The sequence below is a fragment of the Hydrogenophaga pseudoflava genome (genome assembly GCF_004353865.1).
Lineage (GTDB): Bacteria > Pseudomonadota > Gammaproteobacteria > Burkholderiales > Burkholderiaceae_C > Hydrogenophaga > Hydrogenophaga pseudoflava.
The window spans coordinates 886,748-1,109,555 of record NZ_CP037867.1; the positions used below are offsets into that span (position 1 = coordinate 886,748).

General features: G+C 68.3%; 218 protein-coding genes, 3 tRNA genes and 2 pseudogenes (1 of these 223 only partly in view). 124 read left to right on the forward strand and 99 right to left on the reverse strand.

From position 1 onward, the window contains the following. The 7 genes from HPF_RS04385 to HPF_RS04415 all read right to left on the reverse strand — a co-directional run. Positions 1 to 521: the 5' end (the start) of a VWA domain-containing protein gene (locus HPF_RS04385; RefSeq protein ID WP_133155855.1), read on the reverse strand. It extends 667 nt beyond the left edge of the window; the window shows 521 of its 1,188 coding nt (coding positions 1–521); its start codon is at positions 519 to 521; the stop codon falls past the left edge of the window. Then, positions 518 to 1,447, reverse strand: a complete 930-nt coding sequence (locus HPF_RS04390; RefSeq protein ID WP_133155856.1) for an AAA family ATPase — start codon at positions 1,445 to 1,447, stop codon at positions 518 to 520. Before HPF_RS04390 ends, HPF_RS04385 begins: the two co-directional genes overlap by 4 nt. A gap of 2 nt (positions 1,448 to 1,449) precedes the next feature. Further along, complete coding sequence (locus tag HPF_RS04395) at positions 1,450 to 2,094, reverse strand: SRPBCC family protein (protein ID WP_133155857.1); 645 nt, start codon at positions 2,092 to 2,094, stop codon at positions 1,450 to 1,452. A gap of 13 nt (positions 2,095 to 2,107) precedes the next feature. Then, a complete protein-coding gene (locus HPF_RS04400) occupies positions 2,108 to 4,519 on the reverse strand; it encodes an aerobic carbon-monoxide dehydrogenase large subunit (protein WP_133155858.1) in 2,412 nt (803 codons plus the stop codon). Between the two features lie 31 nt (positions 4,520 to 4,550). Beyond that, positions 4,551 to 5,042 carry a (2Fe-2S)-binding protein gene (locus tag HPF_RS04405; RefSeq protein WP_133155859.1) on the reverse strand — a complete coding sequence of 164 codons (492 nt, stop codon included), beginning with the start codon at positions 5,040 to 5,042 and terminating at the stop codon, positions 4,551 to 4,553. A gap of 17 nt (positions 5,043 to 5,059) precedes the next feature. After that, positions 5,060 to 5,923, reverse strand: a complete 864-nt coding sequence (locus HPF_RS04410) for an FAD binding domain-containing protein (protein WP_133155860.1) — start codon at positions 5,921 to 5,923, stop codon at positions 5,060 to 5,062. A gap of 223 nt (positions 5,924 to 6,146) precedes the next feature. Then, on the reverse strand, positions 6,147 to 6,905 hold the full coding sequence (locus tag HPF_RS04415) for a LytTR family transcriptional regulator (RefSeq protein ID WP_133155861.1): 759 nt from the start codon (positions 6,903 to 6,905) through the stop codon (positions 6,147 to 6,149). Between the two features lie 101 nt (positions 6,906 to 7,006). Here HPF_RS04415 and ychF point away from each other — a divergent pair, with 101 nt between their 5' ends. Together ychF and HPF_RS04425 are read left to right on the forward strand one after the other, a co-directional pair. Continuing rightward, positions 7,007 to 8,098, forward strand: a complete 1,092-nt coding sequence (gene ychF / locus HPF_RS04420; protein WP_066158763.1) for a redox-regulated ATPase YchF — start codon at positions 7,007 to 7,009, stop codon at positions 8,096 to 8,098. An 8-nt stretch (positions 8,099 to 8,106) separates the two neighbouring features. Beyond that, positions 8,107 to 8,880, forward strand: coding sequence for an RNA pseudouridine synthase (locus HPF_RS04425; RefSeq protein WP_066158760.1), 774 nt, complete (start codon positions 8,107 to 8,109; stop codon positions 8,878 to 8,880). Here the strand turns inward: HPF_RS04425 and HPF_RS04430 are convergent. After that, complete coding sequence (locus tag HPF_RS04430; RefSeq protein WP_133155862.1) at positions 8,865 to 10,037, reverse strand: MFS transporter; 1,173 nt, start codon at positions 10,035 to 10,037, stop codon at positions 8,865 to 8,867. The genes HPF_RS04425 and HPF_RS04430 overlap by 16 nt on opposite strands. A 33-nt stretch (positions 10,038 to 10,070) precedes the next feature. After that, on the reverse strand, positions 10,071 to 10,553 hold the full coding sequence (locus HPF_RS04435) for a YqaA family protein (protein WP_066158753.1): 483 nt from the start codon (positions 10,551 to 10,553) through the stop codon (positions 10,071 to 10,073). Between the two features lie 143 nt (positions 10,554 to 10,696). On the opposite strand from HPF_RS04435, the gene dusB reads away from it, so the two are divergent. The 7 genes from dusB to HPF_RS04465 all read left to right on the forward strand — a co-directional run bounded on the left by dusB (position 10,697) and on the right by HPF_RS04465 (position 17,174). Then, positions 10,697 to 11,737, forward strand: coding sequence for a tRNA dihydrouridine synthase DusB (gene dusB / locus HPF_RS04440; protein ID WP_066158751.1), 1,041 nt, complete (start codon positions 10,697 to 10,699; stop codon positions 11,735 to 11,737). After that, positions 11,734 to 11,970, forward strand: coding sequence for a helix-turn-helix domain-containing protein (locus HPF_RS04445; RefSeq protein ID WP_066158749.1), 237 nt, complete (start codon positions 11,734 to 11,736; stop codon positions 11,968 to 11,970). Before dusB ends, HPF_RS04445 begins: the two co-directional genes overlap by 4 nt. A 37-nt stretch (positions 11,971 to 12,007) precedes the next feature. Next, positions 12,008 to 13,606, forward strand: coding sequence for a bifunctional phosphoribosylaminoimidazolecarboxamide formyltransferase/IMP cyclohydrolase (purH, locus tag HPF_RS04450; RefSeq protein ID WP_133155863.1), 1,599 nt, complete (start codon positions 12,008 to 12,010; stop codon positions 13,604 to 13,606). A gap of 151 nt (positions 13,607 to 13,757) precedes the next feature. Then, the gene (locus HPF_RS04455) at positions 13,758 to 14,174 is read left to right on the forward strand and encodes an SxtJ family membrane protein (protein WP_133155864.1); all 417 of its coding nucleotides are present in this window, start codon (positions 13,758 to 13,760) and stop codon (positions 14,172 to 14,174) included. A gap of 8 nt (positions 14,175 to 14,182) precedes the next feature. Further along, positions 14,183 to 14,335 (forward strand): DUF5989 family protein, encoded by a 153-nt coding sequence (locus HPF_RS23620; protein WP_165961648.1) that lies wholly within the window; start codon positions 14,183 to 14,185, stop codon positions 14,333 to 14,335. Positions 14,336 to 14,338: 3 nt separating this feature from the next. Continuing rightward, positions 14,339 to 16,174, forward strand: a complete 1,836-nt coding sequence (locus tag HPF_RS04460) for a carbamoyltransferase family protein (protein ID WP_133155865.1) — start codon at positions 14,339 to 14,341, stop codon at positions 16,172 to 16,174. 4 nt (positions 16,175 to 16,178) lie between these two features. Then, positions 16,179 to 17,174 carry an SGNH/GDSL hydrolase family protein gene (locus tag HPF_RS04465; RefSeq protein ID WP_165961649.1) on the forward strand — a complete coding sequence of 332 codons (996 nt, stop codon included), beginning with the start codon at positions 16,179 to 16,181 and terminating at the stop codon, positions 17,172 to 17,174. A gap of 28 nt (positions 17,175 to 17,202) precedes the next feature. Here the strand turns inward: HPF_RS04465 and hemL are convergent, their stop codons facing one another. Then, a complete protein-coding gene (gene hemL / locus HPF_RS04470) occupies positions 17,203 to 18,501 on the reverse strand; it encodes a glutamate-1-semialdehyde 2,1-aminomutase (RefSeq protein WP_066158738.1) in 1,299 nt (432 codons plus the stop codon). A 7-nt stretch (positions 18,502 to 18,508) separates the two neighbouring features. Next, complete coding sequence (gene thiD / locus HPF_RS04475) at positions 18,509 to 19,459, reverse strand: bifunctional hydroxymethylpyrimidine kinase/phosphomethylpyrimidine kinase (RefSeq protein WP_079364494.1); 951 nt, start codon at positions 19,457 to 19,459, stop codon at positions 18,509 to 18,511. A gap of 127 nt (positions 19,460 to 19,586) precedes the next feature. Between thiD and HPF_RS04480 the strand changes: the two genes are divergently transcribed. From HPF_RS04480 to HPF_RS04505, 6 genes are all read left to right on the forward strand, one after another. After that, on the forward strand, positions 19,587 to 19,760 hold the full coding sequence (locus HPF_RS04480; protein WP_066158881.1) for a rubredoxin: 174 nt from the start codon (positions 19,587 to 19,589) through the stop codon (positions 19,758 to 19,760). A 19-nt stretch (positions 19,761 to 19,779) separates the two neighbouring features. Then, on the forward strand, positions 19,780 to 20,232 hold the full coding sequence (locus tag HPF_RS04485; protein ID WP_373270126.1) for a response regulator: 453 nt from the start codon (positions 19,780 to 19,782) through the stop codon (positions 20,230 to 20,232). After that, positions 20,232 to 20,597 carry a response regulator gene (locus tag HPF_RS04490; protein ID WP_066158730.1) on the forward strand — a complete coding sequence of 122 codons (366 nt, stop codon included), beginning with the start codon at positions 20,232 to 20,234 and terminating at the stop codon, positions 20,595 to 20,597. Before HPF_RS04485 ends, HPF_RS04490 begins: the two co-directional genes overlap by 1 nt. 28 nt (positions 20,598 to 20,625) lie before the next feature. Then, the gene (locus HPF_RS04495) at positions 20,626 to 21,165 is read left to right on the forward strand and encodes a chemotaxis protein CheW (RefSeq protein ID WP_066158728.1); all 540 of its coding nucleotides are present in this window, start codon (positions 20,626 to 20,628) and stop codon (positions 21,163 to 21,165) included. A gap of 96 nt (positions 21,166 to 21,261) precedes the next feature. Continuing rightward, positions 21,262 to 23,517, forward strand: a complete 2,256-nt coding sequence (locus HPF_RS04500; protein WP_066158725.1) for a methyl-accepting chemotaxis protein — start codon at positions 21,262 to 21,264, stop codon at positions 23,515 to 23,517. Positions 23,518 to 23,540: 23 nt separating this feature from the next. Continuing rightward, a complete protein-coding gene (locus HPF_RS04505) occupies positions 23,541 to 29,666 on the forward strand; it encodes a hybrid sensor histidine kinase/response regulator (protein ID WP_133155867.1) in 6,126 nt (2,041 codons plus the stop codon). Positions 29,667 to 29,684: 18 nt separating this feature from the next. Here HPF_RS04505 and HPF_RS04510 read toward each other — a convergent pair whose 3' ends face one another. After that, positions 29,685 to 31,160, reverse strand: coding sequence for a cryptochrome/photolyase family protein (locus tag HPF_RS04510; protein ID WP_133155868.1), 1,476 nt, complete (start codon positions 31,158 to 31,160; stop codon positions 29,685 to 29,687). A gap of 55 nt (positions 31,161 to 31,215) precedes the next feature. Between HPF_RS04510 and HPF_RS04515 the strand changes: the two genes are divergently transcribed. Genes HPF_RS04515 through HPF_RS04545 form a run of 7 tightly spaced genes read left to right on the forward strand, consistent with a single transcriptional unit; the run spans position 31,216 to position 36,889 of the window. Then, entirely contained in the window at positions 31,216 to 31,806 is a 591-nt protein-coding gene (locus tag HPF_RS04515) for a YqgE/AlgH family protein (protein ID WP_066158717.1), read from the forward strand. Then, on the forward strand, positions 31,790 to 32,209 hold the full coding sequence (gene ruvX / locus HPF_RS04520) for a Holliday junction resolvase RuvX (protein WP_066158714.1): 420 nt from the start codon (positions 31,790 to 31,792) through the stop codon (positions 32,207 to 32,209). Before HPF_RS04515 ends, ruvX begins: the two co-directional genes overlap by 17 nt. After that, entirely contained in the window at positions 32,209 to 32,721 is a 513-nt protein-coding gene (gene pyrR / locus HPF_RS04525; RefSeq protein ID WP_066158878.1) for a bifunctional pyr operon transcriptional regulator/uracil phosphoribosyltransferase PyrR, read from the forward strand. Before ruvX ends, pyrR begins: the two co-directional genes overlap by 1 nt. Position 32,722: 1 nt before the next feature. After that, positions 32,723 to 33,679 carry an aspartate carbamoyltransferase catalytic subunit gene (locus HPF_RS04530; RefSeq protein WP_127803507.1) on the forward strand — a complete coding sequence of 319 codons (957 nt, stop codon included), beginning with the start codon at positions 32,723 to 32,725 and terminating at the stop codon, positions 33,677 to 33,679. Further along, the gene (hisC, locus tag HPF_RS04535) at positions 33,676 to 34,806 is read left to right on the forward strand and encodes a histidinol-phosphate transaminase (protein WP_133155869.1); all 1,131 of its coding nucleotides are present in this window, start codon (positions 33,676 to 33,678) and stop codon (positions 34,804 to 34,806) included. Before HPF_RS04530 ends, hisC begins: the two co-directional genes overlap by 4 nt. Further along, positions 34,803 to 36,140 (forward strand): dihydroorotase, encoded by a 1,338-nt coding sequence (locus HPF_RS04540; RefSeq protein WP_133155870.1) that lies wholly within the window; start codon positions 34,803 to 34,805, stop codon positions 36,138 to 36,140. The genes hisC and HPF_RS04540 overlap by 4 nt, the downstream gene beginning before the upstream one ends. After that, positions 36,137 to 36,889, forward strand: coding sequence for a lysophospholipid acyltransferase family protein (locus HPF_RS04545; RefSeq protein WP_133155871.1), 753 nt, complete (start codon positions 36,137 to 36,139; stop codon positions 36,887 to 36,889). The genes HPF_RS04540 and HPF_RS04545 overlap by 4 nt, the downstream gene beginning before the upstream one ends. 9 nt (positions 36,890 to 36,898) lie before the next feature. Here HPF_RS04545 and HPF_RS04550 read toward each other — a convergent pair whose 3' ends face one another. Then, positions 36,899 to 37,543 carry a glutathione S-transferase family protein gene (locus HPF_RS04550; protein ID WP_066158691.1) on the reverse strand — a complete coding sequence of 215 codons (645 nt, stop codon included), beginning with the start codon at positions 37,541 to 37,543 and terminating at the stop codon, positions 36,899 to 36,901. Positions 37,544 to 37,640: 97 nt separating this feature from the next. Here HPF_RS04550 and HPF_RS04555 point away from each other — a divergent pair, with 97 nt between their 5' ends. From HPF_RS04555 to HPF_RS04580, 6 genes are all read left to right on the forward strand, one after another. Beyond that, positions 37,641 to 38,036: a DUF2946 domain-containing protein gene (locus HPF_RS04555; RefSeq protein ID WP_066158686.1), complete on the forward strand. Its 396-nt coding sequence runs from the start codon at positions 37,641 to 37,643 to the stop codon at positions 38,034 to 38,036. A gap of 105 nt (positions 38,037 to 38,141) precedes the next feature. Then, on the forward strand, positions 38,142 to 38,756 hold the full coding sequence (locus HPF_RS04560) for an SCO family protein (RefSeq protein WP_127803498.1): 615 nt from the start codon (positions 38,142 to 38,144) through the stop codon (positions 38,754 to 38,756). Between the two features lie 43 nt (positions 38,757 to 38,799). Then, on the forward strand, positions 38,800 to 39,279 hold the full coding sequence (locus HPF_RS04565) for a copper chaperone PCu(A)C (protein WP_079364504.1): 480 nt from the start codon (positions 38,800 to 38,802) through the stop codon (positions 39,277 to 39,279). Between the two features lie 20 nt (positions 39,280 to 39,299). After that, on the forward strand, positions 39,300 to 39,707 hold the full coding sequence (locus tag HPF_RS04570; protein ID WP_079364505.1) for a DUF2946 family protein: 408 nt from the start codon (positions 39,300 to 39,302) through the stop codon (positions 39,705 to 39,707). Between the two features lie 81 nt (positions 39,708 to 39,788). Then, positions 39,789 to 40,424 (forward strand): cyclic nucleotide-binding domain-containing protein, encoded by a 636-nt coding sequence (locus HPF_RS04575; protein WP_079364506.1) that lies wholly within the window; start codon positions 39,789 to 39,791, stop codon positions 40,422 to 40,424. A gap of 17 nt (positions 40,425 to 40,441) precedes the next feature. Continuing rightward, positions 40,442 to 41,827, forward strand: a complete 1,386-nt coding sequence (locus tag HPF_RS04580) for a PepSY-associated TM helix domain-containing protein (protein WP_207959305.1) — start codon at positions 40,442 to 40,444, stop codon at positions 41,825 to 41,827. Between the two features lie 12 nt (positions 41,828 to 41,839). On the opposite strand, the gene pcp is transcribed toward HPF_RS04580, so the two are convergent. Continuing rightward, positions 41,840 to 42,508 carry a pyroglutamyl-peptidase I gene (gene pcp, locus HPF_RS04585; protein ID WP_066158669.1) on the reverse strand — a complete coding sequence of 223 codons (669 nt, stop codon included), beginning with the start codon at positions 42,506 to 42,508 and terminating at the stop codon, positions 41,840 to 41,842. A gap of 7 nt (positions 42,509 to 42,515) precedes the next feature. After that, on the reverse strand, positions 42,516 to 43,622 hold the full coding sequence (locus HPF_RS04590; protein WP_066158666.1) for an ABC transporter ATP-binding protein: 1,107 nt from the start codon (positions 43,620 to 43,622) through the stop codon (positions 42,516 to 42,518). A 34-nt stretch (positions 43,623 to 43,656) separates the two neighbouring features. Between HPF_RS04590 and HPF_RS04595 the strand changes: the two genes are divergently transcribed. From HPF_RS04595 to HPF_RS04640, 10 genes and pseudogenes are all read left to right on the forward strand, one after another. After that, a complete protein-coding gene (locus HPF_RS04595) occupies positions 43,657 to 45,267 on the forward strand; it encodes an ABC transporter permease (RefSeq protein ID WP_066158660.1) in 1,611 nt (536 codons plus the stop codon). A 120-nt stretch (positions 45,268 to 45,387) separates the two neighbouring features. Further along, positions 45,388 to 46,593, forward strand: coding sequence for a tyrosine-type recombinase/integrase (locus HPF_RS04600; RefSeq protein WP_133155873.1), 1,206 nt, complete (start codon positions 45,388 to 45,390; stop codon positions 46,591 to 46,593). 621 nt (positions 46,594 to 47,214) lie between these two features. Further along, positions 47,215 to 47,433, forward strand: a complete 219-nt coding sequence (locus HPF_RS04605) for a hypothetical protein (protein ID WP_133155874.1) — start codon at positions 47,215 to 47,217, stop codon at positions 47,431 to 47,433. 292 nt (positions 47,434 to 47,725) lie between these two features. Beyond that, positions 47,726 to 48,100 (forward strand): annotated as a pseudogene (locus tag HPF_RS04610) (JAB domain-containing protein); the annotation flags it as partial. Between the two features lie 13 nt (positions 48,101 to 48,113). After that, the gene (locus HPF_RS04615; protein ID WP_133155876.1) at positions 48,114 to 48,380 is read left to right on the forward strand and encodes a hypothetical protein; all 267 of its coding nucleotides are present in this window, start codon (positions 48,114 to 48,116) and stop codon (positions 48,378 to 48,380) included. Continuing rightward, positions 48,377 to 48,976, forward strand: coding sequence for a hypothetical protein (locus HPF_RS04620; RefSeq protein ID WP_133155877.1), 600 nt, complete (start codon positions 48,377 to 48,379; stop codon positions 48,974 to 48,976). The genes HPF_RS04615 and HPF_RS04620 overlap by 4 nt, the downstream gene beginning before the upstream one ends. A 64-nt stretch (positions 48,977 to 49,040) precedes the next feature. Next, positions 49,041 to 49,292 (forward strand): helix-turn-helix transcriptional regulator, encoded by a 252-nt coding sequence (locus tag HPF_RS04625; RefSeq protein WP_243721680.1) that lies wholly within the window; start codon positions 49,041 to 49,043, stop codon positions 49,290 to 49,292. Between the two features lie 53 nt (positions 49,293 to 49,345). After that, on the forward strand, positions 49,346 to 49,633 hold the full coding sequence (locus tag HPF_RS04630; RefSeq protein ID WP_133155878.1) for a hypothetical protein: 288 nt from the start codon (positions 49,346 to 49,348) through the stop codon (positions 49,631 to 49,633). A gap of 9 nt (positions 49,634 to 49,642) precedes the next feature. Beyond that, on the forward strand, positions 49,643 to 49,924 hold the full coding sequence (locus HPF_RS04635; RefSeq protein WP_133155879.1) for a helix-turn-helix domain-containing protein: 282 nt from the start codon (positions 49,643 to 49,645) through the stop codon (positions 49,922 to 49,924). Then, positions 49,921 to 52,953: a DUF927 domain-containing protein gene (locus tag HPF_RS04640; RefSeq protein WP_133155880.1), complete on the forward strand. Its 3,033-nt coding sequence runs from the start codon at positions 49,921 to 49,923 to the stop codon at positions 52,951 to 52,953. Before HPF_RS04635 ends, HPF_RS04640 begins: the two co-directional genes overlap by 4 nt. A 1,393-nt stretch (positions 52,954 to 54,346) precedes the next feature. Here the strand turns inward: HPF_RS04640 and HPF_RS04645 are convergent. The 5 genes from HPF_RS04645 to HPF_RS04665 all read right to left on the reverse strand — a co-directional run bounded on the left by HPF_RS04645 (position 54,347) and on the right by HPF_RS04665 (position 62,359). After that, positions 54,347 to 54,421, reverse strand: a tRNA-Arg gene (locus HPF_RS04645). Positions 54,422 to 54,460: 39 nt separating this feature from the next. Further along, positions 54,461 to 58,354 (reverse strand): translocation/assembly module TamB domain-containing protein, encoded by a 3,894-nt coding sequence (locus HPF_RS04650; RefSeq protein WP_133155881.1) that lies wholly within the window; start codon positions 58,352 to 58,354, stop codon positions 54,461 to 54,463. Then, complete coding sequence (locus tag HPF_RS04655) at positions 58,354 to 60,282, reverse strand: autotransporter assembly complex protein TamA (protein WP_079364511.1); 1,929 nt, start codon at positions 60,280 to 60,282, stop codon at positions 58,354 to 58,356. The genes HPF_RS04650 and HPF_RS04655 overlap by 1 nt, the downstream gene beginning before the upstream one ends. A gap of 6 nt (positions 60,283 to 60,288) precedes the next feature. Further along, positions 60,289 to 61,476, reverse strand: coding sequence for a vWA domain-containing protein (locus HPF_RS04660; RefSeq protein WP_133155882.1), 1,188 nt, complete (start codon positions 61,474 to 61,476; stop codon positions 60,289 to 60,291). A gap of 28 nt (positions 61,477 to 61,504) precedes the next feature. Then, entirely contained in the window at positions 61,505 to 62,359 is an 855-nt protein-coding gene (locus HPF_RS04665) for an AAA family ATPase (RefSeq protein ID WP_066158648.1), read from the reverse strand. A gap of 127 nt (positions 62,360 to 62,486) precedes the next feature. On the opposite strand from HPF_RS04665, the gene HPF_RS04670 reads away from it, so the two are divergent. Further along, a complete protein-coding gene (locus tag HPF_RS04670) occupies positions 62,487 to 63,155 on the forward strand; it encodes a c-type cytochrome (RefSeq protein WP_066158645.1) in 669 nt (222 codons plus the stop codon). A gap of 47 nt (positions 63,156 to 63,202) precedes the next feature. Here the strand turns inward: HPF_RS04670 and HPF_RS04675 are convergent, their stop codons facing one another. Then, the gene (locus HPF_RS04675) at positions 63,203 to 63,640 is read right to left on the reverse strand and encodes a DUF1841 family protein (protein ID WP_066158643.1); all 438 of its coding nucleotides are present in this window, start codon (positions 63,638 to 63,640) and stop codon (positions 63,203 to 63,205) included. A gap of 38 nt (positions 63,641 to 63,678) precedes the next feature. Between HPF_RS04675 and pcaF the strand changes: the two genes are divergently transcribed. From pcaF to HPF_RS04695, 4 genes are all read left to right on the forward strand, one after another. Beyond that, positions 63,679 to 64,881, forward strand: coding sequence for a 3-oxoadipyl-CoA thiolase (gene pcaF / locus HPF_RS04680; protein WP_079364513.1), 1,203 nt, complete (start codon positions 63,679 to 63,681; stop codon positions 64,879 to 64,881). Beyond that, on the forward strand, positions 64,878 to 65,642 hold the full coding sequence (locus tag HPF_RS04685) for a sulfite exporter TauE/SafE family protein (RefSeq protein ID WP_066158636.1): 765 nt from the start codon (positions 64,878 to 64,880) through the stop codon (positions 65,640 to 65,642). The genes pcaF and HPF_RS04685 overlap by 4 nt, the downstream gene beginning before the upstream one ends. A gap of 30 nt (positions 65,643 to 65,672) precedes the next feature. Continuing rightward, positions 65,673 to 66,290 carry a ParA family protein gene (locus HPF_RS04690; protein ID WP_066158633.1) on the forward strand — a complete coding sequence of 206 codons (618 nt, stop codon included), beginning with the start codon at positions 65,673 to 65,675 and terminating at the stop codon, positions 66,288 to 66,290. 66 nt (positions 66,291 to 66,356) lie between these two features. Beyond that, on the forward strand, positions 66,357 to 66,812 hold the full coding sequence (locus HPF_RS04695; protein WP_079364514.1) for a MaoC family dehydratase: 456 nt from the start codon (positions 66,357 to 66,359) through the stop codon (positions 66,810 to 66,812). A 7-nt stretch (positions 66,813 to 66,819) separates the two neighbouring features. Here the strand turns inward: HPF_RS04695 and HPF_RS04700 are convergent, their stop codons facing one another. From HPF_RS04700 to HPF_RS04710, 3 genes are all read right to left on the reverse strand, one after another. After that, positions 66,820 to 67,143 carry a hypothetical protein gene (locus HPF_RS04700; RefSeq protein WP_079364515.1) on the reverse strand — a complete coding sequence of 108 codons (324 nt, stop codon included), beginning with the start codon at positions 67,141 to 67,143 and terminating at the stop codon, positions 66,820 to 66,822. 154 nt (positions 67,144 to 67,297) lie between these two features. Next, on the reverse strand, positions 67,298 to 67,771 hold the full coding sequence (trmL, locus tag HPF_RS04705) for a tRNA (uridine(34)/cytosine(34)/5-carboxymethylaminomethyluridine(34)-2'-O)-methyltransferase TrmL (RefSeq protein ID WP_079364755.1): 474 nt from the start codon (positions 67,769 to 67,771) through the stop codon (positions 67,298 to 67,300). Between the two features lie 94 nt (positions 67,772 to 67,865). Continuing rightward, the gene (locus tag HPF_RS04710; RefSeq protein WP_243721681.1) at positions 67,866 to 68,381 is read right to left on the reverse strand and encodes a ComF family protein; all 516 of its coding nucleotides are present in this window, start codon (positions 68,379 to 68,381) and stop codon (positions 67,866 to 67,868) included. 287 nt (positions 68,382 to 68,668) lie between these two features. Between HPF_RS04710 and HPF_RS04715 the strand changes: the two genes are divergently transcribed. From HPF_RS04715 to HPF_RS04745, 8 genes are all read left to right on the forward strand, one after another. Continuing rightward, positions 68,669 to 69,574, forward strand: coding sequence for a biotin synthase (locus HPF_RS04715; RefSeq protein ID WP_133155884.1), 906 nt, complete (start codon positions 68,669 to 68,671; stop codon positions 69,572 to 69,574). Positions 69,575 to 69,731: 157 nt separating this feature from the next. Next, on the forward strand, positions 69,732 to 70,196 hold the full coding sequence (locus HPF_RS04720; RefSeq protein ID WP_133155885.1) for a DUF2244 domain-containing protein: 465 nt from the start codon (positions 69,732 to 69,734) through the stop codon (positions 70,194 to 70,196). A 110-nt stretch (positions 70,197 to 70,306) separates the two neighbouring features. After that, positions 70,307 to 71,494, forward strand: a complete 1,188-nt coding sequence (gene coxB / locus HPF_RS04725; RefSeq protein ID WP_079364518.1) for a cytochrome c oxidase subunit II — start codon at positions 70,307 to 70,309, stop codon at positions 71,492 to 71,494. Between the two features lie 40 nt (positions 71,495 to 71,534). Continuing rightward, the gene (gene ctaD / locus HPF_RS04730; RefSeq protein WP_066158620.1) at positions 71,535 to 73,154 is read left to right on the forward strand and encodes a cytochrome c oxidase subunit I; all 1,620 of its coding nucleotides are present in this window, start codon (positions 71,535 to 71,537) and stop codon (positions 73,152 to 73,154) included. Positions 73,155 to 73,162: 8 nt separating this feature from the next. After that, positions 73,163 to 73,276, forward strand: coding sequence for a cytochrome oxidase small assembly protein (locus HPF_RS23850; protein WP_241559655.1), 114 nt, complete (start codon positions 73,163 to 73,165; stop codon positions 73,274 to 73,276). Between the two features lie 21 nt (positions 73,277 to 73,297). Next, on the forward strand, positions 73,298 to 73,909 hold the full coding sequence (locus HPF_RS04735; RefSeq protein ID WP_133155886.1) for a cytochrome c oxidase assembly protein: 612 nt from the start codon (positions 73,298 to 73,300) through the stop codon (positions 73,907 to 73,909). Then, a complete protein-coding gene (locus HPF_RS04740) occupies positions 73,906 to 74,115 on the forward strand; it encodes a DUF2970 domain-containing protein (RefSeq protein ID WP_066158616.1) in 210 nt (69 codons plus the stop codon). Before HPF_RS04735 ends, HPF_RS04740 begins: the two co-directional genes overlap by 4 nt. A gap of 62 nt (positions 74,116 to 74,177) precedes the next feature. Continuing rightward, a complete protein-coding gene (locus tag HPF_RS04745; protein ID WP_066158614.1) occupies positions 74,178 to 75,059 on the forward strand; it encodes a cytochrome c oxidase subunit 3 in 882 nt (293 codons plus the stop codon). Between the two features lie 81 nt (positions 75,060 to 75,140). Here the strand turns inward: HPF_RS04745 and HPF_RS04750 are convergent, their stop codons facing one another. Beyond that, positions 75,141 to 75,374, reverse strand: coding sequence for a twin transmembrane helix small protein (locus tag HPF_RS04750; protein WP_066158612.1), 234 nt, complete (start codon positions 75,372 to 75,374; stop codon positions 75,141 to 75,143). Positions 75,375 to 75,414: 40 nt separating this feature from the next. Here HPF_RS04750 and HPF_RS04755 point away from each other — a divergent pair, with 40 nt between their 5' ends. The 5 genes from HPF_RS04755 to HPF_RS04775 are packed head-to-tail and all read left to right on the forward strand — an operon-like array spanning position 75,415 to position 79,470. Next, positions 75,415 to 76,155, forward strand: a complete 741-nt coding sequence (locus tag HPF_RS04755) for an SURF1 family protein (protein ID WP_127803464.1) — start codon at positions 75,415 to 75,417, stop codon at positions 76,153 to 76,155. Next, positions 76,136 to 76,801, forward strand: coding sequence for an SCO family protein (locus HPF_RS04760; protein WP_127803462.1), 666 nt, complete (start codon positions 76,136 to 76,138; stop codon positions 76,799 to 76,801). The genes HPF_RS04755 and HPF_RS04760 overlap by 20 nt, the downstream gene beginning before the upstream one ends. 1 nt (position 76,802) lies before the next feature. Further along, the gene (locus HPF_RS04765) at positions 76,803 to 77,948 is read left to right on the forward strand and encodes a COX15/CtaA family protein (protein WP_127803460.1); all 1,146 of its coding nucleotides are present in this window, start codon (positions 76,803 to 76,805) and stop codon (positions 77,946 to 77,948) included. Continuing rightward, entirely contained in the window at positions 77,945 to 78,847 is a 903-nt protein-coding gene (gene cyoE / locus HPF_RS04770) for a heme o synthase (protein ID WP_133155887.1), read from the forward strand. Before HPF_RS04765 ends, cyoE begins: the two co-directional genes overlap by 4 nt. Positions 78,848 to 78,861: 14 nt before the next feature. Beyond that, the gene (locus HPF_RS04775) at positions 78,862 to 79,470 is read left to right on the forward strand and encodes an SCO family protein (protein ID WP_127803456.1); all 609 of its coding nucleotides are present in this window, start codon (positions 78,862 to 78,864) and stop codon (positions 79,468 to 79,470) included. Here HPF_RS04775 and HPF_RS04780 read toward each other — a convergent pair whose 3' ends face one another. Beyond that, positions 79,471 to 80,445: a Bug family tripartite tricarboxylate transporter substrate binding protein gene (locus HPF_RS04780; RefSeq protein ID WP_133155888.1), complete on the reverse strand. Its 975-nt coding sequence runs from the start codon at positions 80,443 to 80,445 to the stop codon at positions 79,471 to 79,473. Further along, positions 80,442 to 81,470: a CDP-6-deoxy-delta-3,4-glucoseen reductase gene (locus tag HPF_RS04785; protein ID WP_066158597.1), complete on the reverse strand. Its 1,029-nt coding sequence runs from the start codon at positions 81,468 to 81,470 to the stop codon at positions 80,442 to 80,444. Before HPF_RS04785 ends, HPF_RS04780 begins: the two co-directional genes overlap by 4 nt. An 89-nt stretch (positions 81,471 to 81,559) precedes the next feature. Here HPF_RS04785 and HPF_RS04790 point away from each other — a divergent pair, with 89 nt between their 5' ends. After that, positions 81,560 to 82,480, forward strand: a complete 921-nt coding sequence (locus HPF_RS04790; protein ID WP_133155889.1) for an SDR family oxidoreductase — start codon at positions 81,560 to 81,562, stop codon at positions 82,478 to 82,480. A 15-nt stretch (positions 82,481 to 82,495) separates the two neighbouring features. Here HPF_RS04790 and HPF_RS04795 read toward each other — a convergent pair whose 3' ends face one another. Then, positions 82,496 to 83,491 carry a calcium/sodium antiporter gene (locus HPF_RS04795; RefSeq protein ID WP_243721682.1) on the reverse strand — a complete coding sequence of 332 codons (996 nt, stop codon included), beginning with the start codon at positions 83,489 to 83,491 and terminating at the stop codon, positions 82,496 to 82,498. A gap of 39 nt (positions 83,492 to 83,530) precedes the next feature. Here HPF_RS04795 and HPF_RS04800 point away from each other — a divergent pair, with 39 nt between their 5' ends. Beyond that, the gene (locus tag HPF_RS04800; protein ID WP_079364527.1) at positions 83,531 to 84,250 is read left to right on the forward strand and encodes a glycoside hydrolase family 24 protein; all 720 of its coding nucleotides are present in this window, start codon (positions 83,531 to 83,533) and stop codon (positions 84,248 to 84,250) included. Between the two features lie 4 nt (positions 84,251 to 84,254). Here HPF_RS04800 and HPF_RS04805 read toward each other — a convergent pair. Beyond that, positions 84,255 to 84,341 (reverse strand) — tRNA-Leu (locus tag HPF_RS04805). 41 nt (positions 84,342 to 84,382) lie between these two features. On the opposite strand from HPF_RS04805, the gene cysM reads away from it, so the two are divergent. The 4 genes from cysM to HPF_RS04825 all read left to right on the forward strand — a co-directional run bounded on the left by cysM (position 84,383) and on the right by HPF_RS04825 (position 87,236). Continuing rightward, complete coding sequence (cysM, locus tag HPF_RS04810) at positions 84,383 to 85,285, forward strand: cysteine synthase CysM (RefSeq protein ID WP_133155890.1); 903 nt, start codon at positions 84,383 to 84,385, stop codon at positions 85,283 to 85,285. A gap of 14 nt (positions 85,286 to 85,299) precedes the next feature. Beyond that, positions 85,300 to 85,827, forward strand: coding sequence for an NUDIX domain-containing protein (locus tag HPF_RS04815; protein ID WP_133155891.1), 528 nt, complete (start codon positions 85,300 to 85,302; stop codon positions 85,825 to 85,827). 79 nt (positions 85,828 to 85,906) lie between these two features. Further along, positions 85,907 to 86,134, forward strand: coding sequence for a sulfurtransferase TusA family protein (locus HPF_RS04820; protein WP_133155892.1), 228 nt, complete (start codon positions 85,907 to 85,909; stop codon positions 86,132 to 86,134). A 49-nt stretch (positions 86,135 to 86,183) separates the two neighbouring features. Then, positions 86,184 to 87,236 carry an NAD(P)-dependent oxidoreductase gene (locus HPF_RS04825; RefSeq protein ID WP_133155893.1) on the forward strand — a complete coding sequence of 351 codons (1,053 nt, stop codon included), beginning with the start codon at positions 86,184 to 86,186 and terminating at the stop codon, positions 87,234 to 87,236. Between the two features lie 18 nt (positions 87,237 to 87,254). Here HPF_RS04825 and HPF_RS04830 read toward each other — a convergent pair whose 3' ends face one another. The 4 genes from HPF_RS04830 to HPF_RS04845 all read right to left on the reverse strand — a co-directional run bounded on the left by HPF_RS04830 (position 87,255) and on the right by HPF_RS04845 (position 93,026). After that, complete coding sequence (locus HPF_RS04830; RefSeq protein ID WP_133155894.1) at positions 87,255 to 90,155, reverse strand: valine--tRNA ligase; 2,901 nt, start codon at positions 90,153 to 90,155, stop codon at positions 87,255 to 87,257. A gap of 73 nt (positions 90,156 to 90,228) precedes the next feature. Further along, on the reverse strand, positions 90,229 to 90,417 hold the full coding sequence (locus HPF_RS04835) for a DUF2783 domain-containing protein (RefSeq protein WP_133155895.1): 189 nt from the start codon (positions 90,415 to 90,417) through the stop codon (positions 90,229 to 90,231). Between the two features lie 18 nt (positions 90,418 to 90,435). Then, positions 90,436 to 92,154 (reverse strand): FAD-dependent monooxygenase, encoded by a 1,719-nt coding sequence (locus HPF_RS04840; protein WP_133155896.1) that lies wholly within the window; start codon positions 92,152 to 92,154, stop codon positions 90,436 to 90,438. 266 nt (positions 92,155 to 92,420) lie between these two features. After that, positions 92,421 to 93,026, reverse strand: coding sequence for a VOC family protein (locus HPF_RS04845; RefSeq protein ID WP_127803441.1), 606 nt, complete (start codon positions 93,024 to 93,026; stop codon positions 92,421 to 92,423). A 290-nt stretch (positions 93,027 to 93,316) separates the two neighbouring features. On the opposite strand from HPF_RS04845, the gene HPF_RS04850 reads away from it, so the two are divergent. From HPF_RS04850 to HPF_RS04860, 3 genes are all read left to right on the forward strand, one after another. Then, positions 93,317 to 93,739 carry a rubrerythrin family protein gene (locus tag HPF_RS04850; RefSeq protein WP_133155897.1) on the forward strand — a complete coding sequence of 141 codons (423 nt, stop codon included), beginning with the start codon at positions 93,317 to 93,319 and terminating at the stop codon, positions 93,737 to 93,739. 105 nt (positions 93,740 to 93,844) lie between these two features. Continuing rightward, entirely contained in the window at positions 93,845 to 95,194 is a 1,350-nt protein-coding gene (locus HPF_RS04855) for a (Fe-S)-binding protein (RefSeq protein ID WP_133155898.1), read from the forward strand. A gap of 17 nt (positions 95,195 to 95,211) precedes the next feature. Next, positions 95,212 to 95,802 (forward strand): DUF3501 family protein, encoded by a 591-nt coding sequence (locus HPF_RS04860; RefSeq protein ID WP_133155899.1) that lies wholly within the window; start codon positions 95,212 to 95,214, stop codon positions 95,800 to 95,802. A 3-nt stretch (positions 95,803 to 95,805) separates the two neighbouring features. On the opposite strand, the gene HPF_RS04865 is transcribed toward HPF_RS04860, so the two are convergent. Continuing rightward, entirely contained in the window at positions 95,806 to 96,498 is a 693-nt protein-coding gene (locus HPF_RS04865; RefSeq protein ID WP_133155900.1) for a pseudouridine synthase, read from the reverse strand. Positions 96,499 to 96,577: 79 nt separating this feature from the next. Between HPF_RS04865 and HPF_RS04870 the strand changes: the two genes are divergently transcribed. From HPF_RS04870 to queF, 4 genes are read left to right on the forward strand one after another with little or no spacing between them, the layout of a single operon-like run. Continuing rightward, positions 96,578 to 97,378, forward strand: coding sequence for a CsgG/HfaB family protein (locus tag HPF_RS04870; RefSeq protein WP_079364538.1), 801 nt, complete (start codon positions 96,578 to 96,580; stop codon positions 97,376 to 97,378). 6 nt (positions 97,379 to 97,384) lie between these two features. Continuing rightward, positions 97,385 to 98,161 (forward strand): peroxide stress protein YaaA, encoded by a 777-nt coding sequence (yaaA, locus tag HPF_RS04875; protein ID WP_133155901.1) that lies wholly within the window; start codon positions 97,385 to 97,387, stop codon positions 98,159 to 98,161. 21 nt (positions 98,162 to 98,182) lie between these two features. Continuing rightward, positions 98,183 to 99,076, forward strand: a complete 894-nt coding sequence (locus tag HPF_RS04880) for a 2OG-Fe(II) oxygenase (RefSeq protein WP_133155902.1) — start codon at positions 98,183 to 98,185, stop codon at positions 99,074 to 99,076. Next, positions 99,073 to 99,915 carry an NADPH-dependent 7-cyano-7-deazaguanine reductase QueF gene (gene queF, locus HPF_RS04885; RefSeq protein ID WP_133155903.1) on the forward strand — a complete coding sequence of 281 codons (843 nt, stop codon included), beginning with the start codon at positions 99,073 to 99,075 and terminating at the stop codon, positions 99,913 to 99,915. Before HPF_RS04880 ends, queF begins: the two co-directional genes overlap by 4 nt. Here the strand turns inward: queF and HPF_RS04890 are convergent, their stop codons facing one another. Genes HPF_RS04890 through HPF_RS04910 form a run of 5 tightly spaced genes read right to left on the reverse strand, consistent with a single transcriptional unit; the run spans position 99,916 to position 103,434 of the window. Next, the gene (locus HPF_RS04890) at positions 99,916 to 100,695 is read right to left on the reverse strand and encodes an anti-sigma factor (protein ID WP_133155904.1); all 780 of its coding nucleotides are present in this window, start codon (positions 100,693 to 100,695) and stop codon (positions 99,916 to 99,918) included. It abuts the gene before it with no gap. A gap of 8 nt (positions 100,696 to 100,703) precedes the next feature. Beyond that, on the reverse strand, positions 100,704 to 101,273 hold the full coding sequence (locus tag HPF_RS04895) for a sigma-70 family RNA polymerase sigma factor (protein ID WP_243721683.1): 570 nt from the start codon (positions 101,271 to 101,273) through the stop codon (positions 100,704 to 100,706). A gap of 14 nt (positions 101,274 to 101,287) precedes the next feature. Continuing rightward, positions 101,288 to 101,956, reverse strand: coding sequence for a cupredoxin domain-containing protein (locus HPF_RS04900; protein WP_133155905.1), 669 nt, complete (start codon positions 101,954 to 101,956; stop codon positions 101,288 to 101,290). 13 nt (positions 101,957 to 101,969) lie between these two features. Beyond that, the gene (locus HPF_RS04905; RefSeq protein WP_127803423.1) at positions 101,970 to 102,452 is read right to left on the reverse strand and encodes a group I truncated hemoglobin; all 483 of its coding nucleotides are present in this window, start codon (positions 102,450 to 102,452) and stop codon (positions 101,970 to 101,972) included. A 28-nt stretch (positions 102,453 to 102,480) separates the two neighbouring features. Next, a complete protein-coding gene (locus HPF_RS04910) occupies positions 102,481 to 103,434 on the reverse strand; it encodes a DUF3034 family protein (protein WP_133155906.1) in 954 nt (317 codons plus the stop codon). Between the two features lie 214 nt (positions 103,435 to 103,648). Between HPF_RS04910 and HPF_RS04915 the strand changes: the two genes are divergently transcribed. Genes HPF_RS04915 through HPF_RS04925 form a run of 3 tightly spaced genes read left to right on the forward strand, consistent with a single transcriptional unit; the run spans position 103,649 to position 105,235 of the window. Next, on the forward strand, positions 103,649 to 104,248 hold the full coding sequence (locus HPF_RS04915; protein ID WP_127803419.1) for a ferritin-like domain-containing protein: 600 nt from the start codon (positions 103,649 to 103,651) through the stop codon (positions 104,246 to 104,248). A 5-nt stretch (positions 104,249 to 104,253) separates the two neighbouring features. Beyond that, positions 104,254 to 104,640 carry a c-type cytochrome gene (locus HPF_RS04920; RefSeq protein WP_079364758.1) on the forward strand — a complete coding sequence of 129 codons (387 nt, stop codon included), beginning with the start codon at positions 104,254 to 104,256 and terminating at the stop codon, positions 104,638 to 104,640. Positions 104,641 to 104,683: 43 nt separating this feature from the next. Then, positions 104,684 to 105,235, forward strand: a complete 552-nt coding sequence (locus tag HPF_RS04925; protein ID WP_066158549.1) for a DUF3455 domain-containing protein — start codon at positions 104,684 to 104,686, stop codon at positions 105,233 to 105,235. Positions 105,236 to 105,242: 7 nt separating this feature from the next. On the opposite strand, the gene HPF_RS04930 is transcribed toward HPF_RS04925, so the two are convergent. Beyond that, complete coding sequence (locus HPF_RS04930) at positions 105,243 to 106,304, reverse strand: histone deacetylase family protein (protein ID WP_133155907.1); 1,062 nt, start codon at positions 106,302 to 106,304, stop codon at positions 105,243 to 105,245. Between the two features lie 77 nt (positions 106,305 to 106,381). Between HPF_RS04930 and HPF_RS04935 the strand changes: the two genes are divergently transcribed. From HPF_RS04935 to HPF_RS04945, 3 genes are all read left to right on the forward strand, one after another. Further along, positions 106,382 to 107,596, forward strand: coding sequence for a 6-phosphofructokinase (locus tag HPF_RS04935; protein WP_133155908.1), 1,215 nt, complete (start codon positions 106,382 to 106,384; stop codon positions 107,594 to 107,596). A gap of 76 nt (positions 107,597 to 107,672) precedes the next feature. Continuing rightward, positions 107,673 to 108,314, forward strand: a complete 642-nt coding sequence (locus HPF_RS04940) for a YitT family protein (RefSeq protein ID WP_133155909.1) — start codon at positions 107,673 to 107,675, stop codon at positions 108,312 to 108,314. Positions 108,315 to 108,526: 212 nt separating this feature from the next. Beyond that, positions 108,527 to 108,970 carry a thermonuclease family protein gene (locus HPF_RS04945; RefSeq protein WP_165961651.1) on the forward strand — a complete coding sequence of 148 codons (444 nt, stop codon included), beginning with the start codon at positions 108,527 to 108,529 and terminating at the stop codon, positions 108,968 to 108,970. Here HPF_RS04945 and HPF_RS04950 read toward each other — a convergent pair. The 3 genes from HPF_RS04950 to gpmA form a co-directional block, all read right to left on the reverse strand. Then, positions 108,955 to 109,710, reverse strand: a complete 756-nt coding sequence (locus tag HPF_RS04950; protein WP_127803404.1) for a HesA/MoeB/ThiF family protein — start codon at positions 109,708 to 109,710, stop codon at positions 108,955 to 108,957. The two genes, HPF_RS04945 and HPF_RS04950, sit on opposite strands and share 16 nt — an antisense overlap. 34 nt (positions 109,711 to 109,744) lie before the next feature. Next, positions 109,745 to 111,220: a S41 family peptidase gene (locus tag HPF_RS04955; protein ID WP_133155911.1), complete on the reverse strand. Its 1,476-nt coding sequence runs from the start codon at positions 111,218 to 111,220 to the stop codon at positions 109,745 to 109,747. A 117-nt stretch (positions 111,221 to 111,337) separates the two neighbouring features. Then, a complete protein-coding gene (gene gpmA / locus HPF_RS04960; RefSeq protein ID WP_133158027.1) occupies positions 111,338 to 112,081 on the reverse strand; it encodes a 2,3-diphosphoglycerate-dependent phosphoglycerate mutase in 744 nt (247 codons plus the stop codon). A gap of 109 nt (positions 112,082 to 112,190) precedes the next feature. Here gpmA and HPF_RS04965 point away from each other — a divergent pair, with 109 nt between their 5' ends. From HPF_RS04965 to HPF_RS04980, 4 genes are all read left to right on the forward strand, one after another. Beyond that, a complete protein-coding gene (locus tag HPF_RS04965) occupies positions 112,191 to 112,601 on the forward strand; it encodes a rhodanese-like domain-containing protein (RefSeq protein ID WP_133155912.1) in 411 nt (136 codons plus the stop codon). Between the two features lie 13 nt (positions 112,602 to 112,614). Then, positions 112,615 to 112,872, forward strand: a complete 258-nt coding sequence (gene grxC, locus HPF_RS04970; protein WP_066255680.1) for a glutaredoxin 3 — start codon at positions 112,615 to 112,617, stop codon at positions 112,870 to 112,872. Positions 112,873 to 112,969: 97 nt separating this feature from the next. Beyond that, on the forward strand, positions 112,970 to 113,413 hold the full coding sequence (gene secB / locus HPF_RS04975) for a protein-export chaperone SecB (protein ID WP_133155913.1): 444 nt from the start codon (positions 112,970 to 112,972) through the stop codon (positions 113,411 to 113,413). Between the two features lie 21 nt (positions 113,414 to 113,434). Continuing rightward, on the forward strand, positions 113,435 to 114,457 hold the full coding sequence (locus tag HPF_RS04980; protein ID WP_133155914.1) for an NAD(P)H-dependent glycerol-3-phosphate dehydrogenase: 1,023 nt from the start codon (positions 113,435 to 113,437) through the stop codon (positions 114,455 to 114,457). Here the strand turns inward: HPF_RS04980 and panC are convergent. Together panC and panB are read right to left on the reverse strand one after the other, a co-directional pair. Then, the gene (panC, locus tag HPF_RS04985; protein WP_133155915.1) at positions 114,454 to 115,320 is read right to left on the reverse strand and encodes a pantoate--beta-alanine ligase; all 867 of its coding nucleotides are present in this window, start codon (positions 115,318 to 115,320) and stop codon (positions 114,454 to 114,456) included. The two genes, HPF_RS04980 and panC, sit on opposite strands and share 4 nt — an antisense overlap. Positions 115,321 to 115,363: 43 nt before the next feature. After that, entirely contained in the window at positions 115,364 to 116,254 is an 891-nt protein-coding gene (gene panB, locus HPF_RS04990) for a 3-methyl-2-oxobutanoate hydroxymethyltransferase (protein ID WP_133155916.1), read from the reverse strand. An 81-nt stretch (positions 116,255 to 116,335) separates the two neighbouring features. Between panB and nadC the strand changes: the two genes are divergently transcribed. Both nadC and nadA read left to right on the forward strand, forming a co-directional pair. Further along, positions 116,336 to 117,199, forward strand: a complete 864-nt coding sequence (nadC, locus tag HPF_RS04995; RefSeq protein ID WP_133155917.1) for a carboxylating nicotinate-nucleotide diphosphorylase — start codon at positions 116,336 to 116,338, stop codon at positions 117,197 to 117,199. A gap of 8 nt (positions 117,200 to 117,207) precedes the next feature. Continuing rightward, positions 117,208 to 118,311, forward strand: coding sequence for a quinolinate synthase NadA (gene nadA / locus HPF_RS05000; RefSeq protein WP_066158858.1), 1,104 nt, complete (start codon positions 117,208 to 117,210; stop codon positions 118,309 to 118,311). Positions 118,312 to 118,389: 78 nt separating this feature from the next. On the opposite strand, the gene rpoZ is transcribed toward nadA, so the two are convergent. Genes rpoZ through HPF_RS05015 form a run of 3 tightly spaced genes read right to left on the reverse strand, consistent with a single transcriptional unit; the run spans position 118,390 to position 120,165 of the window. Next, positions 118,390 to 118,593 (reverse strand): DNA-directed RNA polymerase subunit omega, encoded by a 204-nt coding sequence (gene rpoZ, locus HPF_RS05005; protein ID WP_066158523.1) that lies wholly within the window; start codon positions 118,591 to 118,593, stop codon positions 118,390 to 118,392. A 29-nt stretch (positions 118,594 to 118,622) separates the two neighbouring features. Beyond that, positions 118,623 to 119,243: a guanylate kinase gene (gene gmk, locus HPF_RS05010; protein ID WP_066158521.1), complete on the reverse strand. Its 621-nt coding sequence runs from the start codon at positions 119,241 to 119,243 to the stop codon at positions 118,623 to 118,625. Positions 119,244 to 119,247: 4 nt separating this feature from the next. After that, complete coding sequence (locus HPF_RS05015) at positions 119,248 to 120,165, reverse strand: YicC/YloC family endoribonuclease (RefSeq protein ID WP_066158520.1); 918 nt, start codon at positions 120,163 to 120,165, stop codon at positions 119,248 to 119,250. 61 nt (positions 120,166 to 120,226) lie between these two features. On the opposite strand from HPF_RS05015, the gene HPF_RS05020 reads away from it, so the two are divergent. Genes HPF_RS05020 through hemW form a run of 5 tightly spaced genes read left to right on the forward strand, consistent with a single transcriptional unit; the run spans position 120,227 to position 124,690 of the window. Beyond that, positions 120,227 to 121,234, forward strand: a complete 1,008-nt coding sequence (locus HPF_RS05020) for a serine/threonine protein kinase (RefSeq protein ID WP_066158518.1) — start codon at positions 120,227 to 120,229, stop codon at positions 121,232 to 121,234. After that, on the forward strand, positions 121,231 to 122,130 hold the full coding sequence (locus HPF_RS05025) for a PP2C family protein-serine/threonine phosphatase (RefSeq protein ID WP_079364556.1): 900 nt from the start codon (positions 121,231 to 121,233) through the stop codon (positions 122,128 to 122,130). Before HPF_RS05020 ends, HPF_RS05025 begins: the two co-directional genes overlap by 4 nt. A gap of 9 nt (positions 122,131 to 122,139) precedes the next feature. Then, a complete protein-coding gene (gene rph, locus HPF_RS05030; protein WP_079364557.1) occupies positions 122,140 to 122,868 on the forward strand; it encodes a ribonuclease PH in 729 nt (242 codons plus the stop codon). Beyond that, positions 122,865 to 123,473: an RdgB/HAM1 family non-canonical purine NTP pyrophosphatase gene (gene rdgB, locus HPF_RS05035; protein WP_079364558.1), complete on the forward strand. Its 609-nt coding sequence runs from the start codon at positions 122,865 to 122,867 to the stop codon at positions 123,471 to 123,473. Before rph ends, rdgB begins: the two co-directional genes overlap by 4 nt. Further along, positions 123,470 to 124,690 (forward strand): radical SAM family heme chaperone HemW, encoded by a 1,221-nt coding sequence (gene hemW, locus HPF_RS05040; protein WP_079364559.1) that lies wholly within the window; start codon positions 123,470 to 123,472, stop codon positions 124,688 to 124,690. Before rdgB ends, hemW begins: the two co-directional genes overlap by 4 nt. A 1-nt stretch (position 124,691) precedes the next feature. Here hemW and HPF_RS05045 read toward each other — a convergent pair whose 3' ends face one another. From HPF_RS05045 to ureC, 10 genes and pseudogenes are all read right to left on the reverse strand, one after another. Next, on the reverse strand, positions 124,692 to 127,307 hold the full coding sequence (locus HPF_RS05045) for a sensor histidine kinase (protein WP_133155918.1): 2,616 nt from the start codon (positions 127,305 to 127,307) through the stop codon (positions 124,692 to 124,694). A gap of 26 nt (positions 127,308 to 127,333) precedes the next feature. Continuing rightward, positions 127,334 to 127,717 carry a response regulator transcription factor gene (locus tag HPF_RS05050; protein ID WP_133155919.1) on the reverse strand — a complete coding sequence of 128 codons (384 nt, stop codon included), beginning with the start codon at positions 127,715 to 127,717 and terminating at the stop codon, positions 127,334 to 127,336. Further along, positions 127,714 to 128,469, reverse strand: a complete 756-nt coding sequence (locus HPF_RS05055; protein WP_133155920.1) for a sensor histidine kinase — start codon at positions 128,467 to 128,469, stop codon at positions 127,714 to 127,716. The genes HPF_RS05050 and HPF_RS05055 overlap by 4 nt, the downstream gene beginning before the upstream one ends. A gap of 3 nt (positions 128,470 to 128,472) precedes the next feature. Beyond that, entirely contained in the window at positions 128,473 to 128,808 is a 336-nt protein-coding gene (locus HPF_RS05060; protein ID WP_133155921.1) for a hypothetical protein, read from the reverse strand. A gap of 108 nt (positions 128,809 to 128,916) precedes the next feature. Then, positions 128,917 to 130,533 (reverse strand): glycosyltransferase family 39 protein, encoded by a 1,617-nt coding sequence (locus HPF_RS05065; RefSeq protein WP_133155922.1) that lies wholly within the window; start codon positions 130,531 to 130,533, stop codon positions 128,917 to 128,919. A 229-nt stretch (positions 130,534 to 130,762) separates the two neighbouring features. Beyond that, positions 130,763 to 130,850: transfer RNA gene (locus HPF_RS05070), tRNA-Ser, on the reverse strand. A gap of 31 nt (positions 130,851 to 130,881) precedes the next feature. After that, the gene (ureG, locus tag HPF_RS05075; RefSeq protein ID WP_066158501.1) at positions 130,882 to 131,550 is read right to left on the reverse strand and encodes an urease accessory protein UreG; all 669 of its coding nucleotides are present in this window, start codon (positions 131,548 to 131,550) and stop codon (positions 130,882 to 130,884) included. Between the two features lie 11 nt (positions 131,551 to 131,561). Next, entirely contained in the window at positions 131,562 to 132,278 is a 717-nt protein-coding gene (locus HPF_RS05080) for an urease accessory protein UreF (RefSeq protein WP_243721749.1), read from the reverse strand. Further along, positions 132,262 to 132,822: pseudogene (gene ureE / locus HPF_RS05085) on the reverse strand (urease accessory protein UreE); the annotation flags it as partial. The pseudogene ureE and the gene HPF_RS05080, both read right to left, overlap by 17 nt. Positions 132,823 to 132,842: 20 nt before the next feature. After that, a complete protein-coding gene (ureC, locus tag HPF_RS05090; RefSeq protein ID WP_133155925.1) occupies positions 132,843 to 134,561 on the reverse strand; it encodes an urease subunit alpha in 1,719 nt (572 codons plus the stop codon). 274 nt (positions 134,562 to 134,835) lie between these two features. Between ureC and HPF_RS05095 the strand changes: the two genes are divergently transcribed. Next, positions 134,836 to 136,515: a hypothetical protein gene (locus HPF_RS05095; RefSeq protein WP_133155926.1), complete on the forward strand. Its 1,680-nt coding sequence runs from the start codon at positions 134,836 to 134,838 to the stop codon at positions 136,513 to 136,515. A 3-nt stretch (positions 136,516 to 136,518) separates the two neighbouring features. Here HPF_RS05095 and HPF_RS05100 read toward each other — a convergent pair whose 3' ends face one another. The 3 genes from HPF_RS05100 to HPF_RS05110 all read right to left on the reverse strand — a co-directional run bounded on the left by HPF_RS05100 (position 136,519) and on the right by HPF_RS05110 (position 137,849). Beyond that, complete coding sequence (locus HPF_RS05100; protein ID WP_133155927.1) at positions 136,519 to 136,827, reverse strand: urease subunit beta; 309 nt, start codon at positions 136,825 to 136,827, stop codon at positions 136,519 to 136,521. 10 nt (positions 136,828 to 136,837) lie between these two features. Beyond that, entirely contained in the window at positions 136,838 to 137,428 is a 591-nt protein-coding gene (locus HPF_RS05105; protein ID WP_133155928.1) for a HupE/UreJ family protein, read from the reverse strand. Between the two features lie 118 nt (positions 137,429 to 137,546). Then, the gene (locus tag HPF_RS05110; protein WP_133155929.1) at positions 137,547 to 137,849 is read right to left on the reverse strand and encodes an urease subunit gamma; all 303 of its coding nucleotides are present in this window, start codon (positions 137,847 to 137,849) and stop codon (positions 137,547 to 137,549) included. Between the two features lie 164 nt (positions 137,850 to 138,013). Between HPF_RS05110 and HPF_RS05115 the strand changes: the two genes are divergently transcribed. Continuing rightward, the gene (locus HPF_RS05115) at positions 138,014 to 141,478 is read left to right on the forward strand and encodes a hybrid sensor histidine kinase/response regulator (protein WP_133158028.1); all 3,465 of its coding nucleotides are present in this window, start codon (positions 138,014 to 138,016) and stop codon (positions 141,476 to 141,478) included. Then, positions 141,475 to 142,512, forward strand: a complete 1,038-nt coding sequence (locus tag HPF_RS05120; protein WP_133155930.1) for a response regulator transcription factor — start codon at positions 141,475 to 141,477, stop codon at positions 142,510 to 142,512. Before HPF_RS05115 ends, HPF_RS05120 begins: the two co-directional genes overlap by 4 nt. A gap of 5 nt (positions 142,513 to 142,517) precedes the next feature. Here the strand turns inward: HPF_RS05120 and HPF_RS05125 are convergent, their stop codons facing one another. The 13 genes from HPF_RS05125 to HPF_RS05185 form a co-directional block, all read right to left on the reverse strand. Further along, positions 142,518 to 143,570, reverse strand: coding sequence for an aldose epimerase family protein (locus tag HPF_RS05125; protein ID WP_133155931.1), 1,053 nt, complete (start codon positions 143,568 to 143,570; stop codon positions 142,518 to 142,520). A gap of 23 nt (positions 143,571 to 143,593) precedes the next feature. After that, a complete protein-coding gene (garD, locus tag HPF_RS05130) occupies positions 143,594 to 145,141 on the reverse strand; it encodes a galactarate dehydratase (RefSeq protein ID WP_133155932.1) in 1,548 nt (515 codons plus the stop codon). A 31-nt stretch (positions 145,142 to 145,172) separates the two neighbouring features. Next, positions 145,173 to 146,117 (reverse strand): 2-hydroxyacid dehydrogenase, encoded by a 945-nt coding sequence (locus HPF_RS05135; RefSeq protein WP_133155933.1) that lies wholly within the window; start codon positions 146,115 to 146,117, stop codon positions 145,173 to 145,175. Positions 146,118 to 146,121: 4 nt separating this feature from the next. Further along, positions 146,122 to 147,447, reverse strand: a complete 1,326-nt coding sequence (gene gudD, locus HPF_RS05140) for a glucarate dehydratase (protein WP_133155934.1) — start codon at positions 147,445 to 147,447, stop codon at positions 146,122 to 146,124. A gap of 7 nt (positions 147,448 to 147,454) precedes the next feature. Next, positions 147,455 to 148,411 carry a Bug family tripartite tricarboxylate transporter substrate binding protein gene (locus tag HPF_RS05145; RefSeq protein ID WP_133155935.1) on the reverse strand — a complete coding sequence of 319 codons (957 nt, stop codon included), beginning with the start codon at positions 148,409 to 148,411 and terminating at the stop codon, positions 147,455 to 147,457. 17 nt (positions 148,412 to 148,428) lie between these two features. After that, positions 148,429 to 149,406: a Bug family tripartite tricarboxylate transporter substrate binding protein gene (locus tag HPF_RS05150; RefSeq protein ID WP_079364572.1), complete on the reverse strand. Its 978-nt coding sequence runs from the start codon at positions 149,404 to 149,406 to the stop codon at positions 148,429 to 148,431. Between the two features lie 119 nt (positions 149,407 to 149,525). Beyond that, complete coding sequence (gene kdgD / locus HPF_RS05155) at positions 149,526 to 150,443, reverse strand: 5-dehydro-4-deoxyglucarate dehydratase (RefSeq protein WP_133155936.1); 918 nt, start codon at positions 150,441 to 150,443, stop codon at positions 149,526 to 149,528. A gap of 141 nt (positions 150,444 to 150,584) precedes the next feature. Continuing rightward, on the reverse strand, positions 150,585 to 151,877 hold the full coding sequence (locus tag HPF_RS05160) for a glucarate dehydratase family protein (protein ID WP_133155937.1): 1,293 nt from the start codon (positions 151,875 to 151,877) through the stop codon (positions 150,585 to 150,587). A gap of 10 nt (positions 151,878 to 151,887) precedes the next feature. Continuing rightward, positions 151,888 to 153,168 (reverse strand): TRAP transporter large permease, encoded by a 1,281-nt coding sequence (locus HPF_RS05165; protein ID WP_079364574.1) that lies wholly within the window; start codon positions 153,166 to 153,168, stop codon positions 151,888 to 151,890. After that, a complete protein-coding gene (locus tag HPF_RS05170) occupies positions 153,168 to 153,728 on the reverse strand; it encodes a TRAP transporter small permease (protein WP_133155938.1) in 561 nt (186 codons plus the stop codon). Before HPF_RS05170 ends, HPF_RS05165 begins: the two co-directional genes overlap by 1 nt. 133 nt (positions 153,729 to 153,861) lie before the next feature. Continuing rightward, positions 153,862 to 154,836: a TRAP transporter substrate-binding protein gene (locus tag HPF_RS05175; protein ID WP_066160616.1), complete on the reverse strand. Its 975-nt coding sequence runs from the start codon at positions 154,834 to 154,836 to the stop codon at positions 153,862 to 153,864. Between the two features lie 62 nt (positions 154,837 to 154,898). Further along, positions 154,899 to 155,801 (reverse strand): SMP-30/gluconolactonase/LRE family protein, encoded by a 903-nt coding sequence (locus HPF_RS05180; protein WP_133155939.1) that lies wholly within the window; start codon positions 155,799 to 155,801, stop codon positions 154,899 to 154,901. A gap of 9 nt (positions 155,802 to 155,810) precedes the next feature. Continuing rightward, entirely contained in the window at positions 155,811 to 156,629 is an 819-nt protein-coding gene (locus tag HPF_RS05185; RefSeq protein ID WP_127803348.1) for an NAD-dependent epimerase/dehydratase family protein, read from the reverse strand. Positions 156,630 to 156,773: 144 nt separating this feature from the next. Here HPF_RS05185 and HPF_RS05190 point away from each other — a divergent pair, with 144 nt between their 5' ends. The 3 genes from HPF_RS05190 to HPF_RS05200 are packed head-to-tail and all read left to right on the forward strand — an operon-like array spanning position 156,774 to position 159,966. Next, positions 156,774 to 157,541, forward strand: a complete 768-nt coding sequence (locus tag HPF_RS05190) for a FadR/GntR family transcriptional regulator (protein WP_241559651.1) — start codon at positions 156,774 to 156,776, stop codon at positions 157,539 to 157,541. Between the two features lie 8 nt (positions 157,542 to 157,549). Next, the gene (locus HPF_RS05195; RefSeq protein ID WP_133155940.1) at positions 157,550 to 159,022 is read left to right on the forward strand and encodes an aldehyde dehydrogenase (NADP(+)); all 1,473 of its coding nucleotides are present in this window, start codon (positions 157,550 to 157,552) and stop codon (positions 159,020 to 159,022) included. Beyond that, the gene (locus tag HPF_RS05200) at positions 159,016 to 159,966 is read left to right on the forward strand and encodes a DMT family transporter (RefSeq protein WP_133155941.1); all 951 of its coding nucleotides are present in this window, start codon (positions 159,016 to 159,018) and stop codon (positions 159,964 to 159,966) included. Before HPF_RS05195 ends, HPF_RS05200 begins: the two co-directional genes overlap by 7 nt. An 11-nt stretch (positions 159,967 to 159,977) precedes the next feature. Here HPF_RS05200 and HPF_RS05205 read toward each other — a convergent pair whose 3' ends face one another. Further along, positions 159,978 to 161,141, reverse strand: coding sequence for an ATP-binding protein (locus HPF_RS05205; RefSeq protein ID WP_133155942.1), 1,164 nt, complete (start codon positions 161,139 to 161,141; stop codon positions 159,978 to 159,980). A 50-nt stretch (positions 161,142 to 161,191) separates the two neighbouring features. Next, complete coding sequence (locus HPF_RS05210; RefSeq protein ID WP_133155943.1) at positions 161,192 to 162,133, reverse strand: LysR family transcriptional regulator; 942 nt, start codon at positions 162,131 to 162,133, stop codon at positions 161,192 to 161,194. Positions 162,134 to 162,233: 100 nt separating this feature from the next. Here HPF_RS05210 and HPF_RS05215 point away from each other — a divergent pair, with 100 nt between their 5' ends. The 8 genes from HPF_RS05215 (at position 162,234) to urtE (ending at position 170,268) form a co-directional block, all read left to right on the forward strand. Beyond that, the gene (locus tag HPF_RS05215; protein WP_133155944.1) at positions 162,234 to 163,229 is read left to right on the forward strand and encodes a Bug family tripartite tricarboxylate transporter substrate binding protein; all 996 of its coding nucleotides are present in this window, start codon (positions 162,234 to 162,236) and stop codon (positions 163,227 to 163,229) included. A 17-nt stretch (positions 163,230 to 163,246) separates the two neighbouring features. Further along, positions 163,247 to 164,143: an alpha/beta fold hydrolase gene (locus HPF_RS05220; RefSeq protein ID WP_133155945.1), complete on the forward strand. Its 897-nt coding sequence runs from the start codon at positions 163,247 to 163,249 to the stop codon at positions 164,141 to 164,143. Then, positions 164,100 to 164,558: a DUF3237 domain-containing protein gene (locus HPF_RS05225; protein ID WP_243721684.1), complete on the forward strand. Its 459-nt coding sequence runs from the start codon at positions 164,100 to 164,102 to the stop codon at positions 164,556 to 164,558. The genes HPF_RS05220 and HPF_RS05225 overlap by 44 nt, the downstream gene beginning before the upstream one ends. A gap of 143 nt (positions 164,559 to 164,701) precedes the next feature. Next, positions 164,702 to 165,979 (forward strand): urea ABC transporter substrate-binding protein, encoded by a 1,278-nt coding sequence (gene urtA / locus HPF_RS05230; RefSeq protein WP_066255550.1) that lies wholly within the window; start codon positions 164,702 to 164,704, stop codon positions 165,977 to 165,979. Positions 165,980 to 165,991: 12 nt separating this feature from the next. Further along, entirely contained in the window at positions 165,992 to 167,581 is a 1,590-nt protein-coding gene (gene urtB / locus HPF_RS05235) for an urea ABC transporter permease subunit UrtB (protein ID WP_133155947.1), read from the forward strand. Next, the gene (urtC, locus tag HPF_RS05240; protein ID WP_133155948.1) at positions 167,578 to 168,687 is read left to right on the forward strand and encodes an urea ABC transporter permease subunit UrtC; all 1,110 of its coding nucleotides are present in this window, start codon (positions 167,578 to 167,580) and stop codon (positions 168,685 to 168,687) included. Before urtB ends, urtC begins: the two co-directional genes overlap by 4 nt. Continuing rightward, positions 168,684 to 169,559 carry an urea ABC transporter ATP-binding protein UrtD gene (gene urtD / locus HPF_RS05245; RefSeq protein ID WP_133155949.1) on the forward strand — a complete coding sequence of 292 codons (876 nt, stop codon included), beginning with the start codon at positions 168,684 to 168,686 and terminating at the stop codon, positions 169,557 to 169,559. The genes urtC and urtD overlap by 4 nt, the downstream gene beginning before the upstream one ends. A gap of 10 nt (positions 169,560 to 169,569) precedes the next feature. After that, on the forward strand, positions 169,570 to 170,268 hold the full coding sequence (urtE, locus tag HPF_RS05250) for an urea ABC transporter ATP-binding subunit UrtE (RefSeq protein ID WP_079364584.1): 699 nt from the start codon (positions 169,570 to 169,572) through the stop codon (positions 170,266 to 170,268). 30 nt (positions 170,269 to 170,298) lie between these two features. Here the strand turns inward: urtE and HPF_RS05255 are convergent, their stop codons facing one another. From HPF_RS05255 to HPF_RS05310, 12 genes are all read right to left on the reverse strand, one after another. Further along, entirely contained in the window at positions 170,299 to 171,984 is a 1,686-nt protein-coding gene (locus HPF_RS05255) for a response regulator (RefSeq protein ID WP_079364585.1), read from the reverse strand. 128 nt (positions 171,985 to 172,112) lie between these two features. Continuing rightward, positions 172,113 to 172,943, reverse strand: a complete 831-nt coding sequence (locus HPF_RS05260) for an urease accessory protein UreD (protein WP_133155950.1) — start codon at positions 172,941 to 172,943, stop codon at positions 172,113 to 172,115. A gap of 117 nt (positions 172,944 to 173,060) precedes the next feature. Next, positions 173,061 to 173,534, reverse strand: a complete 474-nt coding sequence (locus HPF_RS05265) for a nucleoside deaminase (protein ID WP_127803330.1) — start codon at positions 173,532 to 173,534, stop codon at positions 173,061 to 173,063. Next, positions 173,534 to 174,298 (reverse strand): ABC transporter permease, encoded by a 765-nt coding sequence (locus tag HPF_RS05270; RefSeq protein ID WP_066160667.1) that lies wholly within the window; start codon positions 174,296 to 174,298, stop codon positions 173,534 to 173,536. Before HPF_RS05270 ends, HPF_RS05265 begins: the two co-directional genes overlap by 1 nt. Before the next feature lie 10 nt (positions 174,299 to 174,308). Beyond that, on the reverse strand, positions 174,309 to 175,145 hold the full coding sequence (locus tag HPF_RS05275) for an ABC transporter ATP-binding protein (RefSeq protein ID WP_133155951.1): 837 nt from the start codon (positions 175,143 to 175,145) through the stop codon (positions 174,309 to 174,311). Next, complete coding sequence (locus HPF_RS05280; RefSeq protein WP_133155952.1) at positions 175,145 to 176,176, reverse strand: ABC transporter substrate-binding protein; 1,032 nt, start codon at positions 176,174 to 176,176, stop codon at positions 175,145 to 175,147. The genes HPF_RS05275 and HPF_RS05280 overlap by 1 nt, the downstream gene beginning before the upstream one ends. A 255-nt stretch (positions 176,177 to 176,431) precedes the next feature. Beyond that, complete coding sequence (locus tag HPF_RS05285) at positions 176,432 to 177,919, reverse strand: nucleobase:cation symporter-2 family protein (protein WP_066160676.1); 1,488 nt, start codon at positions 177,917 to 177,919, stop codon at positions 176,432 to 176,434. Positions 177,920 to 178,085: 166 nt separating this feature from the next. Beyond that, positions 178,086 to 180,386 carry an NADP-dependent malic enzyme gene (locus HPF_RS05290; protein ID WP_133155953.1) on the reverse strand — a complete coding sequence of 767 codons (2,301 nt, stop codon included), beginning with the start codon at positions 180,384 to 180,386 and terminating at the stop codon, positions 178,086 to 178,088. A 67-nt stretch (positions 180,387 to 180,453) separates the two neighbouring features. Beyond that, positions 180,454 to 181,707, reverse strand: a complete 1,254-nt coding sequence (locus HPF_RS05295) for a M20 family metallopeptidase (RefSeq protein WP_133155954.1) — start codon at positions 181,705 to 181,707, stop codon at positions 180,454 to 180,456. An 8-nt stretch (positions 181,708 to 181,715) separates the two neighbouring features. Then, positions 181,716 to 183,491: a 2-oxo-4-hydroxy-4-carboxy-5-ureidoimidazoline decarboxylase gene (gene uraD / locus HPF_RS05300; RefSeq protein ID WP_133155955.1), complete on the reverse strand. Its 1,776-nt coding sequence runs from the start codon at positions 183,489 to 183,491 to the stop codon at positions 181,716 to 181,718. Between the two features lie 10 nt (positions 183,492 to 183,501). Further along, entirely contained in the window at positions 183,502 to 184,452 is a 951-nt protein-coding gene (gene puuE, locus HPF_RS05305; RefSeq protein WP_133155956.1) for an allantoinase PuuE, read from the reverse strand. A gap of 8 nt (positions 184,453 to 184,460) precedes the next feature. Beyond that, positions 184,461 to 185,129: a GntR family transcriptional regulator gene (locus HPF_RS05310; protein ID WP_066256612.1), complete on the reverse strand. Its 669-nt coding sequence runs from the start codon at positions 185,127 to 185,129 to the stop codon at positions 184,461 to 184,463. A 71-nt stretch (positions 185,130 to 185,200) separates the two neighbouring features. Between HPF_RS05310 and uraH the strand changes: the two genes are divergently transcribed. Continuing rightward, positions 185,201 to 185,554: a hydroxyisourate hydrolase gene (uraH, locus tag HPF_RS05315; protein WP_133155957.1), complete on the forward strand. Its 354-nt coding sequence runs from the start codon at positions 185,201 to 185,203 to the stop codon at positions 185,552 to 185,554. 221 nt (positions 185,555 to 185,775) lie between these two features. Here uraH and HPF_RS05320 read toward each other — a convergent pair whose 3' ends face one another. After that, positions 185,776 to 186,297 carry a hypothetical protein gene (locus tag HPF_RS05320; protein ID WP_133155958.1) on the reverse strand — a complete coding sequence of 174 codons (522 nt, stop codon included), beginning with the start codon at positions 186,295 to 186,297 and terminating at the stop codon, positions 185,776 to 185,778. Between the two features lie 163 nt (positions 186,298 to 186,460). Between HPF_RS05320 and xdhC the strand changes: the two genes are divergently transcribed. The 5 genes from xdhC to fghA all read left to right on the forward strand — a co-directional run bounded on the left by xdhC (position 186,461) and on the right by fghA (position 191,612). Next, positions 186,461 to 187,282, forward strand: a complete 822-nt coding sequence (gene xdhC / locus HPF_RS05325) for a xanthine dehydrogenase accessory protein XdhC (protein ID WP_133155959.1) — start codon at positions 186,461 to 186,463, stop codon at positions 187,280 to 187,282. 174 nt (positions 187,283 to 187,456) lie between these two features. Further along, positions 187,457 to 188,656 (forward strand): urate hydroxylase PuuD, encoded by a 1,200-nt coding sequence (locus HPF_RS05330; protein WP_133155960.1) that lies wholly within the window; start codon positions 187,457 to 187,459, stop codon positions 188,654 to 188,656. A gap of 46 nt (positions 188,657 to 188,702) precedes the next feature. Further along, positions 188,703 to 189,809, forward strand: a complete 1,107-nt coding sequence (locus HPF_RS05335; protein ID WP_066156111.1) for an S-(hydroxymethyl)glutathione dehydrogenase/class III alcohol dehydrogenase — start codon at positions 188,703 to 188,705, stop codon at positions 189,807 to 189,809. A 7-nt stretch (positions 189,810 to 189,816) separates the two neighbouring features. Beyond that, positions 189,817 to 190,725 carry an alpha/beta fold hydrolase gene (locus HPF_RS05340; RefSeq protein ID WP_133155961.1) on the forward strand — a complete coding sequence of 303 codons (909 nt, stop codon included), beginning with the start codon at positions 189,817 to 189,819 and terminating at the stop codon, positions 190,723 to 190,725. A 23-nt stretch (positions 190,726 to 190,748) separates the two neighbouring features. Next, positions 190,749 to 191,612: an S-formylglutathione hydrolase gene (gene fghA, locus HPF_RS05345; protein ID WP_066156118.1), complete on the forward strand. Its 864-nt coding sequence runs from the start codon at positions 190,749 to 190,751 to the stop codon at positions 191,610 to 191,612. A 28-nt stretch (positions 191,613 to 191,640) separates the two neighbouring features. Here fghA and HPF_RS05350 read toward each other — a convergent pair whose 3' ends face one another. The 7 genes from HPF_RS05350 to HPF_RS23765 form a co-directional block, all read right to left on the reverse strand. Further along, positions 191,641 to 192,423, reverse strand: a complete 783-nt coding sequence (locus HPF_RS05350; protein ID WP_079364601.1) for an anti-sigma factor family protein — start codon at positions 192,421 to 192,423, stop codon at positions 191,641 to 191,643. Positions 192,424 to 192,426: 3 nt separating this feature from the next. Continuing rightward, entirely contained in the window at positions 192,427 to 192,945 is a 519-nt protein-coding gene (locus HPF_RS05355; protein WP_066156126.1) for an RNA polymerase sigma factor, read from the reverse strand. 6 nt (positions 192,946 to 192,951) lie between these two features. Further along, positions 192,952 to 193,353: a COG4315 family predicted lipoprotein gene (locus HPF_RS05360; RefSeq protein WP_133155962.1), complete on the reverse strand. Its 402-nt coding sequence runs from the start codon at positions 193,351 to 193,353 to the stop codon at positions 192,952 to 192,954. A gap of 96 nt (positions 193,354 to 193,449) precedes the next feature. Beyond that, positions 193,450 to 195,138 carry an AMP-binding protein gene (locus tag HPF_RS05365; protein ID WP_133155963.1) on the reverse strand — a complete coding sequence of 563 codons (1,689 nt, stop codon included), beginning with the start codon at positions 195,136 to 195,138 and terminating at the stop codon, positions 193,450 to 193,452. Positions 195,139 to 195,254: 116 nt separating this feature from the next. Beyond that, positions 195,255 to 196,205, reverse strand: a complete 951-nt coding sequence (locus HPF_RS05370; protein WP_133155964.1) for a homoserine kinase — start codon at positions 196,203 to 196,205, stop codon at positions 195,255 to 195,257. Next, the gene (locus HPF_RS23760) at positions 196,202 to 197,479 is read right to left on the reverse strand and encodes an aspartate aminotransferase family protein (RefSeq protein ID WP_207959307.1); all 1,278 of its coding nucleotides are present in this window, start codon (positions 197,477 to 197,479) and stop codon (positions 196,202 to 196,204) included. The genes HPF_RS05370 and HPF_RS23760 overlap by 4 nt, the downstream gene beginning before the upstream one ends. A gap of 33 nt (positions 197,480 to 197,512) precedes the next feature. Next, on the reverse strand, positions 197,513 to 199,033 hold the full coding sequence (locus HPF_RS23765; RefSeq protein ID WP_207959309.1) for an APC family permease: 1,521 nt from the start codon (positions 199,031 to 199,033) through the stop codon (positions 197,513 to 197,515). 159 nt (positions 199,034 to 199,192) lie between these two features. Here HPF_RS23765 and HPF_RS05380 point away from each other — a divergent pair, with 159 nt between their 5' ends. The 7 genes from HPF_RS05380 (at position 199,193) to HPF_RS05410 (ending at position 208,087) form a co-directional block, all read left to right on the forward strand. Then, positions 199,193 to 200,185 (forward strand): helix-turn-helix domain-containing protein, encoded by a 993-nt coding sequence (locus HPF_RS05380; RefSeq protein WP_165961652.1) that lies wholly within the window; start codon positions 199,193 to 199,195, stop codon positions 200,183 to 200,185. A gap of 72 nt (positions 200,186 to 200,257) precedes the next feature. After that, positions 200,258 to 201,718 (forward strand): NAD-dependent succinate-semialdehyde dehydrogenase, encoded by a 1,461-nt coding sequence (locus HPF_RS05385; RefSeq protein ID WP_133155966.1) that lies wholly within the window; start codon positions 200,258 to 200,260, stop codon positions 201,716 to 201,718. Between the two features lie 16 nt (positions 201,719 to 201,734). Then, positions 201,735 to 203,099, forward strand: a complete 1,365-nt coding sequence (locus tag HPF_RS05390) for an aminotransferase class III-fold pyridoxal phosphate-dependent enzyme (protein WP_133155967.1) — start codon at positions 201,735 to 201,737, stop codon at positions 203,097 to 203,099. Continuing rightward, positions 203,096 to 204,382 (forward strand): Tm-1-like ATP-binding domain-containing protein, encoded by a 1,287-nt coding sequence (locus HPF_RS05395; RefSeq protein ID WP_133155968.1) that lies wholly within the window; start codon positions 203,096 to 203,098, stop codon positions 204,380 to 204,382. The genes HPF_RS05390 and HPF_RS05395 overlap by 4 nt, the downstream gene beginning before the upstream one ends. Beyond that, positions 204,379 to 205,032 carry an HAD family hydrolase gene (locus HPF_RS05400; RefSeq protein WP_133155969.1) on the forward strand — a complete coding sequence of 218 codons (654 nt, stop codon included), beginning with the start codon at positions 204,379 to 204,381 and terminating at the stop codon, positions 205,030 to 205,032. The genes HPF_RS05395 and HPF_RS05400 overlap by 4 nt, the downstream gene beginning before the upstream one ends. A 288-nt stretch (positions 205,033 to 205,320) precedes the next feature. After that, positions 205,321 to 207,276 carry a methyl-accepting chemotaxis protein gene (locus HPF_RS05405; RefSeq protein ID WP_133155970.1) on the forward strand — a complete coding sequence of 652 codons (1,956 nt, stop codon included), beginning with the start codon at positions 205,321 to 205,323 and terminating at the stop codon, positions 207,274 to 207,276. Between the two features lie 94 nt (positions 207,277 to 207,370). Continuing rightward, positions 207,371 to 208,087, forward strand: coding sequence for an alpha/beta hydrolase (locus HPF_RS05410; RefSeq protein WP_127803303.1), 717 nt, complete (start codon positions 207,371 to 207,373; stop codon positions 208,085 to 208,087). 12 nt (positions 208,088 to 208,099) lie between these two features. Here HPF_RS05410 and HPF_RS05415 read toward each other — a convergent pair whose 3' ends face one another. Beyond that, complete coding sequence (locus HPF_RS05415; protein WP_133155971.1) at positions 208,100 to 209,548, reverse strand: 8-oxoguanine deaminase; 1,449 nt, start codon at positions 209,546 to 209,548, stop codon at positions 208,100 to 208,102. A gap of 1 nt (position 209,549) precedes the next feature. After that, positions 209,550 to 210,455: a LysR family transcriptional regulator gene (locus HPF_RS05420; protein WP_133155972.1), complete on the reverse strand. Its 906-nt coding sequence runs from the start codon at positions 210,453 to 210,455 to the stop codon at positions 209,550 to 209,552. A gap of 123 nt (positions 210,456 to 210,578) precedes the next feature. On the opposite strand from HPF_RS05420, the gene gcl reads away from it, so the two are divergent. The 11 genes from gcl (at position 210,579) to HPF_RS05475 (ending at position 222,097) form a co-directional block, all read left to right on the forward strand. Further along, positions 210,579 to 212,366, forward strand: a complete 1,788-nt coding sequence (gene gcl / locus HPF_RS05425; RefSeq protein WP_133155973.1) for a glyoxylate carboligase — start codon at positions 210,579 to 210,581, stop codon at positions 212,364 to 212,366. A 23-nt stretch (positions 212,367 to 212,389) separates the two neighbouring features. Beyond that, on the forward strand, positions 212,390 to 213,187 hold the full coding sequence (hyi, locus tag HPF_RS05430) for a hydroxypyruvate isomerase (protein ID WP_133155974.1): 798 nt from the start codon (positions 212,390 to 212,392) through the stop codon (positions 213,185 to 213,187). Between the two features lie 24 nt (positions 213,188 to 213,211). Then, positions 213,212 to 214,120, forward strand: a complete 909-nt coding sequence (gene glxR / locus HPF_RS05435) for a 2-hydroxy-3-oxopropionate reductase (RefSeq protein WP_133155975.1) — start codon at positions 213,212 to 213,214, stop codon at positions 214,118 to 214,120. A gap of 23 nt (positions 214,121 to 214,143) precedes the next feature. Next, on the forward strand, positions 214,144 to 215,463 hold the full coding sequence (locus tag HPF_RS05440; RefSeq protein WP_133155976.1) for a glycerate kinase type-2 family protein: 1,320 nt from the start codon (positions 214,144 to 214,146) through the stop codon (positions 215,461 to 215,463). A 59-nt stretch (positions 215,464 to 215,522) separates the two neighbouring features. After that, entirely contained in the window at positions 215,523 to 216,299 is a 777-nt protein-coding gene (locus HPF_RS05445) for a DeoR/GlpR family DNA-binding transcription regulator (RefSeq protein WP_066156162.1), read from the forward strand. 7 nt (positions 216,300 to 216,306) lie between these two features. Further along, complete coding sequence (locus tag HPF_RS05450; protein ID WP_133155977.1) at positions 216,307 to 217,464, forward strand: MFS transporter; 1,158 nt, start codon at positions 216,307 to 216,309, stop codon at positions 217,462 to 217,464. Between the two features lie 10 nt (positions 217,465 to 217,474). Further along, on the forward strand, positions 217,475 to 217,855 hold the full coding sequence (locus HPF_RS05455) for a VOC family protein (protein WP_133155978.1): 381 nt from the start codon (positions 217,475 to 217,477) through the stop codon (positions 217,853 to 217,855). 163 nt (positions 217,856 to 218,018) lie between these two features. Continuing rightward, positions 218,019 to 218,738 (forward strand): DUF3348 family protein, encoded by a 720-nt coding sequence (locus tag HPF_RS05460; RefSeq protein ID WP_165961653.1) that lies wholly within the window; start codon positions 218,019 to 218,021, stop codon positions 218,736 to 218,738. Beyond that, positions 218,728 to 221,013: a DUF802 domain-containing protein gene (locus HPF_RS05465; RefSeq protein ID WP_133155979.1), complete on the forward strand. Its 2,286-nt coding sequence runs from the start codon at positions 218,728 to 218,730 to the stop codon at positions 221,011 to 221,013. The genes HPF_RS05460 and HPF_RS05465 overlap by 11 nt, the downstream gene beginning before the upstream one ends. Continuing rightward, positions 221,010 to 221,705, forward strand: a complete 696-nt coding sequence (locus HPF_RS05470) for an OmpA family protein (protein ID WP_243721685.1) — start codon at positions 221,010 to 221,012, stop codon at positions 221,703 to 221,705. Before HPF_RS05465 ends, HPF_RS05470 begins: the two co-directional genes overlap by 4 nt. A 2-nt stretch (positions 221,706 to 221,707) precedes the next feature. Beyond that, entirely contained in the window at positions 221,708 to 222,097 is a 390-nt protein-coding gene (locus tag HPF_RS05475; protein ID WP_079364614.1) for a DUF2894 domain-containing protein, read from the forward strand. Between the two features lie 26 nt (positions 222,098 to 222,123). Here HPF_RS05475 and HPF_RS05480 read toward each other — a convergent pair whose 3' ends face one another. After that, positions 222,124 to 222,768, reverse strand: coding sequence for a glutathione S-transferase (locus HPF_RS05480; protein ID WP_133155980.1), 645 nt, complete (start codon positions 222,766 to 222,768; stop codon positions 222,124 to 222,126). Between the last annotated feature and the right edge of the window lie 40 nt (positions 222,769 to 222,808).

Here is a 222,808-nt window from a genome sequence, read left to right on the forward strand (position 1 = left end):
TGCAGCGTGCCCAGCTCCTGCGGCAGCCACATCTGACCGTCGCGTTGGTGCAGGGCTTCGAGCTGTGGTGCGCTGCGGCTGGCGCCGCCCATGGCACGCGGGCTGCCGGCTTCGCTGTCGCCCGCGCCGGCCTGCGGTGCATCGGCGGCGGTCTGCGGTGCTGACCTGGCAGGCGTGGGCGCTTGTTGCGCCGCATCCATCTGCTCGCGCATCTGCTGCACCGACTGGCGCAGGTCGCGCGAGGGCCGAGTCTGCCCACTCACGCGCACCGTGCCGCGCACCCGCTCGGGGTGCCAGTAGCGGTCAAAGAGGTCGGGCCAGAGCTTCCATTCGCGCGCGCTGTGGCAGGCGATCGCGCGCCAGGCCGCGTTCAGGCGCGCACCGTTGAGCGCACCGAGCGCCAGGGCGGCCTGCAGTATGGCCCGCTGCTCGGCCACGCCCACCGTCAGCCCGTGGTCGCGCAGCAGGGCCGCGAAACCGGCGAGCGTTTCGGTGGGGGCGAATGCGGGCGTGTGGTTCATGACGCGGCGGCGTTGGCCGGGGCTTTTTCGGCCACGCCCACGGTGCGCCGGCCCTCGATGAGCTGGCGCGCGCGGTCGGCGCCGAGCACGAAGCGGTCTTCGCGCGTCTTGAGCAGACAGCCCAGCGTGGTCAGCAGCACCGCCATGTCCTCGGGCAGGGTGTGGTGGTGCAGGCGGTGCAGCGCATTGACCCAGTCCAGCGTCTCGGCGATGCCGGGGATCTTGCTCAGGTCTTCGTGGCGCAGGCGCTGCACGAACTGCACCGCCTCTTCCACCAGCCGCGTGTCGGCGTCGGGCAGGGCGGCTTTGACGATGGCGATCTCGCGCGCCAGCGTGGGGTAGTCCAGGTGATGGTACAGGCAGCGGCGGCGCAGCGCATCGGACAGCTCGCGCGTGCCGTTGCTGGTGAGGACGACGCGCGGGATGTGGCGCGCGCGCAGGGTGCCGATCTCGGGCACGGTGATCTGGTAGTCGGCCAGCACTTCGAGCAGGAAGGCTTCGAAGGCTTCGTCGGCGCGGTCAATCTCGTCGATCAGCAGCACGCAGGGGCCGTCCTGGCTGATGGCCTGGAGCAGCGGCCGTTCCAGCAGGAACTCGCGGCTGAAGACGTCGGACTCCTTGACCGTGCCGGGCTCGCCGTCGTGCAGGCGGATCGCCATCAGCTGGCGGCCGTAGTTCCATTCGTAGGCCGCCTGCGCCAGGTCCAGACCCTCGAAACACTGCAGCCGCACCAGCACCGCCCCCTGGGCCTGCGCCAGCGCGGTGGCCAGAGCGGTCTTCCCCACCCCCGCATCGCCTTCCAGCAGCAAGGGTCGCTGCAACTCGCCGGCCAGCCACACCGTCGTGGCCAGGTCGGCGTCGGCGAGGTAACCCACCTGCTGCAGCGATTCGTGCAACTGGCGGTCGGTGGCGGCGGGTGCGTCCATGCTCAGGATTTCTTGCCGAACAGCCCCAGCCACCAGCTCTTGATCAGCGCCCAGGCGATGGCCAGGCCGTTGATCTCCTGGGCCACCGGCGGCGCGCTGCGAGGTGCGGGTTCGGCCACGGCTTCTGCCGCACCGCCAGCGAACGCCACCGCTGCGTCGTCTGCGATCGCTTGCGACGCTGGCGCCGGCAGGGCCAGTGCGGCCTGGCGGAAGTTCTCCACGAACTGCACCAGGATCATCTCGGACACCTGCACCATCATGCGGCCGCCGAACTGGGCGAACTTGCCGTTGACGATGACGGCCGCGTCGCCGTGCAGCACGCTGGCCGCCGGGTTGGCAGGGTCGGCTTCGATGGTCGCGCTCAGGTCCATGGAGGCGGACGAGCCGCCCTTGTCCGCGCCCTTGCCGCGCAGCACCATCTTGCGCGCCGCTTCGTCCTTCTCCAGCACGTCGACCTGGCCGCCGAACTGGGCCACGGCCGGACCGACCTTGACCTTGACGCCGCCCTTGTAAGACGTGTCGGAGAGTTGTTCGGTCAGCTCGGCCCCGGGCATGCAGCCGGCCACGGCCTTGAGGTCGCCAAGGATGGCCCAGGCCCGGCCCGGGTCCACATCCAATGGGTAGCGTTTGTCGAGTTTGACTTCCATGATCGTCTTGCCTTTACAGGGCCAGGTTGTGTTCCTTGAGCGACTTCCACACCCGGTAGGAGGTGTGGGGCATGTCCAGGTGCGTCACGCCGACATGGGCGAAGGCATCAACCACCGCGGCGGTGAAGGTAGGGATGGAGCCCACGTGCGGCGACTCGGCCACGCCCTTGGCGCCGATCGGGTGGTGTGGTGAAGGTGTCACCGTGTGGTCGGTTTCCCAGTGCGGCGTTTCCACGGCCGTGGGCAGGAAGTAATCCATCAGCGTGTTCCCCAGCAGGTTGCCCTGCGCGTCGAACGGCATCTGCTGGCCCATGGCCACCGCGTAGCCTTCGGTCAGGCCGCCGTGGATCTGGCCCTCGATGATCATCGGGTTGATGCGTGTGCCGCAGTCATCCAGTGCGTAGAAACGGCGGACCTTGGTCTCGCCGGTGGCGCGGTCGATGTCGACCACACACAGGTAGATGCCGAAGGGGTAGGTGAAGTTGGGCGGGTCGTAGTAGTGCACCGCTTCCAGCCCCGGCTCCAGGCCGGCGGGCGGCTGGTGGTAGGCCTGCCAGGCGATGTCGGCCATGGTCTTGAACTTGCTGTCGTCGCCCTTGACCTTGAAGCGGTCCACTTCCCAGTCGAGGTCGTTCTCGTTGACTTCGAGCATGTGGGCCGCGATCTTGCGCGCCTTCGCGTGGATCTTGCGTGCGGCCAGGGCAATGGCGGCACCGGCCACCGGCGTGGAGCGCGAACCGTAGGTGCCCAGGCCATAAGGCGCTGTGCTGGTGTCACCTTCCTCGACCTGGATCACCTCACTGGGGATGCCCAGTTCGGTCGCGATGATCTGCGCGTAGGTGGTCTGGTGGCCCTGGCCCTGCGTGATGGTGCCCATGCGGGCGATGGCCGAGCCGGTGGGGTGGATGCGGATCTCGCACGAATCGAACATGCCCACGCCCAGGATGTCGCACATCTTGCTCGGGCCGGCACCGACCACCTCGGTGAAGGTCACCAGGCCGATGCCCATCAGGGTGGGGCTGTTGGGGTCGGCGCGCCTGGCGGCCTGCTCGGCGCGCAGCGCGGGGTAGTCCACGGCGTCCAGCACCTTCTTCAGGGCCGTGTGGTAGTCACCGCTGTCGTATTCGAAGCCGAAGGCGCTGGTGTAGGGGAACTGTTCTTTCCTGATGAAGTTCTTCGCGCGGATTTCGGCCTTGTCCATGTTCAACTTCTGGGCCAGCACGTCCACCATGCGCTCGATCAGGTAGACGGCCTCGGTCACGCGGAAGCTGCAGCGGTAGGCCACGCCTCCGGGGGCCTTGTTGGTGTAGACGCCCTTGACCGAGCAGTGCGCAGCCGGGATGTCGTAGGAACCCGAGCAGATGTGGAACAGGCCGGCCGGGAACTTGGTCGGGTCGGCGCAGGCGTCGAAGGCGCCGTGGTCGGCCACCACGTTCACCCGCAGGCCCAGGATCTTGCCGTCGGGCGTGGCGGCCAGCTCACCGTCCATGTGGTAGTCGCGGGCAAAGGCGGTGGTGGAGATGTTCTCCACCCGGTCCTCCACCCACTTGACCGGGCGACCCAGCACGATGGAGGCCACGATGGCGCAGACGTAGCCGGGGTAGATGCCGACCTTGTTGCCGAAGCCGCCGCCGATGTCGGGACTGACGATGCGGACCTTGGATTCCGGAATGCCCGAGAGCATGGACACCACAGTGCGCACCACGTGCGGTGCCTGGCTGGTAATGTAGGTGGTCAGATCACCCTTGATCGGGTCGAAGCTGGCCACGCAGCCGCAGGTCTCCAGCGGGCAGGGGTGCACGCGCGGGTAGTACATGTGCTGGCTGACCGTCACCGGCGCGTTGGCGAACACCGCGTCGGTCGCGGCCTTATCGCCCGCGCCCCAGGTGAAGATGTGGTTGTGGTGCTCGCGCGGGCCGTGGGCGCCGCTGGTCTTGCCGGCCAGATCCTCGCGCAGCACCGGGGCGTCGGGCTTGAGGGCGTCGATCGGGTCGATCACCACCGGCAGCTCGTCGTACTCCACCTTCACGGCTTCCACCGCGTCGGCGGCGATGTAGCGGTCGTCGGCAATGACGATGGCCACCTCCTGCATCTGGAAGTGCACCTTCTCGTCGGCGAGCACGGCGGCCACGTCACCGGCCAGTGTCGGCATCCAGTGCAGCTTCAGCGGCTTGAGGTCCTCGGCCGTGAGCACGGCATGTACGCCGGGCATGGCCAGCGCCGCATCCTTGTGGATTTTCTTGATGCGGCCGTGGGCGATCGGGGCGCGCACGATGTCCATGTGCAGCATGCCGGGCATCTTGATGTCGTCGACATAGTTGCCCTTGCCCTGGATGAAGCGGGCGTCTTCCTTGCGCAGGCGCGAGGCGCCCATGCCGGCCAGGGCCAGTTCGCGGGCCTCGGCGTCTTGTACCGGTGCGTTCATGGTCTTGTCTCCAATTGTTCTGTGAGGGGCCTCAGGCGGCGGCGGTGGACGGTTCCTGCAGCTTGCGGGCGGCGTACTGCACGGCCTTGACGATGTTCTGGTAGCCGGTGCAGCGGCAGAGGTTGCCGCTCATGCCCATGCGGATCTCGGCCTCGGTCGGGTTCGGGTTCTCCTGCAGGAAGCGGTAGGCCCGCATCAGCATGCCGGGGGTGCAGAAGCCGCACTGCAGGCCGTGCTCTTTGTAGAAGCCTTCCTGCACCGCGTGCAGCACGCCCTTGTTGGCCAGGCCTTCGACGGTGAGCACTTCCGAGCCGTCGCACTGCACCGCCAGGTGGGTGCAGCTCTTGACCGAGCGGCCGTCGATGTCGACGGTGCAGGCGCCGCAGTGGCTGGTCTCGCAGCCGATGTGGGCGCCGGTCAGGTTCAGTTCCTCGCGCAGGAAGTGGATCAGCAGGGTGCGCGGCTCGACCGCCTTTTCCTGCGCCTTGCCATTGACATTCACAGTGATAATTTTCTTGGCCATGGTGTGTCTCCTCGTGTTCAGGCGCAACGGGCCCAGGCGGCGTTCAGTGCCCGCTTGACCATCTGGCCGGCCATGGCGGTCTTGTAGTCGGCGTCGCCGCGCAGGTCTTCGGCGGGCTCGCAGATGGCGATGGCCGCGTCAGCCGCAGCCTGAACCGCCTCTTTCGTGAAGGCCTTGCCCAGCAAGGCGGCTTCGGCCGCTTCGGCGCGCAGCGCGGTGGGCGCCACATTGGTCAGCGCAATGCGGATGTGGCTGACGGTGTTGCCGCTCTTGCGCATCACCACCGCACAGCCGGCAGTGGCCCAGTCGCCCGTCTTGCGCTTGAGCTTTTCATAGGCCCAGCCGGTGCCCTGCGCAAAGGCCGGCACGCGGATCTCGACCATCACCTCGTTCTCTTCCAGCAGGGTCATGTAGGTGCCCAGGAAGAAGCCGTCGGCCGGCACCGTGCGGCGGCCGTTCGGGCCTTCGAGCACGAAGTGCGCCTCCACCGCGATCGACAGCGCCGGGTGGTCGTTGCCCGGGTCGCCGTGGGCGATGTCGCCACCGATGGTGCCGCGGTTGCGCACCTGCGGGTCGGCGATCAGTTTCGCGGCCTCGGCCAGCAGCGGCAGCCTGGCCTGCACGATGGGCGAGCTGATCAGGTCGTTCTCGACCGTCATGGCGCCGATCACCACCGTGCTGCCCTCTTCGCGGATACCGCGCAGTTCAGGGATGCGGTTGATGTCGATCAGGTGCTCGGGCTGCGCGAAGCGCAGCTTCATCATCGGCAGCAGGCTGTGGCCACCGGCCAGCAGCTTGGCATCGGACCCGAGCTGGCCCAGCAGGGCCACGGCCTCGCCGACCGACTTGGGCGCGTGGTACTCGAAACGCGGTGGAATCATCGTGTTGTCTCCTGTCTTCTGGGTGGTCGATTGACTTTTGTCAATGCACAGCCAGTCTGAGGGAGACCGTGTTTCCGACGCCATCGTCGGGTCTTGAACTCAAGGATTCACAAAACAACCGTTTTTTCGCACGAACTGCACGCCTGGCTGCACGAAACGCTCAGATCAGGCGCGCGCGGCATGGCAATACGGGTATGTCCTAGGCCGTGAAAAGGCCTGGAGTTCAGTGCTTGGCCAGCAGGCCCAGGGCCTCGCGCAGCCGCGCCACCTCGCTGCGCGAGACCGGGATGGGTTCGCGGTGCTTGCCCTTGAGCACGATCTGCGTCTTGCTGCCCTCGCGTCCGAGCTCGGCCACCGCCTGCAGGTTGACGATGAAGCAGCGGTGCACCCGCATGAACTGCGCCGGGTCCAGTCGGGCCTGCAGGTCGCCGATGCTGAGGTTGCAGAAGTGGAAACCCTCGCGCGTGAGCACGCGGGTGTAGTGCGCCTGCGATTCCAGGCTCAGCACCTCGGCCGTGTCGACAAAGGCCACCCTGTGGTTGGCCACCATGGGGATGCGGTTCAGACGCAGGTTCACGGGCGTGGGCCGGTCGGCGGTCGCCGGGGCCTCCTGGCTCACCACCTGGGTCACGTCGTAGAACACCAGCACGAAGCCGGTGGTGGCGCCCAGGTGGTCGCCCAGCCGGGTCACCTTGATCAGCAGCACCTGTTCGGGGATGTTGATGATCATCGTCATGGGCGTGGAGCTGGCCACAGGGCAGCCCGAGGCCTGGTCCAGCAGGAAATTGACCTTGGGCTTGGAGCGTTCGGGGTGGAAGGAGGCGGCCAGCTTGTCAAAGGGCTGCTTCTCGCCCACCGGCAGCACCTTGCGTGCGAAATCGTTCATCGCCACGACATTGCGCGCGGCGTCGAGGTGGATCACGCCGACCTCGAACTTTTCGAACAGGTACAGGGGCGAGTTGCCGGTGGCCTGGACTTCCATCTGTGTTGTCTCCGAACGCGTCTGGGATCTGCCAGAACCGGCCAGCCTACCGCAATCGGGGCCATCGCATACACTTTCGGGTTGATTTTTCGAGGTATTTCATGAGTCTCCAATGCGGCATCGTCGGCCTGCCCAACGTCGGCAAGTCCACCCTTTTCAACGCCCTGACCAAGGCCGGCATCGCCGCTGAAAACTACCCCTTCTGCACCATCGAGCCCAACACCGGCGTGGTGGAAGTGCCCGATCCGCGCCTGGCCCAGCTGGCCGAGATCGTCCAGCCCGAGCGCGTGGTGCCGGCCATCGTGGAGTTCGTGGACATCGCCGGCCTGGTGGCCGGTGCCAGCACCGGCGAAGGCCTGGGCAACAAGTTCCTGGCCCACATCCGCGAGACCGACGCCATCGTCAACGTGGTGCGCTGCTTCGAAGACCCGAACGTGATCCACGTCGCCAACAAGGTCGACCCGATCGCCGACATCGAGGTGATCCAGACCGAGCTCTGCCTGGCCGACCTGGCCTCGGTGGAAAAAGCCATCCACCGCATCAGCAAGGTGGCGCGCGCGGGCGACAAGGAAGCCATCAAGCAGCTGGCCATCCTGGAAAAGTGCCAGACCGCGCTCAACGACACCCAGCCGGTGCGCACCATCGACTTCAGCAAGGAAGAACGCGCCCAGCTCAAGCAGTTCTTCCTGATCACCGCCAAGCCGGCCATGTTCGTGGCCAACGTGTCGGAAGACGGTTTCGAGAACAACCCCTTCCTGGACCGCCTCAAGGCCTTCGCCGAGAAACAGAACGCGCCCGTGGTCGCCATCTGCGCCAAGATCGAAGCCGAACTCTCCGAGATGGACGACGCCGACCGGCTGGAATTCCTCAAGGAACTGGGCCAGGACGAGCCGGGCCTGAACCGCCTGATCCGCGCCGCCTACAAGCTGCTGGGCCTGCAGACCTACTTCACCGCAGGCGTGAAGGAAGTGCGCGCCTGGACCATCCACGTCGGCGACACCGGCCCGCAGGCGGCCGGCGTGATCCACACCGACTTCGAGAAGGGCTACATCCGCGCCCAGACCATTGCCTTCGACGACTTCATCGCCTACAAGGGCGAGCAGGGCGCGAAGGATGCCGGCAAGATGCGCGCCGAGGGCAAGGACTACGTCGTCAAGGACGGCGACGTGATGAACTTCCTGTTCTCGTCCTAATCTCTGACATGTCCGACACCGGCCGGCCCGAACCGCAACGCCTGGCCAAACGCCTGGCCGCGCAGCTGCCCTGCTCGCGCGGCGACGCCGAGCGTTACATCGCCGGCGGCTGGGTGCGGGTCGATGGCGTGGTGGTTGAAGAACCCATGGAGCGGGTGCGTGACGAACAGGTGGTCACCCTCGATCCGAAGGCCAAGCTCGAATCGCTGGCCTCTGTGACGCTGATCTGGCACAAGCCGGCGGGGCATGTCCTGCCCGAGGCACCGCTTCTCCCCGACGACATCGCTGCGCGCTGGTTCACCCCGGAGCTGCGCTTTGCCGGCGACCGTTCGGGCGTGCGCCCGCTCAAGGCACACCGCCACAAGCTGCTGGCGGTGGCGCCACTGGGCGAGCTGGCCAGCGGCCTGATGGTGTTCACCCAGAACCCCGGCGTGGCGCGCAAGATGACCGACGACGCCACCCAGCTGGAGCACGAATGGCTGGCCGAGGTGGCGGCCGATCCGGCGCTGGAAGACGAGGCGCGGCGCGACGAGGTGCTCCGGTCGCTGGGCAAGCCCGCGTTCTTCGACGGCTGGGCGGTGCCGACGGCGCGCGCCAGCTGGCAGAGCGAGTTTCGGCTGCGGCTGGCGATCAAGGGCAACCGGCCCGGACAGGTTCCACACCTGTGCGAACGCGCCGGCCTGCAGCTCACCGGCTTGCGGCGTCTGCGGCTGGGCCGCATCGCCCTGGCCGGGCTGCCGGTGGGGCAGTGGCGCTACCTGATGCCTTACGAACGCTTCTGAGCCTTCGAGGCGCGAGCGCTCAGGCCCATGGCCAGCAGCATCAGCGCCAGCCCGACCCAGTGCAGCCGCAGCATGTGGCCTTGCGCAATCAGCGCGCCGCCCAGCGCGGCGCCCAGTCCCTGGCCGGCGTATATCGCCGAGGTGTTGAGCGCCACGGACGCCGGCGCCAGCACTGGAGACAAGTGCACCAAGCGCGCCTGCTGGGCCGAGTTGCTGGCGAAGCAGCCCAGCGCCCAGGGCACCATCACCAGGGCCTGCGCCACCAGCCCCGCATGACCGAGGGGCCAGAACATGAGGCTGGTGGCCATCAGCAGCAGGGAAATCTGGACGGCACGCGGAGCGCCCAGCCGGTCGACCCAGCGGGTGAGCGCGATGTTGCCGAACAGGCCGAAGGCACCGAACCACAGGAACAGCATCGAGAGCACCGCAGCGCTGGCCGACAGCGTCTGCTGCAGATAGGGCGCGAAGTACGCGAACAGGATGAACTGTCCGAACGCGGACAGCAGGGTGACACCCAGCGCCAGCACCAGCGGCGCCGACCCCAGCGTCTGGCCCCAGGCGGCCCGTGACAGGGCCGCCGGCCGCACGCCGTCGGGCATGGCGCGCCAGACCCAGGCGGCGCTGCCGACGGCCAGCACCGCGACCAGCGCGAATGCCCAGCGCCAGCCCAGCACGCCGCCGATCCAGGCCGACAGCGGCATGCCCAGCACCGAGGCCACCGACCATCCCAGGAACACGAAGGAAATGGCGCGCCCGCGCTGCGCCTCGGGCACCAGCAGGCCGATGCAGGCGGCCGCCTGCGGGGTGAAGACGGCTGGCGCCACCACCGCCAGCACGCGCAGCGGCAGCAGCGAGAGGTAGCTGGGAGCGAGGGCGCTCAGTCCCATCAGCAGCGCGTACCAGAGCAGGGTCAGGGTGAGCAGGCGGCGCCGGTCCCAGCCGGCGACCAGGGTGGCGAACAGCGGTGCGCCCAGGCCCATCATGATGGCCGCCGCGGTGATCAGCTGGCCGGCCTGAGGGATCGACACGTTCAGCGACTGGCTGATGTCGGTCAGGGTGCCCGGCACCGCCATCACGCCGGTGCCGATCACGAAGTTGCCGGTCATCAGCGCCCAGAGGGCGGACGGCGGGCGCGCATGGTGAGACGGGGTGGACATCGGTGCAGTATCGCGGGCGGGTGGGGCTGTCGGTCAGAACGACAGTCCCCCCGGGAACACCCACAGCAGCAAGGCCGTGAGCACGATGTAGCGCAGCAGCTTGCCCACGGCCATCCACGCGACACAAGGCCAGAACGGAAAGCGCAGCCAGCCCGCCACCGCGCACAGCGGGTCGCCGATCACTGGCAGCCAGGCCATCACGCAGGCCTTGGGGCCGAAGCGCTGCAGCCAGTCCAGCGCGTGCAGTTCGGTGGACTTGTGGCGCGCCCGGTCGACCACCCGGTGGGCGCCGGCGCCGATGAACCAGTTGAGCGCGCCGCCTGCGGTGTTGCCCACCGTGGCCACCGCGATGGCCGGCCAGAACAGCTCCGGGTTGAGCTTGAGCAGGCCGAACAAGGCGGCTTCCGAACCGACCGGCAGCAGCGTGGCCGACACGAAGGACACCACCAGCAGGGCGCCCAGGCCGGCCTCGGGCATGGCCAGCCAGTGCAACAGGGAACTCAGCCAGTCGGACATGTGCGGGGTGTGGGTATCAAGGTGCAACCGGTGGTCGGGATATCGTCTGCTGAAAAAACAGGCAGATACAATGCGCATCCCCTTCGCGCGGGCGACGCCGCCTTCGCCGCGACACCCACCCTCCAGACCATTCTCCCATCGCCATGCAACTGGGTCCGTACACCCTGCCGAATGCCCTGTTCGTTGCGCCCATGGCGGGGGTGACGGACCGGCCGTTCCGCAAACTGTGCAAGCGGCTGGGTGCAGGGTATGCGGTCAGCGAGATGGTCACCAGCCGGCCCGATCTGCAGGACAGTCTCAAGACCTCGCGCCGCGCCGACCACAGCGGCGAGCCCGGCCCCATCGCGGTGCAGATCGCCGGCACCGACGCGCAGATGATGGCCGACGCCGCGCGCTACAACATCGACCGCGGCGCGCAGATCATCGACATCAACATGGGCTGCCCGGCCAAGAAGGTCTGCAACAAGTGGGCCGGCTCGGCCCTGATGCAGGACGAGGTGCTGGCACTGCAGATCGTCGAGGCGGTGGTCGAGGCGGCCGCGCCGCACGGCGTGCCGGTCACGCTCAAGATGCGCACCGGCTGGTGCGCCGACGTGAAGAACGCGCCCGTGATCGCGAAGGCCGCCGAAGCCGCGGGCGTGCAGATGCTGACGGTGCACGGCCGCACACGCGAGCAGGGCTATCGTGGCCTGGCCGAACACGACACCGTGGCCGCGATCAAGCGCACGGTGCGCATTCCCGTGGTCGCCAACGGCGACATCGACAGCCCGCACAAGGCGGTCGAGGTGTTGCGCCACACCGGCGCCGACGCGATCATGATCGGCCGCGCGGCCCAGGGCCGGCCCTGGATCTTCCGCGAGATTGCGCACTTCCTGGCGACCGGCCAGGAGCTGCCGGCGCCCGACCTGATGGAAGTCAAGGCCTGGCTGCTCGATCACCTGGAAGATCACTACAGCCTGTACGGCGAGTACACCGGCGTGCGCAGCGCGCGCAAGCACCTGGGCTGGTATGCCCAGGCGCTGCCCCTGCCCGCGGGCGAGGCCGCGACGTTCCGCCAGCGCGTCAACGTGCTCACGACCGCCCAGGCGCAGCTGGACTGCGTGCGCGACAGCCTGGACGCCTGGGCCATGGCCGGCCAGCAAGAAGACAACCACACCCGAGAAGACTGGAAACTGGCAGCATGAGCAACCACAACCTGCACGACTGTGTGCGTGCCAGCATCGAAAGCTATTTCCGCGACCTCGACGGCACCGACCCGGCCGGCCTGCACGACATGCTGGTCAAGGCGGTCGAGAAGCCCTTGCTCGAAGTCGTGATGCAGCAGTCGCAGAACAACCAGTCGCGCGCCGCGCAATGGCTGGGGCTCAATCGCAACACGCTGCGCAAGAAGCTGCTCGAACACAAGCTGATCGACTGAACGATCCCCCGTTTTTCAAACTTCCCGACCCCACCCCATGCGCGCACTTCTCTCCGTCTCCGACAAGACCGGCATCGTCGAATTTGCCCAGGCCCTTCACAGCCTCGGCGTGACCCTTCTCTCCACCGGCGGCACGGCCAAGCTGCTGTCCGACAAGGGCCTGCCCGTCACCGAGGTGGCCGAGGTCACGAACTTCCCCGAGATGCTCGACGGCCGCGTCAAGACCCTGCACCCCAAGGTGCACGGTGGCCTGCTGGCCCGCCGCGAGCTGCCCGAGCACATGGCCGCACTGAAGGAGCACGGCATCGAGACCATCGATCTGCTGGTGGTCAACCTCTACCCGTTCGAGGCCACGGTAGCCAAGGCCGGCTGCACCCTGGCCGACGCGATCGAGAACATCGACATCGGCGGCCCGGCCATGGTGCGCAGCGCCGCCAAGAACTGGAAGGACGTGGGCGTGGTCACCGACGCCGGCCAGTACGAGGCCGTGATCGGCGAACTCAAGGCGGCCGGCAAGCTCTCCGACAAGCTGCGCTTCGCGCTGTCGGTCGCCGCCTTCAACCGCATCGCTCAGTACGACGGCGCCATCAGCGACTACCTGTCGTCGGTGTCGTTTGAAGAAGAGAAGCTGGCCGAAAGCTATGTGCCGGCGCGCAACCTGTTCCCCGGCCAGTCCAACGGCCAGTTCATCAAGGTGCAGGACCTGCGCTACGGCGAGAACAGCCACCAGCAGGCCGCGCTGTACCGCGACCTGTACCCGGCCCCCGGCTCGCTGGTCACCGGCGTTCAATTGCAGGGCAAGGAACTGTCCTACAACAACATCGCCGATGCCGACGCCGCCTGGGAATGCGTCAAGAGCTTCGAGGCACCGGCCTGCGTGATCGTCAAGCACGCCAACCCCTGCGGCGTGGCCGTCGGCAAGGATGCGCACGAGGCCTACGCCAAGGCCTTCCAGACCGACCCGACCAGCGCCTTCGGCGGCATCATCGCCTTCAACCGCACGGTGGACAAGGCCGCGGCCGAGGCTGTGGTCAAGCAGTTTGTCGAGGTGCTGATGGCGCCCGACTTCACGGCCGAAGCGCTGGAGATCTTCAAGCCCAAGGTCAATGTGCGCCTGATGAAGATCGCCATGCCCAAGGGCGGCGCCAGCGCCTGGGACCAGGGCCGCAACGCCATGGACGCCAAGCGCGTGGGCTCGGGCCTGCTGCTGCAGACCGCCGACAACCACGAGCTGGCACTGGCCGACCTGAAAGTCGTCACCGTCAAGCAGCCGACGCCGGAAGAACTGCAGGACCTGCTGTTCGCCTGGAAGGTGGCGAAGTACGTGAAGTCCAACGCCATCGTGTTCTGCAAGAACGGCATGACCATGGGCGTGGGCGCGGGCCAGATGAGCCGCCTCGACTCCGCCCGCATCGCCAGCATCAAGGCCGAGGCCGCGAAGCTGAGCCTGCAAGGGACGGTCGTCGCGAGCGACGCCTTCTTCCCGTTCCGCGACGGTCTGGATGTGGTGGTCGACGCGGGCGCGACCTGCGTGGCGCAGCCGGGCGGCTCCATGCGCGATCAGGAAGTGATCGATGCGGCGAATGAGCGCGGTGTGGCGATGGTGTTCACGGGGGTGCGCCACTTCCGCCACTGAGGCTCGGTCCCGACTGAACGCAAAAGGGCTCTTCGGAGCCCTTTTGCGTTGTTAAGAGCAAGATAAGTCGCAGCAGATACAAACGCAGCACCCGTCGTGACGGGGTGTTGAGCGCCAGACCGGCCCGGCCCCGTAGTCCACAAGGCCTGCCATGCGCTCTGCTTCGTCCTTCGCCCCTTCCGATTCGTTCAACCGCTCGTTCGGCCTCCTGGTCATGGCGGTGTGTGTGGCTGGTGCCGTGATTGCGCAGACCCGTCACGCGGTCATCGGCTGGAGCGTGGCCGCGGTGGTCGGCGCCTTGTGCATGGGGGCTCTGGCCCTGTGGGCACCGCGCAAGCTGACTCCCCTCAGCAAGGCCTGGATGGGACTGGGCAGACTGATGGGCCGGGTGGTGAATCCGCTCGTGTTCGGCCTCATGTTCTTCGTTCTCATCACCCCTGTTGCATGGGTGATGCGCCTGCGGGGGCGGGACGCACTGAAGCTGCGTCTGGACGCCTCCGCGCGCTCGTACTGGGTGGACCGGCAACCGCCGGGTCCCCGCCCCGAGTCGTTCAAACATCAGTTCTGAGGTCGGACATGCTGGAGATCGTCAAGGAGTTGTGGGCGTTCCTGCGCACGCGCAAAAAGGTGTGGCTCGCGCCCATCATCGTCATCGTGGTGCTGCTGGGCCTGCTGCTGATCGCCGCAGAGACCTCGGTCATCGCGCCCCTGATCTACACGCTGTTCTGAACGATGAACATCATCGGTATCTCCGCCTACTACCACGACTCGGCGGCCTGTCTGGTGCAGGACGGACGCATCGTGGCAGCGGCCCAGGAAGAGCGGTTCACCCGCAAAAAGCACGACGCCGGCTTTCCTTTGCAGGCGATCCGGTACTGCCTGGCCGAAGCCTCGCTCGGGGCGGCGGACATCGATCACGTGGTGTTCTACGACAAGCCCTTCCTGAAGTTCGAGCGCCTGCTGGAAACCTACCTGGCGTTTGCGCCCCGCGGGTTTCAGAGCTTTGCCACCTCGCTGCCGGTGTGGATCAAGGACAAGCTGTTCCAGAAGAGTGTCCTGGTGCGCGAGCTTCAGGAGCAGTTGGACCAGGGGGTCGACTGGTCGTCGAGGCTGCTGTTTTCAGAACACCACCACAGCCACGCGGCGTCGGCGTTTTTCCCTTCGCCGTTTGAAGAGGCCGCGGTGCTGACGATGGACGGCGTGGGTGAGTGGACCACCACCTCGCTGGCGATCGGTCGGGGCAACAGCCTGGACATCCACCGGGAGATCCACTTTCCTCATTCCCTGGGTCTGCTGTACTCGGCCTTCACCCACTACACGGGCTTCAAGGTCAACTCCGGCGAATACAAGGTCATGGGCCTGGCGCCCTATGGCGAGCCGCGCTTCGCCGACAAGATCAAGGAACACCTGATCGACCTGCGCGAAGACGGCTCGTTCCGGCTGAACATGGCCTATTTCGACTACTGCACCGGCCTGACCATGACCAACAGCCGGTTCGACGAGCTGTTCGGCGGGCCGGCACGCAAGGCCGAGGCCCAGCTCACTCAGCGCGAGATGGACCTAGCGGCCTCGGTCCAGGCGGTCACCGAGGAGGTGGTGATCCAGCTGGCGAAGGGCATCCGCAAGAGCACCGGGCAGCGAAACCTGTGCCTGGCCGGTGGCGTGGCGCTCAACTGCGTGGCCAACGGCAAGCTGCTGCGCGAGCGGGTCTTCGACCACATCTGGGTGCAGCCCGCATCGGGCGATGCGGGTGGCGCGATCGGCGCGGCGCTGGGCGCCCACCACATCCTGCTGGGCCAGCCCAGGTCCGTGGGACCTGGCGACACCATGAGCGGCTCGTACCTGGGCCCGGCCTTCGCGCAGGACGATATCGAGGCCCGCCTGCGCCGGGCCGGAGCGGTCTTCACCACACTGGACGACGACGCCCTGATCGACGCCACCGCCGACGCGCTGGCCCGCGGCTGCGCCGTGGGCTGGCACCAGGGCCGCATGGAGTTTGGTCCCCGGGCACTGGGCGGCCGGTCGATTCTGGCCGACCCCCGCTCCCCCTCGGTGCAGAAACAGCTCAACCTGAAGGTCAAGTACCGGGAGTCCTTCCGGCCATTCGCACCCAGCGTGCTGCGCGAAGATGTGCAGGACTGGTTCGACATCGACGTGGACAGCCCCTACATGCTGATGGTGGCCGACGTGGCCAAGGAGCGGCAGTCGCCCATGACGGCAGAGCAGCAGAAGCTGTTCGGCATCGACAAGCTCAATGTCCCGCGCTCGTCGATTCCCGCCATCACGCACGTTGACTACTCGGCGCGCATCCAGACGGTCCACGCCGACACGAATCCGCGCTACCACCGCCTGATCTCACGGTTCAAGGAGCTGACAGGCTGCCCGGTGCTGGTCAACACCTCGTTCAACGTCCGGGGCGAGCCGATCGTCTGCACGCCCGAAGACGCTTTTCACTGCCTGATGGGCACGGGCATCGAGTTTCTGGCCGTGGGCAACTGTGTGATGCGCAAGGAAGACCAAGACCCTGCGCTGCTGAGGGACTACCGCAATGCCTACGAACTCGACTGAAACCTTGTCCGCTGGCAAGCGGCTGGTGTTCTACCTCGTGCTGCTGAGCCCCTTGCTGGCCCTTGTGGGCGGTGGTCTGTACCTCGTGCTGGGCACGTCCCTGGTCCAGGATGTGTACCTGGCGTCGTGGCGCAACCTGGAAACGCCCTGCATGCGGTGGACCGACGAAGGGTACGGCTACAAGGCCAAGCCCGGGCCCTGCGTTCTGAACAATCTGGAATACCAGACGGTGATGACGTTCGACGAAGAAGGCTTTCGCAACGCCGACACCCGGGCGCCTTCCGATGTGGTGCTGATCGGGGACTCGCACACCCAGGGCTTCGGCGTCAAGGACGCCGAGTCGTTCCCGGAGGTCCTCCGAAGCCGCTACCACCTCCGGACCAAGAATCTCGGCATTTCCTCTTACGCCACCCTGCGCGAGCTGGAGTCGCTCAAGGCCTATTCGGGTGGAGCGAAGGTGGTGGTCCTCCAGTACTGCAACAACGACGCCGACGAGAACAAGCGGGCGGTGGAGAGCACGCGGGAGGAGTTCCTGCGGCAGGTCCACTCGCGCTGGCTGCACATGCAGGCCCGCTACCACGACAACAAAGCGCGCGGCCCCATCGCTCCGGTGCTGGACTTGGCGCATGCGATCTACAAGGGTGACTACAAGAGCCGGGCCCGGTTCGAGGCGCGCAGCCTGGCGCGCAACATGCCCTGGGAGGCGGACAACTTCGCCAAGATCGTCGCGCGCTACCGCCCGGTGCTCGAAGGCAAGAAGCTCATCGTGTTCGAGTCCAGTGGCTACGGCTTCAACCACCCCGGCTTCAAGAGCACATTCGAAGCGGCCCTGTCACAGCATGCGCCCGGTCTGGACGTGGTGGTGCTGGACAGCCAGGCCCTGCTGAAGCGCTCGGACTACTACCGCATCGACGACCACCTCAACCCCCAGGGGCACGAGCACCTGGCGCAGATCCTCTCGCCCCTGATCACCGACGGCCTCAAGTCCCCCGCACCCTGAAGCAGCCGCGGGGGAACAGCGAGACCATTTACCGGAGTGAGGCGAACACTTCGCGCGCCGCCGCGACTGTGGCCGCGATGTCGTCCGCGGTGTGCGCCGCGCTCACAAAGCCTGCTTCGTACAGGGCGGGCGCGATGTACACACCCCGGTCCAGCAGACCGTGGAACAGGGCGTTGAACTTCGCGCCCTCGGTCTTCATCACGGTGGCGTAGTTCTGCGGCAATTCGGGCATCAGGAAGAAGCCGAACATGCCGCCCTGGCAGTCCACGCTGAACGGAACACCTTCGGCATCAGCCGCGGCCTTCAGACCATCCACCAGCGAGCGGGTGGTGGCCGACAGGGCTTCGAAGAAACCGGGCTTCTGGATTTCTTTCAGCGTGGCCAGACCGCAGGCCGTGGCCACGGGGTTGCCCGACAGCGTGCCGGCCTGGTAGACACCACCCAGCGGAGCGAGGTGTTCCATCACCGCGCGTTTGCCACCGAAGGCCGCCAGCGGCATGCCGCCACCGATCACCTTGCCCATCACCGTCATGTCGGGTTCAAAGCCGGGAATCAGCGACGCGTAGTGGCCTTGCGCGCTGCCCAGACCGACGCGGAAGCCCGTCATCACCTCGTCGAACACGAACAGTGCACTGTGCTGGGTGCACAGCTCGCGAATGCGCTTGACGAACGGCACGCTGGCGCGCACAAAGTTCATGTTGCCCGCGATCGGCTCGATGATCACGCAGGCGATGTCGGCGCCGTGCTCGGCAAACGCGGCCTCGATCTGTGCCACGTTGTTGTATTCGAGCACCAGGGTGTGCTGCACCACCTCGGGCGGCACGCCGGCGCTGGTGGGGTTGCCGAAAGTGGCCAGGCCCGAGCCGGCCTTGACCAGCAGGGCGTCGGCGTGGCCGTGGTAGCAGCCTTCGAACTTGATGATGGTCTTGCGCCCGGTGGCGCCGCGGGCCAGCCGGATGGTGCTCATGCCGGCCTCGGTGCCGGAGCTTACCAGGCGCACCATCTCAAGGCTGGGCACCAGCTTGACGATCTCTTCGGCCAGTTCGACTTCGCGCTCGGTGGGTGCGCCGAAGGAGAAACCTTCTGTGGCCGCCTTCTGCACCGCTTCGAGCACGGCAGGGTGGCCATGGCCCAGGATCATCGGGCCCCAGGAGCCGATGTAGTCGATGTACCGCTGGCCGTTGGCGTCCCAGAAATAGGCGCCCTGTGCGCGCTGCACGAAGCGCGGCGTGCCGCCGACCGCGCGGAAGGCGCGCACCGGGGAGTTCACGCCGCCGGGGATCAGCTGCTTGGCGCGTTCGAAGAGATCAAGGTTGCGGTCGCTCATGGATGGTTCAGTGCTTGGTGGTGTCCAGGGGAAAGTCGTCGGCGTCCAGCTGGCTGTCCGGCGAGGGCGTTTCGCCGGCGGCGCCTTCGGGGGCCTCGTCGCCCTCGTCTTCGTGCGCCCAGAACAGCCGGTCGGGAACGGCATGACCCATGCCAGGCTGGAACCCGGCGTCCAGACACTGGTCCAGATAGGTCAGTGCCTCTGCGCAGGCCGATTGCAGGTCGGCGCCGGCGGCGATCAGGGCGCACAGCGCGGCGGACAGCGTGTCGCCCGCGCCGCCGAAGGTCGCCTCAAAGCGCTCGTAGCGAGCGGTGGCCAGCACGGCCTCCGGGCTGGCCAGGTGGCTCTCAAGGTACTGGTCGGCGGCGTTGAAGCCTGTCACCAGGGTGTAGGGCACGCCATGCACCGCCGCCGCCCGGGCCACCTCGCGGGCGTTGGGAGGACGGTCGCCCTCCCACTCGGGCAGAAGCCAGCGGCAAAGGGTGCTGTGGTTGCCGACCAGCACGGTGGTCTGTGGCAGCAGCAGCTCGACACAGGCGTCGAGATAGGTCTCGATGGCGAGTTCGTCCCACCACGAGAGGTCGGGCATGTAGGTGACCACCGGGACATCGGCGTAGTCGGTGGTGATGCCGGCGATCGCGCTGAGATTTTCCGGGTTGCCGACGAAACCGACCTTGAAGGCCTTGACCGGCATGTCTTCGAGCGCACAGCGGGCCTGGTCGGCGACGGCTTCTTCGTCAAAAGCGATGTGGTCGTGGATTTCGGAGGTGTCCCGGATGTAGGAGCCCGTCACCACCGCCAGCACATGGGCAGAGGCGCTGGACATGGCTGTGAGGTCCGCCGCCAGTCCACCGGCTCCGCTGGGGTCGTTGGCGTTGAAAACCATGACGCATGGCAGCGAAGTTTCACCAGGCTCCACTGCGTTGGCGGGCAGGGGAGGGGCGGAGTTTTGGGGCATTGTGAACGCAGCGTGTTACGCGTAAATCGGTATCTGGCGCCTTGGGGATTTCCACCAGCGCGAGCTCAGCGGCGGCCCTCCGTGGCTCGATACAATGACCGGATTCTATGACAATGCCTTCGCTGACATGACCGAAACCAAGACTTGGATGTGCCTGATCTGCGGGTGGATTTACGACGAGGCCGCAGGCTCACCCGAGCACGGTATCGCACCGGGAACCGCGTGGGCGGATGTTCCGATGAACTGGACATGCCCCGAGTGTGGCGCCCGCAAGGAAGACTTCGAGATGGTCCAGATCTGACGAGCCTGCGCCTCGGCGTATGCTGCAGGCTGGCATCCCGTCACCCTCCCTCCACACCATACAGGAGCGACCAGCAGTGAATCCGACGCCCACATTCAAAGTTCTGGTGGTCGACGACAGCAACACCATCCGTCGCAGTGCAGAAATCTTTCTCAAGCAGGGCGGGCACGAGGTGCTGCTGGCAGAGGATGGTTTTGATGCGCTGGCCAAAATCAACGACTACCTGCCCGACATCGTGTTCTGCGACATCCTGATGCCGCGGCTGGACGGGTATCAGACCTGCGCGATCATCAAGCGCAACGCCCGATTCGCCAACATTCCGGTCGTGATGCTGTCGTCCAAAGATGGCGTGTTCGACAAGGCGCGGGGCCGCATGGTCGGCTCGCAGGAATACCTCACCAAACCGTTTACCAAAGACCAGCTGCTGCAGGCTGTGCAGCAGTTTGGCGCCCACCTCACCGGAGCCGCATGATGCCGATTCAGAAGATTCTCGTTGTGGACGATTCCAAGACCGAGCTCATGGTTCTGTCCGATCTGTTGGTGAAAAATGGCTACAAGGTGCGAACCGCTGAGAATGCGGAAGAGGCCTTTCGTCGGCTCGGGGAGGAAAAGCCGGAACTGATTCTGATGGACGTGGTGATGCCCGGTCAGAATGGATTTCAGCTGACGCGGGCCATCACCCGCGACCCCCAATACTCTGATATTCCCATCATCATGTGCACCAGCAAGAACCAAGAGACGGACCGCGTCTGGGGAATGCGCCAGGGTGCACGCGACTACGTGACCAAGCCAGTCAACGCAGAAGAACTGATCTCCAAGATCCGGGCTCTCGGTTGACGCGGCAACCGGGCGAACGACTGAACGCATGGCCAACCGTCAATCCCTCAAAGACCTTCAGGTGCGCCTCGCGGAGCGCCTGACCGCAGCCAGAACCGAGGGGGCCTCGGCATCCTGGCTTGCTTTGGAGGCCGGCGGCGGGCGTTTCCTGGTACCGCTGGTTCAGTCGGGCGAAATCTTTCCGTGGACCAGCCTGCAGACAGTGCCGTACACCAAGCGGTGGTACGCCGGGGTGGCCAGTCTCCGGGGTGGTCTGCACGGCGTGGTCGATCTGGCTCTGCTGTCCGGGCGGCTCGCAGCGGCTTCCGCCGCCAGGGTGTCTGACCGTGTGACATCAGAGTCGCGACTGGTGAGTCTGCACTCCGCGCTGGGTGTGAACGCCGTTCTGTGGATCGACCGCCTGCTGGGGCTGCGCAACCCCTCCATGTTTGCGTCTGTGATGGAACGGGATGCACAGGCGCCCGCTTGGTACGCCCGCCGTTTCACCGACAAGGATGGTCAGGAGTGGCAGGAGCTGAACCTTCAGGCGCTGTCCCATGACCCGGAGTTTCTCGCCATCGCGGCCTGATGTGCATCGCCATGCGGTGCACGGGTGGCAGGTCGTCATCAATAACGTGTGAGCGGATCCCGATGGATCCCGTCTTTTCTGTTGGAAGGTTGTTTCATGGCCATGCTTGATCGAATCCAGGGGATGTTCCGCAAGAACGGGGCCGACGATCCCGATCTGAGCGACCTCGCCGAACAGGACGTGGCCCGCATCGCTGCCGAGCGGCTAGATGAGTCGCGCAACGATGCAGATTTTGCGGAGAGTCGCCTGAGCTCCGATGGTCCGGAGCCAGCCGACCTGGAGCTTGGGGTGCTCAGCCTGCCGGTGCTTGGTCGGCGGAGCGCGGAGCAGCATCGTCGTACCCTGGGCACCTTGCTGTTGTTTGCGGTGGTGCTGTTGACGGCGGTGGTGTTCTTCGTGCTGAACAAGACCGAGAAAGTGGGTCAGCAAGTGGCTGCCAGCGGTCAGGCACTGATGCAGTCGCAGCGGCTGGCCAAGAGTGTGTCCCAGGCCCTGATTGGCAACCCGGCTGCCTTCGCTGAAGTGAAGGACAGTGCCGACGTGCTGTCTCGCAACGTGCGTGGCTTCAAGCAGGGTGATGATGCACTGGGACTGAGCCCTCTGGGCCCCGAGTTTGAGGGGTTGCTGGGCGAGTTGCTGCCCAAGGTGGATTCCGCCGAGCGCAATGCCGGCGTGGTGCTGTCTCAGCAAAAGATCCTGACCCAGGTGGGTGACGCGCTTCGCTCCATCAACCGCCAGTCGTCCGACCTCCTGGAAATCGCTGAAACAGTCTCTTCTCTGAAGCTGCAACTTGGCGCTCCCCCGACCGAGATCTCGGCGGCAGGCCAGTTGGTGATGCTGACGCAGCGCATCGGCAAATCGGCGAACGAGTTCCTGACCATGGAAGGCGTGAGCCCCGAGGCCGTGTTCCTGCTGGGCAAGGACCTGAACACCTTCAAGGAAATCGCTGAAGGCCTGCTCAACGGCAGCGCCGAGCTGCGCCTGAAGTCCACCACCGATCCTCAGATCCGCGAGCGGCTGGAAGCCCTGCTGAAGCTGTACGAGCAAACCCGCACCGACGCTGGTGCCATTCTGGGCAACCTGCAAGGTCTGGTGGCGGCCCGCGAGGCGCAGGCCGGCGTGATCGGCGACAGCGAGCCGTTGCGGACGGGTCTCGAGAGCCTTCAGAGCCAGCTGTCTGCCGCCTCCGGTCTGGGCGGGGGTGAGCTGTTCGCCATGGTGGCGTCGGCGCTGTTTGCGCTGGCCTGTGGCGCGGCGCTGGCGTATGTCCAGCTGCTCGAAAGCCGCCAGCGTCAGCTGATCGCAGAAAGCCAGCGTGTGGCTGCCGAAGCGCAACAGCAGGACGCCAAGCGCGTCAACGATGCCAACCAGGCCGCCATTCTGCGGCTGATGAACGAACTGCAGACGGTGGCCGAAGGCGACCTGACGCAGGAAGCCACGGTGACGGAAGACATCACCGGTGCCATTGCCGACTCGGTGAACTACACGGTGGAAGAACTGCGATCGCTGGTGGGCAACGTGCAAGCCACGGCAACACGGGTGGCCCAGACGACGTCGGCGGTGGAGAGCACCTCGACCGAACTGCTGGCCGCGTCAACGGAACAGCTGCGCGAAATCCGCGAAACCGGCCAGTCGGTGCTGGACATGGCGCAGCGCATCAACGACGTCTCCGGACAAGCGCAGGAATCGGCTCGTGTGGCCCGCTCGTCTCTGCAGGCCGCAGAGTCCGGTCTGCAGGCTGTGCAGGACGCCATCGGTGGTATGAACGCCATCCGCGACCAGATCCAGGAAACCTCCAAGCGCATCAAGCGGCTGGGCGAGTCGTCGCAGGAGATTGGTGAAATCACCGAGCTGATTTCCGACATTACCGAACAGACCAACGTGCTGGCCCTGAACGCCGCCATCCAGGCCGCGTCCGCCGGTGAAGCCGGTCGCGGCTTCTCGGTGGTGGCGGAAGAAGTGCAGCGCCTGGCCGAACGCTCCGCAGATGCCACACGCCAGATTGCTGCGCTGGTGAAGGCGATTCAGACCGACACGCAGGACGCGGTGGCCGCCATGGAGCGCTCCACGCAGGGTGTGGTGGAAGGGGCCAAGCTGTCCGACAACGCCGGTACCGCCCTGTCCGAGATCGACCGCGTGTCGCGCCGTCTGGCCGAGCTGATCGAGCAGATCTCCAGCGCCACGCTCCGCGAAGCCGAGTCTGCCAACGAAGTGGCCGGCAACATCCAGCACATTTTCGCGGTGACCGAGCAGACCGGTGAAGGTACGCGTTCGACCGCCGCGCAGGTGCGTGAGCTGTCCTCCATGGCCGAGGAACTGAGGCAGTCGGTGGCCCGATTCAAGATCGCCTGATCGGCCGTCAGGCCTGACCCAACATGCTCGATACCCAAGACCACGCCCCGACCGATACGCCTCTCAACGACCTGGGGCCGCTGGCCTGGGTGTTTGAGGAGTTGCGCAAGTCGCTGGAGGGTGCCAACAAGGCCATCCGGCGGTTCATCCGGGAGTCCGAGCAGGCGCGCCACAGCGACCTGGAAGCGGTCGACCCCGGGGCCTTGCGTGTGGCCCGGCAGCAGCTTCACCAAGCGGTGGGTGCGCTCGAGGTGGTCGGTCTCGCGGCCCCGGCGCAGGTGCTGCGGGGCATGGAGGCGGCAGTCCAGCGGTTCGTGCAGCGCCCGCTCAGTTGCACCGATGAGGCGGCGGGCAAGGTCGAGCGCGCGAGCTTCGCCCTGATCGAGTACCTCGAGGCGGTGCTGAACGGCAAGCCGGTGCCGCCGGTGGCGCTGTTCAGCCAGTACCGCGAGGTGCAGGAGCTGGCGGGTGCCGAGCGCGTCCATCCGGCCGACCTGTGGTCGTTTGACCGGCGGGGGGTGGAGGCGCCAGCGCCTGCCGGGGTGCCGCCGATGAAGGTGGATCCACAGGTGCGCTCGCTGTTCGATCGGCTCGTGCTGCTGGTGGTCAAGACCAACAGCCGTGCTGCCTCGACGCAACTCTCGCGCATGTGTGCCAGCCTGGCCGCTGGTGCGCAGCAACCCCGTGCGGTCACGTTCTGGCGAACAGCCGCGGCCTATTTCGAGGGTTTGTCGCAGAACCTTCTCGTGCCAGATGTCTATGCAAAGAGGGCGGCCTCCCGCATCCTGCTGCAGCTGGCCGGTCTGGTGCAAGGTGGTGCGCGCGCCGATGTGTCCGAGACGCTGTTGCACGACCTCCTGTTCTTCTGTGCCCAGGCGCGTCCTGTGCCGGGCACACGGGCGCCTCATCTCGAAGCGGTGCGCGCGGCGTTCGGTCTCAGCGATGCCGCGCCGGTGGACTACAGCCAGGCCACGTTGGGGCGTTTCGACCCCGCGTTGCTGGTGCAGGCCCGCAAGCGGATCAATGCGGGCAAGGAGTCGTGGTCGCTGCTGGCGGGCGGCGACCTGAGTCGTGCGCGGTCGGTGCTCGACCAGTACACCCTGATCGGCGAGTCGCTGCTCAAGCTGCATCCGGCCAGCACCGGACTGGCCCGCTCGCTCGTCAAGGCGGCCGAGCACGTGGCGCGCTCACCCGGGAACGTCAAGCCCGAGTTGTCAATGGAGGTCGCGACCACCACCCTGTACCTGGAAGCGGCGTTCGACGATTTTGATCCCAACGATGCAACACTGACAGACCGCACCCAGTTGCTGGCCGAGCGTCTGGAGAGGGTGCTGGCGGGTGAGTCTGCCCAGCCCCTCGAACCGTGGATGGAGCAGCTCTACCGCCGCGTCAGCGATCGCCAGACGCTGGGCAGCGTGGTCGGCGAACTGAAGGTGGCGCTGGGCGAGGCGGAGAAGTCGCTGGACCAGTTCTTCCGGGCGCCGAAGGAAAAGGCGGGGCTGCACGTGGCAGTGTCCCAGCTGGTGCAGATGCGCGGCGTGCTCTCTGTGCTGGGCCTTGAACAGGCGGTGCAGACCGTCTCCCGCATGCGCGCGACGGTCGAGCAAATCCTGGACACCGAAATCGACGAGGACATGGCCCGAGAGGCCGGAACCTTCCAGCAGCTGGGCAACAACCTCAGCGCCCTGAGTTTCCTCGTGGACATGCTCAACTACCAGCCAGCGCTGGCGAAGAAGCTGTTCGTGTTCGACGACCAGGCGGGCGAGCTCCGGCCGCTCATGGGGCGAATGGCTCCGGAGGTGCCGGTGTCCCTTCCTTCGCAGCACGCAGCTGAAACGCTGAGCCAGGACGTCCAGCGCGTGGTCGAAGGCGCCCAGAACAATGTGGACTTGGCCGAATTGAGCGAACAGCTCGACTCTCTGGCTGACCAGGCATCGCTGGCTGAACAGGAAGGTGTGGCACGCGCCGCGCGCGAGGCAGCCCAGGCCGTGGTCGGCAGTGACGCCGTGGCCGGTGCCCAGGCACTGGTGGGACTGGCCCAGTCGGGCGTCCCGGCGGCGCATGTGGCGCAGGCGGCCCCGGTCAGCACGCCGCCCGATGACGATGGAGAAGACGATCTGCGCGACATCTTCCTGGAGGAAGGTCGTGAAGTGGTGGGCAACGGACTGGCCGCGCTCAAGGCGCTGCGCCACGAACCCGGTCAACTGGAGCAGCTCACGATCCTGCGCCGTGCGTTCCACACCCTCAAGGGCAGCTCCCGGATGGTGGGACTGGGTGAGTTCGGTGAAGCCGCCTGGGCGATGGAACAGGTTCTCAACTCGGTGTTGGCGGAGCAGCGGCCAGCCGAACCGGCGCTGCTGTCGCTGGCGCAGGAAGCCATGACCGAGCTGGGCCGCTGGGTGGAGGACATCGACCAGAACCAGGACGCGCACTGGAAGGCCCAGCCCTTCCGCAACAGCGCCCAGGCCTGGCGCGATCGGCGGGAACACCTGCCGCTGGAGGGTGCCCTGCCAGAGTTGGCGGTGGAAGCGGTCGAGGTTGTTGAACTGACCGAGCCGGCGGCCGAAGAACCGGTGGCGTCGATCGAGGTCGAAACGGATGACGCGCCTGCGGTGGACCTGGACTTGGGCGTGGGCGCACAGGAGTCTGGCGATGCCCCGGTGATGGAGCTTGATCTTCCCGAGCCTGTGCCGTCGGAGCATGCATCGCTCGCTGATCCGGTCGAGTCCGGAGCGGGTGGTGAGGATGCGGAATCTCCCGCGCAGTTGGACCCCGCAGACGAGAATCCATCCATCTTCGACGAGATCTCTCTCGATCTGGAGGCGGAGCTTCCACAGGCTCAGGACTTGCAGGATTCCATGCCTGCTGCGCTGTTCAATCCGGCCGAGCCCGACAGCGTGCAGGTGATTGAGCTCGACGCGGTGGTGATGCCGACGCCAGAGCCCGTGCTGGTGGAAGAGCCCATGAGCGCCCCGGGACCTGCTGAGGACGATGAGGCACCGGACGTCGAGGTGGGTGAGGAAGTCGCAGACATCGCTGTGTCTTCCGATGCCGCGGCAGAAGAGATGCTCGATGAGCAGACACGCGCCATCGGGCCGCTTCGCATCGGCATCCGTCTCTACAACGTCTACCTCAACGAGGCGGATGAATGGTCGCGCCGGCTGGGTGTGGCGCTGTCCGAGTGGTCGCTGGAGCGGCACGAACGCCTGCCTGAGCAGGCCGAGGCGCTGGCACATTCGCTGGCAGGAAGCTCGGCGACGGTGGGCTTCCAGCCCCTGTCGGATATTGCCAGGGCGTTGGAGCACGCATTGGCGCTGGTCGGTTCGCACCAGCGCGCGGGCCAGCCGGCGACCGATGCACAGGCACAGCTTTTCGTCGCCGCCGCCGAGGACATCCGCCGCCTGCTGCACCAGTTTGCGGCGGGTTTCTACAAGGAACCCAATCCCGAACTGCTGGCGGGCCTGGAGGCGTTGCTGCACCTGCCCACGCCAACCGAGTCGGACGCAGTCAGCGAGTCCACGACCGATGAGCCATCGCTGGACAACGAACTGAACACGCAATGGGATGCGTCGTCCATCGACACCGGGACGCCAGTCGACACCGTGGAGCCCGTCGCGGTGGTGGACGAAGAGCCGCTGCACGTGGCACCCGAGGTCCTCGAAGCCGAGTCGCTTGTACTGGCGGACGACGACACGACGCTGTCGCCCTTGTCAGAAATGGACGAGCCCAGGGGGCCTGTCCAGGACATCGACGACGACATCGATGCGATGGACACGATCGATGTGGACCTGTTCCCGATCTTCTCCGACGAAGCACAGGAGTTGCTGCCCCTGCTGGGCGGTGCCCTGCGCCAGTGGATCGCGCGACCGGACAACGGCAGTGCACGCGCCGAGGTGCTTCGCAACCTGCACACGCTCAAAGGCAGCGCCCGGCTCGCAGGCGCGTTGCGTCTGGGCGAAATGGCGCACCGGATGGAAACCTCGGTTGAACGCCTGGGCACCGACACCCCGCAGACCGGGGAGCTGGAGCCCCTGCAGTCCGCCTACGACGCCCTGTGCGCCCGCTTCGACCTGCTCCGCAGCACCGATCCCGCCTCTCATGGCGTGGTGCAGACCGCGCCGGAGCAAGCCGCCGAGCCACCACTGTCGATCACGGTCGAGGACGAGGTTGTGGTGGGTTCCGGGGAGGCTGTGGTCTCGTCGGAAGCCGCTGCTTCGGTGGCGGTGCCTCAGGGTGCCGGACTGAGTGGCCTGTCTCTTCAGCAGGCGCCGGTGCCGGTGCCACAACGTGCAGGAGCCGCCGTCCGGGTCCGTCCGGAGTTGCTGGACCGCCTGATGAACCAGACCGGTGAGGTCATGATCACCCGCTCGCGCATGGAGTCCCAGCTGGTGACCCTGCGCGGCTCGCTCAAGGACCTGACGGGCAACCTCGACCGTTTGCGCCATCAGCTGCGCGACATCGAACTGCAGGCCGAAACCCAGATGCAGTCGCGCCTGGCGCAGGCGCGCGATGCCGAACTGGCGTTCGACCCGCTGGAATTCGACCGATTCACGCGCGTACAGGAACTGACCCGCATGATGGCCGAGTCGGTCAACGACGTGGCCACGGTGCAGCGCAATCTGCAGCGTGCGGTCGAAGCGACCGAGGACGGGCTGGTCGCGCAGGGGCGCCAGACCCGCGAGTTGCAACGCGACCTGCTGCGCACCCGCATGGTGGAGTTCGAAGGCATTTCCGAGCGCCTGTACCGCGTGGTGCGCCAGGCCTCGAAGGAGACGGGCAAGCAGGTGCGGCTGGACATCACGGCCGGTCACATTGAAATGGACCGCGGCGTGCTGGACCGGATGACGGCGGCGTTCGAACACCTGCTGCGCAACAGCGTCGTGCATGGCATCGAATCGCCCGAGCGCCGGCTTGAAAAGGGCAAGCCCGCCGAGGGTCACATCGAGATCCGGCTGGCGCAGGAGCTCAACGACGTCTCGGTGACGTTCGAGGACGACGGCGCGGGCATCGATCTGGCGCGTCTGCGCGAAAAAGCCCTGGCCCAGGGGCTGGTGCCCGCCGACGCGGTGTTGTCCGACGACGAAGCTGCGCAGCTGATCTACACCCCTGGCCTGAGCACGGCTGCCGAGGTGTCCTCGCTGGCGGGGCGCGGTGTTGGCATGGACGTGGTCCGCAACGACGTGGTGGCGCTCGGTGGCCGCATCGAGACCCACACCCACGCGGGGCAGGGCAGCAGCTTCAAGCTGGTGCTGCCGCTGACCACCGCCGTCACGCAGGTGGTGATGCTGCGTGCGGGTGAACTGACGGTCGGTGTGCCGTCGACGCAGGTCGAACTGGTTCGCCGTGTCAGCGCCGACGAGCTGGCGCAGGCGTACGCCAGAAAGACGCTCATGGTCGGCGGCGAGGAGGTGCCGTTCTACTGGGCAGGGGCTCTGCTCCAGTCGACACCGCAATCGCAGGAAACACAGACCCGCACGCTGCCGGTGGTGATCTTCCGAAGTGCGGCGCAGCGCGTGGCGATGCACGTGGACGAGGTGCTGGGCAACCAGGAAGTCGTGGTGAAGAACCTCGGTCCGCAGCTCTCGCGCCTGCCCGGTCTGGCCGGCATGTCGGTTCTGGCGTCTGGCGCTGTGGCGCTGATCTACAACCCGGTGGCGCTGGCCACGGTGTACGGTGACCAGGTGCAACCCTGGATCGAGGGCCGGCTGCACCGCGACGCGGCGTCGTCCGAAGGCGCTCCCGAGCTGCCGGTCGAGGCGGCGGTCAGTGCCGTGCCGCTGGTGCTGGTGGTCGACGACTCGATCACGGTGCGCCGCGTGACGCAGCGCCTGCTGCAGCGCGAAGGCTACCGCGTGACGCTGGCGGCCGATGGCCTGCAGGCACTGGAGCGCCTGCAGCAGGAGCGCCCGACCGTGGTGCTGTCGGACATCGAGATGCCGCGCATGGACGGTTTCGACCTGGTGCGCAACATCCGCAACGATCCGCGCCTGTCCGACCTGCCGGTGATCATGATCACGTCGCGCATCGCGGAGAAGCACCGCGAGCACGCCCGCGAGCTGGGCGTGGACCACTACCTGGGCAAGCCCTACTCGGAAGACGAGCTGCTGGCCCTGGTGGCGAACTACGCGCAGGCCTCAGCCAACGCCTGACCACTGGTCGCCTGGTGATCAGGGGCAGCGCTTGACCACTGCGTAGCGTTCCAGCGTGCGCTCGCGGGCGATGGCGTGGTCGACGATCGGGTTCGGGTAGGTCTGGCCCAGGCGCACATCCGCCGCCACCAGTTCCAGTTCGGGCGCCTTCCAGGGAGCGTGGATCGCCGCGTCGGACAACCCTGCCAGCTGTGGCAGGTAGCGGCGGATGAACTTGCCCTGGGGGTCGAACTTCTCGCTCTGCGTCACCGGGTTGAAGATGCGGAACCAGGGCTGGGCGTCGCAGCCGGTCGAGGCCGCCCACTGCCAGCCGCCGTTGTTGGCGGCCAGGTCGAAGTCGATCAGCTTCTCGGCGAAGTAGCGCTCGCCCCAGCGCCAGTCGATGCCCAGGTCCTTCACCAGGAAGCTGGCCACCACCATGCGCAGCCGGTTGTGCATGTAGCCGGTCTGGTTGATCTGGGCCATGGCCGCGTCCACCAGCGGGTAGCCGGTGCGGCCCTCGCACCAGGCCGCGAACAGCGCCTGCGCGTGTTTGCCATGTTCGAAGCGCACCTTGTCGTACTCGGGGCGGAATGCCTTGCTCACCACGTGCGGAAAGTTGGCCAGGATCTGGTGATAGAAATCGCGCCAGATCAGCTCCGATAGCCAGGTGCTGGCCCCCTTCATGCCCTGCAGGTGCATCTGCCAGGCCAGCGAGGCCAGCTGGCGGACCGACACCGTGCCGAAGCGCAGGTGCACGCTCAGGTAGCTGGGGCCCTTGACCGCCGGAAAGTCGCGCGCGGTGTCGTAGCGCTCGATGCGCTCCATGAAATCCGCCAGCAGGGTCTGAGCACCGCTGGCGCCGGTGGGCATGGGCAGCTTCGACAGGTTGGTGGTCTCGAAGTCCAGATCAGACATCCGGGGCAGCGGCCCATCCATCGCATCGGGCAGTGGTGCGAGGGCCGGTGCGTACTTGTCGACGGGATAGGCCTTGAGAAAGAAGGGCTCGATCTTGCGCAGCCAGGCGTTCTTGTAGGGCGTGAACACGCCGAACGGCTGGCCGGCCTGGGTCAGCACCTCGCGGCGTTCGAAGATCACATGGTCCTTGTGGCTGTGCAGCATGACGCCGGCGTGTGCCAGCGCGCCCAGCACCTGGGCATCGCGGGCCAGGGCTGCGGGCTCGTCGTCGTGGTTGGTGAACACCGCTTGCACATGCAGCTGCCGGGCCAGCCGCGGGATGTCTTCGCGCGCGGCCGCGTGCCGCACGATGAGGCCGGTGCGCTCGCGGCCGTGCCGGGCGCCCAGGGCGCGCAGCCCGGCATCGAGTTCGAGCACGCTGGCGTGGATGAACTCCACCCGCCGGTCGGCGCGCGGCAGCGGGTCGAGGATCTCCGTGTCGAACACGAACACGCACCAGACCTGGCGGCAGTGTTTGAGCGCGTGGTGCAGGGCGGCGTTGTCCTGCACCCGCAGGTCGCGCCGGAACCACATCAGTCCTCTGTCGTAGCGTGTCATCGGGGGCTGCTCGGTGACGGCGGGGCGGGCACGGGCCGCCGCTTAAAATTGCGCCATGACTGCGGATTCTGCCCCGATCAATCTCACCAATCACTTCCTGATTGCAATGCCCGGGCTGAACGACGAGCTGTTCGGCCGCAGCGTGGTGTTCATGTGCGAACACAGCGAGCGCGGCGCGCTCGGACTCGTGATCAACAAGCCTTCCGACATCCTGCTGCCCGGACTGTTCGCCAAGGTCGACCTGGTGCTGGGGCGCGACGATCTGCGCGATCAGCCCGTGTTCCAGGGCGGTCCCGTGCAGACCGAGCGCGGTTTCGTGCTTCACGAAGCCATCGACGCGGGTGAAGGCGAGTCGGTCTACGCCTCCACGCTGTCCATTCCCGGCGGGCTGGAGATGACGACCTCGCGCGATGTGCTCGAAGCCATCGCCTCGGGCGCGGGCCCGCGCAAGGTGTTTGTCTCGCTGGGCTACGCGTCCTGGGGCGAGGGACAGCTCGAATCCGAGATCACCGAAAACAGCTGGCTCACGGTGGCCGCCGACCCGGCGCTGATTTTCGACACGCCGGTGTCGCAACGCTATGAGAAGGCGATGGGCCTGCTGGGTCTGGCGCCCTGGATGCTGTCCCCCGATGCCGGACACGCCTGACGCCATGGACGTGCCGGCCGCCTGCCAGACCTTTCTGGCCTTTGACTTCGGACTCAAGCGCACCGGTGTGGCCAGCGGCAACCGCCTGACCCGCACAGCCACGCCGCAGGCCACCATCGCCGCCGAAGGCGACGCGCGCTTCGCGAAGCTCGCCGAGCGCATCAAGGAGTGGCAGCCCGACGCCCTCGTCGTCGGCGTGCCGTTCCACCCCGACGGCGCCCCCCACGAGAACACCTTGCGCGCACAGAAGTTCGCACGCCGGCTGCGCGGCCGCCACGGCCTGCCGGTGTACGAGGTCGACGAACGCTACTCGACCACCGAGGCCCACGCACTGGGGGCCAAGGACGCCGATGCGGCCAGCGCCTGCATCATCCTGGAACAGTTTCTGAGGAGCCTGCCGTGATCCAAAACATCCAGCTCGACGCCGAGCTGCTCTATGCCGAACTTCGCGAAGGCGTCCAGGCGCTGATTGCCGCCACCCCGCAACCGGTGGTGCTGGCCGGCATCACCTCGGGCGGTGCCTGGCTGGCCGAGCGCCTGCAGCGCGACCTGGGCCTGCCCGGCGACGCCGGTGTGATCTCCTCGTCCATGCACCGCGACGACTTCGCGCAGCGCGGCCTGTCGATCTCGGCTCAGACCGTGCTGCCCTATGAAGTGGACGGTGCGAACGTGGTGCTGATCGACGACGTGCTCTACACCGGCCGCACCCTGCGCGCGGTGATCAACGAGCTGTTCGACTACGGCCGCCCCGCGAGCGTGCAACTGGCGGTGCTGGTCGACCGCGGCGGTCGCGAGCTGCCCATCCAGGCCAATGTCTGCGCCGCCACCCTGACCCTGCCCGCCAACCAGTTGCTGGAGCTGGCGCGCGACAGCGAGGGGCGCTTCCGATTCGTGCTGGAAACCAAGGAAAACTGACGTGCCACGCAACCCCCAGCTGAACAAGAACGGCGAGCTGATCCACCTGCTCTCCACCGAAGGCCTCCCGCGCGACATCCTCACGCACATCCTCGACACTGCGTCGAGCTTCGTGAGCGTGAGCGACCGCGAGGTCAAGAAGGTGCCGCTGCTGCGCGGCAAGAGCGTGTTCAACCTGTTCTTCGAGAACAGCACCCGCACCCGTACCACCTTCGACATCGCGGCCACGCGCCTGTCGGCCGACGTCTACACGCTGGACATCGCGCGCAGCTCCACCGCCAAGGGCGAGTCGCTGCTGGACACCATCGCCAACCTGTCGGCCATGGCGGCCGACATCTTCGTGGTGCGCCACAGCGAATCGGGAGCGCCCTATCTCATCGCCCAGCATGTGGCCCCGCACGTGCACGTGGTCAATGCCGGCGACGGCCGCCACGCGCACCCCACGCAGGGCCTGCTGGACATGTACACCATCCGGCACTACAAGAAGGACTTCAGCAAGCTCTCGGTGGCCATCGTCGGCGACGTGCTGCACTCGCGCGTGGCGCGCTCCGACATCCACGCGCTCACCACGCTGGGCTGCCCCGACGTGCGCGTGGTCGGCCCGCGCACCCTGGTGCCCAGCGACCTCTCGCATCTGGGTGTGCGGGTTTGCCACACGCTGGAAGAAGGCATCAAGGACTGCGACGTGGTGATCACCCTGCGGTTGCAGAACGAGCGCATGAGCGGCGCCCTGCTGCCATCGAGCCAGGAGTATTTCAAGAGCTTCGGTCTGACCACCGAGCGCCTGCGCTGGGCCAAGCCGGACGCCATCGTCATGCACCCGGGGCCGATCAACCGCGGCGTCGAGATCGAGTCCGCCGTGGTCGACGGACCGCAGAGCGTGATCCTGCCGCAGGTGACCTTCGGCATCGCCGTCCGCATGGCCGTGCTGGGTATCGTGGCCGGGAACGAGGCATGAGCTCTAGGAAAGAGGCTGCTGCGCGTGCGCTCTGGAGCCCCGCGGTGCGCGGGCTGCACGCCTACGTGCCCGGCGAACAGCCGCAGGGCGCGGGCTGGATCAAGCTCAACACCAACGAGTGCCCGTACCCGCCGTCGCCGCGCGTGCTCGACGCGGTGCGTGATGCAGCTGACGAACGCCTGCGCCTCTACCCCGACCCGACCGCGTTGTCGCTGCGTCAGACCATCGCGAAGCGTTTCGGGCTGACGCCCGAGCAGGTGTTCGTCGGCAACGGCTCCGACGAGGTGCTGGCCCACGCGTTCTGCGCCCTGCTGCGCCACGGCCGGCCTGTGCTGTTCCCGGACGTCAGCTACTCGTTCTACCCGGTGTACTGCGCGCTCTACGGCATCGAGCCGCAGCCGATCCCTCTGGACGATGCCTTCCGCGTGCGCGTGGCCGACTACCGGCGCGGCAACGGCGGCATCGTGCTGCCCAACCCGAACGCCCCGACGGGCATCGCTCTCTCTCTGTCCGAACTGACCCAGCTGCTCGAAAGCAACCCGGGCTCGGTGGTGGTCATCGACGAAGCCTATGTGGACTTCGGCGCGGAGAGCGCCGTGGCGCTGATCAATCGTTTCCCGCAGCTGCTGGTGGTGCGCACGCTGTCGAAGTCGGCCGCTCTGGCCGGGCTGCGCGTCGGTTTTGCCATGGGCCACACCTCGCTGATCGAGGCGCTGCACGTGGTCAAGGACAGCTTCAACTCCTACCCGCTGGACCGGCTGGCGCTGGCCGGCGCGCAGGCGGCCATCGAGGACGACGGGCACCTGCAGGCGCTGTCGGCGCGCATCACCGCCAGCCGCCAGTGGCTGGAACAGCAGCTCGACGGCCTGGGTTTCGACTGCCTGCCGTCGAGCGCCAACTTCCTGTTCGTGCGCCACACCAGCGCGCGCGCGGCCGACCTGTTCAGCGCCCTGCGCGAGCGCCGCATCCTCGTGCGCCACTTCAAGCAGCCCCGCATCGACAACCACCTGCGCATCACCATCGGCACCCAGGTCGAGTGCGAAGCCCTGGTCGATGCGCTGCGCCACATCCTGTCCACGTCCTCTTCCGCCGGGGCCCCGATCTCCGCACCGATAGGCACACCATGAAGATCCTGATCCAGAACGGCCGCGTCATGGACCCGGCCAGCGGCCGCGACGAGCTGGCCGACATCGCGATTGCGGCGGGCCGCATCATCGCCATCGGCAAGATCGCGCCCGACTTCCACCCCAACCGCAGCATCGACGCCTCGGGTCTGGTGGTCGCGCCTGGGCTGGTTGATCTGGCGGTGCGCCTGCGCGAGCCCGGGCAGGAACATGCCGCCATGCTGGAGAGCGAAATGGCCGCGGCCGTGGCCGGCGGCGTCACGTCGCTAGTCTGCCCGCCCGACACCGACCCGGTGCTGGACGAACCGGGCCTGGTGGACATGCTCAAGTTCCGCGCCGAGAAGCTGCACCAGTCGCGCGTGTTCCCGCTGGGCGCGCTCACGCGCGGCCTCAAGGGCGAGGTGCTGACCGAAATGGCCGAGCTCACCGAGTCCGGCTGCATCGGCTTCGGCCAGGCCGAGGTGCCCATCGTCAACGCGCAGGTGCTGCAGCGAGCGCTGCAGTACGCCGCCACCTTCGGCTACACCGTGTGGCTGCGGCCGCAGGATTTCTGGCTCGGCAAGGGTGTCGCTGCCAGCGGCCCGCTGGCCACGCGCATGGGCCTGGCCGGCGTGCCTGCCGCGGCCGAGACCATCGCGCTGCACACCTTGTTCGAGCTGCTGCGCGGCGTGCACAAGAGCAGCCAGTCGGCGGGCGAGAAGGGCGTGCACGTGCACCTGTGCCGCATCAGCAGCGCCGCCGGCCTCGACCTGGTGCGCCAGGCCAAGGCCGAGGGCCTGCCGGTGAGTTGCGATGTCAGCGTGCACAACCTGCACCTGACCGATGTGGACATCGGCTTCTACGACAGCCGCATGCGCCTGCAGCCGCCGCTGCGCCAGCAGCGCGACCGCGAGGCTTTGCGCGCAGGGCTGGCCGACGGCACCATCGATGCCCTGGTGTCCGACCACAACCCGGTGGACGCCGATGCCAAGGTCCTGCCCTTTGCCGAAGCCGAGCCCGGCGCCACCGCGGTGGAGCTGCTGCTGGGGCTGGCCGCCAAGTGGGCGCAGCAGGACGGCCTGGGCCTGATGCAGGCGCTGGCCGTGCTCACCAGTGGCCCGCAGGCCGTGCTGGGCAGTGCGCTGGGCACGCTGCAGCACAGCGTGGGCCAGATCAGCGTGGGCGGCGCGGCCGACCTCTGCCTTTTCGATCCCAACGCCAGCTGGGCGGTGGAACCGGCGGCCTTGCGCAGCCAGGGCAAGCACACGCCGTTCGAAGGCCACGAGATGCCGGCGCGCGTGCGCGCCACGCTGGTGGCCGGCCAGGTGGCCTACGAGGCGGCCCGGGCCGCGGCGTGAGCGGCCGGCGGCGTTCGGCCCTGGCCGCGGGGTGGCGCATCCTGCGCGCCCTGGTCCATGTGCTGCGCGGCCTGTGGATCATCCGCAGCGAATTCGGAAAGCTGACGCCCGAGGCGACCGACCTGCTGGTGCGCGAGTGGACCCGCCAGATGCTGGGCATCCTGGGCGTCACGCTGCAGGTGCGCGGCACGCCGCCGGTGCACGGCCCCCTGCTGGTGGTGGCCAACCACATTTCTTGGCTCGACATTCTGGTGATGAACGCGGCGCGGCCGTCGCACTTCGTGTCCAAGGCCGACGTCAAGGCCTGGCCGGTGATCGGTGCGCTGGTGACCGGCGCGGGCACGCTCTACATCGAACGCGAGAGCCGGCGCGACGCCATGCGCGTGGTGCACAAGATGGCCGAACATCTGCGCGGTGGTGACATCCTGGCGGTGTTTCCCGAGGGCACGACCGGCGACGGCCAGACCCTGCTGCCCTTCCACGCCAACCTGATCCAGGCCGCGATCGCGGCCGAAGCGCCGGTGCTGCCGGTGGGGCTGAGCTATGTCGATCCGGTGCACGGTCGGCGTCACGACGCGCCGCTGTTCATCGGCGATACCACGCTGCTGCAGTCGCTGTGGAACACACTGCGCGCCACCGACGTGGTGGCGGTGGTGCACTACGGCGAACCACAGCGCGCCCAGGGCCGCGACCGACGCACCTGGGCGCAGAACCTGCGCGATGCGGTGACCGCACTGCGCGAGGGCTGATTTTTCTGACTACGCTTTCGCGCGCGCCAGCATCAGTTCGGTGTTGGCCTTGCGGTCGGCGTTGACCTTCTGCACCGCAGGGCGTTCACCGATGCGCCTGAGGTAGTCGCGCACCGGCAGGTCCGCCAGCACGTCCTTGCCATAGATGATCTTGCTGGCGCTGCTGACCAGCGGCAGGTGCACCGCGGCGCCCACATCGGCCAGCGTGAATTCGGCGCCGCCGATGAAGGACGGGAAGCCCGCCAGCGTGGCGAACGCGGCCACGTTCTTCTCCAGCTGCTGGGCCGTCTTCTCCTTGGCCGCGTCGCTGATCTTGCCGCCGAAGAAGGCCTCGGGGTAGAGGTTGCGCGCCACCAGCTCCAGGTGCAGCTCGATGAAGCGCAGCAGTTCGCGCGCCTTGGCCGCGGCGAACGGGTCTGCCGGCAGCAGCGGGTGCTGCGGGTACTTCGCTTCCAGGTATTCGAGGATCACGGTCGACTCGCACAGCGGGCCTTCGTCGGTCTTCAGGTAGGGCACCTTGCCCAGCGGGCTGGCCGCCCGGTCGGTCTGGCCGACCCAGACCAGTTCTTCCTGGAAAGGGACGTCTTTTTCGAGCAGGGCGAGCTTGACCTTGTTGTAGTAGTTGCTGGCCGAGAAGCCGCAGAGGGTGAGCATGGGGTGTGTCTCCTGGAGGTTGGGCGAACAGCGGCATCGTAGGGGCCGCGGGTTCCGGGATGCGTCGCCCACAGGACCGCGCTGTTAACATCGCGCGATGTCTTTCCTGCGCCTGCGTCGCCGTTTTGCCGCCTGGCTGGCCCTTGTGGCCATGCTGCTGGGCGCACTCGCGCCGACCATCGCGCAGGCCCGGATGGGCGGCAGCGACCGCGCCGACTGGCTGGAAATCTGCACCACCACCGGCATGGTCTGGGTCCAGGCCGACACCGGCGAACTGGCGCAGAAGATCGATGGCCAGCCCGCTGGCTCCGATGCCAGCCCGCACTGCCCCTGGTGCACCCTGCACGGTGGCGCCAGCGGCCTGCCCCCGGTGGAGGCCGTGGCCATGCTGCCCGCCCCGCTGGCCGAACAGCCTTCGGCGTTCTACCGCGCCCCCCTGACCGACACGGTCTGGGCGACCGCCCGTTCCCGGGCGCCTCCGCTGAGCCTCTGAAAACCCGCGCCGTGGCGCGCTCCTGCGGGAGTGCGCCTGTGTTGTCCGTTTTTCGGGGGTGCCATGCCTCTCGCGTCCGTTTCCTCTTCGCTGTTTTCACGCGCCATGAGCCGTCGACAGAGCCTGCTGTGGCTCGCAGCCGGTGCCGCCGGTCTGCTGTCGGGCTGTGACCGGCTGTCCCCTGGTGGCCAACCGGCGACGCCCTCGTTCAAGGGCATCGACATCACCGGGGCCGACTACGCCCGCGGTTTTTCGCTGACCGACTTCAACGGGCAGACCCGCACCCTGGCCGACTTCCAGGGCCGGGTCGTGATGCTGTACTTCGGCTTCGTGCAGTGCCCCGATGTCTGTCCGACGGCGCTCACGCGCGCCGCGGCGGTGATGGAGCGGCTGGGCCCCCGGGCCGGCGATCTGCAGGTGGTCTTCGTGACCGTGGACCCGGAGCGCGACACGCCTGAGCTGCTGCGCGAGTACATGGCCGCCTTCCACCCCAGCTTCCTGGCCCTGACCGGCAATGCCGAGCAGATCGCGCAGACCGCGAAGGACTTCCGCGCTTTCTACAAGAAGGTGCCCACCGGCAGCAGCTACACCATGGACCACACGGCGCTGAGCTACCTGTTCGACCGCCAGGGCCGCATCCGCGTGGCGCTGCGGCACGAACAGACCGCCGACGACTACACCGCCGACGTCCTGGCGCTGCTGGATGCGCCAGTGCCCTGATCCCTTTTCCCCAACCCCGTTTTTTCAACCCCAAGGAGTCCCCATGAAACACCTCATCAGCATTGCCCTCATCGCCGCGTCGGCCAGCGCCTTTGCACAGTCCTCGGTCGAGATCAAGGACCCCTGGGTCCGCGCGACCGTGGCCCAGCAGAAGGCCACCGGCGCCTTCATGCAGCTCACCGCCAAGGCCGACAGCAAGCTGGTCGAGGTCCAGTCGCCGGTGGCCGGCGTGGTCGAGATCCACGAGATGGCGATGGACAACAACGTGATGAAGATGCGCCAGATCCCCGGCCTGGCGCTGCCGGCCGGCAAGGCGGTCGAGCTCAAGCCTGGCGGCTACCACGTGATGCTGCTGGACCTGAAGGCCCAGGTGAAGGAGGGCGACGTGGTGCCGGTGACGCTGGTGTTCGAAGGCAAGGACGGCAAGCGCGAAACCGTCGAGGTCAAGGCCCCGGCCAAGCCGCTGGCTACCATGCCCGCCATGGCCAACAAGCCCGTACCGGCCGCCGAGCACAAGCACTGAGGCCCTGAGCCGCGCGCCCGATGACCCTGCTGTCCTGGCACCGCCTGTCCCGACGCCTGTCGGGCGGGCTGCTCGCCGCCCTGCTGCTGGCCACGCTGGCGCCCGCGGTCTCGCGCGCGCTCGCGGCCGGGCCGCCGCAGGACGGGCAGGACTGGGTCGAGCTCTGCACCGCGCAGGGCATGCAGTGGGTGCTGGCGAGCGAGCTAAGCGGCGACTCGGCCGCAGGCCCCGACGGTGAGCGTACGGGCGCGCTGGACCTGTGCGGCCACTGCACGCTCGCAGCCGAGCGGTTTGCGCCCCTGCTTCCGAACTGGCCCGCGCTGCCCGCGGTGGTGGCGAGCTGGCCCACCCCGTTCTTCTTCTCCACCGACCTCCGGTCCGCCGAGGCGCCCCGCGCCGCCGCGCGCGGCCCGCCGCTCCAGGGCTGATTCACCGGCGGGCCTGTCCCGCCTCGTCGGCCGCGGTGCACCGATGCACTCGGCCTCGTGAAGTCCGTTTCTGGAGTTGCCATGTCGAACCCTGTGAAAGAACCGGTGCGCCTGTGCGCCGGTCAAGACCCCCTTTTCAAGGCCGGTGCCACCGGTGGCCTGTGGCGCGTGCTCGACGGCACGGTGCGCCTGGACCGCGAGAGCGGCCCGTCCCGTCTGCCGGTGCTGATCGCCCTGCCGGGCGATCTGGTGGGCATCGAGTCGCTGTGTGACCAGCCCTACCAGTTCACCGCCATTGCCTTCACCGACTGCCGGCTGGCCCTGGTGCCGGTGACCACCGAGACCGAGCGCGAGGCCCTGCTGCGCGAGGCCCTGTTCCAGCAGCAGATGCGCACCCAGGACATGGCCACGCTGCGCACCGGCAACGTGCTGTCCCGGCTGGCCTGCCTGCTCCAGTTGCTCGGCCTGCCCTGGCAGGGCGCACAGGCGGCCGACGAGGCGCGTGCGGACGCGCTGCGCTCGGCCCTGCCTGCCCTGCGCGAGCTGGCCCAGATGGTGGACGCCAAGGCCGAAACCGTCTGCCGCGGCCTGGCCCAGCTGCTGCCTCCGCGCCGCCGCAAGAGCGGACCGGCCCGTGTCCACCCGCTGCCCCCGGTCGCGCCGACAGGGCTCGCGCCCTGGGTGTCGCCGTCCATGGCCATCGGCGCCCTGTCATGAACCTTCAGAAACCCCCCATGCCACCCACCACCCCCCCGACGCTGGGCAAGTTCCACATGCTGGCCTGGCGCTGGCACTTCTACGCCGGCCTCTGCGTCGTGCCCTTCCTCACCATGCTGGCCGTCACCGGCCTGGTGATGGTGTTCTTCACCGGCTTCCAGCACCGCCTGGGCCTGAACATCGACGTGCAGCCGCAGGCGACCTCCGTCCCGGTCGGCGCCATGGCGCAGGCGGTGCTGGCCCAGCGGCCCGGCGCGCAGCTCAAGGAGGTCGTGGCGCCGAAGTCCGACACGCGGCCGGCCTGGTTCGTGGTGACAGCGGACGGGCGCGACGAGGCCGTGGCCGCCAACCCCTACACCGGCGAGCTGCTGCGCACCGTGGACAAGGAGCGCACCGTGTTCGCCTGGGCCGAGAAGATCCACGGCACGCTGCTGCTCGGTGACCTGGGCGACCGGCTGATCGAGATCGCCGCCGGCCTGGGCATCGTGCTCATCGTCACCGGCGCCTACATGGCCTGGCCGCGCGGTGGGCAGGGCTGGACCCGGGTGCTGCTGCCCGACCTCTCGGCCAGGGGCCGCAGCGCCTGGAAGTCGCTGCACGTGAGCGTGGCCTTCTGGGGCGGCCTGGTGCTGGCCTTCTTCCTGCTGACGGGACTGGCCTGGGCGGGCATCTGGGGCGGCCACTTCGTGCAGCCCTGGGGCAGCTTTCCGGCCATCAAGTGGGACGACGTGCCGAAGTCCGACGCGACGCACGCGGCGCTCGCCACCCCAGGCCTGAAGGAAGTGCCCTGGGGGCTGGAGCAGACGCCGATGCCGGCCTCCGGCTCCAGCGCTGGCCGGCCGGGCATCCCCGCCGGCCAGCCGGTCAACCTCGACACGGTTGACGCCTACGCGCGCTCCATCGGCTTTGGCGGCCAGTTCCACATCGCCGTTCCTCAGGACGACACCGGCGTCTTCAGCATCAGCGCAGACAGCATGAGCGGCGACCTGAGCGACCCGACCGGCGACCGCTTCGTGCACCTGGACCAGTACACCGGCCGCGTGCTGGCCGAAGCTGCATTCGCCGACTACTCGCCCATGGCCAAGCTCATGGCCGTGGGCATCGCGCTGCACCAGGGCGACATGGGCCTGTGGAGCGCCTGGGCCAACGTGCTGTTCTGCCTGGCGGTGCTCTTCCTGTGCGTCAGCGGCATCGTGATGTGGTGGAAGCGCCGGCCCGCGAACGCCGGTCGTCTGGTGGCGCCGCGCGCACCCGCCGACGCCGCGCTCTGGAAAACCGGTGCGGTGGTGATGCTGGCGGTGGCGCTGGCGTTCCCGCTCTCGGGCGCGGTGCTGGTGGCGGTGCTGCTGCTGGACGGCTTGCTGATTTCGCGCATCCCGGCGCTCAAGCAGCGCCTGAACTGAAGCGGAGCGGGATCAGTCCAGCGCGCCGCCCACGCGCTGCAGGTCGCCCCGGCCTCGCCACTGCAACGCTGTGGCCAGCAGGTGCTGCACGGCGTGCACCTGGGTGTCCAGCGGGAGCGCGAAGGCCCTGGGGCGCTCCGCGACCTGCTCGGGCAGCCAGGGCAGGTGCACGAAGCCGGCCTGCACGCTGCGGCGGCGCCGCAGGGCGTGCATCAGGCCATAGAACAGGTGGTTGCAGACGAAGCTGCCGGCGCTCAGCGACTCAGCCGCCGGCACGTCCTTGGCCTGCAGCGCCGCCACCAGGGCCTTGACCGGCAGGCGGCTGAAGTAGGCCGCCGGTGCGCCTGGCAGCACCGCACGGTCCAGCGGCTGCGCGCCCGCGTTGTCCGGGATGCGCGCGTCGTCCCGGTTGACGGCGATGCGCTCCACCGTCACGCCTTCGCGTCCGCCGGCCTGTCCGAGGCAGAGCACCAGGGCGGGTCGCTGAGCCGCCAGCTCCTGCTCCAGTGCGGCGATGGCGTCACCGAACACACAGGGCAGCACCAGAGAGGTCACCGGCCGGCCGCCGATGTGCTGGCCGTGCAGGGCCTGCGCGACGAGCGCGCTGGGGTTGAGGCGTTCGCCACCGAACGGCTCGAAGCCGGTGAGCAGGATGGACGGCGTGGTCCGGGCACCCGCCACCGGGGCCTCAGCGCAGGTGCACGCCCGGCGCGGGCGGCGTGGTCGCCGTGGCGCCGCGCTCGAAGGTGACCACGTGGTCGACCTCGGCCCGGATGCCGATCCACTCGCCCACCGCGTGGTTGTGGTGCGAGGGCACGTGCGTCATCAGCGTCTCACCGCTGGACAGGCGCAGCGTGTAGAGGAACTCGGAGCCGCGGAAGGCCTTGCGCACGATCTGCGCCTTCACCGGCGCCTCGTCGTCGTGCACGATGTCGTCGGCGCGCAGCAGCACGTCGCACAGCCCGGCCTCGTAGGCCGAGGGCAGCGGGCATTCCTCGACATCCAGCAGCGCGCCCATGGGCGTCTGCACGATCACCTCGCCGGCCACCTGCTGGATCTGTGCCGGCGCGAACACGCCGTGGCCGATGAACTCGGCCACGAAGCGCGTGGCGGGCCGGTGGTAGAGCGCGTAGGCGTCGTCCCACTGGTGCAGGTGACCCTGGTGCATGACGCCGATCAGGTCGCCGATGGCGAAGGCTTCCAGCTGGTCGTGGGTGACGAAGAGGGCGGTGGCACCGGCGGCCTTGAGGATGCCGCGCACCTCGTGCGCCAGCCGCTCGCGCAGGTCGACGTCGAGGTTGGAGAAGGGTTCGTCGAGCAGCAGCAGCCGGGGGTGCGGAGCCAGGGCGCGGGCCAGGGCCACGCGCTGCTGCTGGCCGCCGGAGAGTTCGTGCGGGTAGCGCGCCTGCATGCCGTCCAGGCCCACCAGCGCCAGTACCTCGGCCACGCGCTGCTCGCGTTCGGCGCGCGGCAGTTTGGCGATGCCGAAGGCCACGTTGCGGCCGACGTCGAGGTGGGGGAACAGCGCATAGTCTTGGAACACCATGCCGATGCGCCGCCGCTCGGCGGGCACGTGCAGCGAGCCGTCGCTGACGGTTTCGCGCTCCAGCGTGATGCTGCCGGCGTGTGCACGTTCCAGTCCGGCGACCGCGCGCAGCAGCGTGGTCTTGCCGCAGCCCGAGGGCCCGATCAGCACGCCGATGTCGCCCGCACGAAGGCCGAGCGACACGCCGTCCACTGCGGGGTGGGACGAGCCGGAGTACTTGACGCTGAGCTGGCTGACTTGGAGGAACATGGTGGTCCATTGTAGATAACTACAATTCTCATTTGTGTTGTCCCGCATTTCCTCCACCGTTGGTCTGCTGCTGCTGGCCCTGGCGCTGACCCTGCCGGTGCTGGCGCTGCTGGCGTCCTGGTCCCAGTTCGACGCCGCGGCGCGCGAGGTGCTCGCGGAAATGTCGCGCACCGTGCTGCCGGACTACACCGTCACCTCGGTGGTGCTGTGCCTGAGCGTGGCGCTGGGTGTCGCGGTGGTGGGCATGGCCACCGCCAGCGCCGTCACCCTGTTCGACTTTCCCGGGCGGCGCGTGTTCGAGTGGGCGCTGCTGCTGCCGCTGGCCATGCCGGCCTATGTGGTGGCCTACGCCTACACCGACTTCCTGCAGTTCAGCGGTCCGCTCCAGGTCTGGATGCGCGAGAGCTTCGGCCTGCGCGGGCGGGTGTTCCCCGAGATCCGCAACACGCCCGGCGCGGTCTGGGTCTTCACCTTCTCGCTTTACCCCTATGTCTACCTGCTGGCGCGCACGGCACTGACCGAGCGCGCGGCGCAGCTGATGGAGGCTGCCCGCCTGCTGGGTGCGCCGCTGTCGCGCCGCATCCGCGAGGTGGCGCTGCCGCTGGCGCGGCCGGCGGTGGCGGCCGGTGTGGCGCTGGCACTGATGGAGACGCTGGCCGACTTCGGCGTGGCCAGCTACTTCGGCATCCAGACCTTCACCGCCGGCATTTACAAGGCCTGGCTGTCCATGGACATGCCGCTGGCGGCGGCGCAGCTGGCCACCATGCTGCTGGCGCTGGTGGCGCTGCTGCTGTGGCTGGAGCGGCGCGCGCAGCAGCGCATGCGCTTTGCCTCGCTGCGCGGCCAGCGCGCCGGCAGCGCCGACGCGCAGCCGGTGCCGCTGTCGGGCGGGCGGTCCGCGCTGGCCTGGCTGGCCTGCGCGCTGCCCATTCTGTTTGGTTTCGTGCTGCCGGTGCTGTTCATGCTGCGCCCGCTGATCGGCGGCTGGGAAGAACTGCCCTGGACCTCGTTCGTGCAGTGGGCCGGCAACAGCGTGCGCCTGGCCGCCATCAGCGCGGCGGCGGCCACGGTGCTGGCCCTGGTGCTGGCGTTTGCCGTGCGCACCCGGCCCGGTCCGCTGACTCGGGGTGTGGTGCAACTGGCGGGGCTGGGCTATGCGGTGCCGGGCGCGGTGATCGTGGTCGGCCTGCTGCTGCCGGTGGGCTGGGCGCAGAAGGCCTTTCCCGATGGCAGCATCGGCTACTGGGTGACCGCCACCGTGATGGGCATCGTCTGGGCCTACCTGGTTCGCTTCACGGCGGTGGCCCTGCAATCGGCGCAAAGCGGCTATGCGCGCATCCCGGCCAGCCTGGACGACTCGGCCCGCATGCTCGGCACCACCGGTGCCGCGCTGGCCGCCCGCGTGCACTGGCCGCTGCTGCGGCGCACGACGGCGGCGGCGGCGCTGCTGGTGTTTGTGGACGTGATGAAGGAACTGCCGGCCACCCTGGTGCTGCGGCCCTTCAACAGCGACACCCTGGCGGTGGTGGCCTACCAGCTGGCGCGCGACGAGCGCCTGGGGGAAGCGGCCTTGCCGGCCCTAACGCTGGTGCTGGTGGGCCTGGTGCCGGTGATCATGCTTTCGCGCACGCTGCGCCAGCGCTGAGTGGTACACCAACAGGAACCGCACGTAGTGGGCTAGGGTGTTGATTTACAACGCCTAGGGGCTGTTGGCACAATGGTTGTGCCCCCAAAAATGCCCCCAGACTTGCAAGGATGCCCCGCCATGAAGCTGACCGACGCCAAGCTGCGAACCCTGACCGAACCCGGCAAACACTTTGACGGCGGCGGCCTGTACCTGGAAGTGACCACGACCGGGGGCAGGTACTGGCGCCTGAAATACCGCCACGGCGGCAAAGAGAAGCGGCTGGCCCTGGGTGTGTACCCCGAGGTGACGCTGGCCGACGCCCGCAAGGGACGCGAGCGGGCACGCGAAGAGCTGGCAGCCGGCAACGACCCGGGCGAGCTGCGCAAGGCGGCGAAGGTCAAGGCCACACACGAGGCCGTCAACACCCTGCAGGCCGTGGCCGAAGCATGGATGCAGCACCAGGCGCAACGCTGGGACCCTGTGACCGCCGAACGCATCCGGGCATCGCTGGCGGCCGATGTGTTCACCGTTCTGGGGGCACGCCCGCTGGCCAGCATCCGGCCGGGCGAGGTCATGGCCGTGGTGAAGAAGATCGAGGCACGCGGGGCCAGCGACCAGGCCGGCCGCGTCCTGCAGCGGGTCAAGGCTGTGTACCGCTGGGCCGTGACGCATGAGCGCATCGAATCGAATCCCATGCTTGATCTGGTGCCCTCTGAGATCCTCAAGCCCCGGCAGGTGCACCACCGGGCGGCCCTGTCCGACCGTGACCTGCCCGAGTTCCTGGGCAAGCTGGACGCCTACGAGGGCGACCCCCACACCGTCAACGCATTGCGCCTGCTGATGCTGACCGCCACGCGGCCCGGTGAAGTGCGCGGCGCCCGCTGGGCAGAGTTCGACCTGGACGCGGCTCTGTGGATCATCCCGGCCGAGCGCATGAAGATGCGCACCGAACACCGCGTGCCCTTGTGCCGGCAGGCGCTGGAAGTGCTGCGCACCATGCAGGGCCTGAGCGGTGGCCGTGACCTGGTGTTCCCTTCGCCCTTCTACCCGTCCAAGCCCCTGAGCGAAAACACCTTCAATTCGGCCCTGGCCCGCATGGGCTTCAAGAACGCCGCCACCGCCCACGGCTTCCGCGCCCTGTTCTCGACCGTGGTCAACGAAACCGGATGGAACCCGGATGTGATCGAGCGCCAGCTGGCGCACAAGGAACGCAACGGCGTGCGGGCGGCATACCACCGCAGCACATACATGCAAGACCGCGAACGCCTGATGCAGTGGTGGGCGGACTACCTTGACGGGCGCAAGGCCGGCAACGTGGTGAAGCTGCCTCAGCGGGCCGCCTGATGCACACGTCTGCACCGTCACCCCAGACCATTCCCGGCGAAACACCGGGGACACCGGGGACAAACCGGCGAAACCCAGCAACCATGCGGGCTGCAGGCCGACATGACACCGGGGACAAACCGGGGACATATAGGGGACAGACCGGGGACACTCACTCACCTACAGCCAGCCCCGGCCCCACGCCCTGCCACCAGTCCCACGGGCAGGCCCTCGACCTGGTGCAGCTGGTCGGCCAACGCCAGCCCCTGGCCCTGATCGCCAGCCCCAAGCCTCAGCACCCCAGCCCGCCCGGCTGTACAGCCGCACCGCGCCGGCCGCTTGCGCACTTAGCCGGAATGCAGCGCAAGGGCACTTCCCCTGGCGCCAGTTCATCGCGCCGCGTGCACCTGTGGATAACTTTCCAGACGTGCACGCATACGTATTTGCTCAAAAAACAGGCGGTGTGGACAAGTTCGCAAGCCCATGATTCGCAAAGAGTTTTCCCGATAATGTGCAATACTTGTTCAATAGCGCATATTCGACAACGGGCGTTATGTAAACAAAGTGTGCTGTATCGTGCGTATTCAGCACACTATCGGGAAAACCAAGTATCATGCCCCGACACGCCAAAAGGTGCAACACATGACCATTGAAGAGTTTGACGCGGCACTGTCCGCCCTGGGCTGGAAGGTGGCCGACTTCTGCCGCGCCACCGGCCTGCATCGCAACACCCCGAGCCGCTGGCGCACCGAGGGCGTGCCCATTCCCGAGTGGGTGCCCAAGCACCTGGGGCTGCTGCAGGATGTGCAGCGCCTGCATGCCGCCTACCTGGTGCCTCCGAGCCCCACGGCGGCCGACTGATACCCGCCATGCCCAGCGGCGGCCCTGAGCTGGGCACAAAAGGCGGCGGGGCCTGGTGGTACGAACACCGGCCCCGCCTGACCATCATCAAAACGGAGCTTTGACAATGGCTGTTGCCGAATCTACCCCACGCCGAACCCGCCCACGTGCGCGAGTGGAGGCACGCGAGCTGGTGCCCTGCTACCGGGCGGGCGATGGGCCTGCATCCTTCCGCCACGGCATGCCCGAACATGAGCGCAGCGTGGTCGATGCGGCGCTTGCCATCTTGGGGCGCTACCTGGGTGAACCCGGCGCCATGTTCGACAGCCCTGGCGCTGTGCGTGACTTCCTGCGGCTGCACCTGGGGGCAGAGAAAACCGAGGTGTTCGCGGTGCTGTACCTCGATAGCCAAAACCGCGCCATCGCCTTTGAGGCGCCTTTTCATGGCACCGTGACCCGTACCAATGTGTACCCCCGAGAGATTGCGCGAGCGGCCATCGGGCACAACGCGGCGGCGGTGATCCTGGCACACAACCACCCAAGCGGGGTTGCACGCCCTAGCCGGTCGGACGAAGTGCTGACGCAGGCACTCAAGAGTGCCCTGGCCTTGATCGATGTTCGCGTGCTGGATCATTTCATCGTGACCGGTGGCGCCTGCACATCCATGGCAGAGCTGGGACTGGTTTAAGGGAGGCAAGACCATGAACAAGACCGAATCCAAGCCCCTGAACCTGCCCCCCGAGTCGGCCGACCTGCTGGCCGATGCGTGTTCGGAGATTGACCAGCTGGCCCGCATGATCGGGACATGGCCAGACGACCCCGAGACCCTGCTGGCGCTGCGCGGTCTGGCCATTCGCTTGCGCGACCTGAACGGGGTCATGGGGTGGGCACTGTTTCGGGATGGTTCTTTTGACCTGGAAGAGGCCACGCAGACCGTGCGCGGGCCGGGATGGTGGCGGCCCGCATGAAGCCCCAACGTGCCCAGCTGCTTGCCGGATGGCAAGAGCTGTCCGAGCTGACCGCCATCATCGGTGATGAGCGGGAGACGCAAAGGCTTCTGTTTGTCTGGACTGGCATGGCCAGCATGTTTGCCGGTGAGCGTGACGAATTCTTTACTGGCCCCTTCCCTGAGACCGACGCGGAGCGGGTCAAAAAGATGCGCTCCGCCGTCGAACACATTGACGCTCTTCTGCCCCTGCTTGATCGGCGCATGGCATGGCTTATCGCAGTGCAGACGCCTGGCTTTGACGATGGGCCGGAAGTGGCGCACCAGACCGAGGACAGATTAGATGGACTGGGGCAGTCTCTAGCCGCCCTTCGCCTCGACATAGAGCGGGCGGCAGTCGCCATCAAGCCTAAAAAGGGGCGCCCCCTTCGTCCCACGCCGCCTTTAATGCTCCTGGTGTCACTGACGGGCAGTCTTGAGGAGTTGGGTGTTCCTTTCAGCGATGCTGAAAACTCCAAGATGGTTCGAGCTGTGCGGCTGTTCTGGCAAGCGGCCGGATTGGACGGCGACCCGAGGGACCATATCCGCAGCCTCAAGACCAGGAGGGAGGGGGCTTAATTGGGTTTGCGGGGATGAATTGAGCCCCTTAGCGTGCTGAGCCGCACGCGGAAAACTGCGCACCGTGTTCAACTTTCACGGAGCGCAACAAGTGCAAACCAGTTCAAACCCCACGCCCGCAAAGCCTGAAAAGCTGCTGCGGCTTCCCGAGGTCGAAAGCCTGACCGGCCTCAAAAAATCCAGCATCTATGCGGGCATGAAGGCCAGCCCGCCGACCTTCCCCCACTGCGTGCGCCTGTCCGTCCGGGCTGTGGCCTGGCGTGAGTCCGACATTGCGACCTGGCAGGCACAGCGCCAGCAAGGCGGGGGCCAATGATGGGCAAGGCATCGAACCGAAAGAAGGCCGCCCGACCTGGTGGGGGTGCAGACGTGCACACGCAAATCGCGGCAGAGGCCGAAGCGGTGCGCAACAAGGACCGGCTTGCATTCCAGCCGGCAGAGCGTACGCCCGCCCTCAGTGCGCTACTCGACAGCGCAGCGGCGGCCCTGTCCAAGGCGGTGCCCGCCACCTTTGAGCATGAAGGGCGCCCGTACTACCTGCGGGTTTCGTTCGGCCTGGTGCGCGTCATGGTGTTCGAGACCGCCACGGCATCCGAGCCCATGACTCTGGCAATCACCGGGAGCATGGACGAGTTCGGCCACTTGCCGTACCACTGAGGCGGCGCCATGGACCCGCAACAGCCCCAGCGCCCATACAACGGTATCGCCACCCAGCGGGCCGCCATCCTGGCCCGGCTTGAGCGAGGCCCGGCAACTGGTGCCCAGCTGCAGAGCGAGTGCAACGCACCAGATCCGACGCGGCGCATTCACGAGCTGCGCGAGGCCGGGCACCTGATCGACACCACCCCAACAGCCCAAGAGAACCCGGACGGCACCATCAACACGGTGGGGCTGTACGTGCTGCGCGTCAAAGACACCCGGCAGGCAGAGCTAGACCTGAACACATGACTCCTCAGACACCAATCACGCCCGAGCTGATCCGGCAGGCCCTGGCACACATACCGGCGAACCTGCCGCGCGACGAATGGGCGCGGGTGGGCATGGCCATCAAGAGCGAGTACCCGGACGGCACCGGCTTCGACCTGTTCGACGCATGGAGCGCCAGCGACGTGGACCGCTACGACCGCAAGGCCGTGCAATCGACCTGGCGCAGCATCAAGGCGGGCGGCGGTGTGGCGGTGGCCACGCTGCTGCACCTGGCCAAGGAACACGGCTTCATGCTGCCCAAGACCGGGCAGACGCCGGCCGCGCCATCGGCCGCAGAGCTGGCCGAACGCGAGCGCCAGCGGGCAGAGCGCCAGCGGCAGGAACAGGCCCGCATTGATGCCGGCCACCAGGCAGCGGCCAACCGGGCGGCGGCGCAATGGGAAGAGGCCAGCGAGGCCGGCGCTAGCCCGTACCTTGTGCGCAAGGGCGTGCAACCGCACGGCGTGCGCTTTGCTGCTGGGGGCTGGCTGCTGGTGCCCCTGCGCGACGGCGCCGGCCGGCTGTGGAACCTGCAGCGCATCGCGCCCGCGAAGCCCGACAACAGCGCACCGGAAAAGCTGTTCCTCAAAGGTGGCCGAAAGTCGGGGCTGTGGCACCTGGTGGGCGAGCTGGCCGGCGACGACAACACCGCCCCCGAGGGCGCCGGCCCGGCCGTGCTGCTGATCGCCGAAGGCTACGCCACGGCGGCCACCTTGCACGAGGCCACGGGCTACCCCGTGGCGGTGGCCTTCGACGCCGGCAACCTGCAGCACGTGGCCCGTGCGCTGCGCCAGCTGCACCCGGCCGCCCTGCTGGCCGTGTGTGGCGACGACGACCAGGACACAGAACAGCAGACCGGCACGAACCCTGGCCGCGTCAAGGCGGCAGCGGCGGCCCGTGCGGTGCATGGCCTGGCCCTGTTCCCCAAGGGGTTGCCGGCTGGGGGCTCAGACTTCAACGACCTGGCCGCCCACGTCAACGCCGAACAGGGCGACGGAACGGGGCTTGAGGCGGTGCGGCGCATCGTGGCCGGTGTGATCGAGGCGCACGCGGCGGCACAGTCTGGCGCACAGGGCGCGAAACAGAGCAAGGCAAGGGGGCAGGCAGGGCAGCACCCGAAAAACGGCGCCAGCGCCCCGCCTGCAGCGCCACCAGGTGCACCACCGAACACACCACCGGGCGGGCCTGCCGACCTTGGCGACAAGCCGGCGCCCGAGCCGGGCCGGGAGTGGGACCGCTTCACCGTCACCGATGCTGGCGTGTTCTTCAATGGTGTGGACAGGGAAGGCGAGCCGACGAAACCCGTATGGGTGTGCAGCCGCCTGGACGTGCAAGCCCTGACCCGCGACCAGGACGGGCAGGGCTGGGGCTACCTGCTGACCTTTGGTGATCCGCTGGGGCGACCGAAACAATGGGCCATGCCGGCACGGATGCTGGCCACCGATGGGGGCGAGTACCGGGGCGCCTTGCTGGGGCTGGGGCTTCGCATCGCCACCAGCCCGGCCGCCCGCAACCTGCTGACGCAGTACATCCAGACCCGCGACCCTGGCGAGTACGCCACCTGCACCGATCGCGTGGGCTGGCACCAGAGCGGCGACCGGCTGGCCTTCGTGCTGCCACACGAGACCATCGGCGACGATGCCGAGCGCATTGTTTTCCAGACCGAGAACGCACAGGAAAACACATTCCGCGTGAAGGGCACGGCCGAACAGTGGCGCCAGCGGGTGGCGGCCCTGTGCGTGGGCAATTCGCGCCTGGCCTTCGCTGTGTCGGCCGCCTTCGCTGGCCCGCTGCTGCGCCCGGCTGGTGTGGAGAGCGGGGGCTTTCACTTCCGGGGCGACAGTTCAAGCGGCAAGACGACCGCCCTCAAGGTGGCGGCCAGTGTGTACGGCGGTGCGTCCTACCTGCAGCGGTGGCGCACCACCGACAACGCCCTGGAGGCCATCGCGGCGCAGCACTGCGACGGGCTGCTGATCCTGGACGAACTGGCACAGGTGGACCCCAAGACCGCGGGCGAATGCGCGTACATGCTGGCCAACGAGCAGAGCAAGGCACGGGCAACCCGCACCGGCACACCACGCGCCCGGCTGGCCTGGCGCCTGCTGTTCCTGAGCGCTGGCGAGCTGGGGCTGGCCGACCACATGGCAGAAGGCATGAAGCGAGCCCGCACCGGGCAAGAGGTGCGCATGGCCGACATTCCGGCCGATGCTGGCCGGGGCATGGGGGCTTTCGAGGATCTGCACAACCGCGAAGGTGGGGCCGACTTTGCGCGGCACATCACAGGGCAGGCGGGCACCGTGTATGGCGCCACCGGCCGCGCCTGGCTGCAATGGCTGACCGAGAACGCCGACGGGCTCAAGCCCCGCATTCGGGACGCTGCGGGCAAGCTGGCACGCCAGATCGTGCCCGAGGCTGCGGGCGGGCAGGTTGAACGGGTGGGCGCCCGCTTTGCCCTGGTGGGGGCTGCTGGCGAGCTGGCCACGTCTGCAGGGCTGACAGGCTGGCCACCAGGCGAGGCGGAGCGGGCCGCCCGTGAATGCTTCAATGCCTGGCTGGCCGCCCGTGGTGGCATCGGCAATGGCGAGGTGTCGGCCATGCTGCGTCAGGTGCGCCGCTTCCTGGAAGCGCACGGCGAAGGGCGCTTCACCTGGTGGCACCGGGCGGCCGACGACCACAACGCCAAGACCCTGAACCGGGCCGGCTTGCGGCGCATGCTGAACGAACAGGGCGAGCCGATCAAGACCAACAGCCAGCACCTGGGGGAGTACGGCGACAAGATGCCGGCCGCCTTGGGTGAAACCGTGTCGGTCGAATACTTCGTGCTGTCCGAGGTCTTCAAGGCTGAGATGTGCCAAGGCTTCGACCCGCAGGCCGTGGCCCGTGTCCTGGTCGAATACGAGTGCCTGACCGTGAAGGAGCCCGGCCGTTACAGCGTCAAGGAACGGTTACCGGGGCTGGGGTCGGCCCGCTGCTACCGCATCACGCCGGCTATCTTTGAACTCGACGTGTGAGCCTTGCGAGGCTGGCCCCTGCGGGGGCTGGCCTTGCACCATTGCCCATGGGCTGCGGGCCGCCGATGGGCGGTGGTGGCGGGGGCTTGCTTCGCGCTGCACATGACCGCCTGAGCGTGCACCAGGCACCAGAGACAGAGGGCGCCGCCTGTTGTCTGCACTGCCGTGCACTTCGCTGGAATGAGTTGTCCCCGGTGTCCCCGGCGTTTGGGGGCTTGTCCCCGGTCCGACCGGGGACAGAAAACACAAGGCAGGGCATGGACTTAGCGCCGATTCGGGCATTTGTCCCCGGTGTCCCCGGTGTTTTGCGGTCACACCCGGATGGCACCCAGCCCGACAGCCCGCCCCAGCCGGCCGCCTGTGGGCTGCGCTGGGGCTTGGGTCTCATGTCTTGCGGCCTACCCATGCGGGCGCCTGTCGCTGGCCGTCTGGTGGGTGTCCTGGGGCTTCGCTGGCCCATGGCTGGGGGCTGGCATAGGTGCAGGCTATAGGACCGGGGGGCGGGTAAAAGTCTGGACCCGCATACCGGAAACCGACCGGTTAGACAGATTTTTACGTGCGCGAGTTTTGGGAGGGGGGGTACCCCCTGAATAGGATTTGCCTATGCCGGCCGCCCTTGGCCGTGCGGCCTGGCTGCACAGCGAGGGCAGGGCCGCCGAACAAGACGCCGGCCTTTTCAATGCGCCCGCGCATCATCGGCGCACGCTTTCGCACCGCTTCGGCCGGTAACGGAAACTCAAAATGGGCGCCCCACATGATCGCGGGCCGGCCCCCCCCGAGCTGGGGACAAGTCACCAGCACCAGCGGCAAGCCCTCGCCCTGGTGCACCTGATCGGCCACGCCAGCACCTGGGCGAGCGGCCAGCAGCACCACGGCGCCGGCCCTGTTGCCGGCCAGCCCCGCGACCTCGACCAGGGGGGCGCCCCGCGTGATCGCGGGCCGGTGCCCCCGAGCTGGGGGCAGGTCACCAGCCCCAGAGGCAGGCCCTCGACCTGGTGCACCTGATCGGCCACGCCGGCACATGGGCGGGCGGCCAGCAGCACCACGGCGCCGGCCCGGTTGCCGGCCGGCCTGACGACCTCGACCAAGTGGGCGCCCCGCGTGATCGCGGGCAGGTGCCCCCCAAGGTGGGGGCAGGACACCAGCCCCAGCGGCAAGCCCTCGACCTGGTGCACCTGATCGGCCACGCCTGCCGGGTGATACCCCGTGATACGGGTATCACGAGCCCCTACAAACACATGCCCCCAGATGGCCGATCTGTGCCCCCGAAAATGCCCCCTGTTGCCCCCGGATGTTGCTAGACTCTCACGGACCCTAGCGCACTATCTCAAGGGCTACGCCAGAGGGAGAAACAAAAAAGCCGGAAGGCTTTAAACCGTTCCGGCTTTCGGTTTGGTACCACCAACAGGAATCGAACCTGTATCTAGCGCTTAGGAGGCGCTCGTTCTATCCATTGAACTATGGCGGCTTGAGAGAGCCCGCATTGTATGTGCGGCGCCCGGGCGCTTCAGTCGTAGCGGTGGGTGAAGATCAGGTCGATCGCGTTCTCGGTGCCGGCGCGGGCGCGCAGGGTCAGTCGGCGCGAGAGGTCGTACAGGATGGAGACCGTGCTCATGGCGCCGGCCAGGCTCTGTTCGTAGCTCAGGTAGAGGTCGCTGGAGAGGCGCTTGCCCAGCGTGAGGGCCGCCCCTGTGGTGGTGCCGTCGGCGCTGGTGCCGGAGCCGGAGAAGCCGATTTCGTCGATGCCCAGCGTGCGCGCCAGCGCACCGTCCAGCGGCTCGCCGCCGCTGGAGAGCAGGCGCCGCGCCGCCTGCTGCAGCACGAAGGCCTGCGCCCCGGCGGCCGAGGCCGGGCGACCGAGCACCAGCCAGGCCAGCTTGTCGCCGTCGGGCAGGTCCGGGTCGGCGAACAGGGCCACGCGCGGGGCCTGGGCGTTGCCGCTGAGCTGCACCCCCACGCGCTGGTTGGTGTTTTCGGGCAGCACGCGCACGGCGCGGATGTCCAGCGCCGGGTCGTCGTAGGGGCCGGTGAAGCGCAGCACGCCCGACTCGATGCGCAGATTCTGGTCGTAGGCGCGGAAGGTGCCGTTGACGGTGCGCACCTCGCCCAGCACGCGCGGCGTCGGCAGGGCGGGCGTGGCGCGCAGGCTGAGCTGCCCTTCCAGCCGCGCCTCCAGGCCCTGGCCGCGCACCTCGAACTGCGGCCCCAGGTCCAGCGTGACCGACACGTCCGGCAACACGCGCTGGCCGGTGCCTTCGGGCACGGGCAGGTCGCGCGTGCTGCGCACCACCACGTCGTCGCCCAGGCTGGGCGTGCTCTCGTCGGGCAGGATGAACAGGGCCGAGTCGGCCTTGAGCTGGCCGCGCAGCTGCAGCAGGCGGCCGTCCAGCGTGGCAGTGGTTTCGCCCGAGAGCGTGAGGCGGCGGTCGGGGCGGCTGGAGATGCGCAGGCGCTGCGCCTGGGCCTTCAGCTCGATGTAGGGCTGGCGCAGCAGGCTGCCGGGCACGCTGCGCCACTCGGCCTGGCCGCTGGCCTCCAGCGTGCCGCCGCTGGCCGCGCCGCCCGGGCCCTGCAGGCTGAAGCGGTCGACGCGGATGCGCTCGCCCGCAAGGGTGGCGCGGAGCTGCCCGTTGGTGAAGGCGATGCCATCGACGACGGAGCGCAGGGCCAGCTCGTCGGCCTGCAGGCTGCCGCTCCATGCGGGCGATCCGCGCGTGCCGCCCAGGCGGGCGTCGGCGCTGAGCGTGCCCTGCATGCGCCAGCCGGGCGGCGCCAGCAGCGACCACACCCCCACCTGCGGCAGCCGCACCTGGGCCGAGCCGCTGAGCGGCGCGCTGGCGGGCCACCAGCGTTCGAGCGGGTCGGCGCTGTCGCCAGCGCCACTGCCGAGCGTGCTGGCGAGGTCGGCGCTGGCCTGGCCCAGGCGTTCGGTGTCCCAGCGCAGCAGCGCCTGCAGCCGCCGGTCCTGCACGTTCAGGCTCAGCCTCGCGTCCTGCACACCGGCCGACAGGGGCGCGTCCGGGCTGCCGTTGCCGCCGTTCCATCGCAGGTCGCCGCTGCGCCGCTGCAGGCTGGCCGCCAGGGTGAACGGGGCGGACGGGTTCGTGGGCAGGCGCAGGTCCCAGTCGCCGTCGAGCACCAGGTCGCCGGCCAGGCCGTTCGAGGCCAGCGGGGACGGCGCGGGCCCCAGGGCCGCGAACGACTCCAGCCAGGGCAGCGACAGGCCCTGCAGCCGGCCCCGGGTGTCCAGCGTCTGGGCTTGCCAGACCAGGCGCTGCCAGTCCAGGGTGAGCGGGGTCTGGGGGGCGGCTGTGGTGCCGGGCAGGGGGCTGAGCGCCAGCGCGCCGGTGCCTGCGTCCAGCGCCAGCCCGGTGGCCGGGTCGATGGTCCACCCCAGCCGCAGCGGCGTGGTGCTGTCCAGCCGCCAGCCGGGCGTGCGGGCCGATGCCGTCTCGGGGTTCAGGCGCAGCTGCAGGCGGGACAGGTCGAGCCGGCCGCCCGTGGAGGCCACGCCCAGCTGCCCTCCCGCGTCTAGGCCCAGCCGCCAGCCGGCGGTGGTGGCGCTGCCGGCCGCGTTGAGCGCGAGGGCGTCCAGCGGGCCGGCGGCGCTCAGCGCCAGGCCTTCGATGCGCAGCGGTGCGGCGCCGTCGCCGCCCTGCCAGCCGAGGCCGGGCAGGTTCAGCGTGGCCTGCAGCCGGGGTGGTGCCACCGGGGTCACCGGCGCTGATGGGGATGTGGACGCCGCAGCCGGTGCCGGCCAGCCCAGCGCGGCCAGCCCGCCCGACCACTGCACCCGGGCGCTGCCGCCGTTGTCGGCGCGCAGCCGGTCGAGCGAGGCCAGCATGTCGCGTGCCGATGCGCTCCACACCGGCAGGCTGCGCAGGCCGCGCGCCCAGTCGAGCAGGCGGGGCGTGTTGTCCAGCCGCGCGCGCAGGTCGCCTTGTCCGCTGGCGTGGGCGGCCTGGCCGTCCCAGTCCAGCCGCGCCCCGGGCAGGTCCAGGCCCCAGCGGCCCTGCAGGCTGCGCTGCGCCGGCTCCAGCCGGCCCAGGCCCTGCAGCCGTGCGCCCACCGCGCCCAGCTGCGCCTGCAGGTCGACGGCGCCGGCAGGTGCGGGTGAGGGGGCGGCGCGCGCGCTGGCCTTGCCGTCGAGCACGCCGGGCGGCAGCGTGCTCCAGAGCCGCGTGGACTGCACACCCTGGACCTGCAGTTCGCCTTGCCAGTCGGTGAGGGCCGATGCCCCCTGGCCAGCAGGGCCCGCTGTGAACGAGGCCTGGCCTTGCAGGGTGCCGCCGCCCAGCCGCGCCTGCAGCCCGCGCACGGTCCAGCGCCCGCCGCTCTGCAGCACCTCGGCCTGCAGCTGCTGCAGCGGCAGGCCCTGCTGGTCGGCGGGCTGCTCGCGGGCGTTGGTGAGCTGCACCCTGGCGCGCCAGCCGTCGCCTTCGGGCTGCGCCTGCAGCTGCCCGCTCAGCGCTGTCACCGGCGCGGTTGGCCAGAGCATGGCGAGGTTGAGGGCGCGCGCGTTCACGTCGGCGCTGTGCAGGGGCTGGTCGGCCCAGGGCAGCACGCGGGCGGTGAGCGACAGGGTGGTGGCGTCCGGGCCGGTGGCGCCGTCCGCGGGTTGGGCCTGGGCGCTGATGTCGAGCGCGGCGCCCACACCGGCCAGCGTGCCGTTGGCGCGCGCCTGGGCCTGCAGCTGCAGCGCAGGCCCGTCGGGCACGCGGCCCTGCACCTCGCCCTGCAGCGCCAGCGCCAGGGGCAGCGGGGCCTGCGCGCCCAGGTTGAGCTGCCCGCGGTAGCGCCCGTCGGCCCACTGCAGCGAATCGAGGCGCAGGCGGTGCGCGGCGGTCACGCCCGGCGTGTCGGGCAGGGCGGGTTCGTCCATGGGCGTGGACAGCGCGGCGTAGCGGTAGTGCCCGGCGATGTCCGTGGCGCTCAGCGCCTGCCGGCCCGTGAGCTCGAAACGCTGCAGCGAAAAGCCCAGGCTCAGCGGCAGGGGCAGGCTCAGGTCTGCCAGTGGCTCGCTCGGCGTGGGAGGGCGCTGGTCGTCCACCCGCAGGCTGCGGATGGCCAGCGACGGGATGTGCAGGCCCCGGCCTTGCAGCGCGTCGGTCCACAGCGCGTCGCCCCATTGCAGCGCCACGCCCTCGGCCTGCACCGTGAGGCCGTCCTGCGACCAGCGCAGGCTGCCGATGCGCCCGCCGCCGCGCAGGCTGCCTTCGACGTTGTCGGTCTGCAGGCGGCCCGGCGAAGCGTCCGCCTCCTGGGTCCAGCGTCCGGCCCAGGCCAGTGCCTGCGCGAGCGAACCGGGCGTGCCGGCCCATAGCCAGAGCGCGACCACCGCCGCGAGCAGCAGACCCAGCGCGCCGCCCGCCAGCCACAGCCCGGTCCGAAGCGCGCGCATCAGAAACTGAACCCCACGTTGAGGTGGACGCGCAGGCGCTTGGGCCCCAGGCCATAGGCCAGGTCCAGCTGCAGCGGGCCCACCGGGCTGTTGTATCGCAGCCCGGCGCCCACGCCCACCTTGGGGCTGGTGTGCGAGGGCTGGTTGGTCACGATGCCCGCGTCGGCAAACAGCACGCTTTCCCAGTCGGTGCGCACGCCGCCGCGCCAGATCGGGCGCTGCCATTCGAAGCTGGCCACCGCCATGTAGCGCCCCGGCGCGACGCTGCCATCGGCCTGGGGCACACCGATGTCGCGCAGGCCGTAGCCGCGCACCGTGTTGTCGCCCCCGGTGAGGAACAGCTGCGTGTCGGGAATGCGGGCGGTGCTGTCGGCCAGCAGTGCGCCACCCTGCAGCCGAAGGGCCAGCCGGCCGAGGCGGCTGGGCGGCGGGGCGGTGGTGGGCTCGCGCGTTTCAGCGGTGGCGGTCCAGGCGCCGAGCCCGCGGTCCAGCGGCCAGTAGCCCAGCCAGCGCGCCTGCGTGCTCAGGAACGGTTTGCGCTCACTGCCAAGCGTGGTGCCGGCGCCCAGCGTCAGGCCCAGGCCGTAGCCGCTCTGGGGAAAGGGCAGCTGGTCGAAGCGGCGCCAGGTCCAGCCGTAATTGACCGAGACGGCGGCCTCGTTGCCGTCGGACGAGAGGCTGGCGAGCGCGGTGTTCACGGTTCGCGCGCGGTCGTATTGCACGAAGTAGCGCCGGTCCATGCGCGGGCTGTTTTGCGCCTTGCCCAGGCTCAGCCGCAGGCTGGAGACGGTGTTGTCGCCATCGGTCTGCCGCGCCAGGCGTCCGCCCGTCAGCCAGTGCCAGCCATCGTCCTCCACCGGCGCGCTCCAGTCGGTGGACAGCAGCTGGTCGTGGCGCTCCAGCTGCAGCTTGCTGCGCGCCTGCCAGCCCAGGAAGGGCATGCGCAGGTGCTGGTGTTCGGCCGAGAGGCGCGGGCCGTTGTTGGTGCTGCCGCCGATGCCCAGCACCACCTTCTTGAGCGGCGCTTCGCGCACCTGCACCACCACCGGCGCCGGGGCGTCGGCCTCACCGGCAGCGTCCAGGTCCACGTAGGCGAACACCGAGCTGTAGTAGCCGGTGTCGGCGATGTGCTGCTGCGCGTCCTGCAGCCGCGACAGGCTGTAGTCGGCGCCCGGCCGCAGACCGGCCAGCCGCACCAGGCGCTCGACCGTGCGCGGGTCGTAGCGCTCGGCGCCGTCCACCCGCACCTCGCCGATCCGCACCGGCGCGCCCGAGTCGAGCTCGATGTGCCAGTGCGCGGCGTGGCCGGTGGCGTCGATGTCGCTCAGGCTGTTGGCAATGCGCGCGCGCGGGTAGCGCTCGGCAGTGAGCAGGCGCAGGGTGTCGGATTTGGTGCGGTCCCAGGCCGCCTGCGAGAAGGGCTGGCCCACCGCCTGCTGGCTGCGCCGGCGCACGGCCTCGCGCTGTTCCTCGGCCGCGGCGTGGCGGGCGATGTCGCCGCTGAAATAGACCGCCGAGGACGCCACCTGGGTGGCCGGGCCGGGCTCGATGCGGATCAGCACCTCGCCCAGCGCCGGGCCGCCCGGTTGGCGGGTGACGGTCACCTCTGGCGAAAAGAAGCCCTGCGTGCCCAGCAGCTGCCGCAGGTTGTCAGGCGCAGCGATCAGCAGCCGGTCGAGTTCACCGCTGTCCAGGTCCGGCAGGTGGCGGTAGCGCTGCAGCTCGATGTGGCGCAGGAGGAAGGCCTGCAGATCGCCAGGCGCCTGCAGCGTGATCGCAAAACGCTCGGGCGCGGCGCTTGTGTCGCTGGCTTCGGGGACGCTGCCCGGTCCGGGCTCCGCCGCCTGCAGCGGCATGCCCAGGAACAGCAGCGACAACAGACAAAAAAGCCGTGTGGAAGCCACACGGCGCCGGGAGGTGAGGGTCATGCAGGCTTATTTCGAGAGCATTCTCATCGTGTCCTCCAGCCCCTTGAGGGTCAGCGGGAACATGCGCTGCCCCACAAGTTGCTGGACGATGCTGATGCTCTGTCGATACTGCCACACGCCCTGAGGTTCCGGGTTGATCCAGGCAAATTTCGGGAACGCGTGTGTGAGCCGTTGTAACCACTCCGCACCCGCTTCCTCGTTGTTGTATTCCACGCTGCCGCCGGGCTGCAGGATCTCGTAGGGGCTCATGGTGGCGTCGCCCACGAAGATCAGTTTGTAGTCCTTGTTGTACTTGCGGATGATGTCCCAGGTCGCGAACTTCTCGGCGTAGCGGCGCTTGTTGTTCTTCCACATGAAGTCGTAGACGCAGTTGTGGAAGTAATAGAACTCCAGGTGCTTGAACTCGGCCTTGACGGCGGAAAACAGCTCCTCGACGCGCTGGATGTGCTCGTCCATGGTGCCGCCCACGTCCATCAGCAGCAGAACCTTCACGTTGTTGTGCCGCTCCGGAATCATCTTGATGTCCAGCCAGCCGGCGTTGGCGGCGGTGGCGCGGATGGTGTCGGGCAGGTCCAGTTCGAGGTCGTGGCCCTCGCGCGCGAACTTGCGCAGGCGCCGAAGGGCGACCTTGATGTTGCGCGTGCCCAGCTCCTGCGTGTCGTCGTAGTCGCGGTAGGCGCGCTGGTCCCACACCTTCACCGCCGACTTGTTGCCGCCCTTGCCGCCGATGCGGATGCCCTGCGGGTTCTTGCCGCCATGGCCGAAGGGCGAGGTGCCGCCCGTGCCAATCCACTTGTTGCCGCCCTCGTGCCGCTCCTTCTGCTCTTCGAGGCGCTTCTTCAGCGTCTCCATCAGCTCGTCCCAGTCCATTTTGGGCGCGTTGGCGATCTGCTCGTCGGAGAGGAGGCGTTCCATCTCCTGGCGCAGCCAGTCGGCGGGAATCGGCTTGCTGAAGTCCGCGATCATCTCCACGCCCTTGAAATAGGCGGCGAAGGCGCGGTCGAACTTGTCGAAGTGCTTCTCGTCCTTGACCAGCGCGGTGCGGGCCAGGAAGTAGAAGTCGTCCATGGTGCAGGCGTCCGGGTTGGTCGGCCCGACCACGTTGGCCTGGAGCGCTTCGAGCAGCGTCAGGTACTCCTTGACCGAGACCGGCAGCTTGGCCGAGCGCAGGGTGTAGAAGAAGTCGATCAGCATGACGGACTCCCGTTGACGAGCAGGGGGCTCACCGGTTCCGCTGGTTCATGAACACCAGCTTTTCAAACAAGGTCGTGTCCTGCTCGTTCTTGAGCAGGGCACCCACCAGCGGCGGGATCGACACCTTGTTGTCGGCGCTCTGCAGCGCTTCGAGCGGAATGTCCTCGGCCATCAGCAGCTTGAGCCAGTCCAGCAGCTCGCTGGTGGATGGCTTCTTCTTCAGGCCCGGCAGGTTGCGCACGTCGTAGAACGTCTTCATCGCCGCGGTCAGCAGCTCGTCCTTGAGCGTGGGGAAGTGCACGTCCACGATCTTCTTCATCGTGTCGGCATCGGGGAACTTGATGTAGTGGAAGAAGCAGCGGCGCAGGAAGGCGTCGGGCAGTTCCTTCTCGTTGTTCGAGGTGATGAACACCAGCGGCCGGTGTTTGGCCTTGATGAGTTCGCGCGTTTCGTAGCAGTAGAACTCCATGCGGTCGAGTTCGCGCAGCAGGTCGTTGGGGAACTCGATGTCGGCCTTGTCGATTTCGTCGATCAGCAGCGCCACCGGCTGGTCGGCGGTGAAGGCCTGCCACAGCACGCCCTGCACGATGTAGTTACGGATGTCCTTGACGCGCTCGGCGCTGTCGGCGGTGTTGAGCTGGCTGTCGCGCAGGCGGTTCACCGCGTCGTACTCGTAGAGGCCCTGCTGTGCCTTGGTGGTGGACTTGATGTGCCACTGCAGCAGCGGCATGTCCAGCGCCTGCGCCACCTCCTCGGCCAGCATGGTCTTGCCGGTGCCTGGTTCGCCCTTGACGAGCAGCGGGCGTTTGAGCGTGATGGCGGCGTTCACGGCCAGCATCAGGTCCTGGGTGGCGACGTAGTTTTCAGAGCCTTGGAACTTCATGGAGGGGGCGGAGAAGGGCGGTGGATGGGCCTGTGGGTCAGGGTTATCAATAAGCCGTTATTGATGGTCAAGTCTATATAATCGTCTGTTGATTTTTATCAATCGTTCACTTCATTGTGCTTGCAAAATGACCCATCCGCTGCCTACGTTCGCCCGTACTGTTGTCGCCGCTGCGACCCTTCTTGCAGCGGTTTCGGCTGCCCAGGCGCAAGGTGTGACCGGCTCGGCTGAGGCCGGCCAAAAGAAAGCTGAAATGTGCATTGGTTGCCACGGCATCAAGGGCTACCAGAACAGCTTCCCCGAGATCCACAAGGTTCCCAAGATCTCGGGTCAGTCCGACAAGTACATCGTCTCCGCGCTGACCGCCTACAAGAAGGGCGACCGCAAGCACCCTTCCATGCGCGGCATCGCCGGTTCGCTGAGCGAGCAGGACATGGCCGATCTGGCCGCGTTCTATTCGGCACAAGCTGGCGCCGCGCCCGCGGAGACACCCAAGACCGCGAGTGCAGCCGCCGCCGCACTGATCCAGAAGGGTGCCTGCGCCTCCTGCCACGGCGCCAACTTCGCCAAGCCCATCGATCCGAGCTACCCCAAGATCGCCGGCCAGCATTCGGACTACCTCTACGTCGCGCTCAAGTCCTACACGGTCGAGGGCAACAACGTGGTCGGTCGCTCCAACGGCGTGATGGCCGGCATTGCCAAGCAGTTCAAGCCCGCCGAGATGCGCGAGATCGCCAAGTACCTGGGTTCGCTGGACGGCGACCTGCAGACGGTGCCGCAGTCGCGCTTCCGCTGACCTCTGACCTCCCATGAAAAAGCCGCTCATCGAGCGGCTTTTTTGTTTCAGTCCTGGGTGGCGCGTCGGCGCACCTGGTCGATGTAGGCCTGCCCGTCCGGCGGGCGGCCCGAGCGCTGGCTCTCCCAGATCATGCGGCCCAGGCATTCCATCACCTCGTGGTGGGCGGCGTGCAGGTCGCCGCGGCGCGCGGTCAGCAGCTCCACCGCTTGGCGGATGCCCGGGGGCTGGTCGATGCTGCACTGCTCGCTGATCGACAGGTGCATGGACAGGTGCAGGAACGGGTTCTCCTGCCCACCGTCGCCGGGGGTGCCCATCTGCGCCAGCGCCGCGTCGACATCCGAGAGCGCGGCGTGGTACTCCGGGTGCTCGGCGATCCACTGGCCGGCCAGCATCTCGATGGCCTCCATGGCCTCGCCGGACTGTTGTTTGGCGTGCACGGCACAGAAGAAGCGCCGGACATCGGCTTGGGACGGACTGAACATGGATGCATTATCCTGCATGTTTTTCGAGGAGACACACCATGCCACAGGCATTCATCTGCGACGCCATCCGCACCCCCTTCGGCCGCTACGGCGGCGCCCTGTCCTCCGTGCGCACCGACGACCTCGGTGCCATTCCCCTCAGGGCGCTGATGGCGCGCAATCCTTCGGTGGACTGGGAAGCCGTCACCGATGTGCTGTTCGGCTGCGCCAACCAGGCCGGTGAAGACAACCGCAACGTCGCCCACATGAGCAGCCTGCTGGCGGGGCTGCCGCTGGAGGTGCCGGGTGCCACCATCAACCGCCTGTGCGGCTCGGGGCTGGACGCGGTGGGCACGGCCGCGCGCGCCATCAAGGCCGGCGAAGCGGGGCTGATGATCGCCGGCGGCGTGGAGAGCATGAGCCGCGCGCCGTTCGTGATGCCCAAGGCCGAGAGCGCCTTCAGCCGCGCCAACGCGGTCTACGACACCACCATCGGCTGGCGCTTCGTCAACAAACTGATGAAGGAGAAGTACGGCGTGGACTCCATGCCCGAGACGGCTGAGAACGTGGCGACCGATTTCAAGATCGAGCGCGAAGCCCAGGACCGCATGGCCCTGGCCAGCCAGATGCGCGCGGTGGCGGCGATCAAGGCCGGGCACTTGGCGCGCGAGATCTGCCCTGTGAGCATTCCGCAGAAGAAGGGCGATGCGGTGGTGGTCGACACCGATGAACACCCGCGAGAGACCAGCCTGGATGCACTGGCCAGACTCAACGGTGTGGTGCGTCCTGACGGCACGGTGACGGCCGGCAACGCCAGTGGTGTCAACGACGGTGCCTGCGCCCTGCTGCTGGCCGACGAGGCCACGGCCGCGAAGAACGGCCTGACGCCCAAGGCCCGCATCGTCGGCATGGCCACGGCCGGGGTGGCGCCGCGCATCATGGGCATCGGCCCTGCGCCGGCCACGCAGAAGGTGCTGGCCCAGACCGGGCTGACGCTGGAGCAGATCGACGTGATCGAACTCAACGAAGCCTTTGCGGCCCAGGGCCTGGCTGTCCTGCGCCTGCTGGGGCTCAAGGACGACGACGAGCGCGTGAACGCCTGGGGCGGCGCCATCGCGCTGGGCCACCCGCTGGGCGCCAGCGGCGCGCGCCTGGCCACCACGGCGGTCAACCGCCTGCACGCCACCGGCGGACGCTACGCGCTGTGCACCATGTGCATCGGCGTGGGCCAGGGCATTGCGCTGATAGTCGAGCGCGTGTGAGCGCGCTGCCGCTGATCACCGATCCGTTCTTCTACGCGGTCTCGATCCCGGCGGTGCTGCTGCTGGGCGTGAGCAAGAGCGGCTTCGGTGCGGGCTTCGGTTCGCTGGCTGTGCCCATGATGGCGCTGGCGGTCACAGTGCCGCAGGCGGCGGCGATCCTGATGCCGGTGCTGCTGGTGATGGACCTGCTGGGCATGGCGGCCTTTCGCAAGGATGTGGACCGGGCACTGCTGAAATTCCTGCTGCCGTTCGGCCTGGCCGGCATCGTCCTGGGCACCGTGTTGTTCCGCGTCCTGGACGCCCGGGTGGTGGCCGGGGTGGTGGGGCTGGTGACGCTGCTGTTCCTGGCGCAGCGCCTGCTGTTTCCGCCCCGCGCCGACAGCCCGCCACCGCCGAAATGGCTGGGCGCGATCCTGACAGCCACGTCCGGCTTCACCAGTTTCATCGCCCACGCGGGCGGGCCCCCGATCAATGCCTATGTGATTCCGCTGAAGCTCCGGCCGGTGCTGTTCACAGGCACCATGGCCTTTTTCTTCTTCTTCATAAACCTGTCCAAGTGGATTCCGTACGCCTGGCTGGGCCTGCTGGACTGGCGCAACATGGCCACCTCGCTGGCATTGCTGCCATTCGCGCCGATCGGGGTGTGGGTGGGTGTGCGCATCGCGCACCGCATCAACCAGGCGCTGTTCTACCGCATGGTCTATACCGGCATGTTCCTGACCGCGGTGAAGCTGCTCTGGGATGCACGCCCGTTAACATAGCCGGCGTTCCATGCACCCGAGGAGGTCCGTATGCCGGTGGTGGTGATCGCAAATCCGAAGGGAGGGGTGGGCAAGTCCACCCTGTCGACCAACGTGGCCGGCTACCTGGCCAGCCGCGGCCACGCCGTGATGCTGGGCGACGCCGACCGCCAGCAGTCGTCCGCGCTCTGGCTGAGCCTGCGCCCTGCGGCCGCCCGCCCGATCCGCTCGTGGGAAGTGTCGGGCGACCATGTGGGCAAGCCGCCCAAGGGGACGACCCATGTGGTGCTGGACACGCCCGCCGGCCTGCACGGTTCGCTGTGCAAGGAAGCGCTCAAACACGCCGACAAGGTGCTGGTGCCGCTGCAGCCGAGCATCTTCGACATCTACGCCACGCGCGCGTTTCTTGACGAGCTCGCTCAGTCCAAGCACGCGGGGCATCTGCAGGTGGGCATCGTCGGCATGCGGGTCGATGCCCGCACTATTGCGGCCGACAAGCTGCACGAGTTTGTCGATGGGCTGGGGCTGCCGGTTCTGGGCTACCTGCGCGACACGCAGAACTACATCCACCTCGCCGCGCGCGGGCTCACGCTGTTCGATGTGGCGCCCAGCCGTGTGGAAAAAGACCTGGAGCAGTGGCGCGGCATCTGCGACTGGCTGGACCGCTGAACCCGGTCCGGCGCTGTCGCGGTGCCGACAGTGCCTTTCAGGGTCCTGGACCTAGAGTCGGCCTCCATGAGAAGCTTTGACACCCTCGACGAACTTGCGGCCTGTGTGGGTCAGGAAGTGGCCACCAGCGACTGGGTCACCGTGACCCAGGAGCAGGTCAACCGCTTCGCCGACGCGACCGGTGACCACCAGTGGATCCATGTGGACGTGGAGCGCGCGCGTGCGGGCCCCTTCGGTGCACCGATCGCGCACGGCTTCCTTACCCTGTCGCTGCTGCCCGTGTTTTTCGACTCGGCGTTCGAAATCCGGCAGGGCGGCATGGGGGTGAACTACGGACTGAACAAGGTGCGCTTCACCTCACCCGTCCCGGTGGGCAGTCGCCTGCGGGCGCGCATGACGCTGTTGACGGCCACCCCGATCGAAGGCAATGGCCTGCAGATGGCCTGGTCGGTGGCCATTGAGCGCGAAGGGGCCGAGAAGCCGGTGTGTGTGGCCGAAGCCTTGGTGCGGCGCTATCCCTGAGCGTCGCTCAGCGGATGCGTCCCAGCTGACGGGCGTCGACCCAGCCTTCGAACACCGCCAGGAGTGCGTTGATCCGCTCGGCCGCCACCGTCTGGCTGGTGGCTTGGGAAATGAGCTGGTAGGCGTCGTTGCGCAGCAACCAGAGATCCTGCACGGTCTGCGTTTGCTCGATCTTGTGCCGCAACCGGTGCACGGAGATGCCGTCGCAGTCCGCCACGGTCTGCAGCAGGGCAGACCGGATGACCTGAAGATCTTTTAGGCTCGGCACGGCCTTGGCCCCCTTGCCGGGCGCAGCCTTGCCTTTGAAGAGCTTGGTCAGCGTCGCAATCAAAAAAACCTCCGGGCTGCCCGCAGGGGCAGGACGTCTACACAATACAGCAAGGGAGTATGTGCCGCATGATGCGGCGGACAAACGAACCCGCGTATTGTGGTTGACCGCAACCCCCAAATGTGGGGTGCGTCCCTCAGCAAAGAAGTGATATGCATCACGGTTTTGTTGCTCCGAATCCCTGTTGGCGCCACGCTTCGTAAACAAGCACCGCCACGGCGTTGGAAAGATTGAGGCTGCGTTGGCCTTCCAGCATGGGAAGCCGCAACTGCCGTTCTGCGGCGAAGTGCTCGCGCACGCTGGTCGGCAGCCCCTCGGTTTCGCAGCCGAAGACCAGCCAGTCGCCGGGCATGAAGCGCTGGGCATAGGCCTGCCCCTGTCCCCGGGTGGTGAGGGCGAACATGCGCTCGCGAACCGGTTGGGCGGTGTCGAGGAACTGTGTCCATGAGGGGTGGCGCTGGACACTGGCGTATTCGTGATAGTCCAGTCCGGCCCGGCGCATCTGCTTGTCGTCCATCGAGAAACCCAGGGGCTCGATCAGATGCAGATGGCATCCCGTGTTGGCGCACAGGCGGATCACATTGCCCGTGTTGGGCGGGATCTGCGGTGTGACCAGGACAACGTGGAACATGGGGCGAGGCGCTGCCTTCAACGCGGTGACCGGTGGGCCGGCCTTGTCTTCTACCCCCTTGGTGGGCGCGATCATAAGCGCATATGGAGCGGTGTCATCGACCAGTCTCCCCGTCTTGTGCCGCCTGTGGCGTTCGCGCCAAAACCAGGGCCCGAACCTCGGTGGCGCCGGCATGGCGAAGCGCCAGTCCTGCATGATGCAAGGTAGCGCCCGTGGTGCGCACGTCGTCAACAAGGACCACCCGCTTTTCTGCCAGCCTTGATACCACGAGGGGGTGGACCACGAATGCGCCTCGCAGATTGACCAGTCGCTGCGCGCGCGTGAGGCGGTGCTGGTCCGACGTGTCACCCAGGCGCACCAAGGCCTCCGCCATGGTCTGGAGGCCGGTGCGCCGACCGATCACTCGGCACAGCTCCCAAGCCTGGTTGTAGCCCCGCTCGGCCAGCCGGGCTGGTGTCACGGGCACCGGCACCAGCAACATGTCGGGCGCAAGGAAGTCCTGCCTAGAAGCGCATTGCACCATCAGGTCCCCGAGCGGTCCGGCCCAGCCCGGTTCGTTGCGAAACTTGAACCGGCCAATCAACCCGTCCCACGGGAACAGGTAGTCCACGGCGGTCAGGCATTTTTGCACGGGTGATGACCCTGTCGCCGTCAGGCATTCGCCGCACAGCGCAGCATCTTCTGCGAGCGGCCGGGCACAGCACTGGCAGCGACCGAGGGGCGGTGCATGGCGCTGGCGACACGCGCGACAGACCGGCGCCGCCGGCCAGCTGCCACAGACCTGGCAGACGGAGGGCAGCCCGGGCATCCGGTGCAGCAAAGCGGTCAAAACTCCCATGCGGCCAATATACTGGCGCGCCTCCGCCAGCCGGCCTCCACCCCTGTCAACCCATCTCCGTGACCAACCCGACCGAAGAATCGCCTGTGCCCGGGCTTGATCCCGTCGCAGCGCGGCGCTGGCTGCTTCGCTCGCATGCGGCCAGCCCCTGGCTGCACGAAGAGGTGGCTCGGCGCATGATCGACCGCCTTCAGTGGTTCCGGGAGCAGCCGGCCAGCTGGTTGCACTGGGAGCCTTTGGTGGGTGGGCTGGAGGCGCATCGCGCGCTTGCGGCGCGACTGCCGGACGCCCGCTGCCTGGTGTCCGCAGAGGACCCGCGCGTGCCCGGGCGCTTGCAGGGCGGGGTTGGTCGGTCGCTGCGGTCGCTCCTGGGCTGGGGCGGGTCCAGCGCACCCAGTGTCGCCACCGCAGACACCCGGGTGGCAATGCTGTGGGCCAATATGGTGCTGCACCAGGAGCCCCGCCCCCAGGCCCTGCTGCGTCGCTGGCACGGGCACATCGATGTCGGCGGATTTCTGATGTTCTCCTGCCTGGGGCCCGACAGCCTGAGCGAGCTGCGGGGCGTCTACCAGGGCCAGGGCTGGCCATCACCCGCCCACAGCTTCACCGACATGCACGACTGGGGCGACATGCTGGTGCAGGCGGGCTTCGCCGAGCCCGTGATGGACATGGAGCGCATCACGCTGACCTACAGCAGTGCGGCGGCCATGCTGGACGATTTGCGCAGCTTTGGTCGCAACCTGGGAGCGGCTCGGTTTCCTGCGCTGCGGGGGAGCGGGTGGCGCGCGCGCATCGAGTCTGCCATCGAGCAGCACGGGCCGCGCGACAGTCATGGGCGCCTGACCCTGGGGTTCGAGATCAACTATGGGCACGCGTTCAAGTCGGCGCCCCGGCCCAAGGCAGGTGACAGCCAGTCGGTCTCGGTGGACGAGATGCGGGCCATGCTGCGAAAACGGCGCAGCTGATCGGCTGCCAAGGCGCGTCCCAGATGCCGTACAGCGGGCGGTGGGCGGTTTCTGGTCGCTACAATTGACATAAATCAAACTCCGCACGCCGATTCTTCGGCAGGCGTAATCCCATGTCGGACGCTCCCGGCGCATCCGGTTGTGTCGGAGACACAACATGTATCGCCTCGCAAGCGTCACCGCGGACGGGACTCACTGGGTGCTGAGGCGCAACTGTTCGGTCACGCCACAGCAACTGGGGGTGATGTACGCGCTGTTGAGTGCGCTGTCCCTGGTGGTGGCTGGGTTCTTCTGGACCCACGGCGCCTGGATGGTTTTGCCATTCTCCTTGGTGGAGCTGGTGGCGGTTGGCGTGGCCTTTCTGGCCTATGCGCGCCATGCGACCGACAGTGAGCACATCTGTGTGAGCTGTGGTCGGCTGGTGGTGGAGCGGGAGGACGCCGGCCGGTTGCTGCGTGTCGAGTTTGCGGGCCATGCCGTCAGCGTGGATGCTCCGTCCGGTCACCAGTCGCTGGTGTCGGTGCGGGGTGGAGGGCGTTCGGCGGAAGTCGGGCGGTATGTGAGGGCCGAGTTGCGGCCGGTGCTGGCCCAGGAAATCAGGCGGGCACTGCAGGGGTCATGAAGCTGGTGTGGGTATTCCCTGAGAGGGCGTTCAGGGTGTTTTTGGTCTAATTGGATTGATATAAATCAATACTTATATTTGAGGCGTTCAACGTGAGTACGACAAGACAGATGGGTGATTTCCTGCGCCAGCGTTCCGGTGGCCTGCGTGCGACGACTTCTGCCTGGATTCTGGGCTCCTCGGTCTGGCTGGCCGAGGCGGCCCATGCGGTGAACGACTTGCCCGGTGGTCCGGCGGTCAACCAGCTCAACTTTGCCCCGCCTGCCACCAAGATCGCAGAAGAGCAGCACTGGCTGCACTGGTTCATGATGGCCATCTGCTCGGTCATCTTCGTGGTGGTGTTCGGGGTGATGTTCTATTCCATCCTCAAGCACCGGAAGTCGGTGGGGCACAAGGCGCAGGAGCTGCCCGAGCCGATCTGGGTCGAGCTGGGCTGGACCATCGTGCCGCTGCTGATCGTGATCGGCATGGCCCTGCCGGCCACCAAGGTGCTGGTGGCCCAGAAGGACACCACCAACAGCGACCTGACCATCAAAGTCACGGGCATGCAGTGGAAGTGGGGCTACGACTACATCAAGGGAGAAGGCGAGGGCATCGGCTTCCTCTCCACCCTGGACAACAGCCACCGTGAAATGTCCAACAGCGGCAAGCCGCCCGCCACGGACGACTACCTGCTGAAGGTGGACAACCCGCTCGTGGTGCCCGTGGGCAAGAAGGTCCGCATCATCACCACCGCCAACGACGTGATCCACGCCTTCATGGTGCCGGCTTTCGGCATCAAGCAGGACGCCATTCCGGGCTTCGTGCGCGACACCTGGTTCCGTGCCGAGAAGACCGGCGACTTCTATGGCCAGTGCGCCGAGCTGTGCGGTAAGGAGCACGCCTACATGCCGATCCACGTCAAGGTGGTGTCCGCCGAGGAGTACACCCAGTGGGTCGAGGGCGAGAAGAAAAAGATGGCTGCTGCTGCAGACGATCCCTCCAAGGTCTGGAACCTGGCCGACCTGGTCAAGCGCGGCGAGTCGGTCTATGCCGCCAACTGCGCAGCCTGCCACCAGGCCAATGGCAAGGGCGCCGGTCCGATCAAGGCGCTCGATGCATCCCCCATCGTGCTGGACGCTGACAAATCCAAGCAGATCGCTGTTCTGCTCAATGGTGTCAACAACGGTGCCATGCCGGCCTGGAAACAGCTGTCCGATACCGAGATCGCTGCCGTGATCACCTACACCAAGAACAGCTGGTCCAACAAGACCGAGCAGATCGTGCAGCCCGCCGACATCGTCGCGGCCCGCAAGTGACGCGGACCCAGAACAGATTGAAATTCTCAAGGACTAGAACATGAGTGCAGTACTGGATCCCCACGACGCTCACGCGCACGACCACGATCATCACGCCCCCGCCGGCTGGCGCCGTTGGGTCTACGCGACCAACCACAAGGACATTGGCACGCTGTACCTGCTGTTCGCCTTCACCATGCTGATGGTGGGTGGTGTGCTGGCCCTGCTGATCCGCGCCGAACTGTTCCAGCCCGGCCTGCAGCTGGTCAATCCCGAGCTGTTCAACCAGCTCACCACCATGCACGGCCTCATCATGGTGTTCGGCGCCATCATGCCGGCCTTCGTGGGCTTCGCGAACTGGATGATCCCGCTGCAGATCGGCGCGTCCGACATGGCGTTCGCGCGCATGAACAACTTCAGCTTCTGGCTGATGATCCCGGCAGCGATCATGCTGGTGGCCTCGTTCTTCATGCCCGGCGGCGCCCCGGCCGCCGGCTGGACGCTCTACGCGCCGCTGACCCTGCAGATGGGTCCCTCGATGGACGCCGGCATCTTCGCCATGCACATCCTGGGTGCCTCGTCCATCATGGGCTCGATCAACATCATCGTGACCATCCTGAACATGCGCGCGCCCGGCATGACGCTGATGAAGATGCCGATGTTCTGCTGGACCTGGCTGATCACCGCCTACCTGCTGATCGCCGTGATGCCCGTGCTGGCCGGCGCCATCACCATGACGCTGACCGACCGCCACTTTGGCACCAGTTTCTTCAACCCCGCCGGCGGCGGTGACCCGGTGATGTACCAGCACATCTTCTGGTTCTTCGGCCACCCGGAGGTCTACATCATGATCCTGCCGGCCTTCGGCATCGTGAGCCAGGTCGTGCCCGCCTTCGCGCGCAAGAAGCTGTTCGGCTACGCCTCCATGGTGTACGCCACCGGCTCCATCGCCATCCTGTCCTTCGTCGTGTGGGCCCACCACATGTTCACCACCGGCATGCCGGTGACGGGTCAGCTGTTCTTCATGTACAGCACCATGCTGATCGCCGTGCCCACGGGCGTGAAGATCTTCAACTGGATCGCGACCATGTGGAAGGGCTCGATGACCTTCGAGACGCCCATGCTGTGGGCTGTCGGCTTCATCTTCGTGTTCACCATCGGCGGTTTCACCGGCCTGATCCTGTCGATGGCGCCGATCGATATCAACTTCCAGGACACCTACTACGTGGTGGCCCACTTCCACTATGTGCTGGTGGCCGGTTCGCTGTTCGCCATGTTCGCTGGCATCTACTACTGGTTGCCCAAGTGGACCGGTGTGATGTACAGCGAAGGCCGTGGCAAGCTGCACTTCTGGTGGTCGATGATCTCCTTCAATATCACCTTCTTCCCGATGCACTTCCTGGGTCTGGCCGGCATGCCGCGTCGCTACGCCGACTACCCGATGCAGTTCGCTGATTTCAACGCCATCGCGTCTGTGGGTGCCTTTGCGTTTGGTCTGGCCCAGGTGTACTTCTTCCTGTTCGTGATCGTCCCCGCGATGCGCGGCGTTGGCCCCAAGGCGGTTCAGAAGCCCTGGGATGGCGCCGAAGGCCTGGAGTGGGAAGTGCCGTCCCCGGCGCCTTTCCACACCTTTGAAAACCCGCCAAAGCTGGACGCCACCGCCACCAAGGTGATCGGCTGAGCACGTCCATGACCTCGACCGAACAGAAAAAACAGAACCAGCGCCTGGGCCTCATCCTGGCCTCGGTGGCGCTGGTGTTCTTCCTGGGCTTCGTCGGCAAGATCGTGCTGCTGGGCGGCTGAGCCGTTCCGGGAGAGCATTCGATGGGTCTGAAACGAGAGAACCTGAAGATGGTGGGCAAGCTCGGCGTGATCACGCTGGGCATGTTCGCCTTCGGGTATGCGCTGGTGCCGCTGTACAAGGCCATCTGTGAAGCCACGGGCATCAATGTCCTCGCGCTGACCGAGCGCACGGTGCCCGGTGCCCAGCCCAAGGTGCTCAACACCCAGGTCGACAGGTCGCGCACCATCACGGTGGAGTTCGATGTCAACGCACGCGGGCCCTGGCACTTCAAGCCGACCGTCCGGACACTGCAGGTGCATCCGGGCGAGTTGACCACCGTGCTCTACGAGTTCCAGAACATCCAGAACCGCACGATGGCGGCGCAGGCGATTCCCAGCTACGCACCGACGCAGGCGGCCTCCCATTTCAACAAGCTCGAGTGTTTCTGCTTCACGCAGTACACCCTCGCGCCTGGTGAGAAGAAAGAGTGGCCGGTGGCCTTCGTGATCGATCCGAAGCTGCCCAAGGACGTGACGACCATCACGTTGTCCTACACCTTCTTCGAGGTGGGCGGCAAGGTGCCCGCGGCGCCGCAAGGCATGGTCGGTCGCGCGCCGGCGCCTGTGGCCGTGACCAGTCAGGGGGCCGTGTGAGCACGCCCCCGGTCCACAAACGCAAGGGCTCGGTCATGGACACCGTGAAGGCGGTGCTCTGGGGCTTTCTGGGAATCCGTCGCCAGGCCGACTATCAGCGCGACATCGCCCGCCTCAACCCGATCCACCTGATGGTGGTGGGGGTGTTGATGGCCCTGGCGTTTGTCGGCATCCTGATCCTGATCGTGAACTGGGTGGCTGGCTGAACCAGTCATCCGAATCAAACAGTTTTATTCATTCATACCAGCGAAAGCACTGAGGAGCGAGCATGTCAGCAGCAACCCACGGCACGACGCCTTATTACTTCGTCCCCGGACCCTCCCGTCACCCGGTGATGGCGGCCGTCGGCCTGTTCTTCGTGATTCTTGGTGCAGGTCAGTGGATCAACGGTGCCGCCTGGGGCATGTATTCGCTGGCTTTTGGCCTGGCCTTCTGGCTGGTGGTGCTGTTCCAGTGGTTCCGTGATGCGGTGACCGAGAGCGAGGGTGGTCTGTACGGCCGGAAGATCGACCTGTCCTACCGCTGGAGCATGAGCTGGTTCATCTTCTCGGAAGTGATGTTCTTCGGTGCGTTCTTCACCGCGCTGTGGTGGGCCCGCACCCACTCGGTGCCGGCGCTGGGCAACATCGAGAACGCCCTGCTGTGGCCCGACTTCACGTCCGTCTGGCCGAGCCGCCAGGTCGGTGCCACCGCCTCGCCGGCCGGCATCGTCGAGCCGTTCCAGACCATGGGCCCGTTCTGGTTGCCCACGATCAACACCGCGCTGCTGCTGACCTCTGGCGTGACGCTGACCATCGCCCACCACGCCCTGCAGGCGGGCAACCGCGGCAAGACCATCGCCTTCATGTGGATGACGGTGATCCTGGGTCTGGTGTTCCTGTTCGTGCAGGGCTACGAGTACGCCCACGCCTATGGCGACCTGAACCTCAAGCTGTCGTCGGGCATCTTCGGTTCGACCTTCTTCATGCTGACCGGCTTCCACGGCTTCCACGTGTTCGTCGGCATGCTGATGCTGCTGTTCATCACCCTGCGCCTGCAGAAGGGCCATTTCACCGCCCAGAAGCATTTCGGCTTCGAAGGTGCGGCCTGGTACTGGCACTTCGTGGACGTGGTCTGGCTGGGCCTCTACATCCTCGTGTACTGGATGTGACGCACTGGGCGGCCCCGCCGCCCGTCCCAGAGAAAACGGCGCCGGAAGGCGCCGTTTTTTTGGACCCGGTGTGCCGGCCCTTCAACCCCGAAGCGGCAGGCCGGTGGGCTGGATCCAGCCCATCCAGTAACTGAGCAGCACCACGACGAACAGCAGGATGGAAAAGCCGACGCGGAAGGCCAGAGCCTTGGCCATGGGGTTTTTGCGGCGGGATCCGGTGTCGTCGCCCTGGCCGCCGCCGCGCATCATGAACACCAGCGCCGCCGCCAGGCTGCCGAGGATGGCCACAAACGCCACAATCACAAGATAGGTCATGCGGGGATTATCCGCCGCTCCCAGTTCTTCATTGCCTTCCATGACACCTCGCACCCGCTTCTGGACCGTGACCATTGCCGCAGCCGGCACGGTTGGGCTCACGGCATCGCTGGGTGTCTGGCAACTCTCGCGTGCAGCCCAGAAGCAGGCTCTGGAAACGGGCATCGCCGAGCGGGGCGCGATGGCGGCGCTCGACGGTGCCGCGGTCCTATCGGCCAACGGTGTTGTCGAGCCGCTGCTGCACCGCATGGTCCGGCTCAAGGGGCAGTGGGTGCCGGAGGCCAGTGTCTTTCTGGACAATCGGCCCATGGCCGGGCGCAGCGGCTTCATCCTGGTCACGCCGCTCAGACTCTCGGGTGACGGGCGCGCGCTGCTGGTGCAGCGCGGCTGGGTGCCCCGCAACTTCCAGGACCGGTCGCAGGTGCCCGAAGTCCCCACCCCTTCGGACGAGGTGGAGGTCACCGGACGCCTGGCCCCACCGCCCAGCCGGCTGTTCGAGCTGGGCGCAGCGGAGCAGGGGCGCATCCGGCAAAATCTCGACATCGAGTCGCTGGCCAGGGACACCGGGCTGGCGCTGCTGCCGATGTCGGTGTTGCAGACCGGCGCCTCGCCCGAAGGCCTGCTCCGCGAGTGGCCGCGCTTCGAATCCGCTGCTCACAAGCACCACGCATACGCCGCCCAGTGGTTCGCCATGAGTGCGGTCGCCGCCGGGCTGTACGCCTGGTTCCAACTGATTTCTCCCCGTCGCCGACGCACGCTTCATGGCCAAGACCCCCGATGAACCCCTGACCCTGACGGTGCACAGCCTGCCCAAGGCCGATGCGCCGGACACCAGCGCCGCCACCCGGGCCGGGCGCTGGAAGATGCTGCTGCTCCTGCTGGTGTGCGCCTCGCCGGTGATCGCGTCGTACTTCACCTACTACGTGATCCGGCCCGAAGGCCGCCGCAACTACGGCGAACTGATCGACCCGCAGCGCCCTCTGCCCGATCTGGTGGGTACCGACGCCAGCGGCCGGCTGGTGCCGCTGACCCAGCTGAAGAACCAGTGGCTGTTCATCAGCGTCGCCGACTCCGCCTGCGACGATGCCTGCCAGAAGCACCTGTTCCTGCAGCGGCAGCTGCGCGAAACCCTTGGCAAGGACAAGGACCGGCTGGACTGGGTGTGGCTGCGCACCGGCTCGCCCGCACTGTCCGAACCCTTGAAGCAGGCGACGGCGGCGGCGACCGTGCTGCACGTCGACGCGGCCGCACTGGCGACCTGGCTGCAGCCCGCGGCGGGCCAGCGCCTGGAGGACCACCTGTATGTGGTCGATCCCATCGGCAACTGGATGATGCGCTTCCCGGCGCAGGCCGATCCGAAGCAGGTCAAGCGCGATCTCGACCGCCTGCTGCGCGCGTCGGCGTTCTGGGACAAGGCCGGGCGCTGACATGGGCGAGCTGTACGACCTGTCGCCCGCACTGCGGCTGATGCTCTTGGGGGCCGTGATCGCCCTGGGGCCGCTGGCCTGGGTGTGGCTGCGCCACCGCCGCGCGAGCGGCGCGCAGCGCCTGCGCGCGCTGACCCTGCTGACCCTGTTCCTGACCTTTGACCTGGTGCTGTTCGGCGCCTTCACTCGGCTGACCGACTCCGGCCTGGGCTGCCCAGACTGGCCGGGCTGTTACGGCAGCGCCAGTCCGGTGGGCGCGCACGCCTCCATCTCGGCGGCGCAGCAGGCCATGCCCACCGGACCGGTCACGCACAGCAAGGCCTGGGTGGAGATGATCCACCGCTATCTCGCGACGGCGGTCGGGGTGCTGATCCTGGTGCTTGCTGTGACCAGCTGGATCGAGCGCCGGCGCCTGAGCATTTCCCCGGCCTGGGCCTGGCTGACCCTGTTCTGGGTCTGTCTGCAAGGCGCCTTCGGCGCGCTGACCGTGACCATGAAGCTGTTCCCGGCCATCGTCACCCTGCACCTGCTCGGGGGCATGGTGTTGCTGGCCCTGCTGAGGGCCCAGTCGGTGGCCTACGACCTGGGCGTGCAGGGGCATGCGCCGCTGATGCTGGGCCGACCGGCCCGCCGGGCCCTGCTGCTGGTGTACGCGCTGCTGTGGCTGCAGATCGCGCTGGGCGGCTGGGTCAGCACCAACTACGCGGTGCTGGCTTGTGACACCTTCCCCACCTGTCAGGGTGGCTGGTGGCCGTCGATGAACCTGCGCGAAGGCTTCACGGTCTGGCGCGAGTTGGGCATGAACGCCGATGGCCAGCCCATCACTTTTGCCGCGCTGACCGGCATCCATTACGTGCACCGCCTGTTTGCCTACCTCGTGCTCGCTGCGCTCGTGGCGCTGGCCGGGCACCTGTGGTCTCAGCCGGGCGCGCGCCCATCGGCGCGCTGGTTGCTCGCGCTGGCGGGTCTGCAGCTGGCGACCGGCCTGAGCAATGTGGTGCTGGACTGGCCGCTTCTGTCTGCCGTCGGTCACACGGGTGGCGCGGCCGCTCTGGTGGTCGTGATGACCGGACTGCTGGCAGGCACCCGCACCGCACCTTCTTCCGTGGGCGCACCCGCGCTCACCGTTCCCCGCACCTCCCCATGAGCACCGCGCCCACTTCCCTGGCCCCGACCATGCCCTCGGTCTGGCGCCAATACCACGCGCTGACCAAGCCGCGCGTCATCCAGCTGATCGTCTTCTGCGCCCTCATCGGCATGGTGCTGGCCGTGCCCGGGCTGCCCAGCTGGGCCCAGTTGCAGACGGCCGCGCTGGCCTGCCTGGGCATCTGGCTGGTGGCCGGCGCCGCCGCGGCCTTCAACTGCGTGGTCGAGCAGCAGATCGACGCCAAGATGCGCCGCACCGCCTGGCGGCCCACCGCCAAGGGCGAGCTGGGCAATGTGCGGACGCTGACGTTCTCGGCCGTGCTGTGTGCGCTCGGCTCGGCCATCCTGTACCTGTGGGTCAACCCGCTGACCATGTGGCTGACCTTCGCCACCTTCGTGGGCTACGCGGTGATCTACACCGTCATCCTCAAGCCGCTGACGCCGCAGAACATCGTGATCGGCGGGGCGTCCGGTGCCATGCCGCCGGTGCTGGGCTGGGCGGCGATGACCGGTGTGGTCGCGCCCGAGGCGCTGATCCTGTTCCTGATCATCTTCCTCTGGACGCCTCCGCACTTCTGGGCGCTGGCGCTCTACCGCGTCGAGGACTACCGCAAGTCCGGTCTGCCCATGCTGCCGGTCACCCATGGTTCGGAGTTCACGCGGCTGCAGATCCTGCTTTACACCTTCGTGCTGTTCGCCGCCTGCCTGATGCCCTTCATCATGCGCATGAGCGGCTGGGTTTACCTGGTGGCCGCACTGGCGCTGAGCGTCGGGTTCTGCGGCTACGCCTGGGCCCTGTGGCGCAACTATTCGGACGCGCTCGCCCGCAAGACCTTCCGCTTTTCGCTCTGGCACCTGTCGCTGCTGTTCGCCGCGATGCTGATCGACCACTACATCTGAAACACCCTCCCGCCATGAAACGTCGGCATCTGATTTCCCTGGCACTGTGCAGCACCCTGCTGGCCGCCTGCTCCGACAAACCCGCGGACGCCACCGCCACCGGCTTCTCGGGCATCGACATCACGGGCGCGGACTACGCCACCGGCTTCTCGCTGACCGACCACAACGGCCAGGCGCGCACGCTGGCGGACTTCAAGGGCAAGGTGGTGGTGATCTTCTTCGGCTACACCCAGTGCCCGGACGTGTGCCCGACCTCCATGAGCGAGATGGCGCAGGCCAAACAGCTGCTGGGGGCGGACGGGGACAAGCTGCAGGGCCTGTTCGTCAGCGTCGACCCGGAGCGGGACACGCCGGAGATCATGAAGGAGTACATGGGCAGCTTCGACCCCACGTTTCTCGCACTCTACGCGCAGCCGGACAAGCTGCCCGAGGTCGCCAAGAGCTTCCGCATCTACTACAAGAAGGTCGACGGCAAGACCCCCACCAGCTACACCATGGACCACTCGGCGGGCAGCTATGTCTACGACACCCAGGGACGCCTGCGGCTGTACCACCGCTATGGCAGCGGCGCGCCGGCGCTTGCCGGCGACCTGAAGAAGCTGCTGGCCGAGGCCGGGGTCTGATCAGTCGACCTGGGCGCCGCTGAGTTTGACCATGCGCTCGTACTTGCCGCGCTCTTTCTGCAGGAAGGCTTCGAACGCCTGAGGCGTGCTGGGCGCCGGTTCGGCCAGCAGGCGCGCGAACTGGGCCTTGACCTCTGGCGTGCCGAGCGCGGCAGTGAACGCGCTGTTGAGCTTGCGCACGGTCTCGGCCGGAGTGCCCGCCGGCGCGATCAGCCCCCACCAGGTGTCCACTTCAAAGCCGGGCAGGGTCTCGGCCATCGGCGGCACCTCCGGCAGCATGGCGCTGCGCTGTGCCGTGGTCACGGCCAGGGCGCGCAGCTTGCCGGCGCGGATGTTGGCGGCGGCGGTGGCCAGGTTGTCGATGTTGAAATCCACCTGCCCCGACAGCAGGGCCAGCTGCGCCGGGTTGCCACCGTTGTAAGGGATATGAACCGCGAAGATGCCGGCCTGGTGTTTCAGCAGCTCGCCCGCCAGGTGGCCGGCGCTGCCGTTGCCACCGGACCCGTAGTTGAGCTTGCCGGGGTTGGCCTTGGCGTAGCGGATGAGATCGGCCAGACTGCGGATGTTCAGCCGCTGCGCCGTGTCGGCGTTCATCACCAGCACATTGGGCACGCGCAGCATCTGCGTGACCGGGGCGAAATCCTTGGCGGGGTCGTAGGGCAGCTTGCTGAACAGCCAGGGGTTGATGCCGTGCGAGGCGGTGGTGGCAATGCCCAGCGTGTGGCCGTCGGGCGCGGCCCGGGCCACGGCGCTGACGCCGATGTTGCCGCCGGCACCGGGCCGGTTCTCTACGATCACCGTGCCCAGCGAATCCTTGACCGCCTCCGCCAGGATGCGTGCGGTCACGTCGATCGGGCCGCCGGCGCCAAACGGCACGATGATGCGGGTGGGCTTGTCGGCCTGCGCCATCGACAGCGCAGGGAACGCGAGGGCCGCGGTGGCGGCGAGTGCAATGATGTGGCGGCGGGTGCTCACAGCTTGTCCTTGGCGCTGGTGAACGAGTCGGCGTAGAACGCTTCTTCGGGCAGGCCGGCGGCCAGGTAGTCGCGCTTGGCCGACTCCACCACGATCGGCGCGCCACAGGCGTACACCTCGTGACCCGAGAGGTCGGGCGTGTCTTCCAGCACCGCGCGGTGCACGAAGCCCGTGCGGCCGGTCCAGGCGTCCTCTGGCAGCGCATCGGAGATCACCGGCACGTAGCGCAGGTGGGGCATGGTGGCCAGCTGCTCCTCGATCCAGGCCGACTGGTACAGGTCGGCCGGACGGCGGCCGCCCCAGTAGAGCGTGGCCGGCCGCGTGATGCCCTTGTGGCGCATGTGTTCGATGATGGCCTTGATGGGCGCGAAGCCGGTGCCCGAGGCCAGCAGCACCATGGGCTTGTCGCTGTCCTCGCGCAGGTAGAAGCCGCCGTAGGGCCCTTCGACGCGCAGGATGTCCTTTTCCTTCATGGCTCCGAACACATGGTCGGTGAACTTGCCGCCGGGCATGTGGCGGATGTGCAGTTCGACCTGCGGGCCCGCGGCCTGGGTGTGCGGTGCGTTGGCCATCGAGTAGCTGCGGCGGTCGCCGTCGCGCAGCAGGAACTCGACGTACTGGCCGGCGTGGTACTGGAAGGTGTCGGCCGCAGGCAGCTGCAGCTTCATCACGATCACGTCGTGCGAGGCGCGTTCCAGGCTGATCACGCGCACCGGCATTTTCTTGATCGGGAACGCGCCCGCTTCGGTGACCTGGCGCGACTCGAGCACCACGTCGCTCTGCGCGACGCCGCAGCAGGTGAGGATGTAGCCGGAGGCTTCCTCTTCTGCGCTCAGGGCCTTGGCCTGGTGCGGGCCGTGGGCGACGCTGCCGCTGACGAGCTTGCACTTGCAGGAGCCGCAGGCGCCGTCCTTGCAGCCGTAGGGCAGGCCGATGCCCTGGCGGATGCCGGCCGCGAGAATGGCTTCGCCGGATTCGGCGCTGAACTGTCGGCCGCTGGGCTGGACGGTGATGCTGAAGGTCATGGTGAATCAGGCTACAGTGGTTTGTATGAACGGGCGCTGAACCGCGGGCGCCCCCGCAGGCAACCCGCCATTTTCCCAAATTCGAATCCATGACATTTCTTGGTGCCCTTCCAGCCCGTTTCCGCCGCGAACGGGTGCTCATCATCGGCTGCGGTGACGTGGGCCGGCGCGCCGCGCGCGAGCTCGGTGGCGGGCGGCGCGTCCGTCTGCTGGCGCTGACCTCCAACCCCGACAATGCCGGCGCCTTGCGTGGCCAAGGCATCACGCCCCTGATCGGCAACCTGGACCGGCCGGCCGACCTGCAGCGGCTGGCCGGCCTGGCCACACGCGTGCTCCACCTGGCGCCACCGCCGTCCGAAGGACAGGCCGACTGGCAGGCCGACGCGAGGACCCGGTCCCTGGTGCGGACACTGGCGCGGCGGTCGCCTCCGAGCGCCCTGGTCTATGGTTCCACGACCGGGGTGTATGGCAACTGCGAGGGCCGCTGGGTGGACGAGTCGGCGCCCACCCGGCCGCTGACCCCGCGCGCCTGGCGACGGGTCGACGCCGAGGCCTCGGTGCACTGGCTGGCGCGCGCGCTGGGCGTGCGCAGCAGCGTGCTGCGCATCCCGGGCATCTACGCGCCCGACCGGGCGGGCGGCACGCCGCAGGAGCGCTTGCGCCGCGGCACACCGGTGCTCCGGCCCGAGGACGACGTCTACACCAACCACATCCACGCCGACGACCTGGCGCGCGCCTGCGTGCTGGCGCTCTGGCGCGGCAAGCCCCGGCGCACCATCAACGTGGTGGACGACACCGAGCTCAAGATGGGCGACTACTTCGACTTCGCGGCCGATCTGTACGGCCTGCCCCGGCCGCCGCGCGTTGCGCGCGACGCCGCGGGCGACCAGCTGCCGATGGTGCTGCTGAGCTTCATGAGCGAGTCGCGCCGCCTGCACAACCGGCGCATGAAGACCGAGCTGGGCCTGCGGCTGCGCTACCCCACGGTGGCGCAGGGCCTGCGCGGCTGAAATTTCACAGCGCCGTCAGCGTGGCCCCATGGTCCAGAGCAGCCAGAGCGTGTAGGCCCCGTAGACACCGAGCAGACCGCCCGCCTCCCAGCGGTTGATGCGCCCAGGCCTACGCCAGCCGCGGCCCATCTTCCAAAGGAGCACCGTCAGGCCCGCCATCACCGGCAGGTCGCGCGTGAGCGCGGCCGATTCCACGTCCATGGGCGCGATGGTGCCCGCCAAGCCCACCACCGCCAGCGTGTTGAACAGACCCGAGCCCAGCACGTTGCCCAGGGCGATGTCGTCTTCGCCCTTGCGCGCGGCCGCCACGCAGGACGCCAGTTCGGGCAGCGAGGTGCCGATGGCCACCACGGTCAGGCCGATCACGAGGTCGCTGATGCCCAGGTTCTGGGCGATCTCCACCGCGCCCCAGACCAGCAGGCGCGAGCTGGCCACCAGCACCACCAGCCCCAGAACCAGCCACAGCAGGGCGCGCGGCAGCGGCAGGGCGCCCGCTTTCAGCTCGCTGGCGGTCTCCTGCGCCAGCGCGTCGTCGCCATGGGTGCGGGCTTTGCGGATGGACCAGACCATCAGCGCCGCAAACGCCGCCAGCAGCACCAGCGCGTTGGCGCGCGAGAGGGTCAGGTCCCAGGCCAGCAGGGCCGAGAGCGCGGTCACCGCCATGAGCAGGGGCAGTTCCTTGCGCAGCACCACCGACCGCACCTGGATCGGCGCGATCAGTGCGGTCACGCCCAGGATCAGGCCCATGTTGACGATGTTCGATCCCCAGGCGTTGCCCAGCGCCAGCGCCGGGTTGCCCTGTGTGGCCGCAATGACGGACACCACCAGTTCCGGTGCCGAGGTGCCGAAGCCCACGATGACCATGCCCACCAGCAGGGGCGGCACCGCGAAGTGCTGGGCGGTCGCGGAGGCACCCTCGACGAAGCGGTCGGCGCTCCAGATCAGCAATAGCAGTCCGGCGATCACGGCGGCAACGGGCAGCAGCATGGGCTTGGTGTGGGTGTTGGACAATGCCCATTGTCTCAGCGCCACCCTGCACCCACCGACCCCATGTCGCACGACCTGAACCAACGGCCTTCGCACCAGCGCGACTTCTGGGGTTCACCCTGGCGCGCCCGCCTGGGGCTGACGGCGCTGGCGGTTGCGTTCATGCTGCTGATGCTCTGGCTGTGGCGACCCTGGCTGCTGCTGCCGGGCACCCAGCCACTGGTGATGGCCGGGGGCGACCCCTACCTGCGGGCGCTGATGCGCACCATCTCGGCCAGCGAGTCCAATGTCATGCGCCCCTACCACGTGCTGTACGGAGGCGACTACGTGGGCACCCTGGAGCGGCATCCCAACCGCTGCGAGTCGATCGGTCAGGGGCCGAACCGGGGCAACTGCTCCACCGCGGCGGGCCGCTACCAGCTGCTCTACAGCACCTGGCTGGAGCTGGCTGCGCGTTACCACCCGGAGCGCACCGACGATGCACTGGACGCCACTGGCCTGAGCTTTGCACCCGTGTACCAGGACGTGGTTGTGCACGCCTGGCTGCAGGAAGGGCGCTGGGGCAACCTCTCGGCCCAGCTGCGCCAGGGCCGCATCCAGCCGGTGCTGCGCCGGCTTTCGGGCACCTGGACCAGCCTGGGCTATGGCATCGAGAACAACAGCATGTCCCGCGAGCTGCCGCGGGTGTACCGGCAGATGCTGGAGGATGAGCTGGCCAACGCGGATGCCCCCGCGGAAAGCACCAAAACAAAAGGCCGCGCAACCAACGCTGCGCGGCCCTGAAAGCTGGTGCCCGGGGTCGGACTCGAACCGACACACCATCTCTGGCGGGGGATTTTGAATCCCCTGCGTCTACCGATTTCGCCACCCGGGCGGGTGTCATGGACAGCCCGAAATTATGGCACAGTGGGGTGCATGAACTACCCGACCATTGAAGACGCCATCGGCCGCACGCCGCTGGTTGCGTTGCAGCGCATCGGCTCTGAGATGCTCCGTGCGCGGGGCAACGTGATCCTGGGCAAGCTCGAAGGCAACAACCCGGCCGGTTCGGTGAAGGACCGGCCCGCGCTGTCGATGATCAAGCGCGCCGAGGAGCGCGGCGACATAAAGCCCGGCGACACGCTGATCGAGGCGACCTCGGGCAACACCGGCATCGCACTGGCCATGGCCGCGGCCATCAAGGGCTACCGCATGGTGCTGATCATGCCGGAGGACCTGTCCATCGAGCGCGCCCAGACCATGAAGGCCTTTGGTGCGGAACTCGTCCTCACGCCCAAGAGCGGCGGCATGGAATACGCGCGCGATCTGGCCGACAAGATGGAGAAGGAGGGCAAGGGGCGCGTGCTGGACCAGTTCGCCAACGCCGACAACCCGCGCATCCACTACGAGACCACCGGACCCGAACTGTGGGAGCAGACCGGCGGGCGCATCACGCACTTCGTCAGCGCCATGGGCACCACCGGCACCATCACCGGCGTCTCGCGCTTCCTGAGGGAGAAGAACCCGGCCGTCCGCATCATCGGCGCCCAGCCCAGCGAGGGGTCGCGCATCCCGGGCATCCGCAAGTGGCCGCAGGAGTACCTGCCCAAGATCTACGACCCGTCGGGTGTGGACGAACTGGTCCTGGTGGGGCAGTCGGACGCCGAGGAGATGTGCCGCCGCCTGGCGCGAGAAGAGGGCATCTTTGCGGGCATTTCGGCCGCGGGCGCCTGCTGGGTGGCGCAGCAGATCGCGGCGCAGGTCGAGAACGCCACCATCGCCTTCATCGTCTGCGACCGCGGCGACCGCTACCTCTCGACCGGCGTGTTCCCGGCCTGAGGCCGTTGCCTGCCATGGCCGCCGAGTACCGGTTCTGTCCCTGCTGTGCCGCGCCTCTGGCGCTGACCGCTGCGCAGGAAGATGGCGGTCTGAAGCACCGCCTGCGCTGCACGGCCTGCGACTTCACCCACTGGAACAACCCGACGCCCGTGCTGGCCGCCATCGTGCAGGTGGGCGACAAGGTGCTGCTGGCCCGCAACGCCGCCTGGCAGCACCGCATGTTCGCGCTGATCACCGGCTTCATGGAAGCGGGGGAAACGCCGGAAGAGGGCATCCGGCGCGAGATCGCCGAAGAAACCGGGCTGACCGTGACGGCCTTGAAGCTGATCGGCGTGCACGATTTCCAGCGCATGAACCAGGTCATCATCACCTACCACGCACTCGCCGAAGGGCAGATCGTGCTGTCCCCGGAGCTGGCCGAATACAAGCTGCTCACGCCGGAACAGGTCCGGTGCTGGCCGGCCGGAACGGGCTTTGCCCTGGCCGACTGGCTGCGCTCGATCGGCATCGAGCCCCAGTTCATGGAGGTCCCGGCGGCGTGACTTTTCTTCGTACAAATTGATACAGTTTTTGATCTCTGTCACCCTTCCTGTTTAAAATTCGATCTCCGAGGATTCCTTCATGAACGCCACCAAAGAACTCGACGCCCGCGGCCTGAACTGCCCGCTGCCCATCCTGAAGGCCAAGAAGGCCCTGGCGGACATGACCAGTGGCCAGACGCTCAAGGTGATCGCCACCGACGCCGGATCGGTTCGCGACTTCCAGGCCTTTGCCAAGCAGACGGGCAACGAACTGGTGGAGCAGCAGACCGTAGGGCGCGACTTCATCACGGTGCTCAAGCGCCGCTGAACTGGGTCCACCATGGTTGCGGCATGCCGCAATCGCCGGCCCGACGACCATGGAAATCCTGCTCCTCGACCCCTTAGTTCCTGAAGCCCTGTCCTGGCTCCAGGAGCGCCACGCCGTGACGCTGGCCCCGGAGCTGGCAGACGACCCCATGGCACTGCGCAAGCAGGTCTACAAGACGAAGGCACTGGTGTTGCCCTCGCATGTGGTCGTCTCGCGGGAGTTTCTCGATTTCGCGCCCCTGTTGAAGGTGGTGGCGCGCATGCAGATCTCCAGCGAAAACACCGACCTGGAGGCCTGCGCGCAGCGCCAGATCCGGGTGATCCAGGCGCGCAGCGCCACGGTGCGTTCGAATGCAGAGTACCTGCTCTATGGTCTGCTGATGCTCTACCGGCGCGGCATGGTCAGCGCCCTCCTGGGACGCAAGCTGGCGCAGGTGCGCATGGGCCGGGAGCTCTATGGCAGCACCGTGGGCCTGCTGGGCCTGGCCCCGGTGGCCCACACCCTGGCGCCCATGCTCAGGGGGCTCGGGGTGCGCCTGCTGGGCTACGACCCGGCGGTGCACCAGGGCGCACCGATCTGGAAGAAGCTGGGCATCGAATACATCCCGGCCAACGAGCTGCTGGCGCGCAGCGACGCCGTGTCGCTGCAGATGGTCTATGCCTCCCGCTTCAAGGGCTGGATCAACGAACGCCTGCTCAACAACTGCAAGCCCGGTCAGCTGTGGGTGGGGCTGAGCCGCAGCGCGCTGTTCGAACCCGAGGCACTGGCACTGGCGCTGACGGATGGCCGGATCGACGCCTGCCTGCTCGACGGGGCGCACCCCCAGTTCGCCGGGCCCGGCACCCCGCTGCACAACATTCCCAACCTGCACCTCACACCCCGGCTGGGGTCGCACACCCGCGAGGCCAAGCTGCGCGCCAGCTGGTACGTGGCGCACCGCATCCACGAAACCCTGTCACCAGTGGTGGAGCGGGGGCAGGCACAGGCCAGCGACTTCTCCGTGCTCGACAGCCTCGACAGCTCGCGCGACCCGGAATGGCCGCCGGTCGACTCGGGGTCCCAGTGGGCCGAGATCTCGCGGGGCGAGGAGCGACCGGGCTGAGATCCGGTCGCTGGCGCGTCAGAGCCGCGCCAGCTGCTCGCGCACCTTGGTCAGCGTGGCGCCGAAGTCGGCCACGCGCTTCTTCTCCTGCTCGATCACGGCCGGCGGCGCCTTGGCCACGAAGGCTTCGTTGGACAGCTTGGCGTTCGCCTTGGCGATTTCGCCCTCCAGCCGTGCGGCTTCCTTGGTCAGGCGGGCCTTCTCGGCGGCGACGTCGATTTCCATGAACAGGCACAGGCGGGCTTCGCCCACCACGGCCACTGGTGCGGCCTGTGCGGCGGCGGCCCAGCCGGCCTCGTCGTCGAACACCTTGACCTCGGCCAGTTTGGCCAGACCCTGCAGCACGGCGGCGTTGGCGCGCATGAAGTCCGCATCGCCGACCACGAACATCGGCAGACGGGTGGCGGGCGAGACGTTGAGCTCGCCGCGCAGCGTGCGGCAGGCGTCCACCAGGCTCTTGAGCTTGGCGACCTGGGCCTCGGCGGCTTCGTCGATGCGCTCGGGCTGGCTCACCGGGTAGGCCGCCACGCTCACCGAGGCACCCTCACGACCGGCGACCGGCGCGACCTTCTGCCACAGCTCTTCGGTGATGAACGGAATGACGGGGTGTGCCAGGCGCAGGATGGTCTCCAGCGTGCGGATCAGGGTGCGGCGGGTGGCGCGCTGCTGCGCCTCGTTGCCGGTGTTGATCTGCACCTTGGCGATTTCCAGGTACCAGTCGCAGAACTCGTTCCAGACGAAGTCGTAGATCGCGTTGGCCACGTTGTCCAGGCGGTACTCGGCAAAGCCCTGGGCCACCTCGGCCTCGACGCGCTGCAGGCGCGAGACGATCCAGCGGTCGGCGTGGCTGAAGCTCATGTAGCCGTGCGCCTTGCCGCCGACTTCGCAGTCGGCCTTGGTGTGCTCCATCAGGCCGCAGTCGTGGCCTTCGCAGTTCATCAGCACGAAGCGGGTGGCGTTCCAGAGCTTGTTGCAGAAGTTGCGGTAGCCCTCGCAGCGCTTGCTGTCGAAGTTGATGCTGCGGCCCAGCGAGGCCAGTGCGGCGAAGGTGAAGCGCAGCGCGTCGGCGCCGTAGGCCGGGATGCCGTCGGGGAACTCCTTCTCGGTCTGCTTGCGCACCTTGGGCGCCGTCTCGGGCTTGCGCAGGCCGGTGGTGCGCTTGTCCAGCAGCGGGGCGAGCGAGATGCCGTCGATCAGGTCCACCGGGTCGAGCACGTTGCCTTCGGACTTGCTCATCTTCTGGCCCTGCGCGTCGCGCACCAGGCCGTGGATGTAGACGTCCTTGAACGGCACGCGGCCGGTGAAGTGGGTGGTCATCATGATCATCCTGGCGACCCAGAAGAAGATGATGTCGTAGCCCGTGACCAGCACGCTGCTGGGCAGGTAGAGGTTGTAGTCGTCCGTGGCGGCGTCGCCCTGGTTGGGCCAGCCCATGGTGGAGAAGGGCACGAGGGCAGAGGAGTACCAGGTGTCGAGCACGTCGGGGTCGCGCGTGAGCGTCTTGCCCGCGCCGGCCAGGGCCTGCGCCTCGGCTTCGTTGCGCGCCACGTAGACCTGGCCCTGTTCGTCGTACCAGGCGGGGATCTGGTGGCCCCACCAGAGCTGGCGGGAAATGCACCAGTCCTGGATGTTGTTCATCCACTGGTTGTAGGTGTTGACCCAGTTCTCCGGCACGAACTTGACCTGGCCGCTGGCCACGGCGTCGATGGCTTTCTGGGCGATGCTCTTGCCGGTCGGGTCCTGGTCGCTGACCTTGCTCATGGCCACGAACCACTGGTCGGTCAGCATCGGCTCGATCACCTGGCCGGTGCGGGCGCAGCGCGGCACCATCAGCTTGTGCTTCTTGACCTCGACCAGCAGGCCGGCGGCTTCCAGGTCGGCCACGACCTGCTTGCGCGCCACGAAACGGTCCAGGCCGCGGTACTTCTCGGGCGCGTTGTCGTTGATGGTGGCGTTGAGGTGCAGCACGCCGATGATGGGCAGCTGGTGGCGCTGGCCGACGGCGTAGTCGTTGGCGTCGTGCGCGGGCGTGACCTTGACCACGCCGGTGCCGAAGGCTCGGTCCACGTACTCGTCGGCGATCACCGGAATCTCGCGGTCACACAGCGGCAGCTTCACGTACTGGCCGATCAGGGCGCTGTAGCGCTCGTCCTCGGGGTGGACCATCACGGCCACGTCACCCAGCAGGGTCTCCGGGCGGGTGGTGGCCACGGTCAGGTGGCCGCTGCCGTTGACCAGCGGGTAGGCGATGTGCCAGAGCGAACCGTCTTCCTCTTCGCTCTCCACCTCCAGGTCGGACACGGCCGACATCAGCACCGGGTCCCAGTTGACCAGGCGCTTGCCGCGGTAGATCAGGCCCTGCTGGTAGAGCTTGACGAAGGTCTCGGTCACCACGGTCGAGAGCTTCTCGTCCATGGTGAAGTACTCGCGGCTCCAGTCCACGGAATCGCCCATGCGGCGCATCTGCGTGGTGATGGTGTTGCCCGACTGTTCTTTCCACTCCCAGACCTTGGCGACGAAGTTCTTGCGGCCCAGGTCGTGGCGGCTGATCTTCTGTTCCTGCAGCTGGCGCTCCACCACGATCTGGGTGGCGATGCCGGCGTGGTCGGTGCCCGGAATCCAGGCGGTGTTGAAGCCGCTCATGCGGTGGTAGCGCGTCAGCGAGTCCATGATGGTCTGGTTGAACGCGTGGCCCATGTGCAGCGTGCCCGTCACGTTGGGCGGCGGCAGCTGGATGGCGAAGTTCTTGCCTGCGGTGGCCGCTTCGGCGCTGGGGGCCGAGGTGCCGCGGAAGCCCGCCACGCCGTAGCCGCGCTGCTCCCACTCGGGGCCCCAGTGGGCTTCGAGCGCGGCGGGCTCGAAGGACTTGGACAGGCTGTTCAGACCGGGTTGCTGCAGGGTGTCGGGAGCGTCGGACATGGGGGTGGGGCGCAGAAAGTGCGACGGCGCCCCGCAGGGCGCCGTCGGGTGGGTGTTCGGGAAGCCCCCGATTTTATTCGAGGGTGTCCCGGGCGGTGGCGACGCAGTCGGCCAGCACCTGGGCGGTGCCGATCTGGTTGGCCAGCAGCAGGACCAGGCGGGCGTTGAGCAGTTCCGACTGCTCGCGCGAGAGGCCCTGGTGGGCGTCGAGCAGGCGCTCATAGAAGCCGTCGGCGTCCTGGAAGTTCGGGGCGGTGTTCATGCGGTTCTCCAAAGGGTTTCAGCGCAGGCCGAGCGACCGTTCGAGCGCGGCGACCAGTCGACCGTCGATGCGGTCGCCGGTGGTGGCGAGATAACCGTCTGGCCGGACCAGCGCCCAGCCCGGACCTGTGAGTTGGCAGGCGGCGCGCAGGTGGCCGTCGGGGTCGCGCACGTGTTCTGTCGCCTGGGCGCGCTCACGGCCGGCCGGTACCTGCACCGCGCGCAGCGGCGCGCCGCCGGTCAGCGTCTTCAGGCGCTGAAGGTCGGCGCGCCCCAGCGGTCCGAAGACCAGCAGCAACAGGTCGCCCGCCGCCCAGTTCAGCAGGTCGTTGACGCAACCTGCCGAACCGTTCGCCCAGCGCAGCGCCACGTTCTGCACCGACTGGCCGGCGGCGCTGCCCTCGGCGTAGGTGCAGGCGCGCGAACGCGAGTACGGGTTGGCGACCGCCATGCGGCCGGTGTTCATCAGCGTGCGGGCGAAGGGGTGCTTCTTCGCCAGACCGATGGCGGCGTGGCGGAACAGGCGCTCCACGCCATCGGCCGGGCGCAGGAAGCGCGCGGTGCGGTTGGTCACCAGCACGTTCTGCTGCGCGGCCTCCAGCCGCTCGTCGCCGTAGCTCTCCAGCAGCGCGGGGTGGGCGCGGCCGCGCAGAACAGCCGCGAGCTTCCACGCCAGGTTGTCGGCATCGGCCACGCCGGTGTTGCCCCCGCGCGCGCCGAAGGGGCTGACCACCTTGGCCGAGTCGCCCATGAAAAACACCCGGCCTTCGCGCATGCGGTGCACGCACTCGCTGCGGTAGGCGTAGGGGCCCACCCAGACGATCTCGACCTCGGTGTCGGGCCCGAACTGGCGCGCCAGCCGCTCGCGCACCACGTCCTCGCGGCTCACATGGGCCGGGTCGCTGTCGGGCGCCATCTGGTAGTCGATGCGCCAGACGTCGTCGGCCATCAGGTGCTGCCAGACGGCGCGGTTCTCGTTGAACGGCGCCTCGACCCAGGTGTGGCGCTCGACCGGCGGTCGTTTCGTGAAGCGCACGTCGGCGATGCACCAGCGGTCGTCGCCGCGCTTGCTGGTGAACGGCACCTGCAACCACTGGCGCAGCGGGCTGTGCGAGCCGGTGGCGTCGATGACGTGGTCGGCTTCGATGACGTAGGAGCCCGCGGGTGTCTCGACCGTGAGGGTGGCGAAGTCGGCGTTCTGTGTGAAGGCGGTCAGGCGGTTCTGCCAGCGCAACTCGACATGGCCAAGTTCGGCGATGCGTTCGACCAGGAATCCTTCGATGTAGAACTGCTGGATGTTGATGAAGGGGGGCTGCTGGGAGAGGTTGTAGCCGCCCTGCTGACGAAGGTCGAAGCTGTAGACCTCGTCTTGGCCAGCGAAGGTCCTGCCGACGCTCCACTGAATGCCTTTGGTGGCGATGCGGTCGTAGATGCCGAGGCGCTGGAAGATTTCGAGCGATTTCTGGGTGTAGCAGATGCCGCGGGAGGACGCGCCCTTGACGCCGACGGTGTTGTCTTCGTCGAGCAGGATGGCGGGGGTGCCGAGTTTGGCGAGCGAGCAGGCGAGGGTGAGGCCGGTGATGCCTCCTCCGACGATGACGATGGGGTGTCGTCTTGTTCGCGCTTCGCCGAGTTCGGGTGGGGGGACGAAGGGGTATTCGGGCAGTTGGTAACCACTGCCTTGGGTGAACTCGTAGCTGTTGGTGTGGGCGGCTTGCTTGTATGCCGTTGGTGTCACGGGTGTCTCCTGTCTGTGTTCTGTTTTTCGTTCATCGACCTCGCGGGCTCATGGGTGCGGTGTGCCCTGTTCCGCTCATGTCCCCCGGATCGGGCTTCGCCCGATCCTCCTCCTTTACTTCGCTGCACAGGGCACACCACCCCCATGAACCACCAGATACGTGCGTGCGAACTGTTGGCGCGCCAACGAGTGTGGTGAATGGCTGGGGGACACGAGCGGAGCCGGTCACCCAGCCATTCACCGCACGGACCCACCGCCAAGAGAAATCAAGACGAAGAGGGCACAAACTCCGGCCGGTCATTCGACTGCGGCTTCAACGGCGCCGAAGTCTGACCCGAAGCCCTCTCCTTGCGCCACTGCTCCTTGCGCGCGTTCCACTCCGCCAGCCGCGCATGCGCCGTCTTGCTCTCCTGCAGCATCTGGAACTCGTCCGCCAGCTGCGCCGTCAGCTCCAGCCGGATCCCGTTCGGGTCGAAGAAATAGATGCTCTTGAAGATGTGGTGGTCCGTCACCCCCAGCACCTCGATCCCGTGCGCCTGCAGGCGCGCCTTCGTGTTCTCCAGCTCCTGCACCGTGTTCACCCGGAAGCTGATGTGGTTCACCCACTTCGGCGTGTTCGGCGACGGCTCGGCAGCCACGTCGTCGCCCAGGTCGAAGAAGGCGATGAACGAACCGTCCTGCAGGCGGAAGAAGAAGTGCGTGTACGGGCAGTACTCGCCCGTGCTGGGCACGTAGTCGCTCTGGATGATGTGGTAGAGCGGCAGGCCCAGGATGTCTTCGTAGAAATGCCGCGTCTCCTCGGCGTCGCGCGCCCGGTAGGCGTAGTGGTGCAGCTGCTGGACCGGGGCGGGCGGGGGCAGGGCGGTGTTCATGGAGTCTCCTGTTCTATTGCGGGGTTTCGCAATGTTGAATGCATTTAACAAAACGAAATCTTATCGGGCATCCGACACCGGGTCAGTGTGAGGGTTTTCCAGAGGGGTGTCGACCCAGTTGAGAGTGGTTATCAATGACTCCCTCTGAATAGCTTTGAACAATTCGTCACATAGCCTGCGGCAATTTGACGGACGCAGGAGGGCGGCGTACGGTCTGTCTGTCACAGACCTTCCCGCCGCCTGGCGGGCAGGCTGGGCGCTTCCTCAACCCACGAGACAAGGAGATATCCATGGCCGCATTGAAAGGCTCGAAAACCGAGCAGTGCCTGAAGGACGCCTTCGCCGGCGAATCCCAGGCCAACCGCCGCTACCTGTACTTCGCAAACAAGGCCGACGTGGAAGGCCAGAACGATGTGGCGGCCCTGTTCCGCTCCACCGCCGAAGGCGAAACCGGTCACGCGCACGGTCACCTGGAGTTCCTGGAGCAGTCGGGCGACCCGGCCACCGGCCTGCCGATCGGCAGCACCCGCCAGAACCTGGCCTCCGCCGTCGCAGGCGAAACCCACGAGTACACCGACATGTACCCCGGCATGGCCAAGACCGCGCGCGACGAAGGTTTTGACGAGATCGCCGACTGGTTCGAGACCCTGGCCAAGGCCGAGCGTTCGCACGCGAACCGCTACCAGAAGGCTTTGAACGAGCTGGTGGACTGATTGACCCACCCCTGGCGCGCCGCACCCGCGGCGCGTTTTTGAAAGCGCTTGCGCGAGCGCTTTCAAAAACCCACGAGCCAACCCGCACAGACGAGGACAAGAGACATGGCCACAGAAGGCAACCTGCAGGCACCGACGCGCCACCCGCTGGACTGGAAGAACCCCGACTTCTACGACGAGGAGAAGTGTTTCCACGAGCTCGAGCGCATCTTCGACATCTGCCATGGCTGCCGGCGCTGCGTGAGCCTGTGCGGCTCGTTCCCGACCCTGTTCGACCTGGTGGACGAGAGTGCGACCATGGAGGTCGATGGCGTCGCCAAGCAGGACTACTGGAAGGTGGTGGACCAGTGCTACATGTGCGACCTCTGCTACATGACCAAGTGCCCCTACACGCCACCGCACGAGTGGAACCTGGACTTTCCGCACACCATGCTGCGCGCCAAGGCCATCAAGTTCAAAAAGGGTGAGGTCAAGACCAGTGAGAAGCTGCTGGCCTCCACCGACGTGCACGGCCAGTTCGCCGGCATCCCGATCGTGGTGCAGGTGGTCAACGCGGTGAACAAGACCAAGGCCGCGCGCGGCGTGATGGAAAGCGCCATGGGCGTGGACAAGGACGCCTGGCTGCCCGATCTGGCGACCAAGCGCTTCCGCTGGTCGGCGCCCGACGCCAGGGCCACCAAGGTCGTCGATGGCGAGAAGACGCCCGGCAAGGTCGCCATCTTCTCCACCTGCTACATCAACTACAACGAACCCGGCATCGGCCTGGACCTGCTCAAGATCCTCGACCACAACGACATCCCCTACACCATCGTCGAGAAGGAAAAGTGCTGCGGCATGCCCAAGCTGGAACTGGGCGACCTGGAATCGGTGCAGGCCAGCAAGGAGGCCAACATCCCGGTGCTGGCGAAGTACGCGCGCGACGGCTTTGCCATCCTCGCCGCCGTGCCCAGCTGCGCGCTGATGTTCAAGCAGGAGATCCCGCTCATGTTCCCCGACGATGCCGACACCCAGCTGGTGAAGGAACACATGTGGGATCCCTTCGAGTACCTGATGGCGCGCAAGCGCGACGGTCTGCTCAAGACCGAGTTCCCCCAGAAGCTGGGCAACATCAGCTACCAGATCCCCTGCCACGGCCGGGTGCAGAACATCGGCCGCAAGACCGAAGAGATGCTCAAGATGATCCCGGACACCACGGTGAACACCATCGAGCGCTGCTCGGGCCACGCCGGCACCTTCGGCGTCAAGAAGGGCACGCACCAGCAGGCCATGAAGATCGGCAAGCCGGTGTTCAAGGCCATGGCCACCATGAAGGACGGCGCCAAGCCCGACTACATCAGCTCCGACTGCCCGCTCGGCGGCCACCACATTGCGCAGGGCTTTGAAGTGAACGGCCATGGTGCGCCCGAACTGCAGCATCCGCTGTCGCTCGTGGCCCGCGCCTATGGCCTGAAGTGAGGATCGAGGATCACACCATGCAACTGACCGGCAAGATCACCCCCGAGAACCTGATGAGCCTGGAGGCCTACAGCAAGTGGCGCAAGCTGCACAAGGGCGAGGTCATTGCGCACCGCAAGCTGCGCAGCGTGCAGCTGGGCGAGCACCTGAACCTGCAGTTCGAGAGCGAGACCACCATCCGCTACCAGATACAGGAGATGCTGCGGATCGAGAAGATCTTCGAGGAAGAGGGCATCCAGAGCGAGATCGAGGCCTACGCGCCGCTGGTGCCCGACGGCGGCAACTGGAAGGCGACGATGATGATCGAGTACATCGACGTCAACGAACGCAAGCGCGAGCTGGCGCGCCTGATCGGCGTGGAAGACCGCATGTTCGTCGAGGTCGAGGGTTACGAGCGCGTCTACGCCATCGCTGACGAGGACCTGGACCGCGAGAACGAACAGAAGACCAGCGCGGTGCACTTCGTGCGCTTCGAGTTCACGCCTGCGATGCGGGCCGCCATCAAAGCCGGTGCGGCCGTCAAGCTCGGCTGTGACCACACGCACTACCCCGCGCACCTGCAGATTCCGGCCGAGACGCTGGCGAGTCTGGCGGGGGACTTGAAGTAGGTCTCAGGCGCGGAACCAGCGCGACCAGTCCGGATCGCGTGGTGCCTCCAGTGACAGCGCTTCGCCGCTGACCGGGTGGTTCAGCGCCAGCGAACTCGCATGCAGCCACAGCCGCTGCATCCCCAGGTACCCGGCCACCGCCCGGTTCAGCGGCCCCTTGCCGTGCGTCGCGTCGCCGATGATCGGATGGGCGATGTGCTTCATGTGGCGCCTCAGCTGGTGGCGCCGGCCGGTCAGGGGTTGCAGTTCGACCAGGGCGCAGCGGGTGGTCGGGAAGCCGCCCTGGGGGATGGGCAGTTCGCAGCGCTCCAGCGTCGCAAACCGCGTCTGCGCGTCCTGCACCTCTTCGCGCTCGGTGCGCATGTCGTCCGGCAATCGCCGCAGCGGGTGGTCGATCAGGCCGGCGTCGGCGGGCCAGCCGCGCACGATGGCGTGGTAGGTCTTGCGCATGCCCTGGCCGGATTCGAAGGCGCTGCCCATCTGGCGGGCCGTGGCCGCGTCCAGCGCGAACAGCAGCACGCCGCTGGTGCCCTTGTCGAGCCGGTGCACCGGCCAGACCGGCTGGCCGATCTGGTCGCGCAGCAGCTGCACCGCAAAGCGCGTCTCGCCCGCGTCCAGCCCGGTGCGGTGCACCAGCAGGCCGGGTGGTTTGTCGATGGCGATCAGGTGGTCGTCGCGGTGCAGGATGCGCAGCATGGGCCGATTGTCCGGCGACTGAATGCTTCGGATGCCACAGGTACACTCGCTTTTTTCCTCTTTTTCCCCCTCAAACACCATGTTCCGACGCGTCTCGACCCTCGCCGCGCTGGCCTTGTCGCTGCTGCTGGCCGCCTGTGGCAAGCAGGGTGTGGAACTGGGCGAAGGCGGCTCCGTCGTCAAGGGTTCGGCCGGGCCGGACGGCGCGCACAACGCGGCCACCGAGCTCAAGACCTGTGCGGCGCCGGTGGCGGTGGTGGCGCTGATGGAGAACCCGCGCGGCTACGTCGGCATCGGCCGTGGCGGGCTCCCCGATTCGCCCCTGCCGCTGGTGCGCGTGATGATGCAGCAGAGCGGGTGCTTCCGCATCGTCGACCGCCACTCGGGCCTGAACGCCACCGTCAAGGAACAGGAGCTCAAGGAAGAGGGCGTCCTGCGCCAGGACGACACCACGGTCAAGAAGGGCCGCGGCATCGTGGCGCAGTACACCCTGGTGCCCAGCCTGACCTTTTCCGAGCAGGACGCGGGCCGCCAGATCGGCGGCATCCTGGCGCAGATTCCGGGGCTGAACGTGATCGCCGGCGCGGCCGAAAACGTCAAGCTCAAGGAGGCGCAGGTGGTGCTGCTGCTGACCGACAACGAAACCACCGAGCAGCTCTCCGCCGCCACCGGCGCCGCGCGCAGCACCGATCTGGGCATCGGCGGCCTGGCCATCGGCAAGGCCGGCGGCGCGGGCGGCCTGGGCTGGAGCAACACCAACGAGGCCAAGGTGATTGCGGCGGCCTTCCTGGACGCGCACAACCACCTGGTCGACGAGGTGCAGCGCCTGGTCGAGAAGCCGCTGCCCGAACCCGTGCCCACCAAGAAGAAGGCTGGCTGAGCCACCATGCTGTTTGTCATTTCCCCCGCCAAGGCCCTCGACTACGAGACGCCGGCCCACATCAAGACCTACACGCAACCGCTGTTCGTGGAACAGGCGAGCGAGCTGATCGCCGTGCTGCGCGAGAAGTCGCCGCAGCAGGTCGCCGAGCTGATGGACCTGTCGGACCAGCTCGCAGGCCTGAACGCCGCGCGCTATCAGGCCTGGTCGCCCAAATTCACCGCCAAGAACTCCAAGCAGGCCGTGCTGGCTTTCGATGGCGACGTGTACGGCGGGCTGGATGCGAAGACTCTGAACGAGGACGAGCTGGACTGGTTGCAGCAGCACCTGTGCATCCTCAGCGGTCTCTACGGCGTGCTGCGCCCGCTGGACCGCATGCAGGCCTACCGGCTGGAGATGGGCACTCGGCTCAAGACCGACAAGGGCAGCAACCTCTACCGCTTCTGGGGCAGCCAGATCGCCGAGTACCTCAATAGCCGCGCCCGCGCCGACAAGAGCCCGGTGCTGGTCAACCTGGCCAGCGAGGAGTACTTCAAGGCGGTGGACCTCAAGGCGCTGCAGCCGCGTGTGGTGAACTGCGTGTTCGAAGAGAAGAAGGGCGCGAACTACAAGATCGTGAGCTTCTTCGCCAAGCGCGCGCGCGGCCTGATGGTGCGCTACGCGCTGCAGCACCGGGCGTCCACGCCCGAGCAGCTCAAGGGCTTCGATCTGGAGGGCTACCGTTTTGCGCCCGCCGCCAGCGAGCCCGACCGTTTCGTGTTCCGGCGCGACCAGGGCGCCTGACCGCCGACAGAGGAGACGACCATGACCCAGACCGTCACCCCCGAACTGCGCCAGTGGATCATCGAGCAGTCCACCGCCGGCTGCATGCCCGAGGCGGTGCTCGAAGCCATGGTCAAGGCGGGTTGGCAAGCGGACGTGGCCGAGGCCGCGCTGGAGCAGACCCTGCGCGATCACCTGCAGAAGCTCGGTGCCGGCCGCGCCGCCGCGCCCGCGCCCACCCAGGCCCCAGCCCAGACCCCGGCGCGCGAGATGGCCACGGTGCGCGTGCCCGACATCGCACTCAGCGGTTCGCCGCGCCGGCTGGACGCGGGTGACCGTTGGGTCGACGTGATCATCACGGTGACGCAGCCTCGGGTGGTGGTGCTCGGCGGCCTGCTCAGCCACGAAGAGTGCGACGGCCTGATCGAAGCGTCCCGGCCGCGCCTGGCGCGCTCGCTCACCGTGCAGACCGCCACCGGCGGCGAGGAACTCAATCCCGACCGCACCAGCAACGGCATGTTCTTCAACCGCGGCGAGAGCGAGCTGGTCAAACGCATCGAGGCGCGCATCGCGCGGCTGGTGAACTGGCCGGTGGAAAACGGCGAGGGCATCCAGGTGCTCAACTACAAGGTGGGTGCGGAATACAAGCCGCACTACGACTACTTCGACCCGGCCGAGCCGGGCACGCCGACCATCCTCAAGCGCGGTGGCCAGCGCGTGGGCACGGTGGTCATGTACCTCAACGAACCGCCGCGCGGCGGCGGCACCACCTTTCCGGACATCGGTCTGGAAGTGGCGCCGGTGCGCGGCAATGCGGTGTTTTTTTCCTACAACCGGCCGCACCCCGGCACCCTGACCCTGCACGGCGGCGCGCCGGTGCTCGAAGGTGAAAAATGGGTGGCGACCAAATGGATGCGCGAACGGGTATTTGAATGACGCCAGACCAATCTCCCCTGGGCAAGACCACCGACTACGTCGACCAGTACGACCCGTCCCTGCTGTTTCCGCTGCCGCGCGAACTCAAGCGCGTCGAAATCGGCATCACCGGCAGCGTGCCCTTCCTGGGCGCCGACCTCTGGACCGCCTTCGAGCTGAGCTGGCTGAACCCGAAGGGCAAGCCGCAGGTGGCGATCGCCCACATCACCATTCCCTGCGAGAGCACGCACATCGTCGAGAGCAAGTCGTTCAAGCTCTATCTCAACAGCTTCAACAACACGCGCATGGACAGTGCGGACGCAGTGCGCGACCGCATTCGCGACGACATCAGCCGCGCCATCTGGGGCGGTGAGGCGGTGAAGTCCTCGGCCGGCGTGCGGCTGCTGCTGCCCGAGCTGTTCGAATGCGAACCGGTGAAGGAGCTGGAAGGCGTGTCGATCGACCGCCTCGATGTCGAGTGCGACACCTACCAGCCGACGCCGGCCTTTCTGAGCGCCGCGCTGGACGAGAAGCCGGTGGACGAGGTGCTGGTGAGCGACCTGCTGCGCAGCAACTGCCCGGTGACCGGCCAGCCCGACTGGGGCAGCGTGCAGATCCGCTACAGCGGGCCGCAGATCGACCAGGCCGGGCTGCTGCAGTACATCGTGAGCTTCCGCAACCACAACGAATTCCACGAGCAGTGCGTCGAGCGCATCTACATGGACATCATGGCGCGCTGCAAGCCGGCCAAGCTGATGGTCTACGCGCGCTACACCCGCCGCGGCGGGCTGGACATCAACCCCTGGCGCAGCAGCCACCCGCAACTGCCGCCGGCCAACACCCGCACCGCGCGGCAGTGATCAGAGCATCTTCTGGATCAGCGCGCCCTTGAACAGCACGGGGCCGGTCGGACCGGTCTCGCTGGGCACGCCGCCCTTGGGCTCCAGGCTGATGGCCAGCGCCGGCACCTCGCGCACGTCGCCCTCGCCCGCTGCGAGCTGCAGCAGCTTCTCCTGGCTCAGCACGCCCAGCGAGCGCGGCTTGCTGCCCGGCGGCAGGGCCCAGAGCTGCAGCGACTTGTCGGCCGCTTCCTGGTAGCCGCCCACGCGTTGCAGCGTCAGCTTGCGGTTCTTGGGGTCGAAGGTCACCAGCATGGAGGCGCTGGCCTGTTCGTCGTTGAGCACGGCCACGTATTCGATCTGCGGCTGGGCCGAGAGCTTCGCCTGCAGTTCGTCGATCTGCGCCCCCATGCGGTCGCGCAGGCCCACCGTGGTGATCACGGCCAGCACGGTGGCCAGCGCGCCGGCACCGGCCGCACCGCGCCACAGCGCCAGGCTGCGCCACCAGCCGGCAGGCACGGGTGGTGCCGGCTCGGCCCGGGCCGCGGCCATGGCCGCTTGCTCGCGCTCGGCTTCGATCAGGTTGTGGATGCGCGTCCAGACCACGGGCGAGGGCGTCACCGCGGGCTCCAGCTCGGTCATGCTGGCCACGCGGCTCTGCCAGACAAGGGCGGCGGCGCGCACCGGTGCCCGCTCGCGCGCCAGCGTTTCGAAGCGGCGCCGCGCGCCTCCGCGCAGGGTGCCGATGGCGTAGGCCGCGGCCAGGCGGTCCAGCAGGTCGGGGTGTCGGTGGATGTCCATGGCGTTCCTCAGGCAAAGCGCGCCATGCAGATGCGCAGCTGGTCCAGCCCGCGGCGGATCCAGGTCTTGACGGTGCCCAGCGGCAGCTTGAGCTGTTCGGCCAGCTCGCCGTGGCTGAGGTCGCGCAGGTAGGCCAGGCTGACCACCTCGCGCTGCTTGTTCTCCAGCCGCGTCAGGCACTGGTGCAGTGCCCAGGCCTGCTGGCTGGCCAGGCTGGTGTGCAGCGGGTCGGGGGTGTCGCCTTCGAGCCGGTCGGCCATGCCGTCGTCGTCGATGTCGTCGCTCAGGTGCTCGCGCTCGGCCTTGCGCCGGCGCAGCAGGTCGAGCGCGCGGCTGCGCACGATCAGGCCCATCCAGGCCATGGGCGGGCTCAGCGAGGCGCGGTAGTCGGGCGCGCTGCGCCAGATCTGCAGAAAGGTTTCCTGCAGCGCGTCCTCGGCCCACTCGTGGCGCTCCAGCACCCGCAGCGCCAGGCCGTAGAGCTTGCCGCTGGTGAGGTCGTAGAGCGACTTGAGCGCGGTCTCGTCGCGCAGCGACACGCGGTCGAGCAGCGCCATCAGGGTCGGGTCGGTGTCCATGCGGTGCTCAGGCCTCAGTAGGTGCTGCCGGAATCGGACTGCACCCGGCGCGCCTTGCGCGGCTGCACCAGGGTCGGCACGTTCACCGTGGTGACCGGCTGCACCTGCAGCGCGACGCTGGCCTGGTCGACCAGCTGGTCCGGGTGCCAGACCCGCAGCTGCATCGCGCCCTCGGGCACCTGGGGCAGGGTGGCGGTGCCGTCGGCAGAGGTCTTGGCCGCCCAGGGCGTGGGCGCCACATAGACGAAGCCGCGCATGGAGCCGTGCAGGTGGCAGCCGAGCTGGATGGGTCCGGCCTTCTCCATCGTGACTTCGCTGCTGGGAGGCGTCTGCCCCTGCACACGTCCCGCCAGCCGGAACTCGAAGGCGGTGGTGCCTGCGGACAGGAGGCTGGGCGTGCCGCCCTTGACGTGGTGGTCCCATCGGTCGAGGTTGGCAAAGCGGATCTTCGAGCCGACCGGTACCACGCTGAGCATGGGGTCGAACTGCATCTTCTCCTGCGTCACCGTCTGGCTGATCGGCTGCGCCGCCGGCACCGGCTGGCCGGCGGCCGGCTCCAGCACCACCACCGCGTCGGGCAGCGGCTTGCCGTCGCGGGCGAGCACGGTGACCTGCACGGTGGCGGCCTGCGCCGCGTGAAGGCCGGCCAGCAGGCAGGCGGCCAGAAGGGGGGCGTGGCGCATGGGGTCTCCTGGTTTATCGGACGTTGATCACGTCGCGGTGCATCGGGGCCAGCAGCGCGAGCAGCTGATTCTGCCGGGCAAACGGAATCCCGCGGGCGTCCATGCTCATTTGCAGCACCTCGACCAGCGCGTTGAAGTCGGCGCGGGTCACGTCCATGTTGCTGTGGGCTTCCTTCATGTCGGGGCCGTTGTAGACGCAGGGACCGCCGGCGAGCTGGCAGATCTGGTCGGTCAGCTGCTTGGCGAGGTTGGCACCGTTCGCGTCCTTGAAGGCTTCGGCCAGGCGCGCGTCGGCCTTGAGGCGGTTGACGAAGTCGTTCATCAGGGTGCGCAGGCCGGTCTGGCCGCCGAGGGCGTCGTACAGGCCGGGGGCCGGCGCCACCGGGTAGGCCGATGCGGCCGAGGGCGCCATGGGCTTGTCCATGGACTGGGCGCCCGCCGGTGAGCCAATGAGGGCCAGCAGAGAGAGGGCGGAGAGGGTGATGAGCTGTTTCATGGTGGTGGTGACTTGTTTGGGTGGGCGTTCAGAACGCGAACTGGGCCGAGAGGTAGGTGCCGGTCTGCTTCTTGCCTTTCGTGGTGGCCGGCACGACGGTGCCCAGATCTACATAGGCCAGGGTGAGCGAGACGTTCTTGCTGGGCGCCCAGGCGATGAAGATGTCTTTCCAGTCGCCGGCGCGCAGGCCGTCGCCCAGACCGGCCGCGGCACCGGCCTTGTTCAGCTTGTCGGGCATGGCGCGGTACTCGAAGCCGACCGCCAGGTTCTTGCGCAGCAGCCAGGCCACCGAGAGTTCGGGCATCAGCTCGTAGCCGTTGTCGGCGCCGCCCAGCGTGGCGCCGTGGCCCAGCAGGCCGCCCTGGTTGGCCTTGGTGGCGCGCAGCGTTCCGTTGACCAGCAGGCCCTGGGCCAGGAACAGCTTGGTGGCGTTGACGTAGAGGTCGGTGCCCGAGCGCTTGGCGCCCAGGGCGGACAGCGTGCTGTCCAGTCCGGTGGAGCCCAGGCGCTTGGCCATCACGCCAACCGCAATCTGCGGCATCAGCGTGTCGCTGTCGAGGATGGCGTCGCCCGCCACGCGGAACTTGGCGCCGACGATGTCCTGTTTCAGCTTCAGGCCCGGCAGGCCCAGCAGGGTGCCGGTGATGCCGGTGTCTAAGTCCTGCCGCGCCACGGACAGTTCCACCCGGTCGTTGATTCCGACCGCGGCGCCGAAGGCGTTGAGCCGGTAGTCCTGCGTGCGCGCATGGCTGAGGTGTGCCGAAAAGCCGGTCTGGCCTTCGGTCGCCTGACTGCCGATCACGGCCCAGGGCGAGAGGCCACCGCCGGCCGCGCCGTCGATGGTGCTGACGCCGCCGGTCAGCAGCAGCTTGCCGGTGTCGGCGTGGGCGGGCGCGTGGGCCAGCAGGGCAGCGGTGGCGCCCAGGGCGAGCAGGTGGCGGACAGGGTGCCGGCGCAGTGGGGAGTGGAAGGTGTGGGGCATGGTGGTGGGATGTGATGGGGAAAAGGTGCCGGTCGCTGAACAGACCCGACCTTCCCTGTACGCGGCCACCGGGCCAGTGGATTCAGGCGCGGCATACCCACAAGAAATTTGTGGGTTTCTGAATCCGCTGCGGGACCGGCCTGCGTATCCGGTCCGTCGGTGCTGATTTCTCGACCGGCGCTGTTTCCCTCACCCACCACACAAGGACCCCACCATGTCGAACATCATCCTTCCCGCTTCCGAACTCGTCGGCCCACCCGCCTCGCGCCGCAGCTTCATGCGCCGCGGCGGTGCGCTCTCGGCCGTGGCCGTGGCGCTGCTGGCCGGCAAGGACACCCTGGCCCAAGGCATGTCCGCCGATGTCTCCAAGGACGTGTCCATCCTCAACGTTGCGCTCGGCCTGGAGCACGAGGCCATCAACGCCTACCAGCTGGGCGCCGGCAGCGGCCTGCTGCAGAAGGGCGTGCTCGATGTGGCGGTGAGCTTCCAGGGCCACCACAAGGCGCACCGCGACGCGCTGATCGCCACCATCCAGAAGCTGGGCGGCACGCCGGTGGCCGAGAAGAAGCTGGACGACTACGCCAAGGCGCTCAAGGCCGACACGCTGCGCAACCAGGCCGACGTGCTGGACCTGGCGGCGCGGCTGGAGCTGGGCGCCACCAACGCCTACCTGGGCGTGATCCCGTCGCTCGGCAGCAAGGACCTGGCCAAGGTGGCCGCGCGCCTGGCGGCCGACGAGACCATGCACTTCACCGTGCTGACCAACGCCCTGGGCCGTCCGCTGCCCGGCGGCGCCCTGAGCTTCGGCGCCTGATGGCCATGTCGTTGCGCCGCGCCGCGCTCGCGCTGGGTCTGCTGGCCGCCGCCTGGCCGGCGGCCCAGGCCCAGTCGGGCGATGTGGCGCGTGGCCGCGGGCTGTTCGAGTCGCGCTGCGGCGGCTGCCACAGCCTGGACGACGACCGCGTCGGTCCCGCGCTGGGCACCGTGGCCGGCCGCGTGGCGGGCAAGAAGGCGGACTTTGCCTACTCCGCCGCGCTGGCCGCCGCCACCCACGTCTGGACGCCCGAGAAGCTGCAGGCCTGGCTGACCGACCCCGAGACCCTGGTGCCCGGCCAGGCCATGGGCTACCGGCTGTCCGAGGCGGCCGACCGGCGCGACGTCGTCGCTTTCCTGCAATCCCTCGCCACGGGCCAGCCGGCCCGCTGAGTGCCGTTCACCCACCTATATAGATACACACAGGAGCTGTTCCATGTTCTCCCGCTTCACCACCACCGCACTGGGCGGCGCCGCCGTCCTCGCTCTCTCCGCCTGCGCCAGCGGCCCCACCATGGCCCCGTTCTCGCAGGCCGATCTGCCGGCCGCGGTGCAGGTGCCCGCAGGCCACCGCGTGGCCTTCGAGACCGCCGCCGCCGGCGACATCACCTACCAGTGCCAGGCCAAGAAGAACATGGCCGGCCAGTACGAGTGGGTGTTCATGAGCCCCGACGCCGGCCTCAAGGGCCGCAAGGGCGAGCGCCTGGGCAAGTACTACGGCCCGCCCGCCACCTGGGACTTCAACGACGGCTCCAAGGTGAGCGGTGCGCAGCTGGCGGTGGCGCCCAACGGCAGCGGCAACATCCCGCTGCAGCTGGTCAGGGCCAACCCGGCCATGGGCAGCGGCATGGCCCAGGGCGTGAGCCACATCCAGCGCGTGGCGACCAAGGGCGGCGTGGCGCCGGCCGCACCCTGCGATGCGTCGACCATGGGCAGCAAGCGCGTGGTCACTTACACGGCCGACTACATCTTCTGGAAGCCGGCGTGAGCCGGCGTCAGATCGAGCGGCAGTAGGCTTCGAGCAGGTTGACCGCGTTGACGCCGACCTCGTCCACCGCGTAGCCGCCTTCGAAGGTGAACACGGTGGGCAGGCTGGCGGCGGCCAGCAGGCGGCCGACGGTGTCGTAGTCGCTGCTCTCCAGCGTGAAGCCGGAGATCGGGTCGCCCTTGAAAGTGTCCATGCCCATGGGCACCACCAAGGCGTCGGCGCCGAAGTCTTCTACCGCCTCGATGGCGGTGTCCAGCGCGGCGCACCAGGCGGCGAAGCCGGTGCCGCGCGGCAGCGGGATGTTGAGGTTGAAGCCTTCGCCCGCACCCGCGCCGCGTTCGTTGGCGTGGCCCAGGAAGAAGGGGTATTCGGTCGCCGGGTCACCGTGGATGGAGACCGTCATCACGTCGGCGCGCTCGTAGAAGATGGTCTGCGTGCCGTTGCCATGGTGGTAGTCGATGTCCAGCACGGCCACCTTGGCGTGGCCCAGGTCGCGCAAGGCCTGCGCGGCGATGGCACCGTTGTTCAGGAAGCAGTAGCCGCCGAAGAAGTCCGGCCCGGCGTGGTGGCCCGGCGGGCGGGTCAGCGCAAACGCCGCGCGGGCGCCGCCGTGCACCTCGCGCGCCGCCGCCACGGCGCAGGCCGCGCCTGCTCGCGCGGCGGTCCAGGTGCCGGCCATCAGGGGCGAGCCCGAATCGAACGAGAACAGGCCAAGCCGCGCCGCAAAGTTCTGCGGCAGCACATCGGTGCGGAACGCGTGTTTGTTGCCCAGTGGCCAGACCGAGGGCAGGGCGTCGCGCTGCGCGTTCGCCGGGTCCATCGCCACCCACTCGTCCCAGGCGCCGGCCAGGAACTGCGTGTAGCGCGGGTCGTGCACACGGGCAATGGCGGCGTCCAGATCGGTGTCGCCCACCTCGGGCAGGAACAGCCCGCCCTGCGAACGACGCTGCAGCTCGGCCAGCACGTAGTCCAGCCGCGCGGGCACCTCGTGACAGTGCACCATGCGGCCACGGAACATCTCTTCGCGCCCCTGGTGCAGGGCGTGGTGGGGGTTGTGGAAGGTCTTCATGCGCGACAGTGTCCCACTCTGCGGCGCCGAAGGCTATATTGCGCGAGCACACTTTTGCCGTCACCCAGAGGTTCACCATGTCGTCCGGAAAAATCCTCGTCGCCCAGGGCGGCGGCCCCACTGCCGTGATCAACCAGTCCCTCGTGGGCGTGGCGCTGGAGGCGCGGCGCTTCCAGAACGTGCAACGCATCTACGGCGCGCGCCACGGCGTGCGCGGCATCGTCGACGAGAACTTCGTCGACCTCACGCAGGAGACCAGCCACAACCTCGAAGCCGTGGCGCGCACGCCGGCCTCGGCGCTCGGCTCCACGCGAGACAAGCCCGACCTGGCCTACTGCCAGGAGATCTTCAAGGTGCTCAAGGCGCACGAGATCGAGCACTTCTTCTACATCGGCGGCAACGACTCGTCGGACACGGTGCGCATCGTCAGCGAGGAGGCGCGCAAGGCGGGCTACCCGCTGCGCAGCATCCACATCCCCAAGACCATCGACAACGACCTGGTGGGCAACGACCACACGCCGGGTTTTCCGTCGGCGGCGCGCTTCGTGGCGCAGGCGTTTGCGGGGGCGAACCTGGACAACGCGGCCCTGCCAGGGGTGTACGTGGGCGTGGTGATGGGGCGGCACGCCGGCTTCCTCACGGCCGCGTCGGCCCTGGGCAAGAAGTTTCCCGACGACGGCCCGCACCTGATCTACGTGCCCGAGCGGGTGTTCGATATCCCGAAGTTCCTGGCCGACGTGAAGATCATGTACGCGCGCCACGGCCGCTGCGTGATCGCGGTGAGCGAAGGCATCCACGACGCCTCGGGCCAGCCCATCATCACCCAGCTGGCCAAGGACGTGGAGAAGGACGCTCACGGCAACGTGCAGCTCAGTGGCACCGGCGCGCTGGCCGACCTGCTGTGCGAGGAGATCAAGGCGAAGCTCGGCATCAAGCGTGTGCGCGGCGACACCTTCGGCTACCTGCAGCGCAGCTTCATCGGCTGCGTGAGCGACGTGGATCAGCGCGAGGCGCGCGAGGTGGGCGAAAAGGCGGTGCAGTTCGCGATGTGGGGCAAGGTGGACGGCTCGGTGGCGATCAAGCGCACCGGCTTTTACTCGGCCGACTACGAGTTGCTGCCGCTGGAAGCCGTGGCGGGCAAGACCCGCACCATGGAGGACGAGTTCATCGCGCCCAGCGGCACCGACGTGACCGACGCCTTCCGGCTCTACCTGCGCCCGCTGCTGGGTTCGGACATGCCCGACGCCTTCCGCCTGCGCTACAACCCGGTGGCCAAGGTCCTGCGGCCCTGAGCGGTGCTGACCTGGGTCAAGGCGGCGGGTGGCCACAGCGGCGACACTGTGCGCCTCTGTCGACCGACCGATGCCCATGACCGCCGCTGTCCGATCCACCGCCATGCCCGCTGCCGCCGCAGCCCCCTCCCGCCACCGGCCGCACGAAGACGTGCAGGCCCTGTTCACCGGCACCCTGTTCGTCGGCCTGGGCGTGGTGATGTTCGGCCACGTCGGCCTGCTCAGCGGCGGCACCGCGGGGCTGGCCTTCCTGCTGCACTACGCGACCGGCATGAGCTTCAGCGTCTGGTTCTTCCTCATCAACCTGCCGTTCTACTGGCTGGCCTGGCGCCGCATGGGCGCGCCGTTCGCGCTCAAGACCTTTGCGGCGGTGGGTCTGCTCTCGCTCTGGGCCTACCTGATCCCGCGCTGGATATCCATCGGCGCACTGGCCCCGGGCTTTGCCGCGGTGGCAGGCGGGCTGCTGGTGGGTGCGGGCATGCTGATGCTGTTCCGCCACCGGGCCAGCCTGGGTGGTTTCAACGTGCTGGTGCTGTACCTGCAGGAGCGTTTCGGCTGGCGCGCTGGGCACATCCAGATGGGGCTGGACTGCGCCATCGTGCTGACCGCGTTCGCGCTGCGCGAGCCGGTGCAGATCGCCTGGTCGGTGCTGGGTGCGGTGGTGCTGAACATGACGCTGGCGATCAACCACCGGCCGGGCCGGTACATGGCGGTATGAGGGGCTCCCCCCTGCGCCGCTTCGCGGCTTCCCCCCGGAGGGGGGACGCACCCTGTGGCCCGGCGAAGCCGGTTCCACGGGTGCCCTGGTCTCTCTTCGCTCCGTTGCTTTTTGTGTTCGGCGCTTCGCTTGCGCTCGCACAGTCGCCTGCTTCCACGTCGTCCGCTGCTTCGGGGTTTCGTCCCCGGTTCAACGAGGCCTATGAGGCGCGGGTGACGCGGGTGCCGGATGGGGACACCTTGTGGGTGAAGCCGCTGGCGGGTGGGACGTACCGCAAGCTGCGGCTGGACGGGGTGGATGCGCCGGAGATCTGCCAGGACGGCGGTGTGGCGTCTCGCGAGGCGCTGGCCGGGCGTCTGCTGGAGCAGACGGTGACGGTGACCGAGCGGCGGCGCGACGACTACGGGCGGGCGCTGGTGCGGCTGAAGCACCGGGGTGACGATGTGGCGGGCTGGCTGGTGCGCGAGGGCTGGGCCTGGTCGTACCGCTGGCGGCACAGCGACGGGCCGTTCGCCATCGAAGAGGTGTTGGCACGCAAGGACCGCAAAGGCATCTTCGCGTCGGCGGGTGCCGAGAACCCGCGGGATTTCCGCAAGCGCCACGGGCCGTGCCCGATGCCGCCGCGCAGCAGCGCGAAGGATCAGCCGTCGCGCTGAGCGCAGACCGCGCAGTGCGGCTGGCGCGGCAGGGCGATGGTGTTGAAGGCCAGATCGCGGCCATCGATCATCAGCAACTGACCGGTCAGGCGCGAGCCCAGGCCGCTGAGGATCTTGAGCGCCTCGGCCGCCTGCATGGTGCCCACGATGCCCACCAGCGGCGCGAACACGCCCATGGTGGCGCAGCGCACCTCTTCCACCCCGGCGTCCTCGGGGAACACGCAGGCGTAGCAGGGCGAGTCGGCGTCGCGCGGGTCGTACACCGCCAGCTGCCCGTCCATGCGGATCGCGGCGCCCGAGACCAGCGGCACGCCGTGGCGCACGCAGGCGCGGTTGACCATGTGGCGGGTGGCGAAGTTGTCGCAGCAGTCGATCACCACATCGACACCGGGCAGCAACTGGTCCAGCAGTGCGTCGTCGGCGCGCTGTACCAGGGCCGCGACCTGCGGGTCGGGGTTGATGGCAGCGATCGCGTGGCGCACCGACTCGGCCTTGGGCGTGCCCAGGCGTTCGAGGTTGTGCGCGATCTGGCGCTGCAGGTTGGTGGCGTCCACCTCGTCGTCGTCGATCACGGTGATGCGCCCGACGCCGGCGCTGCCCAGGTAGAGCGCCACCGGCGACCCCAGGCCGCCGGCACCGATCACCAGGGCGTGCGACGCCAGCAGCTTCTCCTGGCCTTCGATGCCCAGCTCTTCGAGCAGGATGTGGCGCGAGTAGCGCAGGAGCTGCTGGTCGTCCAAGATCGCGTCGCCGACCCGTTCACCGGGGCGGTGATCAGTTCTCTTTCTTCTCTTCGGGGCGCTCGGTCAGGGTCTTGCTGACCAGCACCGGACGGCCCTTGAGCTTGTTGAGCGCCTGCTGCAGCTGGAAGTCCTTGTCGCTGCCGAATTCCGGCACCAAGCGCTGGCCCGGGTTCTTCTTGGACTCTTCTTCCAGCCGCTTGCGGGCCTGCTCACGTTCCTGGTCGCGCTGCTGTTCGGCGGCGCGCTGGGCATCGGTCATCGGCTCGCCGGCCTTGGCCTCTTCGCCATTGGTCAGGTGTTTGGTCAGGTCGGCCTCACGGGTGCGCAGAGCGGCGAACACATTGCCCTCGGGCGTTTCGTCGACCATCACGTCGGGCACGATGCCCTTGGCCTGGATCGACTTGCCGGCCGGCGTGTAGTAGCGCGCGGTCGTGAGTTTCAGGCCCGTGTCGGGGCCCAGCGGGCGCACGGTCTGCACCGAACCCTTGCCGAAAGTCTGGCTGCCCAGGATGGTGCCGCGCTTGTGGTCCTGCAGCGCGCCGGCGACGATCTCGCTGGCCGAGGCCGAGCCTTCGTTGACCAGCACCACCAGCGGCACGTTCTTGAGCGCGCCGTTGGTCGCCTTGGTCAGGCGGGCGATCGGGTCCGGGCCACCCCGGCGCAGGTAGTGCTGCGGGTTGGCGGTGTAGGTGAACTTGCTGTCGGCAAGCTGCCCATTGGTCGAGACCACGGTCACGTTCTCGGGCAGGAAGGCCGCCGACAGCGCGACGGCGGCGTCCAGCAGGCCGCCCGGGTCGTTGCGCAGGTCCAGCACCAGGCCCTTGAGCGGGCCGGCCTTGTACAGCTCCTCGACCTTGCGCGCGAAGTCCTCGACCGTGCGGTCCTGGAACTGCGAGACACGCACCCAGGCGTAGCCGGGTTCAACCAGTTTGCTCTTGACGCTCTGGGTCTTGATCTCTTCACGGGTAATCGTGACCGGGAAGCTGCGGTTCTCGTCCTTGCGGAAGATGGTCAGCAGCACCTTGGTGCGCGGCTCGCCGCGCATGAGCTTGACGGCGTCGTTGATGGACAGGCCCTTGACGGCGGTGTCGTCGATCTTGGTGATCAGGTCGCCAGACTTGAGGCCGGCGCGGAAGGCGGGTGAGTCCTCGATGGGGGACACGACCTTGACCACGCCGTCTTCCATGGTGATTTCGATGCCCACGCCGACAAACCGGCCACTGGTGCCCTCGCGGAATTCCTTGAAGGACTTCTTGTCGAAGTACTGGGAGTGTGGGTCCAGGCTGGAGACCATGCCCGAAATCGCCTCGGAGATCAGCTTCTTCTCGTCGACCGGTTCGACGTAATCGGTCTTGACCATGCCGAACACGGCGGCGAGCTGCTGCAGCTCCTCCAGCGGCAGGGGAGCGAGCGAGCCGCGCGCCACCGCCTGAAGCTGCACCGTGGTCAGCGCACCGGCCACAGCGCCTGCGGCCACCCAGCCGACGATCTTCAGCTTCTGATTCACTTGCTTGCCCATCCATTCACCCCGAAAAAAGCGCTGGCCCGGGCGGTTGCGCCGCGGGCCTGCAAACCAATATACACCTAGGAGTCAAGCCTTGTGATTCGGTTCCGTCCGGGCGGTTCAGCGTTTGCCCTGAGCGGCCACGGCAGCGGCGGCCTTGGCGGCTGCTTCGGCGTCGCCCAGGTAGTAGCTCTTGATGGGCTTGAGGTCGGCGTCCAGTTCGTAGACCAGCGGAATGCCATTGGGGATGTTCACGCCCACGATGTCGGCGTTGCCGATGTTGTCCAGGTACTTGACCAGGGCGCGGATCGAGTTGCCGTGCGCGGCGATCACGATGCGCTGGCCCGCCTTGATGGCCGGGGCTAGGGAGTCGTTCCAGCAGGGCAGCACGCGGGCGACGGTGTCTTTCAGGCATTCCGTCAGCGGCACGGCGTCGGCCGGCAGCTTGGCATAGCGCAGGTCCTGGCGCTGGCCGCGCGGGTCGTTGGCCTCCAGGGCGGGCGGCGGGGTGTCGTAGCTGCGGCGCCAGATCAGCACCTGCTCGTCGCCGTACTGCTTGGCCATGTCGGCCTTGTTCAGGCCCTGCAGGCCACCGTAGTGGCGCTCGTTCAGGCGCCAGTCCTTGACCACCGGCAGCCAGCTGCGGTCCATCTCGTCCAGGCAGTAGTTCAGCGTGTGGATGGCGCGCTTGAGCACCGAGGTGTAGGCGATGTCGAACTCGTAGCCCTCGGCCTTGAGCAGCTTGCCGGCGGACATGGCCTGGGAGACGCCGGTGGGGGTCAGCTCCACGTCGGTCCAGCCGGTGAAGCGGTTTTCGAGGTTCCAGGTGGATTCGCCGTGGCGGATCAGGACGAGCTTGTGCATGGGCGTGAAGGCGTTGGGAGCAGGAAAAAGGGGCATGGAGGCTGGCCGGACCGCGCCGGACAGCCCCACATTCTAAAATCCCGGCCTTGTCTGACCTGAAAGGTGTTTCGTGAGTTTTTTTCTCGACAACTGGATGCTGTTTGCCATCGCCCTGGCCTCGGGCGGGATGTTGATGTTTCCCGCCCTGACCTCGGGCGGCGGCGCGGCGGGCCTGACCCCCGCCGAAGTGGTGCAGCTGATCAACCGTGAGAAAGCCGCGGTGGTGGACGTGTGTGGGCCCGATGAGTTCGCGGCCGGGCACGTGACCGGTGCGAAGAACGTGCCGCTGCCCGAGCTGGAGGCCAAGCTGGCTGGTGTGGTGAAGAACAAGAACCTGCCGCTGGTGCTGGTCTGTGCGTCCGGCATGCGCTCCAAGCGCGCGGTGTCGATCGCCAAGAAGCTGGGCTACGAGAACACCCATTCGCTGACCGGTGGCATGGGCGCCTGGCGCACCGCCAACCTGCCGGTCGAAAAGGCCTGAAACGGAGCGCACCATGGCCCACGTGAAGATCTATTCCAGCGACTATTGCCCGTACTGCAGCCGTGCCAAGGCCCTGCTGGCGCAGCGCGGCGTCACCGACTACGAGGAGATCGTGGTGGACGGCCGGCCCGAGGTGCGCGCCCAGATGACGCAGATCACCGGACGCACCAGCGTGCCGCAGATCTTCATCGGGCAGACGCACGTGGGCGGTTGCGACGACCTGCACGCGCTGGACCGCCAGGGTGGCCTGGAGCCGCTGCTGCGGGGCTGAGAGCGTTGCCGTACTGCTGAGATAATCCGCCCTCGGGCCCGCTGCGGGAGACTTCCCGGGCGGGCCCTGTTCATTCCTGAATCATCCGAAAGCTCTTATGGCCGACCAAGATCCCGTTTTCCAGATCCAGCGCGTCTACCTCAAGGAGGCGTCCCTGGAGCAGCCCAATTCCCCGGCCATCCTGCTGGAACAGGAGCAGCCCTCGGTCGACATCCAGCTGGGCGTGGAAGCCACTCCGGCTGCAGACGGCGTGTACGAAGTGGCCGTGACCGCAACCGTGCAGACCAAGATCAAGGACAAGACCGTGTTCCTAGTCGAGGTCAAGCAGGCCGGCATCTTCGAGATCCGCAACCTGCCGGAAGACCAGATGGGCCCGATCATGGGCATCGCCTGCCCGCAGATCGTGTACCCCTACCTGCGCGGCAACGTGGCCGACCTGATCCAGCGCGCCGGTTTCCCGCCGGTGCACCTGGCCGAAATCAACTTCCAGGCCATGTACGAACAGCAGCAGGCGCAGGCTGCCGGCGCTGTCACGCAGTAAGCCAGGCTTGAACCGCAGGCGATGAACATCGTCGTTCTCGGTGCCGGTGCCTGGGGCACGGCGCTGGCCATTGCGGCCGCCCGTCTGCCGGGCACTCCCCACCAGGTGACCCTGTGGGCGCGCGACGCGGCGCAGGTGGCTGCCATGCGGGCCGAGGGTGAAAACGCCCGATACCTCCAGGGTGTGACCCTGCCGCCGGCCCTGCGGCTGGCGGGCGATGCCGAGCCCTGGCCGACCGCTGCGCTGGCCGGGGCCGATCTGGTGGTGGTGGCCACCCCGATGGCAGGTCTGCGCGGCATGCTGGAGCGGCTGGCGGACCAGGGTTCGCCGGTGGCCTGGCTCTGCAAGGGCTTCGAGGCGCCTCGTGAGGGTGGTGGGTCACCGGGCCTGCTTGGTCACGAGATCCAGGCCGCCGTGGCGCCCAGGCTGAAGGCCGGGGTGCTCAGCGGTCCCAGTTTTGCGCAGGAAGTGGCGCGCGGCCAGCCGACCGCCCTGGTGGCGGCCAGCGCCCACGCCGAGGTTCGAGACGCCCTGGTGAGCGCGTTCCACGGCCCGTCGCTGCGCATCTATGCCAACGACGACGCGGTCGGGGTCGAGGTGGGTGGCGCGGTCAAAAACGTGCTGGCGATTGCCACCGGGCTGTGCGACGGCCTGGCGCTCGGACTCAACGCCCGGGCAGCACTGGTCACGCGCGGGCTGGCGGAAATGACCCGCCTGGGCCTGGCGCTGGGCGCGCGCGCCGACACCTTCATGGGGCTCTCGGGTCTCGGGGATCTGGTGCTGACCGCGACCGGTGATCTCTCCCGCAACCGCAAGGTCGGCCAGCTGTTGGCGCAGGGGTTGAGCCTGCAGCAGGCGGTGGATTCGCTGGGGCACGTGGCCGAGGGCGTCTACAGCGCCAGGACCGTGGTGCAGCGCGCCCGCCTGCTGGGCGTCGACATGCCGATCAGCGAAGGCGTGGTGGCCTTGCTCGACGGGCGCTTGCAGCCCGCCCAGGCTGTCGCGGCCCTGATGGGGCGCGACCCCAAGGAAGAAACCCTCTAGATTTCGAAGTTGTCGATGAGGCGGGTGCGCCCCAGGCGGGCGGCGCCCAGCACCACCATCGATTGCGGCGCCAGCGCATCTTCCGCGCGTGGGGGCTGCAGGTCGGCGCGGCGCCGCACGGTCAGGTAGTCGGGCTGCCAGCCGCGCAGGGCCAGCGCACGCATCGCCTGCGCTTCCAACGCCTCGCGCTTCTCGGGCAGCGAGCCGGCGGCGGCCAGAGCGTCGCGCGCCAGCGCGCGCAGCGACATCGACAGCTGCACCGCTTCGGCGCGCTCGGACTCGCTCAGGTAGCCGTTGCGAGAGCTGAGCGCCAGCCCGTCGGCGGCCCGCTGCGTTTCACCGGCCAGGACCTGGATGGGCATGCAGAACTGCTGCACCATGCGGCGGATCACCATCTGCTGCTGGTAGTCCTTCTTGCCGAACAGCGCGTAGCGAGGGCCTTTGGCTTCCGAGAACACGCACTGGAACAGCTTCATCACCACGGTGCAGACGCCGATGAAGAAGCCGGGCCGGAAGTGGCCTTCCAGAATGTCCGCCAGATCCGCAGGCGGCTGGATCTTGTAGCCCTGCGGTTCGGGGTACAGCTCTTTCTCGGGCGGCGCGAAGACGATGTCACAGCCGGCCTGCTCCAGCCGGGCGCAGTCGGCCTGCAGTGTGCGCGGGTAGGTGTCGAAGTCTTCGTGCGGCGCGAACTGCAGCCGGTTGACGAAGATGCTGGACACCGTCACGTCACCCAGCGGCTGCGCCTGGCGGACCAGGTCAAGATGGCCATCGTGCAGGTTGCCCATGGTGGGCACGAAGGCAGGCGATTGGTAGGGCGCCAGGGCGGCGCGCAGATCGGCAATGGTGTGGACGAGTTGCATGTGAGGGTGCGGAGTGGGGCGGGACGGTGCCTAGGGGAAGGGGTCACCAGGCGTGCAACTGGTCGTCCGGGAAGCTGCCGTCCTTCACGGCAGCGACGTAGGCGGCCATGGCATCGCGCACGCTCGCGGCACCGTCCATGAAGTTGCGAACGAATTTGGGGTTCTTGCCGAGGTTGATGCCCAGCATGTCGTGCATCACCAGCACCTGGCCGGCCGTGCCCTTGCCGGCGCCGATGCCGATGGTGTGGCAGGTGGGCAGCGCCGTGGTGATCTCGGCAGACAGCGCCGCCGGCACCATCTCCAGCACCAGCATGGTGGCGCCGGCGTCCTGCAGTTCCAGTGCTTGCGTGCGCAGGGTGCGCGCCGCCGCCTCGTCACGGCCTTGCACCCGGTAGCCGCCGAGCGAGTGAACGGTCTGGGGCGTCAGGCCCAGGTGGGCGCAGACCGGGACGCCGCGCTCGACCAGAAAACGGACGGTGTCGGCGGTCCAGCCACCACCTTCGAGCTTGATCATGTGGGCACCCGCGTGCAGCAGCTGCGCTGCGCTGCGCATGGCCTGTTCCTTCGACTCGTGGTAGCTGCCAAACGGGAGGTCGCCGATGACCCAAGCGGTGCCCTGCACCCGGCGCAGGCCACGCACCACGCTTTCGGTGTGGTAGACCATGGTCTCCAGCGTGACGCCGGCGGTGCTCGACAGCCCCTGGCAGACCATGCCCAGCGAATCGCCGATCAGGATGCACTCCACACCGGCGGCGTCCGCCACCGCCGCGAAGGTGGCGTCGTAGGCGGTGAGCATGGTGATCTTTTCGCCGCGGTCGCGCATTTCCTGCAGCCGGGGCAGGCTGACCGGCTTGCGCTGCGGCAGCGGAGACGCCGAGGGCAGGGTGCCGTAGGGTGTGCCGGTGGCGGGTGCTAGGGAGGCGGTCTGGCTCATGGTGATGTCCCCTCGGCGGGTGGTCGATTTGGGGCGCACTATAGTCCATCCCGCCCATTCGTTCCCGTTATGCTCCGCCCCATGAAACACCTCTCTGAATTCGATGCCTCGGACGTGGCCGAACTGGCGCGAGCCGACGTCACGCGCGCGCTGGCCGAGGACGTCGGCGCGGGTGACCTGACCGCCGCGCTGGTCGATGCCCGCCGTCCGGCCCGGGCCCGCATCCTGGCCCGCGAAACCGCGGTGATCTGCGGTCGCCCCTGGGTAGAGGCGGCGGTGCGTGCCTGCGATCCGTCGGCGCGCCTGAGCTGGCAGGTGGAGGAAGGTGGGCGCTGTGCCGCCGACCAGGTGGTCCTGCACATCGAGGGCAACGCCCAGGCCCTGCTGACTGCCGAACGCACCGCGCTCAACTTCCTGCAACTGCTGTCCGGGGTGGCGACCAAGACGTCGGTGTTCGTGGACGCTGTGAAGGGCACGCGCGCGGCCATCGTCGACACGCGCAAGACCATCCCCGGCCTGCGCCTGGCGCAGAAGTACGCCGTCAAGACTGGCGGCGGCGTGAACCACCGCATCGGCCTGTACGACGCGGTGCTGATCAAGGAAAACCACATCGCTGCGGCGGGCGGCGTGGCCGCGGTGCTCAAGCGGGTGCAGGAAACAGCCCCTCAGGCGCGTTTCGTCGAAATCGAGGTCGAAACGCTGGGGCAGCTGGATGAGGCCCTGGCCTGCGGCGCGACCATGGTCCTGCTGGACAACATGGACATACCGACGCTGCAGGAGGCGGTGCGCCGCAACGCCGGCCGGGCGATCCTGGAAATTTCCGGCGGCGTGAACCTGGACACGGTGCGTGCCCTTGCGGAAACCGGTGTGGACCGCATCTCCATCGGGGCCCTGACCAAGGACGTCAGGGCCACCGACTTCTCCATGCGCTTCGAAACCCTGTGAGCACCACCATGACCGCCAACGCCATCATCGACGTCGAGTACGAACAGCCGGCCTGTCCGACGAAACACGCCTGGGCTCGGGTGCCAGCCGAGCCCACGGCCAGCCAGCGCACCGAACTCAAGGAGCGCATCCGCCGACTGCTCAAGGAGCGCAATGCGGTCATGGTCTCGCACTACTACGTGCACCCGGACCTGCAGGATCTGGCCGTCGAAACCGGGGGGATCGTCAGCGACTCGCTGGAGATGGCGCGTTTCGGCCGCGACCACGCGGCGCAGACGCTGGTCGTGTCGGGGGTTCGTTTCATGGGCGAGACGGCCAAGATCCTCTCGCCCGAAAAGACCGTGCTGATGCCGGATCTGGACGCCAACTGCTCGCTCGATCTGGGCTGCCCGATCGACGAGTTCAGCGCCTTTTGCGACCAGCATCCGGACCGGACGGTGGTGGTCTACGCCAACACCAGCGCCGCTGTGAAGGCGCGCTCGGACTGGCTGGTCACCTCCAGCTGCGCGCTGGACATCGTTCGCGCACTCAAGGACAAGGGCCACAAGATCCTGTGGGCGCCCGACAAACACCTGGGCGGCTACATCCAGCGCGAAACCGGCGCTGACATGCTGATGTGGACAGGTTCCTGCATCGTGCACGATGAGTTCAAGGCCTTCGAGCTGGAGGCGCTCAAGATGGAACATCCCAAGGCCAAGGTGCTGGTGCACCCGGAAAGCCCGGCCGAGGTGGTGAAGCTGGCCGATGCGGTGGGCTCGACCTCCGGCATCCTGAAGGCGGCGCACGAGATGGACGCACCGGAATTCATCGTGGCCACCGACAACGGCATGATGCACATGCTGCGCCAGCAAAACCCGGGCAAGGTTTTCATCGAGGCGCCCACGGCTGGCAACAGCGCCACCTGCAAGAGCTGCGCACACTGCCCCTGGATGGCCATGAACGGCCTGGCGGGCGTGGCCCGCGTGCTGGAGACGGGTGAGAACCAGATTCACGTCGACCCGGCGCTGATCCCGCGCGCGCGCCTGCCCATCGACCGCATGCTGGCCTTCACGGCTGCGCACAAGGCCGGTCAGGACGCGGGTGCGCTGGTTCCCAACATTGGAGCGGCCTGATCGGGCGACCCTCCAGGCCAAAGAAAAAGCCCGCTGATCAGCGGGCTTTTTCTGTGGGGCAGATCCGATCTTGATTGATCAGGTCGGCACTTTCTTGAGCATCTCCAGGCCAACCTTGCCTTCGGCGATCTCGCGCAGGGCGGTCACGCCAGGCTTGTTCTTGCTTTCGATTTTCGGTGCATGACCCTGGCTGAGCATGCGGGCACGGTAGGTGGCCGCCAGCACCAGCTGAAAGCGGTTGGGGATCTTTTCCAGACAGTCTTCGACGGTGATGCGTGCCATGTGCGGGCCTCGGTAGGAAAGCGGGGGTATCAGGAGATGTTGAGCGCCTGGAAGGTGTCGCTGCGGGCGATGCGCTGGGCGGTAAATCGCAGGCGCTGCGCGTGGACGATGGCCTTGAGGTCGAACAAGGCGCGCTCAAACAATTCGTTGATTATAACGAAATCGAATTCCTTGGCGTGCGCCATCTCCTGGGCGGCATTCTTGAGGCGCACCTCGATCACGTCGGCGCTGTCCTCGGCGCGCCGCTCCAGGCGCGAGCGCAGCTCTTCCCAGCTGGGCGGCAGGATGAAGATGAGCACGGCGTTCGGAAAGATGCGCTTGACCTGGATGGCCCCCTGGAAGTCGATCTCCAGCACCACGTCGGCTCCCTGGGCCATGCGCTGCTCGATCGCATGTTTGGAAGTGCCGTAGCGATTGCCATGCACGTGCGCCCATTCCAGGAACGCATCCTGCGCCACCATCTGGTCGAAGGTTTCTCGGCTGACGAAGTAGTACTCGCGACCATGCACCTCCTGGCCACGCGGCGCCCGGGTGGTGTGCGAAATGGACGGCGAGACGCGCTGGTCCAGCTCCATCAGGGCCTTGACCAGGCTGGATTTGCCGGCCCCGCTGGGGGCCGCAACGACAAACAGGTTTCCCGGGTATTGCATCAGTTCATTCCAGGTTCTGGACCTGTTCACGCATTTGTTCGATCAGCACCTTCATGTCCACCGAAATGCGGGTGAGTTCGAGGCTGGAGGACTTGGAGCCGAGGGTGTTGGCTTCGCGGTGCAGTTCCTGGATCAGGAAATCCAGCCGCTTGCCCACATCGCCGCCCTTCTTGATGAGCCGCTCGATCTCCACCAGGTGGGAGTCCAGCCGGGTCAGTTCTTCGGCGACGTCGATTCGGATGGCGAAGGCGGTGGCCTCGGCCAGGGCGCGCTCCTGCACGGCGTCGGTGGACAGGTTTGGCGTGCCGGCCGCGTTGCCCGCACCGAGCGCCTCGTTCCAGCGGTCGATGAAGCGCTGGCGCTGCTGGGCCACCAGTTCAGGGATCAGCGGTTGGGCTTCGCGGGCGAGCTGGCGCAATTGCTTCAGGCGGTCCAGCAGCATGTCGGCCAGCCGTTTGCCTTCGCGTTCGCGCGCACCCACAAAGCTGTCCAGCACGGTCTGGGCGAGGGTGAGCAGGTGGTCGTGCAGACCGCTGGGCAGTGCCTGCTGGCGGGAGGTCAGCTGGATGAGTTCGGCGACCGACAGCAGGGTGGCTTTGGGGTGCCAGGCGACGATGCTGTCCTGCAGACCGACCAGACGCTGCAGCTCGGCGGGTGAGGGGGTGCGCAGCCCGCTTTCCGTGCGACCTTCGATCCAGGCGCGGACCTCGACCTTGCCGCGTTTGAGGCGCGCGCCGAGCAGTTCCCGCAGTGCGGGCTCAGTGCCGCGCAACTCGTCGGACATCTTGAAGGCCAGGTCCAGGAAGCGGCTGTTGACCGATCGAATCTCCATGCCCAGCACGGGCATGGCCTCCCGGCCGGTCTCGTCCGCAGGCCCGTTGTACTGGGCCGTGGCATAGCCGGTCATGCTGTAAACTGCCATGAGACTGGGTCCGATCCGGTTGAATGGTCCACAACGAGGCGTTCCGGACTCCTCCCGAATTATGTCAAAGGTCAAACCAGCTTCCTTGCCACCGGACACGGTGATCGGTGGTTACCGGATCGTTCGCAAGCTGGCTGCGGGCGGTTTTGGCGTCGTTTACCTGGCTGTCGACACCGAAGGTCAGCAGGTGGCCGTCAAGGAATACCTGCCGTCGTCGCTGGCCTCCCGGGCTCCGGGCGAACTGTTGCCGCAGGTCCAGCCCGAAAAGCTGTCGCTGTACCGCCTGGGCCTCAAGAGCTTCTTCGAGGAAGGCCGCGCGCTGGCCCAGATCTCCCACCAGTCGGTGGTGAGCGTGCTGAATTTCTTCCGCGAGAACGAGACCGTGTACATGGTCATGAACTACCTGGAGGGCTCGTCCCTGCAGGAGTTCATCATCACCGCACGCGAGCTGAAAAAGCAGAAGGTGTTCCGCGAGTCCACCATCCGTTCGCTCTACGACGAGGTGCTGCGCGGCCTGCGGATCGTGCACCAGCACAAGATGCTGCACCTGGACATCAAGCCGGCCAACATCTTCATCACCGACGACAACCGGGCGGTGCTGATCGATTTCGGCGCCGCGCGCGAGGTGCTGAGCAAGGAAGGCAACTTCATCCGCCCGATGTACACGCCCGGCTTTGCCGCGCCCGAGATGTACCGCCGCGATTCGAGCATGGGGCCGTGGACCGACATCTACGCCATCGGCGCCTGCATCTATGCCAGCATGCAGGGCTATCCGCCCAACGACGCGCCGCAGCGGCTGGAGAAAGACCGCCTGTCGCTGGCGTTGTCCCGTCTGCGCGGTGTGTACTCCGACAACCTGATCGAGGTGGTCGAATGGTGCATGTCGCTCGATCCGCTGTCCCGCCCGCAATCGGTGTTCGCCCTGCAGAAGGAGCTCAGCCGTGAGACCGAACGCAGCTACACCAAGCTGACGGTGGCAGAGAAGATGCGCCTGCAGTTCGACAACATTGTCTCGGACAACAAGAAGTCGACCCGCAAGACCACCGCTGGCGGAACCAAGTTCAAATGAAGTTCTCGGTCTACCAGATCAGCCGTCAGGGCGGTCGGGAGCGCAACGAAGACCGGATGGGCTACGCCTACACGCGTGAGTCCGGCCTGTTCGTGCTGGCCGACGGCATGGGTGGGCATCCTGAAGGCGCCATGGCCGCCCAGCTGGCTCTGCAGACGCTGTCTGCCTACTTCCAGAAGGCCGCCAACCCGACGGTCAAGGAAGTGCCAGAGTTTCTCTCCAGCGCACTGATGGCGGCGCACCACCAGATCATCCGCTACGCCGCCGAAAAAGGCATGCTGGACACGCCGCGCACCACGCTGGTGGCGGCGGTGATGGAGCGCGGCTCCATGCACTGGGTGCACTGCGGCGACTCGCGTCTCTACCTGATCCGCAACGGCGAGTTGCTCACGCGTACGCGCGACCACTCCTATATGGAGCAGCAGGCGCATCTGGGGCGTGCCACTTCGCACATCAACCGCAACATCCTGTTCACCTGTCTGGGGTCGCCGGCCAAGCCGGTGTTCGATCTCTCCGGGCCGGTGCAACTGCAGCAGGGCGACCGCGTGCTGCTGTGCTCCGACGGGCTCTGGGGCACGGTCAAGGACTTCGAGATCGCCTCCGAAATGGCGTCGCAGCCGCTGGAGCAGGCGGTGCCCGAGCTGGTCGAGATGGCGCTCAAGCGCGGCGGCCCGCGCTGCGACAACGTGACGGTGCTGGCGATGGAGTGGGAGACGCCGGACGAGTACCAGACCACGCGCATTTCCACCGAAGAGATCGAAGAGGGTGTCTTTGCGTCCACCATCCAGTCCGGTGTGCCCGATCCCACGATCGAGGACATGGACGACGAGGCGATCGAGCGTTCGATTGCCGAGATCAATGAAGCGATCCGGCGCACCGCCGAACGCAATTCCTGAGGTTTTCCCATGAGCATTTCCAGCCGGCCCGGTCAGCGGGCCAACGATTCGTTGCGCCCGGTGCGCATCACCCGCGGCTACACCATGCACGCCGAAGGTTCGGTGCTGATCGAATTCGGCCACACCAAGGTGCTGTGCACCGCGTCGGTGGAGGAGAAGGTGCCACCGCACAAGAAGGGCAGCGGCGAGGGCTGGGTGACGGCCGAGTACGGCATGCTGCCGCGCGCCACCCACACCCGCAGCAGCCGTGAGGCCGCCAAGGGCAAGCAGAGCGGGCGCACGCAGGAGATCCAGCGCCTGATCGGTCGCTCGCTGCGCGCGGTGTTCGACCTCAAGGCCCTGGGCGAGCGCACGATCTCGCTGGACTGCGACGTGCTGCAGGCCGACGGCGGCACGCGCACCGCGAGCATCACCGGTGCGTTCGTCGCGGCCCAGGATGCGGTCAACAAGCTGATTGCCGAAGGCAAGCTGGGTGCTTCCCCGATCAAGGACCACGTGGCTGCGATTTCGGTCGGCATCCTGGACGGCCAGCCGCTGCTGGACCTGGAGTACGTCGAAGACTCGGCCTGCGACACCGACATGAACGTGGTGATGACCGGTGCCGGCCACTACGTGGAGGTGCAGGGCACGGCCGAAGGCGCTGCCTTCACACGCAAGGAAATGGACGCGCTGCTGGCGCTGGCCGACAAGGGCATCGGTGAGCTGATCGTGGCGCAGAAGAAGTCGCTCGGCGAATGAGACTGGTCCTCGCCTCCAACAACAAGGGCAAGCTGGCCGAGCTGCAGGCCCTGTTCGCGCCGCTGGGCGTGGAACTGGTGCGCCAGGCCGATCTGGGCATTCCCGAGGCGCCCGAGCCGCACAGGACCTTCATCGAGAACGCGCTGGCCAAGGCGCGCCACGCGTCGCAGGTGAGCGGCCTGCCGGCCCTGGCCGACGACGCGGGCCTGTGCGTCGAGGCCTTTGGCGGCCTGCCGGGCGTGGACACGGCCTTCTACGCCACGCAGTTCGGTTACGAGAAGGGCGACGACAACAACGTGCGGGCGCTGCTGGAGCAGATGCGGGGCATCACCGACCGCCGCGCCGCGCTGGTGAGCACGCTGGTGGCGCTGCGCAGCGCCGACGACCCGGAGCCGCTGGTGGCCACGGGCCGTGCGGCGGGACTGATCACGCAGGAGCCCATCGGCGACCAGGGCTTCGGCTTCGACCCCGTATTGCTGCTGCCCCCGTTCGGCAAGACCTTTGCCCAGCTGCCCGCCGAGGTGAAGAACGCCAACAGCCACCGTGGAAAAGCCGCGCAACAGATGCTGGCGCTGATGCGCGAGCGCTGGTTCCCGCAAGCATGAACGAGACCCCGCACTGGAGCGACATCCGCCACTGGATGCGCCCCGGCACGCTGCAACTGCAGGGGCTGCCGCCGCTCTCGCTCTACATCCACCTGCCCTGGTGCCTGAAGAAGTGCCCGTACTGCGACTTCAACTCGCACGAATGGAGCGCGACCTCGGCACCGGGCCAGGCGCTGCCCGAGCAGCCGTACCTGGATGCGCTGCGGGCCGACCTGGAGGCCGCACTGCCGCTGATCTGGGGGCGTCCCATCCACAGCGTGTTCATCGGTGGTGGCACACCCAGCCTGTTCTCGCCCGAGGCGATCGACCGCCTGCTGGGCGACGTGCGGGCGCTGACGCGGCTGGACGCCGATGCCGAGATCACGCTCGAAGCCAACCCGGGCACCTTCGAGAAAGACCGCTTCAAGGCCTTCCGCCAGGCGGGCGTGACGCGCCTGTCGATCGGTGTGCAGAGCTTCCACGACGCGCATCTGAAGGCCCTGGGCCGTGTGCACGACCGGGCGCAGGCGCTGGCGGCGGTGGATGAGGCGGCGGGCGCGTTCGAGACCTTCAACCTGGACATCATGTACGCGCTGCCCGGCCAGACCCTGTCGCAGTGCGAGACAGACATCCGCACCGCGCTCGGCTTCAACCCGCCGCACATCTCGATCTACCACCTGACCATCGAGCCCAACACGGTGTTCGCCAAATTCCCGCCGGTGGTGCCCGAGGACGACGACGCCTACGCGATGCTCGACCGCATCACCGAGCTGACGACCGCGGAGGGACTGGATCGCTACGAGGTGTCGGCCTATGCGCGGCGCGGCCACCGCTGCCGGCACAACCAGAACTACTGGCAGTTCGGCGACTACCTGGGCATCGGCGCGGGTGCCCACAGCAAGCTGAGTTTTGCGCACCGGGTGGTGCGGCAGGTGCGGGCGCGCGAGCCGCGCCTGTACATGGACAAGGCCATGGCGGGCGACGCGGTGGTGGGCGTGGAGGAGGTCGCGCGGCGCGACCTGCCGTTCGAGTACATGCTCAACGCGCTGCGACTGCGCGAGGGCTTCAGCCTGACGGACTTCAGCGCCCGCACCGGCCTGCCGCTGTCCGCCATTGATGGCGCGCTGCGCGAAGGGCTGGCCAAGGGCTGGCTGGCGCAGGACGGTGTGTGGGTGGCGCCCACCACACGCGGTTTCGATTTCCTGAGCGACCTGCAGTCGCTGTTCCTGCCCGGCTGACTCAGGCGGTCGCTGGTTCGTCGGCCGGCACGGCCGAGGGCGCGCGCCGGAGTCTCATGCGGGCCGTGGTGCCCGCGCCCGGCTCGCTGGCCAGCTCGATGGTTCCGCCATGGATCTCGACGATTTCCTTGACCAGGTTCAGTCCCAGTCCGGTGCCCGGGATGTTGCCGGACGTGTCGGCGCGGTAGAAGCGCTCGAAGGCACGGGCCAGTTGCGCGGGGGGCATGCCGATGCCCTGGTCGCGCACCTCGATCTCCACGGCTTCTTCGCCCTCGCGCCCGCTCAGCTGGACCTTGAGTGACACCTCGCCACCGGCGGGCGAGTACTTGAACGCGTTGCTCAGCAGGTTCGTCAGTGCCTGTTCGATCTTGCTGGCATCGGCCATCACCTGCACCTCCGGGAGCGGGTCCACCGTGATCTGCCGGCCCAGCTCCTGGTGGGCGATGCCGTCCAGCGCGGCGTCCACGATGGCGGCCAGCGGCGTCGAGACGATTTGGAAGTCCTTGCCCTGGCGTGCCTCGATGCGCGAGAGATCCAGCAGCTCCTGGATCAGGTTGTTCAGCAGCGTGCCCTGCCGGTGCACGGTCTGCAGCAGGTCCTTCTGTCTTTCTTCGCTGTACCTGCGGTGGATCATCAGCTCGGTGAACCCCAGGATGCTGGCCAGCGGTGTGCGCAGCTCGTGCGCCGCCGTGGCGAGGAACTCGCTCTTCATGCGGTCGACCTCGAACTGGTGGGTCACGTCCCGGAAGTACACGAAGGTTTCGCCGCTGCCGCCGAGGTGGCGCCGGACCTCGCGCTCCAGCACCTTGCGGGACGGACGCGCCAGCACCATCGTGTGCCGTGAGCCATTGCCCGCATCGCTGGCCACTGGGCCATAGCGCTCGGGCTCTTCGCACAGCTGCCGCATCCATTCGTCGAAGCTGGACAGCGGCATCCAGGGGGGCATTGCGCCCACCATGGCGCGCAGGGCGGGGTTGCTGGTGATGAGCTCACCTCCGGCATCGAACACCGCGAATCCGTCGGGACTGAGGTCGAAGGTGGCGTTCAGCCGCGCGGTGCGTTCGATCAGCCGCTGCTTGACCTCGACCTGGGCGGTGACGTCCTCGATCACGTTGATGTAGTGCGTGATCTCTCCCTTGCCGTCGCGCACGGGAGACACCGACAGCTTGTTGTGGAACACGCTGCCGTCCTTGCGGTAGTTGCGCAGCGTGACCTTGACCTCGGCACCGTTCTGCACCGTTTTTGTGAGCAGTGCCATGTCGTCCGGATCGGTCAGGGGTCCTGCCAGCAGGCTGGCATCGCGTCCGAGGATCTCGCGGGCCGTGTAGCCGGTGATGCGGGTGAAAGCCGGGTTGACGTGGACGATGGGCTGCGGGTAGCGGCGTGCATCGCTGACCGAGATGCCGTTGGGGGTGCAGTCGAGCACACGTCCGTACAGCGTCAGGTACTCCTCGGCCAGCTTCATGTCGGTGAGGTCGCGTACGATGCAGGTGTAGCGGATCTCCGGGTCGCCCGAGATCTCGCCCAGCAGCACCTCCACCGGAAACGGGGTGCCGCCATGGCGAAGCGCCTCCATCTCGACCCGCCCGATGCGGCTCTGGGTGCTGTGGATGAGCATGCCGTCGGCCATGGTCTGGCGCAGCCGGCCGGCGTCCATGCCCGGCAGCGCGCCGGCCAGCGGGCGCCCGATCAGTTCCTTCTCGTCCGATCCGAACATGCGTTCGGCGGCAGGGTTCGCACCAACGATCTGCCCGTCGGGCCCGACACTGACGATGGCGTCGGCGGCGGTGTCCAGCACCGCCTTCATGCGGGAGAGGCGCTGGCGGGTTTCGGCCATCCGGCGGGCCAGCTCCTGCGAGGACCAGTTCAGCGCGCGACCGAGTTCGCGCACCTCCCGGCTGCCCCAGCGCAGCTTCAGGGTGTTGCCGGGCGATTCGGCCATGGTGCTGGCGTAGGCCGCCAGTGCGCGGATGGGCTGGATCGTGCGCCGCAGGAACATGGCGAAGCCGACCAGCGCCAGCAGCACCAGGATCAGGACGCCGGTCGACGCGATCACCCAGCTCTTGCGCGCGGCGGCCATCCGGGCCGCGAAGCTGAACTCCACCTCGACCCAGCCTTCGCGGGCGAGTTGCGGATAGTTCACCGCCTTGCCCTCGCCGCCGCGGTTCGAGGTCAGCAGGCTGGCCACCGCGTGCAGGTGCTCGCCGGACAGATCGTGTCCTCGTGTGGGTGCCGGCAGGGCCTGACCGCTCCGGGGACGCACCGACACGATGCTGCCGCTCGCGCGCTGCTCCACCCGCATGGCCTCGTACCCGCCGGGACGGACCACCCGGACCGCCTGCACGCCGGGCAGGGCCACGACCTCCTGCAAGGCGTTGTTCAGGGCGCCGAAGTCGTTGTCCGCCAGCGGCACACTGGCGGCGTGCGCCGCCATCCTGGCCAGTGCCTGTGCCCACTGGATGCTTTCCCGTTCGGTCTGCTGGCGGACGCTGGAGAGCGACAGCGGCACGGTGACGGCCATGGCGGCCAAGCACAGGGCGATGGCGATGGTCATCAGCTGCGAGCGCAGCGAGCGCAGGGCCATCCAGTGGCCGAACAGTCTAGGCACCGCTTTCATCGGACGTCCGACGACCGTTGTCGAAATCAGACCGTGCGGCCCAGCATGTTGTCCACCAGGTCGAGCAGCTTGAGCGGGCTGAACGCCTTGGTCAGGTAGGCATCGCTGCCGGCCTTGCGGCCCTGTTCCTGGTCCTCCACCTGGGCGCGCGCGGTCAGCAGGATCACCTTGGTCTGGCCCGCCAGCACCGGATGGCCCTTGACCTTGGCGCAGACCTGGTAGCCGTCGAGCTCGCTGGGCATCATCACGTCCAGCAGCATGAGGTCGGGCCGGATGTCCTGCGCCAGGCGCCAGCCGTCGCCGCCGTTGTCGGCCTCGTGGATCTCGGCGTCGTCCAGGTGCTGCAGCGTGAGCCGGATCAGTTTGCGGATGTCGGGCTGGTCGTCGACGATGAGGATGCGGGCGGTCATGCGAGGCTCCTTCGGCGGGTGCGGGCCATCAGTTTCGACAGGTCTTCGGCGTAGATCTGGGCCTGCAGCATGTCGAGGTGGTGCGTGTTGCGCAGGGGGGCGCCGGTGGGCAGTTCCAGCATCACGTGCAGCCCTTCGACGGTGTCCTGCTCGAAGCGGAGCCGGCCGCCGTGCAGCTGCAGGATGCGCTGGGTCAGGGGCAGGCCGATGAGCAGGGCGTCGGTGTCGCCGCCTCCTTCGCCCTTTGAGTCGGCCACGGGGCGGAAGATGGCCGCGGCGTGTCGCGACAGCGTGGCGGCCGAGAGCACGCCCAGGTGGTGAATGTCCATCAGCAGGTGGTGCCCGGACGGCCGGAAGCCGATGCCGATGGCCACCGGCTCCCTGCTCTGAACCCCCTGGCGGGCCTGGGTCACCGCGTTGTGCAGGCACTCGTACAGCGCCCGGCGCATCAGACGCCGGCTCCCGTAGACCGGCGGCAGGTCGTCGCGGTCGCCCTCGACCACGAAGGACACGTCCTGCTGGTCGGTCAGCGGCGCGAGTTCCTGCGCGACGCCGCGCACCAGTTCGGGCAGCAGCATCCGGTCTTCACCGATGAGCACGTCCTCTCCGAACACGTTGACCAGGTCTGCCATGCGTTCGAGCCGCTCCTGCAGGTCGCGTACCGACTGCGCCAGCACCGGGTTCGATGAGGGTTCGAGCAGGCCCGTGACCTGCTGGATGGGGGGCAGCAGCTCGGCCTTGAGCAGCTCCATGATCTACTGCATCGACAGGCGAGGGTCGGTCTCCGCCGCTGCGCCGGGAGAGGGGTCGAGCGCATCCACCTCGGCCACCGCCACCGACACCGGCACCAGTCCGGCCACGGGGCGGGGGGCGCTGCGGCAGACCAGCCGCGCGATGCCGTCGTCCGACAGGGCCTCCACGCGCAGTTCCAGGCTGGGCAGCGTGCGGCCGGCCGCCACGTCGCGCACCAGCGCCTTGACGTGCGGGTCGCTGCCCAGCAGCAGCGCCGGCCTGCAGCGCATGGCCTTGGCGGCCTGGTTGGTGAACACCACGTGACCGTCGGCGCCGAACAGCAGCAGCGGACTCGCCACGAAGTCCAGCAGGATCAGCAGCGGGTTGTTGGCGGCGGCGGCAGGGGGGCGTTCATGGCAGGTCCGAAGCTTCGGGAAAGGCAGCCCCCGAAGGCCTCGTCAGACTTGCTATCGGCCCGCCGGTGGAAAAGTTGAGCGGTAGCGCTGGCAGTACCCGGTGGGCCGGAAGTCGTGCAGGAACAGGGCGCCACCCTCCAGCGGAACGGTTTGCAGGGGAGGGGACAGGCTGCTGAGCGCTTCCAGAAAGGCGCGGTTGTTGGCAACGATCTGGTTGGTGGCCAGCACCCAGGTCCGGCCCGAGGCGGGGTCCTGGCAGATGCGCCGCACCGTGGAACGGATGTTGTGGACCTCGTTGATGGTGGGCTGGTAGACGAACCGGGGCAGGTCGGCCAGCCCCGTCCGGGGGGCGTAGAAGCTGTAGGCGGGATAGGTCCAGCTGCCGAGCATGGCGTGGTCACCGGGCTGGCGGTGGTCGGCGATGTACTGCAAGGCGCCCCGGATGTCCTGGTAGTTGTGGGGGTGCCGGACGACGTGCAGGCTCAGACGCAGGGGCATCCACAGGACGCCGGCGGCCAGACCCGCCGCCAGCCAGGGGGCTGCCCGCCGAAGGGGCAGCTCGTGCAGCTGCTGCACCAGGGCCGCCAGAGCAAGGAACACGAACGGCACCAGAAAAAGAATCAGGCGGGCGCGGAACGGGTACTGGTGGAGCGCGGAGGCTCCCAGCACCGTCATCAGCGTGATGGCCCCCATGGCGGCGGCCCGTACCCGCTGGAACGCCAGTGCCACGCTGCCGAGCACGGTGAGGGCCAGCAGCGCGTGCACCGGGCCGCTGAACCAGCCGGGCAGCACCTCGCGGAACGCCGTGCCCATCTGCAGGAAGCCCAGGTACACCAGGCCCAGGGCTGCTTCCCGGAACCAGTGGAGGTCGGCCAGTGTGGTGGGGGGAATGGGGGCGAAGCTGGTGGCCCAGAAGCCGGCGAGGTAGGCGTTGTGCGGCACCGACCGCAGGGCCACCAGGTAGTCGGCCACGAAGCTGACCAGCCAGACCAGGCCGACGGCGTTCACCGCGAGCCAAGCCCTGCGATCCCGGCGCCGCGCCATCTCCAGCCAGAGCGCGAGCCCGCTGCCGGCGAGCACGAAGTCGATGGCGTGGGAGCACCAGATGCCGATCGCGCCCGCCAGCGCGAGCCAGAACGCATCCTCGCGGCAGTGGTCGGGCCTGAACCGCAGCGTCAGCCACAGGATGAGCAGGGTGCCGAGCACGTCGCCCTGGTACTGCTTGAACTCGGTGCTGTAGTACACCAGCACCGGCGAGACCGCCACCAGCCCCACCAGCGTGGCGCGGGCCACAAAGGAAGAGAAGCTCAGCCGGGCCACGGCCAGCGCCAGCGGCAGGGTGGCCAGGCCACTGAGCAGCGACACCAGGCGCAGCGTCCATTCGTGGGTGCCCAGCAGGACGGTGACCAGTTTCACCAGCACCAGATACCCCACCGGGGCCGCCTGGTTGTTGGCCAGCGGTTCAAAGACCAGTTGCGCAAAACCCCGGTCAACGAACGCCGTCGCCAGCAGGGTTTCGTCGTGCCAGAAGGAGCGGTTGAAGATGAACTGCTGCAGGCGCAGGGTGCTGCCCGCGGCAACGATCAGCCAGAGCCACAGGCCGTTCGAACGCAGCAGGTCCCGCACGGCGGGCAAACGGTGTGTGGTCGCTGGTGCGGTGGTGGCCATGGATCTCCCCCGATTCGTCTGGTGTCGGGGCCGATGCCCGCCGCGCCGGTGGCGGCGACGGCATGCTCCGCAGAGGCGGCACTATACGCACGCGAACTTAAGAGATCCTTGATTTTCTTAAGGAAAACCTGAGTCCAGGGCGGCGGGCCGCTGCGCTGACGCCAGCGCTGAAGCGCACGGAGGGTAGAAAACAGAAACGGGCCGCGAGGGCCCGTTTTGCTTGATGTCCTGGCGGAGACGGTGAGATTCGAACTCACGGACCCTTGCGGGTCGGCGGTTTTCAAGACCGCTGGATTAAACCACTCTCCCACGTCTCCGGAGTGGGCGGCATTGTAGCCGCCGGCGTGCTCAGTCCGTGGTGCCGGCCGGGGCCAGCATGCCGCGCTGTTCGATGAAGCGCACCACATCCTGCACGCCGTCCAGGGTCTTGAGGTTGGTCATCACCCAGGGCTTGCGCGCCGTGTCCGGCCGCATGCGCGCGGTGTCCTGCTTCATCACCTCCAGGTCGGCACCGACGTGCGGGGCCAGGTCGGTCTTGTTGATGACGAACAGGTCGCTCTTGGTGATGCCGGGGCCGCCCTTGCGCGGGATCTTCTCGCCCGCCGCCACGTCGATCACGTAGATGGTCAGGTCGCTCAGTTCGGGGCTGAAGGTGGCGGCCAGGTTGTCGCCGCCGGACTCGACGAACACGATGTCGGCGTCCGGGAACTCGCCCAGCATGCGGTCGATGGCTTCGAGGTTGATCGAACAGTCCTCGCGGATGGCGGTGTGCGGGCAGCCGCCGGTCTCCACGCCCATGATGCGTTCGGCCGGCAGCGCGCCGCTGACGGTCAGCAGGCGCTGGTCTTCCTTGGTGTAGATGTCGTTGGTGATGGCGACCAGGTCGTAGCGCTCGCGCATGGTCTTGCACAGCATTTCGAGCAGCGTGGTCTTTCCGGAGCCGACGGGGCCGCCGATGCCCACGCGCAGCGGGGGCAGGGTCTTGGTGCGGTGGGGGATGTGGTGCAGGGCGGTCATCGTGTGCGTCTTCAGGAACGGAAAAGCCGTGAGTACTGGGTTTCGTGGCGGGCGCTGAGGATGGCGAGCAGGGGCGTGAAGGCCTGCCGGTCGTCGTCGCCCATCGCCATCGCGTGGGCCACCGCAGCGGGTATGTCCGCTACCAGTCGCGCCAGCATGCGCTGGCCCGCACTCTGGCCCAGCGGCACCGACTTGATGGCGGCTTGCACCATGTTCTCGGCCCAGCCGAAGGCGAAGCCGGCCAGGCTGTCGGCCAGGGCGGCGCCCGAGGTCGCGGCGGCGCAGGCCATGGCGACCGGGTAGGCGGGCGGCTGCAGGTCGGCGGCCTGCAGGCGCTGCAGCACACCGCCGCCCAGTTCACCCAACGACTGCGCCCAGGCCTGCAGCGAGCGCCCCATCTGTTCGGTCTGCAGGCGGAATTCCTGGGTTTCCCGGGTGCTGAGCACCCACTCATTGAGCGCACGGATGCGGGCCAGGTCATGGGCCCGCCAGGCGGGGATGGCCTGCGCGACCACCGCCAGGTCGCTGCGCGCGAGCGAGAGCTGCAGCTGGTCGGTGAGCCAGGCGGCGGCGCTGGCCTCGTCGTGCACGAGCCCGGCGTCCACCGCCGCCTCCAGCCCTTCGGAATACGAGAAGCCTCCCACCGGCAGGGCCGGCGAGGCGAGCCAGAGCGTGTACAGCAGGCCCGCCGCCACGCTGGCCGGGGCGTCAGCCGTGGTCGTGGGCATGCGCGGGGTGGTGACCGTGACCATGGTCGTGCCCATGGTGATCGTGGTCATGGCTGTGGCCGTGTCCAGGGGTCGCGGCGTACGCGCCGCCCTCGGGTTCGAAGGGCTCGCGCACCTCGGCCACGTTCAGGTGCATGGCGCGCAGCATGTCGGCCAGCACGTGGTCGGGCTCGATCTTCAGGTGGTCGGGCTGCAGCTCGATCGGCACGTGGCGGTTGCCCAGGTGGTAGGCCGCGCGCATGAGGTCGAAGGCGGGGTCGTGGTCGTGACCGTGGTGGTGGTCGGTGCAGGCGGTGATCCTGAGCACCGGCTGCGGCGCGGCGATCACGCGCAGCAGCGAACCGTCCTGCGTGATCAGCACGTCACCGCCGCGCACCACGGTGCCGCGCGGCAGGAACACGCCGACGCGGCGGCCGTCCGAGGACTCGGCGTCGAAGCGGCTTTTCTGGCGCACATCCCAGTCGAGCGTGACGGTGGCGGCGCGGCGCACCAGCACCGGCGCCAGGCCCTTGCCCTGTGGGACGAGTTTGGAGACTTGGAGCATGGAACTTCCCTGTTTTGCTATCAAAACAGGAAGTATCGCTGGGCCATGGGAAGTTTGCTGGCGGGCTCGCAGGTCAGCAGCACGCCGTCGGCGCGCACGGTGTAGCGCTGCGGGTCGATCTCCATCTTCGGCAGGTAGCTGTTGTGCACCATGCTGGCCTTGGTGACGCCGCGGCAGTGCTGCACCGCCACCGTGGTCTTGGCCAGGCCGTATCGCTGCGCCACGCCTGCGGCCTGCGCCGCTTGAGACACGAAGCTGAAGCTGCCTCTGGCCAGCGCACTGCCGAAAGCGCCGAACTGCGGCCGGTAGTGCACCGGTTGCGGCGTCGGGATGGAGGCGTTGGGGTCGCCCATGGCGGCCAGCGCAATGCTGCCACCCTTGAGGACCAGGGCCGGCTTGACGCCGAAGAAGGCCGGTTTCCAGATCACCAGGTCGGCCCATTTGCCGACTTCGAGCGAACCCACGATGTGCGACATGCCGTGTGCGATGGCCGGGTTGATCGTGTACTTGGCGATGTAGCGTTTGACGCGGAAGTTGTCGTTGCGCGAGCTGTCCTCGGGCAGCGAGCCGCGCTGCGCTTTCATCTTGTCCGCCGTCTGCCAGGTGCGGATCACCACCTCGCCCACGCGACCCATGGCCTGGCTGTCGCTGCTCATGATGCTGATCGCGCCTATGTCGTGCAGGATGTCCTCGGCCGCAATCGTCTCGCGGCGGATGCGGCTTTCGGCGAAGGCCAGGTCTTCCGGAATCGACGCGTCCAGGTGGTGGCAGACCATCAGCATGTCGACGTGTTCGTCGAGCGTGTTGACGGTGTAGGGCATGGTCGGGTTGGTGGAGGAGGGCAGGAAGTTGGCCTCGCCCACCACGCGGATGATGTCGGGTGCGTGGCCGCCGCCGGCGCCTTCGGTGTGGAAGGCACACAGCGTGCGGCCCTTGGTCGCGGCGATGGTGTCTTCCACGAAGCCGGACTCGTTGAGCGTGTCGGAGTGGATGGCGACCTGGGTGTCGGTTTCCTCGGCCACGTCCAGGCAGTTGCTGATGGCACTCGGCGTGGTGCCCCAGTCCTCGTGCAGCTTGAGACCGATCACGCCGGCCTCGATCTGCTCGCGCAGCGGCGCGGGCTGGCTGGCGTTGCCCTTGCCCAGGAAGCCGATGTTCATGGGCAGACCGTCGGCGGCCTGCAGCATGCGTTCGATGTGCCAGGGGCCGGGCGTGCAGGTGGTGGCAAAGGTGCCGGTGGCCGGGCCGGTGCCGCCGCCGAGCATGGTGGTGATGCCCGAGGCCAGGGCCTCGTCCACCTGCTGCGGGCAGATGAAGTGGATGTGGCTGTCGATGCCGCCAGCGGTGACGATGTTGCCTTCGCAGGAAATGATCTCGGTGCCGGCACCGATGACGATGTCCACGCCGGGTTGCGCGTCGGGGTTGCCGGCCTTGCCGATGGCCACGATGCGGCCGTCCTTGAGGCCGATGTCGGCCTTGACGATGCCCCAGTGGTCGACGATGAGGGCGTTGGTCAGGACGGTGTCCACCGCGCCTTCGGCACGCGTTCTTTGCGACTGCGCCATGCCGTCGCGGATGGTCTTGCCGCCGCCGAATTTCACTTCTTCCCCGTAGCCACCCGCGGCCAGGGTGAAGTCCTTCTCGACCTCGATGAGCAGGCCGGTGTCGGCCAGGCGCACGCGGTCGCCGACGGTGGGGCCGAACATGTCGGCATAGGCGCGTTTGGGAATGCTGGCCATGCGGTTACCTGAAGGCTGTCCGGGCGCGGGCTTGAACGGGAATACCGGTGGCGGTAACCGAAGTTCACAACCGTATCTTTTTCAAGCAAACCGTGCCGGCGGTTGATGTTTCAATGTTTGCGGTTTGGAGTGGGCCATCTTCAGCATGAACCGTGCCAGTGCGGTGGGTGCTCTGGTTGCACTCGGTGGTGTCGGTTGACCAAGTGGATACAAGATGGCGTTGAGAAACGGTGAGCGGATGGCGGCCAGGTGGCCGAAGACCTGTGGATGGTGCGTGGCGGTGCTTCTGGCGGTGGGCCTGGGCGGCTGCGGAGGTGGCCAGGACGCAGACGGGGGCGGTGTGGTGTCGTCTGCATCGTCCAGTCGCGCCGATGCGGTGGACGACCCGGGGACCGATCCCTGGTTGAAGTCCGCGGAGTTGAACGCGGCCGAGGTGCAGCAAACGGACGTGGCTGCAGGAGAAAGTGGAAGCCCGGCGACGAACATCGTCGCCAAGGCGGTGACGCCGGTGAACGTGTACCGCTTCTACAACCGCAACAGCGGTGCCCACTTCTACACGGCCAGTGCCACCGAGCGGGACCGGGTGATCGCCACCGTGCCCGTGCTGGCCTACGAAGGCCTGGCCTTTCAGGCCAGCGGCACCTCAGACGCCGCCCTGAGCCCGGTGTACCGGTTCTTCAATGGCCAGACCGGTGTGCACTTCTACACCATCAGCCAGTCGGAGCGCGACCACATCATCGCCACCCTGCCCCAGTTCACCTACGAGGGCGTGGCCTACCACGCCCGCACGGCGGCGGGCACAGGCTTCCGGCCGCTCTACCGCTTCTACGTTGCCAATCGCGGTTTCCACTTCTTCACGACCAGCTCGTCAGAGGCCGGACAGGTGATCGCCACCCTGCCGCAATACCGGTACGAAGGCGTTGCCTACTACGTGCTGGGGGAGGCCGATCCCCAGCCCCCTGCGGGCGTGGGCTACCACGGCAACCCGGTACCCGTGCCCCCGGACGGCGCGGCGGTGGACACCAGCCAGCCCGATCGGTTGATCGGCAGTGGCACCCCCGCCAGCTGCACCGGGCAGGCGGTGGTGGATGCGGTGGCCCTGGGCGGCAAGATCCGGTTCAACTGCGGGCCGAACCCGGTCACCATCACCCTGCCGAGCACGGCCAAGGTCTTCAACAACCGGCCCGACGTCACGCTCGACGGCGGCGGTCTGGTGACGCTCAGCGGCGGTGACCGCGTGCGCATCCTCTACCAGAACACCTGCGACCCGGCCCAGGTCTGGACCACCTCGCACTGCAACAACCAGGAGACGCCCCGCCTGACGGTGCAGAACATCGGCTTCACGCAGGGCAACTCCACCGGCCAGCTCACCGATGGGGGCGGCGGTGGCGCGATCTTCGTGCGCGGCGGGCAGTTCAAGATCGTCAACAGTGTCTTCACCCGCAACCGCTGCGAGACCACCGGCCCCGACATGGGCGGCGGCGCCGTGCGGGTGCTCAGCATCTACCAGAACCGGCCGGTGTATGTGGTGGGCAGCACCTTCGGCGGTGGGCTGGGTCTGGGCAACAGCTGCTCCAACGGCGGGGCGCTCAGCAGCATCGGCGTGTCCTACAGCGTCTACAACAGCCTGCTCACGCACAACTCGGCGGTGGGCAACGGCGCCAACCCGGCCCGGGCAGGCACCCCCGGCGGCGGCAGCGGCGGTGCCATCTACAACGACGGCAACAGCTTCACGCTGTCGGTCTACGGCAGCATGGTCAGCGACAACTATGGTGTCGAGGGCGGCAGCGCGGTGTTCTATGTGAGCAACGACCGCAGCGGCCTCATGACGCTGTCCAACTCGGTGTTCGTGCGCAACCCGGCCACACGCTTCGGCACCGCCGGGCTGCCGGGCTTCTTTGTGCTGGCCGCGCCCGGCCAGCCGGTGGTGACGAACACCACCATTTCGCACTGAGGCTCAGGCCAGGGGGCCCTGGGTCAGACCGCGGAAGCCGTACACGACTCGGTCGCCGGAGAAATCCACCAGCTCCACCGTGCGCTGCTGGCCGGGCTCGAAGCGCACCGCGGTGCCGCTGGCGATGTTCAGGCGCTTGCCTTGCGCGGCGGCGCGGTCGAAGGACAGGGCCGCGTTGGTCTCGGCAAAGTGGTAGTGCGAACCGACCTGCACCGGGCGGTTGGCGGTGTTCTGCACCACCAGGGTCAGCGTGGCGCGGCCGGGGTTGAGGGCGTGCTCGCCCTCGTCGATCAGGTATTCGCCGGGGGTCATGGCGCGGCGCTCACAGTTGGGCAAACAGGTACAGGCCGGCGCCGCCGAGCGCAGCGCCCAGGCCGCCCAGGGCCGCGCCCCGGCGCTCGCTGAACAGGCGCCGGATGGCCAGGCCCACACCCACGCCGCCGATGTGCAGGGCGGCGGTGGTCAGCAGGAAGCCGGCGGCGTAGCCGGCGAAGCCGGTGACGGGGGTTTCCGAGCCGTGGGCGAGGCCGTGCAGCACGGACGCCATGGCGATCAGCCCCAGGCCCAGGGCCGGCGGCAGGGGCCGGGTGGCGATGGCCAGCATCAGCCCGAACAGCACCACCGACATCGCGACGCCCTGTTCCAGATAGGGCAGGGTCAGACCCATGGTGCCGGCCAAGGCGCTGAGCACCAGCGCGAGTAGGAAGGTCGCGGGGCCTTGCCAGGCCTTGCCCGCCGGCAGGGCCGAGACCGACCACACGCCCACGGCCACCATGGCCAGCAGGTGGTCCAGGCCGAAGGGGTGGACCAGGCCTTCCATCAGGCTGCTGGTGCCGTGGCCGGTGTGGGCTTGGGCGGCGAGGGCGGTGGTGGCCAGTGCGGCGGAGAAAAGGGTCTTGACGATTCGTTTCATGGGAACCTCTGCAAGTGCGTTGGAGCGAAATGTCTGATTCAAGGGCGCCGCGGAACCGGCTTTGCCGGGCCGCCAGCACCGCCCCTGGGGGGTGACGCGCGCAGCGCGGCGCGGGGGGTCAACTGATCGGAGTATGGACGGTGACCAGCTTGGTGCCGTCCGGGAAGGTGGCTTCGACCTGGATGTCGGGAATCATCTCGGGCACGCCCTCCATCACGTCGTCGCGGGTGAGCACCGTGCGGCCTTCGCTCATGAGCTGGGCGACGGTCTTGCCGTCGCGGGCGCCTTCCATCACGGCGGCGCTGATCAGGGCCACGGCTTCGGGGTAGTTGAGCCTGAGGCCCCGCGCCTTGCGCCGTTCGGCCAGCAGGGCGGCGGTGAAGATCAGCAGCTTGTCTTTTTCTCTCGGTGTCAGTTCCATGGGCGGTCCTTGTTCTTTGGGGTCTGACAGCAAATCCCGTGCCCTCCCGGGGCCGGCACGAAAGCTGCACAAACCACCGCGTGAACCCAAGGCCTGATCCAGCTCCACCCCAGCGCATCATCAAGGTGCGCCGCGACTACAACAGCTGGGTCGGCCGCGAGACCATGGAGGACTATGCGCTGCGTTTCACACCGCAGCGTTTTCGCCAGTGGAGCGAGTGGCGGGTGGCGAACACGGCGTTCGGCGCGGCCTCGTTCCTGATCCTCGAAGCGGTGGGCGCCACGCTGCTGGTGCAGGTCGGCTTCGTCAACGCCTTCTGGGCCATCCTCGCCACCGGCCTCATCATCTTCCTGGCCGGCCTGCCGATCAGCGTATACGCCGCGCGCTACGGCGTCGACATGGACCTGCTCACGCGCGGCGCGGGCTTCGGCTACATCGGCTCCACCATCACCTCGCTGATCTACGCCAGTTTCACCTTCATCTTCTTCGCGCTTGAAGCCGCCGTCATGGCCTACGCGCTGGACCTGGCGCTGGACATCCCTCCGGCCTGGGGCTACCTGATCTGCGCCCTGGTGGTGATTCCGCTGGTCACCTACGGCGTGTCCATCATCAGCCGCTTCCAGGTCTGGACCCAGCCGCTGTGGCTGGTGATGATGGTCGTGCCCTTTGTGGCGGTCTGGGCGCTCGATCCGGGTGCGTTTTCCAATGTGGTGCATTACGGTGGCGAAAGTGGTGCGGGCACCGCGTTTGACTGGCACCTGTTTGGTGCGGCGCTGACCGTTGGCATCGCGCTCATCACGCAGATGGGCGAGCAGGCCGACTACCTGCGCTTCATGCCTGCGCCGCAGCCGGGCCGGGCAGGGCGATGGTGGGCCGGCGTGCTGGCCGGCGGCCCGGGCTGGGTGGTGCTGGGCGTGCTCAAGATGCTGGGCGGCGCGCTGCTGGCCTACCTGGCCATCAGTCACATGGTGCCCACCGAGCGCGCGGTCGACCCCAACCAGATGTACCTGGCGGCCTACGAATACGTGTTCCCCAACTACGGCTGGGCGGTGGCGGCGACGGCGCTGTTCGTCGTGGTCTCGCAGCTCAAGATCAACGTCACCAACGCCTACGCCGGCTCGCTGGCCTGGAGCAACTTCTTCTCGCGCCTGACGCACAGCCACCCGGGTCGCGTGGTCTGGGTGGTGTTCAACACCCTGATCGCCTTCATGCTGATGGAGATGGAGGTGTTCCGTGCGCTGGGAGAGGTGCTCGGTCTCTACAGCAACATCGCCATCGCCTGGATCATGGCGGTGGTGGCCGACCTGGTGATCAACAAGCCACTGGGCTGGAGCCCCAGGGGCATCGAGTTCAAACGCGCGCACCTGTACGACATCAACCCGGTCGGCGTGGGCGCGATGGGCCTGGCCTCGGTGCTGTCGATCACGGCGCACATGGGCCTGATGGGCGCAGGCGCCCAGGCCTTCTCGGCCGTGATCGCGATGGTGACGGCGCTGATCACTTCGCCGCTGATCGCGTGGGCGACCAAGGGCCGTTACTACATCGCCAGGGCTGCTCAGTCCAGCACACACCGCGGAACCGGCTCCGCCGGGCCGCTGGTGTGGCCCCCCTTCCAGGGGGGTGACGCCGCAGGCGGCGCGGGAGGTACACACAAGTGTGTGATCTGCGAACGCGACTACGAAGGCCCCGACATGGCCCATTGCCCCGCCTACCAGGGGCCGATCTGCTCGCTGTGCTGCACGCTGGACGCGCGCTGCGGCGACCTGTGCAAACCGCACGCGCGGCTGTCGGTGCAGTGGCAGTCGGCGCTGCGCACGGTGCTGCCGCAGCGGGTCTGGCCCTACCTGGAGGCGGGGCTGGCCCATTACCTGTTGCTGATGCTGGTGATCGCACCGGTGCTGGCGGCGGTGCTCGGGCTGCTCTACCGCCAGCAGGTCGAGGGGCTGGGACAGGGCGTCGCCGCGGTCGGCGACGTGGGCCTGCTCGACGCGGCGCTGCGCTCGGGCTTTCTGCGCGTCTACGCGGTGCTGCTGCTGATCGCGGCCACGGTGGCCTGGTGGCTGGTGCTGGCGCACAAGAGCCGCGAGGTGGCGCAGGAGGAGTCCAACCGCCAGACGCGGCTGCTGATGCAGGAGATCGAATCGCACCGCCGCACCGACGAGCAGCTGCAACGCGCGCGCGAAATCGCCGATCAGGCCAACCAGGCCAAGAGCCGCTACATCAGCACCATCAGCCACGAGCTGCGCACGCCGCTCAACAGCATCCTCGGCTACGCCCAGCTGCTGCAGGAAGACCGCGAGCTGGCGCCGCACCGCGCGCAGGCGATCCGCGTGATCTACCGCGGTGGCGAACACCTGCTCTCGCTGATCGAGGGCACGCTGGACATCGCGCGCATCGAGTCCGGCAAGCTCCAGCTCGACGTGAAGCCGATGGCCTTCGCCGACACCGTGCGCGAGGTGGCCAGCATGTTCGAGCTGCAGGCGGCGGCCAAGGGCCTGCGCTTCGTGTTCGAGCCAGGGCCCCGCCTGCCCGAGGCGGTGCGCGCCGACGAGAAGCGGCTGCGCCAGATCCTCATCAACCTGCTGGGCAACGCGGTGAAGTTCACGCGCGCCGGCGAGGTGCGGCTGACGGTGGGCCATGCGCGCGAGATGGCGGTGTTCGAGGTCAGCGACACCGGGCCGGGCATGACCACCGCCGAACTGGACCGCGTGTTCGAGCCCTTCGCGCGCGGGCAGCAGGCCGAGGGCGGCTCGGCGGCGGCGGGCGGCGGCACCGGTCTGGGCCTGACGATTGCCAAGATGCTGACCGACCTGATGGGCGGCGAGATGACGGTGCGCAGTGCGCCGGGCCAGGGCACGGTGTTCAGCGTGCGCCTGTTTCTGCCGGCGCTGCACGGCGCGGCCACGCGCCCGGCCGCGGTGGCGGCGCCGGTGACCGGTTACGAGGGCCCGCGCCGGCGCGTGCTGGTGGTGGACAACGAAGAGAGCGACCGCGAGCTGATCGCGCGCTGGCTGCAGCCGCTGGGCTTCGAGGTGCTGATGGCCACCAGCGGCCACGACGCGCTGGCCCTGCTCGACGGTGTGGCGCCGGGCAGCGAGCGCGCGCCGCACGCGGTCTTCATGGACCTGGCCATGCCCGGCATCGACGGCTGGGAGACGCTGCGCCGGCTGCGCGCCGCGGGCTGGTCGTCGGTACCGATGGCGGTGGTGTCGGCCAACGCCTTCGACAAGGGCCTGCAGGCCGACGCCGCCGACGGTCGCCCGGCCGACCAGGCCTTCTTCGTCAAGCCGGTGCGGCGCGACGACCTCACGGGCTGGCTGCAGCAGCAGCTCGGTCTGCGCTGGGTGCACGCGCCGGTGGCCGCCGAGGCCGCCACCGCAGCGACCACGCCGGCCGCTGTGGTGCCGCCGCCCGCCGAACACGACTTCTCGCCCCTGCTGGAGCTGGTGCGCCTGGGCTACGCCAAGGGTGTGATGCGCTGGCTCGACGACTGGGTGGCCAACCACCCCGACCAACTGGCGTTTGCCGACGCGCTGCGCGCCCTGGCGCGCGAGTTCCGCTTCGAGGCCATCGAACAGCGCCTGCTGCCGCTGGGCGCGGGCCAGGCTTCCTCCGACCGCACCGCATGATCCGCTCGCCCGACCACCCCTCCCCCGACGCCCCGCTGGCCGCCGAACCCGGCGCGGTGGTGCTGATCGTCGACGACGTGCCCGACAACGTGGCGCCGCTGCACGACGCGCTGGACGACGCCGGCTACACCGTGCTGGTGGCGCTGGACGGCGAGGCCGCGATCCGCCGTGCGCGCCAGGCCCTGCCCGACGTGGTGCTGCTGGACGCGGTGATGCCTGGCCTGGACGGCTTCGAGGTCGCGCGCCAGCTCAAGGCCGACCCGCAGACCGCCCACATTCCCATCCTGTTCATGACCGGCCTGACCGAGACCGAGCACCTGGTCGCCGCGCTGGAGGCGGGTGGCGTCGACTACGTGACCAAGCCCATCAAGCCGCGCGAGGTGATGGCGCGCATGGGCGTGCACCTGCGCCAGTCGCGCCAGAGCCGCCAGGGCGCGGTGGAGCGCAGCCAGGCGCGCAACGCGCTCGACGCCTTCGGCTACGCCACCATCACCGTGCGCGCGCGCGACGGCCGGCTGATGTGGCAGACCCCGCTGGCGCGCGACCTGCTGCAGCGCTACTTCGGCACCGAGGCGCCGGTGACACCTGCGCCGGTGCTGCAGTGGCTGGAGCGACTGCTGCCGGAGTTCGCGGCGCCGCCCGCGGCGGGCCAGCCGCTGCGCGAACCGCCGCGCCTGACCATCGACCAGGGGCCGCGCCGCCTGAGCTTCCGCCTGCACCAGCAGATCGGCGACGAGGACGAGGCCCAGGGCGAACCCGGCGACTGGCTGATCGTGATGCAGGAGACCTCGGACGCGGCGGTGCTCGAAGCGCTGGCCCAGGCCTTCGGCCTCACCGCGCGCGAGGCCGAGGTGCTGTACTGGGTGGTCAAGGGCAAGATCAACCGCGACATCGGCGACATCCTCGGGTCCAGCCCAGCGACGGTGAAGAAGCACCTGGAGCGCATCCACGCCAAGCTGGGGGTGGAGACGCGCACCGCGGCCGCAGCCATGGCCATCAACCGCGTGCCGTTGCTCCAGCCACGCGGCGGCTGAGCCGTTCAGTCGCGGGTGCCGAAGCGGTATTCGGTGCGCGCCCGGTAGGGCTGGTTCGCCGCCACGCGCAGGAGCGGGAACGCCGGGCAGTTCACCGCGTTGGGGTACTGCTGCGGTTCCAGGCACAGGCCCGCGCGCGGCCGGTGCACCACGCCGTGTTTGCCGATGTCCGGCGTGGCGCCCGTGCCCAGAGCGCCTGCGGTGTAGACCTGCATCACCGGCTCGGTGGTCCACACATCGAGCGTGCGGCCCGAGGCCGGGCTGTGGGTCTGGGCCACGTGCCGCAGACCGCCGTCCGGTGGGCCGGCGAGTTCGTAGGCGTGGTCGATGTCGGGCAGGTCGCCCAGCCGCCGCGGCTGGCGCAGGTCCAGCGCGTGGCCGTCCAGCAGCATGCGTTCGCCCGTGGCGACGTTGTCCGCATCGGCGGCCAGCAGCCGGTCGGCGAACACCTGCAGGCGGTGCTCGTCGACGAGGTGCTCGCCCGGTCCGTCGAGGTTGAAGAAGATGTGCGGCGCGAAGCTCGCGGGCGAGGCCGGGCTGGCGGGGCAGACCGCCACCGCCTCGTGCTCCACCACCAGGGTGGGGCCGTCGGTGAGGCGGTAGCTCAGCGTGAGGTCGAGGATGCCGGGGTGCCGGTCCACCGAGGGCTCGAAGCGCAGGCGCAGCGTGAGCGCATCGGGCGTGTCCTGGTGGGCCGAGAACACGCGGTGGCGCGAGCCGTTCGGCCCGCCGTGGATGCTGTGTGGGCCGGCGTTGGCGCCGAGGGTGTAGGCCGTGCCGTCGAGCGTGTAGCGCGCCTGCGCGATGCGGCCGGCGACGCGACCGATGAAGGCACCCATCGACGGTGCGCCGGCCTGCAGCGCGGCCAGGCTGTCGTAGCCCAGGGCCACGTCGCCCCGCACGCCGTCGCGGTCGGGCACGAGGATCTGCAGCACCTTGGCGCCGAGGTTGCAGACGGCCACCTCCATGCCGCTGGCGTGGCGCAGGCGGAACAGGGCGACCGGCTCGCCGCCGACTTCGCCAAAGAACCGGGCGGGGTCGAGTCGCGGGTGCTTCATGCGGTCGGCAGCGCTCTTCTGGCTCAGGTCACCGGTGCCGGGTTGAACAGCACCAGGTCGTTGTGCAGGCCCCACTTTTCGGCCCAGGTCTTCTCGCCGCTGGCCACCGCCAGCATGCGGTGGAACAGTTCCCAGCCCAGCTCGTCGATGCTGGCTTCGCCGCTGGCGATGCGGCCCGCGTTGATGTCCATCAGGTCGTGCCAGCGGCGCGCCAGGTCGTTGCGCGTGGCCACCTTGATCACCGGGCACTCGGCCAGGCCGTAGGGCGTGCCGCGGCCGGTGGTGAACACGTGCAGGTTCATGCCGGCGGCCAGCTGCAGCGTGCCGCAGATGAAGTCGCTGGCGGGGGTGGCGGCGAACACCAGGCCCTTCTGCTTCACCTTCTCGCCCGGGGCGATCACGCCGTGGATGGGGCCGTTGCCGCTCTTGACGATGGAGCCCATGGCCTTCTCGACGATGTTCGACAGGCCGCCCTTCTTGTTGCCGGGCGTGGTGTTGGCGCTTCGGTCGGCCTGGCCGCGCGCGAGGTAGGCGTCGTACCAGGCCAGCTCGCGCATGATGGCGTCCGCTACCTCCTGCGTCGCGGCGCGGCGCGTAAGCTGGTCCACCGCGTCGCGCACTTCGGTGTTCTCGCTGAACATCACCGTGGCGCCGGCGCGCACCAGCAGGTCGGTGGCAAAGCCCACCGCCGGGTTGGCCGTGATGCCGGAGAAGGCGTCGCTGCCGCCGCACTGCACGCCCACCACCAGCTCGCTCACCGGGCAGGTGGTGCGCTGGCGCGCGTTCAGGCGCTCCAGATGACCCTTGGCCTGCGTGAGGATCGAATCGATCATCGACATGAAGCCGACGTGCTTCTCGTCCTGCAGACAGACCACGTCCGGTCCTTGGCGCTCGTCGCTGATCGGGATGCTGCCCGGCGGCAGCAGCCGCTCGGGCTGCAGCTTCTCGCAGCCCAGGCTGAGCACCATCACCTCGCCGCCGAAGTTGGGGTTCATCGCCAGGTTGCGCACAGTGCGGATGGGGATGATGGCGTCGGGCGCGTCGATGGCCACGCCGCAGCCGTAGCTGTGCGTCAGGCCCACCACGCCGTCCACATTCGGGTACTTCGGCAGCAGGTCTTTCCTGATGCGCTCGACGGCGAATTCGAGCACGCCCGCCACGCACTGCACCGTGGTCGTCACGGCCAGCAGGTTGCGCGTGCCCACGCTGCCATCGGCGTTGCGGTAGCCCATGAAGGTGTGACCTTCGAGCGGCGGCAGATCGGCGGGTGGTTGCGGTGCGGGCAGGCCCTGCAGCGAACGCGCCTCGGGCATCACCAGCCGCTGTTCGTTGACCCAGCCGCCGGCGGGAATGTTCACCGCGGTGTGGCCGATGACCACGTTGTAGCGGCGCACGGCGGTGCCAGCGGGCAGGTCGGCCAGCGCGACCTTGTGGCCCTGCGGCACGGCCTGCACGAGCGTGGGTCCGCCGGGCAGGGCGGTGCCGGCGGGCAGGCCGCCGTCGTTGACGACCACGGCCACGTTGTCGTCGGTGTGGATGCGGATGGTGCGCGGGGTCACGGGTGCGTTCATGGTCGGCAGGCGGGTCGGAGGCGGAAAAGGGTCAGGCCGCGCGGGCGGGCAGGGGTTCACCGGCCAGGCCGGCGCGCAGGTTGGCCAGGGTGAGGTCGGCCATGGCCTGGCGGGTGTCGTGGGTGCCGCTGGCCATGTGTGGCGCCAGCACCACCTGCTCCATCGCCAGCAGGGCAGCGGGCACGCGGGGCTCGTCGTCGAACACGTCCAGCGCCGCACCGCCCAGTTCGCCGCTCTGCAGGCTGGCAATCAGGGCGGCTTCGTCCACCACGCTGCCGCGCGCCACGTTGACCAGCAGGCCCTTCGGCCCCAGCGCGCGCAGCACCTCGGCGTTGACCAGGTGGTGCGTGGCCGGTCCGCCGGCCACGGTGAGCACCAGGAAGTCCGCCCATGCGGCCAGCGCCAGCAACGACGGCTCGTGGCGCCAGGCCACGCCCTCGGCCGGTCGGCGGTTGGTGTAGGCGATGGCCATGTCGAAACCGGCCGCGCGCCGCGCCACCGCCTGGCCGATGCGGCCCAGGCCCACGATGCCCAGGCGCTTGCCGCTGACGCGTGTGGTCAGCGGGTAGCGGCCCTGCAGCCAGTCGCCGCGCCGCACGAAGCGGTCGGCCGCGGCGATGCGGCGCGCGCCGTCGATCAGCAGGCCCATGGCCAGGTCGGCCACGCAGTCGTTGAGCACATCGGGTGTGTAGCCCACCGGCAGACCGGCGGCGCGCGCCGCGTCCAGCGGCAGCCGGTCCAGGCCCACGCCGAAAGACGACACCACCTTCAGCGCCGGCAGTTGCGGCAACCAGGCGGCCGGCACCCCCACCGGGGCCGAGGTCACGACCGCCGTCACGCGCGCCGCATCGGCGCGGTTGGCCAGCGGCGCGTCGGCGGTGAGGGCCTGTGCGCTCAACACTTCGTGCTGTTCGCGCAGTGCCGCTTCCAGCGCCGGCATCAGCGGGCCGATCTGCAGGACGGTGGTGGTTTTCATGGGATCAGCGGACAAGGCAAGGCTTCTTGTTGTCGAACTTCCAGCCCGGGATCAGGTACTGCATGGCGATGGCGTCGTCGCGCGCGCCCAGGCCGTGCTGCAGGTAGAGCTGGTGGGCCTTCTCGACCTCGGCCATGTCGATCTCGATCCCCAGACCCGGCTTCTTCGGCACCTGCACGCAGCCACCTTCGATCTTCATCGGCTCCTTGGTCAGGCGCTGGCCGTCCTGCCAGATCCAGTGCGTGTCGATGGCCGTGACCTTGCCCGGTGCGGCCGCGCCCACGTGGGTGAACATGGCCAGCGAGATGTCGAAGTGGTTGTTCGAGTGCGAACCCCAGGTCAGGCCCCAGTCGCGACAGGTCTGCGCCACGCGCACGCTGCCGGCCATGGTCCAGAAGTGCGGGTCGGCCAGCGGGATGTCCACGCTCTGCAGCGCCAGCGAATGCGCCATCTGCCGCCAGTCGGTGGCGACCATGTTGGTGGCGGTGGGCAGGCCGGTGGCGCGGCGGAACTCGGCCATCACCTCGCGGCCGCTGAAGCCTTCTTCGGCACCGCAGGGGTCTTCGGCATAGGCCACCACGCCGCGCATCTTCTCGCCCAGGCGGATCGCGTCTTTCAGCAGCCAGCCGCCGTTCGGGTCCAGCGTCACGCGGGCCTCGGGGAAGCGTTCGTGCAGCGCGGTCACGGCCTCGACCTCGGCGTCGCCCGCGAGCACGCCGCCCTTGAGCTTGAAGTCCTGGAAGCCGTAGCGCTTCTGCGCGGCCTCGGCCAGGCGCACCACGGCCTCGGGCGTCATCGCGGCCTCGTGGCGCAGGCGGCACCAGTCGTCGGCGTTGTCGGGTTCGCTCGCGTAGGGCAGGTCCGTCTTGTTGCGGTCGCCGACGAAGAACAGGTAGCCCAGCATCTGCACCGCATCGCGCTGCTGGCCTTCGCCCAGCAGGGCCGCCACCGGCACGTCCAGGTGCTGGCCCTGCAGGTCCAGCAGGGCCGATTCCACAGCGGTGACGGCGTGGATGGTGGTGCGCAGGTCGAAGGTCTGCAGGCCGCGGCCGCCGCTGTCGCGGTCGGCGAACTGGCTGCGCATGGCGTTCAGGATGGCCTGCAGGTTGCCGATGGACTGGCCTTCGACCAGCGCCCGCGCGTCCTCCAGCGTCTGGCGGATCTTCTCGCCGCCCGGCACCTCGCCCAGGCCGGTGTGGCCCGCGTTGTCGGTGACGATGACGATGTTGCGGGTGAAGAAGGGCGCGTGCGCACCCGAGAGGTTGAGCAGCATGCCGTCCCGGCCGGCGACCGGGACGACACGCATCGACTGGACGATCGGTGCGGTCATGGGAAGGTCAATCCGCCTTGATGCCACGCGAGGTGATGAGCTTCTGCCAGCGCGAGAACTCGCTGGCCTGGAAGGCCGCGAACTGCTCGGGCGTGTTCAGCACGACCTCGAACCCCAGTTCCAGCAGCTTGGGCTTGATGGCGGGGTCGTTGATCGAGGCCACCACGGCTTCGTGCACGCGCTTCTTCACATCGGCGGGCAGACCCTTGGGCGCGGCCACGGCCTGCCAGGACTGCACGTTGGCGTCCTTCACTCCGCTTTCTTCCAGCGTGGGCACCTCGGGCAGCAGGGGCGAGCGCTTGGCGCTGGTGATGGCCAGGGCGCGCAGCTTGCCGACCTTGATCTGCGGCATGGCGGTGTTGATGTTCATGAACGACGAGTCCACCTGGTTGCCCAGCAGGTCGCTCATCACCGGGCCGCCGCCCTTGTAGGGCACGTGCACGCCGCTGGTGCCGGTCTGCTGCCAGAACAGCTCGGCCGTCAGGTGGTCGCTGGAGCCGTTGCCGGACGAGGCGAAGGTCATCTTGCCGGGGTTGGCCTTCTGGTAGGCGATCACGTCGGCCAGCGACTTGTGGGCCGAGGCGGCGGGCACCACCAGCACGTTGGGCGCCTGCACCACCACGGTCACCGGGTCCAGGTCCTTGAGCGCGTCGTACTGCACCTTGATCAGGTGCGGCGCGATCACGAAGGGGCCGAGCGACGCCACCAGGAAGGTGTGGCCATCGGCCGGGGCGCGGGCGACGAAGGTGGCGCCGATGGTGCCGGTGGCGCCGGCCTTGTTCTCGACGATCACGGTGGCGCCGCCGCCAAGCTTCTCGCCCATCTTGCCGGAGAGCTGGCGGGCGATCAGGTCGGTGGAGCCGCCGGGCGGGAAGGGCACGACCAGGGTGATGGGCTTGTCGGGCCAGGCGAAGGCGGAGAGGCTGGTGGCCACCAGGGCAAGGGCAATCAGGGACTTTTTCATGATGGGTGTCTCGGTGTTCAGTTTTCCAGGGTGATCTTTTCTTCGCGCACGACCTGCGCCATTTCGGGCAGCTCGGACTTGATCCAGGCGGCGAACTCGGCGCTGCTCATCGCAGAGGGCTCCAGGCCCAGCGACTGCAGCTTTTCCTTCACGTCGGGCAGGGCGGTGATGCGCTGCACCTCGGCGTGCACCAGGTCCACCACGGCCTTGGGCGTGCCGGCCGGGGCCAGCAGGCCCTGCCAGCTGCCGGTCAGGAAGTTGGGCGTGGTCTCGGCCACGGCCGGGGTGTCGGGCAGTTCGCTCCAGCGCTTGGCCGACGACACCGCCAGCAGCTTGAGCTTGCCGGCCTTGACGTGCGGGTAGGTCGCGACCATGCCGTTGAAGGTGACGTCCATGTGGCCGCCGACCAGGTCGGTCATGGCCTGGGCGCCGCCCTTGTAGGGCACGTAGTTCCACTGGATGCCGTTGCGGCGCGCGAACTGCACGCCGGCCAGGTGGGTGGCGCTGCCGATGCCGGCGGCGGCGGCGAAGTTCAGTTTGCCGGGGTTGGCCTTGGCGTACTTCACCAGCTCGGCGATGTTGTTGGCCGGCACCTTGGTGCTGACCACCAGCAGGTGGGGCGAGTAGCCGACCATGGCCACCGGCACGAAGTCCTTCTGCACGTCGAACGGCAGCTTGTACAGCGCCGGGCTGATGGTCAGGTTGCCCACATCCATCAGCACGAAGGTGTAGCCGTCGGCCGGCGACTTGGCGACCAGGTCGGCGCCGATGTTGCCGGCGTTGCCGGCCTTGTTCTCGACCACCACGGGCTGGCCCAGCTTCTCGCTCATCTTCTGGCCGACCAGGCGGGCCAGCACGTCGGAGGTGCCGCTGGCCGGGAAGGGAACGACGATGCGGATGGGCTTGTTCGGGTAGGCCTGGGCCAGGGCGGCGGTGCTGCCCAGGGCCAGTGTGGCGGCCGCCGCAGCGGTCAGCAGGAAATGGCGTTTGTTCATGATGTCTCTACTGGTGGTTGTGAAGGGGAGTCAGGCCAGGGGCGCCGTGGAACCGGCTTTGCCGGGCCACCAGCGCCGCCCCCTGGGGGGTGACGCCGCAGGCGGCGCGGGGGGTACCTTTATTGCGGACCCAAAGCGTCGATCAGCGCCTTGAGTTCGTCCATCTCGCCGGGCTTCAGGTCGGACAGCGGCGCGCGCACCGGGCCGGCGTCGTGGCCGACCAGCCTGGCGCCCGCCTTGATGATGCTCACGCCATAGCCTTCGACGCGGTTGCGGATCTTCAGGTAGGGCATGAAGAACTGCCTGAGCAGCTTGTGCTGCGTGGCCATGTCGTCGGTGCGCACGGCTTCGTAGAACTGCACCGCGGTCTTGGGGATGAAGTTGAAGACGGCGGACGAATACACCGGGGTGCCCAGCGCCTTGTAGGCGGCGGCGTACACCTCGGCGGTGGGCAGGCCACCCAGGTAGGCGAAGCGGTCGCCCATCTTCATGAAGATGGAGGACATCACTTCGATGTTGCCCATGCCGTCCTTGAAGCCGATCAGGTTGGGGCAGCGCTCGGCCAGGACGGCCAGCGACTCGGGGGTGAACCGGGTGCGGTCGCGGTTGTAGACGATGACGCCGAACTGCACGCTCTTGCAGACCTGCTCCACGTGGGCGATCAGGCCCTCCTGGCCGGCTTCGGTCAGGTAGTGCGGCAGCAGCAGGATGCCGTGGGCACCCAGGCGCTCGGCTTCCTGCGCGTGGGCGATGGCCGTACGGGTGGGGCCACCGGCGCCGGCAATGATGGGCACCTTGCCGCGGCAGGTGTCCACCGCGGTCTTGATGATCTGGCCGTATTCCTCGCCGTAGAGCGAGAAGTACTCGCCCGTCCCACCGGCGGCGAACAGCGCGCTGGCGCCGTACGGGGTCAGCCACTCCAGGCGGGCGGCGTAGGAGGCGGCATTGAAGTTGCCCTGGGCGTCGAAGTCCGTCACGGGGAAGGACAGCAGGCCGCTGGACATGACTTGTTTGAGGTCTTGGGGGGTGTATTGCATGGTGGTTCAGCCTGGGTGGGTGGAGAAGGTGGTGTCGGCGATTGAGTTATAGGATGTCAGACAACTGACGTGATTGTGCGAAAATGGAGAGGAGGGCGTCAAGGGTTTCGGTGCACGTATGTGGAAACCCCTTATCCCCTGTCAGAAGCGCGGCTGGTGACCGGTGAAGCCGGGGTCGTACTTGCGCATCTGCCCCAGGTCGTCCCGGTTGCGGATGCCCGTGTTCAGGTAGTTGTCATACAGGCGGGCCAGGGCCTCGCGGTCGATCTGCACGCCCAGACCCGGTGTGCTCGTCACCCGCAGGCTGCCGTCTTCAAACTGCAGGCGCCCGCCCTGCACCACCTCGTCGTCCTGCCAGGGGTAGTGCGTGTCGCAGGCGTAGGACAGCAGGGGCACCGAGGCGGCCAGGTGGGTCATGGCCATCAGGCTGATGCCCAGGTGCGAATTCGAGTGCATCGACAGGCCCAGGCCGAAGGTCTCGCACATCAGCGCCAGGCGCTGAGTGGCGCGCAGGCCGCCCCAGTAGTGGTGGTCGCTCAGCACGATCTTGACCGGACAGCCCATCTCGGCGTTGCGGCGGAATTCCTTCAGGTCGGTGACCACCATGTTGGTGGCCAGCGGCACGTCGCAGGCGGCGGCCACGGCGGCCATGCCCTCCAGCCCAGGGGTCGGGTCTTCGTAGTACTCCAGCACGCCGCGCAGCTGCTCCACCACCTGCAGGCTGGTGGCCACGGTCCAGTTGGCGTTGGGGTCGATGCGCAGCGGCGCGCCGGGGAAGGCCTGGGCCAGCGCCCGCATCGCGGCCACTTCCTGCTCGGGCGGCAGGGCACCGGCCTTGAGCTTGATGCTCTTGAAGCCGTACTGGTCGATCATGCGGCGCGCCTGCGCCACCATCTGCCCGGGCGTGATGCCTTCGCCGAACGGGTCGGGTGCGTAGGGCTTGTCGATGTGCTCGGCGTACTTGAAGAACAGGTAGGCGCTGAACGGCACGGCCGGGCGTGCGGCACCGCCCAGCAGGTCCACCACCGGCGCGTTCGCCAGCTGGCCCTGCAGGTCCATCATCGCCACCTCGAAGGCGCTGATGACCTTGGCCACCGTCTTGGACACGTGCGTGCCCGGAGCCAGCGAGACCTGCTGGCCCAGGAACTCCGAGGCGGACATCTGCCTGGGGGCCACCAGCGCGGCCACGCGGGTGTCCATCTCGTTGAGCGCCCAGGGCGAGAGCCCGGTCAGCGCGGGCGCGGCCTTGGCCAGCGCCTCCAGCATGGGCAGGTCGCCGTAGCTTTCGTTGATGCCGACCAGGCCCGAGTCGGTCTCGATCTCGATGATCGAGCGCAGGGCCCAGGGCTCGTGGATGCCCGCCGCGTTGAGCAGCGGCGGGTCGCGGAACGCGATGGGCGTCACGCGGACGTGGCGGATGGCGTGCGAGGTCATGCCGCGGTCCTCACAGCAGCAGGCCGGGCAGCCACAGCGACAGCGCGGGGATGTAGGTAACCGCGATCAGCACCAGCAGCAGGGCTCCGAAGAAGGGCAGCAGGGCCTTGACCACCTGCTCCATCGGCAGCTTGGCCACGGCCGCACCGACGAAGAGCACGCCGCCCACCGGCGGGGTGATCAGGCCGATGCCCAGGTTCACCATCATGATCATTCCGAAGTGCACCGGGTCCACGCCGATGCTCTTGATGACGGGCAGCAGGATGGGCGTGAGGATCAGGATCAGCGGCGCCATGTCCATCAGCGTGCCCAGCGCCAGCAGCAGCAGGTTGATCAGCGCCAGGATCACGTAGCGGTTGTCCGACAGCGTGGTCAGCGCGGTGGTGATCTGCAGCGGGATCTGCATCAGGGTCATGATGTAGCCGAAGCTTGCGGCAAACGCGATCAGGATCATCACGATCGACAGCGTCTTCACCGTGCGGTGCACCAGCTTCGGCGTCTCGGCCCACTTGTAGTCGCGGTAGACGAACATCGTGACGAAGAAGGCCCACAGCACCGCGATGGAGGCCGACTCGGTGGGCGTGAACACGCCGCTCAGGATGCCGCCGAGGATGATCACCATGGTCATCAGGCCCCAGAGCGCGTCGGCGCAGATCTTCAGCGCCTGCTTCATCGGAATGACCTCGCCCTTGGGGTAGTTCTTCTTCTTCGCGGTCCACAGGCACAGCACGGCCAGCGTGGCGCCCAGCAGCAGGCCCGGCAGCACACCGGCGATGAACAGCGCGGCGATGGACACCGTGCCGCCCGCGGCCAGCGAGTAGATGACCGCGTTGTGGCTGGGCGGGATCAGGATGGCCTGCACCGAACCCGAGACCGTGACGGCGGTGGCGAAGTCGCGCGGGTAGCCCTTCTTCTCCATCTCGGGAATCAGGACGGTGCCGACCGAGGCCGTGTCGGCCATGGACGAACCCGAGATGGCGCCGAAGAAGGTGGAGGCCAGGATGTTCACCAGCGACAGGCCGCCACGAATGAAGCCGACCAGCACGTTGGCGAACGCCACCAGGCGCCGCGCCATGCCGCCCTCGGCCATGATGGCGCCGGCCAGCACGAAGAAGGGAATGGCGAGCAGCGAGAACTTGTTGACGCCGTTGGCGATCGCGATCATCACCGCGTCCAGCGGGATCTCGATCCACCAGGCGCCGATCAGCGCCGCGATGCCCATGGCGTAGGCCACGGGGGTGCCGATCAGGATCAGCACGAAGAAACTGCCGAGCAGGACCCAGGCTTCCATCACGCCACCCCTTCTGCGTTCGCTTCGGCCTGGGCCGGTTCGTGGTCAAAGGTGACGACAGCGTTGTGGCGCTGGTCGCCCAGGAGGATGTGTTCGAGCACGAACAGCGCGGTCACGGCACCGCCGACGGGCACCGGCAGGTAGGTGAAGCCCACGGGCATCCAGGGCAGCTCGGGAATCGACTGGCCCCAGGTGCCGATGCACAGCTGGATGCCGTACCAGAGCATGAACAGCGAGACGGCCAGCATCAGCAGGTGCACCACGCCGCGCAGCGGGCGCTGCACCGACGACGGCAGGCGCTGCGTGACCATTTCGACGGCGATGTGGCCGCCCGCGCGGTAGCTGCAGGCCGCGCCGAGAAAGGTGAACACCACCATCAGCAGGATGGAGATCGGCTCGGGCCACTGCGCGCCCGTGCCCAGCACGTAACGCGAGAAGATGCCCCATGGAATGAAAAGGGACATGAAGAAGATGCACGCCCCGGCGATCCAGATGCAGGCCAGGTAGACCAGGTCCAGGAAGCGCGAGACGGGATGTCCGCTGGAAGGGTGGTGACTCATGAGAGCCTCGGAGAGAGGGAGGGGAAAGAGAAGTGGCAGGGCGAGCGCGTCCAGCACACACCGAGGAACCGGCTTCGCCGGGCCTCAGGTGTGTCCCCCTGGGGGGAAGCCGCGATGCGGCGCAGGGGGGGACTTACTTCACAGCGGCGATGCGCTGCATCAGGTCCTGGAACTTCGCTCCGTACTTGGCGCGCACCGGCTCGGTGGCGTCGTAGAAGGGCTTGTTGTCGATGTTGATGAACTCGACGCCGGCCGCCTTGAGCTTGGCCGAGTACTCCTCCACGCTCTTGTCCCAGAGCTGGCGCTGCTCCAGCTGGGCCTCGCGGGCCAGCTTCTTCACCAGGGCCTGGTCGGCCGGGCTGAGCTTGTCCCAGGCCACCTTGGACATCACCAGGATCTCGGGAATGATCAGGTGGTTGGTCTGGCTGTAGTACTTGGCCGGCGTGTTGTAGTGGTTGGCGGTGAAGTAGCTCGGCGGGTTGTTCTCGGCGCCGTCGATCACGCCGGTCTGCAGCGAGGTGAAGACCTCGCCGTAGGCCATGGCGATGCCGTTGCCGCCCATGGCGTTCATGGTGTCCACGAACAGCGGGTTGCCCATCATGCGGACCTTCTGGCCCTTGAGGTCGGCGGGGGTGCGCACCGGCTTCTTGGTGTAGAGGCTGCGCGCGCCGCCGTCCATCCAGCCCAGGCCGACCAGGCGCGCCGGGCTGGCGGTCACCTTGGCCAGCAGCTCGTCGCCCACGGCGCCGTCGATCACGGCGCGCATGTGCTTGATGTCGCGGAACACGAAGGGCATGTTGAACACGTCCACCTCGGGCACCACCGGGCCGATCACGCCCAGCGAGATGCGGGCCATCTGGATCGCGCCCAGCTGCACCTGCTCCACGGCCTCTTTTTCCTGGCCCAGCACGGCGCCGGGGAACATCTGCACCTTGATGCGGCCTTGCGTGGCGGCTTCGAGCTTCTTGCCCATGTTCTCGACGGCGACCACGGTGGGATAGCCGGCGGGGTGGGTGTCGTGCGACTTCAGCACGGTCTGGGCCTGTGCGGTCAGGGGCAGCAGGGCGGCCAGCACCATGCTGGCGATCAGTCGGCGTTGCAGTTTCATCAAAGTCTCCGTTGTGGTGGTTGGGTTGAGGTGAAGAAAACCGTGCCGGCGCGTTGGTGGGTTCAGGGGACGCAGCGCGGCTCGTCCAGGCCCCTCACGCCCGGACGCAGTGCAAAAACGCCGCCGGCCAGGGGCTGATCGGTCAGATCACCGCCGGGCCGGATGGACGTGACGAATAGGGTGTCGAGCCCGGCGCCGCCGAAGGCGCACATGGCCGGCTTCTTCACCGGCACCGGCAGCGAGCGGTCGAGCCGGCCGTCGGGTGTGAAACGGTGCACCAGGCCGGCGTCGTTGCCGCAGATCCAGTAGCAGCCGCCTTCGTCCACCGCGGCGCCGTCGGGGCGGCCGGGCAGGGGCTTGAAGTCGATGAACACGCGGCGGTCGCGCGGCGTGCCGGTGTCGGTGTCGTAGTCGAAGGCCCAGACGGTCTGCACGTCGGGGTGCGAGTCCGAGAGGTACATGGTCCGGCCGTCGGGGCTGAAGGCCATGCCGTTGGGGGTGATGAAGCCGTCCAGCAGTGCGTGCAGCCGCGTCCCGTCGAGGCCGTAGAGGCTGCCCGAGGCGCGCGCGAGCGACATGTCCATCACCATGGTGCCGGCGCGCAGACGGCCCTGGCGATCGCAGCGGCCGTCGTTGAAGCGCATGCCGGCCTCGGGCTGGTCGATGCGGACGACCCAGTCGCAGTCCACCGTGCCGTCGGTCTGCGGCGTCAGGCGCGCAACGCCGGTTTCCATGGCCGCGATCCACTGGCCGTGGGGCAGGGCCTCGCTGCCGGCCGCCAGCGCGATGCAGCCGGTCTGCTCGGGCGTGGGCCACTGCAGCGCGCGGCCGCTGGCGACGCTCCAGCACCAGAGCTGCTTGCCAGGAATGTCCACCCACCACAGGCACTGGCGCGCAGCGTCCCAGACGGGGCTCTCGCCCACGCCGTTGCGGGCGTCCAGCAGCAGCTCGGCTTGATCGCTCATGGCGCGCACTCAGGCTTTCTTGAAGGGGTCCGCCTTGACGAAACCACCGCCCTGGTAAATGGCGGCCGGGTCGTTCAGGTCCGGGGCGGATGTGCGCGCGAACACCGCGTCGTGGAACACGTCCGAGCTGTCCTGCGGTACGTAGCCGATGTGTTTCGCGCGGCTGTTGTCCCACCAGGTCACGGCGTTGTCGGACATGCCGAACACGATGCTGTGGCCCAGCACCGGTGTGGACAGGCAGGCGCTGATGAGGCGGTGCAGGTCGTCGAAGCTCAGCCACGTGGCCAGCATGCGGCGGTCCTTCGGCTCGGGGAAGGAGGAGCCGATGCGCACGCAGGCGGTCTCGATACCGTAGCGGTCGAAATAGAAGCGCGAGAAGTCCTCGCCGAAGGCCTTGCTCACGCCGTAGTAGCTGTCGGGGCGGGCCGGGTGGTCGGCGGTGATGGTCTCGCTCTGCTTGTAGAAGCCGGTGACGTGGTTGGAACTGGCGAACACCACGCGCTTGACGCCGTGCCGGCGCGCCGATTCATAGAGGTGGTAGACGCCCAGGATGTTGGCCTGCAGGATGGCCTCGAACGGCGCCTCCACCGAAATGCCGCCCAGGTGCACGATGGCGTCGCAGCCGGCCACGGCGGCGTCCACCGCCGCCGCATCGGCCAGGTCGGCCAGGGCGATCTCTTCGCCGGCTTGCGCCTCGCCCAGTCCCGTCTTGTCAGACAACCTGAGGACCTCGCAGTTCGCGAGCAGCCGGGAACGCAGGGCGGTGCCCAGGCCGCCGGCGGCGCCGGTCAGCAGGATGCGGTGGTGTGTTTTCCTAGGGTTAACCATGATATTGGGTGCTTTTCCCGATTCGGTTGCACAGAACAGCGGGCCTTTGCTACAGTTCAACCGTGTCTGGAATGTCAGTTGTGTGTTGTCAGACAAGTGGGCGCCATTTTGAAAATCCGCGTCCCGGCTGTCAAGGAAAAAACCATGGACCCCGTGAAAACCCTAGGTGAGGAGATCCCCGCCGGAGCCGCAGCTCCCGCGCGCATGCGCCGTCCCCGCGGCCTGGTGCCCGAAATCGTGGCCTCGCTGGAGGCCGACATCCGCGAGGGGCGGCTGGTCCCGGGCCAGAAGCTGCCGAGCGAGTCGGAGCTGGTGGGTCGCTTCGACGTCAGCCGCACCGTCGTGCGCGAGGCCATCTCGCGCCTGCAGGCCTCTGGCATGGTCGAGACGCGCCACGGCATCGGCACCTTCGTGAACGAGCCGCGCGCCGTCGAACCGAACTTCCGCATCGCGCCCGAAGACGTGGCGACCGCCGCCGACGTGATCGAGCTGCTGGAGCTGCGGATCAGCCTGGAGAGCGAGGCGGCCGCGCTGGCGGCGCAGCGGCGCTCGCCCGAGAGCCTCTCTGCCATGGCGGCGGCGCTGGCCTCGTTCAACGTCGCCATCCACGCCGACTCCGACGCCGTGCCGTCCGACTTCCATTTCCATGTGGAGGTGGCGCGCGCCACCGGCAACCGGCACTTCGCCGAGCTGATGACCTACCTGGGCACCATGATCATCCCGCGCACCCGGCTCAAGACCGCGGCCAGCGCCCCCGAGGGCCGGCTGCCGTATCTGGAACGCGTGCATCACGAACACGAAAACATCCTCGACGCCATCCGGCGCCAGGACCCCGAGGCCGCGCGCGCCGCCATGCGCACCCACCTCTCCAACAGCCGCGAGCGCCTGCGCCGCGCACAACCCGAAGCCTGAACGAACCCATGAGCACCCTGCAATCCTTCAACGCCCGCACCGGCGAAGCCCACGGCGCCGCCCTGGCCCCGTCCACCGAACAGGACATCGACCGCGCCGCCACCGACGCGCACGCGGCCTTCGGCGACTGGGCCCGCAGCAGCGGCGAACAGCGCGCGGCCCTGCTGCGCGCGCTGGCCGACGGCCTGGAGGCCGAGCGCGAGCAGCTGGTCGCCTGTGCCGACCTGGAAACCGCGCTGGGCCCGGTGCGCCTGAACGGTGAACTCGACCGCACCACCTTCCAGTTGCGCCGCTTCGCCGACATCGCGCAGCGCGGCGTTCCGTTCGAATCGCTGGACGACCCCGCCGTCGCCGGTGGCCCGCCCGCCGGGCACCCGGCCATGGTGCGCCAGCGCATGCCGCTGGGCCCGGTGGCCATGTTCGCGGCCAGCAACTTCCCGTTCGCCTTCTCGGTGCTGGGGGGCGACACCGCCTCGGCGCTGGCCGCAGGCTGCCCGGTGGTCGTCAAGGCACACCCCGGTCACCCGGTCCTGTCGCAGCAGGTGTTCGCCATCATCCAGGGCGTGCTCAAAGCGCAGGGGCTGCCCGCCGGCCTGATCGGCCTGGTGCAGGGCGCAGGCGTCGAGGTCGGTGTCGGCCTGATCCGCCACCCGCTGATCGCCGCCGGCGCCTTCACCGGCTCCACCCGCGGCGGCGCCGCGCTGCAGGCCGAGGCCAACGCGCGCCCGCGCCCCATCCCGTTCTACGGCGAACTCGGCTCCATCAACCCGCTGATCGCGCTGCCCGCCGCCCTGGCCGCCAAGGGCGCCGAGCTGGCGACCACACTGGCCGGCTCCATCACCCTGGGCTGCGGCCAGTTCTGCACCAACCCCGGCCTGCTGGTGCTGGTGGACGGGCCCGAGACCGAGGCCTTCATCCCGCAACTGGTCGAGGCGCTGGCCAGGCAGCAGCCCCACCCCATGCTGACCGCCGGCATGCGCAAGGCCTTCGACGCCGGCATCAAAGGCTTCATGGACGCGGGCGCGCGGTCGCTGCTGCAGGGCCAGGGCGTGGCGCCCGCGCCCGGCCCGCAGCTGCTGCAGGTGAGCGCGCAGCGCTTCATCGAGCGCCACGAACTGCGCGAAGAGGTGTTCGGCCCCAGCAGCCTGATCGTGCGCTGCGCCAGCCTGGCCGAGGTGAACGCCGTGCTCGCCGCCGTCGGCGGCAGCCTGACCGTGACGGTCTGGGGGGCCGATGAAGACACGGCCGACAACCGCGCCATCGTGCGCAGCGCCACGCAGATCGCTGGCCGTGTGCTGTTCGCGGGCGTGCCCACGGGCGTGGCCGTGACGGCCGCGCAGCAGCACGGCGGCCCCTGGCCATCGAGCACCGCGCCGATGACCACCTCGGTCGGTGACGCCGCGCTGGAGCGCTTCCTGCGCCCGGTGTGTCTGCAGGATGCTCCGGCCTGGCTGCTGGCGCGCGGCGGCGTGCCGTGCTGAGCGGTACCGGCCTCCCCACCAGCGTCTTCAGCCGCCCGCGTTACCTCATCCTGCTGGCCACCCTGTGCTGCCTGCTCTGGGGCAGCGCCTACCCGGCCATCAAGGGCGGTTACGCGCTGCTGGGCATCGCGCGCAGCGACACGGCGGCGCAGCTCGTGTTCGCGGGCTGGCGCTTCCTGCTCGCGGGCGCCCTGCTGCTGGTCATGGCGCAGCTGACGGGCCGGCGCGTCTGGGCCCTGGCGCCGGTGCAGTGGGCCCAGCTGGGCCTGCTGGGGCTGGCGCAGACGGCGCTGCAGTACGTGTTCTTCTATGTCGGGCTGGCGAACACCACCGGCGTGAAGGGCTCCATCCTGAACGCCACCGGCACCTTCTTTTCCGTGCTGCTGGCGCACTTCCTCTACGCCAACGACCGGCTGAGCCGGCGCAAGGCCCTGGGCTGCGCGGTGGGCTTCGCGGGCGTGATGGTGGTCAATCTGCGCGGCGGCACGCAGGGGCTGGATGCCGGCTTCACCCTGCTGGGCGAAGGCTTCATCGTCATCGCCGCCTTCGTGCTCTCGGCCGCCAGCATCTACGGCAAGCGCCTGTCGCAGCGCATCGACCCGATGGTGATGACCGGTTGGCAGCTGGGCATCGGCGGGCTGGTGCTGCTGCTCGGTGGTCTGGCCGGTGGCGGCGACATCCGCGGCTGGAGCGCCGGCTCGCTGGCCCTGCTGGGCTACATGGCCGTGCTGTCGGCGGTGGCGTTCACGCTCTGGGCCGCGCTGCTCAAGCACAACCGCGTCGGCCAGGTGACGGTGTTCAACTTCCTGATCCCGGTGTTCGGCGCGCTGCTCTCGGCCCTGTTCCTCGGTGAGGCGGTGCTGGAGTGGCGCAACCTGGCCGCGCTGGTGATGGTGTGCGGGGGGATCTGGCTGGTGACGACGGAGGGGCAGCGGGTGCGGTAGCGATCAGGCGGTCAAGGCGTAAGCAGCTCTTGGCAGAGCGCATGCAGTGACACGGCGTGGACGTCTTCTCTCAGACGATAGCTTTCCTGCCCTGGATAGACCACCAGCTTGCGTGCGGGCTGCAGGTCTTCACAAGCCGAGTGAAAACCACGCTCCACTTTGGGCGCAGTGCTGCGCTTGATTTCAATGGCCCAGCGCTCGCCGTTGGGCCACAGGAGCAGCAGGTCCACCTCGGCCCCGCCGCTGCTGCGGTAGAAAAAGGCTTGCACACCGCGCGGCGCGCAGGCGAGCAGGTTTTCGATGCAGAAGCCTTCCCAGCTGGCGCCGACCACGGGGTGGGACAGCAGATCGTCCTTGCTGCCGATGTGCAGCAGCGCGTGCACCAGCCCGCTGTCGCGCACATAGACCTTGTGTGATTTGACGAGGCGCTTGCCCTGGTTGTCGTGCCAGGGGGCCAGACGGCGCACCAGCAGCAGGTCGCTGAGCAGGTCGATGTAGCTGGCGGCGGTCTTGGCGTCCACGCCGATGTTGCGCGCCAGCTGGGCCACGTTGAGCAGGCCGCCCTGGTGGTGGGCGAGCATGGTCCAGAGACGCCGCAGCGTTTCGGCCGGGATTCTGGGTCCGAACTGCGGGATGTCTCGCTCCAGGTAGGTTCGGATGAAGCTTTCGCGCCAGCGCAGGCTGCGGGCCTCGTTGGGGCTTTGCAGGCTGTCTGGAAAACCCCCACGCAGCCACAGGCTGTCTTGCTGATCGGCGCCTGTTTCCTGCACGGTCAGACCGGTCATGTCCAGGTAGCTGATGCGCCCGGCGAGCGTTTCGCCCGATTGCTGCAGCAGATCCCAAGACGCGGAGCCGAGCAACAGGTATTGCCCGGCGGTCTTGCCGCTGCGCCGGGCCTGGTCGATCAACCCGCGCAGCAGGGGGAACAGGGCGGGTGTGCGGTGCACTTCGTCCAGGATGACGAGTTTGTCCAGATGGTCGGAGAGGTACAGCTCGGCGTTGTCGAGCTTGGCGCGATCCCGTTCGGACTCCAGGTCCAGGTACACCGAGGGCCGGTTGTGGGCGACCTCCAGGGCCAGTGTGGTCTTTCCGACCTGCCGCGGCCCCAGCAAGGCCACCGCCGGGGTGTGATCGAGTTCAAGGGTCAGTTCGGCGGCAATGGTGCGGTGAAACATCCTTGCAATTATGGAATTTAAATCCTGAATTGCAAGGATGATTTGTTGAATCAACGCCACTCACCCGCTGCTTCCAGCACATAAGCCACCAGCCGCTCCCCCGCCGGCCCCAGGCCTTCAGCGGGCCGCAGCACGCCCAGCGGCTCGAAGGGCAGGTCCAGCGGCAGCGGCAGCACCTTCAGCTGGCCGCGCTCCACCCAAGGCCGCAGCACGCTGAACGGCACCAGCGCCAGCAGGGGCCGGGTGTCCAGCAGCGTCCAGGTCAGGGGCGAGATGCGGGTGACGATCTGGCAGGTGCGCGGGGTCCAGCCCTGCTGCTGCAGCAGCTGTTCGTAGCGGTCGCGCGCGGCGCTGCCCATGGCGTTGGGCAGCCAGGTGGCGTGTTCCAGATCGGCCAGCGCCAGCCGCTTGCGCCGCGCCAGCGGGTGCTGCAGGCCACAGGCCACCACGAAGCGGTCGTCCTGGCAGGGCGCGAAGCGCCAGCCCTGCGGGACCACCGCCGGCTGGCGGCAGAACACCAGGTCGGCCGAGCCGGTGTCGATGGAGGCCGACACCGCCAGGATGTCCACCTCGTTCACCAGCACCTGCACCTGCGGGTGCGCCGCCAGGAAGCCCGGCAGCACCTGCGCCAGCAGGCCGTTGGCGCCAGCGGCGGTGGTGGCCACGCGCACCGTGCCCTGCTGGTGGTCGAGCCGGCTGGCCACCAGCTCGGCGCTTTCCTCCAGCCGGCCCAGCATCTGGCGCACCAGCGGCAGCAGCTCGCGCGCCAGCGGCGTGGGCGTGACGCCGCGCGCGTGGCGCACGAAAAGCGGCGCTTCCATGAGCCGCTCCAGGTCGGCCAGCAGCAGCGTCACGGCTGGCTGCGTCATGCCCATGGCCTGGGCCGCGCGGTTCACATTGCCCAGCTCGGCCAGCCGGGCCAGGGCCTGCAGGTGGCGCACCCGCACCTTGGCCAGCAGGCGGTTGAGCACCACCGAGGAGCGTAGCGTCATGTGATTCGGATTGCTGATTGAAGGGCCACAAATTTTATTGGTTGCTTATGGCTTGGCGCCCTAGCATCCGCCCTCATCACAACCACAACGGAGACACCGCATGCCTTCCATCCCCAACCGCCGCCAGGCCCTGCAGTGGCTGGGCGCCAGCGCCGCTGGTATCGCGCTGCCTCTGCCCGCCGCGTTCGCGCAGGCCTTCCCGAACAAGCCGGTGCGCGTGCTGGTGGGCGCCGCCCCGGGCGGCCCGGCCGACTTCATGGGCCGCGCCTTCAGCGACGCCGCTTCGCCCGCGCTCGGGCAGCCCTTCGTGGTGGACAACAAGCCCGGCGCCACCGGCACCATCGCCGCTGGCATGGCCGCCAAGGCCCCGGCCGACGGCCACACCCTGCTGATCGGCGCGCCCGGTGCCATCGTGGTGGCGCCCCACCTGATCGCCAAGCTCGACTACGACGCCGACAAGGATTTCACCCCGATCACCATGCTGGGCGCGGGCGCTTTTGTGCTGGTGGTGCACCCCTCGGTACCGGCCAACAACCTGGCCGAGCTCATCGCCCACGCCAAGGCCAAGCCCGGCGCGCTCAACTACGGCTCGGGCGGCAACGGTTCATCGGGCCAGCTGTGCAGCGAGTCCTTTGCGACCCGCGCCGGGGTCGACCTGACGCACGTGCCCTACAAGGGCGACGGCCCGGCCGTCAACGACCTGCTGGCCGGCCAGATCCAGCTCATGTTCACCGCGCCCAACGTGGCCATGCCGCACATCAGGTCCGGCCGGCTCAAGGCCATCGCCGTCACCTCGCACGAGCGCATGGGCGCGCTGCCCGAGGTGCCCTCGGTGCACGAGGCGCTGCCGGACTTCGAGTACCTGGGCTGGATCGTGCTGTTCGCACCCGCCGCCACGCCCGCGCCGGTGGTCGACGCGCTGGCCGCCTTCTGGGCCCAGGCGCGCAACCAGCCCGCCATCAAGAGCAAGCTCGAGGGCCTGGGCATGTACCCGCCGGCGCGCTACGCCAGCCGCGAGGCGGTGGTCGGCATGCTGCGCGCCGAGAAGACGCGCACCGCCCAGCTGGTGAAGAAGCTGGGCATCACCCCCGCCTGAACCGGAGCCCGATCCGCATGACCGACACCGCCAACCCCGAGGCCCCCACCACCCTGCGCGTGGCGCGCCTGCCCAGCGGCGTGGAACTGGCCCACGACGTGGCCGGGCAGGGGCACCCGCTGGTGTTCATCCACGGCGTGATGGGCGACTGGCGCTCCTGGGACCCGCAGTGGCCGGCCTTCAGCGCGCGCTACCGCTGCGCGCGCTACAGCCGCCGCTACAACCACCCCAACCGCAACACCATGGCCTCGCCGGACCACTCGGCGCTGCAGGAGGCCGAGGACCTGCTGGGCCTGCTGGACCACCTGGGCTGGGAGCGCGCGATCCTGGTCGGCAGTTCCTACGGCTCCTTCGTGGCGCTGGCCCTGGCCCTGCAGCACCCGCAGCGCTGCGCGGCGCTGGCGCTGTCCGAGCCGCCCATGATGAAGTACGCGCAGCGCAGCGCCGCCGGGCGCGAGGCCGAGGCGCGCTTTCGCGCCGAGGTCATCGAACCGGCCAACGACGCCTTCCGCCGCGGCGACGACGAGGCCGGCGCGCGCATCATGACCGGCGGCATCAACGGCCAGGGCATGGCCACGCTCACGCCCGAGGCCATGCAGCGGCGGCTGCAGAACATCGGCGCCATGAAGACGCTGGCGCTCTCCAGCGACGAATTCCCCTGGCTGCCGCCCGAGCGGCTGGCCGCGCTGCCCATGCCGGTGCTGCTGATGGCGGGCGAGCGCACACCGCCCATCCACGCCGAGATCTTCCGCAACGTCTGCGCCACCATGCCGCAGGCCGAGCGGGCGCTGATCAATGGTGCGGGCCACGGCACCTCGCGCGACAATCCGGCCGCCTTCAACGCCCACGTGCTCGACTTCCTGGACCGCCATGACCAACCGTTCGCCCGCCCCCACAGCACCGCCCGCGCCTGAGGCACGCCTGGCCTGGGAGGCGCAGGTGGACATCGGCGAGCGCCAGAGCCTGGGCCAGGGCCCGCGGGGCGAGCGCTTCATCGTGCCCATCCTGGGCGGCCGCTTCGAAGGCCCGCGCCTGCGCGGCACCGTGCTGCCCGGCGGCGCCGACCGCCAGCTGCTGCGCGCCGACGGCGTGAAGGAGCTGGATGCGCTGTACGAACTGCAGACCGACGACGGCGCCGTCATCACCGTGCGCAACCGCGTGCTCATCGACGAGAGCGCCACCCCCGGGCGCTACGCCCGCAGCGTGCTGCAGCTCAGCGCGCCCGCCGGGCCGCACGACTGGCTCAACCGCCGCGTCTTCGTGGGCACCCTGCACAGCCTGCGCCCGGCGCGTGCGGCGGTGTGCATCCGCGTGTACGAACTGGCCTGAGCCCGCGTACGCCACCCGGCGTACAGACGCTTTTCAGGGTCTTCCCTAGCATCCGTCCGACACCACCACAAAGCCCTTCGAGGCCTTGGCGGTGGCGAAAGTCAGACCCACCAACGGATGTTTTAGAACCCTGGAGAAGCGCCATGCAACAACGTCAGAACTCGCGTCGATTCACCCTCAAAGCCCTGACGGTCGCCACCGCCCTGGGCGCCTTCGGCCTCACCGCCCACGCCGCCGACACCATCAAGGTCGGTGTGCTGCACTCGCTGTCGGGCACGATGGCGATTTCCGAGACCGTGCTCAAGGACGTGGCCCTGATGGCCATCGACGAGATCAACGCCAAGGGCGGCGTGCTGGGCAAGAAGCTCGAGCCCGTGGTGGTCGACCCGGCGTCCAACTGGCCGCTGTTCGCCGAGAAGGCCAAGCAGCTGATCGACCAGGACAAGGTGGCTGCGGTGTTCGGCTGCTGGACTTCGGTGAGCCGCAAGTCGGTGCTGCCGGTGTTCGAAGAAAAGAACAGTCTGCTGTTCTACCCGGTGCAGTACGAAGGCGAAGAGCTGTCCAAGAACGTGTTCTACACCGGCGCCGCGCCCAACCAGCAGGCCATTCCCGCCGTCGAGTACCTGATGAGCAAGGACGGCGGCAGCGCCAAGCGCTGGGTGCTGCTGGGCACCGACTACGTGTACCCCCGCACCACCAACAAGATCCTGCGCGCCTTCCTGAAGTCCAAGGGCGTGAAGGACGAGGACATCATGGAGGAGTACACCCCCTTCGGTCACAGCGATTACCAGACCATCATTGCCAACATCAAGAAGTTCGCTTCCGCCGGCAAGAAGACGGCCGTGGTCTCCACCATCAACGGCGACTCCAACGTGCCGTTCTACAAGGAACTGGGCAACGCCGGCCTGTCCGCCAAGGACGTGCCGGTGGTGGCCTTCTCGGTGGGTGAGGAAGAGCTGCGCGGTGTGGACACCAAGCCGCTGGTGGGCCACCTGGCCGCCTGGAACTACTTCATGAGCATCAAGAACCCTGCCAACGCCGAGTTCGTGAAAAAGTGGAGCGCGTACGCCAAGGCCAAGAACATCGCCGGCCACAAGGACAAGCCGCTGACCAACGACCCGATGGAAGCCACCTACATCGGCATCAACATGTGGGCGCAGGCCGTCGAGAAGGCCAAGTCCACCGACACCGACAAGGTCATCGCCGCCATGGCTGGCCAGACCTTCAAGGCGCCGGGCGGCTTCACCAGCACGATGGACAAGGAAAACCACCACCTGCACAAGCCGGTGTTCATCGGCGAGGTGAAGGCCGACGGCCAGTTCAACGTGGTGTGGAAGACCCCGGGTCCGGTCGTGGCCGATCCCTGGAGCGACTACATCGCCGAGAACAAGGGCAAGAAGAACGTTCCCGAGAAGAAGTAAGCGGGGGTCCTGATGCGCTGGCTGCGTTCCTTTCTTGTGTTGTTGTGCCTGATCGGCGCAGCCAGTGCCCATGCCCTCACCCCGGCCGACGCCCTGGCGCTGGCCGTGGGCGACAGCGACGACCGCATCGCCGCCATCAACCGGCTGGCGGCCGAACCCGACGAGCGCACGCTCGCGCTGCTGCAGGCGCTGGGCAACGGCGCGGTCAAGGTGCAGGGTGAGCAGGTGCTGCTGATCGCCGACGACGGCAGCGCGACCGACGCCGTGACCGGCGCCGCAGTCACCCTGGCCGACGAGGCCGAAGATTCCATGGTCAACAACCGGCTGCGCGGCGCACTGGAGGCCGCGCTGTCGGTGCGCGACCTGTTCGGCAGCGACGTGCAGGCCCAGCAGGCCGCCGCCGCCATGCTGCAGAAAGCAGCGTTCGACGAGCCCGATGCCGCGCAACTGCCCCTGGTGGACAAGGCGCTGGCGAACACCGCACTCGATGCGAAGGCGCGCACCAGCCTGGAGCTTGCGCGCGCCGCCATGCAGCTGGCCAGCGACGACGAGGCGCAGCGCCTGGCCGCCGCGCAGGCGCTGGGTGGCATGGGCGACCCCGCGCTCAAGCCCCTGCTGGCCGCCCGGCTGGAGGCCGAGCAGAGCGCCACCGTCAAGACCGCGCTGGGCGCCGCGATGTCGGCACTGGACCGCTCGCTGGCGATCAGCAGCGGCCTCTCGCAGGCCTTCACCGGCATCAGCCTGGGCAGCATCCTTCTGCTGGCCGCGCTGGGCCTGGCCATCACCTACGGGCTGATGGGCGTGATCAACATGGCGCACGGCGAGCTGATCATGATCGGCGCCTACGCCACCTGGCTGGTGCAGGCTTTCTTCAAGAGCACGCTGCCCGACTTTTTTGACTGGTACCTGCTGGCCGCCATGCCGGTGGCCTTCATCGCTTCGGCCCTGGTGGGCGCTGCGATGGAGCGCAGCGTGATCCGCTTCCTCTACGGCCGGCCGCTGGAAACGCTGCTGGCCACCTGGGGCATCTCGCTGGTGCTGATGCAGGGCGTGCGCAGCCTGTTCGGCGCGCAGAACGTGGGCGTGGAGAACCCCAGCTGGATGAGCGGCAGCGTCACGCTGCTGGGCAACCTCACGCTGCCCTGGAACCGCATCCTCATCATCGCCTTCGCGGCCGCGGTGCTGATCGGCGTGACCCTGCTGATCTCGAAGACGCGCCTGGGCCTGTTCGTGCGCGGCGTGACGCAGAACCGCCCGATCGCCAGCTGCATGGGCGTGAACACCGCGCGCATCGACACCTACGCCTTCGCGCTGGGTTCGGGCATCGCCGGTCTCGCCGGTTGCGCGCTGAGCCAGATCGGCAACGTCGGCCCCGACCTGGGCCAGAGCTACATCGTCGACAGCTTCATGGTGGTGGTGCTCGGCGGCGTGGGCCAGCTCGCCGGCACGGTCTACGCCGCGCTGGGCCTGGGCCTGCTGAACAAGTTCCTCGAAGGCTGGGCCGGCGCCGTGCTGGCCAAGATCGCGGTGCTCGTTTTCATCATCGTCTTCATTCAGAAACGTCCGCAAGGCATCTTTGCATTCAAGGGTCGCGAGGCATGAACACCGCCGCCATTTCTCTTCCCTCGCCCGGCCCGCTGCTCACGCGCGGCGCCTTCAGCGGCGTGATGGTCGCGCTGCTGGTGGTCTGCGCCCTGGCGCCCGCGCTCAACCTGCTGGTGCCGGCGGACAGCGTGTTCCACCTGTCGGACTACATGGTCGGCCTGCTGGGCAAGATCATGTGTTACGCCATCTGCGCGCTGGCCATGGACCTGATCTGGGGCTACACCGGCATCCTCTCGCTGGGCCACGGCCTGTTCTTCGCGCTCGGCGGCTACGTGATGGGCATGTACCTGATGCGACAGATCGGCCGCGACGGCAACTACGGCAGCGACCTGCCGGACTTCATGGTGTTCCTGGACTGGAAGGAACTGCCCTGGCACTGGGCGCTGTCCGACAGCTTCATCGCCACGCTGCTGCTGATCGTGCTGGTGCCGGGCCTGGTGGCCTTCGTGTTCGGCTACTTCGCCTTCCGCTCACGCATCAAGGGCGTGTACTTCTCCATCATCACGCAGGCCCTGACCTTCGCCGCGCTGCTGCTGTTCTTCCGCAACGAGACCGGCATGGGCGGCAACAACGGCTTCACCGACTTCAAGCGCATCCTCGGCATGCCACTGGCGACGCAGGAGATGCGCATGACGCTGTTCGTCATCACCGGTCTCACGTTGCTGGGCTTCTATGTCTTTGCGCGCTGGCTGGTGGCCAGCAAGTTCGGCCGCGTGCTGCAGGCCATCCGCGATGCCGAGAGCCGCGTCATGTTCTGCGGCTACAACCCGCTGCCCTACAAGCTCACCATCTGGACCATCTCGGCCGTGATGTGCGGCATCGCCGGCGCGCTCTACGTGCCGCAGGTGGGCATCATCAACCCGGGCGAGATGAGCACCGCGGCCAGCATCGAGATCGCGGTGTGGACGGCGGTCGGCGGCCGCGCCACCCTGGTCGGACCCATCGTCGGCGCCTTCCTGGTCAACGGCGCCAAGAGCTGGCTGACCGTGGCCTTCCCCGAGTTCTGGCTCTACTTCCTCGGCGTGCTGTTCATCGCGGTGACGCTGTGGATGCCGCAGGGCGTGGTGGGGCTGGTGAAGAAGCTGCGGGGAGGCAAGGCATGACGCCGGATCTGATGGAAGCGGGCGCGCAGCGCTACGAGAAAATGCATTCGGCGGCCTTGCAAGGCCAGACCGAATCGGGTGGCCGCAGCGCCGGATACGGCCGCGTTGCGAAGGCGGGCGAGGTGGACACCACGCACGGACGCATCCTCTACCTCGAAGACGTGCACGTGTCCTTCGACGGCTTCAAGGCCATCAACGGCCTGAACCTGGACATCGCGCCCGGCGAGCTGCGCTGCATCATCGGCCCCAACGGCGCCGGCAAGACCACGATGATGGACATCATCACCGGCAAGACCCGGCCCGACAGCGGGACGGTGTTCTTCGGCAGCACCATCGACCTGCTGCGCTACCGCGAACCCGAGATCGCGGCCCTGGGCATCGGCCGCAAGTTCCAGAAGCCCACGGTGTTCGAACAGCTTTCCGTGTTCGAGAACCTCGAACTGGCGCTGGCCACCGACAAGCGCGTGGGCCACAGCATGGTGTTCTCGCTCACCGGTGAAGAGAAGGACCGTCTGGCCGAGGTGCTGAGCACCATCCACCTGGCCGACAGCGCGCGCCGACAGGCCGGCCTGCTCAGCCACGGCCAGAAGCAGTGGCTGGAGATCGGCATGCTGCTGATGCAGGACCCCAGGCTGCTGCTGCTGGACGAACCGGTGGCCGGCATGACCGACGAGGAGACCGCGCGCACGGCGGAGCTGTTCCTCTCGCTCAAGGGCAAACACTCGCTGATGGTGGTGGAGCACGACATGAGCTTCATCCGCGCCATCTCCGAGAAGGTCACGGTGCTGTGCGACGGCTCGGTGCTGGCCGAGGGCACGCTCGACGAGGTGCAAGCCGACGAGCGCGTGATCGAAGTCTATTTGGGCCGCTGAGGAACCCGCCATGAGCCTTCTCGAAGTCAAGGACGTCAACCAGTACTACGGTGGCAGCCACATCCTGCGCAACGTCAGCCTCACGGCCGAGCTGGGCCAGGTGACGGTGGTGCTGGGCCGCAACGGCGTGGGCAAGACCACGCTGCTCAAATCGCTCATGGGCCTGGTGCCGATCAAGAGCGGCGCCATCACCTTCGACGGCAAGGCCATCGACAAGGCCACGCCCTACGAACGGGCCCGTGCCGGCATCGGCTTCGTGCCCCAGGGACGCGAGATCTTCGGCCGCCTGACGGTGCAGGAGAACTTGCAGATGGGGCTGGCCTACAAATCCGGCGGCACGCCCATCCCGGCCGAGCTGTTCGAGCTGTTCCCGGTGCTCAAGCAGATGCTGGGACGGCGCGGCGGCGACCTCTCGGGCGGGCAGCAGCAACAGCTGGCGATTGCAAGGGCGCTGGCGGCTGGCCCCAAGCTGCTGGTTCTCGATGAACCTACCGAGGGCATCCAGCCGAACATCATCAAGGACATCGGCAAGGTCATCCGCATGCTGGCCGACCGCGGCAACATGGCCATCGTGCTGGTGGAGCAGTACTACGACTTCGCGGAAGAACTGGCCGACCAGTACGTGGTGATGGAGCGCGGCGAGGTGATCGCCAGTGGGCCGGGCTCTGAAATGCAGGCGAAGAACATCCGCCAGCTGGTGGCGATCTAGGCCCCCACGCTCCGCCGCTGCGCCGGATCGTCAGGCCCCCACAGCGTTCACGTTGGCCAGCAGGCCTTCGTTCTTCTGGGGCGGCTTGTAGCCCGACGACAGGGACATGCCGCCCGCCGCACGGCCGGTGTGCGCCTGTTCGCCCAGGCCGGCGTGGATGTCGGTGGTGCGGTAGCGCTCGCGCATGGCCTGCGCCTTCTTTTGCAGTTCTTCGTGGTCGGGGATGCGCGCCTCGTAGCGCTGCAGCACCAGGTGGGCCGACTCGATGATCTTGGCGTTGAGCGTCTGCTCCCCGTCGTTCAGCAGCTTGACCACCGCGGCCTGCGGATCGCCCTTGAGGCTCAGGGACATGGCCTCTTCGGTCTGCTTGAGGATGTGGGCGTGGCCGCTGCGCACGCGGTTGATGAAGTCCTGGCGGCCCGTGGCGGCGCAGACCAGCAGCTCGGTGAGGGCCCGGCTGGTGCAGAAGCGCAGCGCCATGGTGTCCACCGCGGCGTCGACTTCGTAGAGCTGGATCGAGCGCATCGCCAGCCGCGTCATCAGCGCCAGCAGGTTGCAGGCCGACTCGACATCGAACGCCGGCTGGTGGATGGTCTTGGCCATGCGCCGCACGTCGTCCAGCGCCTGCGCGGTCTGGTAGTCCTGGATCGCGACCAGCGCCTCGATCACCTCCAGCAGCCGCAGCGGGCGCGGGTTGTCGGGGTACCGGTCGCGGATGCGTTCCATCTGCTCGCGGCAGCGCTGCAGGCCCTTGTGTTCGGCGTTGTCCAGGCGGGCGAACGCGAGCAGCACCAGGGCCTGGGGGTCGTAGAGCTTGGAGTCCAGGCCGAGGCGGGTGGCGCGGTCGAGCATCTCGATCCCTTCCTCGCGCTCGCCGGCGTACCAGGCCATCATGCCGTGCTTGAGCAGCCGGTTGACCGACGAGGGCGTGAGCATGGTGGAGCGCTTGAAGGTGGCGAGCGCGGCCTGGAAGTTGCCCAGCTCGAACTGGGCGCGGCCCATGATGTCGTAGGCGTCGGTGTAGCCCGGGTCGGTCTCGATCAGGCTCTCCAGCGTGGTGACAGCGCGCTGCTGGAAGCCGCCCTCGACCTGCGCACGGGCCACGCCCAGCCTGGCCCAGGGCAGCGTCTTGGCCGCGATGACGGCCTCGTAGAACATCTCGGCCTCGTGCAGGTGGCCGCCGCGCAGCATCAGCTCGGCCCCGATGCGGGCCGCGTAGAGGTAGTAGGGCTTGCGCTGCTCGAAGTGCGCCTTGCACATCTGCGCGGCCTCGTCGAACCGCTGTTCGTCGATGGCGGTGAAGATGTGCCGGAGCGCGTCCTTGCGGTCGCGCGCCTGCACGATGCGCTCCACCAGGCCCGCGGCCGTGTGGGGTTTGAGCAGGTAGGCGTCCAGGGCCGATTCGGCGGCCTCGGCCACCTTGCTGTACGAGGCTTCGGACGTCACCATCACGAACACCGTGTAGAACGGCAGCAACTGGTTGCGGCGCAGGTCGTCCAGCAGTTCCTGCCCGGTGGTGGCCTCGCGGTCGAAATACTGCTCGCAGATCACGACGTCGAAGGGCCAGGTCTCCAGTTTGGTGCGGGCGTCCGCGACGCGGGGGCACTGCACGATGGTTCCCACGCCGGCGTCCCGCAGCTGCCCGACGATGATCGACCGCGACAGCGGGTTGCCGTCGATGACGAGCGCTTTGGCGTCATGGAGCGGGGCAGACATGGTGGGCGGGGGCGGGGGCGCGGCCGGGGTGGTGATGGTCGTGGTGGATCCTGCCCCGATTCTGTGCAGGCAGGCCCAGGCCCGATCGGCCGAACAACGCCGCAAAACCCGGGCAGTTCGACGGAGGATCAGACCCGCCAGATGCGGGGGGCGTCGCCCGGCAGGCCCCAGGCCGCCGGGCGCAGCGCCGCCCATACGGCCTGCAGGCCGGCCATCAGCGGCTCCACCAGCGGCGCCACGGCCCGCACCGCCAGCACCCGGTCGTTGGGGCAGGTGGTGCCGGCCACCACCCCGGCCGGGGCTTGCTGCAGGGCTTCGCGCGCCACCTCCAGCAGGTGCTCGCGCCGCTCGCGCGCCAGTGGGCCGCCGGTGGCGAACACCAGCGTGCCCAGGCAGCGGTGGCCGCCCAGACCGAGGGGTGAGTCCAGCAGACGCCGGTCGTGCGCGGCGATGCGCGCCTGCTCCAGCCAGCAGCCGGGAATCTCCAGCCGCTGCCGGAACTCGCCCTGCTCGTAGGGCTGGGCCGCACCGGGCAGGCCCAGCGCGGTGACGTCCCAGGCCATCAGCTCGGCGCCCTCGGCCAGGGTGGCGCTCCAGCGGTTGTCGGCCCGGCAGCCGGGGTAGGCAATGGTTTCCAGCGGCAGCCACTCCAGCCGCGCGCCCGCGTCCAGCTGCAGCCGCACCTGTTGTGTGGCGAAGGCCTCGTCGCTGGCGTAGAAGCGGGTGGCGCCCGGGGTGCTGACCAGGGCATGGGCGCCGGCGCCGACCTGCACGCCGATGTCCAGCACGTCCCCGCCGACCAGACCGCCCGGCGGGTGCACGATCACGTTGTGGCAGACCGCGTCGCCCTCGGGGTAGAGGCTCTTGAAGATGCGCAGCGGGCCGTCGTGCGAGTGCTGCAGGACGGTGCGTTCACCGTGTCGCTGGTAGTCGAGGGAAAGACGGGCGTGCCAGGGCATAAGACTCAGGATAGCCCCCCGCGCCGCTTCGCGTCACCCCCCAGGGGGCAATGCCTGTGGCCCGGCAGAGCCGGTTCCACGGCATTCTGGAGCGGCATATGTCGCACCTGAGCCGCTCTATCGTTTCCAAAAATCCTGGTGCGGCGCCACCATCTCGGCCTCCAGCGCCGGGATCGGGCCGATGACCTCGATGGCCTTCTGCCCGCGCGCGATCAGCTCGCGGCAGGGCAGGGACAGCGTGGGGTTCTCGGCGTGGTTGCCGGTGAGGGCCAGCAGGGCCTCTTCGCTGGCGCCGTAGACGATGCGGCCGATGTTGGCCCAGTAGACGGTGCCGGCGCACATCGCGCAGGGCTCGAAGGTGGTCACCAGGGTGCAGCCCGAGAGGAAGCCCGCCGGGTAGTTGAGCGAGGCCGTGCGCGCCAGAGTGGCCTCGGCGTGGTGCACGGTGTCGATGTTGCCCTGCTCGGCCAGCACCGTCTCGCCGTCGGGCGCCACCAGCAGCGCACCGAAGGGGTGGCGGCCCATCTGCATCGCGCGCAGGGCCACGTCGTTGGCGCGGCGCAGGTGCCGCGCGATCTGGTCGTCGTTCATCAGCCTTGCGATCCTCTGTGGGCCCAGCCGGTGGTGTGCTTCTCGATGAAGCTGAACAGCTCGTACATCACCATGGCCATGATGCCGACCACCAGCAGGCCGCTGAACGCCAGGCCCATCTGCATCGAGCTGCCGGCCGAGATCAGCAGGTAGCCGATGCCTTCGTTGGCGGCGGTCATCTCCGACACCGTGGTGCCCACGAAGGCGAGCGTGATGGCGACCTTGAGCGAGCCGTAGAAGTAGGGCATGGAGCGTGGCAGGCCCACCTTGACCAGCACGTCCCAGCGCCGGGCACCGAGCACCCGCAGCACGTCTTCCAGCTCGGGCTCCAGCGTGGCCAGGCCGGTGGCGATGTTGACCATGATGGGGAAGAAGCTGATGAGGAAGGCCGTGAGGATGGCCGGCCCCGCGCCGATGCCGAACCACACCACCAGGATGGGCACGAAGGCCGCCTTGGGCAGGGCGTTGAAGGCTGTCATCAGCGGGTAGACCGCCGCATAGGCGATGCGCGACGAACCGATCAGGAAGCCGAGCAGCACGCCCACCACGATGGCGATGGCGAACCCGGCCATGGTGACCCAGAAGGTGCGCCAGGCGTGGCCCAGGATCACCTCCTTGAACTCCACCGTCTGTTCCCAGATGCGCGAGGGGCTGGGGAAGATGAACTCCGAGACCTGGAAGCCGCTACAGATCACTTCCCAGATCACGATGATCGCGACCAGCAGCAGAAAAGGCGACCAGCGCTCCATCTGTTTCTTGTTCATGTGATGGCTTTCACTGGTTGATCATGGCGCCTGCTTTTCGCATGGCTCCAATGTGCCCTCTGAGTTCATGGACGATGTCGGTGAACTCGGGCGTGTAGGTCACTTCCAGGTCGCGGGTGCGCGGAATCGGGATCTCGCGCTGCACCACGAACCGGCCCGGGCTCTTGCTCATGCAGTACACCGTGTCGGCCAGGAACACGCTCTCGCGCAGGTCGTGCGTGACCAGGATGACGTTGAACTGCTGCGCTTCCCACAGGTCGCGCAGCGTGCACCACAGCTCCTCGCGGGTGAAGGCATCGAGCGCGCCGAAGGGCTCGTCCAGCAGCAGCATCTTGGGTTCGTGAATGAGCGCGCGGCAGATGCTGGCGCGCTGCTGCATGCCGCCCGAGAGTTCCCAGGGAAACTTCTTCTCCATGCCGCCCAGGCCCACGCTGGCCAGCAGCTTCTTCGCCCGCTCCTCGAACTCCTTGCGCCGGTCCTTGAACTGGTGCCGGAAGGGTTCGACGATCTCCAGCGGCAGCAGCACGTTGTCCAGCGTCGTGCGCCAGGGCAGCAGGCTCGGCGCCTGGAAGGCCATGCCCGAAATTTTCAGCGGGCCGTTGACGGGCTGGCCGTCGATGGTGATCTTGCCCATGCTGGGCATCTTCAGCCCGGTGGTGAGCTTCATGAAGGTGGACTTGCCACAGCCCGAAGGCCCGACGATGGCGATGAACTCGCCTCGCCGCACCTTCAGGTTGATGTCCTCGACGGCGAAGATGTTCTTCGCCAGCAGGTCGTCGTTGTAGGCCAGCCAGACTCCGTCGAAGTGGACGAAGGCCTGGTCGGCCCCGGAGGGCGCGCCGGGCATCACTTCTTGGCCGGGGGCAGCACGTTGAGTTCGGCCGCCGACGGCAGCATGGAACCGTTCCACACCTGCGCCACGTCGACGCGGTTCTTGGTGCCGTAGGCGTCGGACACCTGCGAGGCCATCAGCGCCATGCGGCCGGGCACGATCTGGCCGAAGCCTTCCTTGCGCGCATCGGGACTGGCGATCACCGAGTCCACCGCCAGCTGCAGGCGGCGGGTTTCCAGGGCCACGTTGATGATGCCGTCGCGTGCCTTGACGGTCTCGATGGTGGCGGCCGGGTTGGCCATGACTTCCTTGGCGCCCTTGGCGAAGGCCGCGAGGAATGCCTTGACCGCGGCCGGGTTCTCCTTGATCAGCTTGGGGCTGGCGATCACCACGTTGCCGTACAGCTTCACGCCATGGTCGGCATAGGGCAGGATGACCACGTCCTCGGTCTTCACACCGCGTGCTTCCAGGTTGAGCAGCGAGGTGAAGGAGAAGCCGGTGATGGCGTCGATGTCGCCGCGCACCAGCATGGTCTCGCGCAGCGGCGGGTCCATCGAGGTCCAGGCCACATTGCCGACGCCGTTGGCCTTCTGGAAGATCGGGAAGGCCTTGCGACCGGCGTCGAACACCGGGGCGCCGAGCTTCTTGCCATTGAGGTCGGCGGGCTTGGTGATGCCGCTCTTCTTGAGGGCCAGCACGGCGGCGGGCGTGTTGTTGTAGACCATCATCACGGCCACCGGCTTGTTGGGCGCGTCCGGGTTGTTGGCGTGGAATTCCATCAGCGCGGCCATGTCGGCAAAACCCATGTCGTAGGTGCCGGAGGCCACACGGGTGACGGTGCCGCCGGAGCCGTTGCCGGCGTCGATGGTGACGTTCAGGCCGGCGGCCTTGTAGTAGCCCTTGGCTTCCGACTGCAGGAACAGCGCGGCAGGGCCTTCGAAGCGCCAGTCGAGCTGGAACTTGATGGGCGTCTGGGCGGAGGCGCTGCCGAAAGCGGCTGCGGCGGCCAGGGCGGCGGTGAACTTGAGAAGGTGGCGTTTGTTCATGGCGAGGGTCTCCGTCGGGGTGGGGCGCTCAGGGATGCGGAAGGGTGCTGAAAGCGGGTCAGCAATTTCGATGCCAGGCGCGGGCGCGGCCTGCGCATTGAACACAGAAGGTGTATACAGATTTTTGGGGCTCCCGGCGGGGGCGTCATCCTGACTAACCCTGTATTGGTGCGGCGCGCACAAAAAAGGGGCCCCGTGTGGGGCCCCTGCGGAGCTTGGGGGACGTGAATCCGGCGCCGGAGCGTGGGGCCCGATTCAGTGGGCTTCCGCCTGTTTCGCCGCGTGGATGGCGGCGGCTTCATCGGCCTTGCCGCCGTTGAAGAACAGGTTCAGCAGCACGGCACTGATCGACGCCAGCAGGATGCCCGACTCGATCAGCGGGTGGATGGCGTGCGGCATCCACTGCGAGTACTTGGGCGCGATCAGCGGGATCATGCCCACGCCGATGGAAATCGCCACGATCAGGGCGTTGTTGCGCTGGGTCTTGAAGTCCACGCCACCCAGGATGCGGATGCCGGTGGCCGCCACCATGCCGAACATCACCAGACCCGCACCGCCCAGCACCACGGTGGGCAGCGACTCCACCAGCGCCGCCATCTTGGGCAGCAGGCCCAGCACCAGCAGGATGACGCCGGCGGCCACGCAGACGAAGCGGCTCTTGACGCCGGTGACCGCGACCAGGCCCACGTTCTGCGAGAAGCTGGTGTAGGGGAAGGTGTTGAAGATGCCGCCGATGAGGGTGCCCAGGCCGTCGGTGCGCAGACCGCGGGCCAGCGCCGGCTGGTCGATCTTGCGGTCCGTCATCTCGCCCAGGGCCAGGAACATGCCGGTGGATTCGATCATCACCACGATCATCACCAGCGTCATGGTCAGCACCATGACCGGGTCGAAGATGGGGATGCCGAAGTGGAAGGGCAGCACCACGTCCACCCACTTGGCCTGGCCGACCTTGTCGAAATGCATCATGCCCATCATGGTCGCCATGACCCCGCCGACCACGATGCCGATCAGCACCGAGATGTTGGCCAGGAAGCCTTTGGCAAACCGGGCCACCAGCAGGATGGTGGCCAGCACCACGGCCGACACCGCGATGCCCGGCAGGGCGGCGTAGCGCGGGTTGGGCTCGGTGGGTGCCAGGGTCAGGCCCTGCGGCACAGGCGGGTAGCCGGGGGTGCCGGCGGCCGCGGCGCTGCGCAGCGTGCTCAGCCACTCGCTGTGCTCCGGCGGCACCACCGACGGCGCGGTGGGGCCCACCGGGTTGCCGAAGATCCAGTTGATGCCTACGCGCATCAGGTTGATGCCGATGACGGCGATGATGGTGCCGGTGACCACCGGCGGAAAGAAGCGCAGCAGGCGGCTGACCATCGGCGCGATCACGATGGAGATGACTCCCGCGCCGATGATGGCGCCGAACAGCATGCGCGCGCCGTCGGTGCCGGGGGTGGTGTTGGCGATGGCCACCATGGGGCCGACGGCGGCGAAGGTCACGCCCATCATCACGGGCAGCTTGATGCCGAACCACTGCGTGACGCCCAGCGCCTGGATCAGCGTGGCGATGCCGCAGCAGAACAGGTCGGCCGAGATCAGCATGGCCACCTCCTGCGGGCTGAGCTTGAGGGCCCGGCCGACGATCAGCGGAACCGCGACCGCGCCCGCGTACATCACCAGCACATGTTGCAGGCCCAGCGCGGTCAGCTTGCTGCCGGGCAGTTGTTCGTCCACGGGGTGCACCGTTGTTGACATGGCATCTCCTTTTGCATGCAAAACTGTATACACATTATGTGTACCCGTATCTGGCGAAGACATCGGGGAAACCCTCGTGAGCGGCGCTGGCCGACGGGTGGCGTCCGGGCCGCGGGCACAAAAAAAGGGACGCCGGAGCGTCCCTGTGTGCCGGGCGGGTGGCCGCTCAGCCGCGCGGGCTGGCCGCTGCGGCCAGGGCCGTCATGTTGAGCACGCGGCGCACGGTGGCGGCCGGCGTCAGGATGTAGGCGGGGCGGGCCACGCCGGTCAGCACCGGGCCCACGGTCACGCCGCCGCTGGCGGTGGTCTTGAGCACGTTGTAGAGGATGTTGGCGGCGTCCACGTTGGGGCAGACCAGCAGGTTGGCCGAGCCGCTCAGCGTCGAGTCGCCCAGGTAGGCCTGGCGGATCTCGGGTTGCAGCGCGGCGTCGCCGTGCAGCTCGCCGTCGCACTCGATGCCCGGATGCTGGGCCACGAACAGGTCGCGCGCGGCGCGCATCTTCTTCGCCGACGCGCGCTTGCTGGAACCGAAGCTGGAGTGCGAGAGGAAGGCCACCTTGGGTGGCAGGCCGAAGCGCTGCACCTGCTGCGCCGCCATCCAGGCGATCTCGGCCAGCTGCTCGGCCGCCGGGTCCTCGTTGACGTAGGTGTCGGCGATGAACAGCGGGCCGCTGGCCGTCATCAGCGCGTTGACCGCGGCGTAGTTGTTCACGCCCGGCGCCTTGCCCAGGATGGCGTCGATGCGCTCCAGATGGGTGGCGTAGGTGCCGACCAGGCCGCAGATCAGCGCATCCGCATCGCCCAGCGACAGCATCAGCGAGCCGATGATGGTGTTGGAGCGGCGCACGGCGGCCTTGGCCACTTCGGGCGTGGCGCCGTTGCGCTTCATCAGGCCGTGGTAGTGCTCCCAGTACTGGCGAAAGCGCGGGTCGCCCTCGGGGTTGACGTTCTCGACGTCCACACCCAGGCGGATGCGCAGGCCCGCCTTCTGGATGCGCGCCTCGATCACGGCCGGGCGGCCGATCAGGATCGGCGTGGCCAGGCCGTCGTCGATCGCCATCTGCGCGGCGCGCAGCGCGCGCTCGTCCTCGCCGTCGGCGTAGGCCACGCGCTTCTTGTTCGCAGGCAGGGCCTTGGCGGCGTTGAAGATCGGGCGCATCAGGATGCCGGTCTGCGTCACGAAGCGCGAGAGCGACTGGCGGTAGGCGTCCATGTCGGTGATCGGGCGGGTCGCAACGCCCGAGTCGGCGGCAGCCTGGGCCACGGCCGGAGCGATCTTGAGGATCAGGCGCGTGTCGAAAGCCTTGGGGATGATGTAGTCGGGGCCGAACACCAGGTCCTGCCCGGCGTAGGCGGCGGCCACTTCGTCGCTGGTCTCGGCCTTGGTCAGGTCGGCGATCTGGCGCACGCAGGCCATCTTCATTTCTTCCGTGATCTTGGTCGCGCCGCAGTCCAGCGCGCCACGGAAGATGTAAGGGAAGCAAAGCACGTTGTTGACCTGGTTCGGGTAGTCCGAACGGCCGGTGGCGATGATGCAGTCCGGCCGCGCGGCCTTGGCCACTTCGGGGCGGATCTCGGGCTCGGGGTTGGCCAGCGCCAGGATGATGGGCTGGCGCGCCATGCTCTTGACCATGTCGGCGTCCACCACGCCGGCCGCCGAGCAGCCCAGGAACACGTCGGCGCCGTTCATGGCGTCGGCCAGGGTGCGCGCCGACGAGGTGCGGCAGTAACGCTGCTTGGACTCGTCCAGCTTGCCGGCCTTGGCGTCGTCGCGTTCGGTCTGGATCACGCCCTTGGAGTCACAGACCAGGATGTTCTCGATGTTCACGCCCAGGTTGACCATCAGGTCCAGGCAGGCGATGGCCGCCGCACCCGCGCCGCTGACAGCGACCTTGACAGCGCCGATGTCCTTCTTGACCAGTTCCAGGCCGTTGATCAGCGCCGCGCTGGAGATGATGGCCGTGCCGTGCTGGTCGTCGTGGAAGACCGGGATCTTCATGCGGTCGCGCAGCTTGCGCTCGATGTAGAAGCACTCGGGCGCCTTGATGTCTTCCAGGTTCACCCCCCCCAGCGTGGGCTCCAGCGCCGCGATGATGTCGACCAGCTTGTCCGGGTCGCGCTCGGCCAGCTCGATGTCGAACACGTCGATGCCGGCGAACTTCTTGAACAGGCAGCCCTTGCCCTCCATCACCGGTTTGGAGGCCAGCGGGCCGATGTCACCCAGGCCCAGCACGGCCGTGCCGTTGGTGATCACGCCCACCAGGTTGCCGCGGCTGGTGTACTCCGAGGCCAGGGCCGGCTCGGCCTCGATGGCCAGGCAGGGAAAGGCCACGCCCGGCGAATAGGCCAGCGACAGGTCGCGCTGGTTGGACAGCGGTTTGGTCGGGACGACGGCGATCTTGCCCTTGTTGGGCGAGCGGTGGTATTCGAGCGCGGCGTCGCGCAGGGCTTGTTCGGCGGGGGTCATGAGGTCTCCAGAGTGCGAACCGCCCGGCGGGGCGGGCGGTCATTGTGTCACGGGGTGGGGGGCGCGTTCATGCGGACTTCAACAGGTCCAGCAAGGTGCGAGCCACCACCTTGGTGGCGCGGCGCAGGTCTTCCAGCACCAGGTTCTCGTCGGCGCGCTTGGCGTTCGACTCGCGCACTGTGCGGGGGCCGGCGCCGTAGATCACGCCCGGGATGCCGTGTTCGCCGTAGATGCGCACGTCGGTATAGAGCGGCGTGCCGACGGCGGGGATGGGTTCGCCGAACAGCTCGCTGCCGTGTTTCTGAAGGGCCTCGACCAGAGGTTTGTTGCCCGGCAGGGGCTTGAGCGCGCGCGCCAGCAGGATGCGCTTGACATCCACGCTGATGGCGCGCCCGCCGCGCGGGGGCTGGTAGCGGGCGGCGGCCTCGGCGATGGTGCGGCGCAGCGCAGCCTCGACCTCGGCCGGGTCTTCCTCGGGAATCATGCGGCGGTCCAGCTTGATCACCACCTTGCCGGGGATCACGTTGGTGTTGGTGCCGCCCTGGATCAGGCCGACGTTGAGGTAGGGGTGGGTGATGCCTTCAACGTCCGAGCGCACCTTCAGGTAGTCGGCGTTCAGGGCGTACAGCGCGTTCAGGATGTGCACCGCGCCCTGCAGCGCGTCGGTGCCGCTGTCGGGAATGGCGGCGTGGGCCATGTCGCCATGCACCGTCACTTCCAATTGCAGGCAGCCGTTGTGCGCCACCACCACCTGGTAGCTGAAGCCGGCGGCGATCATCAGGTCGGGCTTGGTCAGGCCCTTGTCCAGCAGCCAGGCGGGGCCGACCTCGCCGCCGTACTCCTCGTCGTAGGTCACGTGCAGCTCGACGCCGCCCTTGAGTGGAAGACCGAGCGATTCCAGCGCACGGATCGCGAAGGTGAAGTTGGCGATGTCGCACTTGCTCACCGCGGCGGCGCGGCCGTAGATCTTGCCGTCCGCGATCTCGCCGCCATAGGGGTCGTGGGTCCAGCCCTCACCGGGCGGCACCACGTCGCCGTGGGCGTTGAGCGCGATGGTCTGACCGCCGTCGCCGAAGCGGCGGCGCACGATCAGGTTGGTGATGGTTTCCAGACCGGCGGCCTTGACCTCGGCCTCGGGCACGGCGTGCTTCTCGGCGGTCAGGCCCATCGCGGCGAGCAGTTCGGCGGTGCGCTCGGCGTGCGGCGCGTTGTTGCCAGGGGGCGTGTCGGTGGGCACGCGGATGAGTTCCTGCAGGAACTTCACTTCCTCGTCGAAGTGGGCGTCGATCCAGGCGTCGAGTTGCTGTTGGGCGGTGGTCATGGCGGCTTTCAGTGGGATTCGGTGGTCAGTTGGTGCAGCACGTGGTCGAAGGCCTTGACGGCCAGGTCCATGTCGTCGGCGGTGCTGGATTCGAGCGGGTTGTGGCTGATGCCGCTGTTTTCGCCGCGCACGAACAGCATGGCCTGCGGCATGATTTCGTGCAGCTTCATCGCGTCGTGGCCCGCGCCGCTGGGCATGCGGTGCAGCGGCACGCCCAGTGCGGTGCAGGCCGCTTCCCAGCGCGCCTGCCATTCGGGGGCGCTGGGCGCGGCGGCGGCGCGCATGGTTTCTTCCAGGGTGTGGCGCAGCCCGCGGCGTTCACAGATCTCGGCCAGCTTCGCCAGCACGTCCTGCGCCAGCGCATCGCGTTGCGCATTGGTGGGCGCGCGCATGTCCAGGCTGAACTTGCAGGCACCGGGCACCACGTTGATGGAACCATTAGGCACCTGCAGCATGCCCACGGTGGCGACCGAGTCGCCGTCCTGCGCGGCGCGCTGTTCCGCGTAAAGGATCAGCTCGGCCACCGCGGCCGCGGCATCGCGCCGGCGGTCCATGGGCGTGGTGCCGGCGTGGCTGGCCATGCCGATCACCTCGCCGAGGTAGCGCACGCTGCCGTTGATGCTGGTGACGATGCCCAGCGGCAGGTTCAGCTCGTTGAGCACCGGCCCCTGCTCGATGTGCACCTCGATGAAGCCCAGGTACTGCGCCGGGTCGCGCTGCAGTTTGGGAATGTCGTCGATGCACAGGCCGGCGTGCTGCATGGCCTCGCGCATGGTGATGCCATCGGCGTCCTTCTGGTCCAGCCAGGCGGGGTCGAAGTGGCCAGTGAGCGCGCCCGAGCCGAGGAAGGTGGCCTTGTAGCGCTGGCCTTCTTCTTCCGCGAAGCCCACGACCTCGATGCCGAAGGGCAGGCGCTGGCCGGCCGCGTGCAGCTTCTGCACGCAGGCCATGGGCACGAAGATGCCCAGGCGGCCGTCGTACTTGCCGCCGTTGCGCACGGTGTCGTAGTGGCTGCCGGTGATGAGGTACTTGGCGCCGGGCGCGGCCGGGTGGTAGCGACCCACCACGTTGCCCACGGCGTCGATCTCGATTTCGTCGAACCCGCAGTCCTTCATCCAGTGGCTGATGCGCTGGGCGCAGGCGCGGTGCGCGTCGGTGAGGTAGGTGACGGTCAGCTGGCCCTTCTCGGCATAACCCGGGTCGCTGTGCTGGGCCAGCTTCTCCTGCCAGTCCCATACCAACTGACCGTCCACCGGCTCGAAGCCGAACTTGTCGTTCAGCCGGATCTCGGCGATGCGGTGGATGTTGCGCAGGCACTCCTGCCGTTCGAAGTCCGGGTGGCCGTGCACGCGGCGCTCGAAGGCCTCGATGATCTGTGCCTTGGTGAGGCCGGTGCCCCGCGGGCCGCGCACCGCCAGGATGAAGGGGAAGCCAAAGCGCGCGTTGTAGTCGGCGTTGAGCTGCTGGATGTGCGCGAACTCTTCCGGCGTGCAGTTCGTGAGACCCGCCTTGGTCTGTTCGTTGGTGGACTCGGCCGTCAGCGTCTTGCTCACCATGGCCTTGCCGGCCAGTTCCGGGTGGGCGCGGATCAGGGCCAGCTGCGGTTCGACACCGGCCTCGTCCAGCACCCGCGTCATGGCGTGCTTGAGCTGCGCCAGCGAGGCGAATGGGCGCTGCGCCAGCGCGCGCTCGGCGATCCAGGGGGAGTGCTCGTACAGGCCGTCGAGCATCTGCAGCGCCTCGGGCAGGGGCGCGGCATTGAGTTGGTCCAGGGTCAGGGGCATGGGGGCGACCTCAGGCAGGGTTCAGCGGGTGCGTGGCCTTCCAGTGGCGCGCGATGTCCAGCCGGCGCGCCACCCACACCTGGTCGTGCGACTGGATGTGGTCCAGGAAGCGCTGCAGCGCGGTGATGCGGCCGGGGCGGCCGAGCAGGCGGCAGTGCATGCCGATGCTCATCATCTTGGGACGGTCCAGTCCGTCAGGGTCGCCTTCGGCGTAGAGCGCGTCGAAGGTGTCCTTCATGTACTGGAAGAACGGGTCGGCGTGCGAATAGCCCTGCGGCAGTGCGAAGCGCATGTCGTTGCAGTCGAGGGTGTAGGGCACGATGAGCTGGTGCGCGTCCGTTCCGTCGGTCTTGCGCACCTTCATCCAGAACGGCAGGTCCTCGCCGTAGTAGTCGCTGTCGTATTCGAAGCCGCCGAAGTCGGCCACCAGGCGGCGCGTGTTGGGGCTGTCGCGGCCGGTGTACCAGCCCAGCGGGCGCTCGCCCGTCAGCCCTTCGATGATCTGCATCGCCTCGGCCAAGTGGGCGCGCTCGGTGGCCTCGTCCACGTTCTGGTAGTGGATCCACTTGAGACCGTGGCAGGCGATGTCGTAGTCGAGTTCCTTGAACGCCGCGGTCAGCTCCGGGTGCTTCTGCAGGGCGGTCGATACGCCGAACACGGTCAGCGGCAGGCCACGCTTCTCGAACTCGCGCAGGATGCGCCAGACGCCCGCGCGTGAGCCGTACTCGTAGATGCCTTCCATGCTGATGTGGCGGGCCTCGAAGGCGGCCGGGTTGAACATTTCCGAGAGGAACTGTTCGCTGGCCTTGTCGCCATGCAGCACGCAGTTTTCGCCGCCCTCTTCGTAGTTGAGGACGAACTGCACCGCAATGCGCGCACCGCCCGGCCAGCGGGCGTGGGGCACGTCGCGGCCGTAGCCGATCAGGTCGCGCGGGTAGGGGGCGGTGCTGTCGTAGATCATGCGGGTGCTCAGGAAGAAAGGGCCAGGGACAGGTCGTTGGTGGGCAGCTTGCGGTCGAAGGTCAGGCCCTCCTCCACATGCAGCAGGTGTTCGTTCATCAGGCGCACGGCCAGTTCTTCGTCCCTGGCGGCGAGCGCCTTGACGATGTCGGCGTGCTCTTCGTTGGAGTGCTCGGCGGCGGCGGTGCTCTGGTACATCAGCGTGATCAGGGCGCAGCGCGAGATCAGGTCGCGCAGCAGCTCGGCCAGCACCTCGTTTCCCATGAGTTCGGCCATGCGCACGTGAAAGTCGCCCAGCAGCTCGGTGCGGCCGGGCACGTCCTGGTTGTTCACGGCCTGTTTCTCCTGGGCCACGTGCTCGCGCAGGGCTTTGAGCTTGGCGGGGCTGACCTGACGCGCGAACGCGCGTGTCATCTCGACTTCCAGCATGCGCCGCACCGCGAACACCTGCTTGGCCTCCTCCACCGAGGGGGCGGCCACAAAGGCGCCGCGCGCGGGTTCGAGCCGGATCAGGCGGTTCTGGGACAGCTGGAACAGGGCCTGGCGGACCAGGGTGCGCGACACCCCGAAGTGGTCGGCCAGTTTCTGCTCGGCGAGCTTGGTGCCCGGGTGCAGGCGGTGCTCGACGATGGCCCGGGTCAGCGACTCGACGATCTGGCTGGTGCTGGACGTTTCCATGAAGTCATCATATCCAGAAAAACAAAAAGTGTATACACTTTTGGTCGACCGAACTTCACGAGGACTTCACCATGGGCCTGAGCACCCACGTTCTGGACACGATGCACGGCTGCCCCGCGGCAGGCATGGCCGTCGAGCTCTACACCACCGAGGGCGAGCAGGCCACGCTGGTCAGGCGCTTCACGCTGAACCACGACGGCCGCAACCCGGACGGGCTGCTGTACGACAACGCCAGCCTGAAGGTCGGCACCTACCGGCTGGTGTTCGATGTGAAGGGTTATTTCGCGGCCAGGGGGGTGGCGCTGCCCGAGCCCAATTTCCTGAACCGCGTGGCGCTGGACTTCGGCGTCGCCCATACCGACCAGCACTACCACGTGCCGCTGCTGGTCAGCCCCTGGAGCTACAGCACGTACAGAGGCAGCTAGAAACGATCCCCCCGCGCCGCCTTCGGCGTCACCCCCCAGGGGGCGATGCGAGTGGCCCGGCAAAGCCGGTTCCACCGCATCCTCGAAAAAGTCAGCGCGCCCCGATGACGTTGTCGGAGTGCGTGCTCCCCATCCAGTGGCCCCGTGGAGCGGGCTTTGCCCGGCCACAGGGGCCGTCCCCCCGCGCAGCAGGGGGGAAGCGCCGTCAGGCGCGCAGGGGGCTACTTGTTTCGCTGCCCTTCGGTCAGCGTGTCGAGCTGGAACTGCCCGCTCTTGTCCCAGAGCCAGGTGTCGACGTAATAGACACGGCCCATGAGCACTGGCGCGGGGTAGGGCGCGGCTTCCTGGATGGCGCGCTCGATCTCGGCCTTGGCGCCCGGATGGCTGGGCGGTCGCATCCAGTTCATGGTGACGATCCGGCCGCGGTGGTCCAGCTCCAGCTGCATGGTGCCCACGCCCTGCAGCAGCGGCGGCATCTTGCCCTTGAAGATGCGGTGGGCGTTCTTGCCGTAGATGTGTTGTGCGCCATCGCGGCGGTAGTCGCGCGGAGTGGCCGCGTGCGACACGTAGGTGGGCGGCGGTTCGATGGCCACCGGCGCTTCGGACGGCGGGGCCGTGGTCTCCAGCGCGGGCTCGGCGGGCGGCGGCGTGGGCACCGGCGAGGCGCAGGCGGCGAGCAGGGCGACCACGGCCAGGGAGGCCAGTCGGTGGGCGGCAATGAAACGGGCAGTTGGAGCGTGCATGGTTGTCTCTCGGTGTCTTCGTGATCGGCGAAGTCGCCGCCAGGCAGGGCGCCATAGGGCTGGGAGGATGCAGTTTATGGCTCTTTGCCCACTTGCCCAAGCAAGAACCCGGTGGATACTGCCAGGCGGTCGCCGCATCGGCGTATATGGACGGATTTTTGGCATGCACGCCACACAGCACCCCGATCTTGCCCCCCTGTTTGAACGCCTGGCGCGGGCACCGGCGGTGCTGGTGTCGGTGTCGCACACCCAGGGCTCGGTGCCGCGGGAGGCCGGCACCTGGATGGCCGTCTGGCCCGACGGGCAGATCGGCACCATCGGTGGCGGCCACCTGGAATGGGACGCGCTGAAGCAGGCCCGGGACGCGCTGGCAGCCGGCGCGTCGATGCCCTGGACACACCGGGTGGCGCTCGGTCCCAGCCTCGGGCAGTGCTGCGGCGGGGTGGTGGAGCTGCGCTTCGAGCCGGTCACGCTGGCCGAGGCGGGCGCCCTGCGGCAGCGGCTGGCACCGGTGCTCACGCCGGTCGCCCTGTTCGGCGGCGGCCACGTCGGGCAGGCCATCGTGCGGGCGCTGGCGCCGCTGCCGTTCGCGGTGCACTGGATCGACAGCCGCGACGGCGTGTTCCCGGACCGCCTGCCATCGACGGTGTGCGCCGAACATTCCGAGCCGGTGCAGGACGCGGTCCGCGATCTGCCGCCTGGCGCGCGGGTGCTGATCATGAGCTTCTCCCACGCCGAGGATCTGGACATCGTGGCGGCCTGCCTGCAGCGGCGCCGGGCGTCGGGCGACCTGCCGTTTGTGGGCCTGATCGGCAGCAGGACCAAATGGGCCACCTTCCGGCGCCGGCTTCTGGAGCGGGGTTTCACGGAAGATGAACTCGGGGGCATCACCTGCCCGATCGGACTGCCCGGCATTGGCGGCAAGGAGCCGGCGGTGATCGCTGCCTCGGTGGTGGCTCAGTTGTTGCTTGTCCGCTCAGGGTAAGTACGGAACCAACTGTCTCCAAAAAGTGTATACACTTTGTTCATCCGGTCGCAGCGGAGCGGGTGCCTGGGCCTCAGCCCGGGCGCTCATTTACGCGGCCCTCAGTCGGCTCAGAGCGCCCGCGGTGGTGAGTCGCAAACCCTGACGGTGTCACCGTCCACGTGTTGAGGTGCCATGGAAACCTATCTGCTCGACTGGGCCAATCTGCTGCTGCGCTGGTTGCACGTCATCGTCGCCATCGCCTGGATCGGGTCTTCCTTCTACTTCGTCTTTCTCGACAGCAGCCTCACACCGCCCGAGGACGAACAGCTCAAGAAGGACGGCGTCGGCGGCGAGCTCTGGGCGCTGCACGGCGGCGGGTTCTACCACCCGGTCAAGTTCAAGGCCGCGCCGCCCAAACTGCCCGACCACCTGCACTGGTTCTACTGGGAAAGCTATTCCACCTGGCTCTCGGGCTTTGCGCTGTTCCTCATCTCCTACCTCTGGAGCCCCAGCGTCTACCTGATCGACCCTCGGGTCATGGAATGGTCGCCTGCGGGCGCGATTGCCGCGGCACTGGCCTTTCTGGTGGTGTTCTGGTTCGCGTACGACATCATCTGCCGCACCCTGGGCCAGACGAAGAACGGCGACGCCAAGGTGGGCGCGCTGGTGCTGGTGCTGGTCTGCATCGCGGCTTATGCGGCCACGCAGATGTTCGCCGGCCGCGCCGCCTTCCTGCTCATGGGCGCGATGCTGGCCACGGCCATGAGCGCCAACGTGTTCTTCTGGATCATCCCCGGCCAGCGCACCATGGTGGCCGACATGAAGGCCGGCCGGCCGGTGGACCCGATCCACGGCATCCGCGGCAAGCAGCGCAGCGTGCACAACACCTACTTCACGCTGCCGGTGCTGTTCGCCATGCTCAGCAACCACTACAGCTTCACCTACGCCCACCCGCAGAACTGGCTGATCCTGATCGCCATCATGTTCGCGGGCGCGGCCATCCGCCAGTTCTTCGTCATGCGCCACGGCTACAAGCTCGGCCGCAACCCGCACCCCTGGAAATACGCGGCCGTGGGCGTGGTGGTGCTGCTGGGCCTGATCGTCTGGCTGCGGCCCGCGCCCGCCGCGCCGGCGGCAGCGGCGCCGGCCACTGTGGGCTATGCCCAACTGCAGCCGGTGGTGGCGCAGCGCTGCGTGATGTGCCACGGCGAAGCCTTGCAGAGCAAGGGCGTGCGCCTGGACTCGGCGGACGAGCTCAAGAAGAACGCCCAGATGGTCTACCAGCAGGTGGTGGTGCAGAAGCTCATGCCGATGAACAACGCCACCGGCCTGACCGAGGACGAACGGGCCTTGTTCGCGCAGTGGTTCAAGGCCGGCGCACCGGTGAACTGAAGCGTCCTGCGCTACCCTCAGGGTTTTCCAACCAACGGGAGACCCCATGAAAACACGCGCTGCGGTGGCCTGGAAAGCCGGCGAACCCCTGACCATCGAAACCGTCGATCTGCAGGGGCCGAAGTTCGGCGAGGTGCTGGTCGAGATCAAGGCCACCGGCATCTGCCACACCGACTACTACACGCTCTCGGGCGCCGACCCCGAGGGTCTGTTCCCCGCCATCCTGGGCCACGAAGGCGCGGGCATCGTGGTGGACGTTGGCCCCGGCGTGACCTCGCTCAAGAAGGGCGACCACGTCATCCCGCTCTACACGCCCGAATGCCGCCAGTGCAAGTTCTGCCTGAGCCGCAAGACCAACCTCTGCCAGCTCATCCGTGGCACGCAGGGCAAGGGCCTGATGCCCGATGCCACCAGCCGCTTCTCCATCGACGGAAAGCCCATCCTGCACTACATGGGCACCAGCACCTTCGCCAACCACACCGTGGTGCCCGAGATCGCGCTGGCCAAGATCCGCGAGGACGCGCCGTTTGACAAGGTCTGCTACATCGGCTGCGGCGTCACCACCGGCATCGGCGCGGTGCTGTTCACCGCCAAGGTGGAGGCGGGCGCCAACGTGGTGGTGTTCGGCCTGGGTGGCATCGGCCTGAACGTGATCCAGGGCGCAAGGATGGTGGGTGCCGACAAGATCATCGGCATCGACCTCAACCCCGAGCGCGAGGCCATGGCCCGCCAGTTCGGCATGACGCACTTCCTCAACCCCAAGGACCACGAGAACATCGTCGATGCCATCGTGCAGCTGACCGACGGCGGCGCCGACTACTCGTTCGAGTGCATCGGCAACACCAAGGTGATGCGCCAGGCACTGGAGTGCACGCACAAGGGCTGGGGCCGCAGCATCATCATCGGCGTGGCCGAGGCTGGCGCCGAGATCAGCACCAGGCCGTTCCAGCTGGTCACCGGCCGCAAGTGGGAAGGCTCGGCCTTCGGCGGCGCGCGTGGCCGCACCGACGTGCCCAGGATCGTCGACTGGTACATGGAAGGCAAGATCGACATCGACAGCCTGATCACCCACAAGCTCAAGCTCGAAGACATCAACGAAGGCTTTGCGCTGATGAAGCGCGGCGAGTCCATCCGTTCCGTCGTCGAGTTCTGAGCCCGCCATGGCGCTGCCGCTGCTGAACGCCGACACCCGCGTGCGCGCTGGCGTGCTGGAGGTGGCCTGCCACATGACCGGGCCGGCCGACGGCCCGGCCGTGCTGTTGATGCACGGCTTCCCGTACGACATTCATTCGTATGTCGACGTTGCACCGATGCTGGCCGCCGCCGGCTGCCGCGTGGTCGTGCCCTACCTGCGCGGCTACGGCGGCACGCACTTTCTCGACGCGGCCACGCCGCGCTCGGGCGAGCAGGCGGTGCTGGGCGATGACCTGCGGGCTTTGCTCGACGCGCTGTCCATCGAACGCGCCGTGCTGGCCGGCTACGACTGGGGCGGCCGCGCTGCCTGCGTGGTCGCGGCGCTGTGGCCCGAACGCTGCACCGGTCTGGTCACGGTCAACAGCTACAACCTGCAGCACATCGCCCGCGCGATGGTGCCGGACACGCCCGAGAACGAGCAGCGCCTCTGGTACCAATACCTGTTCCACAGCGAGCGCGGCCGCGCGGCGCTGACGCAGGACCGGCGCGCGCTGTGCCGCCGGCTGTGGGCACTCTGGTCGCCGACCTGGGCGTTCGACGACGCCACCTTCGAGCGCAGCGCCGCCGCCTTCGACCACCCCGACTTTGTGGACGTGGTCATCCACTCCTACCGCCACCGCTTTGGCCTGGTGCCGGGCGATCCGGCGGTGGCCGCGGTGGAGCGCCGCATCGCCGCCCAGCCACCCATCACCGTGCCCACCATCAGCTTCGACGGCACGGCCGACGGCGTGCGCCCCTGGGAGCCCGCCGCCGCCAACGCCCACCGTTTCACCGGCCTGCGCCAGCACCGCGTGCTGCCCGGCATCGGCCACAACCTGCCGCAGGAAGCGCCGCGCGCGTTTGCCGACGCAGTTCTTGAACTGATCCGCCGCTGACTCTTTTCATCACGAACAACACCATGGCCCTCGAACGACTTGAACTGCTCAGCGAACACGGCTGCTTCGGCGGCGTGCAGCGCTTCTACAAACACTTCTCGGTCAACCAGATCGGCCTGCCGATGCGCTTTGCGCTGTTCCTGCCGCCGCAGGCGCTGGCCGGGCAGAAAGTGCCGCTGCTGACCTACCTGGCCGGTCTCACCTGCACCGAAGAAACCGCGACCATGAAGGCCGGCGCGCAGCGCATGGCCGCGCAGCTGGGACTGGCCCTGCTGTTCCCCGACACCAGCCCGCGCAACAGCGGCATCGACGGCGAGGACCACCACTGGGACTTCGGCGTGGGCGCCGGCTTCTACCTGGACGCCACCGAACACCCCTGGGCCGGCCACTGGCAGATGGAGAGCTACCTGCTGCAGGACCTGATCCCCGGCGTGGTGGCCGAATTCGGCCTCGACGGCGACCGCCTCGGCATCACGGGCCACTCCATGGGTGGCCACGGCGCGCTCACGCTCGCGCTGCGCCATCCCGGCGTGTTCCGCAGCCTCTCGGCCTTTGCGCCCATCTGTGCGCCGACGAAGTGCCCCTGGGGCCACAAGGCGTTTCTGGGTTACCTGGGGCAGGACGAGTCGACCTGGGCCACGCACGACGCCGGTCTGCTGATGGCGGCGCAGCAGACGGCGCCATATCCCGGGGGCATCCTGATCGACCAGGGCCTGGCCGACAAATTCCTGACCGAGCAGCTCTACCCTGAAGCTTTCGAGGCCGCCTGCGCCCAGGCGGGCCAGCCGCTCACGCTGCGCCGCCACGCCGGCTACGACCACGGCTACTACTTCATCAGCAGCTTCATCGACGACCACCTGCGCCACCACGCGCAGGCGCTGGCCTGAGCGATCACCCAGCGCACCGGACCCCTGGTCAGCGCGGCAACTGCCGGTAGGCCGCATCAGCCAGCACCGCCAGCCGTTCGCGCGCCAGGTTGCCGCTGAGGGCATAGCCCATGCGGCGGTCGACCCAGTAGAAGGTCTCGGTCTCGCCCACCCGTGTGAACTGGAACGCGGTGTCCTGGCCGGCCTGGTCGCCCAGCACCGAGACGTGCAGGGTCACGCGTTCGCCGGCCGCCGATTCGTACATGAACAGGGCGCGCGCCTCGCTGTTCTGTCCGGGCAGCAGGCGCCCGCCGATCAGCGCGAAGCCCTGCTCCTGCAGTTGCGGGGCGGTGAGCGGCGTGCCCAACCGCCGGGACAGCCACTGGATCAGGTGCGCCTGCTCGGCCACGCCGACCTCGACCGGATGGCGCTTCTCGGGCGTGTAGACCGCGTGGGCCACGCGCGCCTCCTGCACGAAGCCCGGAGTCGCGCCGGCCAGGCGGGCGGCCGGATCGCCGGCACTGCGGCCCCACCAGCCACCAGCGAAGCCCAGCGCCAGCAGCACGCTGGCGGCGAGCGCCTGCGGCCAGACGGCGCGGCGCGCCGGGCGGGTGGCCCGGGCCAGCGCGAGCGGCACCGGCTCGTCGAGCACGCTGCGCTGCAGGCCTTGCAGCGCGGTGCGCTGGGCCTGCCAGTCCTGGACGCGCCGCGCGTCCTCGGGGTGGTCCTGCAGCCAGGCCGACACCGCGTCGGAGCGGTCGGCCGGCAGCTGGCCGTCGACCCAGGCATGCAGCTCGGCGTCGGTCACGGGCGGGATGGGGTCGGCGTTCATGATTCAGGCAACGATTTTCAGCCGGGGCGTGACCGCGGTCGGAGGCTCTCCGCTGGTGAGCCGGCGCAGCTGTTCGCGGCCCCGGGAGAGGCGCGACATCACCGTGCCCACGGGCACACCCAGGACCTGGGCGGCCTCGGTGTAGGACAGCTCTTCCACACAGACCAGCAACACGGTTTCGCGCAACACCGGGCTCAACTCGGCCAGCGCGTGCTCCAGGTCCAGCCGCTCGGGCACCCGTGCCAAGGGGTCGTGGCTGGGTTCGTGGCGCTCCTCCAGTTCGACCGTGTCGCGCTCGTGCACCTGGTCGCGGACCTGGTTGAGGTGCAGGTTGTGCATCAGCGACAGCAGCCAGGCGCGCAGGCCGCTGCCGTCGGGCCGCGGCTTCCAGAGCGGCCACTTGTGGCAGGCGCGTTCCAGCGTGTCCTGCACCAGATCGTCGGCGCGGCTGGCGTCCCCCGTGAGCAGCCGCGCGTATCGGCGCAGGCGGGGGATGTGGGGCAGGGTGTCTTCGGGGCCCAAGGGGGATCAGGGGGTGGCCACGCGCCAGACCTTGTTGAAGCCGTCGCCGGTCTTGTCGCCGGGCTTGGTGTCCTTGATCCAGTAGTAGAGCGGTTTGCCCTTGTAGGCGATCTGCCGGCCGCCGTCGTCGCGGGTGATGACGCTGTAGTCGCCCGAAGCGTTGGCAGCGCCGGCCATCAGCGGGGGCCAGTTGGTGGCGCAGGGGCCGTTGCAGGTGCTCTTGCCGCTGCCGGCCACATCCTTGTCGAAGGTGTAGAGCGTCATGCCGTTGGGGCCGGTGAGCATGCCGTCGCGCGCCATGACGCCGCCGGGCGCGCTGGTGCTGCTGGTGGTGCTGGCACAGCCGATCAGTGCGGCGGTGCCCAGCGTCAGGGCGGCGGCCGTGCGAAGGATGGGGAATCGGGACATGGTGAACTCCTGGAAGGGGAATGAAAAAAACCGGTTGGCAAACGGTAAACACCGTGGCCCACCGGTTTATTCCCTGCCGATCCCGCTTTTTTTACCTCAGGACTGCCAGAGCACGGTCTTGCCGGAGTTTTCCCAGGCCTCGTAGTGTTTCGCGTACAGGTCTTCGATGCGGTTGCGCTTGACCTTGAAGGTCGGCGTGATCACGTCGTTGTCCACCGTCCAGGCGGTGGTGGTCACCACCAGGCACTGCAGCCGCTCGTGCGGGTCCAGCGTGGCGTTGATCGACTTGATGTGGGCGCTCAGCGAGCTTTCCAGCGCGGCGCGACCTTCGGCGCTGGCCGACTGGGCCACGGCATCGGCATTGAGCATGGCGATGCCCAGCGGCTGGCCCAGGTTGGCGCCGGTGACCACGCAGGCCTCGATGGCCTCGTGCATCACCAGCTTGTCCTCGATCGGCGCCGGTGCCACGTACTTGCCCTTGCCGGTCTTGAACAGGTCCTTCACGCGGCCGGTGATGTGCAGCAGGCCCTGCGCGTCGATGCTGCCCTTGTCGCCGGTCTTGAGCCAGCCGTCGGGGGTGAACACCTCGGCCGTCTTCTCCGGCTCCTTGTAGTAGCCCTGCATCAGCGCCTGGCTCTTCATCTGGATCTCGCCGGTCTCGGGGTCGATGCGCTGCTGCACGTCGGGGTAGGTCGGGCCGACGGTGCCGCGCTGGTTCTTTCCGGCTTCGGTGATGTGCGAGAGCGCCAGGTTCTCGGTCATGCCGTAGCCCTCGTTGATGGCAATGCCGAGCTGGCCGTACCACTCCAGCAGGGCCAGCGGCATGGGCGCCGCGCCGCCCGCGGCGAAGCGGCATTGGTCCAGGCCCAGGGCCTTGCGGATCTTCTTGCGCACCAGACCACCGATGAGGGGAATGCCCAGCAGCCGGTTCAGCTTGGCCGGCGGCATCTTGTGGTGGATGCCCTGCTGGAACTTGACCCACAGCCGCGGCACCGAGAAGAACACCGTGGGGCGCGAGCGCTGCAGGTCGGCGGTGAAAGTGTCCAGCGACTCGGCGAAATACACGTGCATGGCGGTGCGCAGCCAGCCGTGCTCGACCAGCATGCGCTCGACCACGTGCGCCAGCGGCAGGTAGGACAGCATGCGGTCGTCCTGGGTCAGTGGAATCCGCTGCAGGCCGCGGTCCAGCGCCCAGGCGAAATTGCCGAAGGAGTGCATCACGCCCTTGGGCAGGCCGGTGGTGCCCGAGGTGTAGATCAGCGTGGCCAGCTCGTCCTCTCCGCGGACGGGCGACTCCTTCATCGGCGCGGTGCGCGCCACGATGGCATCCCAGCCTTCGTAGGCCTGCTTCGCGTCGTCGGGCGAGAGCGGGTAGCTCATGCAGGGCAGGCCGGCGGGCACGCCGGGCTTCATGTGTTCCCAGCCGTCGAGCTTGCCGACGAACAGCGCCTTGGACTCGCTGTGGGTCAGGATCTGGGTGATGGTGTCGGGCGCCAGCGTGGGGTACAGCGGCACCGAGACATAGCCAGCCATCCAGATCGCCAGGTCGCTCATCATCCACCAGGCGCAGTTCTTGGACAGGATGGCGACCTTGCTGCCGGGCGCCCAGCCCTGGGCCTTCAGGTGCGCGGCCATGCGCCGGCTGTGGTCGGCCACCTGGGCCCAGGTGAAGTCCTGCACCGCACCGGCGCCCATGGGCTGGGTCAGGGCCACCCGCGTCGGGGCGGTCTTCTCCCAGTGGTACAGGCGTTGAAGGGCGAGGTAGTCGGGCGATATCTTGCTCATGCGTGTCTCCAGGTGAATGCCGGACTCTACCGGGGCCTGGCCGGCCGACGGCAGCGGGCTTTCCCGCGTGTTTTCTAGAGCCTGCGCTCCAGTTTTGCACGCAGCCCTGAGCTGGATCAAGCCGCCTGCAGTTGCGGGAGGCAGCGCTGGCAGATCTCGCGGGCCGTGGCCACGTAGCGCTGGCTGCGCTCCTGTGCACCGTCTTCGCCCAGACGGGGAACGACCCAGCCGACATAGGTGGTGGCCCGCAGGGCCAGGAAAAGGTCGAGCGTGCCCAGGTCCAGGGGCCGCAGGTCCTGGTAGCCCCGCAGCAGGGCGTCCCGCAGCACCGCGTAGTTGGGCCACCCGATGAACTTGAGCAGGGTGGTCGCCAGGTCGAAGGCGCGGTAGCCCCAGCCGCCATCGTCGAAGTCCAGCAGGCCGATGCGCTCGCCGTGCAGCAGCACGTTCTCGCGCACCAGGTCGGCGTGGATCAGACCGAAGTCGAGCCGGTCCTGCAGGCGCTGCAGCTCGCGCTGCGCCGCACAGCGGAAGTGCCCGAACAGGCGCCGGTCGTCGTCGGACAGGGCGGGGTGTTCCCAGAAGCGACCCCAGACCGGCGCCTCGCCCAGCAGGCCCTCGGCGTCCCAGCGCACGCGCGTGAAACCCGCCGGTGGGGCCCAGGCGTCCGAGGCGTTGTGCAGCCGCGCCATCTGTTGCCCGAGCGCATGGAACAGGTGGTCGAGGTCGGGGGCCGGGTCTTCCTGCAGCGCCGCGCCCAGGGTCTGGCCGGGCAGCCAGGTGAGCAGGTCCACCTGGTGGCCGCCCACTTCTTCGAGCAGCCGGCCGCGCAGCGACGGCACGGGCCGGGGCACCAGCAGGCCGGCCTGGGCCAGTGCCGCCATCCACTGCAGTTCGGATTCGAGTTCGGCGCTGCTGCGGTAGCCCGGCCGCTTGATGCGCAGGGCGTAGTGCCCGGCCGATGCGACGGTGAGCCGGTAGACCTGGTTCTCCCGGCCCGCCACAAACCGCAGGCGCGCGTGACCGAGGCCCCAGGCGGTGGCCGCCCGCCGGGCGAGGTCCGTCATGGCGCCAGCCCGGCCAGCACCTCGTCCAGCGTCTGCATGAGCAGCCCCAGGTGCTCCTCCGAAAAGGTCATCGGCGGCCGGATCTTTAGGGTGTTCTTGTGGCGACCCAGCTTGGACAGCAGCACGCCGCGCTCGCGCAGGGCATTGACCACCTGGTCGGCCAGCTCCGACGCGGGCGCGAGGGTGTCCCGGTCCTTCACGAACTCGACACCGAACACCATGCCGCTCTGGCGCACATCGCCGATCGCCGGGTACTTCGCCGCCAGCCCGCTCAGCGCCTGAGCGGCCAGCGCGCCGATCTTCGCGGCGTTGGCCTGCAGCTGGCGCTGACCGATCTCTTCCAGCACCGCCATCGCCGCGGCGCAGGCCACGGGGTTGCCACCGAATGTGTTGAAGTAGCGGTAGGAGCCGCGGAAGCGCGCCATCACCTCCGGCCGCGTGACCAGACCCGCCACCGGGTAGCCGTTGCCCATGGGCTTGCCCATGGTCACCACATCGGGCGTCACGCCCTGCTTCTGGTGGGCCCAGAAGTGGCTGCCGCTGCGCGCGAAGCCCGACTGCACCTCGTCGCAGATCAGGAAGCCGCCGGCCGCGCGCACCACCTGCTCGGTCGGCCTCAGCCAGCCGGGCGCCTGGGTCGGGAAGCCCTCGTTAAGGAACAGCGGGCACACGATCAGCGCCGCGAAGCCGATGCCCGAGCGCTCCAGCTCGTCGATCTGTTCCTGCACCTTGGCAGCAAACCTCAGCCCCTGGGGGTCATCGATGCGCAGGCTGTCGGGCGCCTCGACATGGCGCACGTACTGGCCCAGCCCGAAGCCGTGGGCCGGCGGGTTGCTGGTGGAGAGCTGGCTGACCAGGCTGGTGTTGCCGTGGTAGGTGGCGTCGGTGGCGATGACACCGCGCTTGCCGGTCATGGCCTCGGCCATGCGCAGCGCGATGTCGTTGGCCTCGGAGCCGGTGCAGGTGAGCAGGGCGTTGGAGAGGTCACCGCCGAAGGTGGCGGTCAGCTTCTCCGCATAGGCCACCAGGTTCTCGTGCAGGTAGCGGCTGTGCACGTTGAGCTGGCGGCTCTGCGCACAGATCGCTTCCACCACCCGCGGGTTGCAGTGGCCGACGTGGGGCACGTTGTTGTAGCAGTCCAGGTAGCGGCGGCCGTCCGCGTCCCACAGCCACACGTCCTCTCCCCGGACGATGTGGACCGGTCGCTGGTAGAAGGTGGAGACGTTGGGCCCCAGCAGGGCCCGCCGCTTCTCCATGAGTTCGGTGTCGTTCATGCCGGGTGTTGGTTCGTGCATCCGCTGTGCCTGTCAGGAAATCACGTCCTGGATCAGTTCCTTGTTCTCCTTGTGCCGGGCCATGGCAAAGAAGTAGCCCGCCACGAGCACGCCGAAGGGCAGCAGCGCCATGAACCAGCCCAGACCGTTCATGGCCCAGGAGGTCGTGGTCGGGTCCAGGCCCTCGGCCACGGCCCCGGTCAGCAGGCCAAAACGCGCCATCAGCAGGTACAGGCCCACCGACAGACCGATGGTGGCCAGCACCGGCGCGATCAGCGACTGGAAGATGTTCGAGTCACCGGGCACGCGGCGGAACCAGGCGATCACCGCGAAGCACACCAGGATTTCGATCAGCAGGATGGAGACCACCGCCAGACCGGAGAACCAGAAGAACATGTTGAGGATGGGGTCCAGGCCGGCCAGGGCGAAGAGCACGATCACGGCCAGCGTGATCACCGACACGGTGACCGAGCCCGCCGAGGGCGCGCCGCGGCTGTTCACGTTGGCCAGCGCGGCCGGCAGCGTGCCGCCGCGGCCCAGGGCGAACAGGTAGCGGGCGGCGGAGTTCTGGAACGCCAGCATGGCGGCGAACAGGCTGGAGAGCACCAGGCTCTTCATCATGGCCGCCAGCCAGTCGCCGACGTACTGGCTCGCCAGCGTGAACAGCACGTTGGCGGGGTTGACCAGGGGCGCGCCGTCGACCGAAGACAGCTCGACCACCCGGTCCATCACCTGGCCCGAACCCAGGCCCGTCACCACGGCGAAGGTGGTGCTGGCGAACAGCACAGTGATGAACAGCACGGCCACATAGGTGGCCAGCGGCACCGTGCGCTTGGGGTTGATCGACTCTTCGCCGTAGATGGCGGTGGCCTCGAAGCCGACGAAGGACGCGAAGGCAAACGCCAGTGCGATGCCCGCCGAGCCGGCCAGACCGCCGGCCAGGATGTTGGACGGGCTGAACGAGGCGGCGAAGTTCCAGCCTTCGGGGCCGCCCTGGACGAGTATGGCCACCGTGGTGATCACCAGCACCAGCAGTTCCAGCCCCAGCAGCAGGCCCAGCACGTGTGCGCCCACGTCGACGCTGCGCAGCGACAGCCAGGTCACCGCGGCCCAGGCCAGCAGCGACCAGCCCCACCAGGGCAGGGCGCCGACCTGCTCGGCCATCAGCCCGCCGAAGAAGCCGAAGATGGACAGGTGGATGGCCAGGTAGGCCAGCAGGGAGACGAAGGCCGAACCCACGCCCAGGTGCAGGCCCATGCCGCGACCGATGTAGGCGAAGAACGCGCCGGAGTTGGTGACCTGGTGGCTCATGGCGGCGTAGCCCACGCTGAACAGCAGCAGGGTCAGTCCAGCCAGCAGGTAGGCGCCGGGCGCCGCGGCGCCGTTGCCCAGCAGGATGGCGGCGGGCAGCGCGCCGGTCATGCCCACCAGCGGCGAGGCGGCGGCGACCACGAAGAAGACGATGCCGATCACCCCCAGGCGGCCGGATCGCAGGGACTGTTCGGCGCCCGGGGCGGGCCCGGACGATGAGAGTGAAGTGGAAGCGGTGTTCATGGCTGTTCCTCGTCGTTGTATCTGGATATCCGTGCCGCTGGCGCTTGGAGCCAGGGTGGACGGGATGCTAGGGACGGGTCACCGAACGGGTTATCAAAACTGCGCACGATGTGGTCCGGGTTTCTCCCAATCGGCCTTGCGGCTGCTACGCTGCGCGCCATGAGCGACCCCACTGCCGAGGCCCCCGAAGATGCGCCAGCGCCCGGCTGGGCCCAGTCCCTGCTGACCTTCGACATCGACGCCCACGCCGCGGCGCAGGGCGACTGGTCGCTGCACTACGAGCAGCTCTCCAGCGGGCGCTTTCGTGGCGAGCTGTCCCTGGTGCAGCTGGTCGGCGTGCGCCTCACCGAAGAAAAGACCAGCCTGGCGCTGCGCCAGCGCGGGCGGCTGGGCGAGCAGGTCTACGGGTTTGCGATGTCGGTGGCGCCCACGGGGGATGTGTACTTCGACGGCCGCAAGGTCCACCCGGACGCCATCCTCTGCGGCAGCGGGCGCGAGATCGATTTCGTCACGCCGGCGCAGCACCACCTGATCGCACTGACCGTGGAGCGCAGCCTGCTCAACCCGTTGTGGGAGCACATGTACCAGAAGCCGCTGGCCAGCTGGCTGGAGCGGCAGATGGAGCTGCTGCCCACGCCCGAGAGCGCCGCCGCGCTGCGCCGCAAGCACCAGCAGGCGCTGAAGGAGTCGCTGGCGCTGGCGCAGCATTTCACCGATCCGTCGGCGCTGAACCAGCTGCGCGACGACATCCTGATCGAGTGGATCGAGGCGCTGCCGCCGAGCGTGGACACCTCCGACCTGGATTCGCTGGCGCGGCGCAAGCGCATGGTGGACAAGGCCTGCGAGCTGATGATGGCGAACCCGGATGAGCCGCCGTCGATCCTGGATGTGTGCAGCCGGGTGGGGGCGAGCCGGCGCAAGCTGAACTACTGTTTCCAGGATGTGCTGGGGACGTCGCCGACGCAGTACCTGCGGGCCTTGCGGCTCAACGGGGTGCGGCGCGGGTTGCGCGAGGCGGCACCGGGGGCGACAGTGCAGGACGTGGCGGCGCGCTGGGGCTTCTGGCACCTGGGTCAGTTTTCGCTGGATTACAAGAAGCACTTTTTCGAGCTGCCGTCGGAGACGCTTTCCCGGGTTCGGAAGGGACGCTAGGGGAAAACCCGCAAGGCGGTTTTGCGCATTTCCGATCACGCGTGAAGAGGGGGCGCCGGCACAGTGTCCGGCATGAGTTCTTCCTACCCCCATCTCTCCCTGCACGTGGCCGGCCAGTGGCTGTCCGCGGCCTCGGGCGGCGAGCGCCCGGTGATCAACCCCGCCGATGAAAGCGTGCTCGCCACGCTGCCGTTGGCCGGCCCGGCCGAGCTCGCCGTAGCCGCCGAGTCGGCGCAGCGTGGCTTCGAACAATGGCGCCGCGTGCGCCCGCACGACCGCTATGTGATCCTGCGCCGCGCCGCCGAGCTGCTGCGCGAGCGCGCCGGCGAGATCGCCACCGTGCTCACACTCGAACAGGGCAAGCCGCTGGCCGAAGCGAAACGCGAGGTCACGCTGTCGGCGGACATCATCGATTTCCAGGCCGAGGAGGGCAAACGCCTCTACGGCCGCACCGTGGCGCCGCGCGTCGACGGCATCCTCTCGCACACCGTGCAGCGCGTGCCGGTCGGCCCGGTGGCCGCCTTCACACCCTGGAACTTCCCGGTCAACCTGCCCAGCCGCAAGCTCGGCAGCGCGCTGGCGGCGGGCTGCAGCGTGGTGCTCAAGCCGGCCGAAGAGACGCCGGGCAGCGCCATGCTGCTGGTGCGCTGCTTTCTCGATGCCGGCGTGCCGGCCGAGGCGATCCAGCTGGTCTGGGGTGACCCGGCACAGGTCTCGTCGTTCCTGATCGAGCGGCCCGAGATCGCCAAGGTCTCGGTCACCGGCTCGGTGGCTGTCGGCAAGCTGCTGGGCGAGCAGGCCGCACGCCACGTCAAGCGCTTCACCGGCGAGCTGGGCGGCCACGCGCCGGTCATCGTGGCCGAGGACATGGCCGATGGCGCAGGCATGGGCTTCGTGCTCAAGCAGTCGGTCACCGCCAAGTACCGCAACGCCGGCCAGGTCTGCGCTTCGCCGATCCGGTTCTATGTGCCGCGCGCGCAGCTAGCGACGTTCGGCGAACGCTTCGCCGCCGCCTCGCAGAAGCTGCAGCTCGGTTCCGGCCTGGACGCCGCCACGCAGATGGGCCCGCTGGCCCACGCGCGCCGCATCGAAGACATGGAGCGCTTTGTCGACGACGCCGTCGGCCAGGGCGCGCGCCTGCTCACCGGCGGCCACCGCGTGGCGCGGCCCGGCTTCTTCTTCGAACCCACCGTGTTCGCCGAAGCGCCGCTGAGCAGCCGCGTGATGCAGCAGGAGCCCTTCGGCCCCATTGCGGTGATCCAGCCCTACGACACGCTGGACGGCGCGATCGAACAGGCCAACGCGCTGCCCTATGCGCTGGGCGCCTACGCCTTCACGCGCGACCTGCACACCGCCCACCGCCTGGGCGAAGGCATCGAGGCCGGCATGGTCGGCATCAACCACTTCGGCGTCTCGCAACCCGAGCTGCCCTTCGGCGGCCACAAGGAAAGCGGCCTCGGCCAGGAGCAGGGCGCCGAGGGCATCACCCACTACACCGAGGTCAAGACCGTGACCATCGGCACACCTTTCTGAACCCGGGAGCAAGCACATGAGCACCATCGAACAACTCAAGCAGGACAACGCCGAATTCCAGTGGCACCCGATGGCCCACCCGGCGGCCATGAAGAAGAGCAAGCCCGACATCGTCGCGCGCGGCGAAGGCTGCTGGATCTGGGACGTCGACGGCCACAAGCTGCTGGACGGCGTGGGTGGCCTCTGGGCCAGCAACCTCGGCCACAGCGCCACCGCGGTGCGCGACGCCATCGTGGCCCAGCTCGACGAGCTGCCCTTCTACAACACCTTCCGCGGCACCTCCCACCCGCGCGCCATCGAACTCTCGGCCCAGCTGGTGAAGATGATGGAGCCCGACGGCGTGGCCAGCGTGATGTTCTCCAGCGGCGGCTCCGACGCGGTCGAGACCGCGCTCAAGCTGGCGCGCCAGTACCACAAGCTGCGCGGCGAGAAGGATCGCTTCAAGTTCATCAGCCTGCGCCAGGGCTACCACGGCGTGCACTTCGGCGGCATGAGCGTCAACGGCAACACCAACTTCCGCCGCGCCTACGAGCCGCTGCTGCCCGGGTGCTTTCACATCGACACGCCCTGGCTCTACCGCAACCCTTACACCAACGACCCGCTGGAACTGGGCGAGATCTGCGCCGAGCTGCTGGAACGCGAGATCGTGTTTCAGGGGCCGGACACCGTGGCCGCTTTCATAGCAGAGCCGGTGCAGGGCGCGGGTGGCGTGATCGTGCCGCCGGCCAACTACTGGCCGCTGGTGCGCAAGATCTGCGACAAGCACGGCGTGCTGCTGATCGCCGACGAGGTGGTCACGGGCTTCGGCCGCACCGGCCATCTGTTCGGCACGCGGCTGTGGGGCGTGACCGCCGACCTGTGGTGCCTGGCCAAGGGCATCAGCTCGGGCTACGTGCCGCTGGGCGCGACCGCGATCTCGGCCAAGGTGGCCCAGGTGTTCAACGACGACAAGAGCGGCCAGGCCGCCGTGGGCCACGGCTACACCTACAGCGCCCACCCGGTGGCCGCGGCCGCCGCGCTGGCCACGCTGGCACAGATCCAGGCGCTGGACGTGCCGGGCAACGCCGGCCGCGTCGGAGCGGTGATGCAGGAGCGCCTGCGCCAGCTGGAGAAGACCTGCAGCTTCGTCGGCAACGTGCGTGGCGTCGGCCTGATGCTGGGCATCGAGATGGTGGACGACAAGGCCACGCGCACGCCCATGCCTCGCAGCAGCGACATCCCGGCCCGCGTGGCGAAAGAGGCCTACCAGCGCGGCCTGATGGTGCGCATCTCCGGCCCCAACCTGATCCTTTCGCCGCCGCTGGTGATTTCGCTGGACGAGGTGAACCACCTGTGCGACGTGCTGGAAGCGTCCTTCGCCGCCGTGGAGGCCTCGCTGTGAGCCCGACGAAGGCCGGCCGCGCGCCGGTCATCCTGCTGATCGGCACCGTCGACACCAAGAGCGACGAGATGGCCTTCCTGCGCGAGTCGGTCGAGCACCTGGGCGGCAGCGCCTTGGTGATGGACGTGGGCGTGCTGGGCCGTGGCGGCTTCACGCCCGACATCCTGAACAGCGAGGTGGCGGCCGCGGCCGGCGTGACGCTGCAGCAGGTGATGGACACCGGCGACGAGAACACCGCGATGAAGCTGATGGCCACCGGCGCTTCGCTGATCGCGACGCAGTGGTACGTCGAAGGCCGCTTCGACGGCCTGCTGGCCCTGGGCGGCACCATGGGCACCGACCTGGCGCTGGACGTGGCCAACGCGCTGCCGCTGGGTTGCCCGAAGGTGGTGCTCTCGACCATCGCCTACTCGCCGCTGATCCCGCCCGACCGCATCCCGCCCGACCTGATCATGCGGCTGTGGGCCGGCGGCCTGTACGGGCTGAACCGCCTCTGCAAGGCGGCGCTGGGCCAGGCCGCTGGTGCGGTGGTGGGCGCCTGCCAGGCGCGCGCGGCCGAGGCCGACCCGCGCCCCGTCATCGGCATGACCTCCCTGGGCAGCAGCGCTCTCTCTTATATGAAGAAGTTCAAGCCGGCGCTGGAAGTGCGCGGCTACGAACTGGCGGTTTTCCACACCACGGGCATGGGCGGGCGCGCGTTCGAAGATCTGGCGCGGCGCGGCTACTTCGCGGCGGTGATGGACTTCAGCCTGCAGGAGCTGGTCAACGACCTGGCCGGCAGCTGCGTGAGCGCCGGCAGCGAGCGCCTGCTGGGCGCAGGCCGCGCGGGTGTGCCGCAGATCGTGGCGCCCGGTGCGACCGACATGGTCGACTTCGCCGCCTGGACGCGCTGCCCCGAGCCCTTCATCGGCCGCTCGGTGCACGAGCACAACCGCCTGATCGCCTCGGTCTGCATCGACCCCGAGATGCGCCGCCACGTGGCGCGCGCCATCGCCGACCGGCTGGAGCAGGCCACCGGCCCGACCTGCCTGCTGCTGCCCATGGGCGGCGTCGAGCAGTGGGACCGGCCGGGCGAACCGCTGCACGACCCCGAGGGACTGAAGGCCTTCACCGACGAAATGGGCCATGTGGTTTCACCACAGACCGTGTTCCAGCCGGTGGACGCGCACATCAACGACGAGGCCTTTGCCCAGGCCGCGCTGCGCGTGTTCGACGGCTGGGTGGCCGCCGGTCTGGTGCCGCCGGGCGTGGTGGACGTGACCGAAGAAAGGAAGGCCGCATGAGCGCGCAGGCACTGGTTCTTGATTTCGGCGGCGTCGTCAGCCGCATGCTGTTCGAAACCCACGAACTCTCCGAGCAGGCCCTGGGTCTGAAGCCCGGCACGCTGACCTGGAAAGGCCCGTTCGACCCCGCCACCGACCCGCTCTGGCAGGACATGCAGGCGGAAAAACTCAGCGAGCGCGACTACTGGATGGCGCGCACCCGCGAGGTCGGTCGCCTGCTCGGCGAGGACTGGGACAAGATGGAAACCTTCGTGCAGCGCGCGCGCGGCGCCGATGTTGAGGCGGTGATCCGGCCCGAAGCGGTGTCTATCATCTGCGCCGCCAAGGCGGCGGGAAAAAAACTGGCCGTCCTGTCCAACGAGCTGGACCTGTTCTACGGCGCCGGCTTCCGCCGCCGGCTGTCGCTGCTGCAGCTGTTCGATGTGATCGTGGACGCGACCTACACCGGCATCCTCAAGCCCGACCCGCGCGCCTACGCGGCGGTGACCGAGGCGCTGGGCCTGCCGGCGCACGACTGCGTGTTCGTGGACGACCAGAAGCGCAACGCCGACGGCGGCCAGAGGGCCGGCATGCAGGTGGTGCACTTCAACGTGCTGCAGCCGGCGGCCTCGTTTGCAAAAGCCCGGGCGCTGCTGGGGCTGGGCGCCTGAGCGTCGCCGGGCCGTTCCCAAGGTGCCCAGCCCCGCAGTGCGCAGCACGGAGGCTGGTCCAGTGAGTGCCTCAGCCCTGGGCTACCCGGTGCACTGGCATTCCTATTCCATGGGGCACGAGGTGTGTATGGACGAGATCGCCGACCTCAACGCCTGGCTGGTGCGGCGCCTTGCGGCTTGATCTGGCGCAAACAGGGCGGTTCTTGCGCCGCTGATCGGCGTTTCAGTATGGGCGGGTGTGTCCGATAGTGGCAATAGCCCCATCGTCACCTTTCGGAAAACACCGCCATGACCCCTGTTGCCCCGTCTTCCCGGTTTCGACCGGGTGCCTGGTCCCTGACCACCAAGCTGAGCCTGTCCGCCGTGCTGTTGTGTGTGCTGTGTGTGGGTGCCACCAGCGCGGTCGTGGGTCTGCAGGCCAGTGACCGGGCCCGCCAGGCGGCTAGCGAACAGGCCCGCGTGGTGGCCGAGCAGGCGGCGGCGCAGGTCGGCGGCGAACTTGGCCGCAGCTTCGCTGCCGTGCTCGGCATGGCCGCGAGCATGGAGGGTATGAAATCCGCCGGCCACCCTCCGAGCCGCGAGCAGCTCGATGACATGGCCCGCCAGCTGCTGGTCCAGCGCAAAGAATTCATCGGCACCTACTCGATCTGGGAGCCCAATGCCCTGGATGGCCGGGACGCCGAGTACGTGAAGCAAGGGCCGACCTACGACGACACCGGGCGCTACATCGCCTACTGGCACCGGGGCACCGGTCAGATCACGGTGGAGGCGCTGCTGAACTACGAAAAAGAAGGCGAGAACGACTGGTACGCGATTCCCCGCAAGACACTCAAACCCGCCCTGATCGAACCCTACGTCTATCCCCTGGCCGGCAAGGACGTGCTGCTGGCCACCATGGTCACGCCGGTGCTGGTGGACGGCAAGTTCGTCGCTGCCACCGGGGCCGACATGTCCCTGGCGGACCTGTCCGAACGGCTGAGCAAGCTCGAACCGCTGCCCGGTGGTCGCTTGTCGCTGCTCTCCAATGGCGGCCTGTATCTGGCGTCGCAGGACAAGGCGCGGCTGGGCAAGCGGGCCGACGACCTGCCGGCCGAGGTGCTGGCCCACATCGCCAAGGGCGAGCCCCATGTGTGGGACGACGGCCAGGGCTGGGTGCACCTGTACACGCCGGTGACCGTGCTGCAGGGCACGGCGCCCTGGAGCGTGGCGGTGTCCTATCCGCTGTCGGTGGCTGCGGCCGCCGCCCAGCAACAACTCTATGGCGCTGTCGCCGCCGCGGCCGTGGCCTGCGCGCTGGCCGCGGTGTTCATGACGCTGCTGGTGCGTTCGCTGATGAGGCCGCTGCGGGAACTCGGTCGCACCATGAACGGACTGGCCTCGGGCAGCACCGATCTGCGCGTCGAACTGCCGGTGCGGGGCACCGACGAGCTGTCGGTGATCGCCCAGGGTTTCAACGGATTTGCGAGCAAGCTGCGCAGCGCCTTCAGCGAGGTCGGCGACGTCTCGGGCGGCGTGGCCAACGCCTCCAGGGAAATCGCCACCGGCAACGCCGATCTTTCGGTCCGCACCGAGCAGCAGGCTTCGCACCTGCAGCAGAGCGCCAGCGCCATGCGCGAACTCACCGAGGCTGTGGCCCACAGCGCGGAGTCGTCCGATCACGCGGCCCAGCTGGCGCGCGATGCGGTGGCACAGGCGCACAACGGCCAGAACGTGATGCGCGAGACCCGCGACGCCATGGACAAGATCAACGAGTCCAGCCGCCGAATCGCCGACATCACCGGCCTGATCGACTCGATCGCGTTCCAGACCAACATCCTGGCCCTCAACGCCGCCGTCGAGGCGGCCCGGGCCGGCGACCAGGGGCGCGGTTTTGCGGTGGTGGCGGGCGAGGTGCGCACGCTGGCGCAGCGCAGCGCCACCGCGGCCAAGGACATCCGCCAGCTCACCGTCGACTCGGTGGACCGGGTGGCTTCCGGCGCGGCACTGATCCGCCAGGCCGAGACCTCGCTGAACCAGCTCGGCGACGCGGTGCAGCAGGTCGACCAGCTGCTGTCCGAGGTCAGCCAGGTGACCCGGGAGCAGTCCGGCCGCATCCGGTCGGTGACCGACGCCATCGGCGAGCTCGACCAGAACACCCAGCAGAACGCCGCGATCGTGGAACAGGCTGCGGCTGCGGCCGATTCCCTGCAGCAGCAGTCGGCCCGGCTGGTGCAGACCGTGCGCGAATTTGTGGGGCAGTCGTGACGAATATTTGTTACTGATCAATTCAACTGCAACCAGCCGGCGTCGGAGCGCCTGCGACCTGTGGCAACGCCATGGCTGGCGCTATGCTGATGCCATGAGCACCCGTCGGAAGATCCAGCTGCGCGAAACCGTGACCGGCGGTGACCCGTCGGCGGTGCCTTCCGCCACCCTGATCGTCCTGCACGGACTGGGCGCCGACGGGCAGGACTTTGCGCCGCTGGTGACCGAGCTGGACCTGTCGTCCGCCGGGCCGGTGCGGTTCGTGTTTCCCAACGCCCCGCTGCGCACCGTAAGCCTCGGCGACGGTGAACCCGGTCAGCCCATGCGCGCCTGGTACGACCCGCGCCCGGTGGCGGCCGAAACCGGTGCGGTGTCGACGCAGGACGAGGAGGGCCTGCGCGCCTCCTGCGAGGTGGTGCAGGCGCTGATCGACCGCGAGGCGGCGCGCGGCGTGCCACCCGGCCGCGTGGTGCTGCTGGGCTTTTCTCAGGGCGCGGTGATGACGCTGATGGCGGGCCTGCGGGCGCCCCAGCGGCTGGCCGGCCTGGTGGTGCTCTCGGGTTACCTGCCGCTGTCGATTGCGACCGAGGCCGAGGCCAGCCCCGCCAACCGCGACGTGCCGATCTTCATGGCGCACGGCCGGCAGGACCCGGTGGTGCTGCCGCAGCGCGCCGAGTCCTCGCGCGACAAGCTGCTGCGCCTGGGCTACGACATCGCCTGGCACGACTACCCGATGGGGCACGAGGTCTGCCCGCGGGAGATCCGCGACCTCAACGGCTGGCTATCGGTGCTGCTCGCGCCCTGGCACTGAGCGCGGCGGCGCTCAGCGTGCCGCGTTCGCCAGTTCGATGGCCAGGCGGTTGTGCCGTTCCACGAGTGGGCCAAGGTCCGCGGTGACGAGCCGGCCTTCCCGCACCACCACCCGACCGTTGACCACCGTGTAGGCCGCCTGCGGGCTGGCACACAGCAGCAGGCTCGCCAGCGGGTCGTGCACCGCACCGCCGGCAAAGCCCAGGCTGCGCAGATCGAACAGCGCCAGGTCGGCGCACATGCCCGGTGCCAGGTGGCCGATGTCTTGGCGGCCCAGCACCTGCGCGCCACCGCGGGTGGCGATGTGCAGCACGTCGCGCGCGGTCATCTCGGCCGGGCCGAGGTCGCAGCCGAAGAAGGTCTTGCCGCCGCGGGTCTCGGGGGCTGAGAGCGCGCGGCCCACGCGCGCCAGCAGCAGCGCCTGCCGCGCCTCGTTCACCATGTGCGCGCCGTCGTTGCTGGCGCTGCCGTCCACGCCCAGGCCCACCGGCACCCCGGCGTCCAGCATGCGGCGGACGGGCGCGATGCCGCTGGCCAGGCGCATGTTGCTGCAGGGGCAGTGCGCCACGCCGGTGCGGCTGGCGGCGAACAGCGAGATGCCCTCGTCGTCGAGCTTGACGCAGTGCGCGTGCCAGACGTCCTCGCCCAGCCAGCCCAGTTCCTGCGCGTACTGCGCGGGCGTCATGTGGAACTTCTCGCGGCTGTAGGCGATGTCGTGGTCGTTCTCGGCCAGGTGGGTGTGCAGGCGCACGCCCTGGCCTTTGAAGCTTCGCGCGAGTTCGGCGCTCTGCTGCATAAGTGCGGGGCTGACCGAGAACGGTGAACACGGCGCGAGCGCCACCTGCACCATGGCGCCGTGGTCGGCGCGGTGCCAGGTCTCGATCAGGCGCTGGCTGTCTTTCAGGATCGCGTCTTCCTGTTCCACCACCCGGTCCGGTGGCAGGCCGCCCTGCGACTGGCCCACGCTCATGCTGCCGCGCGTGGCGACGAAGCGCATGCCGATGGTCTGCGCGGCTTCGATGCTGTCTTCCAGCCGCACCCCGTTGGGGTAGATGTAGAGGTGGTCGCTGCTGGTGGTGCAGCCGCTCATCAGCAGCTCGGCCATCGCGACCTGGGTCGAGACCTGCACCATCTCCGGCGTGAGGCCGGCCCAGATCGGGTAGAGCCCGCGCAGCCAGGAGAACAGCTCCGCGTCCTGCACGCCGGGGATGGCGCGCGTGAGCGACTGGTACATGTGGTGGTGTGTGTTCACCAGCCCGGGCGTGACCAGGTGGCCATGCGCGTCGATCACCTCGCCGGCCGATTCGCGCAGCGCGCGCGGCAGCTCGGCGGTGGGGCCGATCCACTCGATGACGTTGTCGCGCACGAACAGCGAAGCGTCCTTGAGTTCGCGCCCTTTCGACGGGTCGGCGTGGTCGAAGGTGGCGATGCAGGCGGCGTTGTGGATCAGCAGGGAGTTCATGTCACTTCAACCAGTAGTGGGGTTTGGCGTAGGTCTTCTTGAGGTGCTCGATGAAAAACCGCACCTTGGCCGGCAGGTGGCGCTGCTGCGGGTACACGGCCAGGATGTCGTAGGCGGGCAGGGCGAACTCGTCGAGCACGGTCACCAGTTCGCCGCGCTGCAGCTGCGCCTGGATTTCCCAGGTGCTGCGCCAGCCCAGGCCCAGGCCCTCGCTGACCCAGCGGTGCAGCAGCTCGCCGTCGTTACAGTCCAGGTTGCCCTCGGCGCGCACCGTCACGGTCTTGCCGTCCTGCTGGAAGTACCAGCCGCGCTGCTGGCCGCCCTGCAGGTTGAAGGCCAGGCAGTTGTGCTGGGCCAGATCGTCCAGCGTCTGCGGCTTGCCGTGTTTGCGGAAATAGGCCGGCGTGCCACAGACCACGCGCTGGTTGGTGGCCAGCTTGATGGCGACGAAATTCGGGTCGATGGCGCCGCCGATGCGGATGCCCATGTCGTAGCCCTCGCGCACCAGGTCCACCACCCGGTCGGTCAGGTTGAACGAGAGCTTGACCTCGGGGTTGGCCTTGAGGAAGGCGCTGGCGTGCGGCGCCACGTGCAGGCGCCCGAAGGCCGCAGGGGCCGAGACGATCAGGTGGCCACTGGCCTGGTGCTTCTGCGCCGCCACGCTGGCCTCGGCCTGTGCCCACTGCGCCAGCAGCGGCCGGCATTCGTCCAGAAAGCGCGCGCCCGCGTCGGTCAGCACCAGGCGCCGGGTGGAGCGGTGCATCAGCTGCGTGCCCAGGCGCTTCTCCAGCGCGTCGATGCGCCGGCCCATCATCACCGGGGTGATGCCGGCGTGCAGCGCAGCGGCGGCCAGGCTGCCGTGCTCCATCACCTGCACGAAGGCTTCGATTTCCTTGTAACGGTCCATGGGGGCATGTTATCGGCGCGATTGCATACCGCAAGTATCGAATCAACTGACCGCCAGTGGCATTCACAAGACCGTATGGCCTCCATAGCATCGGTCCCAGTCCACAAACCACTGGAGACAGACATGGCGAAGATGAAGGCCGCGATGGCGGCGGTGCTGGTGATGGAGAAGGAGGGCATTGCCCAGGCCTTCGGCGTACCCGGCGCGGCCATCAATCCGCTGTATGCGGCCCTGCGCGAACGCGGCAGCATCGCCCATGTGCTGGCGCGCCACGTGGAGGCCGCCTCGCACATGGCCGAGGGTTACACCCGCGCCAGGGCCGGCAACATTGGCGTCTGCATCGGCACCAGCGGTCCGGCCGGCACCGACATGATCACCGGCCTGTACTCGGCCAGCGCCGATTCGATACCGATTCTCTGCATCACCGGCCAGGCGCCGCGCGCACGCCTCTACAAGGAAGACTTCCAGGCGGTGGACATCGAGAGCATCGCCAAGCCCGTGACCAAGTGGGCGGTGACGGTGCGCGAGCCGGCCCTGGTACCGCGCGTGTTCCAGCAGGCCTTCCACCTGATGCGCTCGGGCCGCCCGGGCCCGGTGCTGATCGACTTGCCGTTCGACGTGCAGATGGCCGAGATCGAGTTCGACATCGACACCTACGAGCCGCTGCCGGTCTACAAGCCCGCCGCCACGCGCAAGCAGGTTCAGAAGGCGCTGGACATGCTGGCCGCGTCCGAGAAGCCCCTGATCGTGGCCGGCGGCGGCATCCTCAATGCGGATGCGGCGGACCTGCTGGTGCAGTTCGCCGAACTCACCGGTGTGCCGGTGGTCCCCACGCTCATGGGCTGGGGCAGCATCCCCGACGACCACCCGCTGATGGCCGGCATGGTGGGCCTGCAGACCAGCCACCGCTATGGCAACGCGACCATGCTCGCCAGCGACTTCGTTCTGGGCATCGGCAACCGCTGGGCCAACCGCCACACCGGCAGCGTCGAGACCTACACCCGCGGGCGCAAGTTCGTGCACGTGGACATCGAGCCGACGCAGATCGGCCGCGTGTTCGAACCCGACTTCGGCATCGTGAGCGATGCGAAGGCCGCGCTGGAGCTGTTCGTGCAGGTGGCGCGCGAGCGCGTCGCCGCCAAGGCCTGGCCGAGCTATACCGACTGGGCCGAGCGCTGCGCCGAACGCAAGCGCGTGATGCTGCGCAAGACGCATTTCGAGCAGATCCCCATGAAGCCGCACCGCGTGTACGAGGAGATGAATCAGGTCTTCGGCCGCGACACGGTGTACGTCAGCACCATCGGCCTGTCCCAGATTGCGGCGGCGCAGTTCCTGCACGTCTACGGTCCGCGCCAGTGGATCAATTGCGGCCAGGCCGGCCCGCTGGGCTGGACGCTGCCGGCCGCGCTGGGCGTGGTGGCGGCCGACCCGACGAAGCAGGTGGTGGCCCTCTCGGGCGACTACGACTTCCAGTTCCTGATCGAGGAGCTGGCCGTGGGCGCGCAGTTCCGCCTGCCCTATGTGCACGTGCTGGTCAACAACAGCTACCTGGGTCTGATCCGCCAGAGCCAGCGCGGCTTCGACATGGACTACTGCGTGCAGCTGGCCTTCGAGAACCAGAACGTGCCCGATGCCGCGGGCGATCTGCGGGGCTATGGCGTGGACCACGTGGCCGTGGTCGAAGGCCTGGGCTGCAAGGCCCTGCGCGTGACCGACCCGGAGCAACTGCAAGGCGCGCTGCGCCAGGCGCAGCAACTGGCTGCCGAGCACCGCCTGCCTGTCGTCGTGGAATGCATACTGGAACGGATCACCAACATCGCCATGGGCACCGAGATCGACAAGGTGGTCGAGTTCGAGGACATCGACTGCCGCGCCGCGCAGGGTCTCGAAACTGCGGGCCTGCTGGACTGAACACAACAACAATGGAATACGACATGCCGCAATTCGCCGCCAACCTTTCCATGCTCTGGAACGAGCTGCCCTTCCTCGACCGCTTCGACGCGGCGGCGAAGGCCGGTTTCAAGGCCGTGGAGTTCCTGTTCCCTTATGACTTCAAGGCCGAAGACATCGCCGAGCGCCTGCGGCGCAACGGCCTGCAGCTGGTGTTGCACAACCTGCCGCCGGGCGACTGGGCGGCGGGCGAGCGCGGCCTGGCCTGCATTCCGGGCCGTGAAGACGAGTTCCGCGCCGGCGTGGCCAAGGCCGCCGAGTACGCGCCGGTGATCGGCGTGCAGCGCTGGCACTGCATGGCCGGTCTGGTGCCCGCGGGCGTGAGCGAGGCGCAGGCGCGCGCCACCTGGGTGGCCAACGTGCGTTACGCGGCCGCCGAGGCGAAGAAGCTTGGGCTGCCGCTGCTGATCGAACCCATCAACAGCTTCGACATGCCGGGCTACTTCGTCAACCGCCCCCGCCAGGCCATCGCGCTGATGGACGAAGTGGGTGCGGACAACGTCTTCCTGCAGTACGACATCTACCACGCACAGCGCATGGAGGGCGAGCTCTGCAACACCATCCGAGAGCTGCTGCCGCGCATCGCCCACATGCAGCTGGCCGACACACCCGGCCGGCATGAACCCGGCACCGGCGAGATCCACCACCGCAACGTCTTCGACCACATCGACGCGCTGGGCTACAGCGGCTGGATCGGCTGTGAATACAAGCCGAAGGACGGCACGCCCGGCGGCACGGACCGCGGTCTGGGCTGGATCGCCGCCCACGGTCAAACACTCTGAACAGAACCCGATAGGAGACACCACATGACCAAGAGCGGCACCAAGGTCGGCTTCATCGGCCTGGGCATCATGGGCACGCCCATGGCGCTGAACCTCATCAAGGCCGGGCACATGCTGTTCGTGTCCAGCCGCAGCAAGATCCCGGCCGAACTGGCGGAGGCGGGCGCGACGGTCTGCACCAACGCCACCGAGGTGGCCAGGCGGGCCGACGTGATCATCACCATGGTGCCGGACACGCCCCATGTGCAGGACGTGCTGTTCGGCGAGACCGGCGTGTCCAAGGGGCTTGGCGCTGGCAAGACCGTGGTGGACATGAGCTCCATCAGCCCGATGGCGACCAAGCAGTTCGCGCAGCAGATCAACGCGCTGGGCTGCGACTACCTGGACGCGCCGGTCAGCGGTGGCGAGGTGGGCGCCAAGGCCGGCAGCCTGACCATCATGGTCGGCGGGCCGGAGGCGGCGTTTGAACGCGTGAAGCCGCTGTTCGAGGCCATGGGCAAGAACATCACGCTGGTGGGCGGCAACGGCGACGGCCAGACCACCAAGGTGGCCAACCAGATCATCGTGGCGCTCAACATCGAGGCGGTGGCCGAGGCCCTGCTGTTCGCCAGCAAGGCTGGCGCCGACCCGGCCAAGGTGCGTCAGGCCCTGATGGGCGGGTTCGCGGCCAGCCGCATCCTGGAAGTGCATGGCGAGCGCATGGTCAAACGGACCTTCAACCCGGGCTTTCGCATCGAGCTGCACCAGAAGGACCTCAACCTCGCGCTGCAGGGCGCGAGGGAACTGGGCGTGAGCCTGCCGAACACCGCCAGCGCGGCGCAGCTGATGCAGAGCTGCGCGGCGCACGGCCTCGCTGGTCTCGACCACTCCGCCTTGTGCCGTTCGCTCGAACTCATGGCAAACCACGAGATCGCCCCAGAACCCGCCGCCTGATGCACCGCTAGACTGCGGCGACCATGACCCAGCCCACCCTTGAAAACCCGCGCGCCCTGCTGCGCCACCTGTACGACGTGGCGGTGCAGCGCGCGCTGCCGTTGCTCAACACCGCGGCGCACCTGCCGGCGCCGCCCAAGGGCCGCACGCTGGTGCTGGGCGCCGGCAAGGCGGGTGGGGCGATGGCGCACGCGGTCGAAGCCCTGTGGCCTGCGGACGCACCGCTGTCGGGTCTGGTGGTCACGCGTTACGGCCACACGCCGCCGCGACCGGAAGAGCTCGCACAGCGCATCGAGGTCGTCGAGGCGGCGCACCCGGTGCCCGACGCCGCCGGCCTCGACGCTGCGCAGCGCATCCTGGCGCTGACGCAAGGGCTGACCGAAGACGATCTGGTGCTGTGCCTCATCTCGGGCGGCGGTTCGGCGCTGCTGACGCTGCCGTGCGACGGCCTGACGCTGGCAGACAAGCAGCGCATCAACCGCCAGCTGCTGGAGAGCGGCGCGCACATCGGCGAAATGAACACCGTGCGCAAGCACCTCTCGCGCATCAAGGGCGGGCGCCTGGCGGCGGCCTGCGCGCCCGCAAGGGTTGTGACGCTGACCATCAGCGACGTGCCGGGCGACGACGTGAGCGTGATCGCCAGCGGCCCCACCGTGGCGGACGCGACCACCTGCGCCGACGCGCTGGACATCCTGCGGCGCTATGGCATCGAAGTCCCTGCGGTGGTGCAGCAGCAACTGGAAGCTGGCGCGCTCGAAACCCCCAAGCCGGGCGACCCGCGGCTGGCGCGCTGCACCACGAACCTGATTGCCACGCCGCAGCAGAGCCTGGACGCGGCGGCCGACGCCGCGCGCGCGCTCGGCCTGCGCGCCTACGTGCTGAGCGACGAGATCGAGGGCGAGTCGCGCGAGGTCGGCAAGGTGCATGCGGCGCTGGCGCGCTCCGCCACGCTCGGCCGCAGCAGCTTCGAGGCGCCTTGTGTCATCCTCAGCGGCGGCGAGACCACGGTGACGGTGCGCCCGCGCGCCGAAGGCCAGCCCAAAGGGCGGGGCGGGCGGGCAGGGGAGTTCTGCATGGGCCTGGCGCAGGCGCTGAACGGGCATGCGAACGTGTGGGCGCTGGCGGCCGACACCGACGGCATCGACGGCGTGGAGGATAACGCGGGCGCCCTGGTCGCGCCCGACACGCTGGCGCGCGCCTCGGCCCGGGGCCTGAAGCTGGCCGACCACCTGGCGCGCAACGACGCGGTCGGCTTCTTCGAACCCCTGGGCGACCTGGTGTTCACCGGCCCCACGCACACCAATGTCAACGACTTCCGCGCGCTGCTCATAACCCGGTCGTAGGTTGATCGTGCACGTTCGTGCATGTTGTGATTCTTGTTTGTGCACGATATGATGCGCGCATGAACACGGACATCCCCCTGGCCCGCCGCGACCAGATTGCCGCACGGCTGGCCCAGGGCCAGTCCGTGGTGGCCGCCACGCTGGCGGACGAATTCCAGGTCTCGGAAGACGCGATCCGCCGCGACCTGCGCGCCCTCGCTGGCGAAGGTCTGTGTCGCCGCGTCTATGGCGGCGCGCTGCCGCCGCTGCCTGGCGCCACCCCGATGGCGGTGCGCATGGACGAGCGGCGCGAGCGCAAGGCCGCGCTGGCCCGGGCGGCGGTGGCCATCATCGAACCTGGCGAATTCCTGTTCCTGGACAGCAGCAGCACCAATCTCGCGCTGGCGCAGTGCCTGCCGTCCGAGTACGCGCTCACCGTGGCCACCAATTCGGTGGATATCGCCGCCGCGCTGCTGCGCCGCCAGGACGTGCACCTGATCATGGTGGGCGGCGCGGTCGACCCGCTGGTGGGCGGCTGCATCGACGCCACCGCCGTGCTGGCCGTGGGGCAGATGAACATCCAGCGCTGCTTTCTGGGCACCTGCGGCGTGCTGGTGGACACGGGCATCTGCACGGTGGATGCTGCCGACGCCGCCTTCAAGCGCGCGCTGCGCGCCGCCAGCCAGCGCTGCGTGGCGATGGCCACCAACGACAAGCTCGGCCTGCTGCTGCCGCACCGCGTCACCCCCACCCGCGAGATCGATCATTTCGTGGTCGAACACGACGCCGACTTCGCCTTCCTGAAGGCGTTGGCGAAGCAGGGCACGCAGGTCCTCAAAGCGGACCGGCCGGAGTGATGCATTCATGACCACAGCTGTGTTGACGGCGGGTGCCGACCGACCCGCCACCCGCCTGGCCACGCGCCTGGCCTTTCTCGTCGCCGGATTCGGGCTGGCCTGCTGGGCGCCGCTGGTGCCGTTCGCCAAGCAGCGCCTGGGCGTGGGCGATGGCGTGCTGGGTGCCTTGCTGCTGTGCCTGGGCATCGGTTCGGTGGTGGCAATGCTCTGGGCCGGCTGGTTCAGTGCGCGCCACGGCAGCCGGCCGGTGGTGATCGCAGGCGGCCTGGGCGTGGCCCTGCTGCTGCCGCTGCTCGCGCTGGCGGACGCGCCGCTGACGCTCGGCCTGGCCCTGATGGTGTTCGGCGCGGCGCTCGGCTCGCTGGACGTGGCGATGAACGTGCACGCGCTGGCGGTCGAACGCGGCGCGGGCCGGCCGCTGATGTCCGGCTTTCATGCGCTGTTCAGCGTGGGCGGCCTGCTGGGTGCGGCGGCCATGGCCGCGCTGCTGTCGGCGGGCTGGTCGCCGCTGGCAGGCACGCTGCTGGGCTCTGCGCTCATGCTGGCCACGATGGGACTGGTGGCGCCGCGGCTGCTGCGCACCACGCCCGCCGCCGAAGCCCCGGTGCTGGCCTGGCCGCGCGGGCCGGTGCTGCTGCTGGCGCTGCTGGCGGGTGTGTGCTTTCTCGTCGAAGGCGCGGTGCTCGACTGGAGCGCGCTGCTGCTGACCGAAGGCGGCCTGCTGGCCGCGGCGCAAGGGGGCCTGGGCTTCATGGTGTTTTCGGTGGCCATGACCGCAGGGCGCTTCGGCGGCGACGCGCTGTGCGCCCGCCTGGGCGACCGGGTGGTGCTGACGGTTGGCGGTCTGCTGGCGGTGGGTGGCTTTGTGCTGGTGCTGCTGGCAGGGTCGGCGGGTCTGGCGATGGCGGGCTTCTTCTGCATCGGCCTGGGCGCTTCCAACCTGGTGCCGGTGCTCTTCCGGCGCGCCGGTGCGCAGACCGTGATGGCCCCGGGGCTGGCGATCGCGGCCATCTCGACCACCGGCTATGCCGGCGTGCTGCTCGGCCCCGCCGCCATCGGCTTCGTGTCGCATCTGGTGGGCCTGCCCATCGCCTTCGCCCTGCTGGCGGCCCTGCTCGCCCTGCTGCCCCTGTTGGCCCACCGCGTGGTGGCGCGCCCCGCCTGAAAGGCTCTCCATGAAACTGGCCCACATCGCCCTCTGGACGCGCGACCTCGACGCCGCCGCCACGTTCTGGCAGACCTATTTCGGCGCCACCGTCGACGAGTCCTACCGCAGCCAGCGCCGGCCCGGCTTTGTCTCCCGCTTCGCCGCGCTGCCCGGCGGCGTGCAGATCGAGCTCATGACCGGCCCCTGGATCGAGGCCGTGCCCGACGCCGAGCGCCCGGGCTGGGACCACCTGGCCCTTTCGCTGGGCAGCGCCGAGGCGGTGAATGCCCTGGCGGCGCGCTGCCGCCACGCGGGCTGTCTCGTCTCCGGCCCACGCACCACGGGCGACGGCTTCTATGAAGCGGTGCTGGCCATGCCCGACGGCACGCGGATCGAAATCACGGCCTGAGGGAGGGGCCGGGCGGCGGTTACAAACCCGGCCGCCGGATCGTTTCTAATTACGCCCTGCCGCTGGCGACCCGCCGGCGCCGCACCCGGCCCCTCGCGGGCCGGGAACACCCCCTTCAGAATCGATTCACCACCGGCGCCCTCCGGGGCGCTGCGGACCCGTTTTGCGCAGTTCCTTCCACCACGTTGCTCCTTCTGCCCTGGCGCGCCAGCTCGCGCGTGCGCTGCCTGCGGGCGCGTCGCCCGACGCGCCGCGGCAGGACGTGGCCGAGCGCCTGGGTGGCTGGCTTCATGTGGCCGAAACCATCCAGCTGCACGCCGCACAGTCGGCAATCGAGGCGGCCGGCACGGCCGCCGCCCGTCGCCCGCCGCGCACCGGGCCGGCGGCCCTGCACGCCGCACTGAGCGCCGAGCTCGACCGGGTGCGCGCCGTGCTGGCCCGCTCCATCACCACCGCGCCGGCCCACAAGCCCGATCCGAACGACCTCGACACCGAGTTCGCGCTGTACCACCAGCGGCTGGGCGATCAGCAGCGCCGCATGGAGATGAGCATCGACGCGCTGCGCGAACACGTGCGCCAGCAGCTGGCGCAGTCCACGCCGGCCATGGCCCAGCTGGCCGCCACCGACGCCGTGATGGACGGCTTCTTCGGTGGGCGCGAGCAGCGCCTGCTGTCCACCCTGCCGGCCTTTCTGAAGGCGCGTTTTGCGGCGCTGCGCCGCGAAGCGGCCCAGGCCCGCGAACCCGACGCTCCCGACACCCCCGACGACCTGCGCTGGCTGCAGACCTTCGCGGCCGAGTTCGAGCAGACCCTGCTCGCCGAACTCGACCTGCGCCTGCAGCCCGTGACCGGCCTGATCGAAGCCCTTGCCCATGAGCACTGAAACCTCCACCTCCCGTCCTTACCGCGCCCTGTCGTTTTCGGCCTTCCTCGTGGGCCTGGCCGCCGTCGCCTGGGTGGCCAGCGGCTTCGTTGGTACCAGCGCCTTCGCGCTGGGCATGACGCTGCTGATCGGCGCCGTCTACCTGGGCGGCGCCTGGGAGCTGCGCCGCTTCGGCCAGACCACCGCCGGCTTCCGCGCCGCCATGGCCGGCGTGCCGCAACCGCTGGCCCAGCTGGCCGACTGGCTGCCCAGCGTGCCCGCGCCGCTGCGCCACGCGGTGCGCCAGCGCATCGAAGGCGAGCGCAGCGCCTTCCCCGGCCTGGCGCTCACGCCCTACCTGATCGGCCTGCTGGTCATGCTCGGCATGCTGGGCACCTTCCTGGGCATGGTGGTCACCTTCAAGGGCGCCGTGTTCGCGCTCGAAGGCTCGGCCGACCTGAACGCCATCCGCGCCGCGCTGGCCGCGCCCATCAAGGGCTTGGGCCTGTCCTTCGGCACCTCGGTGGCGGGTGTCGCCACCTCGGCCATGCTCGGCCTCATGGCCACGCTGGCGCGGCGCGAGCGCGCCCAGGCCCTGCGCACGCTGGACGCACTGGCCGCCACCACGCTGCGCCCCTTCTCGGCCGCGCACCAGCGCCAGCAGAGTTTTGAGGCCCTGCAGCGCCAGGCCGAGGCCTTGCCCGCGGCCGCGCAGCACCTGCAGACGCTCATCGAGCAGGTCGAGCGCCGTAGCCAGCAGCTGGACGAGGCCCTGCTGGCCCGCCAGGCCGAGTTCCAGCGCGAAGCCGCTGCGGCCTACACCGGGCTGGCGAAGTCGGTGGAACAGTCGCTGCGCGAGAGCCTGGCCGCCAGCGCCCGCGCCGCCACCGACAGCCTGCAGCCCGTGGTGCAGCAGGCCATGGCCGGCATCGCCGCCGAATCCAGCCGCCTGCACGAGGGCGTGAACGCCGCGGTGCAGGCCCAGCTCGAAGGCCTGTCGGCCCGCTTCAGCGCCACCACCGCCACCGTGGCCGACACCTGGGCCCGTGCGCTGAACCGGCACGAACAGGGCAGCCAGCAGCTGCTGCAAGGCCTGGGTGAGTCGCTCACCGCCTTCAACAGTGGCTTCGACCAGCGCGCCGGCCAGCTGCTGGCCAGCGTGCAGGCCGCGCAGACCGAGGCCCAGACCCTGCGCGCCCAGGCCGAGCAGCAGCAGCAGGCCGCGCTCACCGCCGCGCTGGAGCGCATGGCGCAGGACCTGCGCAGCCAGTGGCAGCAGGCCGGCGAACAGACGCTTGCGCAGCAGCGCACCGTGCTGCAGGCGCTGCAGGACACCGCCACCCGCCTCACGCAACACAGCAGCGAACAGACCGACCGCAGCCTGGACGGCGTGGCCCGCCTCATCGCGCAGACCGAGGCCCTGGTGGACGCGCGCACCGCCAGCGAAGCCGCGTGGACCCAGCAGCACGCGCAGCGCATGGACGAGCTGGCCGCGCTGTGGCGCAACGAACTGGCCGCCCTGCACGAGGCCGAGCTGCAGCGCCAGCAGGCCCGGTCCGAACAGCAGGGCCAGGCCTTCAGCGCCCTCGCGCGGCAGCTGCAGACCTTGCGCGACGAAGAGGCCGCGCGCGGCGATGCCGCCGTGCAGCGCCTGGCCGATCTGCAGGCCGCGCTGGCCACCCAGCTCGCCACGCTGGGCACGGCGCTGGAAGCGCCCATGGCCCGCCTGATGCAGACCGCGTCCGAAGCGCCGAAGGCCGCGGCCGAGGTGATCGGCCAGCTGCGCGAGCAGATGAGCCGCCTGGCCGAGCGCGACAACGCCACGCTGGGCGAACGCGCCGAACTGGTCGGCCAGATCGGCACCCTGCTGCAGCAGGTGCAGCAGACCACGGGCGAGCAGCGCGCCGCCATCGAACACCTGGTCGGATCGGCCACCGGCGTGCTCGACCGCGTGGGCCAGCAGTTCGCCGACACCGTGGGCGCGCAGGCCGGCCGCGCCGAGGCCATGGCCGAACAGGCCGCCACCAGCGCGGCCCAGCTGGCCAGCCTGGGCGAGGCCTTCCAGCAGGGCACGCAGCAGCTGGCCGCCAGCCACGAGCAGCTGGTGCAGAACCTGCAGAAGGTCGAGAACGCCATTGGCCAGTCGCTGGCGCGCAGCGACGAGCAGCTCGCCTACTACGTGGCGCAGGCGCGCGAGGTGATCGACCTGTCGATCAGTGCCCAGCAGGGCATCATCGAAGACCTGCGCCGGTTGCGAGGGCCGGTTGCCAAGGCCAGCGCAGGGGTCGCGGCGTGAGCGCCTTCCACGACGCATCGGAAGACCTGCAGGTCGACGGCGACGACAGTGCCGAGATCACCGCGCCCGCCTGGGCGGTGTTCGGCGATCTCATGGCCGGTCTGGTCGGAGCCTTCGTGCTGGTCTTCATCGGGGTGCTGCTCACCCAGGTCGATCTGGTCAACAGCCTGCAGAGCGAGATCGCCAAGCGCCAGCAGGAAGAAGCCCGCCGCATGGCGCTGGAAAAGGCATTGGCCGTGCCGCTGGCCAGCGGCCGTGTCACGCTCAACAACGGCCGCATCGGCATCAGCGGCAGCGTGCTGTTCGACTTCAATTCCGACCAGCTGCGCCCCGAAGGCGAACAGCTGCTCAAGGCCCTGGTGCCGCCGCTGCAGGTCTACCTGGGCGAGCGCGACGAAATGCTCATGGTCAGCGGCTTCACCGACAACAAGACCGTGGTCAAGGGCCCCAGCCAGCGCTACGAGGACAACCTCGAACTCTCGGCCCAGCGTGCGCTCACGGTCACGCGGGCGCTGATCACCAGCGGCATGCCGCGCTCGCGCGTGTTCGCCGCCGCCTTCGGCGCCGAACAGCCCGTGGCCAGCAACGCCGACGAACAGGGCCGGGCGCTCAACCGCCGGGTGGAAATGGCGCCCGTGCCGCGCGCCAGCGCCGCCGCGGGCGACGCGGGCACACAGGCCACCCGACCCTGACCATGAAGCCTGCCACCGCGCGCCCATCGCCCCTGGCCGAGCTCAATGCCCACATCGAGCGCGCGTCGGCCGCCGCGCGCGACGGGGTGGCCGGCGGCGGTGGCCCCTGGCCCGAACTGCGCAGCGCGCAGCGCTTTCGCGAAACCTGGGAGCGCATCGGCGCCGAGGTGCAGGTGCAGCGTGCGCTGGACCGCGCCCCGCCCAACGCCGGCCCGCTCAATCCCCAGCGCCTGATGCTGGAGACCCTGGCCCGCATGGGCGAGCTCTCGCCGCACTACCTGCGCCGCTTCCTGACCCACACCGAGACCCTGCTCTGGCTGGAGCAGGCGCATGGGGTACTCAGACAGCCTGCAGCGGGCAAGGCCGTGAAGGCAAGGCGGCAGAAGATGTGACGCAGGGTTGTGCTGTGCGTATGCGCTCATGCCGGAAAGGCCACCACCCGGTTCGCCTCCAGCTTGCACATGGCGCGGGTGAACAGTCCGTCAGACAACCACCCACCCAGCCAGCCCTGCAGCGCAGGCAGGGCCAGCGCCTCAAACCAGGCCGGTTCCACCGCCGCGAACTGCCGCACGAACGGAAAGATCGCGATGTCGGTGGCGCACGGAGTGGCTCCTCCCAGCTGCCCGGCACGTTGCAGTTGCCTGTCCAGCGGCTTGAGAAGCCCCTCCACCGCCTGCGCGTGGTGCAGTGCCTTGGCGTCGGCGCCCTCGCCGAAACGCTCGGGGTACTTGGTGCGGTCCAGGTGCTGTTTGAAAGGGCCATCGCAGGCGGCCAGCAGCGCGAGGTTTTCGTCGCTCTGCGCGCGTGCCCACCAACCGTCGTCATCGCCGTTGGTGGCGAAGGCCCAGCGCATGATGTCCAGGCTCTGTTCCAGCACGCTGCCATCGTGCAGCCGCAGAACCGGCACCGTGCCTTTGGGCGAAAGGGTCATCAGCTCGGCCGGTTTGTCGCGCAGAACGATCTCGAACGCGTCGAATGCCACGCCGGCCTGCAGCAGGGCCATGCGCGCGCGCATCGCGTAGGGACAGCGGCGGTAGGTGTAGAGCAGCGGGAGCGTGTCCATGGCCCGGCATTACAGCGCAAACCGGGCGAACCCACGCGGC

Coding starts and splice junctions, on each gene's coding strand:
- HPF_RS04390 (WP_133155856.1), bottom strand. CDS start 1,447: ATGGACGCACCCGCCGCCACCGACCGCCAGTTGCACGAATCGCTGCAG.
- HPF_RS04395 (WP_133155857.1), bottom strand. CDS start 2,094: ATGGAAGTCAAACTCGACAAACGCTACCCATTGGATGTGGACCCGGGC.
- HPF_RS04400 (WP_133155858.1), bottom strand. CDS start 4,519: ATGAACGCACCGGTACAAGACGCCGAGGCCCGCGAACTGGCCCTGGCC.
- HPF_RS04405 (WP_133155859.1), bottom strand. CDS start 5,042: ATGGCCAAGAAAATTATCACTGTGAATGTCAATGGCAAGGCGCAGGAA.
- HPF_RS04410 (WP_133155860.1), bottom strand. CDS start 5,923: ATGATTCCACCGCGTTTCGAGTACCACGCGCCCAAGTCGGTCGGCGAG.
- HPF_RS04415 (WP_133155861.1), bottom strand. CDS start 6,905: ATGGAAGTCCAGGCCACCGGCAACTCGCCCCTGTACCTGTTCGAAAAG.
- ychF (WP_066158763.1), top strand. CDS start 7,007: ATGAGTCTCCAATGCGGCATCGTCGGCCTGCCCAACGTCGGCAAGTCC.
- HPF_RS04425 (WP_066158760.1), top strand. CDS start 8,107: ATGTCCGACACCGGCCGGCCCGAACCGCAACGCCTGGCCAAACGCCTG.
- HPF_RS04430 (WP_133155862.1), bottom strand. CDS start 10,037: ATGTCCACCCCGTCTCACCATGCGCGCCCGCCGTCCGCCCTCTGGGCG.
- HPF_RS04435 (WP_066158753.1), bottom strand. CDS start 10,553: ATGTCCGACTGGCTGAGTTCCCTGTTGCACTGGCTGGCCATGCCCGAG.
- dusB (WP_066158751.1), top strand. CDS start 10,697: ATGCAACTGGGTCCGTACACCCTGCCGAATGCCCTGTTCGTTGCGCCC.
- HPF_RS04445 (WP_066158749.1), top strand. CDS start 11,734: ATGAGCAACCACAACCTGCACGACTGTGTGCGTGCCAGCATCGAAAGC.
- purH (WP_133155863.1), top strand. CDS start 12,008: ATGCGCGCACTTCTCTCCGTCTCCGACAAGACCGGCATCGTCGAATTT.
- HPF_RS04455 (WP_133155864.1), top strand. CDS start 13,758: ATGCGCTCTGCTTCGTCCTTCGCCCCTTCCGATTCGTTCAACCGCTCG.
- HPF_RS23620 (WP_165961648.1), top strand. CDS start 14,183: ATGCTGGAGATCGTCAAGGAGTTGTGGGCGTTCCTGCGCACGCGCAAA.
- HPF_RS04460 (WP_133155865.1), top strand. CDS start 14,339: ATGAACATCATCGGTATCTCCGCCTACTACCACGACTCGGCGGCCTGT.
- hemL (WP_066158738.1), bottom strand. CDS start 18,501: ATGAGCGACCGCAACCTTGATCTCTTCGAACGCGCCAAGCAGCTGATC.
- thiD (WP_079364494.1), bottom strand. CDS start 19,459: ATGCCCCAAAACTCCGCCCCTCCCCTGCCCGCCAACGCAGTGGAGCCT.
- HPF_RS04480 (WP_066158881.1), top strand. CDS start 19,587: ATGACCGAAACCAAGACTTGGATGTGCCTGATCTGCGGGTGGATTTAC.
- HPF_RS04485 (WP_373270126.1), top strand. CDS start 19,780: ATGCTGCAGGCTGGCATCCCGTCACCCTCCCTCCACACCATACAGGAG.
- HPF_RS04490 (WP_066158730.1), top strand. CDS start 20,232: ATGCCGATTCAGAAGATTCTCGTTGTGGACGATTCCAAGACCGAGCTC.
- HPF_RS04495 (WP_066158728.1), top strand. CDS start 20,626: ATGGCCAACCGTCAATCCCTCAAAGACCTTCAGGTGCGCCTCGCGGAG.
- HPF_RS04500 (WP_066158725.1), top strand. CDS start 21,262: ATGGCCATGCTTGATCGAATCCAGGGGATGTTCCGCAAGAACGGGGCC.
- HPF_RS04505 (WP_133155867.1), top strand. CDS start 23,541: ATGCTCGATACCCAAGACCACGCCCCGACCGATACGCCTCTCAACGAC.
- HPF_RS04510 (WP_133155868.1), bottom strand. CDS start 31,160: ATGACACGCTACGACAGAGGACTGATGTGGTTCCGGCGCGACCTGCGG.
- HPF_RS04515 (WP_066158717.1), top strand. CDS start 31,216: ATGACTGCGGATTCTGCCCCGATCAATCTCACCAATCACTTCCTGATT.
- ruvX (WP_066158714.1), top strand. CDS start 31,790: ATGCCGGACACGCCTGACGCCATGGACGTGCCGGCCGCCTGCCAGACC.
- hisC (WP_133155869.1), top strand. CDS start 33,676: ATGAGCTCTAGGAAAGAGGCTGCTGCGCGTGCGCTCTGGAGCCCCGCG.
- HPF_RS04540 (WP_133155870.1), top strand. CDS start 34,803: ATGAAGATCCTGATCCAGAACGGCCGCGTCATGGACCCGGCCAGCGGC.
- HPF_RS04550 (WP_066158691.1), bottom strand. CDS start 37,543: ATGCTCACCCTCTGCGGCTTCTCGGCCAGCAACTACTACAACAAGGTC.
- HPF_RS04555 (WP_066158686.1), top strand. CDS start 37,641: ATGTCTTTCCTGCGCCTGCGTCGCCGTTTTGCCGCCTGGCTGGCCCTT.
- HPF_RS04560 (WP_127803498.1), top strand. CDS start 38,142: ATGAGCCGTCGACAGAGCCTGCTGTGGCTCGCAGCCGGTGCCGCCGGT.
- HPF_RS04565 (WP_079364504.1), top strand. CDS start 38,800: ATGAAACACCTCATCAGCATTGCCCTCATCGCCGCGTCGGCCAGCGCC.
- HPF_RS04570 (WP_079364505.1), top strand. CDS start 39,300: ATGACCCTGCTGTCCTGGCACCGCCTGTCCCGACGCCTGTCGGGCGGG.
- HPF_RS04575 (WP_079364506.1), top strand. CDS start 39,789: ATGTCGAACCCTGTGAAAGAACCGGTGCGCCTGTGCGCCGGTCAAGAC.
- HPF_RS04580 (WP_207959305.1), top strand. CDS start 40,442: ATGCCACCCACCACCCCCCCGACGCTGGGCAAGTTCCACATGCTGGCC.
- HPF_RS04590 (WP_066158666.1), bottom strand. CDS start 43,622: ATGTTCCTCCAAGTCAGCCAGCTCAGCGTCAAGTACTCCGGCTCGTCC.
- HPF_RS04600 (WP_133155873.1), top strand. CDS start 45,388: ATGAAGCTGACCGACGCCAAGCTGCGAACCCTGACCGAACCCGGCAAA.
- HPF_RS04605 (WP_133155874.1), top strand. CDS start 47,215: ATGACCATTGAAGAGTTTGACGCGGCACTGTCCGCCCTGGGCTGGAAG.
- HPF_RS04615 (WP_133155876.1), top strand. CDS start 48,114: ATGAACAAGACCGAATCCAAGCCCCTGAACCTGCCCCCCGAGTCGGCC.
- HPF_RS04620 (WP_133155877.1), top strand. CDS start 48,377: ATGAAGCCCCAACGTGCCCAGCTGCTTGCCGGATGGCAAGAGCTGTCC.
- HPF_RS04635 (WP_133155879.1), top strand. CDS start 49,643: ATGGACCCGCAACAGCCCCAGCGCCCATACAACGGTATCGCCACCCAG.
- HPF_RS04640 (WP_133155880.1), top strand. CDS start 49,921: ATGACTCCTCAGACACCAATCACGCCCGAGCTGATCCGGCAGGCCCTG.
- HPF_RS04650 (WP_133155881.1), bottom strand. CDS start 58,354: ATGCGCGCGCTTCGGACCGGGCTGTGGCTGGCGGGCGGCGCGCTGGGT.
- HPF_RS04655 (WP_079364511.1), bottom strand. CDS start 60,282: ATGACCCTCACCTCCCGGCGCCGTGTGGCTTCCACACGGCTTTTTTGT.
- HPF_RS04660 (WP_133155882.1), bottom strand. CDS start 61,476: ATGCTGATCGACTTCTTCTACACCCTGCGCTCGGCCAAGCTGCCGGTC.
- HPF_RS04665 (WP_066158648.1), bottom strand. CDS start 62,359: ATGAAGTTCCAAGGCTCTGAAAACTACGTCGCCACCCAGGACCTGATG.
- HPF_RS04670 (WP_066158645.1), top strand. CDS start 62,487: ATGACCCATCCGCTGCCTACGTTCGCCCGTACTGTTGTCGCCGCTGCG.
- HPF_RS04675 (WP_066158643.1), bottom strand. CDS start 63,640: ATGTTCAGTCCGTCCCAAGCCGATGTCCGGCGCTTCTTCTGTGCCGTG.
- pcaF (WP_079364513.1), top strand. CDS start 63,679: ATGCCACAGGCATTCATCTGCGACGCCATCCGCACCCCCTTCGGCCGC.
- HPF_RS04690 (WP_066158633.1), top strand. CDS start 65,673: ATGCCGGTGGTGGTGATCGCAAATCCGAAGGGAGGGGTGGGCAAGTCC.
- HPF_RS04695 (WP_079364514.1), top strand. CDS start 66,357: ATGAGAAGCTTTGACACCCTCGACGAACTTGCGGCCTGTGTGGGTCAG.
- trmL (WP_079364755.1), bottom strand. CDS start 67,771: ATGTTCCACGTTGTCCTGGTCACACCGCAGATCCCGCCCAACACGGGC.
- HPF_RS04720 (WP_133155885.1), top strand. CDS start 69,732: ATGTATCGCCTCGCAAGCGTCACCGCGGACGGGACTCACTGGGTGCTG.
- coxB (WP_079364518.1), top strand. CDS start 70,307: ATGGGTGATTTCCTGCGCCAGCGTTCCGGTGGCCTGCGTGCGACGACT.
- ctaD (WP_066158620.1), top strand. CDS start 71,535: ATGAGTGCAGTACTGGATCCCCACGACGCTCACGCGCACGACCACGAT.
- HPF_RS23850 (WP_241559655.1), top strand. CDS start 73,163: ATGACCTCGACCGAACAGAAAAAACAGAACCAGCGCCTGGGCCTCATC.
- HPF_RS04735 (WP_133155886.1), top strand. CDS start 73,298: ATGGGTCTGAAACGAGAGAACCTGAAGATGGTGGGCAAGCTCGGCGTG.
- HPF_RS04745 (WP_066158614.1), top strand. CDS start 74,178: ATGTCAGCAGCAACCCACGGCACGACGCCTTATTACTTCGTCCCCGGA.
- HPF_RS04750 (WP_066158612.1), bottom strand. CDS start 75,374: ATGACCTATCTTGTGATTGTGGCGTTTGTGGCCATCCTCGGCAGCCTG.
- HPF_RS04755 (WP_127803464.1), top strand. CDS start 75,415: ATGACACCTCGCACCCGCTTCTGGACCGTGACCATTGCCGCAGCCGGC.
- HPF_RS04760 (WP_127803462.1), top strand. CDS start 76,136: ATGGCCAAGACCCCCGATGAACCCCTGACCCTGACGGTGCACAGCCTG.
- HPF_RS04765 (WP_127803460.1), top strand. CDS start 76,803: ATGGGCGAGCTGTACGACCTGTCGCCCGCACTGCGGCTGATGCTCTTG.
- cyoE (WP_133155887.1), top strand. CDS start 77,945: ATGAGCACCGCGCCCACTTCCCTGGCCCCGACCATGCCCTCGGTCTGG.
- HPF_RS04775 (WP_127803456.1), top strand. CDS start 78,862: ATGAAACGTCGGCATCTGATTTCCCTGGCACTGTGCAGCACCCTGCTG.
- HPF_RS04785 (WP_066158597.1), bottom strand. CDS start 81,470: ATGACCTTCAGCATCACCGTCCAGCCCAGCGGCCGACAGTTCAGCGCC.
- HPF_RS04790 (WP_133155889.1), top strand. CDS start 81,560: ATGACATTTCTTGGTGCCCTTCCAGCCCGTTTCCGCCGCGAACGGGTG.
- HPF_RS04800 (WP_079364527.1), top strand. CDS start 83,531: ATGTCGCACGACCTGAACCAACGGCCTTCGCACCAGCGCGACTTCTGG.
- cysM (WP_133155890.1), top strand. CDS start 84,383: ATGAACTACCCGACCATTGAAGACGCCATCGGCCGCACGCCGCTGGTT.
- HPF_RS04815 (WP_133155891.1), top strand. CDS start 85,300: ATGGCCGCCGAGTACCGGTTCTGTCCCTGCTGTGCCGCGCCTCTGGCG.
- HPF_RS04820 (WP_133155892.1), top strand. CDS start 85,907: ATGAACGCCACCAAAGAACTCGACGCCCGCGGCCTGAACTGCCCGCTG.
- HPF_RS04825 (WP_133155893.1), top strand. CDS start 86,184: ATGGAAATCCTGCTCCTCGACCCCTTAGTTCCTGAAGCCCTGTCCTGG.
- HPF_RS04830 (WP_133155894.1), bottom strand. CDS start 90,155: ATGTCCGACGCTCCCGACACCCTGCAGCAACCCGGTCTGAACAGCCTG.
- HPF_RS04835 (WP_133155895.1), bottom strand. CDS start 90,417: ATGAACACCGCCCCGAACTTCCAGGACGCCGACGGCTTCTATGAGCGC.
- HPF_RS04845 (WP_127803441.1), bottom strand. CDS start 93,026: ATGAACACCGCCCTGCCCCCGCCCGCCCCGGTCCAGCAGCTGCACCAC.
- HPF_RS04850 (WP_133155897.1), top strand. CDS start 93,317: ATGGCCGCATTGAAAGGCTCGAAAACCGAGCAGTGCCTGAAGGACGCC.
- HPF_RS04855 (WP_133155898.1), top strand. CDS start 93,845: ATGGCCACAGAAGGCAACCTGCAGGCACCGACGCGCCACCCGCTGGAC.
- HPF_RS04860 (WP_133155899.1), top strand. CDS start 95,212: ATGCAACTGACCGGCAAGATCACCCCCGAGAACCTGATGAGCCTGGAG.
- HPF_RS04865 (WP_133155900.1), bottom strand. CDS start 96,498: ATGCTGCGCATCCTGCACCGCGACGACCACCTGATCGCCATCGACAAA.
- HPF_RS04870 (WP_079364538.1), top strand. CDS start 96,578: ATGTTCCGACGCGTCTCGACCCTCGCCGCGCTGGCCTTGTCGCTGCTG.
- yaaA (WP_133155901.1), top strand. CDS start 97,385: ATGCTGTTTGTCATTTCCCCCGCCAAGGCCCTCGACTACGAGACGCCG.
- HPF_RS04880 (WP_133155902.1), top strand. CDS start 98,183: ATGACCCAGACCGTCACCCCCGAACTGCGCCAGTGGATCATCGAGCAG.
- queF (WP_133155903.1), top strand. CDS start 99,073: ATGACGCCAGACCAATCTCCCCTGGGCAAGACCACCGACTACGTCGAC.
- HPF_RS04890 (WP_133155904.1), bottom strand. CDS start 100,695: ATGGACATCCACCGACACCCCGACCTGCTGGACCGCCTGGCCGCGGCC.
- HPF_RS04895 (WP_243721683.1), bottom strand. CDS start 101,273: ATGGACACCGACCCGACCCTGATGGCGCTGCTCGACCGCGTGTCGCTG.
- HPF_RS04900 (WP_133155905.1), bottom strand. CDS start 101,956: ATGCGCCACGCCCCCCTTCTGGCCGCCTGCCTGCTGGCCGGCCTTCAC.
- HPF_RS04905 (WP_127803423.1), bottom strand. CDS start 102,452: ATGAAACAGCTCATCACCCTCTCCGCCCTCTCTCTGCTGGCCCTCATT.
- HPF_RS04910 (WP_133155906.1), bottom strand. CDS start 103,434: ATGCCCCACACCTTCCACTCCCCACTGCGCCGGCACCCTGTCCGCCAC.
- HPF_RS04915 (WP_127803419.1), top strand. CDS start 103,649: ATGTCGAACATCATCCTTCCCGCTTCCGAACTCGTCGGCCCACCCGCC.
- HPF_RS04920 (WP_079364758.1), top strand. CDS start 104,254: ATGTCGTTGCGCCGCGCCGCGCTCGCGCTGGGTCTGCTGGCCGCCGCC.
- HPF_RS04925 (WP_066158549.1), top strand. CDS start 104,684: ATGTTCTCCCGCTTCACCACCACCGCACTGGGCGGCGCCGCCGTCCTC.
- HPF_RS04930 (WP_133155907.1), bottom strand. CDS start 106,304: ATGAAGACCTTCCACAACCCCCACCACGCCCTGCACCAGGGGCGCGAA.
- HPF_RS04935 (WP_133155908.1), top strand. CDS start 106,382: ATGTCGTCCGGAAAAATCCTCGTCGCCCAGGGCGGCGGCCCCACTGCC.
- HPF_RS04940 (WP_133155909.1), top strand. CDS start 107,673: ATGACCGCCGCTGTCCGATCCACCGCCATGCCCGCTGCCGCCGCAGCC.
- gpmA (WP_133158027.1), bottom strand. CDS start 112,081: ATGCACAAGCTCGTCCTGATCCGCCACGGCGAATCCACCTGGAACCTC.
- grxC (WP_066255680.1), top strand. CDS start 112,615: ATGGCCCACGTGAAGATCTATTCCAGCGACTATTGCCCGTACTGCAGC.
- secB (WP_133155913.1), top strand. CDS start 112,970: ATGGCCGACCAAGATCCCGTTTTCCAGATCCAGCGCGTCTACCTCAAG.
- HPF_RS04980 (WP_133155914.1), top strand. CDS start 113,435: ATGAACATCGTCGTTCTCGGTGCCGGTGCCTGGGGCACGGCGCTGGCC.
- panC (WP_133155915.1), bottom strand. CDS start 115,320: ATGCAACTCGTCCACACCATTGCCGATCTGCGCGCCGCCCTGGCGCCC.
- panB (WP_133155916.1), bottom strand. CDS start 116,254: ATGAGCCAGACCGCCTCCCTAGCACCCGCCACCGGCACACCCTACGGC.
- nadC (WP_133155917.1), top strand. CDS start 116,336: ATGAAACACCTCTCTGAATTCGATGCCTCGGACGTGGCCGAACTGGCG.
- nadA (WP_066158858.1), top strand. CDS start 117,208: ATGACCGCCAACGCCATCATCGACGTCGAGTACGAACAGCCGGCCTGT.
- rpoZ (WP_066158523.1), bottom strand. CDS start 118,593: ATGGCACGCATCACCGTCGAAGACTGTCTGGAAAAGATCCCCAACCGC.
- gmk (WP_066158521.1), bottom strand. CDS start 119,243: ATGCAATACCCGGGAAACCTGTTTGTCGTTGCGGCCCCCAGCGGGGCC.
- HPF_RS05015 (WP_066158520.1), bottom strand. CDS start 120,165: ATGGCAGTTTACAGCATGACCGGCTATGCCACGGCCCAGTACAACGGG.
- HPF_RS05020 (WP_066158518.1), top strand. CDS start 120,227: ATGTCAAAGGTCAAACCAGCTTCCTTGCCACCGGACACGGTGATCGGT.
- HPF_RS05025 (WP_079364556.1), top strand. CDS start 121,231: ATGAAGTTCTCGGTCTACCAGATCAGCCGTCAGGGCGGTCGGGAGCGC.
- rph (WP_079364557.1), top strand. CDS start 122,140: ATGAGCATTTCCAGCCGGCCCGGTCAGCGGGCCAACGATTCGTTGCGC.
- rdgB (WP_079364558.1), top strand. CDS start 122,865: ATGAGACTGGTCCTCGCCTCCAACAACAAGGGCAAGCTGGCCGAGCTG.
- hemW (WP_079364559.1), top strand. CDS start 123,470: ATGAACGAGACCCCGCACTGGAGCGACATCCGCCACTGGATGCGCCCC.
- HPF_RS05045 (WP_133155918.1), bottom strand. CDS start 127,307: ATGAAAGCGGTGCCTAGACTGTTCGGCCACTGGATGGCCCTGCGCTCG.
- HPF_RS05050 (WP_133155919.1), bottom strand. CDS start 127,717: ATGACCGCCCGCATCCTCATCGTCGACGACCAGCCCGACATCCGCAAA.
- HPF_RS05055 (WP_133155920.1), bottom strand. CDS start 128,469: ATGGAGCTGCTCAAGGCCGAGCTGCTGCCCCCCATCCAGCAGGTCACG.
- HPF_RS05065 (WP_133155922.1), bottom strand. CDS start 130,533: ATGGCCACCACCGCACCAGCGACCACACACCGTTTGCCCGCCGTGCGG.
- ureG (WP_066158501.1), bottom strand. CDS start 131,550: ATGACCGCCCTGCACCACATCCCCCACCGCACCAAGACCCTGCCCCCG.
- HPF_RS05080 (WP_243721749.1), bottom strand. CDS start 132,278: ATGCCCACGACCACGGCTGACGCCCCGGCCAGCGTGGCGGCGGGCCTG.
- ureC (WP_133155925.1), bottom strand. CDS start 134,561: ATGGCCAGCATTCCCAAACGCGCCTATGCCGACATGTTCGGCCCCACC.
- HPF_RS05100 (WP_133155927.1), bottom strand. CDS start 136,827: ATGACCCCCGGCGAATACCTGATCGACGAGGGCGAGCACGCCCTCAAC.
- HPF_RS05105 (WP_133155928.1), bottom strand. CDS start 137,428: ATGAAACGAATCGTCAAGACCCTTTTCTCCGCCGCACTGGCCACCACC.
- HPF_RS05110 (WP_133155929.1), bottom strand. CDS start 137,849: ATGGAACTGACACCGAGAGAAAAAGACAAGCTGCTGATCTTCACCGCC.
- HPF_RS05115 (WP_133158028.1), top strand. CDS start 138,014: ATGGAGGACTATGCGCTGCGTTTCACACCGCAGCGTTTTCGCCAGTGG.
- HPF_RS05120 (WP_133155930.1), top strand. CDS start 141,475: ATGATCCGCTCGCCCGACCACCCCTCCCCCGACGCCCCGCTGGCCGCC.
- HPF_RS05125 (WP_133155931.1), bottom strand. CDS start 143,570: ATGAAGCACCCGCGACTCGACCCCGCCCGGTTCTTTGGCGAAGTCGGC.
- garD (WP_133155932.1), bottom strand. CDS start 145,141: ATGAACGCACCCGTGACCCCGCGCACCATCCGCATCCACACCGACGAC.
- HPF_RS05135 (WP_133155933.1), bottom strand. CDS start 146,117: ATGAAAACCACCACCGTCCTGCAGATCGGCCCGCTGATGCCGGCGCTG.
- gudD (WP_133155934.1), bottom strand. CDS start 147,447: ATGACCGCACCGATCGTCCAGTCGATGCGTGTCGTCCCGGTCGCCGGC.
- HPF_RS05145 (WP_133155935.1), bottom strand. CDS start 148,411: ATGAAAAAGTCCCTGATTGCCCTTGCCCTGGTGGCCACCAGCCTCTCC.
- HPF_RS05150 (WP_079364572.1), bottom strand. CDS start 149,406: ATGAACAAACGCCATTTCCTGCTGACCGCTGCGGCGGCCGCCACACTG.
- kdgD (WP_133155936.1), bottom strand. CDS start 150,443: ATGCAATACACCCCCCAAGACCTCAAACAAGTCATGTCCAGCGGCCTG.
- HPF_RS05160 (WP_133155937.1), bottom strand. CDS start 151,877: ATGACCTCGCACGCCATCCGCCACGTCCGCGTGACGCCCATCGCGTTC.
- HPF_RS05165 (WP_079364574.1), bottom strand. CDS start 153,168: ATGGAAGCCTGGGTCCTGCTCGGCAGTTTCTTCGTGCTGATCCTGATC.
- HPF_RS05170 (WP_133155938.1), bottom strand. CDS start 153,728: ATGAGTCACCACCCTTCCAGCGGACATCCCGTCTCGCGCTTCCTGGAC.
- HPF_RS05175 (WP_066160616.1), bottom strand. CDS start 154,836: ATGAAACTGCAACGCCGACTGATCGCCAGCATGGTGCTGGCCGCCCTG.
- HPF_RS05180 (WP_133155939.1), bottom strand. CDS start 155,801: ATGAGCGATCAAGCCGAGCTGCTGCTGGACGCCCGCAACGGCGTGGGC.
- HPF_RS05185 (WP_127803348.1), bottom strand. CDS start 156,629: ATGGTTAACCCTAGGAAAACACACCACCGCATCCTGCTGACCGGCGCC.
- HPF_RS05190 (WP_241559651.1), top strand. CDS start 156,774: ATGGACCCCGTGAAAACCCTAGGTGAGGAGATCCCCGCCGGAGCCGCA.
- HPF_RS05195 (WP_133155940.1), top strand. CDS start 157,550: ATGAGCACCCTGCAATCCTTCAACGCCCGCACCGGCGAAGCCCACGGC.
- HPF_RS05205 (WP_133155942.1), bottom strand. CDS start 161,141: ATGTTTCACCGCACCATTGCCGCCGAACTGACCCTTGAACTCGATCAC.
- HPF_RS05210 (WP_133155943.1), bottom strand. CDS start 162,133: ATGACGCTACGCTCCTCGGTGGTGCTCAACCGCCTGCTGGCCAAGGTG.
- HPF_RS05215 (WP_133155944.1), top strand. CDS start 162,234: ATGCCTTCCATCCCCAACCGCCGCCAGGCCCTGCAGTGGCTGGGCGCC.
- HPF_RS05220 (WP_133155945.1), top strand. CDS start 163,247: ATGACCGACACCGCCAACCCCGAGGCCCCCACCACCCTGCGCGTGGCG.
- HPF_RS05225 (WP_243721684.1), top strand. CDS start 164,100: ATGACCAACCGTTCGCCCGCCCCCACAGCACCGCCCGCGCCTGAGGCA.
- urtA (WP_066255550.1), top strand. CDS start 164,702: ATGCAACAACGTCAGAACTCGCGTCGATTCACCCTCAAAGCCCTGACG.
- urtB (WP_133155947.1), top strand. CDS start 165,992: ATGCGCTGGCTGCGTTCCTTTCTTGTGTTGTTGTGCCTGATCGGCGCA.
- urtC (WP_133155948.1), top strand. CDS start 167,578: ATGAACACCGCCGCCATTTCTCTTCCCTCGCCCGGCCCGCTGCTCACG.
- urtD (WP_133155949.1), top strand. CDS start 168,684: ATGACGCCGGATCTGATGGAAGCGGGCGCGCAGCGCTACGAGAAAATG.
- urtE (WP_079364584.1), top strand. CDS start 169,570: ATGAGCCTTCTCGAAGTCAAGGACGTCAACCAGTACTACGGTGGCAGC.
- HPF_RS05255 (WP_079364585.1), bottom strand. CDS start 171,984: ATGTCTGCCCCGCTCCATGACGCCAAAGCGCTCGTCATCGACGGCAAC.
- HPF_RS05260 (WP_133155950.1), bottom strand. CDS start 172,943: ATGCCCTGGCACGCCCGTCTTTCCCTCGACTACCAGCGACACGGTGAA.
- HPF_RS05265 (WP_127803330.1), bottom strand. CDS start 173,534: ATGAACGACGACCAGATCGCGCGGCACCTGCGCCGCGCCAACGACGTG.
- HPF_RS05270 (WP_066160667.1), bottom strand. CDS start 174,298: ATGAACAAGAAACAGATGGAGCGCTGGTCGCCTTTTCTGCTGCTGGTC.
- HPF_RS05275 (WP_133155951.1), bottom strand. CDS start 175,145: ATGCCCGGCGCGCCCTCCGGGGCCGACCAGGCCTTCGTCCACTTCGAC.
- HPF_RS05280 (WP_133155952.1), bottom strand. CDS start 176,176: ATGAACAAACGCCACCTTCTCAAGTTCACCGCCGCCCTGGCCGCCGCA.
- HPF_RS05285 (WP_066160676.1), bottom strand. CDS start 177,919: ATGTCAACAACGGTGCACCCCGTGGACGAACAACTGCCCGGCAGCAAG.
- HPF_RS05290 (WP_133155953.1), bottom strand. CDS start 180,386: ATGACCCCCGCCGAACAAGCCCTGCGCGACGCCGCGCTCGAATACCAC.
- HPF_RS05295 (WP_133155954.1), bottom strand. CDS start 181,707: ATGACCACCGCCCAACAGCAACTCGACGCCTGGATCGACGCCCACTTC.
- uraD (WP_133155955.1), bottom strand. CDS start 183,491: ATGCCCCTGACCCTGGACCAACTCAATGCCGCGCCCCTGCCCGAGGCG.
- puuE (WP_133155956.1), bottom strand. CDS start 184,452: ATGATCTACGACAGCACCGCCCCCTACCCGCGCGACCTGATCGGCTAC.
- HPF_RS05310 (WP_066256612.1), bottom strand. CDS start 185,129: ATGGAAACGTCCAGCACCAGCCAGATCGTCGAGTCGCTGACCCGGGCC.
- uraH (WP_133155957.1), top strand. CDS start 185,201: ATGGGCCTGAGCACCCACGTTCTGGACACGATGCACGGCTGCCCCGCG.
- HPF_RS05320 (WP_133155958.1), bottom strand. CDS start 186,297: ATGCACGCTCCAACTGCCCGTTTCATTGCCGCCCACCGACTGGCCTCC.
- xdhC (WP_133155959.1), top strand. CDS start 186,461: ATGCACGCCACACAGCACCCCGATCTTGCCCCCCTGTTTGAACGCCTG.
- HPF_RS05330 (WP_133155960.1), top strand. CDS start 187,457: ATGGAAACCTATCTGCTCGACTGGGCCAATCTGCTGCTGCGCTGGTTG.
- HPF_RS05335 (WP_066156111.1), top strand. CDS start 188,703: ATGAAAACACGCGCTGCGGTGGCCTGGAAAGCCGGCGAACCCCTGACC.
- HPF_RS05340 (WP_133155961.1), top strand. CDS start 189,817: ATGGCGCTGCCGCTGCTGAACGCCGACACCCGCGTGCGCGCTGGCGTG.
- fghA (WP_066156118.1), top strand. CDS start 190,749: ATGGCCCTCGAACGACTTGAACTGCTCAGCGAACACGGCTGCTTCGGC.
- HPF_RS05350 (WP_079364601.1), bottom strand. CDS start 192,423: ATGAACGCCGACCCCATCCCGCCCGTGACCGACGCCGAGCTGCATGCC.
- HPF_RS05360 (WP_133155962.1), bottom strand. CDS start 193,353: ATGTCCCGATTCCCCATCCTTCGCACGGCCGCCGCCCTGACGCTGGGC.
- HPF_RS05365 (WP_133155963.1), bottom strand. CDS start 195,138: ATGAGCAAGATATCGCCCGACTACCTCGCCCTTCAACGCCTGTACCAC.
- HPF_RS05370 (WP_133155964.1), bottom strand. CDS start 196,205: ATGACGGACCTCGCCCGGCGGGCGGCCACCGCCTGGGGCCTCGGTCAC.
- HPF_RS23760 (WP_207959307.1), bottom strand. CDS start 197,479: ATGAACGACACCGAACTCATGGAGAAGCGGCGGGCCCTGCTGGGGCCC.
- HPF_RS23765 (WP_207959309.1), bottom strand. CDS start 199,033: ATGAACACCGCTTCCACTTCACTCTCATCGTCCGGGCCCGCCCCGGGC.
- HPF_RS05380 (WP_165961652.1), top strand. CDS start 199,193: ATGAGCGACCCCACTGCCGAGGCCCCCGAAGATGCGCCAGCGCCCGGC.
- HPF_RS05385 (WP_133155966.1), top strand. CDS start 200,258: ATGAGTTCTTCCTACCCCCATCTCTCCCTGCACGTGGCCGGCCAGTGG.
- HPF_RS05390 (WP_133155967.1), top strand. CDS start 201,735: ATGAGCACCATCGAACAACTCAAGCAGGACAACGCCGAATTCCAGTGG.
- HPF_RS05400 (WP_133155969.1), top strand. CDS start 204,379: ATGAGCGCGCAGGCACTGGTTCTTGATTTCGGCGGCGTCGTCAGCCGC.
- HPF_RS05405 (WP_133155970.1), top strand. CDS start 205,321: ATGACCCCTGTTGCCCCGTCTTCCCGGTTTCGACCGGGTGCCTGGTCC.
- HPF_RS05410 (WP_127803303.1), top strand. CDS start 207,371: ATGAGCACCCGTCGGAAGATCCAGCTGCGCGAAACCGTGACCGGCGGT.
- HPF_RS05415 (WP_133155971.1), bottom strand. CDS start 209,548: ATGAACTCCCTGCTGATCCACAACGCCGCCTGCATCGCCACCTTCGAC.
- HPF_RS05420 (WP_133155972.1), bottom strand. CDS start 210,455: ATGGACCGTTACAAGGAAATCGAAGCCTTCGTGCAGGTGATGGAGCAC.
- gcl (WP_133155973.1), top strand. CDS start 210,579: ATGGCGAAGATGAAGGCCGCGATGGCGGCGGTGCTGGTGATGGAGAAG.
- hyi (WP_133155974.1), top strand. CDS start 212,390: ATGCCGCAATTCGCCGCCAACCTTTCCATGCTCTGGAACGAGCTGCCC.
- glxR (WP_133155975.1), top strand. CDS start 213,212: ATGACCAAGAGCGGCACCAAGGTCGGCTTCATCGGCCTGGGCATCATG.
- HPF_RS05440 (WP_133155976.1), top strand. CDS start 214,144: ATGACCCAGCCCACCCTTGAAAACCCGCGCGCCCTGCTGCGCCACCTG.
- HPF_RS05445 (WP_066156162.1), top strand. CDS start 215,523: ATGAACACGGACATCCCCCTGGCCCGCCGCGACCAGATTGCCGCACGG.
- HPF_RS05450 (WP_133155977.1), top strand. CDS start 216,307: ATGACCACAGCTGTGTTGACGGCGGGTGCCGACCGACCCGCCACCCGC.
- HPF_RS05455 (WP_133155978.1), top strand. CDS start 217,475: ATGAAACTGGCCCACATCGCCCTCTGGACGCGCGACCTCGACGCCGCC.
- HPF_RS05465 (WP_133155979.1), top strand. CDS start 218,728: ATGAGCACTGAAACCTCCACCTCCCGTCCTTACCGCGCCCTGTCGTTT.
- HPF_RS05475 (WP_079364614.1), top strand. CDS start 221,708: ATGAAGCCTGCCACCGCGCGCCCATCGCCCCTGGCCGAGCTCAATGCC.
- HPF_RS05480 (WP_133155980.1), bottom strand. CDS start 222,768: ATGGACACGCTCCCGCTGCTCTACACCTACCGCCGCTGTCCCTACGCG.